The sequence below is a fragment of the Edaphobacter bradus genome (genome assembly GCF_025685645.1).
GTDB classification, from domain to species: Bacteria; Acidobacteriota; Terriglobia; order Terriglobales; family Acidobacteriaceae; genus Edaphobacter; species Edaphobacter bradus.
In genome coordinates, this window is sequence record NZ_JAGSYF010000004.1 from 230687 (window position 1) to 458441 (window position 227755).

The window sequence follows — 227755 nt, forward strand, 5'->3', positions numbered from 1 at the left end:
CGGGCCTCCTCGGCCTGCTGTTGCGTCAATTTTCCTTTGGCGACCTCGCGGGCGAGGTTCTTCTCGATAATCGCGAGGCCACGATCATGACACGCGTCGTGCCTGTCGCTGAGGAGGACGTTGAAGCCAGAGCGGGCGCAGACATGGGCGATGCCGTTTCCCATGGTTCCGGCTCCGAGGACTGCGATGGTCTGAATGCTGGACATAGTTCCCTCGGACTGTAGTTTTGTGAAGATTAACCCATGTACATGCCGCCGTTCACGTCGAGCGTGTGGCCGGTGATGTAGCTGGCCTCCTCGGAGGCGAGAAATGCGACGGCGTTGGCGATGTCCTGGTCGGTTCCGGCGCGGCCTAGCGGGATGTGCTGGGTCATCGCGTTCTTCTGCTCGTCGGTGAGGACGACGGTCATGGCGGTTTCGATGTATCCGGGGGCGACCGCATTCACAGTTATCGTCCGGCTGGCTAGTTCGCGGGCGAGGGACTTGGTGAGGCCGATGAGTCCGGCCTTCGAGGCGGCGTAGTTGGCCTGGCCGGCCTGGCCGGTCTCGCCGACGACGGAGGTGATGTTGATGATGCGTCCCCAGCGGTTCTTGACCATCGAGGACATGACGGCCTGGGTGAGGAGGAAGGCTCCGGTGAGGTTGGTGGTGAGGACATCGTCCCAGTCGGCCTTCTTCATGCGGAGCGCGAGGATGTCGCGGGTGATGCCGGCGTTGTTGACGAGGATCTCAGCCTTGCCGAAGTGGGCAATGACGGCCTTGGCTCCGGATTTGATGGACTCTTCGCTGGAGACGTCGAGGGCGAAGGGGTGGGCGGTTCCGCCTGCGGCGGCGATCTGGGCGGCGACCTCGTTCAGCTTGTCAACGTTCCTTGCGGCGAGAGCGACGTGGGCTCCGCGGCGGGCGAGTTCGAGTGCGCAGGCACGCCCGATGCCCTGCGAAGCTCCTGTAACCAATGCGATACGACCTGCGAGAGTGCTCATGAACCTCCAATGAAACAGCAACCAGAATTATACGGAGCCAGATGACGTATTCTGGGTGGCAAATGTCCGCGACCGAGACGAAGACCGAAAAACCAGCGCTCCCGACAGCCAGCGAAACCGATGTGTACGCAATTCACGGAGCCGACCCCGAGGTGCTCGCGTATGCGATGGCGAAGTATTCGCGGTCGGCGCTGAGCATGAAGGAGTCGCTCGCTGAGATCAGCGCGCAGCGTGCGGAGCAGTTTCTGAACACGTTTTATTTCCAGTATGGGCACCGTTCGATCGCCGATTTGGCGCATATTCCCTTTGCGATTGAGCGGCTTAGCCTGCTGGCGGCGATCGAGCTGGTCGATGAGCAGCGCTGGGATGGGCAGGAGCGCTCGACGCGGTACCAGAACTTTCGGGCGTCGGGCTGGTACACGCCGGAACTGGGCCCGCAGACTGCTGCGTTTACCGGCTCGGTTGAGGCGATGTTTGCTGCTTACGATCGCATCAGCGCCGGGATGCTCGAGGCGCTGAAAGGCGCGATTCCGCGGCCCGAGGCGATGAAGCCTGAAGCCTACGAGCGCACCCTGAAGGCTCGAGCGTTTGATGTCGCGCGGTATCTTCTGCCGCTGGCGACGAATACCTCGCTGGGCCAGATCGTGAATGCACGGACGCTGGAGACGCAGGTCTCGCGGCTGCTGACGAGCCCACATGCCGAAGTGCGGCAGATCGGCGAGAAGCTGCGCGCGGCGGCGACGGAGCCGGCGTGGAACGTGTATCACGCGGCCTCGCAGGCGCTCTGCGAGGAGATCGGGTCGGTGGACGAGGCTTGTGGAGCGCGCGTTGCCGAGACACTGCTGCGTCCGGTGAAGACGGCTCCGACGCTGGTGAAGTATGCGAATGCAAGCGAGTACCTTGCTGCGACGCGCCGCGAGCTTACGCAGGCTGCTGCGGAGCTGATGCATGGGCAGCCGATCTTCGCGGCTCCGGTCGTCGATCTGCTCGATGATGCCGAGCCGCTGGAAGTGGAGCTTGCGACCTCGCTGCTGTATCCGCATTGCCATTACTCCTATCGCCAGATTCGCGGCCACGTCGCCGCGCTGACCGAGCAGCGGCGACTGGAGATCATCGACCTTGGCACGCGGCATCGCGGAAGGCACGATGAGCTGCTGCGGTCGTTCAGCGCGGGGCAGGGTTTCCGGTTCGATATTTTGATGGATATTGGCGGGTTTCGCGATATGCACCGGCATCGGCGGTGCGTTCAGTTGCTGCAGCCTTACACTGACGCGCATGGCTACGAGGACCCGGTTTGCGCGGGGCAGCCGACGCTGGCTGAGGCCGCACATGAGGTTGAGTACAGCGCGGCGATGGACGCGGCGTTTGCGGTGTATCGCGAGCTGCGCGATGCAGGCCATCCCGAAGCGGCGGCTTATACGCTTCCGCTGGGGACTCGGTGCCGGTCGATGTTCAAGATGGACTTTGCGGAGGCGCTGTATATTGCGGAGCTAAGGTCGGGTGTGGCGGGGCACTTCAGCTATCGGCGCGTGGCTTGGGAGATGTATAAGGCGGTGGCGGAGCGGCATCCTGGGCTGGCAGGGCATTTCAGGATTGAGGATGTGAATGAGCCGGTGGATTTGCTGAAGAGATAAGTTTTGCTGGAGTGGGCAAGATGAAAGCCGCGATTGTTTTAGATCCTATATATCCTGGGTTAGAACAGATGGCAGACCAAATGCCAGTTTGGGCTATTGACTCAGTAGCCCACAGGGCCACGGCGGAACGGATGTGGCAACTGCAGGGTACGTCCAATGCTTTCCGTGGAATCACTCTATTCAAGGTCAAAGATGCAGGAGATGCCGAAGATAACTGCATAAATGTCATTGGCAATGTTGATTTGCATCACGGTGTTTATTCCTCTGGAGAGAGGATTTCAATGTTGATTGTCGTTGGAGCTTTGCCGTCGAACAGGGTCATAGATGAGTTGAAACTTTACGACTTCGAGACTTTTGAGATGACGCCAGATGGTTTTGTCGCCAAGTGAATCAAGCAAATTCAAACTGCACCATTTTATATTCGCTTTTTATTTGCTTTCTTCGGATTCGATGTTAGACTCCGGATTGACCCCTTACCGCAGAGGAGACGGAACAACGTGGCAGCAGTTGATGAACGCACCAAGGCTATAGAGACGGCCCTTTCACAGTTGGAGAAACAGTTTGGCAAGGGCTCGATCATGCGCCTTGGCTCGAAGGAGGCGATTGTTCCGATCTCGGTGATCTCGACGGGGTCGATCTCGTTCGATGCGGCGCTGGGCGTGGGTGGCGTGCCGCGTGGCCGTGTGATTGAGATCTTCGGGCCGGAGTCTTCGGGTAAGACGACGATCACGCTGCAGATCATTGCCGAGGCCCAGAAGGCTGGCGGGCTGGCAGCGTTTGTGGACGCCGAGCATGCGCTCGATCCGGTGTATGCGAAGAAGCTGGGCGTGGACACGGACAACCTGCTGGTGAGCCAGCCGGACTACGGCGAGCAGGCGCTGGAGATTACGGAGGCGCTGGTTCGGTCGGGGGCGATCGACGTGCTGGTGGTGGACTCGGTTGCGGCGCTGGTTCCGAAGGCTGAACTGGATGGCGAGATGGGCGATTCGCACGTCGGCCTGCAGGCGAGGCTGATGAGCCAGGCGCTGCGCAAGCTGACGGGAACGGTTGCGAAGTCGCGGACGTGTTTGATCTTCATCAACCAGATCCGCGAGAAGATCGGCGTGATGTTTGGCAACCCGGAGACGACGACCGGTGGCCGGGCGCTGAAGTTTTACTCCTCGGTGCGCATCGATATTCGCAGGATCGGCGCGGTGAAGGAGGGCGAGACCGTCACCGGGTCGCGGACCAAAGTGAAGGTGGTGAAGAACAAGGTTGCGGCCCCGTTCCGCGATGCCGAATTCGACATTCTGTACGGCGAGGGCATCTCGCGTGAGGGCGATGTGCTGGATCTTGCGGTTCTCCACAACATCGTGGATAAGAGCGGCGCGTGGTACAGCTACTCGGGCGAGCGCATCGGACAGGGACGCGAGAACGTTCGCGGCTTCCTGAAGGAGAACAAGGACGTCTTTGCGCGCATCGACGCCGAGCTTCGCAAGAAGCTGAACATCGCAGGCGGGAAGGATGTTCCGGAAGTTCCGGCGGCGCCGGTGAACGGTGCTGCAGCGGCGCAGGAAGTTGTGAAGAGCCGCCGGTAGTCGAGTTTGTGAGAAGGGCCCTGCCTATGGCGGGGCCTTTTGTTTTTGAGGGCCACCTCCACCCCTCCCGGAAACTGCTCCAAGGCGATGTTGTCTGTTTTGTGTGAGATGGGCGGTTTGGGGTTTTGACAGGAATCTTCAGTAGAAACGCTTGACAGTCCTGGAAATCGTAAGCTATTACTTACGGTAAGTGAATGCTTACCTACAAGCCGGATTGGAGGCATTGGGAGATGGTACTCGGATGGCCATCTTTCAGAGGCTTGCCGAGGGGCCGCTGGCGGTTAACGAGTTGGCGGCGACGCTGCCGGTGAGCCGGCCGGCGGTCTCGCAGCACTTGCGCGTGCTGAAGGAGGCCGGACTCGTGACGGACCGGAAGAACGGGACCCGAAGGCTGTATCAGGTTGATCCGGAGGGAGTGGCCCGGTTGCGGGCGCACTTCGACCAGGTGTGGGAGCGGGCTATGAGTGGGTTTCAGCGAGCTGTAGAAGCGTCAGAAAAAGGAGAGAGGCGATGAGCGAGACGGTAGTAAGTACGGTCGTGCGGAAGAGTGTTCGCGTGCCTATTTCTGTGGGGTGCGCGTTTTCAGTATTTGTGGAACAGATGGAGACCTGGTGGCCGCCGGAACACCACATTGGGGAGGCAGCGTTTGAGGCGATCTTTGTCGAGCCGAAGGTTGGCGGGCGGTGGTATGAGCGCGACGGCAATGGTAAGGAGTGCGACTGGGGTAAGGTCATGGCGTGGGATCCTCCGCGGCTGGTGACGTTCTCGTGGCATCTGGGGCCGAGCTGGAAGTTCGATCCGGACATGGCGAAGGCGAGCGAGGTGGCGATCCGGTTTACGCCTGAGACAGAGGGAACGCTGGTGGAGCTGGAGCACTCGCACCTGGAGCGGCATGGCGAGGGCTGGGAGCAGCTCAAGAAGATGCTTGAATCCGCGGATGCGTGGGAGCAGACACTCAGGGAGTTCGCGAAGAGAGCCGAGTTGGAGAGCGAGCTATGAGGCCGGCGGCGTGGCTGCGAGTGGCCGCGGTGCTGACGCTGATTCATGCGGTGCTGCATACGGTCGGCGGGGTCTACGGGGCGCAGGACCCGGGGCCCCAGACCGTAGCGGCGACCGCGATGAAGGCGAATACGTTTGTGGTGTTCGGGAATGTGCGCAGCTTCTGGACCTTCTATCGCGGGATGGGGCTGGTAGTGACCGTTCTGCTGACGCTGGAAGCAGTGGTCTTCTGGCTGCTGGGAGGGCTGGCGAAGACGGAGGGAGTGCGGCTGCGGCCTGTGGTGCTGGTGTTTGCGGTTGGATATGTGGCCTTGGCAGTGGTGTCGTGGGGACATTTCTTTCTAGGGCCGGTGATTACAGAGCTGCTGATTGCTGCTTGTCTGGGTGTGGCCGCGCCTGGCCTAGCGGGTCAGCGGGTCAGCAAGTCAGCGGCGGAGTTGCTGACTCGCTGACTGGTGTCTCAACGTTGGGACTCGCTGACTTGCTTCTGAGCTAGAGGGGCGGTTCCTCGTTGCCGGGCTGGAAGCGAAAGTGGCCGTCTGGGGAGTCTGGGCCTCCTGGGCCGCCAAATACGCCGAATCCTCCCGGGCCGCCTTTGTGCATGATCATGAATCTGCGATTCCCGCGCTCTTCCGCCTGGAGCTTGGTCCACTGGTCGGGGGTGAGGACGGTGCGGATGCCGAGGAGCATGCGGGCGTTGGCCTTTTCCAACTCGGCGCGGGCCTGGGCGATCTTGTCGATCTGAGCGAGGACCTTGTTCGTGTCGGGCGGGTTGGCGTCGAGCATGGGCTCGAGGGTGACCTCCTGCTTTTCAACGTTGGCCTTGAGGTCGATGAGTTGGATGCGGCTCTGCTGGAAGATGTCGTTCATGCGCTTCTGCTGGTCGGGCGTGATCGCGAGCTTCTGGATGAGGTCGGAGTTCTTCCACCAGATTCCCGGAGGAGCGATACGCTCGTTGGAGTGCATGCCGTCGGTTGTGATGACGCGGGTGTAGGTCTGGACACGGGATTTACGCGGCAAAGGGGGCGCATCCGGTGGGGCTGGCGGAGCCGGCATGGTTGCCGGTGGTGCTTGAGCCTCTGGAGCGGGTTGTTGCCCGAGGGCGGGGAGGCAGCAGAGCGATGCGAGGATGGTGGCGATCAGGACGGGGGCGGTTTTCATCTGGGTCTTCCTTCTCTGGACAAGTGGATTTCTAGTTTTCCCTGGTCTGTTTGTTCCCACCGGAGCCGGAGGCTGATCTGGTGGAGCTGGCGGCCGGGTCGTCCAGCGGGCGCATGGGAGAGGGGACTGCGGCGGAGAGGTCCTGGTTGATCTCTTCGAGGAGGGCCTCATCGGATTCCTGGGTGCGAGCCGGTGCGTTGACGGCAGCAGGCGAGGGAGACGGCGTGACGTGCCGATGCCGTAGGCCGAGCGGCGCAAGGACGGTGAGCGCGAGGGCGGCGGCGCAGGCCCAGTAAAGCGGGCGCGAGACCGTGCGGGGCGAGGGCAAGACGGAGGAATGGCAGGCGGCCTGGTTGGCGTGAATCTCGACAAGCTGCTGCCGGGCGTGGGTGGTGGAGGCCTCGCGGAAGAGCTTGAGCGAATGGTCGAGGCGGGCGATCTCGTCGGAGCAGGCCGGGCAGGAGCGGAGATGCTGCTGGAGGGCGGCGTAGTCGCTCGAGAGGGGATGCGGCGCGCAGGCGAGGAGGATGTCGCAGAGCTGCTCGTGCGTGAGATGGGGAGTGAGGTGCGAGGTCATTTTGCCTCCTTAATTTTTTGATCGGTGTGCCGGGCTCGAATGGTGGTGAGGGCACGGTAGAGGTGGCTTTTGACGGTGCTGATGGGGAGATGGGTGATCTCGGCGATCTCGGAGAGGCAGAGGTCCTCGACGAAGCGCAGGAGAAAGATGTCGCGCTGGCGGCTGGAGAGCTGGGCGACGGAGTCCCAGATGAGGGTCATCTGCTCGCTGGCGATGAGGCGGGACTCGAGGGAGCTCTCGGACAGCGGGAGATGCTGGGCTACGTCGGAAACGTCGACTGCGTTGGCGCTGGCTCGCTTCCAGAAGCGGAAGCGGTCGGTGCGGGTGTGGTCGCGGAGGAGGTTGATGGCGATGCGCATGAGCCAGGTGAAGATGGCGCAGTCGCCGCGGAAGCTGGCGCGGGAGATCCAGGCGCGAAGAAAGGTGTCCTGAGTGAGGGACTGGGCGGCGTCGCGGTCGCGCAGGGAGACGAGCATAAAGCGGAAGATGCGCTGCTCGTAGGTGGCGACGACGGCGTCGATGTCGTCGAACGGGGTCGCAGAGGTCTGCGCGGCGGAGCTTTCGTTGAGGGAGGTAAGGCCCTCGGTGACAAGGACGTGGGATGTCATAGGCTCGGACGTACTCGGCTCCCGAATTGGTATTGCCGCCAACTGTAGAGCTAGACGGCCCAAGTAGTAGGGAAGACTACAGCACCGGGGCGATTTTTTGCCGGAAACCGCGATATGCTGCTGGAGGCATGCATACTGTCAAGGCAATTTACCCGGGAACCTTCGATCCTCTGACCAATGGGCATCTGGACCTTATCGCCAGAGGGGCGAAGATCGTGGATGAGCTGGTGGTCGCGATTCTGCGGAACAGCGAGAAGGGGACCCCCCTGTTTACGGTCCCGGAGAGGGTGGAGATGATCACTGAGGCGACCAAGGGGTTCGGGAATGTGACGGTGGCGACCTTCGATGGGCTGCTGGTGGATTTCTGTAGGGAGCAGGGGGCGAAGGCGGTGCTGCGGGGGATTCGGGCGATCTCGGACTACGAGTACGAGTTCCAGATGGCGATGATGAACCGGAAGCTCGACCCGGAGCTGGAGACGCTGTTCATGATGCCGGCGGAGAAGTATACGTATGTGAGCTCGAGGCTGATCAAGGGAGTGTTTGAGCTGGGCGGGGATGTGACGGCGCTGGTGCCTCCGCTGGTGGTGGAGAGGCTGAAGGCTAAAGTGCCGAGCCGGGTTCAGGGGTAGACGCCCTTGTCTGCCAAAGTGTGCAAGGTATTCAAAACAATCGCTAGTTCGGAGGAACAGGGAATGGGACGACGATATGCCAATATTCTTGAAACAGTCGGCAACACCCCCGTAGTCAGGATCAATAAGCTCGCACCGCCGGATGTAAACCTCTTTGTCAAAATTGAGGCCTTCAATCCACTCGGTTCTGTTAAGGATCGTCTTGCCCTTGGCGTGATCGAGGATGCAGAGAGGACCGGACGGCTCAAGCCGGGCCAGACGGTGGTCGAGGCTACAAGCGGCAACACCGGAATCGGGCTGGCAATGGTGTGCGCGCAGAAGGGGTATCCGCTGGTCGTCACGATGGCAGAGACATTCAGCGTAGAGCGGCGCAGGCTGATGCGGTTCCTGGGGGCGAAGGTTGTGATCACTCCCGGGCCGGCCAGAGGTACGGGCATGGTGAATAAAGCCATCGAACTGGCCGAAGCGCATGGCTGGTTTCTAACGCGTCAGTTCGAGAATGAGGCCAACGCCGACATGCACTCGCGTACGACGGCGAAGGAGATATTGGAGGACTTCAAAGGGGAGCGGCTGGACTATTGGGTGACCGGCTTCGGCACCGGCGGCACGCTGAAGGGCGTCGCTCGGGTGCTCGCCAAGGAGCGACCTGAGACGAAGATCGTCGTCTGCGAGCCGGATGACGCGCCGATGCTCTCAAGCGGGATCGAGCAGCAACGGAACCACGACGGATCGCCGGCTGCGGGCCACTCTGCGTGGAAGCCGCACCCCCTGCAGGGCTGGAGCCCGGACTTCGTTCCGAAGCTGACGGGAGATGCCGTGGACATGAAGGTCATCAGCCAGATCCTGCGCATCGAAAATGCGGAGGCGATGCGTTGGAGCAAGGAACTTGCCCGCAAGGAAGGGGTCTTCGTTGGCATTACGTCGGGAGCAACGTTCGTCGGGGCGTTGCGGGTTGCGGCAGAGGCTCCGAAGGGATCGACGATTCTGTGCATGCTGCCTGACACGGGAGAACGCTATCTGAGCACACCGCTGTTCGCCGATATCCCTGTCGACATGACGGAGGAGGAGGCGGAGATTTCACGGTCCACTCCGAGCGGCTGGCTGCAGCCAGCGCAATAGGTATTCCGGTCAGGGGCCCTGGGATTCTGCGATGTGCTTTATCTCAGTGGGCAAATCTGACACACTAGAGATATGAGCACAGCGACGGCTACCAAGATATTTGCGGACCGGATTGGCCGCATTGAAGTTTCGGCAACCATGGCTATCACCGCTGCGGCGCTGAAGCTGAAGTCCGAGGGTGTGAACCTGGCGGACTTTGGAGCGGGCGAGCCCCACTTCGCGACTCCGCGGCACATCAAGGATGCGGCGATCGAGGCGATCGAGAAGAACTTTACGCGCTATACGAACGTCGCCGGGATTCCCGAGGTTCGGAAGGCGATCGTCGACCGGCATGCTTGCGATTTCGGCTCGGACTACACGCCGGAGGAGTGCGTGTTTACGACCGGCGGCAAGCTGGCGCTGTTCAATGCGATCCAGGTGCTAGTGGACCACGGCGATGAGGTGATCCTGCCAGTGCCGTACTGGGTGTCGTTCAAGGACATCATTCAGTACGCGGGCGGCGTGGTGGTTCCGGTGGAGACGGACGAGGCGCAGAACTTCCGTCTCACGGCCAAGATGGTCGAGGCGGCGATTACGCCGAAGACGAAGGCGATCATTTTGAATACGCCGTCGAATCCTTCGGGCGCTGTGGTTTCGCCCGAGGACCTTGAGGCCATTGTTCGCATGGCGCATAAGCGCGACATCTTTGTGCTGCTGGATGAGTGCTATGTGTACTTGAACTTTACGGGCAACATCGTCAGCGGCGGCAGCTTCAAGGACTGCAAGGAGCATGTTGTGGTGCTCGGGTCGTTGTCGAAGACCTACGCGATGACGGGCTGGCGCGCGGGGTATGCGCTGGGGCCGAAGGCGATTATTGCTGCGATGAGCAAGCTGCAGTCGCAGAGCACATCGAACACGGCGAGCATGGTGCAGCGGGCGTCGATTGCGGCGGTCAGCGGATCGCAGGAGTGCGTGCGGGAGATGCGCGCGGACTACATCAAGCTGCGCGACCGCGTGCTCGAAGGGTTCAAGACGATTCCCGGGCTGACCTGCACGGTGCCTGAGGGCGCGTTCTATGTGTATCCGAATGTGAAGAACTTTATCGGCAAGGGCGGGGTGACGTCTGCCACCGACCTTGCGGCAAAACTGCTGAGCGAAGCGCACGTGGTCGTGGTGCCGGGCGAGGCGTTTGGCACGAAGGAGCACATCCGGCTCTCGTATGCGGTCTCGCACGATGTCGTGGACGAGGGCGTGAAGCGGATGCGGGAGTACTTCGCGAAGCTGGGCTAGGCTGATGTATAGGAGGGCCGTGCAGGAGTGTTCTGCGCGGTCTTTTCCTTTGGAACGGAGTTGTATGGCGATTGAGGCCGGTAGGTCGGAGCCACGATTTGCTCCGGTGATTCTTGCAGGCGGCAGCGGAACGCGGTTCTGGCCGCGGAGCCGCAGGGCCAAGGCGAAGCAGGTGTTGGCTCTGGATGGAGAGCGCACGATGATTCAGCAGACGGTTGGCCGTCTGCTGCCGCTCGCGGACCCGGCCGAGTTTCTGGTGATTACGAATGAACTGCTGCGGGCGGCGATCGCGGAGCAGTTGCCGGAGATTCCGGGGACGCGGATTCTGAGCGAGCCGGTGGCGCGGAATACGGCTCCGGCGTGCGGGCTGGCGGCGTTCCTGGTGGCGAAGACGGACCCGGATGCGGTGATCGGGGTGTTTCCTTCGGACCATGTGGTGAGCGATACGAAGCGGTTTGCCGAGGTGGTTCGCGCGGGTGCGGCGCTGGCGGCGACGGGCGACAGGATTGTGGTGCTGGGGGTTCCACCGACGAGGCCGGAGACGGGGTACGGGTACATCGAGCGCGGCGCGGTGGTGGATGCCTCGACGGTGCCATACCGCGGGATTGAGGTGCGGCGAGTCAGGCGGTTTACGGAGAAGCCGAACTGCGAGTTGGCGAAGGCGTTTGTGGCCGAGGGGAGCTATGCCTGGAACAGCGGCATCTTTCTGTGGAAGGCGCGTACGCTGATGGAGGCGCTCCGCGAGCACTGTCCGGCGATGGCTCCGCTGCTGGAGAAGATCGCGGAGGCGTATGGAACGCCGGAGTTTGAGCGGGTGTTCGCAGAGGTGTACCCGCAGTGCGAGAGCATCAGCATCGATTACGCGGTGCTGGAGCCACGATCGGTGAAGGGCGAGGTGGGGGCGGAGATCTACTGCCTGCCTGCGGACTTTGGGTGGAATGATCTGGGATGCTGGTCGGCGCTTCATGAGCATGTGGCGGGGGACTGCGGGCCGGAGGAGCTGTCGAAGAAGAATATCTTCGACAAGACGGACCAGCCTTGCATCGACATCGATTCGAAGGGCAACTATGTTTACGCTCCGGGGAAGACGGTCGCGCTGGTTGGCGTGAGCGACCTGGTGGTGGTGGAGACGGGCGATGCGCTGCTGATTACGACGCGTGAGCGGTCGCAGGATGTGGGCAAGGTGGTTGCAGAGTTGAAGCAGGCGGGCCGGGAGGATCTGGTTTAGATGGATCAACGGCGATGGCAGTGAAAGACAGAAGCAGATTCCTCCTCATTCGGCTTCGCCCAGGGCAGGCTGCTTCGCTGCGGAATGACAACCAAAAGGCAAAGACGAACGCAGAGGGCGCAAAGGGACCGCGAAGTACGCAGAGTACCGACTGATTTCTATGACAGAGACGAAGACGGTAGTGAAGTTTGGGACGGATGGCTGGCGCGGCATTATTGCCGATGACTTTACTTATGCCAATGTGCGGGTGGCTGCCGCGGCGATTGCGAACTATGTGCTGGCGCATGAGGATGCGAAGGCCGGCGTTTGTATCGGGTATGACACGAGGTTCGGGTCGCGGTCGTTTGCGAAAGCGGTGGCTGAGGTGATGGCCGGCGCGGGGATTCCGGTAGCGCTGGCGAGTGGCATTACGCCGACTCCGGCGCTGTCGTTTGCGGTGCGGGGAAGGAAGGCTGCGGGTGGCGTGATGATTACATCGAGCCACAATCCGGCGGAGTGGAACGGCGTGAAGTACAAGGCGAGCTATGGTGGCTCGGGCAAGCCGTCGATCATGACCTCGATTGAGAGCTATCTCGAAAAGCCGCTGTCGAAGGCGACTGTGCCGGCCGTGATTGAAGAGGTGGACTTCAACCCGGAGTACATCGCGGCGATCACGCGGTTTGTCGATCTGGAGTCGATCAAGGCTTCGGGGTTCAAGTTCCTGATCGATGTGATGTATGGTGCGGGACGCGGGGTGATTGCCGGCATCTTTGCGAAAGCAGGGATTCCGTTTGTGGAGATTCGCAGCGAGATCAATCCTCTGTTTCCGGGGATCAATCCGGAGCCGATTCTGCCGCACATCAAGGCGACGCAGGAGACAGTTGTCAGCGAACGGTGCGATGCAGGGCTGGTCACCGATGGGGATGCCGACCGCATTGGAGCCGTGGATGAGCACGGCAATGTGGTGGATGCGCACAAGATTCTGAGCCTGCTGATGTACTGGCTGCTTGAGCGCAAGAAGTGGCCGGGTGAGGTGACGCGGGCGTTCAACACGACGAAGATGGCCGATCGCATCGCTGCGAAGTATGGCCGGAAGCTGAACGAGCATGGGATCGGATTCAAGTATGTGGCCGACCTGATGCTGGAGAAGGAGATCCTGATCGGCGGCGAGGAGTCGGGCGGGATGGGCATCAGCCGGCATCTGCCAGAACGAGATGGGTTGCTGAACAGCTTGCTGCTAGCCAACATGATGGCCGACGAGAAGAAGACGCTGGGTGAGCTGGTGGCGACGCTGCAGGCGGAGTTTGGCGAGCACCAGTATGGGCGAGTCGATATGCACATCGCGGAGGACGTGAAGCAGTCGGCGATTGCGAGGGCGAAGGCCGGGGTGGCGAGCTTTGCCGGGATGAAGGTGCTGCGCGTGGAGACGTTGGACGGGATCAAGTTCTTTCTCGAAAACCCGGATTGCGCGGGGAAGAAGAACGCAGCGGAGACGTGGCTGCTGCTGCGGGCTTCGGGGACGGAGCCACTGTTGCGTGTGTACTGCGAGAGTTGCTCGACGGAGTCGGTGAAGAAGGTACTTAAAGCGGCACAGGCGTTTGTGCTGGCTGGAGGTGCGGCGTGAGCGACACGATCTGCGTTGAGACGAAGGGACTGCTGTTCGACATGGATGGCGTGCTGATCAGCTCGATCGGCTCGGTAGTGCGGTCCTGGCGGCGCTGGGCGACGATCTACAAGATTCCGAACGCAGACACCTACGAGGTTCCGCATGGGATGCGGGCGATCGACACCGTGAAGTCGTTGCGGCCCGATATTGACCCGGAGGAGGGGCTTCGGGTGATCGAGGACATGGAGATCGAGGACACAGAAGACCTGAAGGTGCTGCCTGGGGTGAAGGCACTGCTGGAGAGTCTGCCGCCGGAGCGGTGGGCGATTGTGACCTCGGCGACGCACAGGCTGATGTGCGGGAGGCTGAAGGTGGCGGGTCTGCCGATTCCGGAGCGGATTATCAGCGGCGATATGGTGGAGCGGGGCAAGCCTGATCCGGAGCCTTATATGCGTGGGGCAGCGCTGCTGGGCTGTAGGCCGGAGGATTGCGTGGTGGTGGAGGATGCTCCGTCGGGCGTGGCGGCGGGTGTGGCGGCGGGCTGCCGCGTGCTCGGTGTGCTGGGGACGCACTCGCGGAGCGAACTGCATGATGCGAATTGGGTGGTGGCGTCGCTGGAGGGGTTACGGGTGACGGCGGGTGCGGAGGGGCTGGAGCTTTGCTTTGTGCCGGAAAAGGTGGAAGCTTCGGCCGGTTGAATTTGCTCTGGTTCAGGGCCCGGGCTGGAGGATGGTCTCGACCAGCTTGAGGTCTTCTTCGGTATCTACGCCTATTGTGTCGAAGTCGGTGTGCTCGACGTAGAGGGCGATGTTGTTCTCAAGAAAGCGGAGTTGTTCAAGGCGCTCGGTGTGTTCGAGTGTGCTTGGTGGCAGCGTGGGGAAGCGCTGGAGCGCGGCTTTGCGGTATCCGTAGAGGCCGATGTGCTTCCAGTATTGTGTGGGGCCGCCGTCGCGGTTGTAGGGGATGGTGGCGCGTGAGAAGTAGAGCGCGCGGCCGTCGGCGGCGGTGACGACTTTGACCGCGTTGGGATTGTGGATATTGGCCGGGGTGCAGGCCACCTTAAGGGTTGAGACCTCGACGTGCGGGTGCGCGAAGGGTTTGAGGAGTGCGGTGAGGTGTTCGGGTTTTAGGAGGGGTTCGTCGCCCTGGATGTTGACGTAGATGTCGGCGTCAATGAGCTGCGCGATGGCGTGGACGCGGTCGGTTCCGCTGGGCAGCGAAGGCGAGGTGAGCTGGACGGGCCAGTTGTTGGCACTGCAGAGGTTGGCGATCTCTTCAGAGTCGGTGGCGACGATGAGGTCGTCGAGCTGAGGGCAGGCGCGGGCTGCGTCGTAGACCCAGGCGAGCATGGGACGTCCGGCGATGGGGCGGAGAATCTTGCGCGGGAGACGGGTGGAGGCGAGGCGCGCGGGAATGACTCCGAGGACTCCGATGCCGCGGGCTGGCAGCTTTTCCGCGCGTGTGGAATCAAGTATGATGGGTCTTGGCTGTTCCGTGGGCTGTTCCGTGACGGTTGTCCTTACCTTTCGTCACGATGATACCTGTAAAGTACGGCCACAGAAACACATCGGCGGCGTAGCTCAGATGGTTAGAGCGACGGACTCATAACCCGTAGGTCGGCAGTTCGATTCTGCCCGCCGCCACCAAGAACCCACTACAAAAAGGTGCCCCGGGCGCTGTATCGCGCGATCGGGGTAGGAGAGTATCATTTCGATTATGGGCTACGTCTAATGCTCGTAGGGAGACGTGTGTTCTCTGGAGTGGTTTTCAACCTATGCCTAAGCTTTCCAAGATTCTTCTGCTCGCTGCGTCTGTCGTTCTGGTGTTAACGGTCTTCCTCGGGGCGAACTCGAGCGGTGTAAGCGCCTCGGAGCAGCAGGATGGCGCGTATCGCCAGATCAATGTCTACAGCGAAGTGCTGCGGCACATCCAGACGGACTATGTCGTGGAGCCGAATATTCCGGACGTGACCAATGGCGCGCTGCGCGGGCTGCTGGAGTCGCTGGATGCGGACTCGAGCTATCTGTCGCCTTCGGACTACAAGGCATATAAGGCGGACAAGGGCGGCAACGGGCAGGTGGGGATAAACGTCTCGAAGCGCTACGGCTACGCCACGGTGGTTTCCGTAGTGCCGGGAAGCCCTGCGGACAAGGCAGACCTGAACGACGGCGACATTCTTGAAGCGATCGACGGAAGGGACACGCGGGATATCTCGCTGGCGATGATCCGGATGTTGCTGACAGGACAGCCGGGGAGCGAGCTGTCGGTGTCGGTGATCCGGCCGCGACGGGCGACTCCGGAGAAGGTGACGTTGACGCGCGTGGCGCCGTCGCTTCCACCGGTCAGCGAGACGATGTATGAAAATTCGTCGATTCTGTATCTGAAGCCGGGCGTGCTGGACCATGAGCATGTGCAGCAAGTGGAGTCGAAGCTGAAGGGCATGCAGCGGGCCGGGAATAAGAAGATCCTGCTCGATCTGCGCGACGTTGCCGCGGGCGATATGGGCGAGGCGACGCGGATGGCGAACTTCTTCCTGAAGTCGGGCACGATTGCGATGCTTGAGGGACAGAAGGTGGCCAAGCAGACCTTCACGGCCGAGCCGTCGAAGGCGATCAACGCGACGGCTCCGGTGGTGGTACTGGTGAATCGCGGGACGGCGGGGCCGGGCGAGTTGGTTGCCGCTGCTCTGATGGACAACCATCGTGCTGAACTAGTGGGCGAGAAGACGTTTGGCGAGGGCGCGCTGCAGAAGACGTTCGAGTTGCAGGATGGAGCGGCGCTGATTCTGTCGGTGGCGAAGTATGAGTCGCCTTCGGGCAAGAAGCTGCAGGATGAGGGTGTGACCCCTGAGGTGCTGGTGGCCTCGAACGTGGATGATGGCGTGCCGGATGACGAGGATTCGGCGACACCTTCGGCGCGGCCTGCTCCCGCTCAGAAGCCGAGCGTGAGCGTGGACGATCAACTGAACAAGGCGCTCGATCTGCTGAAGAGCAAGACTGCTTAGAGGCCCAGGGCGGAGAGCGCATGGCCTCAGTAGTAGCTGCTATGCTGAAGCCGTGCAGACCTTATTCCATCGCGACGCCGGTCTGCCGGAGATTGAAGAAGAGCCGCTGTGGAGACGTGTTTTTCGGCGGATCGTGAATGGCCCGGAATATCCGAGCCGGCGCATCGCACGCAAGTTCACTTTCTTTACGCTGCTGGGGTTGTCGGCTGTCTTTGGCGCGCTCTGCGGGTTGATGGTGGTGTACTCGATCGATCTGCCGCAGATCGACGACCTGACGCGGTATCGTCCGAATACGACGACCGAGCTGCTGGATGTGCATGGGCGGGTGTTCGGCTCGTTTGCGCTGGAGCGGCGCGTGGCGGTGCCGTACTCGGAGTTTCCGCCCGTCCTGAAACAGGCCATCCTTTCGATTGAAGACAAGAGTTTTGAGAGCAACTGGGGCGTGAATCTGTTTCGCGCGATCGGGGCGGCGTACCGCGATCTGCATGCGAAGGGGCGCGCCCAGGGCGCTTCGACGCTGACGATGCAACTCGCGCGGAACCTGTTCCTCTCGTCGGAGAAGACGTACGCGCGGAAGATCCAGGAGGTCATCCTCTCGATGCAGATCGAGAGACGGTTCACGAAGGAGCAGATCTTCGAGCTGTATGCGAACCAGATTTATCTGGGGCGCGGGACCTATGGGTTTGAGGCAGGGTCGGAGTATTACTTCAGCAAGCATGTGAAGGAGCTGACGCTGCCGGAGGCGGCCCTGCTGGCGGCGCTGCCGAAGGGGCCGGAGTACTACTCGCCGGTGCGGTTTCCTGATCGGGCGCTGAAGCGGCGGAATCTCGTGTTGAGCGAGATGGAATCCGACGGGAAGATTACGAAGGCCCAGGCGCAGGCCGCGATGGCCGCGCCGCTGGGGCTGCACGTCGAGTCTCCTCCGAACACCATCGCGCCTTATTTTGTGGAAGAGGTGCGGCGGCAGCTTGAGAAGGAGTTTGGCGTCGAAGAGGTTCACGGCGCAGGGCTGAAGGTGTACACGACGCTCGATCTCGACCTGCAGACGGTGGCGAACAAGGCTGTGCAGGATGGAGCAGCAGCGTATGAGCGCCGGCACGGGTGGAAGGGCGAGCTGGAGAACGTCGTTCTCGAAGGGCAGGACCTGGGGAAGTATCAGCATCCCGACTGGTCACAACCGGTTGAGAAGGGAAGGTATGTTCACGGAGTAGTTGTCGCGGTTGAGCCGAAGAGGGTGACGGTGAAGCTTGGCGCGAAGGATGCCGTGCTTACGCCGGATGATTGGAAGTGGACGCAGAATGAGGATGGCGACAGCTTTCTGAAAAACGGCGATCTCGTTTATGTGCACATCGTGAGCGAGGAGGAGGACGGCTCGCTGAAGGCCACCCTGGAGCAGGATACGGGCGCGCAGGCCGCAATGATGGCGGTGAATAACGCGGACGGCGAGGTGCTGGCGATGGTGGGCGGCAGGGACTTCGCGCTGTCGCAGTTCAATCGCGCGACGCAGGCCGAGCGTCAGGTGGGGTCGTCGTTCAAGCCGTATGTGTACACGACGGCGATTGAAGCGGGAGCGAAGCCGACAGACATTATTGTGGACGGGCCGACAACATTTCCGACACCGAGCGGGCCGTATACGCCGCATAACTATGAGAGCGACTACAAGGGAGCAATGACGCTGATCAACGCCTTTGCGGAGTCGCGGAATATTCCGGCGTTGAAGCTGGCGGCGCGAGTGGGGATCCGGAAGGTGATCGAAACGGCGCACGACTTTGGCGTGACCAGCGACATTCCGGCGTTTCTGCCGATTGCGATCGGGGCAGCGGACATCTCGCTGTATGAGCAGGTGGGGGCCTACAGCGTTTTTCCGAACGATGGGATTCGCATTGAACCGCACTATATCCGCAAGGTGGTGCAGGCGGATGGGCTCCCGCTGGATGAGCAGCCGCCACAGGTGGACGAGGTGATCTCAGTGGAGACGGCGCGGACGATGATGCAGTTGCTTGAGGCAGTCGTGCAGCACGGCACGGCGGCGTCTGCGGGAGCACAGTTGAAGCATCCGCTGGGAGGCAAGACGGGAACGACGAACGACTTTACGGATGCGTGGTTTCTTGGGTTTTCACCGTCAGTGACCTGCGGGACGTGGATCGGATTCGACGACCGCCGCTCTCTGGGCGAGAAGGAGACAGGCGCACGCGCGGCGCTGCCGATGTGGATTGACTTCATGCGGGCGGCGATTGCGAACAAGCCCAATGAGGCTTTTCCTGCGGAGGGCGCGCCGAAGAAAGTGCTGGATGTCGCGGTGAGTAAACCTGGCGTGACGAACATCGTGCCCAGGGAGGCCGCGCCGAAGGGCTCGGAGGACGAGGATGCGCCGGAAACGAAGGCGCAGCCGAAGTCGACTGCGCCCTCTGCGCCTCAGGCGAAGCCGAACAACGGAGCAGGGAGTGGATCTAGCGCTCCGGATGCACCGAGCGGGGAGCCGAGGCAGGGTGTCTCGAACCTACCGACCGACACAAACTGAAGTAGCGCTGAGCCTTGCGGACGTCGCGGCCGATCTGCTCGCGGAGGGCCTCGGGATTGGGCCAGCGCATCTCGTCGCGGAGACGGTGGAGGAAGGTGAGGGTAAGCGATGTGCTCTCGGTGAGAGTGATGGGGTGGAAGTTGAGGATGTGGGACTCGACGGTGAAGGAGTCGGCTCCGAAGGTGGGGCGGTTGCCGACATTGGTGACGGCGTCGAAGGTCTCGCCTGCGACCGTGAGCGCAGTGATGTAGACGCCGTTGGCCGGGAGCAGCTCGGAGTACGGCGCGAGGTTGATGGTTGGGACGGTGTAACGCGTGCCGTAGCCGCGTCCTGAGGCGGGTGTGCTTGCGATGCTGAAGGAGCGGCCGAGCAGCGCGCGGGCGTTGGTGACGCTGCCTGCGGCGATGAGCTGGCGGATTCGGCTTGAGGAGACGGGCTGCCTGCGGACGATGCGGGGAGAGTAGACCCGGACAGCGAAGGCGAGTTCGTGGCCGAGGGATTCGAGTGTGTCAATCCCGGCCTCGGCCTGGTGGCCGAAGCGGAAGTTCTCGCCTTCGTGCAGTTCGGTGACCTGGAGGGTCTGCTGGAGGATTTCGGTGGCGAACGCCCGGGCCGTCTTGCGCGAGAGATCGGCGGTGAAGGGGAGGACGAGGGTGGCGTCAATGCCTGTGGCTGCGAGGAGTTCGAGTTTCTGTGGCAGCGGCGTGATGAGAGGCTGATCGAATGTTGGGCGGACGACGCGAGCCGGATGGGGGTCAAAGGTGACGACGAGCGACTTGCAGCCGAGTGCGCGGGCGCGGGCGATGACCTCGGCGATGACCCACTGGTGGCCGCGATGGACGCCGTCGAAGTTGCCGATGGTGGCGACCGTGGGGCCGAAGTTGGCGGGGATCTCGGAGAGATGGGAGTAGAGCTGCATCAGGCGATCTCGAATTGAAGTTGAAGGCCGTCGTGGGCGAGGCGGATGTGAGGAGGTAGCTCGGCCTCGATGGTGGCGTGGTCGAGGTCGTGGCTGATGTGGGTGAAGTAGGCGCGCTTTGGCTTCAACTGCTCGACGTAAGCGATGGAGCGTTCCAAGTGCGAGTGGCTGGGGTGCGGCTCGCGGCGCAGCGCGTCGAGGATGAGGACGTCGAGGTCCTGGAGGAGCGGGATACTCTCCGACGGGATGTCGCTCATGTCGGTGAGGTAGGCGGCAGAGCCGAAGCGGTAGCCGGTGATCTGCTGGGAGCCGTGGGTGACAGGGATCCGGCGGAAGCAGGCTCCGAAGAGGTCGAATCCGGCGCTGGGTGTCGTGTCGATCTGGTGGATCCGGACGCGCGCGCTGGTGGGATAGCGGTCTTCGGTGCGAAAGGTGTATTCGAAGACGCGCTTGAGGATGAGGAGGGTCTCTTCGTCGGCGTAGATGGGAAGGTCGCCGGGGACTCTGAAGCTCAGGGGGCGGAGGTCGTCGAAGCCGAGAATGTGGTCTGCGTGGCCGTGGGTGTAGAGGACGGCGTCGACGTGGCTGATGTTCTCGCGGATGGCCTGGGCGTGGAAGTCGGGGCCGGTGTCGACGAGGATGATGCGGCCGTTATAGGCGAGGCGCAGCGAGGGGCGCGTTCGCCGGTTGCGCGGGTCGCCCGTAGGTGAGGCGGCTGAGGCGCAGACGTCGCAGTTGCAGCCGAGCGTGGGCACCCCCATGGAGGTGCCGCTGCCGAGAAAGGTGAGCGTCGCCTCCATTGTTTAGCGGACGATGCTCGGGCGGCCTGGGGTGGGTGGCTGCGTGGGCTGGCCCTGGGCACGGGCCGAGGCGGAGCGGGCGAGGGCCTGTGTGATCTCAAGGAAGGCCATGCGCAGCTCGAAGAGGGCGCTGTCGAGCAGGCGGGTTTCGTCGGCGTTGAGGTTGCCTTTGGTCTTGTCCGCGAGGACGGCGAGCATGTCGATGCTCTGGCGCGCGCCGAGGATATCGACCTGGGGTTGCTCGCCTTCGGGGGTGGCGCCGCCGAGCTGCATGATGGCCGTCATGTAGACGGACTGGACGAGCCGCTCGAAGTTCATCGGAGGCATATGGTCAGCGCCGGGGTTTGCGGCGCGGACGGCGGTGTCGAGGCGGTCGGCTGTGGCCTCGTAGGCCTTGCGGGAGCGGTCGCTCTCCTCGGCGGTGGGGCCGGGAGGCAGGGTATCCTCCGCATCCAGTGGGGCTGGAGGCTCGGAGACAGCGGCGGACTGCTGGGGAGCCGCGGCGGCGGGGGTAGGCGGGGCCTCCGCGACGGGAGCGGGAGCGTGCTCGGCTGTCTCTTTTTCAGGAGATGGATCGGCGTCGGGACGAGGGGTGCCGTCGAGGGTGAACTTGCGGCGGTCAGTGATAACGAAGGGTTTGTTCTCGGACATGGCTTTATTTTCTCTCAGAAGGCGTGGGTGCTGGATGCGTTGCGTTGGCCTCAGCGGGCTGGAACGGCGCAGCAACCGGGATAGCAGTTCCGCCAGCGTAGGTGAGCGGCTCGTTGCGATCGAGCGCTTCTCGGCGGGCGTAGCCGAGGGCCAGCTGGATGTTGTGGCCGTCGAGTGGGATCGCGGCGATGCTGGTGAGCTCGCCAGCGGGCTTGCCTGCGGCTTCAAGGATCGTGCCGGTGGGAGGCAAGTCGCCTTCGAGGCGGAAGGCCTGGAAGGTGCGGTGGACGTTGCCGCGGGAGCGGATGCGCTCGACGATCTCCTGGCCGAGATAGCAGCCTTTGGCGAAGTGGAGGGCGCGGGCCTGGCCGGTCTCCTGGGGAAGCTCGCGGTCGTGGATGTCGGCGCCGTAGAGTGGCGTGCCTTCGAGGATGCGCAGCCACTGCTGGCTCTGCTTATCTGCGGGGACGGCCCCGGCGGTCTGGAGCGAGTTCGAAAGCGCGTCGATGGTGGTGGCGTCGGCCCAGAGCTCGTAGCGTGGAACTAGCGGGCTGTGCGCGTGGAGGATCGTGATAGTGGCAGCGTTCCAGAGGATTTCGCGGATCTCGAGTGGCTTGAGCTCAGAGACAGGGAGGCCAGCCCGTGCAAGCAGGGACGCGGCTTGCGGTCCGGTTATCGACAGGCCATGCCACGTGCCGGTGATGTCCTTGAGCTCGACGTCGTCCATGATGATGTAGTGATCGAGGAAGGGGATCAGTGTGGCGACTTGGCTCGATTGAGTCTCGATGAGGAGCGCGCCGGGGCGGCCGAAGATGCAGGCGTCGCCCTGGATGCGTCCCTGAGCGTTGAGGAAGAAGTTGTAGGCTCCGGTGCCGGGAGCGAGTTGCTGGATGCTGTTGGTGGCCATGCCGTTGAGCCAGCGGACGCGGTCCTCGCCGGTGACCCGAATCCAGCCGGTGCCATCGAGTCGCAAGATGCCCGCGCCGTGAAGCAGGGCAGAGAGCTGAGGGCTGGAGTGGGCGGAGGAGAGGTTGTCGACGGTGGGATGGGGTGCTGGGGTCATGGCGGGTGGGACGAAAAACTCCCGTACACTTGATTATAGCGGCGGAGAACGAGGCTACGTGACCGCGAGGATTCGAGGGCAAGAAATGCACTGGATGCCGAAGATGGCGGCGGCCGTGTTGTGGATGACAACGTGCGCGTTCTGCGTTGGACAGACGGCGACGCAGGGCACTGGGACGACACAGAAGCTGCCGGCGGCGGCCCAGGCTCCGATGACCAAGGAGCAGGCGAAGGAGTTGTTTCGCTCCGTCGATGAGATTCTGAACTTCGTCAGCAGCGATACGAAGTTGCCGATTGAGCACAGCGTGAAGCGAAAGCTGATCTCGCGCGACGAGGTGAATCGCTACCTGACGCAGAAGTTCGACGAGGACGAGAGTACGAAGCGGATGGCGCGCTCGGAGATCGTGCTGAAGAAGTTCGGCCTGCTGGACCGGGACTTCCATCTGCGGCCGTTTCTGCTCTCGCTGCTTACGGAGCAGATTGCGGGCTTCTATGACAACAAGACGAAGACTGTGAATCTGCTGGACTGGATTCCTCCAGACGAGCAGAAGCCGGTGCTGGCGCATGAGTTGACGCACGCGCTGCAGGACCAGCATGTGGGGCTGACGAAGTGGTCTGAGGTGAGCCTGAACGATCCTTCGCATACGGTGCAGGAGGACAATCGCCATGTGCAGCTCGATGAAGTCGATACTGCGCGGACTGCTGTTGCCGAGGGGCAGGCGATGGCGGTGTTTGTCGATTACTCTCTGCGGCCGTTGGGAAAGACGATTGCCGATGCTCCTGAACTGGCGGAGAAGCTGAAGGATTCGGTGTCGGATATGAGCGGATCGCCGGTGCTGGAGCGGGCCCCGCTGCTGCTGCAGAAGTCGCTGCTGTTTCCGTACGACGAAGGGCTGGGGTTTGAGCAGGCGCTTCTGGTGAAGGGCGGCAAGGAGGTTGCGTTTGCCGGAGCGCTCGAGAATCCTCCGTCGTCGAGCTTCGAGATCATGCATCCGGAGGCCTACATGAAGCACACTCCGGTGCCGGTGCTGCGGTTGCCGGACCTGCATCCGATGATCGACGCCGACTACACCCCATACGATTTGGGCGTGATGGGCGAGCTGGACGTGCGGATTCTGACGGAGTTGTTTGGTGGCAGGGAGATGGGCGAGGCCCTGGCGCCGGAGTGGAACGGCGGCGTGTACTACGCGGCGCAGCGGAAGTCGGCCACGACGCCGGCGGCGAAGGAATCGACTGCGTCGATTTCGCTGTTGTACTACTCGCGATGGAAGAACGAGGATTCTGCGCGATCGTTTCTGCGTATCTATGCGGCAGAGATTCCGCGGAAGTACTCCGGGGTTTCGCGGCGCAAGCAGGATGAGCTGGGCGACGGCGAGCAGGTGTACACGACGAACGAAGGCGATGTGTTGCTGTCGATTTCAAGATCGGGCGTGTTTGTGTCGGAGGGATTTCCGCTCGAGCTCGCGCGCAGGCTGCGTGACAGCATCGCGAGTGTGCAGGCAAGCGGTCCCGTGCGCGTAGCAGGGAAATACCACGAGCCGGCGCTGGACCTGGCGCACACGATGGGCGCCTTCGGCATGATGAAGGCCGGCTGCGTGCGCGAGTCCAGATATACTTCTGAAGGGCGCCATTGAACCGGCGCCCGTAGTTTTGAGGAGCGAAAGTTTTGAAGAAGGCAGAGATTGGAATCATCGGAGGCAGCGGGCTGTATGCGATGCCGGGCCTCACGAATGTGCGTGAAGAAAAGCTGACGACCCCGTTTGGAGAGCCCTCCGATGCATTTGTTCTGGGCGAGTTGGAAGGCCGCAAGGTAGCGTTTCTGGCGCGGCATGGACGCGGCCATCGCATCTCGCCCTCGGAACTGAACTTTCGCGCCAACATTTACGCGATGAAGATGCTGGGAGTGGAGCGGATTCTGTCGGTCTCGGCCGTGGGGTCGCTCAAGGAAGAGCACAAGCCGACGGACTTCGTGATTCCGGACCAGTTCATCGACCGTACGTTTGCTCGCGTGTCGACGTTCTTTGGCGGCGGTGTGGTTGCGCACGTCGCGTTTGGCGATCCTGTCTGCTCGACGGTCGCGGGTGCCTTCAAGAAGGCTTGCGATGAGGTCGGCGTTGTCGCCAAGAGCGGCGGGACGTATGTGTGCATGGAGGGGCCGCAGTTTTCGACGCGCGCGGAGTCGAACCTCTATCGCAGCTGGGGCGCCGATGTGATAGGCATGACCAACCTGCAGGAGGCCAAGCTGGCCCGCGAGGCGGAGATTTGCTACGCCACGATGGCGATGGTGACCGACTACGACTGCTGGCGCGAAGGGCATGACGATGTGACGGTCGAACAGATCGTCGCAGTGCTGCACAAGAACGCGGAGAACGCGTCGAAGGCCGTGAAGGCGGCTGTGGCCGCGATGCCTCTGGAACGCACCTGCGCCTGTGGCGATGCGCTGAAGTACGCCATCCTTACGGACCGCAAGGCGATTCCTGCAGAAGCACGCGAGAGGCTTTCGCTGCTGCTCGATAAGTATCTGTAACGTGCTTCGCGCTGCCACGGATTAGATTTCAAAGAACATTCATTCAAGGGGAGTTCATGGCAATTCTTGTAGTTGGATCGGTAGCTTTCGATAGCATTGAGACGCCACACGGCAAGGTCGATCACTGTCTGGGTGGTGCGGCGACTCACTTCGCGCTTGCGGCGAGCTATTTCACGCCGGTGCGCGTGATTGCTGTCGTTGGCAAGGACTTTACGGCGGAGCACGAGGCAGTCTTCACGAAGCGCGGAATCGATACGCGTGGCCTCGAGCGAGCTGATGGGCTGAGCTTCCACTGGAAGGGCTCGTATGCGGGAAGCATGGATTCGGCGAAGACGCTGGGAACGGACCTGAATGTCTTTGAGAAGTTCGAGCCCAAGATTCCCAACGAATACAAAGACAGCGAGTATCTCTTTCTCGCGAATATCGATCCGGTCCTCCAGGCACGCGTGCGGAGCGAGATGCCGAATGTCCGTCGCGTGTGTGGCGACACGATGAACTACTGGATCTCGGACCACGCGGAGAACCTTGCGAAGGTGCTGCGTGAGCTGGACGTGCTGCTGATCAACGACGGCGAGGCGCGCATGCTCACCGGCGAGCACAACCTTGTGTTGGCCGCGAAGAAGGTGCAGGCGATGGGACCGAAGACGCTGGTGATCAAGCACGGCGAGTACGGCGCGACGGCTTTCTTCGGAGGGGGATCGTTTGATAATGGCGTGAAGGCGTTGCATCCCTTCCGCGCGCCGGCATTGCCGTTGGCGGAGGTGGTTGATCCGACCGGCGCGGGCGACTCGTTCGCAGGTGGGTTCTACGGCTACCTCGCCTCGCAGCCGAAGCTGACGCCGGAGGTCTTTCGCCGCGCGATGTTCTATGGCGGCGTGATGGGTTCGTTCACCGTGGAGCGGTTCGGAACCGAGCGCCTGCAGTCCGTGACGCGCGAAGAGATCGAAGAACGCTTCAAGCTGTTTATGGAGATATCTCACCTTGACTACGCGGGGGCGTAGAACGTCGCGGCCTTCCAGGCAGGAGGCCGTGGTTCGCGGCTTGGGCGTGAGTGATGAGGTGCGGCCAGCGACACGGGAGGAGACGTTTCCCGTGGCCATGGCCTCGGTCGTTCTCGCGTTCGTCGCGCTGATCGTCTGTTTCTCGCGTGGCTATCTGCTGCTGTACGGCGATGCCGTGGCACATCTTGGGATTGCGCGTCGCATTCTGGATTCGCGCAATCCCGGGCTGGCGCAGCTTGGAGGCGTTTGGCTGCCGCTTCCGCATCTGCTGATGCTGCCCTTCATCCAGAAGATGGAGTGGTGGCAGAACGGGATGGCGGGAGCGTGGCCTTCGCTGCTCTGTTACGTGTTTGGCGTGGCAGGCTTCTATCGGCTGGTGCGGAGGATGATGACGCCGCAGTGGGCGTTTGCCGCGGCGGCGTTTTATGCGCTGAATCCGAACCTGCTCTATCTGTCGACGACCGCGATGACGGAGGCGCTGTTTCTGGCGATCGTGATCTGGGGGACGCTGCTGACGATGGAGTGCGTCGCGGCTGTCCAGCAGGGGCGTGGTGCGCTGGCCTCGCGACGCATGATCTATCTGGGACTGCTCATCATGGCGGCCGTGTATACACGGTACGACGGGTGGATCTTCGGAGCGGCAGTGTGGGCCATTGTGACGTGGCAGATCTATCGTCACAAAGAGGTGTGGGGCGGGATTGCTCCCTATTATGTGACCTTCACTGTGCTGGCGGCGGCCGGGCCTCTGGGCTGGTTTGCTTACAATCAGCACTTTTTCCACGACCCGCTCGACTTCATGCGCGGGCCGTATTCTGCGGCAGCGATCGAGGCGAGAACCACTCCGTCGGGCTCGCATCACTATCCTGGCTGGCACAATCCGGTTTGGGCGCTGGTGCTCTACACAAGGACGGCGCAGCTCGATGTGGCCGCGTGGGAGACAGGCTTTGCCGTGATGGCCGCAGCGATCAGCGGACTTGTGCTGACGATTCGCAGCAGAGTGGAGTGGCCGGTTCTTCTGCTGTGGGTTCCGCTGCCGTTTTACGTTTACGCGATCGCGTTCGGCTCCGTTCCGATCTTCATTCCGCCACTGTGGCCGCACTCGTACTACAACTCGCGCTATGGGATGGAGATGCTGCCGGCGCTGGCGGCGTCGGCCTTCCTGGCGCTGGAGTGGATTGCGCGGCGATGGGGGAAGACACAGCCGCTTCCGGCGCGTCTGCTGTATCCGGTTGCGCTTGCGCTGGCAGTCTTCAACGCCATTGGGATGATGTATAAGATTCCGCTTGTGCTGAAGGAGGCAATGGCGAACGCGACGACGCGAGTGGCCTTCGAGTCGGCGCTGGCGCATAACCTGCAATCGTTTCCGTCTGGCGTGCCGATCCTGATGTACAGCTCAGACCACATCGGTGCCGTGCAGCAGGCTGGACTGCCGCTTCGGCAGATCGTGAATGAGTATGACTACGACAGCTGGAAGGCGGCTCTGGCGGCTCCGGCGGACCACGCGGCCTACGTGGTGGCGATCGCGGGCGATGCCGTGTCGAAGGCTGTCGCCGAGCATCCTGAGGGCCTGACCGAGTTGACGGTGCTGTGCACGACGGGGCAGCCCTGCGCGCGTATTTACCAGTCGGATCGCTTTGCTACTTTGACGCATTAGGCGGAGCGCGAGAGTGCTACCATCGCTGCGAACCCTATGGTGATGCCGGGACAGCTTTACTTCAGCAAGATCGATCAGATGTTGCTCTCGACGGGAACTGCGGCGAGGCTGCTGACAGCCTGCGCGCTGGGTGGAGTCATTGGGCTGGAGCGGGAGCTGCGGCACAAGGCCTCAGGCCTGCGGACCAATATGCTGCTGTGTCTTGGCTGCGCGTTCTTCACGATGCTCTCGGTGGTGCTGGCAGGGGACACCAATCCTGACAAGGGGAGGGTTGCGTCGAATATCGTGCAGGGCATCGGCTTCCTTGGCGCGGGACTGATTCTGCACACGCGGGATCGAGTCGTGGGGCTGACGAGCGCGGCTACGGTGTTTGTGATTGCGTCGATTGGGATGGCCTGCGGCGCTGGGCTATATATCCCAGCGGTCGTAGCCACTCTGATTGCGCTGGTTGCGCTGGCGTTGGTCGGCTCAGTGGAGACCCGCGTTGGCTGGAAGCGCCACTCGATGTTGTACGAGGTGCGCGGCATCGATCAGAACGAGATGTTCGCCTCTATCCTGCGCGTGCTGGATCGATTGGGGCTGCGGTTGAACATCGTCGATCGCGATAAAGTCGGCGAGACGCAGCGTGTCAGCTTTATGGTCGCTGCGAGCGCCAAGGTTCACAAGCGGCTGTTGGCTGAGCTGCAGGCAGACGACACGACGGACCATGTTGTTGTTTTCCGCGATATTGATGAAGAATAAGAAGGTCATGATTCCATTTGTGAAGGCGCATGCCTGTGGCAACGACTTTCTGATCATCGAAGAACGGGTTGCCCAGAGAAGGCATGCTGAGCTGGCGCAGAGGCTCTGCAGCCGCAATACGAGCATAGGGGCCGACGGGATTGAGTTCCTGGAGCGGCGGCCGAACGGCGAGCTGTTTCTGCGGCTGTTCAACGCCGACGGCAGCGAGGCGGAGCTTTCAGGCAACGGCACTCGCTGCGTTGCGGCGTGGCTGGCCTCGAGCGAGGGCATGGACGATGTTGTGCTCGGCACGCATGGCGGGCCGAGGCGCTGCCGTGTGGTGGAGGATGCCGACCCGGTGTACCTGATCGAGAGCGAGATGGGCGTACCGCGCGTGATGCCGCGGACGATTGTGGTCGATGGCGTCGGAGAAGTTCCCGGGGCGATGGTCAATGTCGGGAATCCTCACTTTGTGATCTTTGTGGAGAGCGATGACTTCAGGGCGCATGGCCTCGCGTGGCAAGAGCTGGGCGCGAAGATCAGCACCAGTCCGCTGTTTCCGCATGGAACGAATGTGGAGTTTGTGCGCGTGCAGTCGAAGGCTGAGATTGCGTTCCGCATCTACGAGCGCGGATGCGGGCCTACGACCTCTTCTGGCACCGGGACGTGTGCCTCCTCGACGGCGGCGATAGCGCTGCGCGGCGTGGAGCGCGAGCTGACCGCGATTGCTGAGGGCGGCGCGCAGCGGACGGTCTGGACCTCGAATGAGTCGGCGATGCTGCTGACTGGGCCGGCGGAGATTATATGCCGGGGCGAGGCGGTCGGCCTGTGACGAGGACGAATGGGCTGGTGAGGCCGCCGGCGCTTGGCCGCGGAGCACGACTGGCGGTGGTTTCGCCGGCTAGCACACCGAAGCGTGAGTTGGTGGAGCGTGGGCTGGCAGAGTTGCAGGCGCTGGGCTATGAGGTTGTGCTTGCTCCGCATGCGCTCGAAAACGGGCCACTTTACTATGCGGGGGGGCTGCAGGACCGGGTGAAGGACCTTCATACGGCGTTTGCCGACCGTAAGATCGACGGGATTGTGTGCACTCGCGGAGGATGGGGCTCGGCGGAGCTGCTGCCGCATCTGGATGCAGAGCTGATCCGGGCGAATCCCAAGGCGTTTATTGGCTATAGTGACCATACCTCGATCCATAGCTGGCTGCAGAATGAGGCGAATCTGACGAGCTTTTATGCTCCGATGGTCGCGGCGGATTTTGCGCGGGATGAGGGCGTAGATCTGAAGAGCTGGCGGCATACGTTTGATGGCGATAGCGGCTGGTTGCTCGGAGCTGCGGACGGACTTCGCGTACTGCAACCGGGCGCGGCTGACGGGGAGCTGCGTGGCGGATGCATCTCGATTCTCGCGGCTGGGCTTGGGACACAGTACGCTCCGGTGCTGCGTGATTGCGTGTTGTTCCTCGAGGACATTGGAACGAAGCCCTATCAGTGGGACAGGCTGCTGCTGCATTTGCGCTACGCGGGAAGGCTGGAGGGCGTTCGCGGAATTGTGTTTGGCGATATGAACCAATGCGTCGAGCCGGAGGAACAGGAGATGCTGGAGCGCGCGATTCTGCATGGGCTGCGCGGGTTTGAGGGGCCGGTGGCGATTGGGTTGCGCTGCGGGCATGTGAGCGCGCCGAATATTACGCTGCCGCTGGGCGTTCCGGTCCGGCTGGACCTTACGGATGCGGTGAATCCGCAGATACACTTTCCTGAGGCGGCTGTGAGGGCTTAGCCTCCGTTTGGAACAATGCAAAGTACACGACACATTCATCTGATTGGAATCTGTGGCACGGCGATGGCTTCGCTGGCCGGAATGCTGAAGCAGCAGGGTCACCATGTGACGGGCTCGGACGCCGCGGCGTATCCGCCGATGAGCGATCTGCTGCGGGAACTGGGGATTCCGGTGCACGAGCCGTATGCGGAGGCGAACCTGGAGCCTCGGCCTGACCTGGTGGTCGTGGGCAATGCGATCTCGCGCGGCAACGTCGAGCTGGAGTATGTGCTCGATCAGCGGATTCCTTTCTGCTCGATGGCGGCGATGCTGCATGACGAGTTTCTGGCTGGGCGCGAGCCGCTTGTGGTGGCTGGGACGCACGGCAAGACGACGACGACGAGCATGCTCGCGTGGATCTATGAAGTTGCTTCGCGAGAAGTTGCTTCGCAAGTCGATGACTCGCGAGGGGAAACTGCCTCGCGGCGCGATGCTGCGTTTGCGCCTTCATTCCTGATCGGCGGCGTGGCGGAGAACTTTGGCACGAGCTTTATGGTTCGGCCGACGAAGCCGTTTGTGCTTGAAGGCGATGAGTACGACACGGCGTTCTTCGATAAAGGGCCGAAGTTTCTGCACTACTTTCCGGATGCCATCATCCTGACGCATGTCGAGTATGACCATGCGGACATCTATGCCGATCTGAACGCGGTGAAGACGGCGTTCAAGCGGCTGGTGAATCTGGTGCCTCGGCGCGGGCGCGTGGTTGCGTTTGATGGCAGCGAGAACGTGAGTGAGTGCGTTGCCAAGGCGTTCTGCGCGGTGGAGCGTTATGGCTTTGCGGACTGCTCGCACTGGCGGCTGGTTGACCTGCGTCACGATGGACCTGTGACACGGTGGACCTTGCTGCGCGGCGGTGAGACGTTTGCCGAGCTGAGTTTGCCGATGGCCGGAGAACATAACGCGCTGAACGCCACGGCAGCAGCGGCGCTGGCGGCAGGGCAGGGCGTTCCGGTGGAGGCCATCGTCGAGGCGCTGGCGACGTTCAAGAGCGTGAAGCGGCGGCTTGAGGTAAAGGCCGTCGCCGAGGGAGTGACGATCATCGACGACTTCGCGCACCATCCGACGGCGATCCGCGAGACGCTTAGGGCGCTTAGGGAGAGGTATCCCGGGCAGCGGCTGTGGGCGGTGCTGGAGCCGCGGTCGAATACGCTGCGGCGGAACGTCTTCGAGGCCGCGCTGGTGGACAGCCTTGCGCTCGCGGATCGTGTAGTGGTCGCGGCGGTCTTCAAGTCCGAGAGCATTCCGGCGGCGGAGCGGCTGGTGCCGGAGCACGTGGTCGATGCTCTGGTCGTGCGCGGTGTTCCGGCGGCGGTTCATCCGGATGCCGACGCGATTGTGGCTGCGCTGGCGCCGGAGGTCAGAAGCGGGGATGTGGTGGCGATCCTCTCGAACGGTGGGTTCGGCGGGATATACCAGAAGCTGCCACGGGCAATCTCGGGTGCGGTTGTGGCCTCATGATAGGGGTACCCCCTCCCCCTGTCTTTTGCGCAAGGTATTCATTATATTGATTTTAGCCTCGGACTTTCAGTGTAAGGTATTCCATTGAAAGGGTTTAGTGCTCAAAATATTCAAAACAAAAGGGTTATGGGTTAATCGAGAAAGCCCCGGGGTTCCGGGGCTTTCCTTCTAGTGCTCTATTTCTATTGTAGCGAATTGCGGGAATCGTTCTGCCACTTGGAAGTTGCTTGTTTTGTTTGGGTTGGGTGGTTTGGGGGCTTGACAAGGGGTTTGTTTGGAATCCTGAAACCCGATTCCGTAAATCATTCTTTCTAAATTGGTTATGACGAATAGAAGAGGGAAAGAAGATCCCTTCGGGGATGACAGCAAGAAAGACAAGAACAAAACAGGTATTCTGCAAAGCGGTATGTTTGCAACGCTGAAGCTGTTGTTTGTGTATACGGCTCTGGGGCCGCTAACTGGGATCATCGGGATTCCTTATACGCTGCTGGTCGGGGACGTCAGCCTGCTGTATCGGGTGGCTATGTGGATTACCAACGCCGGCGTGAGGGCGGCGGGGATTCGGATTGAGGTGACGGGGAGGGAGAATGTACCGTCGGGACGGCCGTGCATCTTTATGTGCAACCATGTCTCGAACCTCGATCCTCCGGTGGTGGTTCCGCTGCTGCCGGGGCGAAGCTCGGTGCTCCTAAAGAAAGAATTGATGAAGATTCCGATTCTGGGGCGGGCGATGCTGCTGGCGAAGTTCGTTCCGGTGGAGCGGGGGGGCAAGAGGGATGCGGCCCAGGCGAGCGTGGTGGCGGCGGGCGAGGCGCTGAAGTCGGGTCTGAATATGGTGGTGTTTCCCGAGGGCACTCGGTCGCGCGACGGGAGGCTGCAGGCGTTTAAGAAGGGGCCGTTTTATCTTGCAATGGAGACGCAGGCTCCGGTGGTACCGATTGTGATCTCAGGAACGCAGACGATGATGAAGAAGGGGAGCGCGGCGATTACGCCGGGTGTGGCGCGGGTACGGTTTTTGCCGGCGATTGAGCCTTCGCAGTATGGGACGCGGGAACACTTGCTGCGGGCTGTGCGGGAGGAGATCGCGGAGGCTTTACCGGAGGAGATGAAGCCGCTGAATTGAAACCCGCCTATGCCCTAAGTGCGCGCATGAATGGAGGCACCCGCTTACAAGCTTGGGCTAGAGTGGATCAGTCTGCCCAAGCGATCTCAAAATCTTTGGCAAAGATATTGAGTTCGCCACCAGGATGCACTAGTAATATGCGGAAATGATAGTAGTCGCTCAGGGGATTGCGCTCGTTTTTTAATTGACCCGCTTCCAGTGACTTCTTAAGCGCAGACTCTATTTCGCACGTTGCGTAAAAGATACTGTCCGCACAGACTTTCTTTCCATCAAGGTCTAAGTCGATCTTTGCTATCGTGCAATTTCGGAACAATACAACTGCACGACGCCATGAGTTGTGGGATTTTGTAAATTCGATACTGCATTCCAGATTCTCTTGGTCGGGAATGTTGTCACGGAACACTCTTAGCTCAAGCAGTTTGGAGTCGTGCCAAGGCAGTTTCGCAAATTCCGATGCCTTCTCTTTTTCAAGCATTTTCTTTCTCTCCTATTTGACGATGGCGTTGTAGCCGTCGTTGAGGAGGCGCTGGCGCATGGCTTCGGCGTCTTTGCGGTTGGAGAAGGGACCGATCTGGACGTGGAGGAGCTTGTCCTGTGAGGATTGCACGATGCTGACGGCGTAGCCGCGGTGTTTGAGCGCGTCGGCCAGGATGTTGGCGTCTTCCTGGTGCGAGACGGCGGCGATCTGGACCATCGAGGGAGTTGTGTTGGCCGTAGCTGCGGCTGCGACGGGATGCGTAGCGGGTGCGGGAGCGGGTGGGGCTGCGCGGTGCTGTGATTGCGGTTCGGGTTTGGTTACGGGAGCGCCGACCGGCTGCGGGGTATCGGCTGCAGCAGCGGTCTGGTCGGGGGCGCGGTCGGGTTGTGCGACCTGCTGGGGAGCGGTAGCGGATGGGCTGGATGCGGTGTCGGCGCTGGGGAGCACGATCTGGCTGCCGGCAGTATGTTTGGGGACGGAGGGGGACGGAGCCGCGGTCTCGGATGGAAGCACGACGCTGGCCGAGGGAGTCTGCGGGGTGGACTTGTGGCCGAGGGTGTAGCCGAAGCCGAAGAAGACGGCGCAGAGGATCGCCAGGAGGACGAAGATGCCGAGAATGGTGGCCGCGTTGAGGTTGATCTCACGGCCAGCGGACGTCTGGAAATCTTCGTGTTCGTCTTCGTCGTATCGGGAGTTCACGTCTATTTCTTCTCTTCTGCCGGATTGAAGCTAAGGCTCTTGTTTAGCAAGCCCATCATCTCGATGGGAAGGGGAAAAACGATGGTCGTATTCTTTTCGACACCTATCTCGGTGAGGGTCTGGAGGTAGCGGAGCTGCACGGAGATGGGTTGGGTGGAGAGCAGGGCGGCCGCCTCGATCAGCTTCTGAGCGGCGTTGAACTCGCCTTCGGCGTGGATGACCTTGGCTCGGCGCTCGCGCTCGGCCTCAGCCTGTTTGGCCATGGCGCGGAGCATGCTTTCCGGCATATCGACCTGCTTGACTTCGACGGAGATGACTTTTACGCCGAAGGGTGCGGTGTGGCCGTCGATGATGGTCTGGATGCGCTGGTTGAGTCGGTCGCGGTGGGCGAGTAGTTCGTCGAGTTCGACCTCGCCGAGGACGGAGCGGAGGGTGGTCTGGGAGAACTGGGAGGTCTGGTAGATATAGTTGGCGACCTCGATGACGGCCTTGGTGGGGTCGACGACGCGGAGAGTGATGACGGCGTTGACCTTGAGGGTGACGTTGTCACGGGTGATGATGTCCTGCGGCGGAACCTCCATCGCCTCCTGGCGGAGCGAGATGCGGACGATCTGGTCGACCGGGCGGAAGACGAGGATGACGCCGGGGCCTTTGGCGGATTCGCGAACGCGACCGAGGCGGAAGACTACGCCACGCTCATACTCCTTGAGGATCTTGATGGAGTTGATGATGTAGAGGACGAGGATGGCGATGAGGAGCAGGACGGGAAAGGAGAAGGGGGCTTGCATGGCGCGGGAATCACCTCAGACGGCGCGAGTGCTGTCGATTGATTCTACACAGGGCGCTGACGGGCATCTTGCAAAACCAGGTCTTAGGGGCGAGACCCTTCGACAAGCTCAGGGCAGGCTGCGGGGCACCCCATGCTGCGGCGCGTTTAGAAATGGACGTATAAGCCGAAGCCGGGTTCGAAGGTGGAGGTGTACTTATTAACGTTGAGGTAGTTCTGGTAGAAGTCCGGCGAGCGGTAGAAGAGCTGACGAGCCAGGACGCGGACGCCAAAGTGGGGGCTGATAGCCTTTTCAAGGCCGACGGTGTAGTAGATGGCGCCGGCGCCCTGATTGGGAAGGCCCTGGCCTCCTCCGGAGGTTGGGCGGAAATAGAGGAGACCGCCACCGCCGCCGAAGAAGGGCTGGGCGCCGAGGATCTGGTGGGTTGGGTGGGCGACGTAGCCGAGGGTGAATTCGAGGTTGCTGGCCTGGGCTCCGCCAACGATGACCGCGCTGAAGTTATGGGTGTAACGGGAGTATCCGATGTTGAACTCGCCGCCCTTCCAGGGAGACTTGGTGTAGCGGAAAGCGATGAGTGCGCCGACGGTGCTGCTGGTGTTGTGGTCCTGGCTCTGGCCGAGGTAGTTGGTTCCGGAGACGTCGCGTGTGAGGACGCCTACGCCGCTCAGGGCGAAGTCGACTCGCCCGAGCTGGCGGTCGAGCGCGCTGGTTCCGCTGGAGGCCTGAGCGTGGGCCGCGGGTGTTGCTACGAAGGCCGCGAGGCTTGCGGCGAGGCAGAAAACGAGGCTCCGGACACACAGCGGGCGAGACACAGACAACATCAGGCGAGAACTCCCTCAAACGAAAAATATGCCTTTTCAGTCTACCTTGCCCGAGGGTCTGGCGGACGGGAAGGACGGCGAAGGTTCAACGAGGAGGGTGAGGCCATCGACGGAGCTGACCCGGACCTCGGAGCCGACGGGCAGGTCGTTGGGGGTGGGATTGAGGAGACGGGCCTGCCAGAGCTCGCCGCGGATCTCGACTTGTCCGCTGTCGTGGCCTGCGAGCGAGAGCGGCGAGCGGATGATGGCGGTGGCTCCAACCATGGCCTGAGGGCCTGTGAGGATTTTGCTGCGACGAGCGCGGACTGCGATCCACGCGAGGCAGAGCGTGATGATGCCGAAGCCTAGTCCGGCGGCAAGGGCGACGGCGGTGTGGACGCGCAACTCGGGGATGGGGGCGTCGACGAGCGTGGCGAGTCCGAAGACGAGAGAGATGACTCCGGCGAGGCCGAGAGCTCCGTGGCTGGCGAACTTGGCTTCGAGCACGATGAGGATGAAGGCGGCGAAGAGAAGCGCGACGGCGGTGTGGCGAACGGGGAGGAGATTGAGGCCGAATAGTCCGAGGAGAACGAGCAGGGTGCCGAGGGATCCGGGAACAATGGTTCCAGGGACGTTGAACTCAAGGTAGATGAGCAGGCCTCCGAGGACGAGAAGCAGGACGGCGAGATCGGGGTTGGTGAGGCGGCCGAGGAGACGCTCGCGGAGGGATGGCGCGAAAGTGACGATGGTGGCGTCGCGGAGGTGGAGGGTCTCGGTGGCTCCGTTGAAGCGATGGATGGTGCGGTTGTCGAGGGTGTTGAGGAGGGTGGCGTCGTCGGGGGCGGTGAGATCGATGAGGTTGAGCTTGAGGGCCTCATCGTCGCTGTAGGACTTGGAGTTGCGGACGGCGTCGATGGCGGCGTCGAGGTTGCGGTTGCGTCGGGAGGCGTAGGAGCGAAGGAAGGCTTCGGCGTCGTTCTCGATTTTTTCTTTGAGGGCGGGATCGATCTTTTCGCCGCCTTCGATGATGGGGTGCGCGGCTCCGGCGTTGGTGCCGGGAGCCATGGCGGCGACATCGGCGGATTCGAGGAGGAAGAAACCTGCTGAGGCGGCGCGGCTGCCAGAGGGTGAGACGTAGAAGATGACTGGGATGGGAGAGTTCTCGATGGTCTGAACCATGAGGCGGGTAGAGTCGAGAAGCCCGCCGGGGGTGCCGAGGGAGACGAGGACGGCGGAGGCGTGACGCCGGGAGGCCTCAGCGAGGCCGCGCGAGAGATAGCCGGCAGTGACGGGCTGGATGGTGTCGTGGAGGGTGAGCTTGAGGACGACGGGTTGGTTTGCGGGTTGAGTTTGGGCGAAGACGCCGATACAGCACAGCAGAGACAGAAGCGAAACAAGCTGCCTGACGCTTGATCCAGCGGTATTGCGATGTATGGCTGGCCAGTTCATTCTGTGTGGTACCCCCTCCCGTCAAAATCGTGCAAAGTATTCAAAATAGATATTTTAGGTCTGGACTTCGCGTGCAGTTTCGTTGCCAAACCTCATTAAGTCAATGAAATCGGGCGTGGTGATATGCAAAGTCTTCCAAATAAATGTGTTAAGTTATGAGCTCCTCTGCGCACTTTTCGTGCCATTCATTGTAGAAGCAAAAAGCCCGGCTGGTCGCCGGGCTTTGGTTTGTTCCTGATTTAAGGTTATCAGGGGTGTCAAGGGTTTCCTTGTGGAAATCAAGACACTTGGTTGAGTATCGAAAGCGGATCGCGCTTTGCGCGATGGCCCACATCTGGCGATAAGACCGCCAGATATGGGGCACCCGATTGTTGTGGTTTGGTCAGATATGGGCCACCCAGCCGGTACCAAGCGCATGCAGCACGGTTTGTAATGCTACGGTGAAGGGTTGTATCGCAAAGGCTAAGTGGTGAGGGCACAGGCAAGTGACCACGTCGATTGAGCGCTTTAAGAAATACTTGTTGTTGGGGATATTGTTAGCATTCGTATATTTTGCGTATAAGGGATGTGAACTGTTCCCAGAATCCACGTTCCAGTTGTCGAGTGATTCGAGGCTGCCGAAATGGGTTACGCTCCCGCCGGGACTCACGCGCGCTGATGTTTCGCTTGCGGTGAGCTATTACATTTTTCCATGGGGCAGAAGTGCGCAATTCGTATTGCGAGATAAAAATCAGCGAGTAATACAAAAGGAAAATGGCAAGTTGAAATGTGGGGATCCTTTCGTGCTAGAAAATCCTCCCCAAGGATCTCCTCCGAGCTATCCAGGCTACGAAGCAATTACTGTCAACGGCGTGACAGAAATCATCGAACATAAAAAACCGGAACCGATATTTTATGTAACGGACGACACGGCTGTTCGGAAACAAATAGAGTCGATCGGCTGTCGATAAGTTGACCCTCAAATGGAGAAGGTCACCTTCCTTGAGGGACTCAAGGGATGGGATGAAGGGAGGTTTCTGTGGGGCTTGATCGGCGGATAGAAACCCATGGCCGGGTGCACGACCATGCCTTCCGGTCTTAAACGCTATCAGGAGACTGGTCGAGAATCGTAGGACGGGCCACCCCGCCATTATCTTCTAGACGAACCTAGTCCCGTTCAGATAACTCGACTTTGATAGGAGATGGATCGCGCTGCCGCGCGACGGCCCACATCTGGCGATAAGACTGCCAGATATGGGGCACCCAGCCCCACCCAGCCAATATATCCGAGTTCCCGATGGACCCATTATTCAATTACAGGCCGGCGTTCGGATCAAGAATTACTCCTTTAGTGCTTCCCACCAAGTTAATGGCCGAACGAAGAGGAGTACTTGTCCGGGCTGCGGCGAAACTGTAACTTTACCACATGTGTTTGGCGAAACATAGCCGTGCTGAAGTATATCCTTCGTCGAGAAGTCTACTGACCTAAGCCACGAGTAATTTGATCCTCCTGAAACACACAATACATAGGGAGTGTTAATTCGGAAAGCCTCGTTGTAGTTCACAACAGGATGGTCCACAACGATAGATCCGCGATCCGTCGAGGAGTTTGGAATGTTTATTTCGCCGGTATTGAGCGTTAGTCGTAGTCGAGCAACGCCGTTCCCATCAGTTGGTATGGCGATTGCTTCTTTGCGCTCTGTCCCTACCCATACGTTCACATAGGAGGACGCCCCCACCATAGGGCGTCCGTTCCGCCCATTCACCAACTTGATTTCGAGCGTTTGTGCGGAGAGAGACGCCCCATACAGGATCACGAAAAGCGATATTAGAAATTTGACAATGCCGGAGCACAGAAACGATTGATTCGGATAGGTTGCCATTTGTGTCTCGCCGTATTCAATTAAAATCTCAGTCTCCAGGCGCCTCGTTCCCAGACCCTTCTGGCAGAAACGCTATTACGACTTCAACGTCTTCACCCACAATAAGCGTGTCGAGAAACTTAAGTACATGCACCGCAACCCGGTCAAGCGAGGTTTGGTCGAACGAGCTGATGAATGGCGTTGGTCCAGTTACCGTCATTATCTTCTAGACGAACCTAGTCGCGTTCAGATAACTCGACTTTGATGGGAGATGGATCGCGCTGCCGCGCGATGGCCCACCTCTGGCGATAAAGCCGCCATCTGTGGGGCACCCAATTGTGGTGGTTGGTCAGATGTGGGCCACCCAGCCAGAGTACCTTTCCAGCCCAATACTGGGAACATAATGTGCTCAAAGCAATTTATCGTGAGGTTATCGGAAGATGATTGTGTGATCGAAGAACAAAGACCATGAGGCGATTCGATGGTTTCGTTTATTGTTGGTACGGCCTTGGTGGCAATTGCTCCCATTCTCTTTACCGCAAGAGCTTGGTGGATTTTGCATCATGACTCGTCGCATAGCTCAGGCCGTCTGGCCCGAATTGTACTGTATCTCAACTCTGCGAGTGCTCTGCTTTTTGTCGTCGTGGTACTGCTGGATGTACTACAACGAGTGACTTTGGCATCAGTGTCGAGAATCGCTGCGCCGACTTGGTATATTTGTATCTGCATTACCGTGCTGTCCGGCATAAAGATTCGGCGTCACTTCTATCGGACCGTGTTTATTTCTAGCGGAATCATGAGCGTCGGGTGGCTAATTATAGGTTCTTTGCACTAGGTAGGGATGTTTGTTAGATGCGCATGCGGGACTGGGTGGCCCACATCTGGTGATAAGACCGCCAGATATGGGGCACCCGGCACCCGGCACGTGGATTGCATCGGTGGGTAAACCGCAGGTCCTTCGACTCCGCTGCGCTTCGCTCAGGATGACACGGTTTGGGGTGGATGGTCATGGGAGGGACTGGCCGCGGGAGGCCAGGGCCTGTCTCATGCCCTGGGCTGCGGAGTTCTTCGGTTCGAGCTTGAGGGCGTTGCTGACATCGGTGGCAGAGGCGGCGGTCTGGTTGTCGTGGAGCTCGATGCGGGCGAGGACGAGCCAGGCTTCGGCGTTGGGGCTGAGCTTGAGAGAGGTCTGCGCCTCGGCGCGCGCTTCGGCGAGGTTGCCGCTCTGCTCGCGGACCTGGGCGAGGCCGGCGTGTGCGAGGGAGGATTTCGGATCGGCGGCGAGGGCGGACTGGAACTGCTGCTCGGCCTCGGGGACGAGGCCCTGGGCGAGGTAGTCGCGACCGAGCTGCACGTACTGGCTGGCTCGCTCGGCAGGAGGCAGGGTGGCCATGCGCATCGCGCGCATCTGGTCGAGCTGGAAGGCGGCCTGGCGGAAGGAGGTCTCGGAGTAGGTGCGGCGGATGCGCTCGACGGGTTCGACATCGTTTGATGGTTGCGACTTTGGCTGCGCGGAGAGAGAAGCAGGTCCCTTCGACAGGCTCAGGGCAGGCTCCTCCACTCCGCTCCGCTCCGGTCGGGATGACACATTCTTGGGTGTGGATGCTCGGCCTTGGGAGATGCGTGTCTTGAGCTCGGCGGCCTCGGTGTCGTGAGGGTGGAGCTTGAGGGCCTGATCGATCTCGCGCTGGGCTCCGGCGAAGTCGCCGCGACGGAGGAGGGAGACGGCGAGGTTGTAGTGGAAGTCGGCGTCGTTGGGATCGGCGGCGACGGCACGCTGGAAGAGCGGGACGGCGTCGTGGCCCTGACGGCTGGAGGCAACGGCCTGATTGTTGACGACCTCGGGAAGCGGAAGGCGGCTGGCGACGAAGGCGAAAGCGGATTCGGCGTCGGCGTAGCGGGCGGAGTTGAAGCGCGCGAGGCCGAGGTAGAAGTTGGCTTCGAGGGCGCGGGGATCGGTGTGCGGGATCTTTTGAAGCGTCGCGGCAGCGTGGTCGAAGTCGCGCTCGCTGTACTGGGTCTTGCCGAGGGCGAGGAGCGCGGCGGTGTAGGTTGGAGCCTCCTGCACGGCGAGCTGAAGGCGCATGATGCGCTCCTGTGGTGTGGGCGCGGTAACGCCGCGGATGTAGTTCTCAAAGGCGCTGAGCTTGACCTGGCCGGGGGCGGCGAGGAAGGTCCCCTGGGCGACGTTGAATTTGGGGTCGATCTGTCGGGCGATCTTCCATGCGACGGCGTTCTGGACGTCGAAGAGGCGGGGGAGCTCGGCGGAGTCTTCGAGCGGGGCGGACATGTGCAGGTTATTGACGTCGAGGACCTGGGCCTGAACGGTGATGCGGCCGTTGGAGACGTTGAAGCTGCCGATGACGACGATGTTCGCGTCGAGGGTCTGGGCGATGCGGATGGTGGTGGCGCGGGTGGGCTTGAAGTCGAGGGGAAGGCCGAGATGATCGAGTGCGTAGAGACGATCATCGCGCGAGATGGTGAGGAAGCCGGCGGAGTTCAGGCGCTGGTTGAGGGTGTCGGGAAAGGAGTCGCCGATCCAGCTCAGGTTCGACTGACCGGAGCGGTTCTCGAAGGGCAGGACGAGGACGAAGTGGCCTCCGTTGCCGGGATTGTCGGGCGACTGTTTTGCGAGGCCGGTGAGGGTGCAGAGAAGAATCGCCAGTGGCAGCCAGTGGCTGCACCGTTTGGAGCGGAGTCGAGTAGGCCAGAGCACAGCTTGAGTATAGAGTGTTGGGTGGTGGCAACCGCAGGTTCCCTTCGGCTTTGCTCAGGGCAGGCCCTTCGACTCCGACGCACAAAGACGCGCGTCTCCGCTCAGGATGTTTGTCAGGGACCGGTATTGTGGTGCTTATGGAGCAGGGGAAAGCGAGGCATCGACGATGCGGGGGAAGCGGAGGACGGCAGCCCACTCGCCTTTGCGGCGCGCCTGCCAGACGATCTCGCCGTGAAGCAGCGCGGCGGCTTCGGAAGGGGAGAGGTCGTGGTGGAAGTCGAAGTATTTGGTGTTCGCACGCTCGCTGGATTTGCCGAGGTTGAGCTGGTTGACGGCGGGCTCCAGTTTGGTGGAGAAGATGAGGGCGGTGTCGTAGGAGCCGGGGTCGGCGGCGGCCCTCTGGATCTGGTCGAAGCTGAAGTTTTCGATGGAGGTTGTGCGGATGGGCGTGCGGGTGTAGCCGAGCTCGGGACGGGACATCTCGATGGTGGCGGGCCAGGCAGTGAGGACGGTGGCCTGCGGGTACTGGCGCTCGATGAGATGGATGGCCTGCAGATGGAGGACGACCATGTCGCGGTAGGTGAGGTTGTCCTCGGGGGCGAAGGCGTAGGGCGGATTGATCCAGATGCCGCAGAGGAAGGCGATGGCGCTGAGGGCGGCGAGCCACATCCACTGGCGGAGATGACGACGCCATGTTGCCACGCAGAGGAGGATTACGAGCGGGTACATCGGCAACAGATAGCGGGTGAGCAGAGCGCCGCCGAGGACGGAGAAGGCGATCCAGTTGGCCGCGAGAATGACGAAGATGGTGGCGAAGGCGCGGCGGGGAACGGTCTGACGCGGGCTTGCCGGGGTGATGGGGATGAGCAGCGCTGCGATGGCGCAGGTGACGGGCACGAACATGTTCATGTGCGTCGCCAGATGCAGCAGACGATGCCATAGCGAGAGCGCGATGCGCGCGTGCCCGAGGTTGGCGGTGGCGTTGTAGCGGAGAAATTCAGGGTTGCCGAAGATGAAGCCGGTCCGGTAGCGGTGGTAGGCGTACCAGGCGACGAGGGGCAGGACGGGCGAGAGGAGCGAGGCGATCCAGAGGGCGTGGAAGCGGCGCTGGCGAGGCTGGCCCTTTGCGCGGAGGAAGAGTGCGGCCTCAAAGAGCGCGAGCGCGAAGGGAGTGACGATGGCGGTCTCTTTAGAGAGAACGGCGAAGGAGAAGACGGCAGAGGCGAGGATCTGGTTCTCGGTGTTCGGATCGAAGTAGAGGGCGAGTCCCCAGAGGGTGAAGGCTGCGGCGAAGATGTCGGCGTGGGCGAGAGTGCTCTGCGCGAACCAGACGGGGTAGATGGCGGTGAGGAGGACGACAGTGACGGCGGCGGGGATGGTGAGGAGCGAGCGGCTCAGCTTATAGAGACCGAGCAGTGCGGCCGCGGTGACCATGACGGTGAACGTCCGGGTTCCGCTGATGACGTAGCCGGAGAGATGCCACCAGGAGGCGAGGAGGATGGAAGGCAGCGGCGGATGGGCGTTGGTGAGGGTGGTCTGGGGGATGAGGTTGCCGGTGCGGTAGAAGTCCCACGCGGCGGGAATGTAGTAGCCGGCCTCGTCCCAGAAGTAGGGAAGGCGCAGCAGGGTGTAGTGGGAGAGATAGACAGCGACGAATAGGAGTGGAAAGAGAAGCCAGAGCGGTACGTCGCCCGGGGCTTTGTGCGCACGTCTTGCGGAGGAGGACACGTTTTAGTGGACAGGCCCGTTGGGTTGGGGAAGCTGCTGAGCAGGGTTCTGTTCGAGCGCAATGGAGCCGAAGGCCTGCTCGTACTGGGCGAGGTTGTGGCCGAGGACGTTGAAGAGGGCTTTGGCCTGCTGCGGGCTGAGATAGATGCCCTGGAAGTTGCGGACGTCGAGCTCGCCGGGTGTGTTCTGGGACATGGTTCCGAAGACGAGGAAGAAGTCCCAGACGGACATGCGGACCTGAACGCTGTTGGCGTAGCCGTCGCGGTAGTCGGGAGTGTTGGTGAGGGTGAGCCTGGGCTGGTCAGGAGACTGCGGGGCGGGATTGGCGGGTGGCTTCTGCTGGCTCATGGAATCGCTTTCAGTGAGATGAGGGGTTGGTGCGAAAGGGGGGACTTGAACCCCCACGGGTTGCCCCGCCAGATCCTAAGTCTGGTGCGTCTGCCAATTTCGCCACTTTCGCGTCAATGACTTACGAGGTCATTTGTTTGTCGGTGTCCGCTATGGTGTCCTTTTGCCCAAACATCACGTCAAGGCTCTCTACCGCGCTTTGATTGAAGTCTGGGCTGAGGTGGCTATAGCGCATCGACATTTGAATTGTACGATGTCCCATGAGTTTGGCGATAGTCGCGATACCATTACCTGCCATTGCCAGATGCGAGGCGAAAGTATGGCGGTTACAGTGCCATGTGTAGCTCTGCACACCTGCACTCTCCACGGCTGGGTCAAACCAATCGCGGTGAGCACGCATTGGATTCCCATCGGAGTTTAGAAAGACCGGCCCCTTGTTGTCCTTTGCGGAACGTTGAAGAGTTCGGAATGCTTCGAGAGCAGTAGCGTTCAGGTTGAGGTGTCGCGCTCAGCAGCTATCGAATATAAGTTCGCAAAAACTTGTGGAAGCCTTCTTCGCTCGCTAGCTGCAAACGAGAATTGCCGGGGAGTTCATCCCAGCAAGTTTGACCTGTTTGGGAATTCGTACGGTGCCATTTATCGATTTCGACCGGACACCCATGTTCGAGCAGAGTTTTTCGAATCAAAGAACTGGAACTGTTTTCACTGTTACTTCTGTTCTTGACCTGCAGCAAGGTGATGGGGTTTCCGTCCTTGAAGAAGTCCACACCGCGAATGATGTTGCACGCGCACCAGAACCATCCGTGTGGCTCCAACTGTTTTGCAAGGTAGTGCTCAAGAAGTCCTCCGACCATGTTTTCAGCAGCCATTGACGCGCGATGGTATTGGCTTGCTCGGGCCAGTTCGTGCTTGGGATGTTTACCAAACACTTCCAGAACGACATCCACCGCAGGATCCGCGATGGTCGCTACTTGGCTGTAAGAGATTCGCTCATCTCTCGCTGCGAGGTTTTGGCGGACGTATTTGCTTAGAAAGGTCTCAATTTGTCCCCGCGTTTTAGCGGTTTCCAAATGGATTTTGTCCTTTTGATTGATGATGAATGGGTTGTCGTGTGCGAACGAAAGGAATGCCGCAAAATTTGCTTCGACGGGCCGACCTTCGGACGCAGCAATTTTTCTCGCGATTGCGAGGAACTCATTCTTACTTACTGGGAGCACAGCAAGAGCCTAAGGGCGTACTGGACTCCTGAACACCGAGGTAAACTCAGGGTCGATTACATACCTAGAGCCTTGCGAATTCGATTGATCGCCCTGTCTCGCTGTGTTTGATCTTTGAAGCTATGTTCCCAGAATCGAATGACTCGTATGCCATCACGACGAAGTGTTCGATTCACCCGGCGGTCACGGGCCTTGTTCCGTCTGAACTTCTCGCCCCAAAATTCACTCCGTGTCTTTGGAACGTGTCCGCACCTTGAGCATCCGTGCCAAAAGCAACCATCCACAAAAACAGCCAACTTTTCCACATCGAAATAAAAGTCAGGTCGGCCAGGGACGTCTCGGGCGTGAAGTCGCCATCCTGCAACCCCTGCGCGCACTAGTGCCAGCCGCAACGAGCCTTCGGTTGTCTTATTGCTTTTGCCTCTGATGGCCGACATAATGGATGAACGGGTTGGGGTGACCCCGGCGAAGGTGCCGTTCTCCAGCTTGAGTCTGAGGTGGCGTTCCATTGGCAACTCGTCGAAAAATTCCCATACAACCCGATGGGGGATCCGGCTCCGATAGGAAGTTTATATCCTTCTTTTCTGGTGCGTTGGGCTTGGACATTGGCCTCCATCAAGCCGGACTCCATTGCCTTGCACTCGATGAATTCGACAAGGCTGCAGGGTGGACGATCAGAACCAATCTCAAGACGATATATGGCGAGAATGCGCCAAAATTCTATTCAAACGATGTACGAGAACTGACAGCAGACTTGCTCCGCAGTGATCTCTGCGTCCAGACTGAAGAACTCTTCGCGATCGTCGGCGGCCCTCCGTGCCAAGCATTCTCGACGGCGGGAAAACGGCTCGGATTGAATGATGAACGCGGAAACGTCTTCCTCCACTTCATCAACTTGATTGCTGAGCTTCGCCCGAAATATGCAATTTTTGAGAATGTGCGAGGAATACTGTCCGCCCCGTTTATTCATCGGCCCCACAATGAACGAGGCAAAGGATTTCCTGCGCTCAGTGCTGAAGAGTTGCCAGGTGGTGCTTTGTTGCACATCTTGGAGATGCTAGAGGCCAGCGGGTACACAACTACCTTCACGCTGTACAACACCGCAAACTTCGGCGTCCCTCAGGGGCGAGAGAGAGTCATTTTCTTCGCTTCAAGGGAAGGAAAGTCGATACCCTTCATCCGTCCGACACACAGTCAAGATGGGCGCGATGGATTGCAAAGTTGGCGCACATTTCGAGATGCCGTCCAAGGATTGGACTCCACTGTAGTGACTGCAGGAAAGTTCCCGGAGTCTAGGTTGCAATACTATCGAATGCTCCGTGAAGGTCAGAACTGGCGGAACCTACCCTCAGAGCTTCAACGCGAGGCCATGGGAGCCAGCTATCACTCCGGCGGGGGGAAGACTGGTTTTTACCGTCGGTTGGCGTGGGACAAGCCCTCCCCTACGCTCGTTACATGTCCGACCATGCCAGCAACCGATCTCTGTCATCCCGAGGAAGATCGCCCTCTGTCTGTTGAAGAGTACGCCGCTATTCAAACATTTCCTCCAGAGTACGTCTTTGAGGGATCCCTTGCTGACAGATATCGGCAGATTGGGAATGCCGTTCCGTGTCTCTTCGGGAAGGCAATAGGGGAGCACATCATCGCTTTTGACGAAGGAAGACTTACGACTGAAGACACGTCATCAAAGCTGAGTCGATATGTTGGTACTGACCATCTGAGTTGGAGAGAGGCCGCGCAACAGCCACGGCAAGAATCACTTTTTACCTGATTTGTCTTTGGGCAGCATGACTTCGGGACAAAACAGGTGCCAGACCTCTACTGATAAGGCATCCGCGATGTCCTTCAGACGGGCTAAGGTTGGAGCGTTCACTCCTCTTTCAATAAGTCCTATAAAGTCGACTGAATATGAGGTTCGTTCGGCCAACATTTCCTGGGTTATCCCAACTCGCGTCCTGAGGAGAGCGATGCGTCTCCCTAGCTTTTGCTGCAGCGTTCTCACTACGGAAGTGTTTCTCACAATGGAGTAAGCTGACACTGAGTTAAACTACGTGTTCATCGTTTGACATGGGTTGCTACAAACGGTGGATCGCGGGGATTCGTACCTGGTACGGCCCGTATCATCTCTGCGCGCATAGCGGCCAATCGTCATTCAGGAGCCGACGGAGCGGTCACATCAGGATGTTGTTCACGGGCTGAATCGGCGCGGGAATCTCCCGCTCTCCCAGCATTTCCCGCAAATCGATTTCGATAACGCGGCTTAGTGAGGTGATCGGTACATCATTCGGGCTTCCCGAGAAGGGATTCTCGGAGGCGTCGCCGATCTTATCCATGGTATGAAACACCCAGCAAACCACGACGGCGGCGGGAATCGTCATCCAGGTGAAAGCCGCGCCAATCTTCTCGAACTCCTGCAAAAGACCGTAAGGCACCATCAGGATGAAAAGCCAGACGAAGAGCAAGTTCAGAGTCGCGAACTGCCGAGGGTAGGGGAAATTCTTGATGCGCTCGCAATTGCCCTGGCTGTCCAACAGCAAGGACAACGTGTGCTGCATTTCCAATCGTGGGGCCTCGCCCAAACTACGCTCGACAGTAAGCTCCCGGATTTCCTTCGACTGCATCGCAATTAACTGTGTTGCGGTGTTCTTGTTCTTCAACAGGAATTCGATCTCTGCAGGGTCGAGCAATGCTTCCAGCTCCGCCCGCAGGTCGCCCTCCCATTCCACGATGCGATAGAACTTCCGGTATTCGACATTATGGCGGCGGGTCGTGTTCTCCCAGCTGCGCGGCTCGCGCAGCTGGTAGCGGAGCGCAGTCAACCACGCAAGATGGCGATAAATCAACCTGCGCTGTGCTCCGCTACCCGGCGCAACAAAGTTCGACACCATCAGCCCCCACGTACGGCTATCATTGACGATCGCTCCCCAGATTTGCCGCGCCTCCCAAAGCCGGCTGTATGAAGCGCTGTTCTTAAAGCCCGTTATGAACGCGACGGCAGTACCCACCAGCGCAATCGGCAACCAGGGAATGATCAAAGACGCCCAGCCCAGGTAGATGTGTAGAAGAGTCGGGATTGTGGCGAGCAGAAGAAAGACGAAAGTTTCCCGCCGTGTCCACACGATGAGTTCCCGCAGCGAGTAGTGTCGCCCGGCGTGCATTAGCCCATTTTAGGCTCAAGCCTCACGCCTGTACGTCACAAAACAGCTGAAGTCGCCGAGACAGATCACCTTTTGCGCCCACGCGAGAACCTGGCCGCTCTAACCGCGGACCTTTCAGTTCGAGATCTTTGCGCAGCATGTAGAGCAGCGGAGTCGACGGGTCGATATCAGCGGGATTATCCGTAAACACATCGCCCTCAGCTCCGGGTAATCAGGACCTGATTCCCCGGACACACTCCGGTATCGACGTTATCGCAGGCCCACCTCTGGATCGTTGACGATCTACTCATAATCAGAAGACGAGTCCCGAACGGCAATCCTCGTATGAGACGACCAGGTGAAATAGTCGTGATTCGAGGTGCTGCGGAGTTCCTCTGCAATAGCGATCCCTGAGGCACTGTTGCTGGCACTCAGTCGCCCGTCACTGCCTGGAAGCTGGCAGGCTGACGGGGTTCTCGAAATGGAAAGCCAAGAGCGTGAGGTCGTCCTCCTGTTCCCGGCCGGAAGCAACATCGGACCACTGCGACAACTCATGAAGAAGCGCGTCGACGAACTGCTCCACTGGTAAATGATGATGATCCTGGAGAAACTGTTTGAAGCGATCGATTCCAAATTGTTCATCTGAAGGATTGGTCATCTCCAGTATTCCATCGGTGTAAAGCACACCCCAGTCGCCCGCTTTGAAGGGTATCTCCGCAGAAGTGTATGAGGCTTGGGGGAAACAACCAAGGAACAAACCGTTCTCGACTAAGTCGCGTGTCTCGCCTGCCGACTGCTCCCTGAAAATAACTGGCGGGTGCCCAGCACCTGCATAGAGCAGGCTTTGCCTTTCCGTGTCGACCACCACATATACTGCGGTTACGAAGTGCCCTTTGAATTTTCCACACAACGCATGATTCAGCCCAGCCAACACACGCGCGGGATCCGTGGCAACTTCGGTTTGACCGTCGAGCGCAATCTTGAGCATGGAGGAGATCAGCGCTGCGGGCATGCCGTGACCGGATACGTCCGCGACCAGAATGCCGATCCGGTGCTCGTCGATCCGAATAAAATCGTAGAAGTCGCCTGCCACCGACGTCATGGGAATATAACGGGCTGCAATATTCAGACCCTTGATTGCCGGGACCTCGCGCGGCAAAATGGACAATTGAATCTGCCGCGCGGTATCCATTTCACACTTGATGGTTTGCAATTGGTTCGCTAGTTGTTCGCGTATGCCGCGCAGCACAAGGTGTGTACGCACCCTGGCTTGTACGATCGCTGGCGAGAAGGGCTTATGGATGTAGTCGACCGCCCCGACCTCGAAGCCCTTTGTTTCTTCGGCAATCTCAGTTTGACCCGTCAGGAAGATTACGGGAATGTCCCGCGTATGGTCCGCTAACTTGAGACGGGAGCAAACTTCGTACCCGTCCATCTCCGGCATCATGACGTCCAGGAGGATCAAATCTGGAGGCGGGGCCTGATTGGCAAGTTCCAACGCCTTTGCGCCATTCGTCGCGATGCGAGTCTTATAGCTGTCTTTGAGAATCGAGTTCACAATCTGGATGTTTGCGGGTTCATCGTCTACAAGTAATACGGTTTTCACTTCGGCATTCATCCCTTTACCTCTTCCGAGTTCAAGCTATGAACCTTAACGATGTCGTCGAGCTTCAACAGCGCCCCAGTGAAATTGAAATCGCTTATGTCCGCACCAAGTGCATCCAGTCGCGCCTTCTCGACCTGGCTTGAGAGAATAGTTTGTAGACTACGAAACGTCTCCTCCGAATCGCCGTCGCTGGCCTCGAGCAGGCTGCGCAAACGTGCGATTTCATGTGAAGCCGCGGCAGGATCGAAGCTTTTCTTCGATTCGATTTCGAGCTCGAGTGTTTCCGATGGTAAAGCCTGCTCAATGGCATCGATCTGAGTGCGCAGGACTGAGGTGAAGTCCTGGAGAATCGTTGGGGATGCCGAATCGCTCTCTCGAATCGCCTTCTCCAATTTCTCGGCGGCGAACTGGACTGGCTTGATACCGAGGTTGCCGGCGACTCCTTTCACTGTGTGAGCGATTCGCTCAGCCGTGCTCCGGTCACCGATATGCAGAGCGTCTGAGATCTGCAGCGACGCGTCAGTGTGTTTCGCCGCAAACTTCATAAGCAGGTCCCGGTACAGACGGCTGTTTCCCCCCACTCGCTTGAGACCATCCTTGATGTCGATACCTTCAATTTCCGGCACGCCGGGGAGATTTTGCGATGGGGTAGCCTCAACCTTCTGAGCCGGAGGTTCGGAGAGCTCGTGGCGCGGCTTTATCCACTTCGTCACCGTCGCAAACATCGCATCGGGATCGATGGGCTTGCTCACATGATCGTTCATCCCCGCTTGCAGGCACATGTCCCGGTCCGTGTCCATTGCGTTGGCGGTCATGGCAATGATGGGCAGCGCACTGAAGCGTGGGTTGGACCTGATCACCTTGGTCGCGGAGATTCCATCCATTACGGGCATCTGCATGTCCATCAGGACGAGGTCGTAATCATGTTCGCTCACCATCCGGACCGCAACCTCGCCATTCTCTGCCACGTCAATGGACATATGGGCAGGCTCAAGCAGCCCGAGGGCAACCTCCTGATTGACTTCATTGTCCTCCACCAGCAGCACCCTTGCGCCGTGTAGTTGGTCGAGATTGAGAGCTGGACTGGCCTCGACTTCGCGCGGCGCCTCATGATCACCACTCAGAGCCTGGATGGCTGAGTCAAAGAGCATCGAAGGAGTTACAGGTTTGATGAGCACGCTGTCAAAGGCGGCCCCCTCAGCCTGCTTCAACACCTCTTCACGACCATAGGCTGTCACCATGACCAGGTGCGGTGGGGCCGCTAGCCCCGGTAGTACACGAATCCGTTTGCCCGTTTCGATGCCATCGAGGCCGGGCATCTGCCAATCGATAAAGACGATGTCGTAGGGCTCGTTGCGTTCAGCGGCTTGCCGGACCATCTCGATACCTTCCAGGCCGGATGGCGCTTCATGCACCACGAATGTCATGCTTGTCAGCATGCTCGACTCGATCTCACGAGCCTGCGCGTTGTCGTCGATGATCAGGGCGCGTCGACCACGAAGGTCTGGCCTGGCGAGATGCCTCGCTGTGACGTCGCTCTTGGCAAGATAGGCGGTAAACCAAAATGTGCTGCCCTTTCCTACCTCGCTGGTAACTCCGACATCGCCTCCCATCAGCTGCGCCAATTTTTTGGAGATCGCGAGGCCCAGGCCGGTCCCTCCGTGCTGGCGCGTAGTGGAGGCATCTGCCTGTTCGAACGCCTGGAAGAGACGGCCCATTTGCTCCTCGGTGAGGCCGATGCCAGTGTCTCTGACCGAGAAGTGAACCAGTTGGCCGTTTTCATCTTCCTTCTGGACACGAGTCTTGACGACGATCTCGCCACGCTCTGTGAATTTGACTGCATTGTTGCAGTAATTGATGAGGATTTGCCCGAGGCGAAGCGGGTCCCCTTTGGAGTGGGTGGAAACTCGAGGGTCGATGTCGAAGATTAGCTCCAGACCTTTGGCGGTGGCCTTCTCGGAGATCAGAGTGCTGACGTTTTCCAACACTTTTTCAATATCGAAGTCGATGGTTTCGATGGATAACTTGCCAGCCTCGATCTTCGAAAAATCCAGGATGTCATTAATGATGCCCAACAGGTGCTGCCCGGACTGTTGAATCTTTCGGATATAACCCTTTTGACGGGGATTGAGCTCGGTCTTCATCGCCAGATGCGCCATGCCGATGATGGCATTCATCGGTGTTCGGATCTCATGGCTCATATTGGCCAGGAAGTCCGATTTGATCCTTGTGGCTTCTTCTGCGACTTCCTTCGCGCGTCGCAACTCTGCTTCAGATGCCTCCAAAGCCTGGTTGCTGGCCTCGAGTTCTTCTTTGCGAGCGATGATCTGGCGTTCGGAAATAACGAGCTTTTCAGCCTGGGCTTGAGTCTGTTCGAGAAGCTTTCTGGTCTTTATATTGGCGTCCAATATCTCCGAGTTCACGGCCAAAGCAGGCAGCAGTGCATCGAGGAACGCCTGCTGGCGCTCCGATAGCGATGAAATCGGTGCCATTTCCAGCACTCCCACCGCAACTTCTTTACGGACTACCGGCATAAACAAGAGAGTATGGGGCGAAACAGTTCCCATCCCGGTCGAAACAAGGACGCGATCACCCTCGCTTGCAGTGACCACTAAAGGCCGCCGTTCGAGCGCAGTCTGCCCGACGAGCCCCTCGCCCAAAGCAAACTCCGGGGCTTGATCTGGACTATTGAGCGCAAAGCCACCGACGCGAGCGAAACGAGTAAGACTCTCGTCGGCGACATAAAGAGCTCCATAAAGCAGCGGGATGGACTTCGAGAGGCGCGAAAACAAACATCTCCCAACCGCTGCAAAACTCTCGGAGGCTTGCAGTTCCACAGTGATAGCCGAAACCTCCGCCTTCACCCAGTGCTGAACTTCGCGCTCACGAGCATTACCTTGAAGGGTGCTCAGCGCGCGGGTGATCGCACCAATTTCGTTCGTCTGATCGAGGTAGCGGATGGATTCATCCAGCCGTCCATCGGCAAGGGCCTGCACGCTGCCGCGCACGTTCAGTAACTCGCGAATGACTTGAGTCTGGGCGATATAAAGGGTGAGGGCTAAAGTTGCCGCAAAGCCGAGGCAGACGACCAGCCATTTGATCAGAATGACGCGGTGAGTTGTTCTGGTGAGATCGTTAGATTGCTGGTCTACGGACGCTCGCAGTTCGTCCTCCAAGTCAATGGCAGCCTGCAGCGCCTTTTCCATCTCCGCGGCTACGCTTCCGCGCATCAAATTCATGGCCTTTTCGTTATTGTTGACTAAGGCGGCGGCACGAACTGGACGCGCGTCAGCTACGAATTTATCGAAAAGTTCACCAGTCGCCTTGATTTCCTTGGCGTGATCGGGACTCTGGCGAAGCGCGTCAGCGACACGTGAGCGGTAGTCGGCTGCAATGTTGTTTAGCTTCTCCTCGATGGACTGTATTCTATCGGGGTCGACCTCGGCGATCTCTTGGTAGAGGTAAAGACCAAATCCATTCGTATCGGATCGTGCCGCCGACATGGTCTGCTGCGTCTTGGCGTCATGGTCGATCAATTCGCTATACGCTGTGTCGATCCTGCTACTTAAAATCGACGAATATAGTGCCGCTACAACCACCATCAGTGCCAGCGGAAGTCCGGCAAGAAGCAGCTTGGTTCGAATTGTCAGATTTCTTAGTAGGGCCATCATCTTTCTCCGATCAAGCCCGGAGTCTATCCACCTCCGGGCGAATAGCGCTGCAGCGCTCAATGGGGCAAAATTGCTGTGGACGGGCTCGACCCTCGAACTAATTCACCAGCCGACTGCTTGCTGGACCATGCTCAAGCGTATGCTTTTTGCGAACCCGGATTCAAACACTCTCAAGACTTACCGACAGGATTCGCCGAGAAGTACTGGTTGAGTCCGGCGGCGACCTCTTTCAGCCCATGATCGAGATTGGTATCCAGCGCCGTAACGACCGCTGAGATCTCCTTGCTCTGCGCCGGTTCAGACTGGGAATAGAAATGCGTCCACAAGAGCTTGCCTGACTTTCGGTCAAAGAGCTCGAACTCCATGGACACGAGTCCAGTGATGTTCGCACCATCGACTTCCGCAAATTCGTAGAGCCTGCCGCGGACCACGAATTGTCCGACCGAATTGCTCCCAAGGCCAGTCACGGACTGGTAATCGCCTGAAGTACTCAGCACGCGTATCAATTTGTTCTTTACCAATTCGACCGGCGGTTCCACCCAACGACTGTACTGGTACGCGCCAATCTGGTTGGTGCCAATGCGATACACAATCGGTGTGTCTCGATATATTTCCGCCCCCGCAATGCTTCCAACCAATAAGGACACGGGATGTGCGCTTGTCGTCAGTGTGGGCGCCACAGGGAGCCTCACAGTGTAATAGTGGATGGGCTTGCTCTTGGCGCAGCCGTTTAGGCTCAAGGCGAGCGCGGATATAAGAACTAATCGGGCTATTCGATGCATAGACAACCTCTTCCGTGGCACTCGATATTGCTTCAAGGGCCTTAAGCTTTATCAACTCCTGCGTGCCAATGCTCGCTTGCAGCTCTCCGCGGGAATTAGTCGCTCAGACCTCCTCGGTGATCCCGGGGAAAACTTGCTTCACTTCTGGCCGGGTTTTCGGTCCTTCCGGGCGCTTCCGCGAATAAGCAATGAAGGATTGGCCTTCAACGAATCCGTCAGTTCTTTCATGTTTTCGGTTGTAACGCGAATATTCACTATGATCTGGTCAATGTTGTCCGCGTTGTTGTCCGTAGTACTCTTGAGCTGCTCCATCAGCGAAGAAGCGGTAAGCAGGGTCTGTTTCAGCTCGACGACGATTGTTCGGATGTCCTGGCGATTCTCAACTACAAGAGAGTCAACGTGCTCCAAGGTCGTGTTCGCCTCATCCATGGTCTTCTTGAGGTTGTCGAGCAAAGGGGCGAGCTTCGCACTCGCCGTTTGTACGTTCGTCAAGCTGGCTGACACCTTTGGCCGGTCTTCAGCGAGCATGGCGTTCAGGTTCCCCAGACTGCCGCCTATGTTCGCGCGGTTCCTGTCGTTCAAAAGGTCGTTGACGCGGGCAATCGTCACTTGCAGTTCGGTGAGACGCTGGTTCAGAGTCTGCATCGTCTGTTTGGCAACAGGGGTCAGGCTGCCAATCAAGTCACCGAGGTCAGCAATTCCGAGTGTCTCGGCTGACTTCAGTTCGCTGCCAGGTGGGGCGAGTGGGCTGTCTTTCTTTCCGGTCCCGATCTCCACGTAGTTGTCGGAAAGGGCCCCCAGGGCGGTGATCTTCGCGATGCTGTCGGTCTTCACGGGAATGTTGGGGCGCACACGGAAGTCGATCTCAATGCGGGTCGAGTCTTTGGGGTCCACATGCACTGCGTCGACCTTGCCGGCTTCCATGCCACCGTAGCGAACCATGGCGCCGGGCATCAGGCCCCCAGCCGACTTGAAATAGGTGTGAAACGGGACGCCTCCGTGTGTAAAGGCGCCGGATACAGCGAGAATCGTCCCGATCAGCAGGGCAGCCGCAATCAACACAAAGAAGCCAACTAGTGCTGGTTCTCGCATACTATTCATAGCTTCCTCATCAATGGCTCCACGCTCTTAGGATCTTGTCTTCTTTTGGCCCTCCGTGAGCATCTGCAGGTAATCGAGTTCCTGAACCACCTCAGGCTCCGGTCTTCGATCCAGAAACTGGCGAACGCGCGGATGATCGCTCGCCTGGAATTCTTCTTTAGTGCCCAACGCAATGATCTGACCGCGGTCGACATAGACCATGCGGTCGGCGATGAGAAAGGCGCTGGACAATTCGTGGGTCACCACCACCATCGTGATGGCGTAAGCCTTCTTGAGCTCCAGGATCAGTTCGTCGAGTCCCGCGGCGATGATGGGGTCCAGTCCCGCCGACGGCTCGTCGAAAAACAGTATCTCGGGATCCATGGCCAGTGCGCGCGCCACAGCGGCTCGCTTTTTCATGCCCCCGCTGAGTTCCGAAGGCATGTAGTCCTCAAAATTGGCCAGGCCAACTTGTCCCAGCTTGATCCTTACCATGACCTTGATCGTGGATTCTTCGAGATCGGTATGCTCGCGCAAAGGCAGCGCAACGTTTTCGCCGACAGTCATCGATCCGAACAGCGCCGAGCCCTGGAATGACATGCCAATCTTCTTGCGAATCGAGTCCATTTCGCGATCGGAGATCTTCGCCGTGTTGGCGCCTTGAATCCACACTTCGCCGGAGGTCGGCTTTTCCAAACCAACCAGCGTTCTCAATAGGGTGCTCTTTCCTGAACCCGATCCGCCCAGGATCACCATGGTCTCCCCTCGACGCACGTCGAACGTAATGCCGTGAAGGATCTCGCGCTCACCGTAGCTCACGCGGAGATTGACCACTGAAATGGCCGCCTCATTAGAAGGGTCAGTCATTTCCGCGACCCGCCATCGCCGCCGCTTTGCCAACCTTTAACGCCATGGATCTGCTCCTGCATTAAGAAGGATTGATAAGATAGAACAAGCTCGTAAACACCAGGTCAACCAAGATAACAAGGGCAATCGAAGTAACTACAGCTGCGGTTGTCGAGCGTCCCACTTCCTCGGCGCCGGCTCCTGTTGAAAAACCCTCCTTACATCCGACAGCGGTGATCACCATGCCGAAAAGTACACTCTTTATGAGGCCGGTATAGATGTCGCGCGCAACGATCGCGTTTCGCGTCGCCTCGAAGTAAGAGCGGATCGTGTAATTCGCAGCCGCGACACCGAAGACGCACCCGCCGACCACACCCATGAAGTCGGCCCAGATCGACAGGGCCGGCATCATGAACAGCATAGCGAGAAACTTTGGTGCGACTAGAAAGGCAACCGGATCAAAAGCCATGGTTTTGAGGGCATCCACTTCCTCCGTCACCTTCTTAGTACCGATCTCCGCGGCGAAAGCGGACCCCGAACGGCCGATCACAACGATAGCGGTAAGCAACGGCCCAAGTTCGCGGAGAATCGAGACGGCCACGGCCGCAGCCACTAACTCCAGGGCTCCCAACTTACGCAGCTCATAGGCGCTTTGCAGGGCCATGATCAAGCCGACAAAAAACGTAATCAGCGAGACAATGGGTATGGCTTCCACGCCGATAGCCATGGCTTGATGAAAAGCCCGCTGAGGGTGCAGGCGTCGACCACGGAAAGGGCCTATAAAGGTGAAATAGGCAGACTGGCTTGCGAGGTTCGCCAGGTCGCCTATGTAGGCCAGGCTGCTTATGGTCCGGAAGCCCACCCGGGCAGGTATCGCTACAATTCTTTCTGCGGCTTTCAATGCGCGGACCTCCGATCGAAGGTGTCATTTCAGCGGCATTGCGGGGAGCGGCTTTGATTCAAGCCCGATCTCTAACGTTTGGGGTTGAAGCCTGGAGCACCTGCTCCTCGGTTTCGAGTATCTCAAAAACTCCAGTCAGACGTGTGAGTTGCAACACCTGTAAAACGGCCCCCCCCACCCCATAGAGGACGAGCCTTTTCTTCGAATCCTGCGCTTCCTTGAGGACCTCCACTAATGAGGCGATCCCGGAGCTATCGATGTAGCTCACCCCGCTCAGGTTGATGGCCATCTGTTTTGTGTCTTTCAGCGAACTTAACAACGCCTTTCGTAGGGTTGGTGAACTGCCAAGGTCTATCTGACCTACGAGTTCGACGATTGTAACCTCTCCTGCAGACCGCGTTGACGCACCCATTGTTCTTTGCATATCAATCCTCTATTAGGCTACGAACCGGCGTTGCGAGTTGACCTTCACGACTGTCGCGATTCACTTCGCGATGCCGGTTACCCACCGGCAGTATTCACCTGGGTGCCAGGAAGTTTCTTGATTAATCTGAGCACGTTCTTCCCCGCAGTTTGTTCATAACACACCTCATCCATGATCGCCCTGATCAAGTGCGTTCCTCGCCCACTCAGCGAGACGTCATTCAGGGGCTGTCCGCATACCCTGGCCGGGTCTGGTGGCTCACCCTGGTCGAGGAGTCTAAATACGATTCGATCCGCACTCACTTGACAGTCCAATTCGATCTCCTGGTCATAACGGCTCTTGTACGCGTGACGGATGATATTAGCTAAGGCCTCATCAACGGCCAAAGTGATTCCTTGGCACGATTCCTCAGACAAACCGCAGATCGCACCTACCCCGCTTACCGCAGCGCGGGCAATCGATAAGAAGCGAGGATCGCTTGGCACAACAAGTTTCAAACGGAAGTCCATTTCGCTTAAGCACCTCCGTTGGGGACATCGCACCAACAAGTCTTCATTAACCGTGATTTGCTGCGCCCTGTTTGCTCGGCCGGGTCAAATCGAACCTGGCTAAATATAAGCTCCTGCACGTTGATAGCGCTAACTCCGAAGAGTCCTAGCTGAGTGTGAGCGCGTGGCTAACGAAGGCACTCAAAAGCACTAAAAAGACACTTACGGGAAACAGTTCAGCACGCCGCCAGCACGCAATCCGCATGTTAGTCATTTATTGTCAACGAGTTGGAGTCGAATCGCACCGAATTTCGGCACAGCGGGCTCCAGATTTCGAGATGAATGATCCACCGGATTGTTCCGCTACGGCGCGGCCCTCGAGGAGGACGAGTTCGATTCCGTGAGGTGAAACAGAGGGGTTCTCATAGGTGGCGGATGTTCCGACGGACTGGGATCGTAGACCGTGATGTCAGCGATGTGGTCGGGGGCCAACTGTCCGCGATTGCTGAGGCCGATGCGCCGGGCGGGTGCAAGAGTGATCTTGTGGATGGCCTCGGGGAGCGAGAGCCAGCCTTTTTCCCTGCATATCTCTCCGAGCAGGAGAGGGAAGGTTCAACGATGGTCGCATTGCGTAAGACGAGCAAGACAGACACCCTCCTTCATAGACTGGGCAAGATGGGTTGTTCGAGTCAAGCGGGGTTAGTGACAATCGTTCGTGGAGCGCCGGCCATGATCGAGACCTCGAGAGAAGGTTTTCGGTCGATGAACCGGCACTGAGAATGGTAAGGTTGTTTCGCGCAAGTGGAGTCGAATTGGGCGTAGCTCAAACGTTTGAGCTCGGATGCGGATTAAGTCTTGCGCCAGGGGAAAAAGGAGAAGTCTCGATGGGGATGGGAAGAATCGGTGTGGGTCTTCGGCGATGGGTTGCGAGTGTTGGTTGCGTGGCGGTGTTGCTGCTGTGCGGTGCCAGGGGACAGGCAGAGGGGCCAGTGCCGGAGACCGAGGCGATGCGGGCCCGGGTGGACGGGATCATCGCGAAGATGACGCTCGAGGAGAAGATCGACTACATCGGTGGGACTGGGTTTGCTGTCCGCGCGGTGCCGCGGCTGGGGCTACCGGCGTTTGAGATGTCGGATGGGCCGTTTGGGACGAGGAGCAACGCGGGATTTCCATCAACGACGTATGCGGCGGGAATCGGGCTGGCGGCGACGTGGAACCGCGAACTGGCCGAGAAGGTGGGAGCAGGGATTGGACGTGATGCACGTGCGCGCGGCGTCCACTACATGCTGGGGCCGGGAGTGAATATCTATCGGTCGCCGCGGAATGGGAGGAACTTTGAGTACTTCGGCGAGGATCCGTTTCTCTCAGCTGCGATGACGACGGGCTATATCACCGGAATGCAGCGTGAGGGTGTGAGCGCGACGGTGAAGCACTTTATGGGGAACAATTCGGAGTTTTTGCGGCATGACTCGGATTCGGTGATCGATGAGAGGACGCTGCGGGAGATCTATCTGCAGCCGTTTGAGGCGGCCGTGCGGCGGGCGCATGTAGGGGCGATCATGGACTCCTACAACCTGACGAACGGGCTGCACATGACGCAGAACGGGTACTTCAATACGGAGGTGGCGCGGAAGGAGTGGGGCTTCAACGGCGTGATGATGTCGGATTGGGATGCGACGTATGACGGCGTGGCAGCGGCGAATGGCGCGCTCGATCTGGAGATGCCGAGGGGGCGGTACATGAATCAGAAGAGCCTGCTGCCGGCGGTGAAGAGCGGGCAGGTCTCCGAGGCGACGATCGATGAGAAGGTCCGGCGGATTTTGTTGACTGCTGCGCGGTTTGGCTGGCTGGACCGCGATCAGAGGGACTCAACTATTTCGGCTTATGACGCGAAGAACGAAGCTGTGGCGCTTCAGAGCGCGCGTGAGAGCATGGTGCTGTTGAAGAACGAGGGTGGTGTGCTGCCGCTGGACAAGGCGCGGACGAAGTCAGTGCTGGTTGTTGGGCCGGATGCATATCCGGGGGTTCCGGTGGGTGGGGGCAGCGCGGGAGTGCGGCCGTTCCACACGGTGAGCCTGCTGGAGGGGTTGGGGGCGCAGATGGGCTCGTCGGGTGCGGTGTATTACGAGCGCGGGGTTCCGACCCTGATGCAGTTGGTGCGCGAGACGGAGTTTACGACCGAGCCGAGTGGAGGGCAGCCGGGCGTGAAGCTGGAGGTCTTTGGAAATCGCGACTTCTCGGGGGCGCCACTTGCATCGACGATCGTGCGCAGTATCGACGGAATGGCGTTCAACGAAGAGAGCCTCAGCGCTTCGCCAGCCCTGGCGGAATTGAGACGCAACCAGCGGGCGGATGGTTCGGGCCGCATCATCGCTGACGTAGCCCGGCGATGGACGGGCTATTATGTCGTGCCCGCGGCGGGCCGGTACCTGATGGCGTTGCAGGGTGGAGGCGAAGGCTCGCCAAGCCGAGCGTTTGTCGACGACAAACTAGTGATGGATGACTGGACGCTTGTGCGTGCGATACAACCGCACGTGACGATGGAACTGACGGCCGGTCCGCACAAGATTGTGGTGGAAGACACTCAGCGTTCTCTGGCGGGAGGAAGGACGAAGCTGGGCATCGTCGCTGAGGAAAAGGTTGTGAGCGCGAAGGTGAAGGAGATGGCAGCGAAGGCGGATGCGGTTATTGTCTCGGTGGGGTATGACTCGGACAGCGAGTCGGAAGGCGGAGACCGGACGTTTGAGTTGCCGTTCGGGCAGGCGGAGCTGATCGGCGCGATGGCTGCGGCAAACAAGAAGACCATTGTTGCTGTGACTTCGGGAGGAAACGTTGCGAGCGCGGAGTGGATCGACAAAGTTCCGGCTTATATCGAGGCATGGTATGGCGGGCAGGAGGGAGGCAAGGCGCTAGCTGAGGTGCTGTTCGGCGAGGTGAATCCTTCAGGCAAGCTGCCAGCCACATTCGAGGCGAAGGCGGAGGACAATCCTACGTTCGCGAACTACTACCCTCAAGGGGATTCGATCAAGGTTGACTATAAAGAGGGCATCTTTGTCGGGTATCGCGGGTATGAGCACAACCATGTGAAGCCGCTGTATCCGTTTGGTTATGGGCTCTCGTACACGACATTCAAATTCTCGAAGCTTGCGGTGGCGGCCGACGGAGCGAAAGCGACGGTGTCATTTGATGTGACGAACACGGGCAAGCGTGCAGGCGCTGAGGTCGCGGAGGTTTATGTCTCCGACGATCACGCGAAGGTGACGCGGCCTGCGAAGGAACTGAGGGGCTTCGAGAAGGTGACGCTGGCTCCGGGCGAGACGAAGCACGTTTCGGTGGCGCTGGATGATCGGGCGTTCGCTTATTACGACGTCGATGCGAAGACGTGGAAGATCGAGCCGGGCAGATTCGGGATTCTGGTAGGAGACTCGTCTGAGGCCCCGGAGTTGAAGGGTTCAGTGGATATCTCGCCGGCTGCGGCGAGTGCCGGGGCGTTCTAATCAAAGACCACTTATGAGTACCTTGATGCCGCCTGTCCGCTGGATGGGCGGCATCTTTGTTTTGTGAGGTAAGTGGCGTTCGTTATCGGCTAAGGCGGCGATGATTTCTAAACCTAATTACGCGAATAAATTTTTCAATAAGCGTTTGTGATGGTTTGGTGGAGTTTTGCCGCACGGTATGGCAGGTTTGCGATAGAGTAAATCTCAAGCTACTCATAAGAACAACTCAAGAGCACTCCGCCCCGATGGCATTCATATTTTTGCGAATGCGTTGACGGCGAGCTTCTATTCTTTTGGCGCATAATTCAAGCGGATCCACGTCCGATCCCTTGCAATCACCGTAACTCAACCGAGACTTGACCTTCAGCTGTTGAACTTTATTAGCGAGGTGCCTTTCGATGGGGATTTCCAGACGTGATTTTCTGATGCGTGTAGGGCAGGCTGGCGGATACAGCGCTGCGTTCGTAACCATGCAGTCGCTGGGACTGATGCCGATGAGGGCAGAGGCTGTGCAGCCGATCGAAGCGGCGCCTGGAACAGGCAAAGGCGTGAAGATCGTCGTGTGCGGCGGCGGCGTTGGCGGACTCGTTACAGCGTATGAGGCGAAGAAGCTGGGATACGAGGTTACTCTGCTGGAGGCGCGTAAGCGTCCGGGCGGGCGCGCGTGGAGCGCGCGGAACGGCGACGAGGTGGAGTTCGTCGATGGGACACTGCAGAAGATTACCTGGAGCGAGGGGCTGTATCAGAATATGGGCCCCGCGCGCCTTCCCTCGGTGCACGGGACGATGCTGGGTTACTGTCGTGAGCTCAAGGTTCCTCTTGAGGTGGAGGTGAACACTTCGCGCTCGACGCTTCTGCAGAACGACAAAGTGAATGGCGGCAAGCCGGTGCAGCAGCGCAAGGCGATCAACGATACGCGCGGGCAGGTGAGCGAGCTGCTCTTGAAGGCGATTGCGGGTGGCGCGCTGGATCAGGAACTGAGCGCGGAAGACCGGCAGCGCATGATCGAGGTCCTCAAGATCTATGGGCCGCTGGATAAGAGCGGGAAGTACAAGGGGTCGGATCGCTCGGAGATCGACCGCTATCCGGGGGCAGGACCACAGACGATGATTGTGGACGAGCATCCGTTGGATGTGCACACGCTGCTCGATGCAGACTTCTGGGGCGCGGAACTTTACGAAGAGGCATGGGACTGGCAGGCGACGATGTTCCAGCCGGTGAACGGCATGCAGCAGATCTCGAACGCATTTGCCAAGTCGCTGGGGGCTTCGGTAATCTTCGACGCTCCGGTGACGGAGATTGCCAAGACAGCGAAAGGCGTGCGTGTGAGCTACACGAAGGGCGGCGCGACGAAGTCAATTGAGGCTGACTATGCTGTATGCGCGATGCCGCTCGCGATCCTGAAGAAGATCAAGTCGGATCTGGACACGGAGCATCGTGGAGCAGTGGATCGCGTTGGCGCGTCGTACCGCGGGGCGTTCAAGATTCCGTGGGAGGCGAAGCGTTTCTGGGAGACGGACTACAACATCTATGGCGGACTTTCGTTCCTGGCAGAGGGGCCAAGCCCGGTGTGGTATCCGAGCGCGGGTCTGTTTTCAGAGCGCGGGATTGTTGTGGCGGGCTACATGGACGAGGCGATGGGAGGCTTCGACAAGCTGTCGATGCAGGAGAAGTTCGAGGCTTCACGCGCGTCGATCGAGAAGCTGCATCCAGGGCATGGCAAGGACCTGGAGAAGCCGATCTACTGTGGCTGGAAGCATATCAAGTGGAACGAGGGTTCATGGATCGGCGGGATTTCGCCGGCGGATTATGACGTGATTACGCAAGCGGATGGCCCGATCTACTTCGCAGGCGACCACACGAGTCATATTGTGGGGTGGCAGGAGGGCGCGGCCCTGAGCGGAAAGCGCGCAGTGCAGATGATCAGCGAAAAGGTGAAGGCGGCGCGGCTTGAGGGTAAGCATCGCGGCACGGTTTCAGCGTAGCGTTGGACAGATTTTGGACAGATCAAAGAGGAGATGCTGATGAAGAAGTTGGTGTTTGTAGTAGCGATGATGACTGGCTGCGCGGCATTGCAGGCGCAGACCGCAGTGAAGCATATCCAGGACGACAAGAGCCCGATTGCCAAGGGCGTGTGGGCCGGCGATACGTTCTATCTGAGCGGCCAGCTTGCTTCGCCGATCACGCCGGCGGACGCGGCCAAGGGCACGCCCGCTGAATATGGCGACACGAAGGCGCAGGCGGCCAGCGTGTTCGCCAAGATTCAGGCGGCGTTGAAGGATCAAGGGCTGGACACGAAGGATGTGGTCAAGATGACCGTATTCCTTGGCCCTGATCCGAAGACGGGCAAGTTGGATTTTGCGGGGATGCAGTCGGAGTACGTGAAGTACTTTGGGACAACGGAGCAGCCGAACAAGCCGGCGCGCTCAGCGTTCCAGGTTGCCGCTCTGGCAGCACCGTGGGCACTGCTCGAGGTGGAAGTGATTGCAGTAAAGAGCAAGTAGCAGCGAGTTCAAAGACGCCCTTCTTCGCAGGAGACCTGTGAGGAACGGGCGTTTTTGTTTTCGGCATCGCAGTGGGTGGAATCAGGACGGTTCTTTCTCGCCGTCGATCTCCTCAAGGGCAAGAACGCCTCCGGTGATCTCGCCGTTGAGGCCGCGGACGGGCGAGGCGGTGGCGCGGAGCAGTACCTTTGAGCCGTCGGCGCGCTGGTAGAGGATCTGCTCGGGCGGCGTAGTCTCGCCGTGAAGGATGGCGCGGGCGAGAGGATACTCGTGGGGCTGGACTGGTGTGCCATCAGGATGAAATGCGGTGCGCTTCCGGTAGGCGTCGATGGTGTCGATCTCTGCATCGCTCGGACCGAGGATATATTCGGCGTGCGGGTTGCGCATGACGATGCGGCCGCTGGGGGCCTCGGCGATGACGAGGCCGACCGGTACAGCATCGAAGACAGCCTGGAGGCGCGACTGGCTGCGGAGGAGAGCGCGCTCGGTCTTCTTCTGCATGTCGATGTCCTCGACGACGCCGTACCAGCGAGTGACCTCTCCGTTTTCACCGCGACGAGGGTAGGCGCGGGCACGCATCCATCGATAGTTACCGTGTTTTCTCCCGATGCGGTACTCGATGTCTATGGGCGCGCCAGTGCGCCTGGACTGCTCCCATTGGAGCCTCGCTGGCTCGACGTCGTCGGGGTGCAGCGCGTTGATCCATCCCTCCCCGAGTGTCTCGTCGCGCGTCATTCCCGTGAGGGTCTCCCACAGCGATCCGAAGTCGAGAATCCTGCCGTTGGGGTCAGCGGTCCAGGTGACCTGCGGACTCAATTCGACGGTGTTGCGGTAGTGGTCTTCGCTCTCTTTGAGGGCCTTCTCTGCCTTCGCGCGGTCAGTGATGTCGATGACAGAGACGGAGATGCCGATGACCTCGCCAGCTTCGTCCCGCGCGGGTTGGCAGGAGACGAGAAGGCTGCGTGGATCGCCACTTTGGGTCAGATCGATGTCGTGAATTTCGGTGCTGGCTGTTGGCTTGCCGCGAAGCGCTCGCTGCAGACAGGTCTCGAGGTGGGAGTACATCTCGGGGACGACGTCGGCGATGGCTCTGCCGAGGTGGTAGGCGACGGGCAGGCCGTCGATCTCCGCGAGACCGCGGTTGATGCTGGTGTAGCGAAGATTGCGATCGAGAAAACAGAGGCCAACGTGAGCGCCGTCGTAGATGGCCTGGAGCTGTGCGAGGCGTTGTGCGGGCAGCGCCTCGAGGTGCGTGGAAGCCTCGTGATCCCAGCCAGTGACGGGCATTCCTGCAGGTGGGCCGGGAGGATGGGCGAAGTCGAAGCGGGTCATCGCTCTCGGAGCAATAGGCTGGCCGTAGAACCAGCCTTGTCCGAGTTCGCAGCCAAGCCAGAGAAGGAGATCGGCCTGTGCCTGATCCTCGATTCCCTCGGCGACCGTGGTGAGGCCGAGGCTGTGACCGAGGCCGATGATGGCTGCAGCGATCTTGCGGCTGTCGCGGTCTTTGGTGATGGAACGTACGAAGCTGGCATCGACTTTGAGTTCGTCGAAGGGGAGCTTCTGAAGATGAATGAGACTGGAGAAGCCGGTTCCGAAGTCGTCGAGGGCGAGCCGCGCGCCCATGTCTTTGAGCGCATGCGCGGTCTCGCGAGCCCGTTCGAGGTTCGAGGCCAGCGCGCTCTCGGTGATCTCGACGATGAGCCGCTCGAGTGGAAAGCGTCCTGACGCTGCGGCTCGCTGAAACTGACTGGGAAGAGAGCTGTCATGAAGCTGGGTGGGCGAGATGTTGATGGAGAGCGTGAGGTGGCTGGGCATGTACGCGGCAATGACAAAGGCCCGCTGAAGCAGCTTCTCCGTCAAGGCGTTGATGGAGTGGCTCCGCTCGGTGAGGGGAATGAACTCGTCGGGCGTGACGATGCCTCGCTCAGGATGACGCCAGCGAGCGAGGATCTCAAAGCCAGTCAGCACCCCACTGCGCAGCTCAACGATCGGCTGGAAGTAGGGGACGAATTGATCGCTCTCAATCCCCTTGATTACGTCAAGCAGCTGGCCGCTAAGCATTAGGACTCCGTCTGCAAAAGAGTACCTGAGAAAGCTGAATCATTATTTCACGTCTGCTCACAGAGCCCTATAGATAACTCGTGTAAGCGTTTGCATCTCCTTCGCAGAGGTGTCAGGGATTGATTCAATCGGCAAAGAAACAGGAGGACCGGACGGCCCTCCTGTTTACGCTGCAATGTACTGGATTCCTTCGCTTGTGGCGGACAGCCAGAGAGCTATTTGGCTGGAGAGTTGATGGCAGGAGGTTTGACTCCGGCAGCCTGCTCTCGCCGGGCTTCCTGCTCCACGGCGCGCATGACGCGGAGCAGATTCCCGCCGTAGATCTTCTTGATGTCTTCGGCGGAGTAGCCCTTCTCCAGTAGTGCGCGGGTAAGAGCAGGGAACTTCGAGTAAGAGTCAAGGTCGGGCGGGACGCAACCTACGCCATCGAAGTCCGTACCGATGCCTACGTGATCGATGCCGCCGACTTTGACGGCGTGGTCGATCTGCGCGACGACGTCAGCGAGCGTGGCGGGCTTAGGTCCTTCGGCTGCCATCTCGGCGCGGAGCTTTTCAAGGGCCTCTTCTTTGGCGACGGGATCAGCGATCTGTTGGATCTGGTTGTAGGCCTCGCGGCGCTTGGCCTGGAGAGGCTTGAGCTCGTCAAAGTAACGCTGCGAAAGGAACTCGCAGCCGAAGTTGATCTGCATGACTCCGCCCTTTGCCGCCAGCGCACGGATCATGTCGTCGGTCATGTTGCGGGTGTAGTTGGTGACGGCGCGGCAGCCGGAGTGCGAGGCGATGACGGGGGCGGAGGAGGTCTCAAGCGCATCCCAGAACGTCTTATCGGCGGTGTGGGAGATGTCGACCATCATGCCGAGGCGGTTCATCTCGCGAACGACGTCTTTGCCGAAGGGAGTGAGGCCGTTGTGATGGACGACCTTGGGGTTATCGATGTCCCCCTGGGAGTCTGCCCAGCTGTTGGTGTTGAAGTGGGTGAGGGTCATGTAGCGGACGCCAAGGGTGTAGTAATCGCGGAGGAGTCGGAGCGAGTCCTCGATGGCGTGGCCGCCTTCAATTCCCATGAGAGCGGCGATCTTGTGCTCGTTGTGGGCACGGACGATATCGTCGGCGGTGGTGGCGAAGACGAAGTCGTTGGGGTGCGCCGCGATGACGTCGGTCTTCACCGTATCGATCATCTGCAGGGTGCGGTTGGCAGAGTGGTTGTCTTTGACGTATTCGGCACCGACGTAGACGGCGAAGAACTCGGCACCGAGAAAGCCCTTCATGCGCGAGAGATCGGTCTGGCCCTTGTCGTTGTGGGTGGCGATGTCGTAGCCATCGACCGTACGAGAGGGGACGTCATTATGCGTATCAATGAGGATCGCATCGCGGGTGATGCGGTCGACCTCAGCTTGAGTGACCTTGCGGGGGTGCTGCGCAATAAGAGGAAGTGTGAGGGAGGCGAGGACGACCAAGGTAGTGCTTCGCGTCGAAATGAGCAAAACGGGGGGCCTTTCGGAAAAGGTAATTTGTCGGTTCAGATTAGCGTACAGGATTGGCGGCCCCTGAGTGCGTTTTCGCAAGCGATGGAATCGCTTGTAAGCGCCGATAGAGTAAGTCGGCCGGCCAAGTTACTCTGAAGCTGGCCTGTTTTCTACTGTTACCTTCGCCAAACTTTAGGTGGATAGCTGGCTCGTAGATTAATTGATTGATTCACGTGATTGGAGAATTGAATCACGAAGGAAAACGCATGTGTTTTCAATCGTTCAGAGATGTGAATCGAGAACAGTTGGAATAGTGATGCACGCGCATATTCTATTGACATCATGTATCCAGTCGTCTAGTCTCAGACCAATCAACACAAAGCTATTTCTCACGTCAATGGGACCGAACAGAAGTCGGGACGCCTCAAACGAAGTGTATCTAGCTCCCTCCGTTGTGCAGTATCAGCAGAAACGTGCTGTTCACCAGATGTATTAGTGTTCGCAGGTTCCATCGCTTTCCTTTGAACTCCGGCGGCGTAGTCGGAGGTCATTCAAGAGAAAATTCGACAGACTATCTTTTGACAGCTTCTTCTCAGGTTATAAGCCGGGAAGCTGGCGGCTAGTTGCACTAGACGGCATCCTGTTAGCCGTATAGCAGGACTTAGCCTGGAACTTCTCCAGGCGTCGGGGATTCTCTGTCTTCTATCCAGTTTGTGTTTTGTCAAGACAGTCTCGTCGCAGACTGCTACGCACCCTTCTTGTCTTTGCAGTTAGACACACTCATAACGATGGAGGCCGCATTTATGCATCGCTTGATCAAAAAACATCTCAGCCTGCTATTACCAGTTCTGTTGCTAGCCGTAGTTGCAGCATGCGCTCAGGCCCAGTCAAACTATGGCGCTGTTCGCGGAACCGTGACTGATGTTCAGGGAGCGGCGCTGACTCCTGCGACGGTGTCACTTATTTCGCAGTCGAAGATGGCGGTACGCTCGACGGTGAGCAACAGTGCGGGCGAGTTTGTCTTCAATGCGGTAGAACCGGACACGTACACCCTCAGGGTGTCGATGGACGGCTTCAAGACGTCGGAGAACAAGGGGATCGCTGTCGATTCCGGAAATACGATTCCGTTCGACGTGAAGCTGCAGATCGGCTCGACGAGCCAGAGCGTAGAAGTTACGGCGACGGAAGATCTGGTCACCAACGGCACTTCATACAATGGGCAGCTTATCGATTCGCAGAAGCTCGAGAACCTTCCGAATCCCGGCCGCAATCCATTCCTTTTTTCGAAGCTCGACAATGCTGTGACGGCGGCGGGCGATCCGCGTTTTGTGCGCTTCCAGGACCAGAGCGGATCGTCGACGATTTCGATTGCCGGCGGACCGATGAGTTCGAACAACTACTCGGTCGACGGTGTGCCGATCACGGACTTCAGCAACCGCGCCGTAATTATTCCCAGCATTGAAGCGGTTGAAGAAGTGAAGGTGCAGGCGAATACTTACGATGCGGAGATTGGCCGCACGAGTGGCGGCATGTTCAACACCACACTGAAGTCAGGCTCCAACGCGCTGCACGGCGTACTGCAGGGCGAGACGCGTCAGACCAACTGGGGCGCAAATACATTCTTCAACAATCAGAAGGGAATCCCCCGCGGAGCGGCCGAATTTTACTCGTACGTGGGTAGCCTTTCCGGTCCTATTCCGCTGCCGACGTGGCTTGGGGGCAAGGACAAGACGTTCTTTGCCATTACGGGAGAGGGGTATCGCCAACGTTCCCCGTTCGTCAACACCACGTCATTTGTGGTTCCTACGGCGCTTCAGCGCGGCGGAGATTTCTCTGAGATCGGAACTGTTACGCCAACCGGTACATGTGCTACCGGCACTAATGGCAAGGATGCTATTTGCATCAAGAACCTCGCGGCAGGCGGCTACTACCCGGGCAACAAGATCACGAACATCAACCCGATCGGCCTGAAGATTCTGCAGGCGTATCCTACGCCGAACACGACCGAAAGCCGCTTTGGCGTGACGAACTTCAACGGAGGCGACACGCTCGGCGACCGCGCAGACGAGTTCAACGGGAAGGTGACCCATCAATTCTCCTCGCGATGGCTGGCCGACTTCTACTACCTGCACTATGGCAGCAAGGAGCCAGGCGGCAACCCACTGCAGACGCAAGCCGGCTATTCCGGTTCTTATCTGCTCTATCGTAAGGTGGATGCGATCGGCATCCAGAACACGATCAGTGTAAATCCGACGACAGTGCTGACAGTCGGCTTCGGCTTCAACCGTTTCCCGAACAACACGCTAGACATCAGTAACGGGTTCGACCAGACGACCCTGGGGCTTCCCTCTTACTACACGTCGGCCCAATCGAAGAAGGCTTTCCCGCGCATTACAGCCGACGCGAGCCTCGCAAACGAAGGAACTTCAAACTCAGGTCCGCAGGTTTATTTTTCTCGCAATTTCGTTGTGGGCATCGGGAAGAACCTTGGCAGGCACAGCCTGAAAGCAGGTTATAACTATCGCGCGATTAGTCTGACCTTCACGAGCTTGAGCGATGCCTCCGGCTGGTTCAACTTCAACAATCTCTCCGGAACGGCTGCTGCCGACATACTTCAGGGCTTCCCGACCACCGGCCAGTTGATCGTGCCGTCGCAGCTTGCCTACACTACCGGCTACCAAGCCGTGTACCTGCAGGACGACTTCCGGCTCAACCCCCGGCTGACGTTCAATCTGGGCTTCCGTTACGAATACGAACCGGGTATCCATGAGCGGGACAATCGGATTTCGGTTGGGTTCGACCGCAATGCCGTCTACAACGCCTTCGGCAGCAGTGTGCAGGCGAAGGGCGGCGTGGAATTCGCCGGGCAAAACGGATATGGCACCAACACCGGGAACATGGGGAGCAAATACAATCCCCGTGCTGGCTTCGCGTATGCGGTGGACAACCAAACGGTGGTCAAGGTTGGTTACGGCGTCTTCTACGCTCCGGAGTATTACACCAATAACAACGGTTATGCGCCGGGATACATTCTTACGAACTCTATTCCGTCGCAGAGCGGGACGCCTACGATCAGCCTCAGCAATCCCTACCCGACAATCAAGACGACTCCCACTGGAAACTCGAACGGTCTGAGCACCAGCATTGGAACAACGTTGTCGTTGATCGATCAGTACCGGCGCTCGCCGCTCTTCCAGTCCTACTCGTTGCAGGTAGAACATGAGTTCCCGATGGGCGTCGCTCTCAAGATTGGTTATGTGGGCGGCCATGGGCGGAACCTGCCAAACAGCCTCAACATCAATCAGCTTCCCGACAGCCAGTACTCGCAAGGCACCACGCTCAGCACCAAGGTAGCCAATCCGTACGTAGGGCTCGGGTCCTGGGGTCCGGGAAAAGTCAACAAGTATCAAACTCTGCTTCCGTTCCCCCAGTACCAGGCGATCACGATGGCCACAAGTCTAGGCAAGTCGAATTACAACTCGCTCGACCTTAAGGTGCAGAAGCGCTTCAATAGGGGCGTGACTCTGCTGGCGGCCTACACCTGGGCCTCCAACTGGGACAACATCTGGGGCGCCTACGGCTCGTCGAACTCTTTGAACTCGGGCAACAACGGGCCGCAGGACATCTACGATCTGTCCAGGGAGTATGCTCGCGCAACCAACGACATTCCGAACCGCCTTTCCCTCGCGGGAACTCTGGAGTTGCCGTTTGGCCGAGGCAAGCCGTTCCTCAGCGGCGTGAACCGCTGGGTTGACCTCGCGGTGGGAGGCTGGCGCTTCAACGACATCACCGTTATCCAGAATGGTGGTCCCCTTGCAATTACGCAGGGCAACGCCAATAGCTCGTACGGCAACAGCACCCAGCGTCCGAGCCTCATAGCCGGTTCGTCTCCGTGCAAGTCGGGATCTCCGGAAGGTCGCCTGAACAGCTATTTCAATGCGGCTGCCTATAGCATCACGGCTCCCTTCGCCTACGGAACGGCGCCGCGAGCCAGCAACTGCTATGGACCCGGTTACATCAACTCGGATCTCTCACTAAACAAGGACTTCCGGGTGACCGAACGAGTCCATGCGGAGTTTCGCGCCGAGGCCTTGAACGCCTTCAACACGCCGCAGTTCGCCACGCCGAGTCTCTCGGTCGGTAGCTCGAGCGTGAACACGAAGACGGGTATCGTGACGACGACGCCGAACTCCGGCGCCGGTCAGATCACTGGTACGCTTGGCTTCCCGCGGTTGGTGCAGTTGGGCGGCAGGTTAACCTTCTGACGGGCTTCACTCCTAACCTTGGCACCGTCGCTTCGGCGACGGTGTTCTTTTTGTTTGGCACCGAGATCCAGGGGGTCGTCTATCCGTTGGCTGTCTCGCTGTGATAGAAAGGCGCGTGGCCGGACGATTCGTTTTGTCCTGCGCCAGTAGCGAATTACTGAGTACTTTGCGCGTCCCGAGGGGCGTTAGGGAGATGGAGATAGAGATGGCAGAGGGAAGTTGCGATATTGGTTTGATTGGGTTGGCTGTCATGGGCCAGAACCTCGTGTTGAACATGAACGACCACGGATACAAGGTGGCGGTGTTCAACCGTACGACCTCGAAGGTGGATGACTTTATCAACAACGAGGCCGAGGGGACGCAGGTTGTAGGGGCGCACTCGGTCGAGGAGCTTTGCAAGCTGCTGAAGCGGCCGCGGCGCGTGATGATGATGGTGAAGGCCGGCGAGGTCGTCGACCAGACCATCGAGCTTGTGCTGCCTTACCTTGAGAAGGGCGATATCCTGATCGACGGCGGCAACTCGCTGTTTACGGACACAAATCGTCGCACGAAGGAGCTTGCGGAGAAGGGGATTCTCTTTATCGGCACTGGCGTCTCGGGTGGAGAAGAGGGCGCGCGGTTTGGCCCCTCGATCATGCCCGGCGGCAATAAAGAAGCGTGGCCGCATGTGAAGGAGATATTCCAGGCCATTGCGGCGAAGGTCGAAGATGGAACTCCGTGCTGCGACTGGGTGGGGCAGGATGGCGCCGGGCACTACGTGAAGATGGTGCACAACGGCATCGAATATGGCGACATCCAGCTGATCTGCGAGGCCTACCAGTTGCTGAAGGACGGGTTGGACCTGACTGCGGACGAGTTCAGCGAGGTCTTCACGGAGTGGAACAAGGGTGAACTGGACAGCTACCTGATCGAGATTACGGCCGAGATCTTTGCCAAGAAGGACGAAGACGGGCAGCCGATGATCGACAAGATTCTGGACACAGCCGGGCAGAAGGGAACGGGCAAGTGGACGGCGATCTCGGCGCTTGACCTGGGCCAGCCCGTGACTCTGATCGGCGAGAGCGTCTTTGCGCGATGCCTGTCGGCGTTGAAGGACGAGCGTATCGCGGCTTCGAAGGTGCTCGAAGGGCCGAAGAAGATGCTGACGGGCTTATCTGGAATCGAGAAGAAGGAGTTCATTGAGGATGTTCGTCGGGCCCTCTACTGCTCAAAGATGGTGAGCTACGCGCAGGGCTATATGCTGCTGCGCGCCGTCGAGAAGGAGCAGAACTGGGACCTGAACATGGGCGGCATTGCGCTGATGTGGCGCGGCGGCTGCATCATCCGCAGCGTGTTCCTGGGCAACATCAAGGCAGCGTTCGATAAGAATCCCAGGCTGCAGAATCTGCTGCTGGATGATTTCTTCTCGAGCGAATTGAACAAGTATGGGGGGTCGTGGCGGAAGGCCGTGACCCACGCAATCGAGATCGGCGTGCCGATGCCCGCGTTCTCGACGGCGTTGTCGTTCTACGATGGCTACCGCACGGAGAGACTGCCGGCAAACCTGTTGCAGGCGCAGCGGGACTTCTTCGGAGCCCATACGTATGAGCGTGTGGACAGGCCGCGCGGGGAGTTCTTCCACACCAACTGGACGGGGCGGGGCGGACGAGTCTCGTCCTCGACCTACAACGTATAGGTAGCAAAAGATAACGCCGCCGGCATACTCTGCTGGCGGCGTTTGTGTTTGTTGGGGTGATTTTCGTTTTCTGCGGACATGACGCTTGGCAACACTGCGACTCGGCCGCATTGAGCGGGTGCGCTGCTGTGCTGCTGAGGAAGTCGGTCTACTGGAGCTTCTGCCAGGCGTCGTAGGTGAAGATGCCGACGATGCAAATCGTCATCACAGCGGTGGCGATGCCGAGGACGCGGAGAATGGGCTGAATCTGATTGCATTTGCGAACAATTTCGCTCTGCTGTCGTTGTTCGTTGGTTTCGGTCTCGTTGAGGAAGAGTTGATCCTCTTCGTAGCGGGTTAGCTGCCCGCGATAGGCCAGAAGCGCCAGGAAGCAGGCCGCGATGACTCCCCAGATGATGAGCATGACGGGAATGACGCTCATAACGGATATCCTCCACCCTTTACAGGGGCAATCTTCCAAGGCGGCACTGAATCATAGCAGGCCTACGTGGACCTGAATGGGCGTCAGGGCCGTCCGGTCGGATAATACGCCAATTCTAGCGCGATGAACGACAGTTTTTCGGGATTGGTACCGCTCTGGTGACCAGTCGCCCTGCTTTAGTGATAAAGGGAGCGTAGGACGACAACAGCCACGATGACGACCATGAGGAGAACTGCCAGCATCATGTAGGCGATAAACCGCGCGGCACGTTCAGCTTGCCCGGGGGACGGCTGGGTAATGCCGAAGGTGTTGATAAAGGCGTTAGCCAGGAAGAGGAAGAGTCTCATGCATTTACCTGCTGAATTTGATGGTAGCAGGATTTGTAGGCTGCACATGGAATGCATCCCTCGGGATTTGGGCGCATCTATTGCTATGACAGTGTGCTCTCACCTGAGGCCTTGCCGCTGGCATGGCAGGGGCATACACTGAAAGATAAGGAGAACGCTCAAGATGGCCACAGCAACCGTAACCCCTACCGCTGAAGTTATTACCGGAACCCCTGTTTCGGCGCAGCCGGTGACCCTGACCCCAGCCGCAGTTGCCAAGGTCAAGGAGATTATGGCGACCCAGGATCCTGTTCCCGCCGGGTTGCGGATCGGTGTTGTCGGCGGCGGATGCTCGGGCTTCCAGTACTCGATGTCCTTTGAGAACCAGGCCGGCATGATGGACAAGGTCTTCAAGTTCGACGACCTGAAGGTGTTTGTGGACGGAACCTCGGCCATGTACCTGAAGAACTGCACGGTGGACTACGTTGAGACGCTGGAGGCAGCGGGCTTCAAGTTCGAGAATGCCGCCGTGAAGTCGACCTGCGGTTGCGGTTCGAGCTTCAGCGTTTAGTTCCTGAGATTTGGTAGTACAGAGCCCCGGCTGCGGCCGGGGCTTTTCGTTTGCGGGAAGACGTTGGCGGCCTGGAAGCTGCATCTCAACTCGATATTGGATTTAGGTGATAATGTCTTGGATCGTTTACCGGACGACGGGGCCGATCCGAAGCGCACTCGTAACTTAACAAAGTACTTGACCTGAGTTGTTCTACCCTCTTACTGCAGGGGGGCTGGAGATTACTTCCATGAATGGCGAAGAGAAAAAGCCGGAGATAGTGGAGACAAAGGAGTCTCCGTTGGGTCGTTTCAGCCGCCGGTCGTTTATGTCGCACCTCGGGGCCGCCGGTGTCGCTGTAGCGACGGTAAATCCGCTGAGGGCGTCCGCGGAGGGGGCGACCGCAACTGCGTCCTCCGAGCCAGGAACCGAGGCGATCGAGGGTGCGATTCCGCTGAGTCTGCGGGTGAATGGCAAGACGATCCAGGTGAAGGTTGACCCGCGAGCGACGCTGCTCGATTGCCTGAGAGAGTATGCCGCCCTGACCGGCACCAAGAAGGGGTGCGACCACGGACAATGCGGAGCGTGCACGGTGCATGTGAACGGGCGGAGGATCAACTCATGCCTGACGCTGGCCGCGATGCACGAGGGCGACGAGATCACAACGATCGAAGGGCTCGGCGAGCCGGGCAATCTGCATCCGATGCAGGCGGCGTTCGTGGAGCATGACGGCTACCAGTGCGGCTATTGCACCTCGGGCCAGATCATGTCGGCGGTGGCGCTGCTGAAGGAGCCGTGCGGTCCGGCGGACGCCGATGTGAAGGAGCTGATGAGCGGCAACATCTGCCGCTGCGGGGCTTATCCGAATATTGTTGCGGCGATTCAACACGTCAGGCAGCGGGCTTAGCCGGAGGAGTTCACGATGGAGATGTTCAAGTTCACTACCGCTGCCGATGTGCCGCAGGCGATTCAGGCGGGCGCTCGGTCGAACACAGCGCAGCAGGGGGCACAGGTCCGGTTCGTTGCGGGCGGGACGACGCTGCTCGATCTGATGAAGCTGAATGTCGAAAAGCCGGCGCAGGTGGTCGACATCAACCGCCTGCCGCTGGACAAGGTGGAGAGGCTGCCGGATGGGCGGCTGAAGGTTGGAGCGCTGGTGAGGAACTCGGACCTGGCGCACCATGCCGATGTGCAGCGCGACTATGCGGTGCTGTCGCAGGCGCTGCTCTCCGGGGCTTCGGCGCAGCTTCGAAACATGGCAACGACGGGCGGGAACCTGCTGCAGCGGACGCGGTGTGTGTACTTCCGCAACGATGCCATGGCGTGCAATAAGCGCGAGCCGGGTTCGGGCTGTTCGGCGATTGGGGGAGAGAACCGGACGATGGCGATCCTGGGAACGAGCAAGGACTGCCTCGCGACGAATCCTTCCGACATGAGCGTGGCGCTGACTGCGCTGGAGGCGGTGATTCACATTCAGGGGGCGAAGGGCGAGCGCGATGTTCCTATTGGCGAGTTCTTTCTGGTACCGGGCAGTACGCCGCAGCGCGAGAATGTGATGGAGCCGGGCGACCTGATCACCTATGTAACGCTGCCGGCTCCGAGGCCGAATTCTAAGCAGGTGTACCTGAAGCTGCGCGATCGCGCATCGTATGAGTTTGCGCTTGCGTCGGTCGCAGTGGTGGCTGAGGTGACCGGCGGCAGATTCAGCTATGTGCGCGTGGCGCTGGGTGGAGTCGCGACAAAGCCGTGGCGTTCCGTTGAGGCTGAGGGGGCCTTGCATGGCAAGGCCGCCGACGAGAAGACGTTTCGCGAGGCGGCGGAGGCGGCGCTGCATGGCGCGGTCCCACAGAGCCAGAACGGGTTCAAGGTTGAGTTGGCGAAGCGCTGCATCACGCACGCGCTGACGCTCGCAACGAAGTCCGCATAAGTCGCAACACCAGAGGAGATTCGATTCATGGCAACGACTCAGACACTTCCTCCAAAGACGAATGGCGGACTGCCGCGCGTGGATGGCCCGCTGAAGGTGAGCGGCACAGCGATGTATACGTCAGATCACAATCTGCCGGGGATGCTGTACGCGGTGCCGGTGTGTGCGACGATCGCGAGCGGTACGATTGCCACTCTCGATACAACGCGCGCCGAGGCTATGCCTGGTGTGAAGGCGGTTTATCACCGCGCGAACATTGGAAAGATCTTCCGCGTGGCTCCGTCAAACGGGATTCTCGATGAGCGGCGGCCACCGTTTGAGGACGACACGATCCGCTACTACGGGCAGTACGTCGCCGCAGTGGTGGCACAGACCTTCGAGCAGGCAGTGGCTGCTGCCAGGGCCGTGAAGGTCACGTACAAGGCGGACAAGTTCGATGTGACCGACCATCTGGCGACCGACGAAAAACCGGATGTGGACAGCCATCGCGGCGACCCTGATGCTGCGTTCGCGTCCGCGCCGGTGAAGGTGGACGAGACGTACGGCACTCCGGTAGAGACCCACAATCCCATCGAGCTGCATGCGAGCGTTGCGGTGTGGGACGGGCAGAGTTTCACCCTGTATGAGACCTCGCAGGCGGTCGTGAATCATCGCGCGGTGATGGCGGAGATGCTTGGTGTGCCGCCGGAGAATGTTCGCGTCATCTCGCGGTTTCTGGGCTCTGGGTTCGGAGGTAAGTTGTGGCCGTGGACGCATTGCGCAATTGCAGCCTGCGCGGCGCGAAACCTCAACCGGCCGGTGAAGCTGGTGCTGGCCCGCAACATGATGTTCCAGAACGTGGGACACAGGCCGCGTACGCAGCAGAGAGTTCGGCTGGGCGCGAATGCCGACGGCAAGCTGGTCGCATTGATGCATGATTCGCTGAATCACACATCGATCCTCGACGACTACAGCGAGGGCTGCAGCGAGGTGACGGCGTTCAGCTACAGCACGCCGAACCTGCGAGCCACCTCTTCGCTCGTTCGCCGCAATGTAGGTACGCCGACCCCGATGCGCGGGCCCGGCGCCGTGCCGGGGCTGTTTGCGCTCGAGAGCGCGGTCGATGAGCTTGCGGTAAAGCTCAATATGGATCCGGTGAAGCTGCGGCTTCTGAATGAGCCGGAGAAGGACGAGGGGCTCAATCTGCCGTTTTCTTCACGGCACTTTGTCGAGTGCCTGAATGTTGGCGCGGAGAAGTTCGGGTGGTCGAAGCGGACTCCGCAGGTGGGTTCGATGAAGCGCGATGGGCTGGTGCTGGGTTGGGGTGTCGCGGGCTGTTCGTGGGGTGCAGGGCGCATGGACTGCGAGGCCACAGTAGAGCTTCGCGACGATGGCACGGTGCGGGTCGCGAGTGCGACGCAGGATATCGGCACAGGAACCTATACGGTGCTGGCGCTGGTTGTGTCGGAGAAGACGGGGATTCCGACCGAGAAGATCGAGGTGGTGCTCGGCGACACACGGCTGCCGCCGGGGCCGATCTCGGGCGGCTCGGCGGCGACGGCTTCGGTGATCCCGGCGGTGTCGCAGGCGGTTGAGCGGGCGCAGCAGACGGTTCTGAGGGCGGCAACGAGCCGCAGCGATGGGCCGTTCGCCGGTAAGAAGCCCGGGGACCTGGTGTTCACCCAAGGACGTGTGCATTTGAAGGACCAGGCGCCTGAGACGGGTGTGGGCTTCGCCGAGATTCTGACAAAGAACAATCTTCATTCTGCTTCAGGGCGCGGAAGGTCAGGAGGAGTATTTGGCGAATCGGGCCGGAAGTTTTCGACGCACTCCTTTGGGGCGCAGTTTGTCGAGGTAACCTGGCAGCCTGAGACTGGGCGGCTGCGCGTGTCACGAGTGGTCTCGGTGATCGACGCGGGGAGAATTCTGAACCCGAAGCCGGCGCGGAACCAGATCGAGGGAGCCATCGTGATGGGAGTCGGGATGGCGATGTTCGAGAAGACGAACTACGACAGCCGTTATGGCGCTCCGCTGAACAATAACCTTGCCGACTACATGGTAGCGACGAACGCGGACTCGCCGGAGATCGATGTCACCTTTCTTGACCATCCGGACACGGTGATCAATGAGTTGGGCGCCCGGGGCGTGGGAGAGATAGGCCTCGCGGGAATCGCCCCCGCGATTACCTCGGCGGTCTATCACGCGACCGGCGTGCGCGTGCGCGACCTTCCGGTGAGGATTGAGGACCTTCTGTTGCCCTCGCAGGAACGGACGTAGCCGGAATCGCAGAAGGAACGTCTAAGATGAAATCAGCCGTCGCGTCGGGCGGCTGAATCTTTCTATGAACGAGTTTGTCGTCAGGCTGGCGGATGAGCGGGGGCGGGTGCAGGAGCAGACCCACATGGCTGCGACCGCCGAGGAGCTGCGCTCGCGGTTTACGCAGGCGGGATACTACGTCTACTCCGTGAAGGAGAAGGGGCTTCTGGGCGGTACAGGCCCAAAGAAGGTCAAGCTCGAGACGTTCCTGATCTTCAACCAGCAGTTTCTGACGCTGATCCGCGCGGGGTTGCCGATTCTGGGGTCGTTGGAGCTGCTGGCACGGCGGCAGAAGAACCTCAACTTCCGGGCGCAGCTTGAGGACGTCGCCGCGAGGGTGAAGACAGGTGAGTCGATCTCGCAGGCGTTCGAGGCGCAGGGCGGCTTTCCCGTTGTATATACGACGACGCTGCTGGCCGGCGAGCGGTCAGGCAATCTCGAAGAGGTGCTGCAGCGGTTTCTGGACTTCCAGCGGGTCTCGCTGACGTTCCGCAAGAAGCTGAAGGCGAGCCTGATCTATCCGGCGCTGCTGATTGTCATGGTGATCGGGCTGTTCATCTTTCTGATCACATTTGTCGTGCCGCGGTTTGCGCAACTCTATGAGCAGCTCGGCACCCATCTTCCGGCGCTGACGACGTTCCTGCTGGATCTCGGACGCAGGGCGCAGCAATACGGAATCTACGCGGCCCTGGTGGTAGCGCTGGTAGGTTATCTGCTGTGGCGATGGATGAAGACCGAGGCCGGAGCGATGGTGGTGGACAGGATCCGGATCGGGCTGCCAGTGTTTGGCCCGGTGTGGCTGAAGTACCAGGTAGGCTTGTTTTCGCGGACGCTGTCAACGCTGCTGACGGGAGGATTGCCGCTGGTGCCGTCGCTCGAGACGGCGGCGAAGTCGATCGATTCGCGACAGGTGGGGAGCGCGGTGTTTCGTTCTGTGGAGACGGTGCGCGAGGGCAAAGGGCTCTCCGCGAGCCTGCAGCAGACGAAGGTTTTTCCCGAGCTGGCTATCGAGATGATCGAGGTGGGCGAGTCGACCGGCGCGCTGCCGCAGATGCTGAACTCGGTGGCGGAGTTCTTTGAAGAGGATGTGCAGACGAACCTGACAGCAGCCATGAGCCTGATCGAGCCTATGATCCTGATCATTATGGGCGTGGTCGTGGTGACAATCCTGATTGCGCTGTATCTGCCGATCTTCAGCTTGAGCGCGGGTGGTGTGAGTCAGTAAAGGCTAAGACGCCTGCTTGAGAACGCGACGCGCCGACAGCGAGAGCATCAGCCGGGAGAATCCGCTGAAGAGCATGCTGATGCCGACCAGAGTCCCGATGGCCCAGACAGTGCTGAAAGGCCACGTGCGCCAGATCATGAAGGAGAGCACGAGGGTGACAACGCCGTCGAAGAGCGTCCAACCCCAGCCCGCGTGCGGGCGAAGCCGGAAGCCAAGGATGAGCTCGAAGATGCCCTCGAACAGAAGGTAGGCGGCCAGCAGGAGAGTCAGGGTGAGCAGGCCCGCGACCGGATGCAGGATGAGGTAGATTCCGGCGAAGAGATAGACGAGGCCAACGAGAAGCTCCCATAGAGTGCGGCCGGTGGTGTGGACCTTCCAGGCGAAGATAAGGTGGGTGGCGCCGCTGACGGTGAGCAGCCAGCCGAAGAAGAGCGTGACGCCGAGGCCAGAGATCCCCGGGGCGACCAGGCCCAGGAAGCCAGCGAGGATAAGCAGCACGCTGAGGAAGATAGACCAGTTGATGGACCGGTGCGCCATGGCTGCGAGCGGGGTGCTGGGCGAACTGCTCATGAGGCAAATCCTCCGTGTCGAGAATAGGTTTTCGTCCCGGGGCAGTGCGGCTGGAGCTATGGCTATTCGTATCTTATGTTTGTGTCGCGATAGTAGGATGGTCAGAAGAGCCGGTCTGGTTGTTTTGCGATATCTGGTTTCGCTGCAAGCTTTTGATTCTTTGGTTCCAGAGGTTGGGTAGGGGGAACTTGCCCGTGCCTGCGTCTTTTGGGGGATGTGAGCACAGGTAACGGTTGTTAAGGACAGGGAGTCTTACGGGTATGGGAAATGTTCCGCTGGCAATACCGTTGAGCGAAACGGGTGTGGATGAGGGAGCGCGCGCGCAGGCACTGGCGCACCGCTATCACGCAGAGTTTGTAGACTTGAAGAACTTCAAGATCCAGCATGAGCTCTTCAAGCGCGTGCCCGTGGACATGATGTTCCGCTACAACTTCGTTCCGTTGGAGCAGGTAGGCAACCGGCTGGCGATTGCGGTGAGCGACCCGTCGAAGCTGATGGTGCTGGACGAGATCTCGGGCTTGCTTGGCGCGCGGCTGATTACCCGCGTCGCGACGCTCAGCCAGATTACGGAGCTTCTGAAGAAGAACGAGCAGTCGCAGCGGGTGCTCGAGGAGGCGAGCGAGGGGTTGGCCTTCGACGTGCTCTCAAGCGAGGACAATCTCGAAGAGAACATCTCGATCGAGCGCCTGACCAGCGAGGACGATATCTCGCCGATCATCCGGCTTGTGGATACGACCATCTTTACCGCGCTCGAACGGCGAGCCTCGGATATCCACCTCGAGACCTTCGACGACTCACTGCTGGTGAAGTACCGTATTGACGGTGTGCTGCAGCAGGCGATGGCGCCCATTGCGCGCGAGCATCATCAGACCATCCTCTCTCGCATCAAGGTCATGAGCGAGCTCGACATCGCCGAGCGCCGCGTCCCCCAGGACGGACGCTTCCGCGTGCGCTACAAGGGCCGCCTGATCGACTTCCGCGTGTCCATCATGCCCACCGTCCACGGCGAGAACGCTGTGCTGCGTGTGCTCGATAAGGAGTCGATGAGCGAGAAGTTCAAGAAGCTCTCGCTCGAAGTGGTAGGGTTTGCGGAGAAGGACCTGGAGCGGTTCCGGAGGTACATCAAGGAGCCGTACGGCATGGTGCTGGTAACCGGGCCGACCGGGTCCGGCAAGACGACCACTCTGTATGCCGCGCTGAACGAGATCAAGTCGGAAGAAGACAAGATCATCACCATCGAGGACCCGGTCGAGTACCAGATTCGCGGCATCACGCAGATTCCAGTGAATGAGAAGAAAGGGCTGACGTTTGCGCGCGGGCTGCGGTCGATTCTGCGTCATGACCCGGACAAGATCCTCGTCGGCGAGATCCGCGATGCGGAGACGGCGCAGATCGCAATCAACTCGGCTCTGACAGGGCACCTGGTGTTCACGACGGTTCACGCAAATAACGTCGTCGATGTATTGGGGCGCTTCCTCAACATGGGCGTGGAGCCATATAACTTCGTCTCGGCGCTCAACTGCATCCTTGCACAGCGGCTGGTGCGGCAGATCTGCGAGCTCTGCGCTCGCGATGTGTACTACGACGATGCGACTCTGCTGGCCAGCGGGCTGGAGCCGGCGGAGTGGCGCGGCTTCCGGTTCCGTGAGGGCGCAGGCTGCATCGAGTGCGGCGGCACGGGCTATCGCGGACGCTCGGCGATCCACGAATTGCTCGAACTGGATGACGAGATTCGTGAGATGCTGCTGGCGAAGAAGCCGGGAAGCGAGATCAGGAAGAAGGCTCGTGACAAGGGAATGGATTTCCTGCGCGATTCCGCGTTGGACAGGGTCCGGGCCGGGGTGACGACTTTGAAAGAGATCAATAAAGTTACGTTTATTGAGTCGGGGCGGTAAGGCGGGGAACCCAGGAACAGGTAAGCTAGGACGGAATGCAGATACTGCCGACGAGTTTAGGAACGCGGCCTCGGCTGGCTGTCGAGATAAGGCCGGAGGGCGTGGTAGCGGCGCGTGCCGAGGATGCCTCGGCGATGCTGGCTGCGGTGTCCCGTGCCGAGTTGCGCGAGGGCGCCGTAGCGCCTTGCCTGAAGACGGGAAACCTCGCCGACCGGGGCGGCGTGGTGGCAGCGACGCGGTCCGCTCTGGATGCCGTGTCTGCGGGCAATGGACGCAATGTCACGGTGGTGGTGCCCGATGCCGCGGTGCGGGTACTGTTGCTGGAGTTTGACGAGCTGCCGGGAAGCGCGGCCGAAGCGCTTCCGGTGGTACGGTTCCGGCTGAAGAAGCTGGTGCCCTTTGATGCTGACGATGCGGCAGTGACCTATCAGGTGATGTCAAGCGCAAAGAACTCTGTCAGTGTGCTGGTTGTTGCGATGCCGCGGGATGTTCTGGCGGAGTACGAGGGAGTGGTGACCGCGGCGGGATATCTGCCGGGTGCGGTGTTGCCGAGCACTCTGGCCGCGCTTGCCGGGTTGGAGGTGTCGGACGATGCGACATTGGTGGTCAATGCAGGGCACTGCGGAGTGACGACGGCGATTGTGAAGAGCGGAGTGCTCCTGCTGCACCGTTCGCTGGATATGACGGTAGATGTTAGCGAGCCGGTCCCGGAGCAGCACGAGGCTGGTCGGCTGGACGCAGAAGCTTCGATGCAGAGCTTAGTCTTGAAGGCCCAGGAGTTGCACGAACTGGTTGGCGCGGCTGAAGCCAATGAGGTCGTGCAGGAGGTAAATGTGGCCGCAGCCTACTTTGAGGACACGCTCCAGGTTTCGCCGCGAGTCATTGTTTCGGCAGGACCATTGGGAGCCGAGCGGCTGGCCGCGATGATGGAGGAGAGCGGGATCGGTGGACTGCTGGTGCGGGAGATGGTGGACGCCGGGATGCTGCAGGCTGGCGCTGCGACTGCGACAACACCGCGAAGCTGGCTGGCCGGCGTGAGAGGAGCGTTGAAGGACTAATGCGAGTCTCTGTCAATCTTGCGACACGGCCATTTGTCGAACTGCGGCCTCTGTTTGCGCGGCTGCGGCTGGCGATGGTGGGGCTTGCGCTGCTGGCAGTGGGGCTGTGGTTTGGCCTGCGTGCGCTGGATATGAAGGCGAAGGCTGCCCAGGCGCAGATGGATGAGCTGAAGGCGAAGACGCAGGAGTATCAGCAGCAGCGGCAGAGGAATGAGGCGAGGATGCATCAGCCGCAGAACATGGCGGTGCTCGAGCGCAGCCAGTTTCTGAACGCGCTGTTTGCTGGGAAGAGCTTCAGCTGGACGGCGGTGATGATGGACCTGGAGAAGGTGCTCCCGACTGGCGTCCAGGTGACGAGCATTGAGCCTTCGGTGTCGAAGGAGGGCGGGGTGAACATCCGGCTGCGGGTGAGCGGAGAGCGTGATCGCGCGGTGCAGCTGGTGAGGAACCTTGAGACCTCGCAGCGGTTCGTCGCTCCAAGGCTTGCAGGTGAGGCGGCGCAGGCGCAGGAGAGCGGGCGCACAGCGTCTGCGGTGCCGACGGTGCCGGGCGCGGTGGAGTTTGAGATTCTGAGCGGGTACAACCCGCTTCCTGCGGCTTCGGTGAAGGCCGTGAAGGCTGTGGCTTCAGAGGAAGCGGATGCTGGGGACGAGGCTCCGAAGACGGTGTCGCGAAGGCAGCGTGGCGCAAAGGCCGCTCCGCCGAAGCAGCGGGCGCTCCTGGGCGGTGCGCGATGACGGAGATGACGCGGAGCGCGGTGATGGGGATGCAGGGCGTCTCGGAGAAGACGCGTTCGCTGCTGACGAAGCTGAATCTGTGCTACGCAGGTGTGGCCGCGCTGGCGCTGGTGAATCTGTACCTGCTGGCGCACATGGCGTTTGCGTGGCGCGCGGCGCAGGGCCAGGATGAGGCAGCGCTGGCGCAGCAGCGGGTGGCGATGCAGGCCGCCGAGATTGCGAGGAGGCCGCTTGAGGGGCTCGACGAAAAGTTGAAGCTGGCCAATGAGGACGCGGACAGGTTCTATCAGCGACGGCTGCCCTTTGCCTATTCGCAGGTCGCCGGAGAGCTGGGCATGCTGGCGAAGAAGCAGGACGTGAAGCTGACGCGCGTGCAGTACGCGGAGTCTCCGTTGCTCGAGCACAGCGCGGGCGAGCTCACTGAGGTTCGCATGGATGCGAGCCTGAGCGGCGACTATCGCGCGCTGGTGCTGTTTGTGAATGGGCTGGAGCGCGATAAGACCTTCTTCCTGATTAACGGAGTCGCGCTGACAGGCCAACAGAGCGGGACTGTAGGGCTGCGGCTGAAGCTGACGACCTTTCTGCGGCCTGCTACGGCCAAGGAAAGCTCGGAGAAGAGCGTCTTGCAGCCGACGGCGGATGACTCCGCCAGCGGAGGTGAGCCGCGATGAGGATTGGAACCGAGGACAGGAAGAAGCTGGGGATTCTGGCTGTGGTCGGTGGGCTTGGGCTCGGGGCAGCTTGGTACATCTACTCGTCGCTGATGGTTTCGGATGCTCCTCAGCCTGCTGCTCCCGCGGTGGTGTCGACGGCGAAGCCGGCTGCGCCTGCGAAAGCTGCGAAGACTACGGGTGGTGTTGCGGTGAATGTGGGGACGACGTCGGCACAGCTTGATCCGACGCTGAAGATGGGGCCGATGCTGGTGACTGAGTCGCTGGTGTATTCGGGGACGGGAAGGAACATCTTCTCGTCGGCTTCGATGCCGGTGATTCCGAAGCCCATCGCTCCTGTGCGACCGAAGGCTCCTCTGACGCCGGTGGCTACGGCTCCTTTTGGACCGCCTCCGCCTCCGCCGATCGATCTGAAGTTCTTCGGCGTGGAGACGACGGCGAACGGGAAGCGGCGTGCGCTGCTGCTGAAGGGCGATGATGTCTTTCTGGCCGGTGATGGCGACATCGTGCAGCGCCGGTATAGAGTGCTTACGGTTATGGCGAACTCGGTTGTGGTGGAAGACCTGGCAAACAGCAATCAGCAGACGCTGCCGCTGATTGCGCGTTGAGCGAGGACGCGATGGAGCAGACGAGGACAACAACGCGCGACGGTGAGCAGGGTTTCATGCTGCTGGCGATGATTGTTGCGATCTTCCTGGTCCTGCTGGTGCTGAGTGTTGCGGCTCCTAAGGTCGCGCAGAATCTGCGGCGCGAACGCGAGGTTGAGGCGATTCATCGCGGCAATCAGTACGTGCAGGCGATCCGGCGGTTCTACATCAAGAACGGGAATCATTATCCGACTTCAATGGAGCAGTTGGAGAAGTCGAACAATATCCGCTTTCTGCGCCAAAAGTATGTCGATCCGATGACCGGCAAGGTCGATTGGCGGCTGATCCACTATGGCGAGCAGAAGACCACGGTGAAGGGATTCTTTGGCCAGCCGCTGGCGGGCCTTCCGGGCAGTACGGGTGGGTTGGGGTCGGCCGCGGCGAATTCGTCGGGAATCGGCGCCAACAGCCCGACCGGGTCAACTTCGGCGTATGGATCGTCAACCTCGCCGGGGGGCGGCGGTATTGGCGGTGGCGTTTCCATCGGGACAACACTGGGTGGAGCTAGTGGATCGACTGGCGGTGGATCGACTGGCGGGATTTCGAGTTTTTCGGGTACTTCGGGTTCTTCGGGAAGCTCGGATTCGTCGAGCTCGACGGGCGGGATTACGAGCCAGTCGGCGTCGACGTTTACGGGCGGCGGAGCGCCGTTTGTCGGAGTCGGGATTCCGAAGGACGGCGACTCGATTACGGTGCTGAACGAGCAGACCTCGTACCGGAAGTGGGAGTTTCTCTACGATCCGCTCATCGAGCAGATGGGCGCGAAGGCTGCGCTGCTTGGCGGTGCGCCTGCGAACAGCAGCAGCGGCTTCGGATCGAGTTCGGGCGGGTTCGGGACCGGTTCGGGCGGCTTTGGGACTGGTTCGGGTGGCTTTGGGACAGGTTCGAGCGGGTTCGGGAACACGCCGGGAACGAGTGGATCAGGGACCGGTAGCTCGCCCACGGGCACGACGCCTCCGAGCGGGAGTACTACGCCCCAGCAGTAAGCGGCGCTGCTACCTGTCAGGGCTTGAGGGCGTCTCCGCGGAGCTTGCCGATGCGGCCGTTGGGGCCTACGACGAAGGGGAGCGAGAGGGCGTTCCAGTTCTTGTCGGCGTCGGGTGGGTCGAGCGGGCCGGGTTTGAAGGCAGTCCAGTTTTTGCCGTCGTCGCGGGAGATGTCGGTTCCGTTGGGGCCTACGGTGATCCAGGTATTTGTTTTTGAGTCATAGCCTACTGCGCTGCGGTAGCCGTGGGGTGGGGTGGTTGCGGCGGTCCAGGTCCAGCCCCCGTCGTTAGCTGAGAATGCAGCCGTACCTATACCCACGTCGGATTTCGCATAGTCGCCACCGACAGCAACGAGGTGCCAATATGCACCGAATCCGCAATCCTGACAAGGAGAGCCAGTAAACCGGAGGGCAAGTGCGAATGCTCCCGCGCTATCTGCTCCTGCTGCAACGGGAATCCTGCGAGGGCTCCAATCCGGATGTGGCCAGCCGGGTAATCCTCGTCCATATCGAGCTTTTGAATGCGATGGGCCTTCCCATCGTTCAAACAGAAACGCTCCGTCTTTGCCGCCCGTCACGAAACCCGGAAAAAAATCCACGCCGGGGCCTCGCGTATCCCCATTGCCGCGATCGGCTTTGCCTAACGAGCTATTGCTGGCTGCGAAAGCTCCGAGTGACATCCCGTGCAAATGCAATGACCGGCTCTGATCCTGGTGCCAACTGGTCCCGCCGTCCTTTGTTTCAAAGACAGCGAATCGATCATCGACTGGATCGCCAATCAACATCCCTTCGCCGTTGAGGGCCTTCATCCAGAATGCATCCCAGAAGCCTTCTTTGTCTGGGTTGGTGAAGACGAGTTTCCAGGATTTGCAGCCGTCGGTAGTTTTGTAGAGGCGGGAGAGGTCTCCTTTGCCTGAGGACATGACGATGGCGGTGTTTTCGTCGAAGGCCTGGATACCGCGGAAGTCGAGGTGTTCGGCTCCGGGTGGGGTGGTGCAGGTCTGCCAGAGGTAGCCTCCGTCTTCGGTGCGGAGGACGGTGCCGTTGGTTCCGCTGGCCCAGGCGACTCCTCCGCCTGCGTTGTGGATTCCGCGCAGGCTTGCGGTGGTGTGGGAGTCCTGGAGGTCCCATTGGGCGCGAAGGGTTGTGGGGAGGAGGCAGAGGCCCAGTACGAAAAGCAGATTCCTCCGCTGCGCTGCGGAATGACAAGCGAAAAACGAACTCAGCATCGTGCTCGCAGTGTACGGTACCGGGATGTGGGTGCTGGCTGGCATCTTTGGTCCTTTCGGTTAGGGGTATCCCTCCCCTGTTTTTGTGCAAAATATTCAATCTATTTGAGTTATCCTCGGACTTCCTGTGCAAAATATTCCATCTAAAAGAGTTATTTTCAAAGTATAGAAAATAAAATAGATAGGCCCGGGATCTCTCCCGGGCCTTTTCTTTCTGGTTCTATTTTAGCGGATGAAGGGGAACTGTTCTGCCACTTGTATGTGGCTTGTTTTTATTAGGTTAGGTGGTTATGGGGCTTGACATGCGATTTGCTGAGGAATTTGGCGGAGAGACTTGTAAGTGCCTTGAATACATGTGGTTGGGCTTCATCGTGGAGCTCAAGGCGTAAAGCGTACCTCAGCGGCTAAAGCCGCACTAAAACCAGAGCATTTGCGGCACGGCTGAAGCCGTGCCCTTAAGCAAAACCGGTTTTTTCAGCACACTCTGAAGCCTTGGGGCACCAAGCTGCAGTTGCCAACTGCAACGGCAACAGCAACAGCAACAGCAACACCAGATTCCTCCGCGCTGCTGCGGAATGAAACCAGGACAGCACTGCAAACTGATCGCGTATTGGAGTGGATAGGTATAGTTGGGGGACACAGCTTTGCGTTTTAGGAGAACTGAATGAGGCAGATCGTTGCCGCGTTTTTTGTGGCGGCTGCAGTGACGGCGATGGCGCAACAGGCACCCAATCAAGCGTGGATTGCGAAGAGTAATGGCTATACCCGGATTCTGTTGGATGTGCAGTTGAAGCATCGTCCGGAGCGCGGATCGCGGCAGGGGCTGGTGCAGTTCGACAAACTGATCAGCAATCCGACGCTGGCCGATGAGATGGCCGAGCGGAAGGAGCTTGAGGCAGTTCTGGCGAAGCTGAAAGCGCAGCTGGAGAAGGAGACGGACAGGAATGTCGTTCAGGACCTGGAGATACTGCAGAAGCATTTCAACCTGCAGTTCCGGCAACAGGACTACGGGCTGGCGCATGATGTTCCGTTCTTCAATGCGAGCCAGGCGGTGTTCGGTGGACTGAGGGGACTGCTCGATGACCAGGTGGCCGCGGAACGCCGGCCTGATGCCGTGGTGCGGCTACGCAAGTACGCGGGCGTGGAACCGGGCTTCAAGCCGTATACGGAGCTGCTGAAGCAGCGGGAGATGGAGCAGATTGCCAAGCCGGGAGTGCTCTATCCGTCGAAGACCGAAGTGGAGACGGAACTCGGGCGCAACCAGAACTATGTGGACGGGATCGCGGCTCTGTTTACGAAGTACAAGCTGACGGGGTGGGAGGAGCCTTACGCGAAGTTGAAGACGGAACTCGAGGAGTATGACGCGTGGGTGAAGGTGACGATTCTGCCCAAGGCGCGGACGGACTTCCGGCTTCCACCTGAAGAGTATGCGTTGAACTTCGAAAGCTACGGGATCGATATTCCTCCAGCACAGATTGCATCGATGGCGCACAAGGCGTTTGCGGAGTACCAGGCGGAGATGGCTCCGCTGGCGGCGCAGATTGCGAAGCAGCATGGATGGGCTTCGAGCGATTATCGCGACGTGATCGCGGAGCTCAAAAAGACGCAGATTACTGGCGATGCGATTCTGCCGTTTTATGAGAAGCGGCTGCATGAGATCGAGGCGGTGATTCGGGACAAGAACCTGGTTACGCTGCCGGACCGTCCGGCAATTATCCGGCTGGCGACAGCGGCAGAGACGGCGCAGCAGCCGGCGCCGCATATGACGCCTCCGCCGTTCCTGCACAACACGGGGCAGAGGGGGGAGTTTGTGCTGCCGCTGAACATTCCTTCGGCCACGGGGGGCGCAGAGGACAAATATGACGACTTCACCTTCGATGCTGTGGCGTGGACGCTGACGGCGCATGAGGCGCGGCCGGGGCATGAGTTGCAGTTCGACTCGATGGTGGAGCATGGAGTGAGCCAGGCGCGGGCACTGTTTGCGTTCAACTCGACCGATGTCGAGGGCTGGGGCTTGTACGCGGAGTACATCACGAAGCCGTACATGCCGCGGGAGGGGCAGTTAATGTCGCTGGACCTGCGACTGCTGAGAGCGGCGCGGGCGTTTCTCGATCCGGAGCTGCAGTCGGGGAAGGTGACGCCGGCAGATGCGTATCGGGTGCTGGAGAAGGACGTGGTGCTCTCGCATGCGTTTGCGACTGAAGAGGTGGAACGGTTTACCTATCGCGCTCCAGGGCAGGCGAACAGCTATTTTTACGGCTATACGAGGCTGCTTGAACTGCGCAAAGAGACCGAAGCCGCGCTGGGGACGAAGTTCGACCAGAAGAGGTTCCATGACTTCATCCTGGCGCAGGGTCTGCTGCCGCCTGACCTGATGCGAAAGGCTGTGATGGAGGAGTTCATCCCCTCGCAGAAGTAAGACGCCGCCGGATGGAGTACTGCACAGGTCTCAGAATCGAGACCTGTGCAGCCGACTGTCCATGGCTGGGGGGCCGCAGGCTCCAGAACGCGAACCCTGGGCTTACGATAGATGGCTACGCTTTGGCTTGCCAGAGGGCGATGGCGGCTCCGGTGGGGTCGACGAGGACGGACATCCAGCCGTGACCGGGTACCTCCTGATTGTTGACGATGACCTTCGCGCCGAGCGAGGTGGCCTTGTCGGTTGCGGTCTTGATGTTGTCGACGCCGATGTAGGGGAGCCAGGCGGTGGGGGCTCCGGCCATGGTGTACATGCCGCCGCCGGGGCCGGTGTCGGGCTTGAAGAGCGAGTAGACGCCCATGGGCATGGGGTTGTCCTCGAAGGTCCAGCCGCAGAGCTGGCCGTAGAAGTCCTTGGCTTTGGCGAGGTCGGGAGTGTTGAGCTCGAGATGAACGAAGGGCTGTGGCATGAGAATTCCTTTCTCGGGGGGATTGAGAGCGGAATCATGCTACTCGCTGGGATAGGCGTTTGTGTGTCAAGGTAGGGTGAAATTCTGAGGATTTGTGACAGAGTTAGTGGGCTCCGGCGGGGCCTTTGCCGGGCGTGACCTTCTTGAGGGTCCAGACGACGATGACGCAAAGGAAGCAGAGGACCGAGAGCCAGCGGAAGACGTCGACGAAGGCCCAGTTGGAGGCCTGGCGCTGCAGTTGCTGGTACATGGTGGTCTGGGCGGGAGCAGCGGCGTTCGAGTGACCGTACCATCCGGTGAGGAACTGAGTGACCAGTTGGAGGGAGTTCTGGAACTGCTGGCCGGAGCGCGGGACGGAGTTGATGATCAGGTTCTGGTGGACGGCGCTGCGGCGGGTGAGGAGGGTTTGTGCGAGTGAGATTCCGATGGAGCCTCCGATGTTGCGCATGAGGTTGAAGAGGCCGCTGGCGTTGCCGATCTGGTCGTTGCGGAGGGTTCCGTAGGCGGCGTTGTTGATGGGCACGAAGACAAAGCTGAGTCCGAAGCCGGTGATGAGGATGGGAAGAACGAGCGTGGTGGGGGAGATGTCGAGGGTGACGTTGCCGAAGTAGAGGGTGGTGAGGCCGAAGATTCCGAAGCCGAAGGTCATCAGGTAGCGGGCTTCGACTTTATTAGTGAGGTAGCCGATGATCGGCGTGCCGCAGATAGCTCCGATGCCGCGGGGAGCGACGACCAGGCCAGCGGTGAAGGCGGTGTAGCCGAGGAGCTCCTGAAAGTAGAGCGGGAGGACGGTGATGGTGGAGTAGATGGCGAGGCCGAAGAGGAGGATAAGGGCGCAGCCGATGGCGAAGTTGCGGTTCTTCAGGACCTTGAGATCGACTAGCGGGGCCTTGCATGTCCAGGAGCGGCGGACCCACCAGATGAAGGCGGTGATCATGGCGAGGAAGGCCCAGCGAAGCCAGAGGGCTCCGAACCAGTCGTCCTCCTGTCCCTTGTCGAGGATGACCTGGAGGCATCCGGTCCAGACGACGAGCGTTCCGAAGCCGATCTTGTCGAAGGCGGAGGCTTTGGCTTCGCTGATGTGCTTGGGGTCGTGGATGAATCGGTTCATCATGAAGAGCGCGAGGATGCCGACGGGGATGTTGATGTAGAAGGCGTAGCGCCAGGAGTAGGTATCAGTGAGCCAGCCGCCGAGAGTGGGGCCAAGGACGGGAGCGACGACGACTCCGAAGGCGAAGACGGCCATGGCGGCTCCGCGCTTGGCCGGCGGGAAGGATTCGAGGAGGATGGCCTGGGAGAGCGGCTGAAGGGCTCCGCCGCCTGCTCCCTGGATGACGCGGGCGAGGAGTATGAAACCGAGGGTGGGGGCTGCACCGCAGGCGAAGCTGGCGATGGTGAAGATGGTCACGCAGGACATGAGGAAGCGCTTGCGGCCGAAGCGCAGCGAGAACCAGTTGCTGGCGGGAAGGACGATGGCGTTCGCGACGAGGTAGCTGGTGAGGACCCAGGTGGCCTCGTCGTTGGAGGCGGAGAGCGAACCGGCGATGTAGGGCAGGGCTACGGAGGCTATGGCGGTGTCGAGCACCTCCATGAAGGTGGCCAGCATGACGGCCATGGCGATGAGCCAGGGATTGACTCCGTGGGTGGTCTCGGAGGTCGGGTTGAGGGTTGCGGTTGCCTGCGCCATTGCAGGAGCCGATCCTTTCTGAGTGAGGGCGGTTTCAGAGTAGGTGGCGAAACTGAGAGCAGTGGTCTAAGCAGTATAGGTACAGGTTTGCGGTTCGAGGAGTCCTGCAGTTTTAAAAAAAAGCGGCACACCTGTCAGGAGGAGTTCAGGTGTGCCGGGGGGAAGGATTTCAGGGTGGAGAACTACTGCGAAATGTTGGACAGGGCCGGGTTGTAGTGGCCAGTGGGGTAGAAGTTTGTCAGGGCAGGGTCGGGCATGTTGACGGCTGCGTAGGCCTGGCGGGAGACGGGCCGGGCGTAGTGCGGGACCGGAGCGTGCCGCAGGGTGGGGATACGGTGAACTTCGAGGCTCTCGATGCGGCGGCTGGCGGTGAGAGTGGTGTCGGGTGAGGGCTGCTGCTGGCCGAGGCTGGCGGAGAGGCTGGAGGAGTTGCAGCCGGCAAGAAGACCGGCGATTAGTCCAGCTAGTCCGAGAGAGGCAACTTTAAGAAGACGGCGTGGGAGGCGGCGGGGTGATCGTGAGGGTCTTGAGGTGGGCATCGGGATGCTCCATGAAGCAGAATTTGTTCAAAATGCAGGACTTCAGAGGCGATACAGGCGGAAGAGTAACTTTCTTGGTTCATGGGCGCAATGACTCGATGGTGGCAGACGGGCGATGAAGACTTTTAGCAATCCGGCACGCGGATTGCGTTGGACGATTGTGCTGGACGACCTGCCGTGGGGGAGGAGGGAACTATTGACGGGTGAAGGCTCCCTGGTAGAAGCCGCTGGCACAGGAAGAAGTTGAGGAGGCTACGTAGATGCTGAAGTCCATCCCAGGCGAGAGACCGACGACTGCGATAGCGTCAGATGGAGCAGGGAGAGAGTAAGCAAACTTGAGGAATGGCCCTGTGATCATGCCGGTCAGCGTCGATGAAAGGGTACAGCCGGAGGAACTGAAGGTGATGCTGCCGGAGAGAGGGAATTGGCCGTCCGCGTTGGCGGGAGATTGCGTAAGGATGATCGTTGTCGGGCCGCTGACAGACCGGTCGGAAGAGTAGAGCGTGCCGGTGAAGGTTCCTGTGATGGGCGGAACGAATTCGGCACCGATGGTAGAGGAGGCTACAGCGCAGGGTCCGCCGATGACCTGAGCAGTGCCGTTGGCCGAGCTTACGGTGCTGCCAATGGTGCTCAAGGGGAGCTGGATCTTGAGCGTAGCAACGCTGCCGGAAAAAGATGCCGAGGTGAGGGTGAGCAGATTGTTGGAGTCGATCGAACCGGTAAAGGGAATGTCCTGGTTAGCCGGAATGCAGGGCGGCGAGGATTGGGGGTCATTGATCCGAAAGATGCCGGAGGCAGTGGAACCCTGAATGGTGAGGGCTCCTAGAAACTGAAAGATGGGATTGCCAGTGGAGGGCTGAGCGAGGTTCATACTCCAGTTTCCAGAGATGCTGTCGAAGGCTGGGGTAGTTGGGGTAGAGGGGCCGGAGATTGGAGGTGTGGAGACCGAGGAGCTAGTGCCGCAGCCTATGAGGAGAGCCGAGACCAGAACGAGAGGTAGAAGTACTTGGGTTTTTGTTGTGGGCATCTCAAACAAGGGCATTTTGACAGCCCGATAGTAGGGGAGCCCCTATGGCGTGTCAAGTGTAAGTATTGGGAAATAAGGGTGATAGCTCGATGTGGGCAGTGTGAAACTTATTTAAGGTCTGAAACATCAGATAGGTTGACAATAAGTGACTCAAGGTGAGAGTCTTGGGTTAGTTAATTTGGTGGGCTTCGGCCCTGATGGGGTGCTTGAGATGGCAAAGATTATTGGTATTGACTTAGGAACCACGAACTCGTGCGTGGCCGTGATGGAAGGCGGCGAGCCGAAGGTGATTCCGAATGACGAGGGCGGGCGCACGACGCCGTCAATCGTTGCGTTTACGAAGAGCGGGGAGCGTCTGGTGGGCCAGGTGGCCAAGCGGCAGGCGATCACGAACCCGGAGAACACGATCTACTCGATCAAGCGTTTTATGGGCCGCCGCTTCAATGAAGTGAACGACGAGATGAAGATGGTGCCGTACAAGGTGGTCCAGCAGGGCGACCATGTGGCGGTGAGCGCGCAGGGCAAGGATTACACCCCGCCTGAGGTCTCGGCGATGATCCTGCAGAAGCTGAAGAAGGCGGCTGAGGATTATCTGGGGACGACGGTGACGGAGGCCGTGATTACGGTTCCGGCGTACTTCAACGACGCGCAGCGCCAGGCTACGAAGGATGCAGGAAGGATCGCCGGGCTCGACGTCAAGCGCATTGTGAATGAGCCGACGGCAGCGGCTCTGGCTTATGGCCTCGACAAGAAGAAGGACGAGACGATCGCCGTGTATGACTTCGGCGGCGGTACGTTCGATATCTCGATCCTTGAGGTTGGCGAGGGCGTGATTGAGGTGAAGTCGACCAATGGCGATACGCACCTTGGCGGCGACAACCTTGACCAGAGGATTGTTGACTGGCTGATCTCCGAGTTCAAGAGCGAGTCGGGTCTTGACCTGACCTCGAAGGGCAATGAGATGGCGCTGCAGCGGCTGAAGGATGCCGCGGAGCGCGCGAAGATTGAGCTTTCGACGGCGCAGGAGACAGAAATCAATCTGCCGTTCATTACTGCGGACGCTAGCGGGCCGAAGCACCTGGTTCGCAAGCTGACGCGGGCGAAGCTGGAGAGCCTGGTCGATGATCTGCTGCAGAAGTCGGTTGGGCCGTGCAAGCAGGCGTTGAAGGATGCGGGCGTGGACGCGAGCAAGATCGATGAGGTCGTGCTGGTCGGCGGGCAGACTCGTATGCCGAAGATCCAGCAACTGGTGAAGGAGCTGTTTGGCAAGGAGCCGCATAAGGGTGTGAATCCGGATGAGGTCGTCGCGATTGGCGCGGCGGTGCAGGCCGGCGTGCTGGCTGGCGATGTGAAGGACCTGCTGCTGCTGGATGTGACTCCGCTGACACTGTCGATTGAGACGATGGGCGGCGTGGCGACTGGGATGATCCAGCGGAACACGACGATTCCGACGAAGAAGACGGAGACGTTTTCGACGGCGGCGGACTCGCAGACCGAGGTCGAGGTGCATGTGCTGCAGGGCGAGCGTCCGATGGCGGCGCAGAACCGGACTCTGGGCAAGTTCAAGCTCTCGGGGATTCCGCCAGCTCCGCGTGGCATACCGCAGATCGAGGTGACCTTCGATATCGACGCGAACGGCATCCTGAACGTCACGGCGAAGGACAACGCGACGGGCAAGGACCAGAAGATCACAATCACGAGCTCTTCGGGCCTGAGCAAGGAAGAGGTTGAGCGCATGGCGAAGGAGGCTGAGGCTCACGCTGGCGAGGACAAGGCGAAGCGCGAGGAGGTTGAGGCTCGCAATCAGCTCGACTCGATGGTCTACAACGTCGAGAAGATGCTGAAGGACTCGGGCGAGAAGGTTGCGGCTTCGGACAAGACCGACGTTGAGAGCGCGCTGGAAGAGGCGAAGAAGACGCTGGCCGGAACTCCGAGCGCAAGTGAGCTGAATGCGGCGAAGGATCGTCTAACGACTGCGAGCCACAAGCTGGCTGAGGCGATGTACAAGGCGACCTCGGCGGCTGGCACCGACGGCGCGGCCTCGGCTGGCGCTGCTGCCGGAGCGCACGAAGAGGCGAAGAAGGACGAAGGCGTAATCGACGCCGAGTACGTGGATGTAGACGAGAAGAAGTAAAGCAACTCAGTTGTTCGTTGCGGGTTATTAGTTGCAGTAGATTTTCCGGGCGCTCCTCGCAAGTTGTTGGGAGCGCCCTTCTGTATAAAGCGACGGGAGGTGCGTCATGACGAACATGGTATGGAAGTGCGAGCAATGGTTCGGGGGAAAGATGCAGGCCCAGCAGGTCTTCACGAGCGAGGACCAGGCAAGAGAGTTTGCACGGAGGTTGTCCGGGGTGGCTCCTGAGCTCGTGTTGAAGATTGAGGCTATGCCGATTCAGCAGGTGTGGAACTGAGGGAGGAGAAAGTTGAAGGCAGAAATTGTAGGTATGAAGTTTCGCGCAGCTTCATTTACTTGTCCGTTCTGTCTTGTCAATTCACAGCAGGGTTGGCATCAGGCGATTGATACATCTCGCGGTTCACCGGGGCAGCCGGTAGAGGGACTTCTTACCGGAAAATGTCTTAACTGTCAGGAACGAACTGTTTGGTATCGCGACACGTTGGTCTTCCCAAAAGCGGAATCGACAGCTCCCCTTTCTACCGATCACATGCCTGATGACGTAAAGGTAGTTTTTGAGGAGGCTCGAAATGTTCTTTCTATTTCTCCTAGATCTGCATGCGCGTTACTCCGGCTCTGCATTCAGAAGATATGTATTCATAAAGGTCAGTCTGGCGAAAACCTGAACAAAGACATAGGGAATTTAGTGATTGATGGGCTATCTCCACAAACTCAAAAGGCTCTAGATGTAGTTCGCGTAATCGGAAATAATTCTGTTCATCCAAAAGACATCATTGAGGGGGATACGGACGAGATTGCGCGATATATGTTCGAGGTCGTGAATTCGATCGTGGATGATTTATTTGGCAGAGAAGAGCGCCTTCGTAAGGCATACGCCGGACTACCTCAATCTGTACTAGAAGCAATCGAAAGGCGAGATCGAACGGCAAATATAAAGGACACTGTGAATGCCGGAGGGGAATGAGATTCATCGCTGGGCCGAGCGTCATGCGGCGGCGTTTGCTGGCAAGGTGGTTCGGGCAGATGGGCCACAGGGACGCTTTGCCGATGTGGATGTGATTGATGGCCGCAGGCTTGAGCGCGTGATGGCTGTTGGCAAGCACCTGGGGTATGACTTCGGGAAGGATCGGATTCTGCATGTGCATCTTGGATTGCAGGGCGACTTCACGGAGGGCTCCGGGTCGCTGCCTGCGGTGAAAGGCGCGCTGCGGCTGCGTATGTGGAATGCGGCGGCGATCAAAAAGCCGGCGGTGCCGGGTGTGAGCAAGCGGCATGCGTGGTACTCGGAGGATGACGGGACAGGGCATATCGAGCCGAACAAGGTTGCGTGGGTTGAGCTGCGCGGGCCGATGGACTGCTCGATCTACACGCAGAAGAAGTGGGATGAGTTGGTAGAGCGGCTGGGGCCCGATCCTCTGAACGGCGACGGGCCGGACAGGATGATCGCAAAGGTTGCGAAGAGCAGGAAGCCGATCGGCGAGCTGCTGATGGACCAGTCGGTGGCCGCGGGAGTGGGGAACATCCTGCGCGCGGAGCTGCTGTTTCGTGCGCGGCTGAGCCCGTTTGTTGCGGGGAAGGATGTTCCGGAGAAGACGCTGCGGGCGATGTGGAAGGATCTGGCTCCGCTGATAAGGGCGGGGATGGCTGATCGGAGGATTGTGACGACGAAGCCGAAGGACAGGCCGCATAAGACGGGAGCCGTGCTGAAGGAAGAGGCTCATTATGTGTATCGGCGGAATGGGCGGCCCTGTTTTGTGTCGGGGACCACGGTGATGAAGAAGGAGATGGCAGGGAGGAATCTGTTCTGGTGCCCGACGTGCCAGGCGGAGTGAGTTGGAGGCTTTTCCGGTGCGGAAGAACCCGTGCCGGTTGCAGAATGGTAAGAGGCTATGGCGACACAGACTAAGGATTACTACGGGACTCTCGGGGTCAAGAAGACGGCGACGGCGGAGGAGATTCGCAAGGCGTTTCGGAAGGCCGCGCGCAAGTATCACCCGGATGTGAATCCGGGCGACAAGAAGGCCGAGGAGAAGTTCAAGGAGATCTCCGAGGCGAACGATGTGCTGAGCGACGAGAAGAAGCGGAAGATCTATGACCAGTTCGGCTTCTACTCGGACAACATCGACCCGGCGGCTGCGGAGGCAGCGGCCCGAGGAGGGTATTCGGGTGGTGGATTTCCAGGCGCGGGCGCGGGTGGACGCGGTGGCGCTCAGGAGGTTCCGTTCGACTTTGGTGGGTTTGACTTCTCAGACTTCACGACGGGCGGGGGACATCAGCAGCAGGGCGGCGGCTTTGGCGGGAGCTTTCGCGACATCTTCAGCGGAATGTTTACGGGCGGCGGCCATAAGGCGCGCGGACCGGAGCCGGGGACCGACCTCGAGTACCAGATCAGTGTGGACTTCTGGACGGCGGTGCGCGGCGGTGTGACGAAGCTTGAGATTACGCGGCAGGAGGTCTGCCCGACTTGCAAAGGCAAGTCAACGACGGGCGGGAGCGCGGAGTGTCCGGAGTGCCATGGCACGGGCCAGGTGACGCAGATGGGCGGGAGGATGAAGTTCAACATCCAGTGCCCGCGGTGCGGCGGCTCGGGCAAGGTGCATCATGCGTGTTCGACGTGCCACGGCGAGGGTGTGGTGACGAAGAAGGAGCAGCTCGAGTTTCGTATCAAGCCGGGGACGAGAGACGGCCAGCGGATTCGGTTGGCAGGCAAGGGCAATGCCGGATTGAACGGCGGGCAGCCGGGCGATCTGTACCTGATCATCAAGGCGGGGACGCATCCGGTGTTTACACGGGTGGGCGACGATATTCATGTAACCGTTCCGGTTGCAATTGCAGAGGCGGCGCTTGGAGCGAAGATCGAAGTCCCGACGATTGATGGACGGACGCAGTTGAAGATTCCGCCGGGGACACAGAGCGGGCAGAAGCTCAGGATGCGTGAGAAAGGTGTGCCGAGCGCTGCGCGTGAGGGCGTCCGTGGGGACGAGATCGTCGAGGTGAAGCTTGTCGTGCCGAAGGTGCAGGATGAGCGGTCGAAAGAGATTCTGCGCGAGCTGGCGAGGCTGAATCCGGAGGATCCGCGAGAGGAGCTGTTCGCTAAGGCTTAACAAGGCCACGACCGCGGAAGACAGGGATGGACGCGGATCAGGTCGGCCCCTGTTCACGAAGAAATGTTCGGAATGACATCAGATATTTGCACAAGAAATGGTGCATCCGTTATGGAATTGCCTTAGTACGGAGGTGGTTCCATGCGGCATCTGGCGGGCGGGCTGGTGTTGGCGGGTGCGGTGTGTTTTGTTGGCTTGCGGGGTGCGCGGGCTGAGGAACCGGTCGCTCCTACGGCCGACGAGATCGTTACGCGGATGATGGCGAAGAACGCGGAGCGGCAGGCGGAGTTGGAGAGCTATACGTCGGAACGGAGGTATCGGGTGGAGTACAAGGGGACGGGCGGGGAGCATCATGCCGAGATTGTGGTGCGGGCGGAGTATCTGGGTTCGGGTCAAATGGGGGCGGGGCAGAAGCGGCTGACGGTCGTTGAGGAGTCCGGGTCGAAGATGATCTGCGAGCGGGTGCTGCGCAAGATGGTGGAGAGCGAGCAGGAGGCTTCGGAGAAGGCGAACCGGATGCAGATGATGCTGTCTCCCGAGAATTACAACATCGAGCTGGTGGGGCAGGAGCCGGTGGATGGTGTGCGGGCGTGGGTGCTACAAGTTTCGCCGAAGGTGGCGAGCACGTTTACCTATCGCGGGCGGGTGTGGGTGAGCGAGGACGACTACGCGGTGATGCGGGTGCAGGGCGAACCGGCGAAGAGTCCGTCGTGGTGGATCAGCTGGGCGAGCTTTGACTGGAGATACGAGCGGCATGGCGAATTCTGGCTGCCGGAGAAGAGCGTGGCGGCGAGCCATGTGCGGATCGGCGGAGACGCGAGGCTGATGATCGAGTACGGGACGTATCAGGTCATTGCGAAGGGTGAGAAGCGGGCAACGACGACTACGGCTCAGCTTATTGGTGCGGGGTTCAATCAATAGGGACGAAACGGTAGATTTATACCGTTTCGGGCTAATCTTGAGCAGTAACTCAAGATCGATATGAGGTTGAAGGATTTTGCCAGGAGAGACAGAGCGGTTCGACTTTGAGGGAACGCTGTTCGAATGGAATCGCGCGAAGGCAGCGTCTAATCTGCATAAGCACGGCGTGAGTTTTGGTGAGGCGGCGACCGTATTCGGAGATGAGGATGGCCTTTTGATCGGCGATCCGGATCATTCGGAAGATGAATCAAGATTCCTGCTTGTTGGACGGTCACGGCTTAGGCGATTATTGGTAGTAGTCTTAGTGGAACGAAGCGAGCGGGTACGAATCATCAGCGCGCGTCGAGCGACCCTTAGGGAAAGGAAGGCATATGAAGAAGGCTGTCAAGATTGACGCGGATGAGATGCGGGCTGAGTATGACTTCTCCAAGGGTGTGCGGAATCCTTACGCTGCCAAGTTTGCGAAGGGGAGCAATCTTGTGTTGATTGAGCCGGAGCTGTTTAAGGCGTTTCCCAGCGAGGAAGCGGTGAATGACGCTTTGCGGATCTTGCTGAAGGCCGGCGCACAGGCAATGAGGACCAAGCCGCAGAAGAAGGCGAGTTAGATTGGCCATGGCTACGAAGCGGAAGAACAAGGGCGCATATATGATCTCCGCGGTTGCCGAGATGTACCAGATTCATCCGCAGACGCTACGGCTGTATGAGCGCGAGGGGTTGCTGCGGCCTTCGCGCAGCGAGGGGAATACGCGGCTCTATACCGATGAGGACCTGGAGCGGCTGGAGTTCATCCTGAACCTGGCGCGCGATCTGGGGGTGAATATCGCGGGGATCGCGATTGTGCTGCAGATGCGCGAGCGCATGGAGGAGATGAACCGGCAGATGCAGGAGTTCGTCGACTACGTTCGGACGGAGATGCTGTCGCGGATGCAGCACCAGCAGCCTCCAACGGCAGGGCTGGTTCCGCTGCGGCGACCGGTGGTGATGCCGAAGAAGAAGTAGCGGCTTAGCGATGCGGGGCGCTTGGATTTGGCGGGACCGGCGTGATTCTTCCTGGGATAAACTTGATGGCTGGCTGGTGAGTTTTGGACCTGGCATGGTGCGATGAGTTTGTTCCTTCGGATACTCTTCTGGGTTGCGGCGGTCGGTTCCGTCACTTCGACGATCTACCTGCTGATGGTGGTGATCGCGGCGGTACGGTTCTGGCTGCGCCGGCGGCGTGATGATCGCGTGGGGGAGTTTCTGCCTCCGCTGAGCGTGCTAAAGCCGCTTCATGGGAAGGAGCCGGGGCTCGAGAAGAATCTTGAGTCGTTCTTCACGCAGGACTATCCGGAGTTTGAGCTGCTGTTCTGCGCGCGGCATGAGACGGACGAGGGATTGCGGCTGGCGCAGGCCGTGGGCGCGCGTCATCCGCAGGTGCAGGCTCGGTATCTGACGTGTGGAGAGCCGCAGTATCCGAACGCGAAGATGTATTCGCTGGGTGTGATGGCGGAGGCGGCTCGCAACGAGCACATGGTGACGAGTGACGCGGATTCCCGAGTAGAGCGGGATCTTCTGCGGAGGGTAGTGCAGTCGCTGGCGGATCCGAAGCTGGCGCTGGCGTCGTGTCTGTACCTGGGGACGGCGGACGTGCCTAATCTGGCGACGCAACTGGACGCGGTGGGCAAGAGCGTCGAGATGGGCTCGGGCGTGCTGGTGGCGGACATGGTGGAGGGCGGCACGAAGTTCGCGCTGGGAGTGGTGGTAGTGCAGCGGAGAAAGGCCTTCTACGATGCCGGTGGATATGAGGACCTGGGGCAGTATCAGGCGGAAGATTATGTGATGGGCAAGCGGCTGGCGGAGCAGGGGCAGGGAGTGATCATGGCTCCGCAGGTGATTCGGCTGGTGGTGCCGGAGACGTCGTTTGCGGCGTCGTTTCGCAATCAGTTGCGGTGGATGCAGAGCACGCGCAGATCGCGTCCTGCGGGACATCTGGGGACGGGGCTGACGTTCAGCGTTCCGTTCGGGCTTTTGGGGCTTGCGTGGGGAGTTCTCACGGGACGGCCTGAGCTGGGTGCGCTATGGCTGCTGGGAAGCTGCGTGAACCGGTGGGTGCAGGCTGGCGTGATGCTGAAGGCCCTGGGAGAGCCGAGGTGGGTTTGGCAGGCGCTGATCTATCCTCTGCGGGATTTGCTGGGCTGGGTGATCTGGTTTGTGAGCTATTTGCCTGCGAAGGTGCACTATCACGGCGGACAGTATCTGATCACGCCGGACGGGCGGTATAAGCAGGTTCCTTAAGGGGTTTGCGACTGCTGCGGAGCCGTCGACGTCTCGAAAAGACGAACGCAAAGTGCGCGAAGTTTTTCGCGGAGTGCGCAAAGTTGGTTGTCCTGTCGTCGTTGCATTCGGCCGACTGCTCAATAAAAACGAGAAGAAGTTTACTGATTTGAGAGCAGGGTCTTGCCGCCTGCAGACGCGAGCCTGTGGGTCGCGCCGTAGGGGGCGAGGTCGCGGGTGCGGGCGGTGGGGTTGTTGGTGAAGAGGAAGATGCGGCGTGGGCCTGACCAGAGCTGGCGGAGGCTGGCTTCGGTCTCGAAGATGTGTGGGGCGTCCGGCCAGAATGAGCCGTACCAGAGGCCGTTGACATCTCCGTTGATGAGGTGAACCTGCTGACGAGTGTAGAAGACGAGAGTGGAGCCAGAGGTGAGCTCGCCGTCGAGGAGGATGAGGTCGTCGGGGCGCGGGCGAGCCTGCTGGACGCCGTCGATGGTCAACGCCAGCCCCTTTGAGCCGAGGATGGGATAGAAGCGCGCGAGGCCCTCATGGGCGGCGAGCAGCGTGACGACCATGGCCGCGGCGAGGGTGAGGTTGGCCGCGAGCGTGAGGCCGCGGCGGCGGAAGAGGTAGCTTCCGAGGCCCATGGCCATCATGCCGATGGCGACGGCGGCGAGCGGTCCGCGGAAGAGTCCCATGGCGGCTCCGGTGAGGTCGAAGAGGTGGCCGAGGGAGAGATTGTAGAACTCTGGGTTCGCTGCAATGAGCGAGGCGATGTCAGTGCCCGGTGCGGAGCGGGGAGCAGCGATGGCGAAGTAGCCACAAACGAGGGCGATGAGCGTGGTAATGGGGGCGAGGAGGTAGAGTGACCACGCGAGGGCGCTTCTGCAGGCGGTGGTGTCGCTTTCGATGGGTGAGTTGCAGAGTGAGAGGTAGTTCGCGGCGGAGATGTTCCGCGAGGCTTCGACGGCGGCGTCGGCGCGGGCGAGGAGGCCGGCGGCGAGGAGCGCAAGAGCAGGAAGCGCGGGGAGGTTGTAGTACTCCTGGCGGCTGGAGGCGGTGAAGAAGCCGAGGACGAGGGCAGCCCAAAGCAGGAGAGAGAGCGAGGCTTCGTTTTCGCCGACCCACTGCGATGCGGCGGGGTCGTCGTAGGCGAGACGGGAGCGGTTGCGCAGAGTGCGGACGGCGTTGCGGATTGCTCCGGGAAGGAAGGCCGCCCACGGCATGACCCATATGGCGGAGAGCAGCCAGAAGAGAGGGATGGGGACCTGGCCGTAGTCGTGCGGGATGCGTCGGCCGAGGAAGCGGGCGATGTGCTCGTTGTAGAGATAGAACCAGGCCCAGCCTCCGTGCGCAGGCAGGCCGAGGCCAACGGGCAGGGGAATGGGCGGGGTCCGCAGGGCCGCGAGGATGTGCCACGGAGCCGCAATGGCGAGGAAGACCGCGGCGCTCGAAATGAGATGCAGGCGTGGAAGCAGACGCAGTTGCCGCGTAATGAGCAGGTAGAAGACGGCGAAGCCGACGGGGAAGACGAGGCCGATGAGTCCCTTGGTGAGGACATTGAGGGCCATGACGGCGGCGAAGGCGAGGCAGGGGAAGAGGGAAGACCCGAATATCCTGCGAAACCCAGGTCTCAGATGCGAGACCTGGGGCATCCGGCTGCGCGGCTCCTCAGACTGGACTCTTTCGAGGGCGATGAGGAAGAGGTGGACGCCGAGGGTCATCCAGAGGGCGAGCAGGATGTCCGGGATATAAAAGCGCGTGTAGAGGTAGGGGCCGATGCCGGTGGCCATGGCGAGGGCGGCGTAGAAGCCGCCGCGGTCGGGACTGGAGGCGGGCGAGACGTAGCGGAAGAGGCGGATGCCGAGTGCGTAGACGGCGAGCAGCAGAGCGAGGACAGAGAGCGCAAGGGGAAGACGGGCGGCCCAGTCGTAAGGACCAAAGATGCTCATGGAGCCGGCGGCCATCCAGTACATGAGCGGGGGCTTGTCGAAGAAGCGCACGCCGTTGATATAGGGAGTGACGAAGTTGTGGCGCTGGAGCATCTCGCGCGCGATCTCGGTGTAGATTGAGTCGACGTCGTCGAGAAGGCCGGGAGAGAAGAGGCCGCCGATCTGTAAGACAAACCAAGCGAAGACGAGAATCGCGACCGACCTAGGGCTCCAGTCGCGGATTTTGGACGGAGCTATGGTGGTAGTGGTGGCAGGCCGTAGTGATGGTGTGGCCTCAGCCACCAGAAACGTCTGGGTGGTGGCGAATTGGTCTACTCGAATCGGCAAAGGCGTTTCTCGGAGCGAGGAGAGGTGAGAGCTTTCTGTTTTTACTTTTTTCCTCAACTCTGCGGGGTCAGATGGCCGTTGTCAATGACAAGTTTGGGTAGGTCATCAGGGATGGTCCAGGGGGCGGTCGGTGAAGAGCGCCTTGCCGGAGGTCTCTTCGAGCAGAATCCTATTGTTGCCAAGCAGATGGTCGACTTCGTCGCGCTTTTCAAGCGGTACGAAGAGGATTTTGCGCTCGCCAGTTCCCCATATCCTGAGCAGATCGTTTGAGTTGAGGAAGATGGGAGGCGCGTCAGGGAAGGTGGAGCCGAAGATCATGGAAGATGAGCGTCCGTTGACGAGATCGACGTCTTCTCCTAGATAGAAGGGGATGGAGGAGCCGTAGGACTGGTCGCCGTACATGAGGACCCGGTTGTCGCGGGAGATTAGATGGTCGTCTTCGAGCTCCTGAATCTTTTCGGCGAGGTCCTGAGAGGAGAGCATGGGCGCGAAGCGGACGAAGGCGATGTGCGCGGCGATGAGGAAGACGGCGCTGGTGAGCGCGACGACGATGGTCGAGGCGAGATGGCGGCGGCGAACGCGAAGGATCCACGCGACCGCCGGGCCGATGGCGAAGGCGAGCGCGGCGAGCGAGGCGGGAAGGCGGAGCGCAGCGAAGCTGGGGCCGGTGAGGTCGAAGAAGTGCGACATGGAGAGGGTGTAGTCGCCGACACCGCGGTGGGCGAGCAGGTCTCCGATGTCGGGAACGAAGGGAAGATTGCGCGAGCTCCAAAGGCCGTAGGCGAGCGCCCCCGCCGCGCTGACGCCGACGACTGTAAGGATGGCGTGGGCGATAGTGAGCCAGCGACGGAAGGAGGGGGTTGAGTCGTAGGCGATCTCGGCGCGCGAGAGGGCCGCGGCGATGAGCATGAGCAGCGGAAGGTAGGCGGGGAAGGTGTAGTACTCCTGGTTGGTGGAGATTGAGAAGAAGAGGAGTACGAGAGTGGCGTAGATGGTGAGGAGCAGCGTGGTACGGGTGGCGAAGGTATCGACGGAGTAGCGGACGTAACGGAAGATTCCGCGGTCGATCTCGTCGTGGTGGTCGAGACTCTGGAGCTTGTTAAGCGCGTAGTGCGAGGCGGAGCGGCGCTGGGTGAAGACCTTGAAGCCCTTGATGAAGGCGATAGGAAAGAAGAGGCTCCAGGGAAAGAGCCAGACGAGATGGAGGCTCCAGAAGAGATAGCCGGGGAGCTTGTTGTAGTCCATGGGGTAGCGCTTGCCGAGGAAGCGCAGGAAGTGCTCGTTGACGAAGTAGAACCAGAAGAAGCCGTGGCCGTTCATGCCTCCGGTGTTGCGCAGGCCGGCGAGGATATGCCAGGGAGCCGCGATGAGGAGGAAGAGCAGAAGTCCGGTGACAGGCTTGAGGAGAGCGACGCGGCGGTAGGTTCCGGTCAGGATGACGTAGACGGTCGCTGCTCCGAAGAAGAAGACGAGCGCGACGAGACCCTTGGTGAGTACCGCAAGCGCGAGGGAGACCCACATGCCGTAGGCGTACCAGGCCTTGCGGCGGGAGGGCCGGCGCGTTGCCGAGGCGAAGGAGCCGTATTCGGTCGAGACGACGGTCAGGGACTTGTTGAGCACCGTAAGCAGGCAGTAGAGCGCCGTGCAGAGGAAGAGCGAGAGCAAAACCTCGGGGATGTAGATGCGCGTGAAGAGGAAGACTCCGGCGCAGGTAAGGACGGCGAGGCCGGTGTAGAGCGCGGTGCGGGCGCGAAATGCGCGGTCGGCCCAGAGATAGCCGAGCAGGGCGAGGAGGAGAACTGCGATGGCCTCAGGTAGATGCGCGGCGAAGGTATTGAAGCCGAAGATGCGGAAGCTGAGCGCGTCGAGCCAGTAGGGGAGCGGGGCCTTCTCGAGGTAGCGGATGCCGTCGACCTTGAGGGTGACGAGATCTCCGCTAAGGGCCATGTGACGGGCGGCGTTGGCGTGGGTTCCGTCGGCGTCGTCGAGGATGGACGGCGCGAAGAGGGAGGCAAAGAAGACGACCAGCCAGAGCGAGGCGAGCAGAAGGAGAGCAAAAGGGCGCCGGAGAACGGCCGGGGCAAGGTCGTTTCGTTCAGCGCGCTGGAGGAGGGCTTGTTCTGTCATTGTTAAAGGCACATCTCTTTAAGGATAAATGGGGTTAGAGGATAAAGCGACGGTTCGCTGGCCGGGGTAGTGTCTGAAAAGACGTAGCAGGGGCTATAGATAGTTTCTCTATCTCACACAAATAGTGAATGTTTTCCACCATCGCGCTTTTTCAGAGCGTGGGATGTATCTTGCTTATGGGGGTGATTTTCCCCTTTCAAGACGATGGAGATACAGACGGGCGATGCCGACGTTTGCCGCAGTTGATATTGGGTCGAATTCTTGTCGGCTGAAGATTGCTTCGGTCCACATGCACAGACTGAAGACGTTGCATGAAGACCGGGAGGTTACACGGCTCGGAGAGAGCGTCTTTCAGACGGGCGTGATCTCTCCGGAGGCGATGGCGGCGACGATCCGCGCGCTGAAGCGGTTTCATAAAGCGGTGCAGATGCACGCGTCGGACAAGGTCCGCGTGGTGGCGACGAGCGCTCTGCGGGATGCGCGGAATGCAGATGCGTTCACGGAGTGGGTGCGTTCGGCGACGGGATGGCATGTGGAGGTGATCTCGGGGCTGGAGGAGGGCCGGCTGATTCACCTGGGAGTGGTAACCCATGAGGTGGGCGCGCGGGGCCGGTGCCTGATGATCGACCTGGGTGGCGGAAGCTGCGAGGTGACGCTGTCAGATGGAGGGCGGGTCAAGTCGATGGTCAGCATGCCGCTGGGAGCGGTGCGGCTGACGGAGTTTCTGCCGACGGACCCTCCGGCGAAGGAGGATGTGGCGCGGCTGAAGCAGTTGATCGATCGCGAGATCAAGAAGGCGGAGCGGAAGATTGGCGCACCGCGGGTGGGGCTGGTGATTGCGACCTCAGGAACGGCTGCGGCCCTGGCCGAGGCCAGTGGTCATGCGGCGAGGAAGACGGCCGCGAAGAAGACGCTCCAAAAGAAGCGGCTGGAGCACGTGGGAGCTTTGACTGCAACGACGGATGAGGTTCGGCGGATTACCGACCGCTTTGTGAAGATGACGAACGAGCAGCGCGCAGTGATTCCGGGGATCGGGCCGCGGAGGTCGGAGATCATTGTGGGCGGTGCGCTGGTGTACACGAACCTGATGGAGCGGTTGGGGCTGAAGAGCTTTCGATACTCTCCGCTGGGGCTGCGGGACGGTGTGCTGGCGCAGATGCTGGGCGATGTCGATCTGCGGGCCTCAGTGCACCAGAAGATTGAGAGTGAGCGCTGGGCCGGAGTGCTGGAGGTCTGCCGGAGATACGGGATCGACCTGAAGCTGACGGAACCGGTGCGGGAGCACGTGGTGCAGTTGTTCAATGCGCTGGCGAAGGTGCACGAGCTGCCGGAGGAGTACAGGCTGTGGCTGGAGTCGGCGGCGATGATGCAGGACGTCGGCAAATTCATGAACCACCAGGGGAATCACCGACACACGCAGTACATTCTGGCGAACTCGGAGATCTTCGGGTTTTCGCCGGAGCAGCGGGCGATTGTGAGCGCGCTGGCACGGTACCTGGGCAAGACGCGGCCGGACGCGATGGACAGGGTGATGCGGACGATTCCGCTGGAGGAGCACACGCATGTGGTGCGGGGAATCGTGCTGCTTCGGCTGGCGGTGGCGCTGAACCAGGACAGGGCAAGCGCGACGGTGCGGCTGAGGATCCATGTGTATCCCAGACGGGTGCTGCTGGAGTTGGTTCCCGGGCGCGGCGGGGCGGAGTTGGAGGCGTGGTCGCTGAAGAAGGAGGCGGCTTACTTCCGCGAGATCTTCCGGCGTGAGCTCTTCGTCGAGGTGGCGTAGAGGGCTCGGACGGTGCGGGAGTCGAGCAGCCAGGTCAGCGTGGCCGGGCTGCGTGAGTAGGAGAGGCGTGCGATCGTGCCTTTGCGCAGCCGTACCTGCGGGTTGACAGCGGCTGAGGCTGGAACCAGGAGCGAGCTGAGGAAGAGGGTGAGGTTGGGGTTGTGGCCGACGACGAGGACGTTCTCGTAGTCGCGGCAGTCGGAGAGAAGCCTGTGGAAGTCCTGGAGAGAGGCTTCGGGAGCCAGTGATTTGGAGAGCAGGATCTGCGACTCGTAGCCGGTTTCGTTGCTGACGAGTGACGCGGTCTGGAGGCTGCGCTTGAGGGGGCTCGAGACGACAAGGTCAAACTGAATCTTCAGGGCGTTGAGGACATGCGCGAGCTGGAGGCAGTGGCGCTTGCCCTCCTTATCGAGAGGGCGTTTGACGTCCAGCAGTGGATTGACTCGTCGGATTCCGGCGCTGGCGTGCCGAAGGATGAAGAGGTTCATAGGCCTGAATCTTAGCAGCGTTTTGGGGAGGCGGCGAGGCCTCGGCTTTAGTGATCGGGTTTCTTAGGATCGTGGTGGAAGACGCCGGGATCGGGGTGGTCGAGCGAAGGCACGGCGGGTTCCGGGTCGGGGATTGGGTCGGGGCGTGGGGGATGTGGGGCAGGCTCCGGCGGGGTCGGCTCGGGCGAGGAAGCAGCGGTGGAGTAGAAGTCTGCCACGGCGTAGTTACCAGACGTCAGAGTATAGACGCATCAGCGAACCGATGAGAAGGAAGACTAAGCCGTCTGCGATGGTGCAGGGGTTTGCCAGAGTTCGGTTGTCAGAATGCCTCCGAGGCTGTGGTGGCGGGCAATGCAGGTGAGGCCGGAGCGAGTGAGGGGTGTGGCGTGATCGGGAAGGCGGCTGGCGCGCAGTCCAGTGAGGATGCGGAAGGCGAGGTAGAGTCCGCGGACGAAGACCCGCGCGGCGGGTGCGCGCCGGCCGGGTGGGATTCGGAAGTCAGAGAGGAGCCAGAGTGCCCGGGGTGCGAGCGATGGAGCGATGCGGCTGACGAGAGAGTCGAGCTCGGATTGCGAGAGGCAGTCGAGAAAGAAGTGGGTGACGATGAGGTCGTAGGTTTCGGATGGAGTGAAGGCGAGTGCGTCGCATTGGAGGGGGCGGAGGCGCAGGTCTGCGTCGAGGACGGCTGCATCGCATCGCTGGCGGAGGAGCCGGAGCATGGCGGCGCTGGTATCGATCGCGGTGGCGTGAAGGCGTGGGTTCGCGGCGAGGAGATGCGCGAGGAAACGGCCGTCTCCGTCGCCGAGGACGAGAGCATTGGTAGCGTGGGTGACGGCAGGAAGGTAGTGAAGGCGAGTGCGTTCGAGGGCGCGGCCGAGCGTGAGGTGCTCGAGGGCGCGATAAGGGCGGGCGATGCGGTCGAAGTTGGGTTGCCGCGGCTTCATAAGAGAGGGATGAGCAGGAGCGGGGTGAGGAGCGCCAGGTCGGCCGCGGCCCTTAGCGTAACTGTGGAATAGCGCTGGTGGCGATGATGGAGCAGGAGAAGCAAAGCTGTGGAGAGAACTGTTGCTGCCGGGATGGGCCGGGGACAGCGGTGGTCAAAGAGGGCCAACAGGGCGCTCAGGACGGCGACGACCGCTGTGAAGAGCGTGAGGTGGCGGAGCGCGAATCGAGTGGTGGCATGGGGGGGATGGCTGGAGTGAGCGGATTCGTGCTCCCAAGCGTAGATGAAGAGACAGTTGAGGCTGCAGAGCGCGGCGAAGAGAATCGCCGGCGCAAGCAGAGGGAGGCGGAGCTCGGGACGGCGAGAGACGGTGGGGATAAAGGTCGCGGCAGCGAAGCAGATACCGACGGCGAGTTCCTTAGGCAGGCGATGCGCGTTGCGCGTGGCGTGGATGAGGACGAAGTAGCCGAAGACGAGTCCGCCGAGGATGAGGTAGAGGTGAATACTCTCGGACGGAATGCGCGGAAGAAGAACGGCAAGTGTGAGTGATGCGAAAACGATTCCGATGAGGAAGGCGTCGCGGTGCTGATGGTGGAAGCGATGGCGCGGCTCAAGGTCTTCGGTGTCGAGCAGGCGGTCCCCTGCGTAGAGGCACCAGACGGCGGCGGCCATAGCGAGTGGCGAAGTCCAGGGCAGATGGATGTGGTTGGCTGTGGCGAGAAACCAGGTCCATGTCGCGGCCGCAGTTGGGGCGTCGAAGGAGAGGAGGTGCCAGAGTTGAAGGGGCGAGGCAGGAGTGCGCCGGGACGACCGGGTTCGCGAAAGCACAGCCACACCTGATTTTAATGCCTGGCGCTCGTTGCGAGAATGGCTCCTCTGGCTGCAACGCCTGGTGTTTTCAGGCTGTGGCTTTGGCTGCGGAGTGGGGAGTGGCTTCGGCCGGGTTTTTACCCCGGGCTTGTTCGCGTTCCTGCTTTGCGCCTGCCGCCCAGAAGCCGGGGTCGATGTCGGGGAAGATTTTGTCGCGCTCCTCGATCTCGCTGAGGCGCGTCTCCTGCGCATCGGTAAGCTTGCCGTCGGACTCGAAGGCCTGCCAGATGGCCTTGACCTCGTTGAACTGCTCATTGTGGGTGATGAAGCGGACTTCGGCATAGTCACGGGCCGCGCCAGTGGTGATGAGGGACTGCCAGTCGGAAGACTCGAGCAGGAGAAGCTCGCGGCAGAGCTGCTGTGCGATGCGCTTGCCGAGAGCGGAGTTGCGCCAGAGGCCGGCGGTTGCGACCTCGCGGGTGTAGAGCTCTGCAGGGTAGATGTAGGTGTAGGTCCAGCTCGTGTCCGGGTTCATCCAGACGTTGTTGTTGCCCTCGGCTCCCCAGGAGCCCTCGTGCATGGCGATCAAGCCGGCGCGGGGATATTGATCGAGGTACTCGGAACCGCTAATGAACTGCACGTCGGTGTTGTAGTCGTGAAGGATACGCGCGACGGCCTCAAGCCAGAGCGGCCCCTCGAACCACCAGTGGCCGAAGAGCTCGGCGTCGAAGGGAGCGGAGAGGATAGGCGGAATGGCATCGCCGAGGCCGGGCTTGAGCGCTTCGTGGACGAGATGGACGAAGTGCGAAGCGTGGGTCTGTACCTGCTCGGCGGCCTGCTGGGGATAGTAGGGCTGCTTATCGCCCATGTCGACTTTGTGGCCGGTGACGCGCCAGTAGCGGTGTCCTCCGGGCCAGCGCTTCTTGTGGAAGTCGAGATAGAGGGCGTCGCCGGGGTAGCCGAAATCGCCGGACCAGACCTGGAGGCCGGTGCGAGGATCGCGCGGGAAGATCGTTGTTGCGTGCTGCTTATCGTAGGGGCCATCGACGTAGTAGGGCTGATAGAGCGTGCGATGGGAGGCTTGCGTCATCTGCTCGGCTGGAGCGTTGACGGGGACGTCGCCCTTCAACAGCTCGTAGGGCGAGGGGACACGGTGGCCCTCCTCGACGAGATGAGTGTCAACGACGAAGAAGTCGATGCCAGACTCCGAGAGTGCTTGTTCGACGCCGATGCGGTCGAAGCTGGGAGGTGGCTGCGTGCCATCGGCGAAGGAGACCGGGTGGTTCCAGGAGCCGGCGGGGCGGTAGCCGCACTCAGGTGTCCAGATGCCGCGCGGAGGGCGGTCAAAGTAGCGTATGTGAGTGCTAACAGCAGTGCGAATCTGCGCGCGGACGCTCTCGTCGGTTCCCAGTAGAGGCAGGTAGCCGTGGGTCGCGCAGCTGGTGATGATCTCGATGAGTCCGGTGTCGTTGAAGTGGCGGAAGCCGGAGATGATGCTGCCGTTGAGGGCGCGGAAGTCCTCGATCGCCTGGGTGAAGAAACGGTGCCAGAAGCGGGCCGTGTCTGCGAGGTGGGCTTCGCCGGACTGCGTGAAGTAGGCCTCGTCCTCGCGCGCGGCGACGATCTTGCGGGTGAGGTATTTGGGAAACTCCGCGATGAAGATCGGGTGCGAGAACTGCTCGAGCAGGATCGGCGAGAGACTGAGGTTGCAGTTGAAACGGATCTTGTCGCGCTCAAGATTGCGCAGGACGCGGAGAAGCGGGAGATATGTCTCGGCGGCAGCCTCGTGGAGCCACTCCATGCCATGCGGCCAGGTGCCGTGGTTGACGACGTAGGGCAAATGAGCATGCAGGGTGAAGGTGAGATAGCCTGCCGGTCGTCGCTTCTCTGCGGTGGAGGATGCCTGCGCCAAGACGAACCTCGCTCTCGGTTGACGATCTGGTTTGGGTGGGCTCGGTGAAATCGAGTCTACACCACCAGGATGAAGGCACAAATGCTGCGGCAGCCTTTCGAGGTCAGGCTGCCGCAGAGCGAGATGTTTGCACCGCAGGACGAATTACTGCGGTTGGTCCTGAGGAGCGTCCGCCGGGGTCAAGGGACGCCGCTGGCCGGTGGAGTTTCCAGTTGTGCTGAGTGTGCTCGAGGTAGAGGCCCGAACAGCCAGCGTGTTGGTCAGGTGGAAGTTGACAAGGCTCTCGGAGGCGATCTGAACCTGCTCTCCTCGAGTGATGGTATTGGCTCCGGCTCCGACGCCGCCTCCGGCTGCTGCGCCGATGGCCGCGCCTTTGCCGCCACCGAGGATTCCGCCGAGGATAGCGCCTACGGCCGCGCCGCCGCCGACCTTCTCAGCGGTGTTCTTGCCGCGTCCCTTACCCTGAACGCTATAGGGTTCGGTGGAGACGGCGAGAGAATCGCCGTGGCGGTTGATGCTGACGAGCTCGATGGTCAGCAGGGAGTTGCCCTTGTAGTGAGCAGCCTCCTGCGCAGCGGAGACGCGTCCGGAGACTGTGGTGCCCTGACGGATGGCCACGAGACCGTCCGCCATGATGTCGGTGGCGACGGTTCCGGAGAAGGACTGGCCAACCTGCGCCGTCGCACTGTCAAGCGTCTGCGTGATGCGGACGGGAATGACTGTTCCTGCAGGGATTGTGACGTTCTTGAAGGCCGGCGGCGGAGGAGGTGCCGGAGCAGCGGGCGCTGGCGGCGGTGGCGCTGCCGCGACAACAGGCGTGTGCTCAATCGGAGCTGGGGCGGGGGAGCGCTCTGGCCTGCTCGCTACTGGTTTCGGGGCCTTCGGCTGCTTCGCGGGAGTTGCCGGTTCCGGTGCGGGAGCGACAGCCGCTACGGGAGCGGGAGTGGGCGCCTGGACCGTGAGGTCGTTGACCACGGTCTTTACGCCTGGGACCTGGGAGGCGTCAGCCGCGGCGAGCGAGCGGGCAGCCTCGCTGCTGACGGTGCCGTTGAGGGTGGCGACGCCGTTCTGAACGGAGGACTGGATCGATTCGCTGCTGAGCGCGCTGTCGCCAGAGATGCGGCTCTGAAGGCCAGAGCTCATGGTCGCGTCAGTGGGGGGAGTGGGGGAGGTTGAGCTCTTGCAGCCGGACACAGAGAGCGCGAGCGCAAGGGCTGTGATGGCTACGAAGGAACGTGATGTCAGGCCTAAACGATGGTTATCCATGGTGATCTCTTTCTCCGGCGAACACTGTCTCTGCGAACACTGTACCTCAAACCGCTTGCTTCGAATGCAAGGCTTTGGGGTGGACGTCTAATAGGACGCAAGAAGGGGCCTGATGGGTGCAAATGCGCGCAACCTAAAGGACTTCAGGGGCATCCACTTTAGACAGCCTCTGTGGCGATGAGGATGTGGGCGGAAGAGTATGCTCGATCAAGGCGTCGTGGTACTCTTTCATACCTCTCATCGTCAATCGAATTGAAGGCGTTTGAGTTATAAGCGCGGAGAGTGAAGGCGTTCTGCATTCGCCCCCGCGCGCATCTGAACGAAGTACCAGGAAAGAGGAGAGTGAGCATGTCGGACAGAGACAGTGGATCTAGCGGATTGGGATGGTTTCTTGCAGGGCTGGGACTCGGGGCGCTGGCGGGCGTGCTTTACGCACCTAAGGCCGGCAAAGAGACGCGCGAGGACCTGAAGGCCAGCGCGCTCGACGCCAAGGAGAGGGCCGCTGTGCTGGCCCAGCAGGGCAAAGACCGGGCTGCGGAGTACGCCGAGCAGGGCAGGCAGCAGCTCAACGATTATGTGGACCGCGGCAAAGACTATTATGAGCGCGGTCGCACGCAGTGGTCGCAGTATGTCGAGCGCGGCAAGGGACTGGTGCAGGAGCAGCAGGGCAAGGTTTCGGCCGCGATTGACGCAGGCAAGGAAGCCTATGTGAGCGCCACGCGCGAGACTCAATCGTAGGCGTTTGGCTTGAGGCGAGAGCCCGGCGGCGTGAGGCTCCGGGCTCTGTTCTGTTTGTGAAGCTTTTGTCAGGAGAGAGGCTGCATGGATGCGACTCTGATCGTTTTGTCGGGAATGTGGCTTCAGGACGCCGGTTCGATCTCGTCGGGCAACTCGCGGCTGCTGATGATCTTTGTCGGCCTTGTCGCGCTGGCGATGCTGACGCAGGCGATTGTGCTCGTCGTGGCGGCGATTGGAGCTGCGAGGATGGGCAAGCGGCTGCTGGAGGTCGTCGAAGAGGCTCGCACGAAGGTGCTGCCGATGATCGATACGGCGCACCATGTTGTCCATGATCTTCACCCGAAGGTGAGGGTCATCACAGACAATCTGGTTGAGACGAGCCATGTCGTGCGCGCCAAGGCACAGGAGTTCGACTCGACGATCACAGACGTGAACTCGAAGACACGAGCGCAGGTGGCCAGAGTGGACGATATGGTGACGTCCGTGCTGGATACGACTGCGAATGTTGCGTCTGCGGTGCAGAAGGGCGTGCAGGTTCCGGTGCGCGAGTTCAACGGCCTGATGGCCGGGTTGAAGGCTGGCATCGACTCGTGGGTTGGCAGCGGAAAGCGCTCACACGAGCGCAACGGACGCGAGCCCGCTGACTACAAGGACGAGAGCATCGGTTATTGAGCCGATCGTTTCGTCTGAAGCGAAGAAAAATTATGCTGCGGTGATCCAGCCGCCTCCGACGACCTCGTCTTCCTGATAGAAGACGGCGGCCTGGCCGGGGGTGATGGCTCGCTGCGGCTCGTCGAAGATGGCGCGGACGCGGCCGTTGCCTGCGCCAGTGAGCGTAGCGGGGGCGGGCGTGTGGCGGTGACGGATCTTTGCGGTGATGCGGAGCGATTCGCGCTGCGCGAGATCGGGGATGGAGATCCAGTTGAGGCGGTCGGCGATGAGCTCGTTGGAGAGGAGATCGTCGTCGGTGCCTACGGTGACCTGGTGGGAGTCCGGGTGGATGGCGAGGACGTAGAGCGGGTTGTGGCTGGTGAGGCCGAGCCCCTTGCGCTGGCCAACGGTGAAGCTGTGGATACCCTGATGGTGGCCGATGACTTCGCCGGTGGTGGTGACGAGTTCTCCGGAGAGGTCGGGCATGGGCTCGTTCTGCTCCTCGAGGTAGGCCTTGAGGAAGAGGTTGTAGTCGCCGCCGGGGATGAAGCAGATCTCCTGCGAGTCGGGCTTGTTGGCGACGTAGAGACCGGAGTCGGAGGCGATCTGGCGGACCTGCGGCTTCTCCATCTCGCCGAGAGGGAAGAGAGTTCGTGAGAGCTGGTCTTGAGTCAGACCAAACAGGAAATACGTTTGGTCCTTAGTGTGGTCGGCGGGGCGCGAGAGAATCCAGCGGTTGCGAGCGGCGTCGAAGCGGTTGCGCGCGTAGTGGCCGGTGGCGATGCGGTCAGCGCCGATCTGGCGGGCGGTGAGCAGCAGCTGATCGAACTTGAGGTGGTTGTTGCAGAGGGTGCAGGGGATGGGCGTGCGTCCCGCGAGGTACTCGCTGACGAAGGGCTTCACCACATCTGCCTCGAAACGCTCCTGCTGGTTGACGACGTAGTAGGGGATTCCGAGCTGCTCGGCTACGGCGCGGGCGTCGTAGACGTCGTCGAGGGAGCAGCAGCGGCCCTGAACGGACTCGGGCATTCCCTCATGTCCGGCGAGGCGGCGCTGGTTCCAGAGCTGGAGGGTCAGGCCGACGAGGTTATGGCCCTGAGCACGCAGGATGGCCGCAACGGTGGAGGAGTCGACTCCTCCAGACATGGCTACGGCGATCGTGTTGTTGAGCTCTGTCGGCATGGGTTGAGCGAGTCCGCTTGCAAGTTCTATTTTCTCATTCAATTCGTTCGTTAGAAGATGGCTGAGCTGAAGAGGTACCCCTCCCCCCGTTTTTGTGCAAAGTATTCAAAACGCAAATGTTAAGTCCGGACCTTCAGCGCAGTTTCGATGCCAAACCTTTGACGCCAGATAAATTCAGACAGAGCGAAATGCAAAGTATTCAAAATAAAAAGGTTGTTGCAAAAATATTCGAGCCCCGGACTGGCCGGGGCTCCGGTTGCTTTCAACTAGTTCCATTATAACAAATTGGACAGGATGTTCTGCCAATTCGATCAGGTTTATTTTGAATGACTTAGGTGGTTTTGGGTCTTGACAAGATTCTTGGTGAAAGAGCGCAGGAGGGCAGACAGCGAAGAAGGACTGTGGGGGCGGATCTGCAAGATCACTGATATCTAAGCCAGTGGAAGCGGCTGTCGATTTGGCGGACAATCAATTCTCAAAGGAGAAAGTCCTATGAGAATTCTTGTGACTATCTCGGTTGCGGCCGTGTTGCCGTTGTTTGCTGCTACACAGAATCCCCCGACTGCTACCCCATCTCCAACTTCGTCTCCGGCGAAGAGCGTCGGGATGTATGTCTATCCGAAGTCGAAGCAAAGTGCAGAGCAGCAACAGAAAGACGAGACCGATTGCTATGCCTCGGCGAAGCAGAATTCCGGAGTGGATCCTCAGGCTCCGGCTGCTCCAGCGTCGACCCAGGCCGCACAAGAGAGCAAAGGAGCCCCGAAGGGAGGAGCCGTAAAAGGGTCTGCGAAGGGCGCGGCAGGGGGAGCTGCTATTGGCGCAATTGCCGGCGATGCCGGGACAGGTGCTGCGGTTGGCGCAACTGCGGGAGCGGTGGCGGGACGGCGCGCCCAGAAGAAAGCCAACAAGGCAGCGGAGCAGCAAGCACAGCAAGCCCAGCAACAAGCGCAGGCTCAGGCTACCGCTCAGCACCAGGCTTCATTGGACACCTTCAAGCGCGCGTTTTCGGCATGCATGGATGCCCGCGGCTATTCGGTCCAGTGAGATAACGCGATGCGAGCGCTCTACGGGAATTGCCGGGCGAGAATCCTGAGGGTTCAGTCGCGGACGCGGATAACAATTTTGCCGAAGGCTCCTTTTTCCAGGCGGTCGTAGGCCGCACGTGCGTCATTGAAAGCGTAGACGCTGTCGATGAAAGGGCGGAGTTTGAGCTCGTCGAATTTGCGGAGCATGTCTTCCAGGGCGCGGCGGGGACCGACGGAGATTCCGCGAAGGACGGCCTGCTTTTTGATGAGGGAGAAGAGGGCGATGGTTGAGTCGAAGCCGTCCAGGATTCCGATGATGGAGATCTGGCCGCCGGGTTTGAGGGCCTCGATGGACTGCGCAAGGTTTTTGCCGCCGACGACTTCGAGGATGTGGTCGACACCTTGTTTGCCGGTGAGGGCGAGGGCTTCGTTCTCCCAGTTCGGAGTGCGGGAGTAGTTGATGGTGTGGGTTGCTCCGAGGGCTTTGACCCGGGCGAGTTTTTCGTCGCTGGATGAGGTGACAATGACTGTTGCGCCGAGGGCGGCGGCGATTTGGAGGCCGAAGAGCGAGACGCCGCCGGTTCCCTGGATGAGGACGGTTTGTCCTGCGTGGAGCTGGCCCTTTTCGACGAGAGCGTACCAGGCGGTGAGGGCGGCGCAGGGGAGGGCTGCGGCCTCTTCATCGGTGAGGTAGGCGGGAGCTGCGGCGAGTGCGTCTTCGGTGAGGGCGAGGAATTCAGCAAGCGCGCCGGGTAGGGTGTTGCCGAGGGAGTAGAGAGTCTCCTTACTCGTGGGTTGGCCGTCGATCCAGCGGGTGCAGTAGTTGGTGACGACGCGGTCGCCAGGGCGGAAGCGGGTGACTCCTGTGCCGAGGGCGACGACTTCACCGACGGCATCGGCGACCTGGGTGATGGGGAGTTCAAGATGCGGGTTGTACTTGCCGTCGCAGAGGAGCTTGTCGCGGTAGTTGAGCGAGACAGCGGAGACGCGGACGAGGACTTCGTCGGGACCGGGCTCGGGCTTGGGAATGTCGTTGAGGACGAGGTGATCGAGACCGAAGCCAGTGAGTTGCCATGCCTTCATGGAAGCACCTTCTGCAATTCAGAATAGTTCGAATAAAATCGAACTATGCCGAAGGGCAAGACTCTTTGTCAAGCTGAGGGAAGGGACTATGCCGATATTTCTGCCGAAGGAGCCTGAAAGGAAGGAGTTGCTGCTGACGGCGATTCTGTATGCGCTGAGCGATGAAGTACGGCTGGGAATTGTGCGTCAACTAGCGGAGCGCGGGGAGCAGGCTTGCGGCGTGTTCGAGGTGGATCGGCCGAAGTCGTCGTTGTCGCATCATTTTCGCGTGCTGCGTGAGTCGGGTGTGGTGTCGACGCGGAAGGATGGAAAGACGCTGCTGAATACGTTGCGGCGGGAGGATTTGGATGCTCGGTTTCCTGGGCTGCTGGGGGCGGTGCTGGAGGATGGGAACAATGCGAAGAAGAGGCGTGCTCCGGTGAGTTGAGAACCGGCGAGGAGATTGGCGCTTTTTATTGGCCTGTGGTTATTGATCCGTTATTGATCCTTGTTTGTCTGCACTGCGCCCTCTTTGAGCGCCCACTCGACGAATCCATCCGGCGCATTTTTTACTTCGGCGATGTTTGCACCTTTGATGTTCCTCAGTCCCTTCCATCGAATGTTTCGCAGGTCGGCATCAGTCAGATCCGCATTGCTGAGATCCGCACCGTCGAGATTGGCGCCGGAGAGATTGGCTCCCGATAAATCAGCACCTTTCATGTCAGCGTCCTCGAAGGACGCATTTTCGAGATTGCTTCCGCGGAAGTTCGCGGAATGCAGATCGGCGCTGGTGAAGTCTGCGGATTCGAGATCGCTGCCACGCAGATCGGCTGCGCTGAAGTCGGCTCGCAGAAGATTCGCGTGCTCAAGTTTCAGACCTTGCAGGAATGCAGACGACACGTCGACTCCTACGAGGGGGACTTTGTCTGCGTTCAGTTCCTGCAGTGCCTCGATGCGGCCGCCGCTGCCGCCTTTGCCTTGCGCCGTGTTGATGACCTGCCAGGCCTGATAGTGTCGCTGCTTGATGCGGTTGCCGGACTCGCTGAAGTAGAAGATGACCGCCACCAGCATCGAGAAGCTTCCAAGGTATTCGAGAACTTCCAGAAAACTCCATTTGCTCAAAAGAAAGGCAACCCACTCCCACATCCATTCAAATGCAATGAACGGAACAATCCAACGGGGTCTTCCACGACTCATAAGGTTGTTCCAGCTTGCTGGCCGCTTCCTCGGTTGATGCAGAATCATTGGATTTTCCTTTCGATGGGTGGAACTAACGGTACTCCTGTCGAAATTTGAAGCCGCGATTTCTGGGCTGCTGGGTGAGCAACTGGAGTGATGGATATGACTGCGACTAGGAGGCGCGGCCAACAGATTTATTTATGGTTGAGATTTTGCCAAGAATTCTTTCGTTCGCAACAGGATTTCCTTGGCGAGCAAGCTCTCACGTAGCTTCTAAACCTATTTAACCATGTGGTTGACAGTTTTATTCCCTGAGAGTTATATTCAACCAAATGGTTAAGTCGAATGCATTACGGTTAGACGCTATCTTTCATGCATTGTCGGACTCGACGCGGCGAGCGATCCTGCGTGACGTTGCGGCGAAGGAGAAGACGGTGGGTGAGGTGGCGAGGCCTTATGCGATGTCGCTTGCAGCTGTCTCGAAGCACCTGAAGGTGCTGGAGGAGGCGGAGTTGATTGCGCGGCGGCGGAGGGGAAGTTTTCAGATCGTTCGGTTGAATGCGAAGAGCCTGAGGCCAGCGGAGGAGTGGCTGGCCTTCTACGAAAAGTTCTGGAACGAGCGGATCGACGCTCTCCAGAGTTACCTGGAAGAAGGAGAAGGCGATGGCGACAAGCGTGGTTGAGATGCAGGCAAAGAGTGAGTCGAAGGAGAACCTGAAGCTTGAGGTAAAGCGAGTGATCAAGGCGAGCCGGCAGCGGGTGTTCGATGCATGGACCCGGCCTGAGACGATTCGGTTGTGGTTTGCGCCAGGGACGAGTCGAGTTACTGACGCGAGTCTGGACGCGCGCGAGGGAGGAGCGTGGCGGCTGGCGATGACTGGCGGATGCGGCGAGGAGGGGCTGCCGGATACGAACAGAGTGCATGCGGTGACGGGGCGGTACACGCGGGTTGAGCCGTATGATGTTCTGGCGTTTACGTGGAAGAGTCCTGCGAATCCGGATGAAGAGTCGCTTGTGACGATTGAGCTGAAGGATGTTGAGGACGGGACGGAACTGACGTTGACGCATGAGCGCTTCCTGACGGTGGAGTCGCGCGACCGGCATCTTGCGGGCTGGAGCATCGTTGTGCCTAAGCTGCAGGAGTTTTTTGAGAAGGTCTGATGGCGATGAAGAAGGCAGGCTCGCGATCGGTTCAGAGGAGGCAGAAGGCTGCTTCTTCGGAGGCCGCTCGCGAGCTTGCTGTTTTGCTGCGGCAGGAGTTACCGGGGATTGGGGTGCAGGAGAAGTTTGGGAATCTTTCGTTCTCGGTGGGTGGGAAGGTGTTTGGGTTCACGCGTGGGGAGGATGCGGTTGCTTTGAAGCTGCCTGCCGAGCTGGTGAAGGAGTTGGCGGAGGAGCGTGGGTTTGAGGCGCTGGTAATGGGGAAGCGAGTGATGAAGGAGTGGGTTGTGGTGGAGTGTGGGGCTCGTGGGTGGCGGGGTGAGTTGGGGTTGTTTCGTGAGGCGAAGTGGTTTGTCTCAGGCGAGCGGTGAGAAGATGGCTTTCCGGATGTCCGCTAGAGGGGCTTTTGCGTCGAAGGTAACGGTATTGCTGCCTGTTGGTGTGACGCCGAGTTGGGTCCATAGCGAGTTGAAGTCGATGGGGACGGGGTTGCTGCTCATACGGCTGTAGAGCTGCGTGAGGCTGTGGGTCGCGGTGGCGTTATCGGCTACTTGCAGGGTGCGCTCAATCGGCCAGTCGTGGGAGATGTTGCCACCTGCCGCTGCGATGGCGCGGAGAGCGTCCTGGAGGCCTTTGCGGTTGCTGGTCTGCTTGCGGAGTTCGACGTCGGCGAGGAGGCAGAAGCCTGCGCCTCCCCAGTAGGTGCGCGCCCAGGTGTGGGTGCGGTCGAGGCCCTGGTCGCCGTTGGCGGGATTGCCCTGCGGCATGTTGCGGATCATGTCGGCCCAGACGGCTTCCTGATCAAGTTGGCCAGCCTGTACGCGGGCGATGGGCTCGACGTAAACGGCGGTGCCTTCTTCGAGCCAGTGGTTCTGGTCCGGGAGCGAGGGTAGGCCGGTGTGAAGGAGCTCGTGTGTCATTATCCAGTCGTCGTCGAGCTGCTTCTGGGTTGTCTGGTCGCCGACGCGGATGCGGGTGAAGGCGGGTGAGCCGCCTACGTTGCCCCAAGTGGTTCCGTCGTGAATGCCACTTCCGGAAGACGGCAGGACGAGGACGCACGCGGAGGAGATTGGGAAGCGCGAGTAGTAGTGCGCGACAGCTTCTGCAGCACGACGAACCCAGAGAATGATGGCATCGTGAGCAAGGTCACCGCGTCCGATCCCGATCCGGATCGTCGCGCCGCCGACGGTGAGGGTTTGGGAGAAGGCTACGTCCCGGCGCCACGGTGCCGGAAAGGCGGCCTCAAAAGAAGCGGATGTAGCAAGGGAGAGGCCTGCGTAGAGCAGGCGGCGGCGAGTAAGCAACAGGTCCTCCCAGCAATGCCATTCACTGCTGGAGATTCGATGCTGCGGAGTGAGAGGAGGTCACAAATCGTGCGGCTGTTGCTAATGCGAATGACTATTTGGGTTCGGTCTCGCGCATGAATTCTATGAGGTAGTCCTTCCAGACTGCGGCGACGGTATGGGTTCCGTGGCCTCGGGTGGCGTCGGAGATGGGGATGAGGATGAATTTTGTGTGCGGCATCCTGGGAAGGACGCGCTTGGCGATGTCGAGTTCGGGCGGGTTGATGAAGTCGTCGGCGGAGTTAATCCAGAGGGCGGGTGCGACTAGCTGCGAGAGTTTGGGCTCGGGGTTGTAGTTGCGCGAGGCGTTGACGTAGTAGATGAGGTTGTTGGCGTCGGTGACTTTGAGGGTGCGGGCCATGTAGTCGTCGACGTACTTTTCGGCCTGGGCGCGGGTGGGGTAGTTCTTCTGCATCTGGAGCGGGGCTGAGCCCATGACGAGGAGCATGGCTTCAGCTCCACGGAGGCCTTCGGTGGGTTCGGTTGTGTAGTCGCCGTTCTTCCACGCGGGGTCGTTCTTGATGCTCTCGATGGCGATGTAGCGGGTCATGCGGTTGCGGCCGGCGAGTTCGGTTGGGTAGCAGGCGAAGGGCGCGAGGGCGTCCATGAAGTGTGGGTAGGCTTCGCCCCAGACCCAGGACTGCATGCAGCCCATGGAGGTTCCGAGGATGAGGCGGAGGTGGTCGACGCGCATGCCTTCGGTGAGCATGATGTATTGCGAGCGGACCATGTCGTCGTAGTCGTACTGGGGGAACTTCATGTGGAGGCCGTCGGAGGGCTTGGAGGAGTCGCCCTGGCCGATGTCGTCGGGGAGGATGAGGAAGTATTTGGTGATGTCGAAGGGCTGGCCAGGGCCGAAGAGGACGTCGGAGAAGACGGGGTTGAGGAGGGTGTAGCGATTGCCTCCGGTGCCGTGGAGCAGGAGGATGGCGTTGTCGACGTGGCCGGCGGAGTTGTGGTGTGGGCTGCCGAGCGTGAGGTAGTGGAGGGTGAGTTCGGGCAGGGTTTCGCCGGTGCCGAAGCGGAAGTTCTTAATGACGTAGACGTTGTCTTTGATGGGCCACTTTGTGGCCGGTGCGGGAGTGATCTGCGCGAGTGCGGTGAGGGAGATGGAGAGGACGACGGCGAGCTTCGTGAATTGTCTGCGTTGCATCGTTCGGTTCATGCCGGTGGTACCCCTCCCCCGTACTTTTTCGTGCAAAGTCTTCTAAACAGATATGTTAAGTCCGGACTTCGTGATGCACATCTTATGTCATTCCGTAGAGAAGCAGAAAGCCCGGCTGAACGCCGGGCTTCTCTTTGCTCCTGCTTTAAGGTTATCAGTCGTGTCAAGGATTTTGGCGTGGAAATCAGAGGGAAGACATTCAGGTTGGAAGGGTTCTGAAGAAGATGGAGTTCCGCATCCAATTCGCTTTCGTCAGAGGAGTCGGCCGATATGTCTATATTGCAGGACCCGACCACGGGGTCGGGAGGAGTTGTAGGGTTGGTTCGTCTACACTACGCATTCCATGCCGATACGGATCAACCTCGACCTCGATACGCTGCGGACGTTTGCTGTTGTTCATGACACGGGCAGTCTTGCGCAGGCAGCTGAGCAGTTGGGGAGGACGCCCTCTGCGATCAGTCTGCAGATGAAACGGCTGCAGACTGATTTGGAAACGACTCTGTTTCGCAAGCGCGGCCGTGGGCTGGTGCTTACTGAGGCGGGAGTGCTTGCGCTTACGTATGCGCGGCGAATACTGACGCTGAATGATGAGCTGCTGGATGCGATGCAGGGGGAGAATGTTGCGGGGCACATTCGCGTGGGATGTACGCAGGACTTTGCCGGGATTCTGCCTTCGGTGCTGTCGCATTTTTCATCGCTCTATCCTCGTATGCAGATTGAGTTGCGGATTGAAGGCAATGGAGCGCTTGCCGATGCCATTGAAGCCTCGCAGATTGATCTTGCTGTCGTGATCGGCCAGGATGATCGGCCTGCGGCAGAGACAGTGGGCCAGCTGGATATCGTCTGGATCGCATCTTCAACTTTTGCGCCGCCGTTGGATCAGCCTTTGCCGCTGGCTGCTCTAGGGCCACAATGCGTCTTTCGCAAACGCGCGATTCAGCTACTGGAAGAGGCTAAGATTCCGCATCGTATCGCTGTAGGGAGTCCCAGCGTTGAGGGTCTGTGGGCGGCGCTGCTGGGCGGGGTTGGTATCACGGCGCGTACTGGGCTGAATCTTCCTGAAGGGCTTACGTCGGCGGTATCGCTCTATGATCTGCCGCGTCCTGGTCAGCTACCTGTGACAGTGCAGAGGGCAGCGAACGCCAGTGGCGCTGCGATGGATCGGATGGGAGCGCTGCTCGCGGAGGCGATTCGGATGGCACTGCTTGCGGTTCCGCGAGGGAAGACCTCTAAGGGCGCACGTAACAGAGTTACGAATAGCTCTGCGGGGCCGCGCAGAAAAGCGTGAGTTGCGCTCAACCATTTGGTGAAAACAATCAAATTGTGCCGCGGTGGATTGCGTTCTAAGTTAGCCGCATGAAACTCAGATCTTTCGTTACTCTCGCTGTTTTATCGGTGGTGGCGCTGGTGGCCACCGCACAGACGCCTCCGATTGCAGGTACATGGGTGCTTACGGCAGCCGACAAGTTACTTCCTGATGGCGCTCGTGTTTCCGACTATGGAGAGAAGCCGCGTGGGCTGATTCTCTTTACTCCGGATGGTTATTACTCCATACAGATCTATCGATCAGACCGGCAGAAGTTTGCAGCCGGTGACAAGTCGAAGGGAACGCCGGAGGAGTACAAAGACGCGGTGATGGGGATGAGCGATCACTTTGGACGTTACGAGATCGATGTGGTCAAACACATCATTACGTTTCATGTGGACCGCTCTTCATTTCCCAACTGGGACGATACGACTCGGACAACTCCATATGAGTTGAAGGGCGATGTACTTTCGTGGAGGGTGCAGGCTCGGCCGGATGGGTCTGTTCCGATTACGGTTTTGCGGCGGATACGTTGAGGCGGGCGGTAGTGCGGGTTTGAGCAAAATGCGGGGTTCTTCGCTTCGCTCAGAATGACCGGTTTAGATGTATTGGTCCAGATGGATGTGATGCCCACTCATGCACGATAAAGCTGTGTGCATGAATGGGCGATCCACGGCGCACCCTATTTTGCTTCGGCTAAGGGTTTGATGATGTCGTCCCGGTAGGCAGGCGTGCCATCGATGGGCTGGAGAACCGGGTAGCGCTCGCTGATGGCCGGTGGACAGTTTCATCACCACCCATCGCGATGATGCCGCGAAGGATGGGGCACCCCTAACGGTGGCCCTCTTGTTCGCCCAATTCTTCGGCGCGTCTTCCGATTCTCTTCAGTACTTCTTCCATCTGGCTCAGTTCCTCGGGCGAGACATCCTGAAATGCACGTTTGATGAGAGCGGCGTGTTGGCGGAAGATCGGAACGAATACCCGGCGTCCCTTCTCCGTAATCGAAACAGTGCGAACGCGGCGATCGTTCTCGCTCTCCACACGACTGACCAACCCCTTCTTGTACAGTCGATCGACTGCAACGCTGACCGATCCGGGGTTGAGGTCCACCTTCGGACCAAGGGCGGATCAGTTTCTCGATGTGCCGCATTTCGGTGCGAAGTACGCCATCGAGGAAGCGATTCGTGTAGGCGGGATGCCTTATACGATTCTGCGGCTCGGATACTTCGCCCAGAAAGAGCGCTGGCTTAAGGCGGTGTTAACCGGCCCCGGCGTATATACGATTCCCGCGGGGAACCAGGGTCTAGCTGTGGTGGATGTTCGCGACATTGCGGAGGCGGCCGCGATATCGCTGGCAGAAGAAGGCCACAAGGGAAAGACGTACGACCTGGTTTCGTCAGAGATGTTGAGTGGTCCGGCTGCGGCAGCACATGGTCGAAGCTGCTGGGCAAAGAAATCACTTACGCCGGACACGGACACTTCGATGGCTTTGAGGCACAAATGCGGAAGACGGGGAGTCCGAGTTGGCTGGCCTACGATCTTCGGGTCATGTTCCAGGGTTGCGTCGAGCGTGGATTCAGCAACACGGAGGACCAGACGGCGCGCTTTGCCGCGTTGCTTGGGCACCAGCCGAGAACGTACAGCAGCTTCGCTGAAGAATTAGCAAAGGAGTGGGCTGCAGCGTAGATCACGTTGGTTAGGGTTCACAAAACGCAATTTCAAACAAGGAGTAGAAAATGTCTACGATATCAAACACAGTAGCAATTCCGGCCGACGACCCACGACGGAATCTGGTGGTTAAAAACCTGGATAACAGCAATGCCCTGCATCTCGCAGTCGTGGCCGACACATACACGATCCTGCTGTCCGGAATGGACACTGCAGGTCGATTCACCCTGATCGATATGCATGTTCCTCCCGGAGGAGGCCCTCCCCCGCATCGTCATGATTTCGAGGAGACCTTTATTCTTCTCGACGGTGAACTACAAGCTACTTTCCGAGGGGAGAAGCGTATTGTGCGCGCTGGAGAAACAGTCCACATTCCAGCGAACGCTCCTCACCAATTCCATAACGCCTCGTCGAAGCCGGTGAGGATGCTTTGCATCTGCTCGCCGGCAGGCCAGGAGGAGTTCTTCAAAGAGATAGGAACACCGGTTGCGGCACGCACCACTCCGCCTCCGAAGGTCGAAGCAGCGCAGGAGGCAGCGTTCATGAAGAAAGTAATTGAAGTGGCTCCGAAGTACCGAACCGAACTGCTCAAAGAGGCGTAGTAAGGCCGATTCAGGTGAAGTACGGTGCATCGCGATCATGCGGCGACGGATGGGGCACCCCGGATAGTGTGGGCTCTCAAGGCAAAATGCGGGGATTCTTCGCTTTGCGTAGGATGACCGTTGTTGGGGTATCAGAATGACGGTTCCGAGACGTTGTTTGTATTACGACAATAAAGGTAAAGGCGCGTCTCATGTGAGACGCGCCTTTTGTATTGGTTGAATGCTACTCCTGTTTCTTCTCGGTGGGAGCTTTCTCGGGTGTGGCTAGAGGAGTGGTGATGTCGTCGAGGTAGGCCGGGGTGTTGGGGATTCGCTCGAGCGAGGGATAGCGCTCGCCGTCGTGGTAGTCGATGTCGGCGAGGGTGACGAAGGTGTCGGATTGCAGGATGAGGTGGATGGGTTCGGTCTTGCCTTTCGCGTCCTTGATGGCGGTGCGTAGGGCTTCAGGGGAGAAGATGTTGCCGTTGATGGCGAGGATCTTCGCGCCGGGAGCGATGTTGGCCTTGTCGGCGGGGCTTCCCCAGCGAACGTCGAAGATCGTGCCGTCAGGGTTGACGCGGAGACCGATGGAGTACCAGGTGTTGATGAAGGACCGGGACCCGCCGATTGCACTCACGGTCTTTTCTGAAAGGTTAGGCTTGTCGGTGAAGACGAGCTTGTAGCCTCCGCGCTCGATGCCGTCGAGGTCGGCGTGGGGGTTGACGTTGTCGATGCGGTCGTGGATGAAGGTGGCCCAGTCGTACTTGACGACCTGGTTGAGGTCGCTGACGAGCTCGTCGCGGTTGTACGTGACGATGAGCGGGCCGGTGTTACCACCCTTGGCGAGGAAGATGTGAAGGAAGTCGGTGAGGGACTTTTTGTTGTCGGTGAGCTTGCGGATGAGAGTGTCGGCGTCGAGCCAGAAGAGCTCGCCTTCCTGGTAGTAGTCCTGTCCGCGCTTCCAGTTGGACCAGGCGAGGTTGCCTCCGCGGAGGATGCTGGCGGCGATGGCGGTGTCTTCTGTGCTACGCCAATCGCGCCCGGGCTTGTAGTCGAGGTTGGCGGCAGAGATGGCGAGCTGGTCGCGGTACTGCGCCTGGGTCTTGAGGCCAGAGCGCGCGGCGAGGACATTGCCGAGATAGTGCGTCATGCCTTCGTAGACCCAGAGGAGGGAGCCCTGCTGCATCTTGGCGAAGTCGTCCTGGTAGAGGTTGTAGGGACGGCGGTACTTGCCGTTCCAGGAGTGGGTGAACTCGTGAGAGAGGAGGTCGGATTCGGCGAGCTGGTGGTTGTCGTCGGAGAAGCCCTTTTCGCCGACTCCGTTGTCGGAGGATTGGCCGTGCTCGAGGCCCTCGCCTCCGGCGACGTCAGAGAGTGTGAGGAGGAAGTGGTAGACGTTGTAGTGGCGCGAGGCGTAGGCGGCTCCGGTCTCGCGGACGAGGTTGTTCAACTCGACGAGGAGCGCGGGGCGGAGGTTCGAGTCCTCGGGGGCGTCGGAGACTACGTCGATGTAGTGCTTCGGCGTGACCTCGGGGGCGAGGGGGAATTCATGGAAATATTGCCCGGTGATGACGGGGGAGTCCTCGAGCTGCTCGACGGTGGTGGCGGCGTAGTGGGTGGTGCCGCCAATGGGGTGTTGCGGGTCGTAACCGTCAGTGGGTGTGAGTGCGGTGCCGATGCCCCAGCCCTTGGGGACGATGACGGAGGGCTGCACGGGGATCTCTTTGACGGGCGTGTTGGCTGGGTAGAGGAGGAGCTTCTCCCACTCGAGGACGGCGAGCTTCTGGCTGACGCGCGAGGTGACGATGCAGTCGAGGTGTGCGTGGAGCGTGGTGACTCCGGCGGGCACTGTGACGTGGAACTGGTAGAGGTCTTCGTCGTCACGGCGCCAGGGGATGGGCTTGCCGTTGGCGGTGAAGACGACGCCGGTGATCTCATCGACGGGGCCGGTGGGGCGGTGATTACCGGGGATCCACTTGGGGGTGATGAGAGTGAGCGGGCCGGGCTTTACCGGGAGGTCGATCTCGGCGTGGTAGAGCCTGCGCGGGGCGTCGGAGAGGTCAGCGGTGATCTGGATGGGAGCCTTTTGCGCGAGAGCGGAGGTGGCGAGGAGTGTGAGCGGCAGGAGAGCAGCAGAGCGAAGAGACATGAGTTGGGATTGTTCCTCTCAGTGTTTGTTCTGATTATGTGTGGTACGGATAAAGGGTGGCTGGGGACGCAGTGATAACCGCAGGTTCCTTCGGCCTCGCTCAGGACAGGCACTTCGAGTCCGCTGCGCTTCGCTCAGGATGACACTTTTTTCTGAAGTCTCGCGATACTTGCCAGCCTACCCGTTAAGGGCCTTTTCGATGGCTGCGATGACGGCGGGGTCGTCGGGAGTGATCTCGGGGGAGAAACGGGCGACGACGTTACCGTTGCGATCGATGAGGAACTTTTCGAAGTTCCAGAGGATTCCGGGCTCGGGGTTGGTGGTGGCTCCGTTGTGGTGAGTGGCGAGGAATTTGTTGAGGTTGTCGCGGAAGGCTGGGCGGGAGTCGCCGATGGCCTTTGGCTGCGCGGCGATGAGGGCGTTGTAGAGGCCGTGGGTTTCACTCCCGGTGACGACGATCTTGGCGAACATGGGGAAGTCGACGGAGAAGTTGGTGCGGCAGAAGGCCTGGATCTCGTCGTTGGAGCTGGGCTCCTGCGAGCCGAAGTCGTTGGCAGGGAATCCGCAGACTACGAGGCCGTTGGCTTTGAAGCGAGCGTAGATCTTTTCGAGGGCGTCATACTGGGGCGTGAGGCCGCACTTCGAGGCGACGTTGACGACGAGAAGGACTCTGCCGCGGTAGTCGCCGAGAGAGGCGGGTTCGCCAGTGATGCGATTGACGGGGATGTCATAGATGTTTGCCATATGCTGAGTGTATCGCTATGGATTCGTTATATGGTGATGCGTAGGATGGGTGCCTATGTCGATCACGGATTTTCTGTTCGGCCGGCCTTTAGCGACGAGTGAGGAGCGGGCCGAGCATATTGGCGTTGCGGCCGGCATCCCGGTGTTTGGTCTGGATGCTCTGACGAGCGCGGCGTACGGACCTGAGGCGGCGATGACGCTGCTGATTCCGCTGGGGCTGGCGGGCAGCAACTACATTCTTCCAGTAATCGTGGCGATTGTGTGTCTGCTGGTGATTGTGTACTTCAGCTACCGGCAGACGATCTATGCGTATCCGAACGGCGGTGGCTCGTATACGGTGGCAAGCGAGAACCTGAGCAATGGCGCAGGGCTGCTGGCGGCTGCGGCTCTGATGATCGACTATACGCTGACGGCGGCGGTGGGGATTTCGGCGGGGGTGGGCGCGCTGATCTCGGCGGTGCCTAGTTTGCAACCGCACACGCTGGCGCTGTGCCTCATCATTCTCGCGGTGCTGGTGATTGTGAACTTGCGCGGGGTTCGAGATACGGGCGCGGTGTTCATGCTTCCGACGCTGCTATTTATCGGAACGCTGTTGATCATGGTGGCGGTAGGGGTGTGGCGCACGTCGCAGAGCGGAGGGAATCCGGTTCCGGTGGTTGCTCCTCCACATGCGTTGCCTGCGACGGTGCAGTTGACGATGTGGTGGCTGCTGGCCAAGGTTTTCTCGAGTGGATGCACGGCGATGACGGGCGTGGAGGCGGTTTCGAACGGTGTTATGGCATTTGGTGAGCCGAGGGTGAAGACCGCGCAGAGGACGCTGACGGTAATCATCGCGATCCTGATCGTGCTGCTGCTGGGGGTTGCGTACCTGTCGAAGGCGTATGGGATCACGGCGACTGATCCGGTAGCAGCGGGCTATCAGAGCGTGCTGAGCATGCTGGTGTCGGCGGTGTTTGGGAGGGGATGGTTCTATGAGCTGACGATGGCGTCGGTGCTGGCGGCGTTGGCGTTGAGCGCGAATACGGCGTTTGCGGACTTTCCTCGACTGACGCGGATGATTGCGTTGAATGACTATCTGCCGCATGTCTTTTTGATACGAGGCCGAAGGTTGTTGTACTCGCATGGTGTCTATGCGCTGACGGGATTGACCGCGGTCCTGCTGATTCTGTTTGGCGGCGTGACGGACAACCTGATTCCTCTGTATGCGATTGGTGCGTTTCTGGCGTTTACGATGTCGCAGACCGGGATGGTGGTGCACTGGTACAAGCAGGGTCCGGAGGACAAGGTGCGCTACTGGCATATGTTTGTGAATGGCCTTGGCGCGGTCGCTACGGGGATTACGCTACTCGTTGTTTTGGTGGCAAAGTTTGCGGCGGGAGCGTGGGTGACGGCGCTGCTGATTCCGACGCTGATTGCCGTGATGGCGGCGGTGAAGCGGCACTACACGCGGGTGAAGAGCGAGATGGCAGAGCCGTGTCCGGTGAATCTTGACAACCTGCAAGAGCCGATCGTGGTGATTCCGATGTCGGCGTGGAACAAGATCGCGGAGAAGGCGCTGCGGTTCGGGCTGCTGATGTCGAGCGAGATCAAGGCGGTGCATGTGCATTCGTCCGATGAGGGTGGCGGGATAGCGGCAGGGTGGGAGGAGCATGTGGCCCGGCCTCTGCGAGAACGGAAGATGGGGGTACCGGAGTTGGTGACGATCCCGTCGACTTACCGGTTTGTCGTCAATCCGCTGATGGAGTACGTCCTCGAGCTGGAGAAGAACAATCCGGAGCGTAAGATTGCGGTGCTGCTGCCGGAGATGGTGGTGAAGCACTGGTGGGAGAATGCGCTGCACAATCAGAGGGTGCAATTGCTGAAGCTGATGTTGCTGTTGAAGGGGAACCAGCGGATCGTGGTGGTGAACATCCCCTGGTACCTGTAGCGGGCCGGTGTCCGAGTGGAATTTTATAAGAGATGTGGTCGGCGGACGAAGTAGTATCAAAGCTGACCATGTCATTCACGAATGTTCTTTTTGGACGGCCTCTTGCGACCAGCGAGGAACGTGCCGAGCATATCGGCGTAGCAGCAGGAATCCCGATCTTCGGGCTGGATGCGCTAACGAGCGCGGCGTACGGGCCCGAGGCGGCGATGGCGCTGCTGATCCCGATGGGAATCGCCGGAACCCAGCACATTGTTCCAGTGATTACAGCGATTCTGGTTCTGCTGGTGATTGTGTTTTTCAGCTACCGGCAGACGATTGCGGCGTATCCGACCGGGGGCGGATCGTACACGGTGGCGACGGAGAACCTGGGCAATGGCGCGGGGTTGCTGGCAGCCGCTGCTCTGATGATCGATTACATTCTGACGGCGGCGGTGGGAATCTCGGCGGGCGTAACGGCGCTGACGTCGGCTGTGCCGTCTCTGATTCCGCATACGCTGGCGCTGTGTCTGCTGATTCTTGCGGTGCTGGCTATTGTGAACCTGCGTGGCGTGAAGGACACAGGAGCGGCGTTCATCCTGCCGACGTTCATGTTTGTGGGCACGCTGCTGGTGCTGATCGGGGTGGGGGTCTACAAGACGTACCTGAGCGGAGGGCATCCGGTTCCGCTGGAGGTGCCGCCTCCGCCCGCGGTGCAGACGGTGAAGTACCTGGGGATATGGCTGCTGATGAAGACGTTCTCCAGCGGCTGCGCGGCGATGACGGGCGTGGAGGCGGTGTCGAACGGGGTGATGGCGTTCAGCGAGCCTCGGGCGAAGAGGGCGCAGCGGACACTGTCGATTATCGTGGCGACGCTGATCGTGCTGCTGTACGGGATTACGTGGCTCTCGAAGATGTATGGCATTACGGCGATGGACCCGGATGCGCACAATTATCAGAGCGTGTTGAGCATCCTGACGACGGCGGTCTTCGGACGCGGGTGGTTTTACTACGTGACGATGGGGTCGGTGCTGGTGGCGCTGTCGCTGAGCGCGAATACGGCTTTCGCGGACTTTCCGCGACTGGCGCGGGCAATTGCGCAGCATGACTACCTGCCCCATGTGTTTACGTTGCGCGGGCGGAGGCTGCTGTTCTCGCATGGGGTCTACGCGCTCACCGGATTTACGGCGGTGATTCTGATTCTCTTCGGGGGCGTGACGGACAAACTGATTCCGCTGTATGCGATTGGCGCGTTTCTGGCGTTTACGCTGTCGCAGGCCGGGATGGTCGTGCACTGGATGAAGATGGACGAGCACCGGGGTCGGTTGTGGCACATGTTCGTAAACGGCATCGGCGCAGTGGCGACGGGCATCACGACGATTGTGGTGCTGATCGCGAAGTTCGCGGCGGGTGCGTGGGTGACGGCGCTGCTGGTTCCGGTGCTGATTGGGCTCATGATGGTCGTGAAGCGGCATTACAGCAGGGTGAAGCGAGAGATGAAAGACATGACTCCGCTGAACCTTGCGAACCTGGAGCAGCCGATCGTGGTGATTCCGATGGCGCGATGGGACCGGATCTCGGAGAAGGCTCTGCGGTTCGGGTTGCTGCTGTCGAAGGAGCTCAAGGTCGTGCACATCCACTCGGACGATGAGCCCGAGGGGCTGGAAGAGGTGTGGGGAGAGAACATTCTCGCGCCGATCGAACGCGAGAAGCTGTCGGTGCCGGAACTGGTTACGATTCCGTCGACGTACCGGTTCGTCGTCAGCCCGCTGATGGATTACATCCTCGACCTTGAGGAGAAGAATCCGGGGCGGAAGGTGGCGGTGCTGCTGCCGGAGATGGTGGTTCGGCACTGGTGGGAGAATTTGCTGCACAATCAGCGCGTGCAGGTGCTGAAGCTGCTGCTGCTGCTGAAGGGGAACCAGCGGATCGTGGTGGTGAATATTCCTTGGTATCTGTAGGGGTCAGGCTAGGGAAGGCGGAAGACTATGCCTGTGCTGACCGTCCCGATGGGATAGTTAGTCCCAGAAGCGTGGAGGCCGCCTCCGCCTATTTCGACAACTCGCCAATCGAGACGAGGAAAGAAGGTGAAATCCAAACCACCAAGGATTTGATACTGGAAGCCGGTAGTCATATTGCTGCCGGTTCCATAGTTAGTACTACCAACGCCGACTGATGCCTGGGCGTAAGGTCTGAGGGGGATTACTTCCGGGTTGAAGACAAAACGGACGCCAGCGAGTCCACTATTGAGTTTGTGCCCATTGGAGTTGAGGATGTTACCGCGCAGATCTGCCCCGAGACGGATAGGTCCGGCATGGGCGAAATCGTCATAGATGCCAAAGCTGCCTCCAACAGCCCAGTAACCGTATGAGTCTGTGTACGGATAAGGAGGCTTGATTCCTCCGAAGTGATCGCTGGTGACTGTGCCATAGAGACCGATCTGTGCTTTGGCCTGAACAGAAAATACTAAGGCTGCGACGAGCGCGAGGCAGCGAATGCGCATGAAATAGCTTCCTTGTTGTTAGTGGACTTTGGAGAGGCTAACAACAAGCAAGGACTGGAATAAGTGCCTTCGCTGGTACACGCATCACAGTGCTCACCGTGAGGAGCGCCATGAGGCGATGACTTCAGACTCAGGGCACTAGACGAGGGTGGCTACGTTCTTGTGGTAGGTGGGGCTCAGTTCGCGCAGGTGGGCGACTGCGGCGGGGATCAGCGCGAGGGCCTGGTCTACTTCTTCTTCGGTGGTGAGCTTGGAGAGGGAGAAGCGGATGCTGGCGCGGGCTCGCGCGGCGCCGAGGCCCATGGCGGTGAGGACGTGCGAGGGTTCGGTGGCTCCGGACTGGCAGGCGCTGCCTCCACTGACGGAGAGGCCCTTGAGGTCGAGCGCGATGAGGAGAGCCTCGGCTTCGACGTGGTCGAAGTAAATGTTGGTGGTGTTCGAGACGCGCTGGGCTCCGGCTCCGTTGACTCCGGTCTCTTCGATCTGCGAGAGGATGCCTTGCTCGAGGCGGTCGCGAAGGGCGGTGAGGTGAGCCGGGCCTTCGGACTTGAGCCACTCAGCGGAGAGCTCGGCGGCCTTGCCGAAGCCTACGATGCCAGCGACGTTTTCGGTCCCAGGGCGGCGCTGGCGCTCGTGCGAGCCGCCGTGAAACATAGGCGCGAGGCGCACGTTGCGGCGGACGTAGAGGACTCCGATGCCCTTGGGGGCGTAGATCTTGTGGCCGGAGAGGGAGAGCAGGTCGACGTCCTTGAGGAAGCCGTGGGCGCTGACGTCGAGCGGGAGCTTGCCGCCTGCCTGGACGGCATCGGTGTGGAAGAGCGCGCCGCCAGCGTGGGCGATGCCGGCGAGCGCGTCGATGGGCTGGATGACGCCGGTCTCGTTGTTGGCATACATGATGCTGACGAGGCGGGTGTTGGGCTGAAGGGCGGCGAGCAGGGCAGCCGGTTCGACCAGCCCCGCCGGAGTGACGGGCAGGAAGGTGACTTCGACGCCGCGTGAGGTGAGCGACTCGGCGGCATGGAGGACGGCGTGGTGCTCGATGCTCGTCGTGATGAGGTGATCGCCGGGCGAGAGGACGCCGAAGAGGGCGAGGTTGTCGCTTTCCGTTCCGCCGGAGGTGAAGACGACCTCGGATGGGCGGCAGTGCAGCAGACGTGCGACGGATTCTCGAGCGTGGTCGACGGCGGCGCGGGCGTGCTGGCCCTGCTGGTGGATGGAGCTGGCGTTGCCGTAGTGCTCCAGAAAGAAGGGACGCATGGCCTCGAAGACCTCGGGGAGAAGAGGCGTGGTGGCGTTGGCGTCCATGTAGATGCGGTTCATGTGCTTATTTTACTTTGTGTGACGAGTTGCGGCGTAGCGGTGACCAGCGAAGTGCAGGAAACAGAGGGGATCTGGTAGCCTTGGCGCACTCAGCGGTATTGTGCCGCGGCGATTTCGAGAGAAAACAGGAGAGAGACGATGATGAAGCGGATGGTTGTGGTGTTGGCGCTGGCGGGTTGTTGCATCACAGGGGCAAGGGCACAGATGGGGGCGACGGCTCCTAAGATTCCTGCGGGAACCCTGGTTGAGCCTTCGAAGTCGCTCGATGGGCTACTGAAGATCTACGAAGGGCAGATCATGAGCGCGGTGAATGCCATGCCTGCGGACAAATTCGACTTTGCGCCGAGCCAGACGATCTTCAAGGCAGAGCAGACGACGAGCTATGACAAGGTGCGGACGTTTGGGCAGATGGTGGCGCATGTGGCGCAGGCGAACTACTACTTCTTCGGTACGCTGGGCGGGGTGAAGCCCGATGTCGATATGAAGGCGATCGGCAATCTGACGTCGAAGGACGACACGGTGAAGGCCCTGGCGGCTTCGTTTGCGTATGCGCATAAGCAGCTTGCGACGTTGACGGCGGCGAATGCGTTTGCTTCGGTGAAAGACGATCAGACCAAGGCCAGTATGGCGGCGTTTGGCATCGCGCATATGTGCGACCACTATGGGCAGTTGGTGGAGTATCTGCGGATGAATGGGATTGTGCCGCCGGCTAGCCAGAAGTAACTCTTAGCAACAGAGAATGCGCAGATCGTGCAGGAGCTCTTGGAGGGCCTGCCTCGATCTGCGCTTTGATTTTGAAGGTGCTCCGGCTCAGAAGGCAGCGCTGTGGCGTGGAGGGGCTTTGAGGAGGAAGGTGAGCGAAAAGCCTACGACGTCATACTGAGAACGAATGCTGTGATCAAAGAAGCCGGAGACGGTCAGGTGACCGCTTAGAGGGATGTCCAATGAGGTGTTGATGCCGTTGTCCTCGGCGGCGCTGGCACTGGGTGTGGTCGTGGTCGTTTTTTTTCCTTTGCCGGTGGTGGAGTAGATGGTGGCTGTGGCGAGGGGCATGTCTTCGTATCCGTCCGCCTCGAAGCTGATGTTGTGCGTCAGGTCAACGGAAGCTCCTGCCTGAAAATGGCGAGAGTGCCGGCGGAGGTATAGCTCTTGTGCACGCGGCGAGCAATCAGGTTGCTGGAGTTGGCGACGCCAACCTCTATGTTTGGCGTGACGATGCCGAAGTCCTTCTCGAAGTGATTGTTGAAGTTATAGCCAGCATGCCCTGAGCCGAGACCGTCGGCGGTCTTCCCTGTGGGGAGGCCGATGCCGAAGGTTGCGCTGTATTGCAGCAACTCCGGATGTGCTTCAAAGACTGCGGAGAGGGCGGCATCGCCGGGCACGCCATGTTTGGTCCGGGTGACGTAGACCGGCTTTGCCTTGGTGCCAATGTTCTCCAGGACATTGATGTAGGCGTAGATCGGGACGGATGCGTTGACGCTGAGAGCAGGACTGAACCGGAAGGAGACGCCCGGAGTAAGGATGGATGACCAGCCGTTGTTGGAGTCGTGTTGGGTGGCTGTGATCAGAGAGGCGTTAGGGCCTCGATCAGAGGGAATGATTCCGGCTGGTCCCGTACCGGTTGCTGTGACAGCCCCGCTGCCCTGTGCTGCGGGGATGGCCTGCGCGGCTGCGTACGCTGTGCCTAGCAGCGCGAGAGAGAGGATACAGGAGGCAAACCAACGAAGCTGGTGGGGAGAGGGGAGCAAGGAGGAATCCTTTCTACGTCCAGCGTAAGGGGCAGCGCAGGGGGAGCAAACGAACTTTTGTGGCATTGCAAGTGCGGTCTGTTGTCAGAGCTTAGCGGAGGAGATCGTCTATGGACGGTTCTTCTTCGACTGGCCTGGGCGCGCGGAGGACGTAGGTGATGCCGACTGCGGCGGTGTCGGTGTAGCGGCGCAGGCTGCGGCTGTAATAGCCGGAGAAGGTAGTGTTGGCGTCGATGGGGATGTCGAGCGAGTTGGTGAAGCCGTTGTCCTCGGTGACGTTGTAGCCGGTGACGACGGTAGGGCGGTGGGCTCGGTAGGCGCTGTAGATCTTCTGGTCGCCGATGGGGAGCTGTTCGTAGGTGTCGCATTCAAAGAAGATGCCGCGGAGGAGTTCGGCTCCGATGCCGATCTGGAAATGAGCGAGCGGGCCGAGCGAGGTGTAGATCTTGTTGACCTGGCGATTGACGAGGGTGCTGGAGTCGCCGGCTCCTATCTCAACGTTGGGGGTGAAGCGGCCATAGGTGCGCTCGAAGTGGTTGTTCAGGTCGAAGGTGACACGCCCGGAGGTAAGGCCGTATGCCTCGTCACCGCTAGGCGCGGTGACAGCTACGGTGGCCTGATACTCGAAGGGGCGCGGCTGGAACTGAGCGTGGAATCCGAGGACGACGTCGCCGAGCTCGCCGCGTTGATTTACCAGGCGCGCGTTGGGACGTGGGCGCCTGGAACGGCTCTCGGCGAGGCGGTAGAAGTAGATAGGCAGAGTGGCATCGACAGAAAAGGTGTTGTTAAAGCGGTAGCCAACGGCTGGGGTTGCGAGTGTGGCCCAGCCGGTGGCAGATTCGTGGTAGCTCGAGAAGGTGATGCCTGCGTTGAACCTGGGAAGGACGGGGGAGAGGTCGGAGACCTCAGGAATAGCGGCAGGTTCTGCACGTGTCGCGGATGAAGACTGTGGCGGATCGCCGTCGGAGACAGTGAGGGTCTGTGACACGGCGAGCGAGGACACGCCAAGAAGGAAGGACAGGCAGAGAGTGGTCCCGTGAAAACGAAAAAGAGCCAAAGATGGTTCTCGGATAAAGTTTTGCCATCACAGGATGGCACTTTCCGCCAGTTCTGCCAAGGAATTTTAGTCGCCGAGGGCTGATCCTGCGATCAGGCCCGTTCGGCGATGGGGGTGTAGTGGATCGGATAGGTCGGACCGACGTAGTCCGCGCGCGGGCGGATGAGGCGGTTGTCGTCATGCTGCTCGATGACGTGTGCGGCCCAGCCAGCGATCCGGCTGACGGCGAAGATGGGGGTGAAGAGGTCGATATCGATCCCGAGCAGGGTGTAGGCGGAGGCAGAGTAGAAGTCGACGTTGGCGTTAAGCTTCTTCTCCTGCTTGACGAAGTTCTCGATCTCGCGCGACATCTCGAACCACTTCATATTGCCTGCGGTCTTGCTCAGCTCTTCGGACATGCGGCGCAGGTGCGTGGCGCGCGGGTCCTCAGTATGGTAGACGCGGTGGCCGAAGCCTGAGATCTTCTTCTTTTCCGCGAACATCTGCTTGACATGCGCCACTGGATCGACGCCGGCCTTGTCGATGGCGTAGAGGAGTCGCATAGTGGCTTCGTTGGCTCCGCCGTGGAGGGGGCCTTTGAGCGCGCCGATGGCTCCGGTGATGGCGGAGTGGATGTCAGCGAGCGTCGCGGCGATGACGCGCGCAGCGAAGGTGCTGGCGTTGAGCTCGTGTTCGGCGTGAAGGATGAGAGCGATGTCGAAGGTGCGGGTGGCGGTCTCCGAGGGCTTCTCCCCGTTGAGCATCCAGAGGAAGTTGGCGGCGTGTGAGAGGGAGGGATCGGCTTCGACGACGGTCTTGTCCTTGCGGATGCGATCGAAGAGAGCGACGATCATGGCAATCTGCGAAGTGAGCCGGAAAGACTTGCGGACGTTGGCGTCGTGGGAGCTGTCGGCCTCGTCGGGATCATAGATGCCGAGCAGCGAGACGGCGGTGCGGAGCACCTCCATGGGCGATGCGGTGGCCGGTACGCTGCGGAGAAAGTCGATGAGCTTGGGGTCGAGCTTGCGGGCCTCGGCGAGTTTGCGGGTGAAGTCAGCGAGTTGAGCCTTATTAGGAAGCTTGCCGAACCAGAGCAGATAGGCAGTCTCTTCGAAGGTAGAACGCTGGGCAAGCTCGTGGATGTCGATGCCGCGGTAGGAGAGGACTCCTGCATCGCCGTCGATCCAGCAGATGGATGAACTGGTGGCGACAATGCCCTCCAGACCTTTAGGTGCAACAACAGTGGACATGGGCATCTCCTAGCCTGACTTTAGTACATCTGGTTTTATAGCGCAGCGAAGAAACTGTTGTCACGGCGAAGCGACGAATATCGCACAGTTGTGCGGCTTTCGCTTCTTTGACGTCGACAGAGGAGAGCGAGGCGGACGGTGAAATCGATTGGAAAAACTGTAGTTACAACTTGGTGATTGATCCCTTGCGAGTGTCGGTCAATAGGCCTTATTTCCCGGTGTGGGATTCCGCTCCGGAGAGAAGGGCACGAGGTCGATCGATGGCGACTCGCGGTTGAGGAGCTGCGCCATGACGTGCGCGGTGGCAGGAGCCAGAAGTATTCCGTTGCGGTAGTGGCCGGTGGCGAGGAAGTGGTTGGGGCGGCCGGGAATGGAGCCGAGGATTGGGAGGGTGTCCTGCGTGGCGGGGCGAAGGCCGGCCCAGGTCTCGATCTGGCCGGCTTCGGCGAGGGGCGGAAGAAGCGCGGCGGCGTGGTCGCGAAGGCGGGTGATGGCTTCAGGGTAGACGGTCTTATCGTAGCCGGCGTCCTCGACGGTTGCTCCGATGATGGCGCGAAGCGCCGCCGGGCCCTGGGTTCGGGGAACGACGTAGACCTCGGGTGTGCGGACGACGAGGTGAAGAGGAAATGATGGAGGGAGGGCGACGGAGAGCATCTGCCCTTTGCGCGGAGTGACACGGAGGTGAGGGAGAAGATGCGACGTGAGCGACCAGGCTCCCGTGCAGTCGACGAAGAGCGATGAGGAGAAGACGCCGGCGGAGGTGTGGACCTCGATGCCTGAGGTTGCGCTCAGGTGGTGGATCGCGATGCGAGGACGAAGGTCGATCGTCGTGGCTCGGACGGCACGGAGGAGAGCGACGGCGAGCTCACGGGGATCGAGGCTGTGCTCGGGGAGAAGTATGAAGCGGCGTTCGCCGGGGACAAGTTGCGGAAGAAGAAGGGAGAGGGTCTGGGGCGAGAGCGTGTCCGCAGCGGGAATGGTGTCGAGGAGATGCTGAGGGAGGGCCTGCAGGGTGGTACTGGTGTGGAGAGGGACGTCGATGCCGGAGAGAGAGGCGATACGGTCGAGGAAGCTGGGGTAAAGCGAGAGGCTGAGGTCGGAGAGGCCGCGGAGGCGGAGCGGGTTGTCGGGATCTGAGGCGGCGAGCATGCCGGCGGCGGCGGTAGAGGCCTCGGAGAGTGGTTCGCCCTGATCGAGTACGAGGACATGGGCCCCGCGGTGGTGGAGCTCAAGGGCGAGGGAGAGGCCGATGATGCCGGCCCCGGCAATGCAGACGTCAGCGTGGGGCATAGAAATAAGTCTAGATGGAAGAGAAGAGGATATAGTTTGTGTGTCGGCTGCGTCGCTCCGGCGCGCACGAGACAATGCAAGTCGGAACTGCGTCTTATTGTTGAAAGCTGATTTGAGGAGAGATTAAATGAGCGAAGAGGGATTCACGGAGCGTTCGGTATCGGGTGCGTTGCTGGCAGTGGTTGCGGTGGCCCTGCTGGCGGGGCTGGGTGGTTTGGTGTGGAGCTATTCGCTTCAGAAGAATCTGGGAGTGGCCCAGCAAAAGCTGGTGGAGGCCGACCAGAAGAACGCGGACCTGGCGCAGAAGCTTGAGGCGACGAATGCGAGGCTGCGGGCGACCAGCGAGACCCTGGGCCAGAGCGTCGGCATGACGCAAAAGCAGATTGAGGCTCGGACGCAGAGCCTGATGGCGTCCCAGCGGGCTGCGACGGCGAAGCTGGAAGCGCAGGAGGCAGCGACTTCGAAGCAGATTGGAGCGGTTTCGACCGAGGTCTCCGGCGTGAAGACGGATGTCGGCGGCGTGAAGACGGACGTCGCAGCAACGAGGACCGATCTGGAGTCGACGAAGGCCCAACTGACTCGTGTGATGGGCGATGCGGGCGTGATGAGCGGCCTGATCGCGAAGAACCACGACGAGTTGGAGATCCTGAAGCACAAGGGCGACCGGAACTACTACGAGTTCAGCTTGCAGAAGGGCGCCAAGCCGACCCTGCTTTCGACGATCAAGCTGCAGTTGAAGAAGGCGGACGAGAAGCATTCACGCTACACGCTGAATGTGAGCGCGGACGACCGCACGATCGAAAAGAAGGACAAGGGGCTGGATGAGCCGGTGCAGTTCTACACGGGCAAGGACCCTGTGCTGTATGAGCTGGTGGTGAATGCGATCTCGAAGAACAAGGTGTCGGGGTATCTCTCGACGCCGAAGAGTGCGGCGGCTGGTGCGACAGTGGCGCAGTAGCGATTCATCTGCAGATGCAGAAGGGGGACGCTTATCGCGTCCCCCTTCTGTTTGCCTTTGGTTGATGTTGCGGTTGATTTACTTCTTCTTCTTTGCCGCCTTCTTGGCGGGCTTCTTTACGGCTTTCTTGGCTGCCTTCTTCGTTGCCATTGTGTCTGTTCTCCCTATGATTTCGACATTCACTCTGCAACAGGCTGCATTGCAGCTAACGAAGATATAGATTTATGGAATTTCACTGTCAAGAAAAATCGATACGTCGATGAAATTTTTTTTGGTGATCGGCGTGTTCGGGTTTGCGATGCGACTCACTTTTACGCGAAGGTGTGGAGGCGGAAGTACGTTGCGGTGTCGTGAGACGTATACTGAACCGCGTTCTGCGCTGTTTGTTTTTGAATGCGGTGCAGTGAGGTGAAGGAAATGCGTGACGTAGTGATTGTGTCGGCGGTTCGGACCGCTGTGGGGAAGTTTCAGGGCGTGTTTGCGGAGATGTCGGCGGTGCAGCTGGGAGCGATTGCAGTTCGCGAGGCAGTGCGAAAAGCCGCGATTGACGCGGCGATTGTGGATGAGTGCGTGATGGGATGTGTGCTGCCGGCAGGGCTGGGGCAGAATCCTGCGCGGCAGGCTGCGTTGCAGGGCGGACTTGCGGATGAGGTGTCGGCGCTGACGATCAACATGGTTTGCGGAAGCGGATTGCGAGCGGTTGCGGTGGCGGCGCAGAACGTGATGACGGGTGATGCGGAGGTTGTGGTTGCCGGTGGGATGGAGTCGATGACGAACGCGCCGTATCTTTTGCCGGGAGCGAGGAGGGGGTTACGAATGGGTGACTCGGTCGCGGTGGACTCGATGGTGAAGGACGGTTTGTGGTGCGCGTGCGAGGACTGGCACATGGGAATGACTGGTGAGCTGGTGGCAGAGAAGCACTCGTTCACGCGCGAGCAGCAGGATGCGTTTGCGCTGGAGTCGCACCGGCGCGCGAGTGCGGCGTGGAGGGAGGGACGCTTCGATGCGGAGGTGGTTCCTGTGGAGGTTCCGGGGAAGAAGGGCGCGGTGACGGTGGTGAAGCGGGATGAGAGTGTGCGAGATGACGCTTCGATGGAGGCGCTCGCTGCATTGAGGCCGGCGTTCAAGAAGGATGGGACGGTGACGGCGGGGAATGCTCCGGGAGTGAACGATGCGGCGGCCGCGGTGGTCGTGATGTCGGCGGAGAAGGCGAAGGAGCTTGGACTGAAGCCGATGGTGACGATCAAGGCCCAGTCAACGAGCGGAATTGCGCCGAAGTGGGTGATGCTGGCTCCCGTGATCGGGGTGCAGCGGGTTCTCAAGAAGGCGGGATGGGACCGGGATGAGGTGGATCTGTATGAATTGAATGAGGCGTTCAGCGCGCAGGCGCTTGGGGTGATGAAGGAGTTGGGGCTGGATGCAAAGCGGGTGAATGTGAATGGCGGAGCGGTGGCGATCGGGCATCCGATTGGCGCGAGCGGTGCGAGGGTGCTGGTGACGCTGATTCACGAGATGATTCGGCGGGATGTGAAGAAGGGCGTGGCGGCTCTTTGTTTGGGCGGGGGGAATTCGGTGGCTTTGGCGGTGGAGCGCTGAGGTATTTGGTTGTAAGTTTTTCGTATAGCGGAACTGGGGGATCGAATGTGCAAGAAAACATTTCTTGGTTTTGGGCTTACGGTATCGCTAGCGCTGTTGGTGGAGATGCAGGGATATGGGCAAGCTTTGTCCAAAAAGGCCGAAGCTTTGTGTAGCAACGTGACGATGCTGGACTCGAAGCCATTCTCAGCGCTCCCTGTAAACGTCAGAACGGAAATACGCAAAGCTCTGACGCCCGACATCCTGGCCTTTGCCAAAGCTACTGATATCAGCATGCAAGAAGCGTTCAATCTACAGAAAGTCAGTCTGGATGCGATTCAAGTACCGATGACGACGAAGACGAGCAAGCTCTATGTTGTTCACTGGGGAGATGCTCTATTTGGAGTCAACGGGGCGATCTGGATCGTCGAGGTGAATTCCCAAGGGGCACGAAACCTAATAGCGCCGGATGAAGGTATGAACCGTGGAAGATCCTTCGGAGGTTGGGGAATGCAGGTGCTATCTGACGCAAGTGGGCCTTACCCTGAACTCATGTTTGCATCGAAGGGATACCATGCGGGGGGTGGAGCGGAGGCTGAGGCGGAATGCGTGCGGAAGATCGGTGCGTTCTACAAATCAGTGGCATGCCCGGTAGATTGCTTCGACAATCTGAACAATAGGTAACTGAACCCCACATAGCGAATCAGTCTTAACACTCGATGATGTTGAGGGCGAGGCCTGCTAGTGAGGTTTCTTTGTAGCGGGATTGCATGTCGAGGCCGGTCTGATACATGGTGGCGATGACCTGGTCGAGGGAGACTTTGTGGCCCAAGGTCTCGTGCATGGACATGCGGGCGGCGTTGATGGCCTTGACGGCTCCCATGCCGTTGCGCTCGATGCAGGGGATCTGGACGAGGCCGCCGATGGGGTCGCAGGTCATGCCGAGGTTGTGCTCCATGGCGATCTCGGCGGCGTGTTCGATCTGGGCGTTGGTTCCGTTGAGCGCGGCTACTAGTCCGCCGGCGGCCATCGAACAGGCTACGCCGACCTCGCCCTGGCAGCCGACCTCGGCTCCGGAGATGCTGGCGTTCTCTTTGTAGAGGATTCCGATGGCGGCGGCGGTGAGGAAGTAGCGGATGAGGCCGGCCTCTTTTTCTTCCGGAGTGGCTTCGTCGATGAAGCGCATGTAGTAGTGGGCGATGGCGGGGATGACGCCGGCGGCTCCGTTGGTGGGGGCGGTCACCACCCTTCCTCCAGCCGCGTTTTCTTCGTTGACGGCCATGGCGTAGACCGTGACCCAGTCCATGGGAGCGAGCGGATCTTTGGAGCCTTCGGTCTCGAGGCGGCGTGCGAGGCGCGGTGCGCGGCGGCGGACGTTGAGGCCTCCGGGAAGGATGCCTTCGGTGGTGATGCCGCGCTCGGTGCACTGCTGCATGGTGCGCCAGAGAGTGAGGATGCTGGCCTTGATCTGGTCTTCGGGGGTGGATGTCGACGCGCCGGATCCTGGTGTCGGGCGGTTGATGGTGGTGTCGCTAAGGAGCGCGACCTCGTTGGCGAGGAGGAGTTCGGCGATAGAGAGGTTATGCGCGGCGGCGATGGCGAGGAGTTCTTCAGCGCTGCGAAATGGGTAGGGGACGGTGCGGGTTGTGGTGGTTTTGCTTTCCTGCTGGGCAGCGAACTCGCTTGCCGAGAGAATGAAACCGCCGCCGACGGAGTAGAAGGTCTCCCGCGCGAGGATGTTGCCCGCGGAGTCGAACGCGGTGAAGCGCATACCGTTGGGGTGCGTGTGAACGGCGGGGTCGGGGTACATCTGGTTCCGGTGGAAGAGGAGGTGTTCGCCTTCGGTGAAGGGAATGGGTTCGCGGTCGAGGAGGTAGAGGGTTCCGGTGGTGCGGATGGCGGCGAGCTCGGCGTCGATGAGCGCGGGATCGACGGTGTCGGGAGCTTCGCCGATGAGGCCGAGGAGGATGGCGCGGTCGGTGCCGTGGCCGTGGCCGGTGAGGGCGAGCGAGCCGTAGAGATCGACGATGACATGCGCGGCGTCGGCGAGCTGGTCTGCGGCGTCGAGTGTTTGGGCGAAGCGCAGCGCTGCGCGCATGGGGCCGACGGTGTGGGAGCTGGAGGGGCCGATACCAATCTTGAAGAGTTCGAAGAGGCTGGTGTTCACGCTGCCTATTTTAGGCGTCTGCGTGAAGTTTTGCCTGTGGACGAGGGTGTAGTGGAGTTGATGTAGGCGGCGGCTGCGGTGAGTCGCACGGGAGCCTTGGAGTCGTCGAAGGCGGCGTAGAGTGCGTCGTCGGCGGCGGGTTCGTGATAGTGGCCGATGGCCTTGGCGGCGGCGGCGCGGACGGCAGGGTCCTTATCGGTAGTGGCCTGGATGAGAGTAGTGTGAATGGGGTTGGTGCTGCTCTGGGAGAGTTGTTCGATGGCAGCGACCCGGGCGGAGTTTCCGCCGTTCTTGCGCATGTACTCGTAGGCGGTGATGCCGAAGCCGAAGGGGCCGAGGAGCATCGAGGCCCCCTGCAGCGCGCCGAGGTGGGCGAGGGTCCCAGGGCTGTGGAGGTCCTTGTGTGCGGTGCGCATGGCGCCGCTGACGGGGGTATCGCGGGCTCTACGCTCGCCGTCGACGACGGCGATGAGGATGTTCTCGCCGGAGGGGTCGCGCATCTTCCAGAGGGTGGTGGCGGCGGCGAAGGCGACCTGGGGCTCCTTGTCGTCGAGCATGGAGCGGAGGTTGTTCGTGAGGTTGCGGTTGCCAGTCTGCCCTGCAGCGAGGACGGCGGCGGTGCGCACGTCGACGTCGGTGTCGGCCATCGCGGTGAGGATCAGCCCGGAGGAACGAGGATTGGTTCCCATGGTTCCGAGGGCGGCGAGAGCCTGGACGCGGAGGTCAGGGTGCTTCGCGTCAGTGACGGCGTCGTTAAGCATGGTCCATGCGGCGTCGGCGCGCTGCGCGGCTGCGGCTTTGGCGTCGTGGGGTGTGGCGGGAGCGGTTTCGTCCCGGGCGTCGGGGATGGTCGTCGTGACAATCTGCGCGTCGGGGGTGTTCGAAGCGGGCGGATTGGATGTTCTCGCCTGAGCGCAGAGCGTGGTTGTTGAGACAAGGCTCAGAAGCAATCCGTTGAGGACGTGACGAGTTGGAGAGACGTTGGCATGCATGATCGCTCCGGTGACCGTGAGAGGGCGGCGAAAGATAGTTATAGATGGTTGGATGCTATACTCGCGAAAATTCTCCGCCTCAAGGGTGCATCAGGCTCCGTAATGCTATTCAAGGCTCGCAGTGCAGCGGTTTATGGGATCGACGCCAACATTATTGATGTTGAAGTCGATTTCTCGGGATTCAAGCTGGATCAGGAACAGTTCAGCACGGTGGGGCTGCCGGACGCGGCGGTTCGGGAGAGCCGCGATCGCGTAAGGTCGGCGATCAGGAACTCCGGCTTCGATATTCCGCCGACGCGGATCACGATCAATCTGGCTCCGGCGGACCTGAAGAAGGAAGGTTCGGGGTTTGACCTTCCGATTGCGGTTGGAATCCTCGGCGCTTATGGAGCGCTTGAGACGAAAGACCTGAGTGACTTTCTGCTGGTGGGCGAACTGGGGCTCGATGGCAGCCTGCGCGCCGTGCAGGGAATGCTTCCGATTGCAGTGGCTGCACGGGCGAAGGGGATTGCCAACCTGGTGATTCCGGCGAGCAATGCTCGCGAGGCGGCGGTGGTTGAGGGAGTGAAGGTCTATCCGGTTCACAGCCTGCTGGAGGTGCGCGAGCTGCTGAACTCGGCTGCGACCGGAACGATTCAGGCGATGCCGCTCGAGACGAAGGCAAGCGACCTGCTGGAGCAGATGCAGCACTTTCCGCATGACTTCAAGGACGTGCGCGGGCAGCATGTGGCCAAGCGCGCGCTTGAAGTGGCGGCGGCCGGCGGGCATAACATTCTGATGATCGGGCCGCCGGGCTCGGGCAAGACGATGCTGGCGAAGCGGCTGCCTTCGATTCTGGCTCCTCTGAGATTTGAGGAGGCGCTGGAGACGACGAAGATCCACTCGGTGGCCGGTGTTCTGGACGCCGAGCAGGGGCTGGTGGCGTATCGGCCGTTTCGCTCGCCGCACCATACGATCTCGGACGCGGGGCTGATCGGCGGAGGAATGGTTCCGCGGCCGGGTGAGGTTTCGCTGGCGCACAACGGGCTGCTGTTTCTGGATGAGTTGCCGGAGTTCCCTCGCAACGTGCTTGAGGTTTTGCGGCAACCGCTGGAGGACGGTATGGTGACGATCTCGCGGGCGGCGATGAGTTTGAGTTTTCCGGCGCAGTTCATGCTTGCGGCGGCGATGAATCCGTGCCCATGCGGGTACTTCAACGACAAGAGCCGCGAGTGCATGTGCACGCCGCCGATGATTCAGCGATATGTTTCGAAGGTGAGCGGGCCGCTGCTGGACCGCATCGATATTCACATTGAGGTCCCGGCGGTGCAGTACAAGGAGCTGCGCGGTGGTTCGGCGGCGGAGGGTTCGGCAGAGATTCGTGAGCGCGTGCTGGCGGCGAGAGAGCGACAGCATGCGCGGTTTGGCAGCGGCAATGAGCGGACGAACGGATCGGCGAAGGCAGCTTCACGGCGGGTGTTTGCCAACTCGCAGATGACTACGCAGCAGATCAGGACGTTCTGCGAGCTTTCGAGCGACGCCGAGAGGCTGCTGGAGCGGGCGATGCAGCAGCAAGGACTGAGCGCGCGGGCGCATGACCGGATACTGAAGGTCGCACGGACGATCGCGGACCTGGACGCGGCCAGCGATATAGGGGTGAAGCACATCGCTGAGGCGATTCAGTACCGGACGCTTGATCGGAGTTACTGGGCTTGAGTCGGCAAGTCAGCGAGTCGGCAGTCAGCAAGTCACTAATCAGCAATTCAGAGGCTAACTGCCCGGCTTGTCGTAGACCATGGCGTCGAAGCGCTGGCGGATGAAGAAGCCCGAGCGGAGGTAGAGCTCGACGGCGGGTCGGTTGACCTCGGTGACCGTGAGGGTGATGGCGCTGGTGCTGGAGCGGGTCAGATGGTTCATGGCATGGTGCAGGAGAGCTGCGCCTAGACGGTGGCCACGCCAGGCGCTGGCGACGCAGAGCTGGGTGATGTGCGCGACGTCCTCGGCAACGCGGGAGCAGAGGAGCATGCCGATGAGCGCTCCGGTGGCGCGGTGGCGGAGGACCCAAGACTGCTGCGGCTCGAAGACTCCGCAGCCAGGGAAGCGGACGATGTTGTGGAGAAAGCGAAGGGAGCCGTGGAGGGTGCAGTACTGGTCGTTGATGAGGGCGTCGATGTGGTTGGCGTAGGAGTCGTGAATGAGGGCCGCGGCGACCTGATAGAAGGCAGTGGACCAGGGGACCAGATCGATGCCGCCGGGCAGGCTGGGCTGGGAGGCGTCGTGGGTTGGAGCGGCGGTGAGGTCGTGCTCCAGGAAGAGACGCGGGTGCGGCTTGAAGCCGGCCGATAGGAAGGGCTCGCTGAGTGTGCCGGAGTCGTAAAGGAGTAGCTGCGACTCGATGCGGTTGATACCGGGGGAGTAGAGGAGCAGGTCGAGGAGGCGGTGGAGCAGCGTGTAAGTGGACTGTCGAGTGAGGTCTGGGTCGGCGGTGAAGGACCAGGCGTCGCCGACGACAGCCTTGTGTCCCTCGTAGACGCAGAAGGCAAAGCCGCAGATGCGTCCGCGGTCGAGCGAGACGAAGCCGGGAAGGATGCGCGAGTCGAGATACTGCAGAAGCAGCTCGGTCGAGGACTGGTAGTCCCAGCGCAGACGCAGGTTCCACATGCGGGCCTCAGCCTCAAGGAGAGGTCGGAGCTGGCGCGCCGAGAAGTGCCGCAGATCGAGTATCTCGAGTTGGGTCGTGACGGTCATGGGTCCACGGAGTCGAGGTCTCCGTAGATTATCGGAAATTATGGAGGTCTGTCGGGGCGATTCGGGCGGAGAGACTCTGGAGAGTCAGGATTGGGTGTCAGGGTTGAGCGTAGACGCGGTAGACCTCCAGGCCCTGCGAGTCATAGAGGAACAGGGGCTTGTAGACGCGGCCGGCGAGGTAGTGGTCGAGCGAGGCGGTGTCGCTGGAGCGGATGACGAGGATGTGATCGCCGGAAGGGACGCCGTCGGTGGTGTAGTGGACGGTGGGTTCGTTGCGGTAGAAGGCAAGCCCGTAGTCGAGGTCGCGGCGGACGCCTTCGACCGCGACGGTTTTGACGTCGGGGGCCTGGCGCTGAATCTCACGGGCGAGCGGGCGGGCGGAGTAGTTGAGGTCGAGGTCCTTGCCGTGGAAGCCGAGGAGGAAGACGAGGATTCCAATGACCGGGATGAGTGTGGCGTAGCAGACCTGCGGGATGCTCCAGCGGCGAATGATGAGGAAGACGATGGCAGCCGCGGCCAGTGCAGCGACGGCGGCGATGGCGAGCCACTGCGCGGAGGGTACCAGGGTTTCATACTTCATGTGCTGCGGTGCGAGCACGAGGACAAAGACGAAAATGCCGGAGAGAGCCGCGTGCGACCAGAGAAGCCATCGCGGAAGGCCACAGGGGCGCATGCGGTTGAGGTAGTCGGCGGCGAGGATGGTGATGGGCGGGATGGAGGGAAGGATGTAGCCGGGAAGTTTTGACCCCGAGAAGGAGAAGAAGAGGATGGGGAAGAGCGCCCACAGGACAAGGAACTCAGGAAAGGCGTCGCCGGCGCGGGAGTGGCCGAGGTAGCGCTGGGGATGGTGTCGGACCTTCCACTCGGCGATGGAGATTTCGATGGAGTCGACCATGGCTCTGATGGCGATGACGGTCCATGGCATGAGGCCGATGAGAACGACGGCTAGGTAATACCAGAAGGGCTGGTGGTGCTGATAGCGATTTGTAGCGAAGCGCTCGAGGTTGTGTTCGAGGAAGAAGAGGCGGTAGAAGGTCGGGTTGCGCCTCTGGACCGCGATAAACCAGGGCAGCACCATGGCGAAGTAGAGGATGAGTCCGGGAAGCCAGATGGTGCGGCGGAGAAGCGACCACTCGCGCCGAAGGCCGGCGAAGAGAAGGATGATGGCGAGAGCGAGAAACGGCGCGACCGGACCTTTTGCGAGGGTCGCCGCGGCTCCAAAGAAGTAAAGGTCGAAGAGCCAGAATTTTTTCCCGGTCTCGTACCATGCGTACCAGCCAAGCATTCCAATGCAGAAGGGCGCGGCGAGCTGCATGTCGGTGGAGGCCCCGCGGGAGAAGCTGACGATGGCGACGCAGGAGATGGTGATGAGGGCGGCGTCGAGATGGCCTCCAGGACGGAAGCGACGCATGTGGAGAAAGATGAGAATGATGAGAGCGAAGGCTCCTGAGGAAGAGGGGATGCGGGCCGCCCAGTCGGAGACGCCGAACTCCTTGAAGAAGCCCATCGCGCGCCAGTAGTAGAGGGCGGGCTTTTCGAGCCAGGGTCGGCCGTAGAGGGTGGGGGTGACGGTTCCGCCGACGAGGCAGTGGAAGGAGTCGCGGACGCTGGTGAGGCTGAGATCGCGCGGGAAGGACTTGGCATCGACCGCGTGGCAGGCCGCCGAGTGGGCCTCGAGCATTTCACGGGCGATCTGCGCATAACGGGGCTCGTCGGCGCCGACAAGGCCGAGCTGGTCGCCGCCAAAGGAGGGGATGAGCCCGTAGAGCAGAAGGAAGCCGCTGACGAGGATGAGGATGATCAACTCGCGCGTGGCGACGGTGTCAGGGTGCTGGGCGAAGCGTCGCAGCCAGTCGAGGGCCGGACGCGAACGCGAGACGGCGGGGCCAGCGGATTGTTCAAGTTCGTTCATTTCCCTGATGGAGCGAGACAAGGCTAACAAAGTCCAGTGCGAAGTTGGGTCAAGATCCGTTCGGTGGCTGCGTGCAGCGGGCCGTCGATGGTGCATCCGCTGGCGCTGCGGTGGCCGCCTCCGCCGAAGGTCTCGGCAATCTGGGCTACGTCAACCTTTCCTTTGCTGCGAATACTGAGCCGGAACTGACTGGCTGAGGGCAATTCGCGAAGAAAGACGGCGGATTCGACGCCGTCGATGCTGATGAGGTAATTGACGACGCCTTCGCAGTCTTCGGCTCCTGCTCCGGCGGTCTCCATGTCGTTGTTGGTGACCCAGCTCCAGGCGAGGGGACCGTCGCACTGGAGGTTGGAGAGAGCGGTGCCCAGCAGGCGAATCTTGCTGGCGGGATTGGAGAAGTAGATGTCGCGGGCGATCTGGCTTGGGTTGGCGCCGTGGGCGGCGAGGTCGTGGGCCAGGGCGAAGGTTTCTGCGTTGGTGCTTGAGTAGGTGAAGGAGCCGGTGTCGGAGAGGATGGCCGTATAGAGGCAGGTGGCCATCGAGGGAGTGATCCGGACACGGGCGGCCACGGCGATGCGGTAGATCATGGCGGCCACGGCACAGGCATGCTCGTCGATCCAGTTCAGCGTGCCGAAGGGTCGGCCGCTGGCGTGATGGTCGATATTGATCAGGCAGCGGCCTTCGAGTCCAGCGAGGCCGGTACGGGGAATGCCATCGCACTCGAGCACGATGACAGGGAGAGCAAGATCGTGGGCGACGGCAGAGACCGAGGGAGCGATCCGGATACGGTCGACGCCGGGCAGCGTCCGGTAGATGAGAGGCACGGCGTCGGCGAAGACGATGTGGACCGGACGGCCGAGCTGGTCAAGGATCTCGGCGAGCGCGAGTGCGGATCCCACGGAATCGCCATCGGGGCGGGCGTGCGAGGTGATAACGAACCCTGGGCTGGAGCGGAAGGCTTTCAGCAAGGCGGCGATGGAGACTTCCTGGGTCATGATTTGGGTTTGGGCTCGTCCGGTTGCTTAGATGCCTGCAGTTTCTGATCGCGTTTGCGGATCCGGCCGAGGAGCTCGTCCATACGGCCGGAGATCTTCTCAGAGCGATCAATGGCAAAGGTGAGGTCGGGGACGTGACGGACGCCCATGCGCTCGCGGAGCTGTGAGCGAATGTACGCACGGGCGGTCATCAGGCCGGCGAGCGTGGACTGCTCCTCCTGCTCGCTGCCGTAAACGGCGACATAGATGCGAGCGGACTTGCCGCCGGGGGCGAGTACGACGTCGGTGACGTAGCTGGGGGCGATTCTGGGATCAGAGAGCTCTCCCTCGAGCATCGCCCCTATCTCTTCGGAGAACGTATTGGCGACGCGGCTGCGGTGGTGCGCTCTGGCTCGTTGTTCAGGCATAAACCGAAATTACTGGTAGTAAACGTTTGAGGATATCAGAGTCGGGGCGATCCCCCTAGCGGGTGCGGGATTATTCGGGCAGAACCTCGGCCCAGGAGTCGAGGATCTCGGCTCCATGGGCGTGGGCGATGCGGTGGGCAGCCTGGTCGATCTGCTGGAGCTGGCCGGTGAGATAGCTGGAAGAGGAGGAGATTGCAGCGACTCCAAGGGTTGCGCGGTTCCAGACGGTACCTTCATCAAGCTCGGCGATGGCTAAGTTAAAGGAATTACGGAGCTTGTCTTTGATGGATCGGACGACCTGGCGGCGGTCCTTGAGCGACTGAGCGTGGGGGATCTCGATCTCAAGGGTAAGGCGCGCGAGGGGCATGACGGCCATTGTCGCAGGTGGGCTGCTGGTGTGGAATGGCTCGGCGCGATTTGTGGGATTACCAGCGGGAGGGGATGGTGAAGGTCCCGCTGTCTCCGTCCGGGGACCAAGGAATGGGAGCACTGGCCTCAATGAGCTGTTGGTGCTCGTTCCGGCTGGTGCGGAGGGCCTCCTCGTAGCGTTTGTGTTCGGTGATGTCGACGACGGAGACGGAGATGCCGATGACTTCGCCGGCTTCGTCGCGCGCCGGCTGGCAGGAGATGAGGAAGGTGTCGCCGCGTTTGCCCGGAGCGTGGCCGAGGCTCACAAACTCGACTCCCGCGATTGACTCTCCTTCGATGGCGCGGAGAAAGCAGGGCTCGAGGGCCTGGAACATCTGCGGGAGAATCTCTGAGATGTGACGGCCGAGATGTTCGGCGACAGAGAGATAATTGATCTCGGCGAGGCGCTGGTTGATGCTGGCGTAGCGAAGGTGGCGATCGAGGAAGCAGAGGCCAACGGGCGCTCCGTCGTAGATAGCCTGGAGCTGCGCGAGTTGCTGGTTGGGGCGCAAGTTGATTCGCTCGGGGGAGCGTTCCGACGGCGAGTCGGCGGCGATGGTGGTCTCTGGCTGCGACATCTCCGCGATGAGGCGGTTGAGGTTCGACGCAGGAGCCGGGCTGCCAAAGAGGAGGCCCTGTCCGAAGTCGCAGCCTTGCCAGAGGAGCATGTCGGCTTGTGCCTTGGTTTCGACGCCTTCGGCGACGGTGACGAGTCCGAGGCTGTTGCCGAGACCGACGACCGCGGCGACGATCTTGCGGCTCTCGCGAGAGTGAATCATCGATTGGACGAACCCTGCGTCAACCTTGATCTCGTCGAAGGGAAGGGCCTGGAGATGAAGGAGGCTCGAGTAGCCGGTTCCGAAATCGTCAAGGGCAAGGCGGGCCCCGAGGGATTTGAGCTCATAGGCGATGGCCCGGGCCTGATCAATGTTGTGTAGCAGTGCGCTCTCGGTGACCTCGAAGATGACGCGGTGCAGAGGAAATCCGCCCCGGCGCGCTGCGAGCGCAAGCTGCTCGGGAAGCGACGGGTCATGGAACTGGGTCGGAGAGATGTTAACAGAGAGGGTGAGGTGCTCAGGCAGCGTGGTGGCTGCATCGAAGGTGATGCGAAGCATGCTCTGGACGAGGGGCCCGATGAGGCCGGTGCTCTCGGCCAAGGGGATGAACTCGCTCGGGGGGACAAGGCCGTGCGCAGGATGCTGCCAGCGCGCGAGCACTTCGAAGCCCGTGAGCTGGCCGGTGCGCAGCTCGACAAGAGGCTGGAAGAAAGGCACGATCTCGTCACCGCCGTATATTGCTCTGCGGAGGTCAGTTTCGCTATCGACGGCCATAAGTCATGAGCATAGTAAACGGTAACGTGGGCATAGTAAACGGTAACGTGGAAGTCCCCTGCACGATGAAAGGGGTATTCCCTTCAATAAGAGGGGCATGTATACTCCGCCGACTGTGCGAAGTGCGGCGAGTCAGCCAGTCGGCGGAGTAAGCGGGTTGTATTGGCGGTAGGGAGACGATTTTCGGACAGGTTTTTTCGATCAGGCAGGTTGCTGCGATACTAAGGACAAAGCTACCGCGCAGAGATTGCAGACTGGATCTTATTGAGCGGTTTCCGCGTCGAGTAAGTATCTGCAGGAAAATAAGCACAAAGAGTCCTGATTGGGCCACGACGCCCGATGAGCCGATGGCCCAGGAAGCATTTCGGAGAGAACGATGGCACCCGCAAGTTTTGATGGATTGAGGGTTTTGTCGCTGGAGTCGCGTCGCGCCGCTGAAGTGGCGAAGCTGATCCGCACCTACGGCGGTGAACCCCTTGTTGTTCCGGCGATGCGTGAAGTTCCGCTGGAGTCGAGCCGCGCAGCAATGGACTTTGCCGCGAGGTTGATTGCGGGCGAGTTCGATCTCGTGATTTTCTTGACCGGCGTCGGTGTGCGCGCCCTGTTGTCGGTCGCAGAGGGGCAGTATCCTCGCGAGGTGTTTCTAGCGGCGTTGCGCAAGGTGAAGATTGCGGCTCGCGGGCCGAAGCCGGTGGCGGCGCTGAGAGAGCTGGACGTGCCTATTGCGGTGACGGCTCCGGAGCCGAATACGTGGCGCGAGATGATGTCGGTCATCGAGAGCGAGTTTGGCGAGACGCTCGGCGATTTTCGGGTCGCGGTGCAGGAGTACGGCGTGTCGAATCCGGAGTTGCTGGAGGTCCTTGCGGAACGATGCCGCGAGGTGACGAAGGTTCCGGTGTACCAGTGGGCTCTGCCGGAGGACCTCCAGCCGTTGCGTGAGGCGGTGCTTGGCGTCGCGAAAGGCGGAGTCGATGTTGTGCTCTTCATGACGGCGGCGCAGGTGATCCATCTGTTCCAGATTGCAAACCAGATGAAGTGCGAGGAGGAACTCATTGCCGGTTTGCAGTCCGTTGTGGTGGCCTCGATTGGGCCGACGACGACGGAAGAGCTGAAGAGATATGGGGTGAAGCCGGACTTTGAGCCGTCGCATCCGAAGATGGGATTCCTGGTGAATGAGACTGCGCAGAAGGCTCATAAGCTGCTGGAGCAGAAACGTGGCAGCGTCAGCCAGAGCACGGGCACGCGTCAGGCGGGGTTGAGAAAGACGTCGAAGGCGGACGCCAAGGGTGACGAATTGACGCCGATCGCGTTTCTGCACGAGATTGGCAGCAGGATCGCCGCAGCGGACTCGCTGCATGTGGTGCTGGATCGCATCGTGGAGTTTGTGACGACGGTGATTCCGTGCGACTCGTGCTTCATTTACGTCCTGGAAGGGAGGAAGCTGGTGCTGCGTGCTTCGAAGAATCCGCACGCGGATCTTGTGGACCGGCTGGGAATGCGAGTCGGACAGGGCATTACGGGGTGGGTGGCCGAGCATAAGGAGCCTGTGGCGATTGCGGCGAACGCATCGGAAGATCCGAGGTTCAAGGCGTTCAAAAATGTGCCGGAGGACAAGTTCGAGGCGATGCTGAGCGTGCCGATTCTGTGCGCTAGCAAGACGGTGGGCGTCATCAATCTGCAGCATCGGCTGTCGTACAAGCACACGGCAAACGAAGTGAGGATGCTGTCGATGATCGGCTTCCTGGTGGGAGCGGAGATAGAGCGCGTCAGGCTGGAGAGCGAGAATACGGAGCTTGCAGGGCGGCTGGAGACGCGCAGGGCGGTAGAGCGAGCGAAGGGGATTCTGCAGCGCGACCTCGGGGTGAGTGAGGAAGAGGCCTACCGAATGATGCAGCGGGAGAGCCGGCAGCGGCGGAAATCGATGCTGGAGATTGCTGAGGTAATCCTGCTGGGTGAGGAGATCAGGAAGGGGCAGGCTACAGCGGAGCGTGAGACCGCGAAGGCCCGCTCATAAGCGTCAGTCGCCGAGGGTGTAAGGCAGGGCGAAGCGGCCTATCTGGATGAAGGTGTGGTCGGACGGGGGCAGGATGCGGAAGGATTCGACGCGCGATCCAGTGGGAAGGCGATGGGCGATGGCTGTACCGCGCTCGGCTCCGGTGGCGGCGTCGTAGAAGCTGACTGCGAGGGTGTCATCGTCTTTGCGGTGCCAACCGAGGACGTAGTTGCCGCGGGTGAGGGCGATGTTGTCGATGGTGATGGGGGACTGGACGAGAAGGTAGTGGGAATATTTCCCGTCGGCGGAGTAGCCGGCGGTAATGAGGACGACTCCGGCGATGAGCTTGCCGTGCGCGTTGATGATGCCGGAGGCGGTGCGCATCTCGGTCTCGATGCGCTCTTTTTCGACCTGTGCTCGAGCGGGCAGGGCTGAGGCGAGTTCGGAGGGAGTGGCGGCGCGCCAGTTCTCGTGGTTCTGCGCGAGAAGGCAGAGGGGTGATGTGAGCGCGAGGGCAAGAACGAGGAAGCGTGTCTTCATAGAGAGCCGTTTCATTTTAGATGGACGATGCCGCGTTGAATGGCTACGGTGGCGGCGTTGGTGCGGTCGCTGACGCCGAGTTTGCCGAGCAGGTTGTTGATGTGCGATTTGACGGTGGCCTCGGAGATGTTGAGGTCGGAGGCAATCTCCTTGTTGGAGCGGCCGGCGACGATGCGTTCCAGAACCTCGTGCTCGCGCGTGGTGAGGGCCTGGCCGCTCATGCGCTCGGCGAGCTTTTCGGCGATGGGAGCGGCGATGCGGGTCTTGCCGGAGTGGACGGCGCGGATGGTGGAGGTGAGTTCTTCGACGGTCATGCCCTTGAGGAGATAGGCCTTGGCGCCGGCCTGCAGTGCGCGATAGATGTCCTCGTCGCCGTCGAAGGTGGTGAGGACGACGAAGCGGGCGGCGGGGTCTTCGGCGCGGATGCGGAGGATGGCATCGACGCCGCCGAGTTTCGGGAGCTGAAGGTCCATGAGGGTGACGTCGGGGCGCAGAGAGCGATGAAGCCTGATGGCTTCGAGGCCATCGCTGGCTTCGCCGATCACCTCGATCCCGGGCGTGATGTTGAGGAGAGCGACGAGGCCCTGGCGGACGACGTGGTGGTCATCGACGACGAGGATGCGGATGCTTTCAGGCATTCTTGCGGGAGCCTTTCTCGGGAGAGATGGGGACGTCGAGGCTGACAGTGGCTCCGTGGCCGGGAGAACTGGCGATGTTGCACTGAGCGTTGATCTGCGCGGCCCGTTCGCGCATGCCCTGCAGGCCGAAGTGGCCGTTGTTGTGGACGGTGGCGGGCGAGAAGCCGCGGCCGTTGTCAGCGATGGAGAGATGGAGCCGAGTGGTGTCGTAGCGCAGGTCGATGGCTGCCTGGGTTGCGTTGGCGTGGCGTTGGATGTTGATTAGGGCCTCCTGTGCGATGCGGAGGACTTCGTCTTCGACAGCGGGCGGGAGTGGGCGATAGGTGCCTCCGATGTTCAGCTGGATGGCGAGTGGCTCGGCGCGGGACTGCTCGACGAGGTGCGTGAGGCGCGTGGGCAAAGTGTTCTGCGCGGTGACGGCGCGCAGGTTCCAGATGCTGCGGCGAGCCTCGGCGAGCCCTTCGCGGACGTAGGCGCGAGTCCGGTCGAGTTGCTGGCTGGCAGCGGAGGGATGGGACTGCGCGAGAAGCTGCGAGATGAGTTCAAGCTGCACAGAGACTCCGGCGAAGCTCTGTGCGAGTGTGTCGTGGATCTCGCGGGCCATTCGGTTGCGCTCAGCGAGCACGGCTGCGAACTGCGAGCGGAGACGGCGGAGGTGCAGACGGTAGAGGAGGATGCCGAGGGCGATGAGCGCGGTGACGGCGAGAAGGATGAACCAGAGTGTGCGGTAGAAGGGCGGGCGGACCGAGAGGGACAGGGCGGCGCCGGTCTCGTTCCACACGCCGGCGTTGTTGGCGGCCTGCACGCGGAAGGTGTAGTGGCCCGCGGGGAGGCTGGTGTAGTACGCGGTGCGGCGCGTTCCGGCCTCAGTCCACTGTTTGTCGAAGCCTTCGAGGATGTAGCGGTAGCGGATGCGTGACGGCGCGGTATAGCTGAGGCCCGCGTATTGGAAGACGAAGCGGCTGTGGCCATATGGAATGGGTTGCGCGACTGGCAACTCCGCGTCGTCGACAGTGAAGCGCTCGATGACGACTGGTGGAGGGATGCGATTCTCCTGAAGGTGCAAGGGATCGGCGATGGCGACGCCTTTGCGTGTGGCGAACCAGAGGCGGCCGTCGGCGGTTCGCCATGCCGCGGGATGGCCGATGGAAGTGGTCTCTTCGGTAGGCATGCCATCGGAGCGGCCGTAGATGTTGGCGTGGAGATCGCAGGAACCGGATACGGCGCAGGCAATGAGCTGCGACTGCGGCACTCGGGCAATGCCGCGGCTTGAACTGAGCCAGAGGTTGGAGCCGTCGCCGAGGATGGAGTCGATGGTCTGCGGGAGGTCGGCGCGCTGCAGCGAGGTGATGTGTCCTTTGATACGAACGGAGAGGCCGTTGCCCTTTGTGCCGATCCAGAGCGCCCCTTGCGGGTCTTCGTAGAGCGAGGTGATGACGTTGCCGGAGAGTCCGTCGCGAGTGGTGTAGGTAGTGATGGCACCATTGTGCAGCAGCGAGAGGCCATCGAGTGTGCTGATCCAGAGATCGCGCGAGCTGTGAGGCTGAACGAGCGCGCCGACGAGGTCGCTGCCGAGGCCGTTCGCGTGGGTGTAGGTGGTGAAGATGTTGTCGTGCCAGTGAGCGAGGCCGCGGCGGGTTCCGATCCAGAGTGTGCCGTCGGAGTCGAGGAGTAGCGAGCGGATGAGGTCGTCGGGGAGGCCGTCGGCTGAGGTGAAGGCTTCGACGTGGCCGCCCTGGATGCGGTTGAGGCCGTCTGGCGTGCCTACCCAGAGGCTGTTCTGTGTGCCGGGCGCGAGGGCGAGGACGATCTCGCTGAGGAGGCCGTTCTTCGTAGAGAGGTGCTGGACTGCGTTGTTCTGCCAGCGGTCGAGGCCGTCGCCGTTAGTGCCGGCCCAGAGTGCTCCGTCGCCGCATTGGGTGATGGAAGTGATGACCTGGTCGGAGAGTGCTGGGATGGTGACGAACGATTGCTGACGGAGGATGAAGAGGCCTGCCGTTTCAGTGCCTGCCCAAAGATTGCCTTCGCGATCTTCAAAGAGGGAGAGGATGCTGTTAGCACTGAGGGAAGGTTCGAGGATTGGCTGGCCCGCAGTGTTGCTGAGCATGAAGAGGCCGCGGTTGGTGCCGATCCAGAACAGGCCGCGCGAGTCGGCGAAGAAGGATTCGATGCGCGTGCCGGGGAGATCGCGGCCCGCAGTGAGAGTGCGCGCGTGGCCATCGCTGAGAAGGGTGATAGTTGTGGAGGTGCGCAGCCATGCTCCGTGATTCGGCAACGTTCCGGCGCCTTGAAGAGGCTCGGCCGGCAAGGGAAGTGGAAGCGCGTGGGGGAGTGCGCGGTTCGGTTGAAGCTCGAAGGGACCGGAGGAGGTGACGAGCCAGGGATTGCCGCTCTCACTGGTAACGAGCGCCGAGGCGGACCCCGGTGCGGAGATCGTGGTGAAGTTCTTACCGTTGAAGTGTGCGAGGCCGTTGCTAGTGAGGAGGTAAAGGGAGCCGTCGTCTGCGGTGGCAAGAGAGAGGAAGTCGTTGGAGGGCAGGCCTTCGGAGGTTGTGTAGCGGCGGAATGATCCGGCGGAGTATTGCAGGAGTCCGTCGGAGGTGCCGATCCAGAGCGGGCTACCGGGTTGGCGGGCCTGTGCGAAGCAGCAGACGTCGTCGCTTGCGAAGGCTGGCGTGTCGTCGTGGTGGAAGATCTTGAAGTCAATGCCGTTGAAGCGCGCGGCTCCGCCTTCGGTGGCGATCCAGATGTAGCCGTCCTGGGTCTGGAAGATTTGGTGGACGCTGTTCTGGGGCAGGCCGTTCTCGGTGGTCCACGACTGGTGGCCTAATGGGCCTGTGCCTTGTCCGTGTGTCTCCATGCAGGGCGCGATCGAGCAGAGAAGTGTCAGCAGAGCAGAACGCAGTGCGCGATGGAGGCGGGTGGGGTTCATGCGAGTGTTTCTCTGCATGGTAGTGCGTGCGGCAGCTATTTGCTGCGTCGAATTGTTTCGCGGCTATTTTTTTGTCTTGTCGCGGCAGGAGTGCAGATAGGTAACCAGGTCGTCGAGCTCGGAGTCCTGGAGAACGTCGCCGAAGGGTGGCATCTGCTTGCCGCCTTCGATGATCTGAGTGCGGATCTGGGCATCGCTGCGGCGGCGGCCTACACCGGAGAGGTCAGGGCCCTTGGTTCCGCCATTATGCCGGATGGCGTGGCAGCGAGTGCAGCCGTTCTCAGAGAAGGCGAGGGCACCGCGGGTGCGGGGATCGTTGGCCTGGGCGGGCTGAGCTGCGAGGCATGTCAGGCAGGCCGCGAGCGCGAAGAAAAGTGCGGGAGTGCGGAGTTTCATTGGGCCGGTGCGTTGCTCCCGTGAGATGGTGCGGCTTCGAGATCGCTGTGGGTGTGCCATACAACGCTCTCGGAGGCGACCTCGGGGTGCTTGCGCAGGAAGTCGAGAGCGTAGGTGCTGGCGGTAGGGTCGTCTTTCTGATCGGCGAACATGGCGGCCTCGTGTGAGGCTTTGTCGGCCATGCCGAGGCGGCGGTAGACGATGGAGAGGATGTAGTGGGCGGCGAGGTCGTCAGGGTCGATGGTCTGGAGGGTCTCGTACTCGGCGCGGGCTTCGTTGTATTTGCGCTGCTGGTAGAAGGAGAAGCCGAGCTCGCGGTGAGCGTCGCGGGAGCGCGGGAACTGTGCGATGACCTCGCGGAGGTCGGCGATGGCGGCATCGAGGTTGCCCTGATTGCGCTCGACCAGCGCGAGGTAATAAAGAGCGCGCGCGTTGTGCGGGCTGAGCTTAAGCGCTCTCGTGAGGCTGGTACGGGAGTCGTCATAACGCTGCCAGGAGAAGTTGGCGATGGCGATATTGGTGAAAGCGTCGGGGTAGTCGGGGCGGAGCCTGGCGACCTGCTCGAACGCATGGACGCTCTCGGAGTATTGCTGGGCGTCGAGCATGGCGATGCCGTAGTTGTTCCAGCGCATCCACAGGGGGTTGTCCTGCGGGTCTGGCGGAGTGGCGGGATTCTCGCCGAGCGAAAATGTGCGGGTGCGGGAGGACATATCGACGACGGGCATTGGGTAGTGATCTTTGCCCATGGCGAAGTCCATGAAGTGCTGATCGAAGCGACGGTAGTTGACCTTTGCGGTGACGGTAATGGGGCCTCTTGCGTCAGTGGGAACTTTGAACTGGTAGCGGACGATCTGCGAACGGCCGGAAGAGATGGTGTTGTTGTAGGCGACGACGCGGTTGTTCCAGACCTGATGGAGATCGTTGATCTCACCCTTGATGTTGACGAGACGGTTGGTGAAGGAGTGGGCGCGCGGGTCGAGGTCGCCGTTGGGCTCGATGGTTCCGGAGTGGGTGAGGACGCGGCCGGTGGAGTCTGTGACTTCGAACTCGACCCAGCTCTCGTACATATCGCGCTGCTCGGGGACGTGGCTGTGGGCGATGCCTTTGTTCTGGATAACGATGGAGGCGGTGAGGATGTCTCCGGGTGCGATGGAAACGGGTTCGGTGCCGAGGGGGGCGATCATCCTGCTGCCGTTCTTCTCAAGTCCAAAGATGTCCACGTTGAAGACGTTGTTCTTGAGGAAGGCGACGGTCTTTTCCATCTGCACGTCGTAGTTGTAGAACTTCGCCATGATGGTGTTGGCTCCGAGCCAGCGGTGGGAGGCTAGCTTGCCGTCTTTTGCTCCGTAGTCGGGGATGGCACCAAGGGGCTCGCGGGCCATGTGGCAGGTCTGGCAGGTGGAGACGGAGTCCTTGGTGTAGAAGGGAAGCGGCGACTGCTTGGCGAAGCTGGAGAGCTGCCACTCATCGTAGAGGAAGATGGCGCGCTGCCATTTGTAGTCGTTGAGCTGGCGCGGGAGCGCGGCCTTGTGGCAGGCGGAGCAATATTCGCTGGTGCGGTAGAAGTCTTTCATGACCGCTTTGGAGTGGCGGTCGAGGTGGGTGAGGATCTCCTTGTCGGAGACCTCGCCGTAGATGGGCTGGTCGTGTTCGTCGACGAGGACGGCCGGTTGGGCGAGGACGTAGCTTCCGGTGCCGCGGGTGTCGACCTTCTGGATCGCGTGGCAGACCGAGCAGGTGACGCCGTCTTCGTCGAACTTGCGATTGATGGTTGAGCCCTTGGTCATGGCGCCAGAGACGAGAGCGGTGGGGTTGTGGCATCCCTCGCAGTGGCGAGCGTACTCAATGCCTTTTTCTGCCATGAGCAGGTTAACGTTGCGGGTGTACCAGGGAGTGCGGAAGGAGTTGGCGTGCGCGGACTGGCGCCACTCGGCGTGGGCCTCCTGGTGGCAGTGGCCGCAGTATTTGGCGGTGGGGAAGGCTTTGGAGTTGATGAACTCGCCGGTGTCGGTGGTAGCGAGCGAGGGGAGAAAGGGCTGGTTGGCACCGAAGCGGTAGTCGTAGTGCTCAGCGATGGACTGCGAGTAGATTTGCCGTTGCGAGGGAGTGGCGGGGTCATTCTCCGCGTGGGCCGGACCCGTGCGCAGGGCCATGATGCCGCAGGCCAAGCTTCCGCCCAGTAATGCACTAATGAGAATGCGACCGATTCGCCGCCGAAGGACCTGGAGTTTCATGGCAAGCAAAGATTGTAGAGAGCCGGGGGAGGAGTTGGCTATCCATCGAAAGGTTGAGATGGATAGCCGGCGAGTAAGCTATGGCTTCTTGTCGCCTTTACCTTCGGTGAGAGTGACGATCTGGTCGGGTTTCGTGATGGTGAAGGTCTCCTTTACGCCGCTGGGCCAGTGGACTTCAACCGAGTCGATGGTTGTTGCGTCGCCGAGACCGAAGTGGAGGCGCGGGTCGTGCGTGGAGGCGTAGCTTCCGCCGGAGATGACATCGCCGCGCTGCTTCTTTCCGCCAGCAGTGAGGTAGACGGTGGCGCCTACTGCGTCGCGCGGGCTCTTCGGGCCGCCGACGAGTTTTAGCTCGATCCAGTGATGGGTGTCGGGCGAGACGTTGCGGAGAAGGACGGGGTGTCCGTCGAGTACGTTGACGACGACGTCGAGCTTGCCGTCGTTGAAGAGATCACCGACGGCCATGCCGCGGCCGCGGAAGACTTCGGCGAGGCCGGTGCCTTCGACTGCTGGGACCAGGTCGAATTTCTTACCTTCGAGATTGTGAAAGAGCAGTGGCCGCTCCGCCCAGCTTGTACCCCAGGGCATATGATCGACCTTCGGATAGACGTGCCCGTTGACGAAGATGAGGTCTTTCCAGCCGTCGTTGTCGTAGTCGAAGAAGGCGTTGCCCCAGCCGAGGAAGGGGATGGTCGGTTCGCCGAGGCCCATCTGATAGCTGATGTCTGTGAAGTTGGCGTTGCCGTCGTTGCGATAGAGCGGCTTGTAGTCGTCGGAGAAGGTGGTGTTGAAGACGTCGAGGAGGCCGTTATTCATGTAGTCGCCGAGGGCGATGCCCATGGAGGCGGTCTCGCGGCCATTCTCGTTGAGGGCGTAGCCGGAGGCGTAGCTGTCGTCCTCGAAGGTGCCGTCGCCCTTGTTGATGTAGAGATAGTTGGGGGTTGAGTCGTTGGCGACGAGGAGGTCGGGCTTGCCGTCGTTGTTGATGTCTACGAAGACAGATGAGAGGCCGTAGTAGCCGGGCTTGTCGGCGACGCCGGCCTTTTCGCTTACGTCGGTGAAGGTGCCGTCGCCGTTGTTGTGGAAGAGATGGTCGGGCTCACCCTTCAGGCCACGCGGGCCGCACATCACCTCTTCGCCGCGGAACTGGCAGAAGGCATAGGAGGCGCTCGTGCTGCCGGATGACGGCGGGTTCGCGAGGTCGTAGTGGACGTAGCCAGGGACGAAGAGGTCGAGGCGGCCGTCGCCGTCATAGTCGCCCCAAGTGGCTCCGGTGGACCAGTTGCCGAGAGTGACGCCTGCCTTCTCGGCAACGTCGGTGAAGGTGCCGTCGTGGTTGTTGTGATAGAGGCGGTTCTTGCCGAAGTTGGAGACGTAAATGTCGGGCCAGCCATCGTTGTCGTAGTCAGCGATGGCGACGCCTACGCCCCAGCGGTCGTTGGTGACGCCTGCTTTTTCGGCGACGTTGGTGAAGGTTCCGTCGTGGTTGTTATGGAAGAGCGCGGCCTTGGGCGCGGGAGCCTTGCCGGCCTCGGCTTCGTAGGTTGAGCCGTTGACGAGGTAAATGTCAAGCCAGCCGTCGTTGTCGTAGTCGATCAGGCCGACTCCGGAGCCGTTGGCTTCGATGATGTAGCGCTTCTCAGGCGTGCCCATCTTGTGGGTCCAGGTGGTGAGGCCCGCTTTTTCTGAGATGTCCTGGAAGACGATGGGGCCGGTCTTGACGAAGCCGCCGGCGGTGATGGGGCGACGCTGCTGGTCAAAGATGGCGGCGTGGGCTCCGCCGGTATTGACCCCGCCTGCTGCCGGGGGCTGGCCGCCTTCCTGCGGGCGGCTCGATTGCGAGTCGGGAGATTGTGTCGTCTGGGCCGCTGCCCAATTTGGCGGCAGCATGAGGGGAAGTAGGGCCAGAGGCGCGAGAGCGCGGGACAATCGGGACAATGACGGTCGAAGACGAATGGAGCAGCAAATAGGCATCCGGGGTCCTTTTGAATGGCAGGCACGTCTTGGTGAACCGGCCAGCAACATGTTTACCACGCAACGGTTGATCTCCGCCTCCAACCTTCGATGGATCAACATCTGCGGGTCACCGGCGAGTCACGATGCGCGTGTAAGATGGTCGGCTGGTGCAAAGAGTTCAGAGAGGTTATTCGTTTTGGAGATGATGTTTCGTTCCCGTAGAACCGCGCTGCAGTGGGCTGCGTCGGTCTGGCTATTTTGCTTGGTGACGGATCTTTTCTGTAGCGCGCAGCAGGCTGATCTTGTTCTGCGCGGCACCATTACGGGTAAGGACCGCGAGAGCTACGTCGAGGTTCCGTTCGAGGTGGGGGCCAGTGTCGTCCGCGTGACGGTCGATTTTTCCTACACTGGGCGCGATCAGCACACGACGATCGATCTGGGGCTATTTGACGGCGAGCGGTTTCGCGGATGGAGCGGCGGGAATAAGAGCTGGTTCACGGTTTCGGAGACAGACGCGACGCCATCGTATCTGCCGGGACCGATCCGCCCCGGGACATGGAAGCTCATTCTTGGGGTGCCAAGCATTGGGGATGGGGTCAAGTCGGAGTATGTTGCGACGATTCATCTTCAGCGTTCAGGAGAAGCGCCCGCGGCCTCGACCTTCAGTCGCGCACCGCTGCGAGCTGGCGCGGCGTGGTATCGCGGCGATCTGCACATGCACGACGCGCACAGCGATGGGTCGTGCCTGAGCCAGTCGGGAGCGAAGGTGCCTTGCCCGCTGTACAAGACGGTGGAGGCCGCGACTGCGCGGGGGCTGGACTTCATCGCCATCAGCGACCACAACACGATCTCGCACTATGACGCGATGCGCGAGCTGCAGCCGTACTTTGATCGTCTTCTGCTGATCCCGGGACGTGAGATCACGACATTTGAGGGGCACGCGAACGTCTACGGCACGACGGAGTTCATCGACTTCCGCCTGGAGAAGGGGCATGTATCGATCGACGACATCCAGCGGCAGACGGAGAAGCTGCACGGGATGTTCTCAATCAATCATCCTGGGCTGCCATCAGGAAGCGCCTGCATGGGCTGCGGGTGGGCGGCGAAGGATACCGACTACAGCCGCGTGGGAGCTGTGGAGGCTATCAATGGAGGAACGCTGGATGGGCCGATGTCGGGCGTCGCCTTCTGGCAGGAGAAGCTGAATCGGGGATTTCGGCTGACAGGCGTTGGCGGAAGTGACAACCACAATGCGACGATGGACCCACAGGCGCATTCGGCCGTCGGGTATCCAGCAACGGTGGTGTATGCGGCGGAACTTTCCGAGCGGGCGATTCTTGAGGGGATTCGCACTGGGCACGTGTTTGTCGATGTGCAAGGTACGCGGGATCGTGGAATCGAGTTTACCGCGCAGGCTGACGGCAAAACAGTGATGATGGGTGATGCGATTGCGCCTGTTGCAGGCGCGAACGTGCACCTTGTCCTGACGATGAATGGACTGGAGGGCGCGCACGCCGAGGTGATTCGTGATGGCGAGGTGACGACTCTGCTGGATGCCTCGGTAGTGAAGGAGCACACTGAGACGCGCGAGTTTGACTACGAAGCGGATGGGAAGCGGCACTGGGTCCGGGTAAATGTCCGCGCGGCCGATGGGGCTCTGCTGATCCTAGGGAATCCTATATATCTGAACCTATGATCAGAACGGCTTACCGAGAAAGAGATAGATCAGCTCGATGACGAGGATGATGACCACGGTCGACTCCAGAAAGAAAGCCCGGCTTTGGTTGAACTGATCGACCATGAAGCGGTAGAGATTCTCGGCGGTGTCGATCTTCTGCTTGACGAGGTCTTTGTAGTCAGGCACGCCGACTTTGGACGCAGCCAGTTTGTAGAGGCGCGCGGCGAACATATCGCTGAGGAACTTGATGGCGTTGTCGGCGCGTTCGGTCAGTTCCACGACCTCAAGCAGCACCGTGTAAAGGCGAGTAGCGGAGCGGGCCATACGCCAGCGCGCCAGAATTCCGGTTCCTCCCTCGAGCGAGTCGTAGGCGGAGTCAAGCTGCTTCGACAGCAGATCGTCGTAGTGGCGGAACTCGAGCAGCTGCGAGTTGGCGTACTCAAGCAGCTGGATGGCGGTCTCTGCGCCGGTGGTGGTGTCATAGACGATAGCGGCGTTCCAGCCGATGACGGCCAGGTCGTCGGGATAGTAGGAGATGCGCGATTGAAGGACCTCCTGGCACTCTCCGTCGGAGAGCGGCATGGTGTCTCCGCGCACGACCTGCGCGATGCGGCTGCCGTGGATTTGGACGAGCTCGCCTGCAGAAGGACGGCCAGTCACCTCGCGGAGGTGAAAGATGAAGTAGTCCTCGCTGAGAAACTCCGGATACTCCTTGATTAGTGCCGGCCGGGCGTGCTCGAGCTTCTGGCGGACGATGCGGCCGGCATTGCCGGCGAAGTCGACGTCCCAGACCCAGTGGCTGGCGAGCCGGATGAGCATCTCCCAATCCCCGTAGAAGGGAAGCTGGAAGACGACGCTGATGACCCCGTAGTCGTAGTACTTGATCTCGCCTTGAAGGGTTTGACCAGTTTCGAGCACCAGCGGCTCAATGGGCTCGATGACGGGAGGCCTTTGGAAACGGATGTAGCTGGGGGTAGGATGCTTCAACGCCGGTTGCGCGACGATGGAGGCGCTGATGATCTGCCTGAGCTTGTCGAGGAGGATCTCCTCACAGACGTCGAACTGGATCAGTACAAGCACGGACCCAGACAGCGCCGGACTATCACGCGGAGGCGGAACGGATTGGGAGAGGGATTCCAGCATCCCTTGCAAGGATACCGGCCCTAGTGGACGATTTTGAACTTTTCGGCGTTCGGGGATCTCGGCCGACCCTTTCTCGGAGCTTATGTAACCCGAGAGTTCCCCCTCTCACTAGAGAGCATCTCAACTCTTAAAGACGAGCTCCTCTTCGAACGCCGGCGTAAAGTTCTATCTGGGCGCCGCCCGCGCTTAACATGTACGGCATAAAAGAGGGCTGTGAAAGACAATTCCGCGACATCCCTTCCCTTTCCGCGGGAGGGATGTCGACAGGAGAGCCTGACCTGACATTGTTTGTTCTCCTGAAGAAATCCAGGGCCAGAATAGTGCAGGCAGATCGAAACCGTCAGCTGATAGCCATACGACTTATTGCTTATCGCAGGGACGGACTAAGCTGGCGCAGTAGAGGACCTCTATGACCTATCGCTTGAGATACCTATCTCTGATAGCTGTTGTACAACGGTTCGACCACAACTCACGCAGGGTTTTTCAAGGATGGATCGCTCTGTCTCTCCTCGCGCCTTGTATCGCACTGGCGAGCAGCCGCACCAAGACGGATATCGTCTACATGCGCAACGGCGACAAGATCACGGCGAACTCCAGTCTCTCAATCAGGGCCAGCTCTCCATCAAGCCTGATTACACGAGTAGCTCGTTTGTCATCGACTGGGCCAAGGTAGATCATGTCGAGAGCAAGCAGGGGTTCATGATTATGGACCCGCGTGGAACAATCTATACGGGCACGATCAGTAAGGGCGCAGAGAACCGAACGATGGTGGTCGACGAAAATGCTACGGCGACACTGCCTTTTGATTCCGTTATCCAGATAGAACAGTTGGGGCGGACCTTTCTTAGGCGATTCCGTGGAGATTTCGACCTTGGGTCAAGTTTCGCGAAATCGAATGACCTGAAGAGTCTCACTCTCCAGGGCGATCTGGGCTATCAATCCGATAAAAATCTGTTTTCTTTGAATTTCAGTTCTCAATGGACGAGCCAACGAAAGACCTCGAACACCGACGAAACTACGGTAAAGACTGCGCTCTTTAGACAACTGCGCAAATCCAATTGGTACGCCGGTGGAATCGCGAACTTTCTTTCGAGCTCAGAGCAGCAGGTTTCTCTACGCTCTACTTTGGGAGCAGCTTTGGCTACGCGCCCCATCTTCACGAACCGCAACAACTTGACTGTTGTGAGTGGACTCGCTTTGACGCTTGAGCGAGACTCCCAAAACGCCGTCAGCAGTGCACGTACGGAGGCATTGGACTCCGCCTTCTCACTGGAATACTCAACATTCCGGTTTGATTCGACGACCTTCAATACATCGGTCTGGCTCTATCCAAGCCTTACCTCGCCGGGTCGCGTGCGCATGACTTTGAATCAGGACGTGTACTACAAATTCCTCCATGACTTTTATGTCCGCTTGAGCTTTTACGATAACTACGACAACCAGCCGGTCGTAGGTGCGCCGACCAACAACTTTGGCGGATCGACAACCCTAGGATGGTCGTTTCATTAGGGTTAGTGTGGACGGCACCTGGCCCGGTGTATTAACGATTTCGCGCGGTTTCTAAGAGGGGAGGGGCTGCCCTCAGACATGGCCCGCAGACGCCCTATGTGCAGCCTAAGTAGGATCGAGGTTATAGCTGATGTCGTTCAGCCAGCCTGCAACGAAGTCCTCGTCCTTGGGATCAAGCTCGTAGGCATCATTGAGCAGGAGCATTGTTGCCCAGTACACAAGCGCTCGCTCAGAGATCAAGCCAAGCCGTTTGTGTTCCAGCGCCTTAGAGATGTGATCGCGTGTGATCGGTATACCTGGTTCCGGCACTCTAAAGTGAGTGCTTGCTGTCCGCACCTCGGGCTCTAAATTGAACTTGAAAATCCCCGCTAGGGAGCGGCGCTCACGGGCGACATACAGAAGCAAAAATACGTTTATTACCGATGCACCGGACATCGCGGCAAGTGCGACCTTCCACGCTTCCGCGAGGAAGACCTTGCCCAACGCTTAGGAGAGCCTCTGAAAGGCCTCCAAGTGCCGGAGGAAGTCGTCTCTCAGATCGTTTCCTTACGTAAAGATCAGCAGCAGTCTGCCAGCAAAGTGAACGCGGAACGTTCGCGGCTGGAGGCTCGGTTGACAGCTATTCGTAAGCGGATGGACGACGCTTACAACGACAAGCTCGACGGCAAAATCCCGGAGGACTACTGGGAACGAAAGATGAGCGATTGGCGAATGGAAGAGCAGCAGGTCAAGATGGCGATGAACGGCCTGAACAGCCCGATACCAGTGACCGCGCTCTAGACGCGCGAAGGATTTTCGAACTCGCGAATAAGGCCTATTTACTGTATGTTTCGCAGGATTCGACCGAAAAGGCCAAATTGCTCAGAATGCTATTTTCGAACTGCTCGGTGGACGCCGTAAGTGTAACGCCCACATACAGAAAACCCTTCGACATCATATTCGAGAGAGCCAAATCTGAAGAATGGTCGGGGCGAGAGGATTCGAACCTCCGACCCCCTGGTCCCGAACCAGGTGCGCTACCAGACTGCGCTACGCCCCGAACTATTATTGTTGCAATAAGATGCCGGCGACGAGGAACGTTCCGTGTCATGCAAGCTCTGGGAGCGCTTGCCGGCTCGCTCCACCGACTGGATTAGTTTAGCAGAAATTCGGGTCGCTGGCGGAGGTGAACAATCCGCGGGTCCCGGTCTCACAAGAAAGCGTACTTGATATACTAAGCGGCAGATGGTGTCCTCGATCAAGCGCGCGTGTTGTTGTTGCTGCATGAGCCTTGCGCCGTGTTGTCGTCGCTAGCGACCCGTCTTCCTTCCTTAATTATTCAACCCTTTTGAAGTTCAAGCGCTGTGAACCTGCATTTGCCGCTGGGCGCAGTGTCTTCACGGAGATTCTCTATCCAATGATTGGTCTGGAACAAGAAGCAGTAAGCCCACCGGCGCAGTTGAACCATCTGCAGGCCCTTGAGGCTGAGAGTATCGCGATTCTGCGAGAGGCCGTGGCGGAGTTTGCGCGGCCGGTGATGCTGTACTCGATCGGGAAGGACTCCTCCGTGATGCTGCGCCTGGCGCAGAAGGCGTTCTATCCTGGGAAGATTCCCTTTCCGCTGCTTCACGTCGATACCAGTTACAAGTTTCCCGAGATGATCCAGTTCCGCGATGCATATGCGCGAGAGATCGGCGCGGAGCTGATTGTGCATCGCAACGAAGAGGCGATTGCGGCAGGCGCAAATCCTTACACGCTGGGGACGCAGAACTGCTGCGGCCTGCTGAAGACGCGGAGTCTGCTGGATGCGCTGGCGGAGGGCGGCTTCGACGCAGCGTTTGGCGGTGCTCGCAGGGATGAGGAGAAGAGCCGGGCCAAGGAGCGCGTGTACAGCTTTCGCGACGGCGCGGGGCAGTGGGACCCGAAGAACCAGCGGCCGGAGCTGTGGAGTCTGTACAACTCGCGGCTGCGCAAGGGAGAGAGCATCCGCGTGTTCCCGCTCTCGAACTGGACCGAGATGGACATCTGGCTCTACCTGTATGCGGAGAGGATTCCGATTGTGCCGTTGTACTTCGCCAAGGAGCGGCCGCTGGTGGTGCGGGGTGGCGCGTTGACTCTGTACAGCGAAGGAATGAAGCTTCTGCCAGGCGAGAAGGTAGAGACGGTGAAGGTAAGGATGCGTTCGTTGGGCTGCGCGCCGTGCACGGGCGCGATCCGCAGCGAAGCAGACACGCTGCCGAAGATCATCGAGGAGCTGATGACGTTCCGGAGGAGCGAGCGCGAGAACCGCGCGATCGACCATGACGAAGAGGGCTCGATGGAAGTGAAGAAGCGGGAGGGCTACTTCTAATGGTTGAGGCGAGAGAGTACGTCGCGAGCAGTGAGTTTGATTCGTTTCTTGAGGCGCACCTCGGGCAGGAGATGCTGCGGTTCACCACGGCCGGTAGCGTGGATGACGGCAAAAGCACGCTGATCGGGCGGCTGCTGCACGACACCAAGAGCGTGTATGAGGATCAGCTCGCTGCGGTGAAGAAGAGCAGGGTGAATCGCGCCGCGGGCGGCCATGTGGATTTTTCGCTGCTGACGGATGGCCTGAAGGCCGAACGCGAACAGGGCATCACCATCGATGTGGCCTACCGTTATTTTTCGACGGCGCGGCGGAAGTTCATCATCGCGGATACTCCAGGGCATGAGCAGTACACGCGCAACATGGCGACGGGAGCCTCGACCGCAGATGTGGCCATCGTGCTGATCGACGCGAAGGCGTTTCTGCGCGAAGGCGGGCTGCTGTCGCAGTCGAAGCGGCATACCTACATCGCTGCATTGCTGAGGATTCCACATGTAGTGGCTGCGGTCAACAAGATGGACCTCGTCGGATACTCGGAGGAGACCTTCGCCTCGATCCGCAGCGAGTTCAGCGAGCTGGCTTCAAGGCTGGGAGTGCGGAGCGTTACGGCGATTCCGGTGAGCGCGCTCGAAGGCGACAACGTGGTTACCCCGAGCGCGGCGATGCCGTGGTATGAAGGGCCGACGCTGCTGGAGTATCTGGAGACGGTACCTCTGCACGAGGGTGAGGCCAAGGGGCCGCTGCGTTTTCCGGTCCAGTTGGTGCTGAGGCCGGACGCGGAGTTTCGCGGATTTGCAGGGCAGGTGGCTCGCGGCGTATTGCGCGCCGGGCAGCGAGTAAAGGCGCTGCCTTCAGGCCGCGAGACGGTCGTGCGCAGGATAGTGACGTACGACGGCGATCTTGCTGCCGCTACGCATCCCCAGAGCGTTACGGTGGAACTCGAGGATGAGATCGACCTGAGCCGCGGCGAGATGCTAGTGGATGCCAGCGATGCAGCGCCTGAGGTGAGCCGTCGATTCCGCGCCATGGTGGTGTGGATGCACGAGGAGCCGCTGGTGCCGGGACGCACGTATATCGCCAAGCACACGACCCGCATGGTGCGTGCGACGGTGCGGGCGATCCGGTATCGCGTGGATATTGGCTCGCAGGAGCATGGTTCGGCGGAGCGGCTGGCGATGAACGAGATTGCCGAGGTGGAGTTCGAGACGAACCTGCCGCTCTTCTTCGATGCCTATGCGGAGGATCGCAACATCGGGTCGCTGATCCTGATCGACGGCCTGACGAACGCCACAGTTGGCGCGGCGATGATCGTTGGCGCAGTTGCGGTATCCGATACGTACGTGGCGCGGGCAGTCCTGGTGCTGGTGCCGTCCAGGCCGGAGCTTGCCGAGCGCGTGCGTGATGGGCTGGGAGCGCGGGGCGAGAGGGCCGCGGTCGTCGACGATGCGCTGATTCCCGAGAGTGCCGTAGCCGCTGCCGTGCGCGCACTGCAATTGGCTGGAGTAGTTGCGGTGTCGTCGCGTGAGTTGTCTGCGGAGTCGCTCGCGCAGATTGAGAGCTTTGCCGAGGGCGGTGTGGTGTTGGGCGAGGGATTAGACGATAACGAAGTTCTACGGCTGGCAGGAGTGAAGGAATGAGCGTGATCGAGACATCGGTAGACTATGAGGCGACGAGCGCAGAGGCGTTGGTGGAGCAGGTCGTACGCGAGTCGCAGGGCAAAGGCGTTTGTCTGACGAGCAGCTTCCAGACTGAAGATATGGTCGTGCTGCATCTGCTGCGCCAGCATCTGCCGGATGTGCTGGTGATCTTTCTTGAGACGGGCTACCACTTCAAGGAATTGATCGCCTATCGCGACCGGATGACTGCGGAGTGGGGCTTGAATCTCATCAACGCTCTGCCGGAGTTGACGGTTCCTCAGTACGAGGCGCAGTTCGGCAAGCTGCACATTGTTCAGCCGACAGCGTGCTGCCAGGCGCGCAAGGTAGAGCCTCTGATGCGTTCGCTGGAGCCTTTCGACTGGTGGTTTACCGGGCTGCGCAGAGAGCAGTCGCCGACGCGCGCGGGGCTGAAGAAGGTGGAGGACCATCGGACTCCGACAGGCAAGCATCTGAAAAAGGTGAGCGTGCTGGCGGATTGGAACTGGGCGCGCGTGACGGAATATGCGCAGCTGCACGGCATTCCGCAGCTTGAGCTCTACGCACGCGGATACACGAGCATCGGTTGTGAGCCGTGCACGGCCATTCCCGAGGCGGGGGCCGATGCCCGCAGCGGACGCTGGGGCGGCAAGAAGCTGGAGTGCGGCATCCACACCTTCTCGGAGAAGGCCTGAGGAGTGCGCGCGGTCAAAGAGTTGGCTGCTGCCGCGCAAAAAGGACTAAGCTGATTCCATGATGGAGCGGCGGCAGATCGTTCAGCTTTGGCGGCTGGGCGGAGCCTCGGTGATGGTGACGCTGGTGCGCGTAGAGGGCTCGAGCTACCGGCGGGCTGGTGCTAGGCTGCTGCTCGCGCAGAGTGGAGAATACGCCGGGACGATCAGCGGAGGATGCCTTGAGGCTGAGGTGATCCGCAAGGCGGCCTGGATGGTGCGCGAAGGCGCTAGGGTGCAGCGCTACTCGACGATGTTCGACGATACGGCGGAGGTTCCGTTTGGGCTAGGTTGCGGCGGAGTCGTGGATCTGCTGCTGGAGCGTGCGGATACTCCGGAGTGCAGCGCGCTGATGAGCGCGATGGAGGGAACTCTCTCCGGAACAACCGCCGTGGTGGTGACATGGCTTCCGGGTGAGGGCAGGGCGCTTCGACGTGTTGTGCTGGTGGAGGGAGCGGTGGTCTTTGCCAGCGAAGGACTGAGCGAGAAGAAGATTGAGTGCGCTCGGGGGCTGCGAGCAAATGAGCAATATGAAGGCCGCTTCGTCGAGGAGCTTCGCGCGCCGCAGCGTTTGTTTGTGCTGGGAGCGGGTGACGATGCAAGGCCATTGGTGAGCATGGCCGCATTGATGGGCTGGAGTGTGGTCGTAGCGGACGGTCGCTCCCAGTTGGCACGTGCCGAGCGGTTTCCTGCGGCGGAGCGTGTTGTAGCGGACGGTGTGAATAGCTTGGGTATCAAGGCTTCGGACGCAGTTGTGGTGATGACGCACAGCTACGAGCAGGACCGCGAGATCCTGACGGCTCTGTTGCCGGTTGCGCCGCGGTATTTCGGAGTACTAGGAGCGCGGCATCGCAGCTCGCTTCTGTTGAGCGAGGCCGCCGCAAGGATTGGACTGAGTGTCGCTGCATGCTGTGAGCGCATCTATGCACCGGTGGGATTGGATCTCGGCGGCGACGGGCCAGAAGCGATTGCACTGGCCGTGCTCGCGGAGGCGCAGGCTGTGTGCGAAGGAAGGCTGGGAGCTTCGCGCAGGCTCACCGCCGAAGACGTTGCGCGCTATGTGAATGAGGGTGGCGTGGCACGGTATCTTCCGCAGTGCGCGCTCGATGAGGTGCGGTGAGTATAGCTGCAGTGATTGTGGCCGCAGGCGCTTCAAGCAGGCTGGGTGAGCCAAAGCAACTCGTACGTCTGGGCAACGAGACATTGCTGGAGCGCACGGTAAGGGTGGCTCGCGATGCCGGATGTTCGCCGATAATTGTGGTTCTTGGCTCAGACTATCTGCAGATATTGACCGGGTGTTCGCTCGGCGACGTCGTTACCGTGATCAACGACCAGTGGCAAGAGGGGATGGGTTCGTCGATCAGGTGGGGTGTCCATGCGTGCAAGAATGTAGCCGGCAAAGTCGACGGCGCGGTGATTTTGACCTGTGATCAGCCTGCAGTCACGGCAGAGCATCTGATGCGGCTGATGCTGAAGAACGAGATCAAAGCGTCACGCTATGCAGCTAGGAATGGGGTTCCGGCTTTCTTTCCAAACAAGCACTTCGATGCACTGATGGCGCTCAAGGGAGACGCCGGAGCGAGGGAGTTGCTTAAAGATGCTCGCTATGAAGAGTTGGCCAACGGTGAGCTGGATGTGGATACGTCTGACGACCTGGAGCGAGCCAGGGAATTGTTTGAGCAGTGAGGCCATCCAGCCTTTTATCGCAGTGACGCGAGACGCATGTCAGAGCGACCGAAGGAACTCCTCAAGCAGATTGGCGGCGACGCCGGTGCGGTACTTCGCGGTGCTTCGTATGTCGTCGATCGGCTTGGATTCGCCAATGAGAGCTGCTCTGGCGGCAGCAATCGTCTTCGGAGTGATGGGCTGGTGGAGCAGCGCTTGTTCGGTAGCTGTGAGACGAGCGGGAACCTCGCGGAGGCATGCGGCTCCTATTCGGATGTCTTCAATGAGGCTGTTGTTGACGCGAGCCAGAGCTGCCAGCGCCACCTTTGAGATGGCCTGAGCGTTACGAGTCCCCACCTTGCGGATGTATTGTTTGTAACCTTGTGTGTTGCGTAATAGCGTGATGCTGTGAAGAAGCTCGTCCGGTGCAAGAGCAGTCTTCTTGTAGGAGAGGTGAAAGTCCCGGTAAGGCAGAACGCGCTCGTCATGGATGGAGACGAGCGTGACCTCGGCATTATAGGCGAGCAGTGCCGGAGGCGAGTCTGCCGCGGGGCTTGCGTTGACGATGTTGCCGCCGATGGTGGCGCGATTCTGGTTCGCGATGCTGCCGGTCCAGCTTGCAGCCTGTTCGAGAAGGGGGAACTCCTCGGCGATGACGGGATGGTTGCGGATATCGGTGAAGGTAGTTCCAGCGCCGATGGTGATGGCGTCGTCGACAACCTCGATGAAGCGCAGCTCGTCGAGGTTCCAGAGTGAGACGAGTTTATGAGGCTGAAGGTGTCCAGCGCCGAGCGCGACCATGAGTTCGGTTCCGCCTGCGATGGGAGTGTAGTGGTCGGGCGAGTCGGCGAGGATCTGGAGGACCGCATCGAGAGAGGCAGGCGCGATGATCTCGTACTGGCTGACGTTGGACCGCATCTATCGGTCAGCTCCCGCGTTGGCTGCAGCCTGGACCGCGCTAAAGATACGCATGTAGCCTGTGCAGCGGCAGAGATTGCCCGAGAGCCCTTCCTGTATCTGCACTAGCGAAGGGTGCGGATGTTTGCTGAGAAGGTGATGGGTCGCGAGGATCATGCCCGGAGTGCAGATACCGCACTGGGCGCCGCCGTTCTCAAGGAAGCACTGCTGGATGGGGTGAAGCCGCTCATCGTGTGCGAGACCTTCGATCGTGGTGATCTCGACTCCGTCGGCCTGCAGCACTGGGATCAGGCAGGAGTTGACGAGATCGCCGTTGAGAATGACGGCACAGGCTCCGCACTCGCCTTCGCCGCAGCCCTCCTTGGTTCCTGTGAGGCGCAGGTCTTCACGCAGCACGTCGAGGAGCCGCTTCATGGGGGGCGCTTGGACGGTCCGGGCGGCGCCGTTGATGGTGAAGGTGATCGAGGTCATACGGTGGTCTCACTGAGGATGGGGCCAGCGACTGCGGGACTCAGGGCTTCGGTGCCAGAGTTCGAGGACTGGCTCATTCGCTCGTAGATGTCTTCGGGGAGCAGCGGAATGTGGTTGAAGGCGATGCCGGTGGCATGCTCGATGGCGTTGAGGATGGCTGGCGCGGGACCATCCATGGGAAGTTCACCAACGCCCTTCGCGCCGAAGGCTCCATGGATGCATGGCGTCTCCTCGAAGGAGACGTGGATGGGCGGAAGGTCGGCGCTGGTGGGCATGATGTAGTTGGTCATCTGGTTGTTGGCGAGGTGGCCGTTGTCCCAGATGCACTTTTCGTAGAGCGCGTAGCCGATCGCCTGCGCTACGCCGCCTTCGACCTGGCCGGCAGCCAGGATGGGATGGAGGACGCGGCCCACCTCCTGCAGTGCGTGGAAGTTGGTAACAGTCGCGGAGCAGGTGGTGGTATCGACGGCAACCTCTGCGACGTAGACGGCCCATGCGTAGGCAGGATAGGCGTCGCCGCAGAAGTGATCGTCGTCCCAGAAGATGTCGCCCTGTGCTTCATAGCGAAGGCAGACTTCGAGGTTGTCATATTGCTGGCCGTAGCGGCTGACGGCTCGCTTGAAATCTTCAGGTGTGTGCGGAGTGGGAAGCCCGGCCTCGGTGCGAAGCTTTTCGAGGACCTGGGTTGAGGCGCGTTCGACCAGCTTGCCGACGATCATCGCCGTACGCGACGCGACGGTGGGGCCGGAGTTGGGGACGAGGTGCGTGTCCGGTTGCGCGATCAGGACCTCGTCGTAAGGCAGACCGAGCGCCTGCGCGGCGACCTGGCAGAGGATGGTGTTTGTGCCCTGGCCGAACTCCGTCGATGAGACGAGGATGCGTGGGCGTGCCGTCTGAAGGTCGACGTCGATGGCGACCTCGGAGGCGAGGCGACGCTCGCCGGAGCCAGTGAATCCCGCTCCGTGGAAGAAGGCAGCAAGGCCGACGCCGCGTTTGATACTGCTGGTTGGATTCTCCTCGTCGAACCGGGCACGCTTCGCGTGGTAGTCCGATTCGGCGAGCGCGCGGTTGAGCATGTGCTGCATGTCAACTGGGTCGCTGAGGAGCTGTCCGGTTGCGGTACGATCGCCTGTCGAGAGGAAGTTGCGGCGGCGAAACTCCTCCGGCGAGAGGCCGATGGTGTGAGCGATCTTGTCCATGTGGCGCTCGAGCGCGAAGATGCTCTGCGGAGCGCCGAAGCCGCGAAAGGCTCCATGCGGAGGGATGTTCGTCGCTACGGCCTTGGCGTGCACGATGAGATTAGGCCAGTGATACGGGCCGGGAGCGTGGATAGTTCCGCGCGAGAGAACAACGGGTGAGAGCGTCACGTAGGCTCCGCCGTCGATGGCGAAGTCGATCTCGCCGGCGAGGATTTTGCCTTCCTTCGAGACTGCTGTCCGGTGGCGCGTGCGCGAAGGATGGCGCTTGGTGGTCGCGGCCATGTCCTCGGCGCGGTCGTAGCAGAGCTTTACCGGATGACCGGACTTCATCGCCAGCAGCGCGGCGTGGCTGCCGATGACGGAGGGAAAGTCCTCCTTGCCACCGAAGGCTCCGCCGGTCTCGGTCTGGATGACTCGGCACTTCTCTTCGGGCAGGTCGAAGACGAGAGTGAGTGCGTGGACGAGGTAGTAGGGGCACTGCATGGAGCCGCGCACTGTGACGCCGGCCTCCGCGTCGTACTCGGCGATGACGCCGTTGTTTTCGATGTAGAGCTGCTCCTGGGCTCCGGTGGAGTACTCGCCTTCGATGACGTAGTCGGCGCTGGCAAAGATGGACTCGGTGGCCCTGGGGTCGCCCTTCTGCATCAGGTAGGTCTTGAAGGTGTTTGGCGGTTCACCTTCGCCCCCGCTCCAGATAATGTGTTTGCCAGCCTCGGAGTCTTCGATGGTGAAGACCGGAGGCAGTTCTTCGTAGGTGATGTGGACTGCGTCTACTGCGGCTGGCAGTACCGAGCGGTCGGAATGGGCCAGCAGAAGGATCGGCTCGGCGACGTGATTGACGTAGGTCGAGGCGAGGCAGGGATGGTCCTTGGTGATGTGGACGATGGTGTTCTCGCCGGGGATGTCAGCCGCCGTGACGATGGTGAACTCGTCCCACGGGATCGATGGATCGAAGGAGATGGAGGTGATGCGGCCGCGCGGGATGGTACTGCGCACAGTCGCGCCGAACCACATGCCGGGCAGCTCGATGTCGTCGACATACTGAGCCCGGCCCAGAACCTTCGCCTTGCCCTCTTTCCGCAAAGGTGACTGGCCAACGATCTGATGAGGGTCGCTCATAGAGATGTTGGACAAGGATAAACGAATCTGACTCAGGTCCGATTAGTTTTGATTATTTCCGTCGCTTGACGGGCGGACGACTCTTACGTGGCCGCGCCGTGTGTCCTCCTCTTCGTTTTGTGGAAGGTGCAGAAGAAGAGACGTTTAGCAAGCCGATGAGCTTGCTGGCGATGGGCGACCCGAGTCCCGTGCAGGCGTCCCATCCCGGGCCGGCTGCGAATCCCACGGGAGTGCCTTCGTAGTTGGTGCCAGAGGTGATGTCGTTGAATGCAGCTTTGCCTTTGGCAGAATAGATGAGCGGCTGCAGGAAGCCGGCTGACTTGCCAGTGGCCTTGTTAGCGACGGCGATGAGCCCAGCCCATAACGGAGCGACTGCGCTGGTTCCGCCAATAACCATGTTCTGGCCGTCGACGCGAATGTTGTAGCCGGTCGCGGGGTCGGCGTCGCCGCATACATCAGGAACACCGCGGCCGCCAGTGGAGTTTGTTGGTTTGGGGACATTGGAGCCGGACTGCCAGCTTGGCAGCGGGAAGACATTGCTGACTCCTCCTCCGCCTGCGCCTTCATTGCTGGCGAGCTCGTTCCAGACGACCTCCGAGCTGATCGTTGAGCCTGAGCCCTGGAGCCTGGTCCCACCGCAGCCGAGGACGTGAGGGCTGGAGGCTGGGAAGTCGACGTTGTTTTGTCCGTTGCCGACTCCGTCGGTTGAGCCGTTGTCGCCAGAGGCCACCGTGATGGTGACGCCGAGTGCGGCGGCGGACTGGCAGGCAGCGTCGAGAGCCTGCATGGACTGCGCGGTCCAGTTGACCTCGGCCGATCCCCACGAGATGGAGATGACGCTGGGTTTGTTAGTGGTGTCGTGGACGGCCTGGCCGATGGCGTCGATGAACCCCTGGTCGGTGTTTGGAGCGAAGTAGACGACGATCTTTGCTCCGGTCGCGACGGACGCAGCTACTTCGATGTCGAGCATGACCTCGCCGTCGGCACTGTTGGCGCTGCTGGGACTGTTCTTGGCGCCATCGACGGAGACTGCGACGACGGTTGGCGCTTTCCGGCCAAGCGACTTGAAGTAGGTGGCGAGATCTTTGGTGCGGTAGCCTCCGCCAAGCTCGATGATGCCGATGGTCTGGCCGGTCGCGTCAGATGGTTGGGGAAACTTGTAGAGCTGCGCGACCTGAACAGGGGTAAAGGAGGAGCTGGCCGATGCGTGCGGCGTGGCGAATCCTCCAGCCTGTGCAAGGCGCGAGCTGATGGCGCCTTGTTCTCCGGAGACGCGAAAGTGAGGCTCGGCTTGCGGGCGATTGTCGAGGCCGAGGACAGCTTCCACCTTTCCAATCAGCTCATCGGGGAGCTTGATGCCGCCTTCGCGGACGCGGTAAGTCGCGCCGTCGAGGGTCTTGTGCATCAGGGAGACGCCGAAGGCCTTCTGGATCGCCGCCACGGTGCCGGTGAGCTTCATAATCCGCCGCTCTGGTGCGGGCGTGCCGCGCTCGACGGTGAGACCGAACTCCTGCGCGAAGGCTCGGACGAGCTTTACGACGGCAGGGTCGGCTGCATGGTTTGCGCGGAACTGCGCACGGGTGAGGCGTAACTTGCCTAGTTTGTGCGCCGCCGCGAGCGGCTTCTTTCGCCGCACGAGAACCGAGACGGTTAGCTTGCTGGATGGTGGCGCGGGTTTTTCTCCTGTTGCCCTTGCCATGGGAGCTTTTTCGCTTCCGGGCAAAACGCTGCGGCTTTGCGGGGCAAAACGAGGCTCTGCTGTTTTGGATGCCATTTGGTTCCTCCGACTCAGAGTGAGATTGGTGAAGCAGTCGTTAAGGTTGCCGAACCTAAGTTGTGAAAGATAGATTTCTTATATAGAAATACGAATTGAGTTTTGCTATGCAGACCTGAGAGGCACCTGTTAGTTTGGTTCGGTCGCTTCTCGGCCCAAATCTCATGGGCTCTGACTGACGCAAGGGGTGTTCATGCAGGTTTCGACTTCGATTGGTGGGAGCGTCAAGCCAGCTTCCAGTGAGAAGCGTCCAGTGTTTCCGGTTGGCCATCTGCTGCCGTTTGTTCTGGTCACGGTGCTCTTCTTTCTTTGGGGGATGTCGAACAACCTGACCGACATTCTGGTACAGCAGTTCAGAAAGTCGTTTGAGCTGTCGCAGTTCAGCGCGCAACTGGTGCAGACAGCGAATTTCTTCGGCTACTTCTGCATGGCGATTCCTGCGGCTCTGCTGATGCGGCGCTGGGGCTACAAGGCCGGCATGGTGACCGGCCTGGTGATCTTCGGGATCGGCATGGTGCTGTTCTGGCCGGCGGCGGTGAGCGGGAAGTATGCTCCGTTTTTGATTGCTCTGTTCACTGTGGGCAGCGGCGCGTCGATTCTGGAGACGGCGGCCAATCCGTTTATTGCGCAGTTTGGCGATCCGGTGACGTCGGAGCAGAGGCTGAACTTCTCGCAGTCGTTCAACCCTCCGGGGACGATCACAGGGGTGCTGATCGGGACCTACTTCATCTTCTCGGGCATCGAGCCGAATGCAGCCCAGATTGCGGCGATGAAGCAGGCCGGGACGTATCAGGCGTATCTCCATACAGAGATCATGCGCGTGGTACCGACGTATCTTAGCTTCGGCGCGGTGGTGCTGCTGTGCGCGCTGATTCTTTCGCGGACGAAGTTTCCGGCGATCCAGATCGAGCACGAGGGCGCGGGCGAGGACCATGGCAGCTTTGGTGAACTGCTGGGCCAGCCGCTGATCTGGATCGCTGTGGCGGCGAACTTCTGCAACGTGGGTGCGCAGATCTCGTCGTGGAGCAGCCTGATTCCTTATATGAAGCAGTACACGGTGGTGAGCGAGCGGACGGCGGCGCATTACCTGACCGCGACGCTGATCGCGCTGGCGCTGGGCCGGTTCATCTCAACGCCGTTGATGCGGTACGTGCGGCCGAGCCTGATGCTTGGAGCCTATGGAGTGATCAACGCGGCGCTGATGCTGGTCGCGGTCTTGCGGCCGGGACTGATGGGCGCGTGGGCGGTGGTAGTAAGCGGATTCTTCCTTTCGATCATGTTTCCGACGATCTTTGCGCTGGGCCTAAAGGGGCTAGGGCGGAATACGAAGATCGGAGGATCGCTTCTGGTGATGGCGATTGTGGGAGGGGCGATCTTTCCTCCAGTCGCCGGGTTGATTGCCAGGCATACGGGCAGCCTGGCGCTGGGATATGTGGTGCCGATGGCCGGATTCGTCGGCGTGGCGGCGTACGGGTTCTTCCAGTTCACCCAGCGGACGCTGTTCTCCGGACCCGCCTATTGAGGGGTACCCCCTCCCCCCTAGCGTTTCGGCGTAAGTATTGTTAAATCAACGTGTTGTGTTGGTTGCCCGTCCGTAAAATATTCTATCTAAATGGTTTACGAGTCAAAATCTTCAAACGAAAAGGGTTACTGGTTAAAATGAGGAAGCCCCGGTTTTGTCCGGGGCTTCCTCTAGTTCTATTGTAGCAAGTTGGGGAAACTACTCTGCCACGCGTAAGCTGCTTGTTTTTTTTGATTTAGTGCGTTTGGGGGCTTGACAGGATTTTCTGTGGAAATGGGCGACGGGAAGTGAGGAGCAATTCGTCACAAAAATTCTATTTCTGGAATTTAGCTGTGGAAGGTTTCTAAAAAAAGTATTGACCTCGGGCAGTTGAGGATTTACTGTGCATATGGGTCGCAGATGCACCTCGTCCGGGGCAGCAAGTTGAGCGGACAGGAGTCGAGCGATCACGAAAGCATCCGGGTGATGCCGGATGTTTTCTTACTGCCTCATCTGTTTCACGCCTGGCACGACCCCCCGCACGGTAAGGGAGAAGACAGGGTAACAGGTACGCGGCTAGCGCCATCCGCGAGATGGGTGCTGTCTGTTCGCATGCAAGGTTTTTCGTTTTAGATTGTGTAAGTTACGCGTTCGATTTAATGAAATTCAGGAATCCCTCCCGGGTCGAACTGCGTCTAAAGAAGTGACGGGGAACAAGAGACAGAGCAGGGAAGTTGCTGCGGCTGTCAGGAACCGAAGTCGAAAACAAGTTTCAGGCGGATGCTATTGCCGAGACTGATATCAAGGAGATTATGACGATGCGCTCAGATCTGATTTTTGGAGCTCTGACCCATGTGAGCAACCGCTACCAGCTCTGCCAGCTGGCCTCGAAGGCTACGCGGAAGCTCCACAAGCCGAACACCCGCCTGCAGGACACGACGAATGATGTTCTGGACCGCTTCCGTGACACGGTCCCGATGAACGCTCCCGAGACGTCGGCCCATAAGGTAGAATTGCAGGAGCGCCGCGCGGCTTAGCCGCGCGGTAGTTCCGCGGCAGTACTGAACGCAAACCTCAACCTCTAACACCTACCCGCAGCACCCGAGATTCCGGCCCTTCCGCACGACCTCCGCAGTCAAGCAGAACCCCGCCTTACGATCTTCATAAAAATCCCTCCTTTCGAAAATTCCAGGTACAACCATGACAATCTCTGAACTGAAAGAGCACAATATCGCGGAGCTGGGCAAGCTTGCGCGCAACCTCGACATTGCCGGCACGAGCGGCCTGCGCAAGCAAGACCTGATCTTCAAGATTCTGCAGGCGCAGAGCGAGAAGGAAGGCCATATCTTCGCCGAGGGCGTCCTTGAGATTCTGCCTGACGGCTACGGCTTCCTGCGCTCGCCGGATTACAACTATCTGCCTGGCCCCGACGACATCTATGTTTCGCCTTCGCAGATCCGCAAGTTCGACCTGAAGACGGGCGACACCATCAGCGGCAATGTGCGGCCTCCGCATGAAGGCGAGAAGTACTTTGCGCTGGTGAAGATTGAGGCGATCAACTTCGAGTCGCCGGAAGAGACGCGCAACAAGATTCTGTTCGACAACCTGACGCCTTTGTACGCGCAGGAGCGCGTGAAGATGGAGACGGTGCGGGACAACATCTCGGGCCGTGTGATGGACCTGCTGACTCCGGTGGGCAAGGGGCAGCGTGGTCTGATCGTCGCTCCGCCGCGCACCGGTAAGACGATGCTGCTGCAGTCGATCGCGAACTCAATCACGGCGAACCATCCGGAGATCGTGCTGATCGTTCTTCTGATCGATGAGCGTCCGGAAGAAGTGACGGACATGCAGCGGTCGGTGAAGGGCGAGGTTATCTCGTCGACCTTCGATGAGCCCGCGGCGCGTCACGTACAGGTGGCCGAGATGGTGATCGAGAAGGCGAAGCGCCTGGTCGAGCACAAGCGCGACGTGGTGATCCTGCTGGACTCGATTACTCGTCTGGCTCGCGCGTACAACACGATCGTTCCTCCGAGCGGCAAGGTCCTCTCGGGCGGTGTGGATTCGAACGCGCTGCAGCGGCCGAAGCGGTTCTTCGGCGCGGCGCGGAATATCGAAGAGGGCGGGTCTTTGACCATCATTGCGACGGCGCTCGTGGATACGGGTTCGAGGATGGACGAAGTGATCTTCGAGGAGTTCAAGGGCACGGGCAACATGGAAGTGATCCTGGATCGCAAGCTTGTGGACAAGCGCGTGTTTCCGGCGATCGATATCCAGCGCTCAGGTACACGTAAGGAAGAGCTGCTGATCCTGAAGGAAGACCTGCAGAGGATCTGGGTCCTGAGGAAGGTACTGAATCCGCTGTCGCCGGTGGAGGCGATGGAGCTCTTGACCGATAAGCTGGCGAAGACACGGAACAATTCGGAGTTTCTGCATAATATGAGCTCGATCTAACGGCTCATTGAAGGATCATCGGGTCCGGGTGGTGCTGGTCCGGTGAAAAGAAAAGAAGCGCAGCCTTGGGCTGCGCTTCTTTTGCAGGAGCAATAAGGATTAGCGAATACCGCCGGAGACAACCAGGGTCTCGCCGGTGAGCCAGCCGGAGTCGTCGGAGGCGAGGAAAACAGCGACAGGTGTGATGTCGGTGGGCTGACCGACGCGCCCCAGGGGCGTCTGGGCCACGGTGCCCTTCTCCCAGTCGGAGCCGATGATGCCGGCAGTGTGCGTGCCCTCGGTCTCAATCATGCCGGGGTTGATGGAGTTGACGCGGATCTTCTTGGGGCCGAGTTCCTTGGCGAGTACACCAGTAACGGCATCGAGAGCGCCCTTTGTGGCGGTGTAGATGCTGCTGGTGGGCGGATGGATATCGGAGACGACCGACCCGATGTTAATGATGCTGCCGCCGTTGCTTCCGAAGAGCTTGACCGCCTCGCGCGCGGCCAAGAGGGCGCCGAGCACGTTGGTGTTGAACAGGCTGTGGAAGCCCTCTTCAGTGATCTCCTCGATGGGCGTGAAGTTATAGACGCCGGCATTGTTGACGAGTACGTCCAGCTTGCCGAAGGCTTTGGTGGTTTCGGCAAAGATGCGCTTGACGTCAGCTTCCTTCGCTACATCACCCTGGACGGCGATGGCTTTGCCGCCGTTCTTGACGATATCGGCTACGACCTTGTCCGCGCCTTCCCTGCTGGAGGCATAGTTCACGACGACGGAGGCCCCCTCCTTCGCCAGACCTTTTGCGATGTCCGCTCCGATGCCCTTGGAGGCACCTGTGACTATGGCTACTTTGCCTTTGAGTTTGCTCATATTTCTGTACCTTTCGCGTTTTCTTGTTTGATGGTTGCAGACCACCCGAATGATGCTAGAAGGTCAAAGGATTCGGGGCAGCTGAGTGAATTTACTCGGCTCGCGCGTTTAGCGGAAGCCGCCGGAGGCGTTGACGATTTCGCCGGTGAGCCAGGCGGAGTCTTCGGAGGCGAAGAAGGCGACGATGGGGGCGATGTCGGTGGGACGCCCGATGCGGCCGAGGGGCGTTTCGGCTTCGCGCTTCTTCTGGGATTCGCCGCCGACGAGGCCGAGGGATGTGGCGCCTTCGGTCTCGGTGAGTCCGGGATTGACGGCGTTGACGCGGATCTTTTTTGGGGCGAGCTCTTTGGAGAGGACTCCGGTGATGGCGTCGACGGCGGCTTTGGTGGCGGTGTAGATGGAGGAGTTGGCGGGCGTGTAGGAGCTGACGGTCGAGCCGATATTGATGATGCTTCCGCCCTGTTCGCCGAAGTGTTTTGCGGCCTCGCGGGTTACGAGAAGGAGGCCGAGGACGTTGGTGTCGAACTGGCGGTGGAACTCCTCTTCGGTGAGCTGATCGAGGGGAGCGAACTTGAAGACACCGGCGTTGTTGACGAGGATGTCAAGTTTGCCGAAGGTCTTTCTGGTTTCGGCGATGAGACGTCCGGCGTCGGTGGCTTTGGCGACGTTGCCCTGAATGGCGATGGCTCTGCCTCCGGCCTGGATGATCTCGGCTACGACTTTGTCGGCGTCGGTACTGCTCGATGCGTAGTTGACGACGACGGCTGCGCCTTCTTTGGCGAGCTCGCGGGCGGTGGCTGCGCCTATTCCCTTTGAGGCTCCGGTGACGATGGCTACTTTGCCTTCTAGTTTGCTCATGGTGGCTCCTTGAATGCGGGACAAGGAAGAAGAGGCGCAGTGTTTGCTGCGCCTCTTGTTGAATACTACCGGCTATGAATTAGCGGAGGCCGCCGGAGGCGACGAGAGTCTCGCCAGTGAGCCAGCCAGAATCGGCAGAGGCGAGGAAGACGGCGAGGGGTGTGATGTCGCTGGGTTGGGCGATGCGTCCGAGCGGGGTCTGCGCTTCGAAACCCTTCTGGAAGTCGGTGCCGACGATGCCCATGGTGTGGGTGCCTTCGGTCTCGACCATGCCAGGGTTGATGGAATTGACACGGATATTCTTCGGCCCAAGCTCTTTCGAGAGCACAGCGGTGATGGAATCGACGGCGCCCTTGGTGGCGGTGTAGACGGAGCTGGTGGGAACGTTGAGCTCGGTGGCGGCTGAGCCGATGTTGATGATGCTTCCTCCGTTGCCGTCGAAGAGCTTAACGGCTTCGCGCGTGGCGGAGAGAAGGCCGAGGACGTTGGTGTTGAACATGCGGTGGAACTGCTCGTCGGTGAACTCATCGATGGCGGCGAACTCGTAGACGCCGGCGTTGTTGACGAGGATGTCGAGCTTTCCGAAGGTCTTTTTGGTCTCGGCGAAGATGCGCTGAACGTCGGCAGCCTTGGCGACGTCGCCCTGGACGGCGATGGCCTTGCCGCCGCTTTTGGTGATTTCAGTTACGACTTTGTCGGCGCCCTCTTTGCTGGAGGCATAGTTGACTACGACGGAGGCTCCCTCTTTCGCGAGGCCCTTTGCGATGTCGGCTCCGATGCCTTTCGAGGCTCCTGTGACGACGGCTACTTTGCCCGTAAGTTTGCTCATTTGTTTCTCCTCCGGATCTTCAGGTCTATATTTCGATGACCGTCTAATTGATGAGCGAGAGGGGCAAAGGATTCGTGAGGGGAGTGTGAATTTAAGCCGGCTGCTTTGCGAGGTGATTCTGAAGGACTTCGAGGAATTTGGCTAGCCAGGCGGGATGCGCGGGCCAGGCGGGGCCGGTGACGAGGTTGCCGTCGGCGATTGCGTCGGTCATGGCGAGGGGGACGAAGGTGGCTCCGGCGAGCTCTACCTCAGGGGCGCAGGCGGGGTAGGCGTTGACGCGCTTGCCAGAGATGACGCGGGCGGCGGCAAGGATCTGCGCGCCGTGGCAGAGAGCGGCGATGGGCTTGTTGGCCTCGGCGAAGTGGCGGACGATCTCGATGACGCGAGGGTTGAGGCGGAGGTATTCGGGGGCGCGGCCGCCGGGGACGACCAGGGCATCGTAGTCGGCGGGCTCGATGTCGGCGAAGGTGGCGTTGAGGGTGAAGTTGTGGCCGCGCTTTTCGGAGTAGGTCTGGTCGCCCTCGAAGTCGTGAATGGCGGTACGGACGTACTGACCGGATTTCTTGTCGGGGCAGACAGCGTGGACAGTATGGCCGACCATCTGGAGGGCCTGAAAGGGAACCATGACCTCGTAGTCTTCGACGTAGTCGCCGACGAGCATTAGCAGTTTGGCAGGCTTCATGAGAGTCCTTTCGTCAATCTGGGGCTAGTAGCCGTTGGCGAGGAGGTACTGCTCGGTGAGGGTGAAGGCTTCCGAGGCTTGTTCGCGACGCTCGGCGTATTTGCCGAGGACGTCGACCTCGATGTTAAGCGGGCTGCCGGGGACGAGGGTGCGGAGGCTGGTCTCGGCGTAGGTGTGGGGGATGATGGCGACCTCGACGGTGTTGCCCTGGATGGATGCTACGGTGAGGGAGATGCCCTCAATGGTGATGGAGCCCTTTTCGACGACGTAGCGGGTGAGGGAGTCGGGGATGGTGAGGCGGAGGCGGTAGTCGGTGGCTCCGCTGCCGGTGGCGAGGGGCTCGAGGGAGGCGAGGGTGGCGGTGCCGTCGACGTGTCCCTGGACGACGTGGCCGCCGAGGGGAGAGCCGGCGGGTGTGGGAAGCTCGAGGTTGACGACGGTGTCGGGCTGGAGGCGCGAGAGGGTGGTGCGGGCGATGGTCTCGGCGGCGAGGTCGGCGGAGAAGCGTGGGGGAAAGGCGTGCGGCTCGATGTCGAGCGCGGTGAGGCAGACTCCGCTGACGGCGACGCTATCGCCGGTCGCGAGGCGGCCGACGAGCTGGTTGGGCGCGGCGATGGTGATGCGGGTAACTCCGGCGCTGGGGGTGACGCAGAGGACGGTTCCGGTGGTTTCGATGAGGCCGGTGAACATGGGAATAGGGTACAGGGGTTGGGGCGCGGGGAACAGGGCGGCAATGGACTGATTCACTCCCAGGGGTCGCGTAGGTAGCCCGTGACGCGGGCGTCGGGGGCTACAAGTACGCGGGTGACGCGGTGGAGGGACTGCTCGAAGTGATAGGGGGAGAGGATGCCGTGGGCGAAGGGGATGGCTTGTTCGCCGAGCTCGGTCTCGGAGTAGAAGAGTACGACTTTGTCGACGAGGTTCTGGCGGAGGAAGGCTCCGTTGAGGTGCGCGCCGCTTTCGAGCAGGACGCTGAGGATGTTTCGCTCGGCGAGGGTGGCGAGGACGGCGGGGAGGCTGAGGCGTCCGGCGTGGTCGGGGATGGTCTCGACGTCGACGCCCTTGCGGGTGAGCTCGGCGATCCTTGCGCTGGAGGCTGAGGTGCTGGTGAGGACGAGAACGTCGGAGCCGTTGTCGGTGCGGGTGGCGGAGCGGACGAGATGCGAGTTGCGCGGGATGCGGAGGTGCGAGTCGAGGACGACGCGGAGGAGGTTACGGCGGCGGGGTTCTCCGTTGGGGCCGAGGATGTTGCTGCGGTCGGTGAGGGCAGGGTCGTCGGCCAGCACGGTGCCGATGCCAGTGAGGATGGCGTCGGCGGAGTGCCGGAGGACCTGCACCTCGTGGCGCGCTGCGGGGCCAGTAAGCCAGTGGGGTTGGTTTGGGAAGCGGTGTGCGGGTGGCGGAGCGAGCTTGCCGTCGATGGAGAGTGCGGCCTTGAGGGTCACGAAGGGGGTGCGGGTGCGGATGAAGTGGGCGAAGGCCTCGTTGAGGTCGCGGGCCTGCTGCTGGAGGACGCCTACGGTGACTTCGATGCCGGCGGCCTGGAGCTTTGCGATGCCGCGTCCGCTGACGAGAGGGTTGGGGTCGGTGGTGGCGACGACGCAGCGGGAGATTCCGGCGGTGAAGAGGGCGTCAGCGCAGGGGCCGGTGCGGCCGTGGTGGCTGCAGGGTTCGAGCGTGACGTACGCCGTGGCGCCTTGCGTGGAGAAGCCGCGTGAGGCGGCCTGCTTGAGGGCGACGATCTCGGCGTGGTCGTAGTTGGCGTAAAGGTGGGCGCCTTCGCCGATGATCATGGGCTTGCCTCTGCCGGGAGGAGCGTGGACGAGGAGGCAGCCGACCTGTGGGTTGGGCGAGGCCAAGGCTGCGGTGTGCTCGGCCAAATTGAGAGCCCGGCCCATGAAGAACTCGTCTTGCGTGGGAGAAGACATGCTATCGAGAGGATAGCTGTTTTGTGGTGGGGAGTAGAAAGCAGGCCCCTCCGCTCCGGGGAGGATGGACAGTGTTGTGGAGGGAACAAGGCCCGTATTTTCGATTCACCTAGAAATGATAGGCGGCGCCGAGGGTGAGGACTGACGGGGAAAGTCCGTTGGGGAGATTGCGGCCGGAGAGCCACTTCTGATATTCGAAGTCAGCCCGGGCAGTAACATTGTGGCGCACCCGGTAGTCGACTCCTACACCCACGGCAAACATGTTGTAGGCGAGGTTGGCAGTGACGACGCCAGTGCGGTAGTCGGTGAAGTTGTAGACGCCGCGCCCATAGAGGAGCTTTGCATACGGGATGAACTTACGAGAAGGGCCGAGGGGATGGTAGTAGCGGCCTCCGATCTCGTAGGTCTTCTCGTACTGGTTAGTCTTGCCGTCTTTGAGGAAACGAAACTCGCCTTCCACTCCAAAGCGGCGTGTGAAGTCGAAGTCGGTGTAGACGGTGAAGCCGTCTACGCGGTAGGGGAGATAGTCAGTATTGGCGTTGGAAAAGCCGGCGCCAACCTGGAGGTCAGCAAGTCGCGAGGCGGTCGGCGTTGCCTGGGCGTGCGAGATGGACGCCGTGCCAAACAGAACGAGAAGAGAGCCAAGAACCCGTTTCAACAAACGCTTTCCCCTTTTAGGTGGTTCTGATGGAGCTGCGGGTATTCTGTGGGGCCCGAAGCTGACGGGGCTGAGGGAGTGTTCCCTGGCCACTGAAGCAGTAGAACTAGAATACATAAGCTGCTCCAAAGGTGTAGTCCAATGGAGTGAGCCCATTAGAGTTGTAGCCGGGCCATTTCTGGTATTCAAAGTCGAAAGCTCGAACGCTGAAGTGCTTTGTCGCCTGATAGTCCAGGCCTCCGCCGAGGGAGTAGATCTTGTAGGTGTAGGTCGCGGTCGGCGCATTGCTGAATATGTATTTGAATCGTCCAACGCCGAGAAGAACTTTAGCGTAAGGGCTGAACCTGCCGTAGTGGAAGGCATAGCGCGGGCCGAGCAGGTAAGAATCAACTCCGATGTCGGTCGGCGTAACCATACTGGCCCTATGGATATCGCCTTCTATGCCCCAGTGGCGGGTGAAGTCGAGGTTGCCGTAGATCGTGAGGCCCTGGACCTTGCGCTGACCGTAGTCGGGGTTGGCAATCGTCCAGCCGGCGCCGATCTTGATGGACACGAGCCGCGATGCTGCTGAGGTCGCCTGCGCGCGAGACCAGGTTGCGAGTCCCAGGACGACGACGAGACGCGCGAGTTGGATGAGAAGCTTCAACGTCCCTGGTGATTTTTCAAAAAATGAAGTGAGGCATGCAGAGAAGAGGTACAGGCCTCTCCGCCTGAGCGATGAGGGACCGCCCTTTCAGGCGGTACCCTCATCCATTCAGTTAGTTTTGTGGAGCCGGGGTTTGCGCAGCCGGAGCTGCAGCGGCAGGTGCGTCGGCCGGAGTGGCAGGAGCTGTTGTGTTGTCAGCAGCGGGCTGTGCCGCATTGCCAGCAGGCGCGGCGGCGGCGTTGGTTGCAGGCTGCGCCGCAGCCGGAGCAGCGGCGGCATCGACCGGAGCCTTGTAGTAGCCCAGCTTCAGGTAGACCGGCGTGACCTCGAAGGGCATCTTATCGGCCGGGCTGTACATGGGCTCAAACGGGGAGTGCATGACGACGACCTGATCGGTCCAGGGGTCGTGACGGAGGAAGTTCGACAGTGGCATAGCCGCCTGCTGCTTGAGGTCCTTCATGTCGAGCTTGGGGGCCTTGGACATGATGGCGGCCATCCAGAAGGTAGGATCGTTGTCGCTCTTGACGAGGCCGTCGCCGATCATGGGCTCGTTGAGGGCCTTGAGCGGCTTGACACGCTGCTGGAGCTGCTGGAGGTAGAGGCCGAAGTACTGCTGCCCGGCGTCGAGTTCCTTGGCGCTGAGCAATTCCATGGCTTTCTTGGCTGCCGCGGCGTTGTCGGAATCGGTGTGGTGCATGGGAATGCGGTTGAATACCGAGGAGGAGGGGAAGAGCAGGCGATCGTTGAAGGCGTACTTGGTGTCGAGCCGGTGGGCGAGGATGATGTGGGCGATCTGGAAGGCGAGGATCGCGTTGAGATTGCCCATCTGCTGTGCGCCGTCCTGGCTGATGACGGCGGTGGTATCGAGCAGGCCCTTGGAGATGACGATGGTGTTGCCGATGGCGAGCGACTCAAGCGGCTCGGTCAGCAGCGTACGGCAGCGAATGGGCCGAGAGAGGGTGATGTTGTTATAGGCGAGAATGTTGCCGGCGAGAGCCTCGAGGGTCTTGTCGAACTCGCTGGGAGCATCAAGCAGACCGGCCTGGAAGAGGCGGGCGACGACGTTGTCCTCAGCCTGCGCAACCCAGGCGCGCTGGGCCCCTAGCGGGCCGACGTCGGAGGCTTCGTTGCTGACGTCGGTGGCCCCGACGACATCCATGGAGGTGTTCTCGCTCTCGGCTGTGGGAACCTTCAGGACGTAGCCCCAGATGTGGTTAATGGCCTTGAACCTGAGGGTGCGCGAGGTGCTCTTGGGATCGCTCTCTTCTACGTAGAAGGAGGTCGGCAGCCAGAGGTCGGGCTGCACGTTGGTGCGCCAGCTGTCGAAGTGGTAGTACTCGCTGTAGTCCTTCTCGGTACCGGAGAAGTCGCCGTTGAAGCGGACGACGTTGCCGTTATGGGTCTCAACCCAGATGCGGCCGAAGAAGCGGCCGACGGTGCGCTTGCCGTTGATGGGAGTGACGTCGAAGACGGCGGTGGGCGTGGTCCCGATGAACTCATTGCGGACGTAGCCGAAGGCATAGTGCTGCCGGTCGAAGTCCTTGGAGTCCATCAGCAGCATCTGGATGAAGCCGCCCTCTTTGAAGCTGAGGTGCAGGCTGCCGCCGAGGTTGGAGAGGAATGAGGTGGAATTCTTAAAGAAGCCGAGCTTGCCACCGTTGTTGGTTCCCTTAGAGGTGGACTTGTTGATCGCGTAAGAGCTGCCGCCGATGACCTTGGCAAACTCGACGCGGCCGAGGAAGTGCTGGTCGGACTCTGGCGCCTGACCGAGGACCGGATCGGGCTTCATGTTCTGGATGTAGGTCTCGACGAGGGGAGCACGCTCTCTGACGGTCTTGATGACATCCTTCTCCCGCGTAATAGCCTTGTCGATGAGGGCGTTCTGGCTCGCCGATAGCTTGCGCGCCGGAAGGATGTCGTCATCCTGTTTCTTCTTCTTGCCGAGCAGCGGAACGGCGAAGGCTGCCTGGGCAGTGAAGACTACGGCAACGAGGGCGGCCAATGCGAGACCGGCTTTGGGCTGTTTCCGGAAGGTCATGATTTACGGCTCCTGCGGCGGCCTTTCGGCCGCCTTGATGATGGAGTTGATGCTAGTTCAACAGGAGCAAACGGACAACCCGATTGCTCCTGATTGGTAACGTAATTGCTCATCCAGCGAGTTGGAAAGCAACGTTGACGACACCTTCCCAGTCGACGGGTTGACCCGAGGCATCGGTTGCGGGCTGGAAGCGAGTGGCCTGCACGGCACGAACGGCAGACTCACCGAGGCCGTGTCCGAGGTCGCTGATGACTCCGAGGACCTGCACGGCTCCCGACGAGGAGACGCGGAGGCGAACTGAGACGGTGCCCTCGATGTGCAGCTTGAGCGCCTCGGCGGTGTACTCAGGTTTGGGCTTGAAGAGAACCTTGGGCGCCGAGCGGGCAGTTTGCGTCGGGGCGGTGGGCTTGGGCATCGGGGGAGGCGTGTTCTGGCCGAGGTTGACCGGGCCAGCAACGCGTCCGGGTGCATTGAGCGGGCCCGTGCCGCCGGCGACGCCGAGCTTGACTCCCTTGACGGCGTTGGCTGCGTTGTCGTGGCCGTTCATGTTCTGGCTGCCGGGTGAGCCGGAGCCGAGGTTGACGGCGGTGGCGTGAGCACCTGCGCCGGTGTTGGAGGCAGGCATTCCAGCAAGGCCCCTCTGTCCGAGGTTGATTGCGCTCGCAGCGGGACGGTTCGAAGGAGCGATGGGGTTGTTCGCCTGGCCAAGAGCGACTGCGGATGGGTGCGGCGAATTATTGGGCACTGAGGCCGGCATCGCCTGTGCGAGGTTGACGACCTTAGGCGCCGGAGGCGGTTGCACCAGCTTGGGCGGTGCAGGGAGCACTACCGGAGCCTGCTGCATCTTGACCTCCTGGATCTTCGGAGGATCGGGAAGCTTGATCTCCGGCATCTTGATCTTCGGAGGCTCGACCTTGACGACCGGAGGCGTCGGGAGCGGCTTGGGAATGATCTTGGGACGGACTGGTTCCGGCTCGACCTTCTTGATGGGAATAGGCTCGACGAGCGACGTGAGCTTGTTCCTCTTGTCCATGGTTTTCTTCGCGGCGGCGCCGAGAATGCAGACGACGACTGCGATCACGATGTTGACCGTGACGGAGGTGAATAAGGAACCCTTGCTCTGGTTGCCGTCGTTGAGGACGCCGAAGTGAGTGAACTGCATGCTTGGAGGTGCTGGATCATCACTGCGCAGCGGCTTTGCCATAGAAAAATCCTTCAAGAGAGTGGAACGACGCGACCAGCCGGCAGCAGAACCGTAACCAGTCGGATTTCGGAAAGGAGCTTCAGACTCTTGCCTGAAGGTCCGTCGGACATAATTGAACTGTGAGGGCCGGACTCAATTGCTATTTTCTTTGTTGACGTTTTGCTAAGCCCATTGTCGCCCAAGCACTACCAAGACAGACGGCAGGAGCGGTGAAAAAGGTTGCAGCAGGAGCCGTACCACCTGCACTGCTTGGACGGAGCTCTGCTGATAACGGAACTCTCACTTACAGCAAGTATATTGCCGTAACCGTATGTGCTTGACACTGGTACTTTTGTTGTATTCAGAGAAACATCAGGAGAGGATTTTGAGGATGAAGATTTTAGTGACGGGCGGAGCGGGTTATATCGGGGGCACGGTAACGAGGTTGCTGCTTTCTCAGGGGCATCAGGTGACCGTGTTTGACAACCTCTGCCACAGCAAGCGGATGGCGGTGGCGAAGGCCGCGGAGTTTGTCGAGGGAGACTTGGCTGACCGCGCGCTGGTGGAGAAGACCCTGCGCGAGGGGCGGTTTGATGGCGTCATGCACTTTGCCGCGTTGATTGAGGCGGGCGAGAGCATGAAGGCCCCGGAGATCTACTTTAGAAACAACACCGCGGCCACTCTGACGCTGCTGGAGTCGATGCTTGCGACGGGGCACGACCGGCTGGTCTTCAGTTCGACGGCGGCCTGCTACGGGGAGCCGGAGAAGACGCCGATCCTGGAAGATGCGAAGCTGGATCCGACGAATCCGTATGGCGAGAGCAAGTTGTTGGTGGAGCAGATGTTGCGTTGGCTTAACGAGTCGCGTGGACTGCGATACGCGAGCCTAAGGTACTTCAATGTTGCAGGTGCGATGGATGGGTATGGCGAGGCGCATGAGCCCGAGTCGCACCTGATTCCGTTGATTCTGGATGTTGCGCTGGGGCGGCGGGCTAGCATCAAGGTCTTCGGGAAGGATTATCCGACGAAGGATGGGAGCTGCGTTCGCGATTACATCCACGTGCAGGACCTGGCGGAGGCGCATCTGCTTGCGCTGGCGGCACTCAGGGAGAAGTGCCGGTTGATCTACAACATCGGCAACGGGCAGGGCTTTACGGTGCTGGAGGTGATCGACGCCGTGCGGCGCGTGACCGGGCGGCCGATTCAGGTAGTCGAAGAGGGGCGCCGGCCGGGCGATCCTGCGGTGCTCGTGGCGAGCTCGGAGAAGATCAAGGCGGAGCTTGGATGGCAACCGAAGTTCGCCGAGCTGGACAAGATTATTTCGAGCGCATGGAAGTGGCATCAGCAGCGTTACGCCTGAATTTCATCGACCTCACAAGTGGGAGACCGTCTCTCCGCAAGTTGTGGTGAAGTGATGTGAAGTGGTGATGTTCAAAGGAGTTTCCTTGATCGAGAGCATGTTTCATCTGCATCTGCCCCTGCTGGAGAAGATTCTTCGGCCGATCATCGTGTATCTGTGCCTCGTCGCGTTTCTGCGGATGTTTGGGAAGCGGGAGCTGGCGCAGTTGAATCCGTTCGACCTGGTGGTCTTGCTGAGCCTGTCAAATACGGTGCAGAACGCGATAATCGGGGACGACAACACCGTAACAGGAGGAGTCATCGGGGCGTTTTCGCTGCTGACGGTGAACTGGGTGGTGACTCGCGCGCTGTTCCGGGCTCCGAAGCTGACAGGTGCGATTGAAGGGGATGAGACGGTGCTGATCCGGAACGGCGTGGTGGACTGGGAGGCCATGAAGAAGGAGGCACTGACTGAGCTGGAGCTGATGACTGTGCTGCATAAGCAGGGGCTGGGGGACTACTCCGACGTGAAGAAATGTGTGCTTGAGCCGAGCGGGAATTTCTACGTGGAGGCGATTCAGCCGGACCACGGAGAGAGGGAGCGCACAGAGATTCTGGAGGAGGTCAGGGCCTTGACGGAGGAGGTGCGTAGGTTGAAGGAGGAGTTGGCTACGCGATGAGGGCGCCTATTGTGCCTATTTCGGCTGGGTCTTGAGCTCGTGCCGGCTGATTTTGTCGAGAGTCTGGCGGTAGCGGTCGGGTGGAGTGGGGAGGCGGGAGTCGCGGATGGCTGCGCGGTAGCCTCCCATGTAGATGGAGTACATGACGGCCAAGGCGCAGCCTACGCCGAAGGCGAAGCCGAAGAAGAGGCCGATGGCTGTTGACAAGAAAATGCTCATTGATGTCACAAGTTTACGTTGTTGGACAGAGCAGCGGTTCGTTGATCGTACATTGTTGCAGGTGGGCGAGCCGTAGCGTACCGTTTTGAAGTTGAAAAAAGTTCGGAGGGTAGTGCGTGAAGGCGATGGTTGAGGGCCAGAATCTGGATTCGAGTCTGCGGGAGAACAGGACGTTTGGGCCGCCTGCAGCGTTTGCAGCAAGGGCCCATGTGAAGAGTTTGGCGGAGTATGAGGCGATGTACCGGCGCAGTGTGGAGCAGCCGGAGGAGTTCTGGGCCGAGGCGGCGAGGGAGCTGGAGTGGTTCGAGAGATGGACGCGGGTGTTGGAGCCGGGAAGAGACGGTTCGGGGCTGGGGGCGAAGTGGTTCGTTGGTGGCAAGCTGAACCTCTCGTACAACTGCGTTGACAGACACGCGAAGGGGGCGCGGAAGGACAAGGTGGCTCTGCTGTGGGAGGGTGAGCCGGGCGAGATTCGCAAGCTGACCTATGGCGAGCTGCATGAGCAGGTGCAGCGGTTCGCGAATGTGCTGAAGGGATTGGGGATTAAGAAGGGCGATCGCGTCGCGATCTATATGGGGATGTCGCCGGAGCTGGCGATTGCGATGCTGGCGTGTGCGCGGATCGGCGCGATGCATTCGGTGATCTTCGGCGGGTTTGCCTCGCATGCGATTGTGGACCGCGTGAATGACTCTCAGTGCGTGGCAGTGCTGACGCAGAGTGTGAGCTACCGCAGGGGCGGGGAGATCAAGCTGAAGGCGACTGTGGATGAGGCGCTGGTGAAGTGTCCTTCGGTGAAGCATGTCGTGGTGTACCAGCGCGACGCGAAGACGGTTCAGATGACGGCTGGCCGCGATGTGTGGTGGCACGAGGAGATGGCCAAGGCCGCCCCGGAGTGCGCTCCGGAGTGGATGGATGCGGAGGACCCCCTGTATCTGCTGTACACGTCAGGGACGACGGGCAAGCCGAAGGGCCTGGTGCATACGACGGGCGGCTATGCGGTGCAGACGTATCTCACGAGCAAGTATGTCTTCGATCTGCAGGAGGACGATGTCTACTGGTGCACGGCAGACGTCGGGTGGGTGACCGGGCACAGCTACGTGGTGTACGGGCCTCTGCAGAATGGCGCGACCGTTCTGATGTACGAGGGCGCGCCGAACTGGCCGGAGTGCGACCGGTTCTGGAAGATCATCGATTCGCATAAGGTGACGGTGTTCTATACGGCTCCGACGGCGATACGGGCGTTTACGAAGTGGGGAGTGGAGTGGGTGCGGAAGTACTCGCTGGCTTCGCTGCGGCTGCTGGGAACGGTGGGCGAGCCGATCAATCCCGAGGCGTGGATGTGGTTTCATCGCGAGATCGGCAGGGAGCGGTGTCCGATTGTCGATACCTACTGGCAGACGGAGACTGGGGCGATCATGATCGCTCCGGTGCCGGGTGCCGTGGCGACGAAGCCGGGTTCGGCGACGCGGCCGTTCTTTGGGATTGTCGCCGAGGTGGTGACGCGAGAGGGCGAACCTGTGCCGGATGGACAAGGCGGATTACTGGTCTTCCGCAAGCCGTGGCCCTCAATGGCGCGGACGATCTATGGCGACGAAGAGCGGTACGAGACGGCTTACTGGAGCGAGATTCCCGGAAGCTACTTTACCGGCGACGGCGCGCGGCGCGATAAGGACGGCTACTACTGGCTGATGGGCCGCGTGGACGATGTACTGAACGTGAGCGGGCACAGGCTGGGCACGATGGAGGTGGAGTCGGCGCTGGTGGCGCATCCGAAGGTGGCAGAGGCGGCGGTTGTAGGCAGGCCGGATGAGATGAAGGGGCAGGCGATCTGCGCTTTTGTGACGCTGGAGCATGGCCACGAGGTAAGCGAGGAACTTAAGCAGGAGATAAGGCAGTGGGTCTCCAAGGAGATCGGCGCGCTGGCCCGTCCGGATGATGTGCGGTTCACCGATGCTCTGCCGAAGACGCGGAGCGGGAAGATCATGCGGCGTCTGCTGCGCGAGCTTGCGACGACGGGCGAGGTGAAGGGTGATACGACTACGCTTGAGGACTTTGCAGTGATTGCGAAGCTGCGAGAGAACGACGAGTAAGTGCCTCGCAGAATCTAACGCAGATTCGTGGTGGGCTTGGTGGGTAGAGTGAAGTGGAAGGTCGTGCCCTGGCCTTCGGTGCTGGTGGCCCAGATGCGCCCGCCGTGCTGAGTGATGATGCTGCGGCAGATGGCGAGGCCGAGGCCGGTGCCTCCGAGGGCACGGGAGTCGGAGGCGTCGCCCTGCTGGAAGCGGTCGAAGATGTGTTCGAGCTTGTCGGCGGGGATGCCGGGTCCCTGGTCGCGGACTTCGATGAGGGCTTCGCTCTCGTCGAGGTTGCGGGCGGTCAGGTGGATCTCACCGCCGGGGGGCGAGAACTTGATCGCATTCGAGATTAGGTTATTGAGCGTCTGGAGGATGCGGTCCGGGTCGGCCCATACCGTGACTCCATGAGCTGCGAAGAAGATGCGCGTGACAGGGCGCGAGCCGCGCGCCTGCTGCAGGCTGGCGGCGCGGCGGAGCAGGTCTTCGGCGCTCGACATGGTGCGATGCAGCTCGCTCTTGCCGCTGGAGATGCGCTCGAGGTCGAGGATGTCGTTGACGAGGTGGACAAGGCGATCTGTATTGTTGATCGCGATGCCGAGCATCTGCTGGGTCTTCTCTGGACGGCCGGTGAGGGCGTTGCCGGAGAGCAGGCCGAGGGCGCCGCGGAGCGAGGTCAGCGGCGTACGGAGCTCGTGCGAGACGGTGGAGATGAACTCGTCCTTCATGCGGTCGAGTGCGCGGCGCTCGGTGGTGTCGGTGAATGCGACGACGACGCCGACTGCGCGGCTGCTGCCCCCGGGGCCGTGGGTGTCGATGAGCGGTCGCGCGACGTACTCGACAGGGAAGCTGGTGCCATCCTTGCGCCAGAAGACCTCGTCGGAGGCGCGGACGGTGGATAGCGTGGCGAGGCTCTTGCCGATGGGTGAATCTTCCGATGGGTATGTTGAGCCGTCTGCGCGCTTGTTGTGAATGAGGTCGTGCATGACACAGCCAAGCATCTCATGCGGCTTGTAGCCGAGCATCTGCGCGGCGGCGGCGTTGACGACGGTGACTTTGCCCTCGAGGTCGATGCAGTAGATGCCGTCGCCGACGGACTCGAGGATGGAGTCGGACTGGTGGGTGAGCGAGCGGAGGCGGCCTTCTGCGCGGACCTGCTCGCTGATATCGACGCCGAAGCCGAGGACGTAGGGAGTGCGGCCGGGCGTGGTGATGAGCTTGTTGCGGTAAGCGATGACGCGGGTCTCGCCATCGGTGTGCAGGAGGTGAAGCAGACCCTGGGCCTCGCCGGTCTCGCTGATCTTCTTGTAGTAATCGGGGAGCTTGCCCCGGCGCTCGGGGGCGATGAACTCGGCGAGCGAGTGGCCGACAACGTCGTCGACGGAGCGGCCTATGGTCTCGGCACCGTGCGCGTTGAGGGTGAGGATGTTTCCTTTGAGGTCATGCGTGCAGACCAAGCCGAGCGAGCCCTCGACGAGCTGGCGGTAGCGGGCTTCGCTCTCGCGCAGGGTAGATTCTGCGACGCGCTGGCTGGTGACGTCGATGCCGGTGGCGATGATGAAGGCTACCTGCCCCTGGGAGTCGCGCAGCGCAGTGGCGGACCAGGCGATGCGGCGGAGACTGCCGTCACGGTTGAGCCACTGGTTTTCGAAGGTAGCGGGGAAGGCTCCGGAGCGGAGTTTCTCGAAGGTCTCGATGGCCTCGGGGATCTCATGGCGGGGGATGAGGCGGTCCCAGGTGTAGCGGCCGACGAGCGTGGCGAAGTCGTAGCCGGAGGCAGTCTCGCAGGCGCGGTTGAAGCGGACGATGCGGCCGGCAGTGTCGAAGACGGCGACGAGCGCGCCGACCGTGTCGAGCACGGCGGAGACGAAGTTGCGCTCAACCGTGAGGGCGGACTCGACGCGCTGGCGGGCGCGGGCGGCGCGGTCCATCTGGCGGATGCGTCCGTTGAGTTCAAGGCGCGTGATGACCTGGCGCGCGAGGATACTGAGCGCGGAGGATTGCGCGGACGTGAGGCGGCGCGACGGCTGATCGATGACTGCGATGGTGCCGATGTTGACACCAGCCGGCGTAGAGAGCGGCGCGGCGGCGTAGAAGCGGTACGGGCGCTTGTCGAGGAAGATGCCGTCGGGGGCGAAGTCGGGATTGAGGCGGGCATCGGCGACCTCGTAGACAGTGTCGCCGAGAATGGTGGTCTCGCAGGGCAGTGTGCCAAGGGAGAGCTCAGTGGAGTTTATCCCGATGTGGGACTTGAGCCAGAGACGGTCCGTTCCGACGAGAACAATCAGCGCGATGGGTGCTCCGCAGAGCTGAGCGGCCAGGCGGGCGATGTCGTCCAGAACCGGATCCTGCCCAGTGTTCAGTACCTCGTACTGGGCCAGGGCTTCATTCCGGAGGGCTTCGTCTTTGACCAGGAGAGCATTCATTTTTTCCGCTTTTTAATGGTAGGGATGCATGCAAGATTCTGCACTGCTACTTTTGGTGTAGCGATATGGCTAAGGCTTTGGAACTACACAGCATTCGCCCGCTGAAGGAGGCTCTTCGGCGCTGGCGTCGAGAGCGACTTTCCATGTTCCGTCAGGCAACTTTTTCCAGACAGTGAAGTAACGCCCGGTGATGGTGACGGGTTGTCCGTTCTTGTCCCTGGAGTGGCCCTCGTAGTGGCCCCAGGTGAAGCCCATGTCGTTGGAGGGCCCCATCTGCGCACCCTGCGGTGTCCAGGTGAGTTGGTAGACGTTCGGGTCCCACTGGGCCTGAGCGGCGATGGCGGCGCGTCCGAGGACGGCAGGGCGGCCATTGTTGAGCGTAACGGCATCGTCCGCGAACCAACTGGAGAAGGCCTTGCCTCCGCTGGCGGCTACGTCTTTGGCAAAGCGGCCCTCAAGCTCCATGAGCAGGATGACGCCGGGCGAAAGAGTGGGTTGTGTGAGCGGGCTGATCGCGACGGGTGGCGCCTGTGCAAGAGTGTCGAGCGATGAGGCGCTGGTAGCTCCGGGGACGGTTTGCGCAGAAAGGGAAATCGCGAGGGCGCAGAGCATGCCAGGCGCCAGGAAAAGGGGCTTTCGATTGTGGGTGACCATTGGGAGCCTCGGCTAAAGTATGACAAATACAGAGAATGATTGTGGGGAGATAGGTTCCATCAAAATAGGCTTCCTTCTTTTAGACGGTGGCGTTCCACCGGAGGTTTATGCAGAGAATGATGCCACAGAATGGGATGGATGGAACAGCGCGCAGTCCGGGGAGGTGAGGGTTGTCCAGCGGTGCTGATATGCTGCGCGGAATGAAAAAAATGAGTTTGCAGCGGGGGCTTCTGCTGGCAGGAGTGGGATTGGCGGCAGCGGGAGCCGCGATGGGGCTTGCGAATGGTGCAGGGCTGCATGGTGTCGCGTTGACGCTGCGGTGGCTGGGTGTCGCAGCTCTGATGCTGTTTGCGGCGAGCCGGCGTTCCTTGATGCCCTGGATCTTCGTTGCAATGGTGGCAGGCGTAGAAGTGGGGCTGGATGCGCCGCATGTGGCGGTGCAGCTGCGCGTGATCAGCGACGTCTTCCTACGGCTGATCAAGACGATCGTGGGACCGCTGATTCTGGGGACGCTGATCTCCGGGATCGCCGGGCACGGCAATCTGAAGAGCGTCGGGCGCATGGCGTGGAAGAGCCTGGTGTACTTCGAGGTGGTGACGACGCTGGCGCTTGTGATCGGGCTGGTGGCGATCAATGTGACGAAGGCTGGTGTGGGATTGAACGTCGCGTCCGCAGCGGCGACCTCGGAGGCTGGATCAGGGAGTGCTGCCCCTGCTTCCAAGCTCGAGGTACCTGCGTCCACGATGCGGTGGCAGGATTTTGTGCTGCATGTGTTTCCGGAGAACCTGACGAAGTCGCTGGTGGAGGGCCAGATTCTGCAGGTGTCCGTGTTTGCAGTGCTGTTCGGGATTGCGCTGGCGATGTTGGGCGAGAGGGGCGCTCCGATGCTGAGGTTGGCGGAGAGTCTGAGCGAGGTGATGTTCAAGTTCACGAACATCGTGATGTACCTTGCCCCGCTGGCGGTAGGCGCCGCGCTGGCGTATACCGTGGGGCAGAGCGGAGCCGGCGTGCTGGTGAATCTGGGCAAACTGGTGCTGACCTACTACGGCGCGCTGATTGCGTTGGCGGTGGGTGTGCTGGTTCCTGTGATGCTGCTGTTCCGGATACCGGTCGCAGGATTTGCGAAGGCTGTCGCTGAGCCTGCTTCGATTGCCTTCGCGACGAGCGCGAGTGAAGCGGCTTTACCGCGTGCGATGGAGGCGATGGAGGCCTTCGGGGTTCCACGGAAGATCGTTGCCTTCGTGGTGCCGGCGGGGTACAGCTTCAACATGGATGGCTCGTCTGTGTATCTGACGATGGGTGCGATCTTTACGGCGCAGGCTGCGGGCATGCACCTAAGGCTGGGCGAGCAGATCATGACCGTGCTGATCCTGATGCTGGCAAGCAAGGGAGTGAGCGGGGTTCCGCGAGCGACGCTGGTGGTGCTGATGGCGACGGCTTCCTCGCTGCGGTTGCCGAGTGAGCCGCTCTTCGTGATCCTGGGGATCGATGCCGTGATGGACATGGGACGTACGGCGGCAAATGTTGTGGGGAACTGCCTGGCGAGCGCGGTCGTGGCGAAGTGGGAGGGGGAGTTTGGCACGGAGCCGGCTTCACCGGTTGTGCTCGAGGGGATGGCTGAGTAGGGATGCGGGAAGAGCTGAGAGGCATGGGGCGTTTGAGCAGGCGTGGATTTTGTGCTGGAGCGATGGCCGTTGCGGGGCAGGTTGCGTTCGGTGCGCATGAGAGTTCGGTGGCTGGAAGCGGCTACGATCTGGTTGCAAGAACCGATCGAGAACGGATTCTGAAGGCGGCGGAAGAGTACGTTAATCTAGAGCCACAGACGCTTACGTTTTTTCGGTCGGACCGATCGCCAGGTGGTTCGCACGATTTCTTCTCGCAGGCGGACTACTTCTGGCCTGATCCGAAGAATCCGGGTGGGCCATATCGCGAGCGTGATGGGCAGAGTAATCCTGATAATTTCACCGGGCACCGGAAGGCGATGATTGCACTGAGCGTGCAGATGCCTGCTCTGACGGCAGCATGGCTGCTGACGCGGAATCGGAGATATGGAGAGAAGGCCGCAGGACATCTGCGGGCCTGGTTCGTCACACCTGCGACACGGATGAACCCGAATCTTGAGTTTGCGCAGGGAGTGGTGCGTGGAGCCATGGGGAGATCGTGGGGAATCATCGACACACTGCACCTGGTAGAGGTGGCGCGCGCGGCCAGCATAATGCGTGGAGCGTTTCTTTCACCGGAGGATGAGTCGGCATTGAAGGGTTGGTTCCGCGATTACCTCCAGTGGCTGATGACGAGCAAGAAAGGAATGGCGGAGCGCGATGCTGCGAACAACCATGGAACATGCTGGGCGCTGCAGGTGGCGGAGTTCGCAAAGTTGATCGGCGCAGAAGACACAAGGGACGATCTGCGGGAGCGCTACAAGCGCGTTCTGTTGCCGAATCAGATGGGGCAGGATGGAGGCTTTCCGCTTGAGTTGAAGCGAACGAAGCCCTATAGCTACTCGATCTTCAATCTGGATGTGATGGCCGGACTATGTCAGTCGTTGAGCAGACGGGGCGATGATCTGTTCCGTTTTTCGCTGAGCGATGGGCGGGGAATCTGCAAGGGGGCGGCATTTCTTTATCCCTATCTCAAAGACAAGGGCAAATGGGCGTATACAAAGGACGTAGAACACTTCGATGCGCTTCCGGTGCGGTCGCCGAGTCTTTTGTTCTGCGGATTGGCGTGCGACAGGCAGGAGTATCTGACGTTGTGGACGCGGCTGGATCCCGATCCGAAGGATACAGAGATTGTCAGGAACTACCCGATTCGGCAGCCGTTATTGTGGATGAGCCGGGACTAGCGAAGGGAATGTGACCCTGCGGGGCGGAGGAGCGTCTAACGGCCCGAGAGATAGTGTGCTTGGTATACTTGAGAGTCAGACACAAGACTGGTTGGAGCTAGCGATGACTGCGGCGGCAGCGCCAATTGGCGAAGCGCGTAACTGCTGCAGAAACAGGTATTTGGATGAGCACAATTCTTGAAACGATCAACTCCCCGGCGGATGTGAAGAGACTGTCGGTGGCGGAGTTGGGGCAGCTTGCTGAGGAGATTCGCGAGCGGCTGATTGTTGGAGTTGCGAAGACGGGCGGACACATCGGGCCGAACCTCGGCGTCGTTGAACTGACGCTGGCGATGCACTATGTCTTCGACACCCCGAAGGACAGCTTCGTCTTCGACGTGAGCCATCAGGCGTACGTGCATAAGCTGCTGACGGGGCGCGAAAAGCTGTTCCACACCATTCGCCAGCCGGGTGGGTTGAATGGCTTTATGCTTCGCACCGAGAGCGAGCACGACAGCTACGGAGCGGGGCATGCTGGAACGGCGTTGAGCGCAGCTCTGGGAATGGCCGTGGCGCGCGATCTTGCCGGGGGCAAAGAACACATCGTTGCGCTGGCTGGAGATGCGGCGTTTACGAATGGGATCTCGTTTGAGGCGTTGAACAACATCGCTGCGCAGACGCGGCGGATGATCATCGTGCTGAACGACAATGCGTGGTCGATCGATAAGAACGTCGGCGCGATCGCAGAGTACTTCCACAAGATTGTGGCGAACGATACGTTCAGCAACTTGCATGACAAGGCTGCAGGGCTGATCGAGAGGTTCGGCGGCAAGGCGGCGCGTCACGTAGCGCGTAAGGCAGAGGAGGCCGCGAAGGGCCTGATTGGGCCGGGCATGCTGTTTGAGGAGTTCGGACTCAGCTACTACGGGCCGATCGACGGGCACAACCTGCCGCTGCTGATTGAGACGTTCAAGTTTCTGAAGCAGCAGAATAAGCCGGTCGTGCTGCACGCGATCACGCAGAAGGGGCGCGGGTTTCAGCCGGCGGTTGAGAAGCAGAAGAAGTTTCATGGGCTCGGCCCGTACGATCCGGAGTCGGGCGAGACGAAGCCTGCGGGGCAGAAGACGTACTCGGAGATCTTTGCCGAGAGTCTGACGAAGCTGGCCACGATGAACGACAAGGTGGTTGCGATTACGGCGGCGATGCCCAACGGGACAGCTCTCGATCTGTTCCGGCCGCACCATCCAAAGCGCTACTTCGACGTGGGGATCGCCGAGGAGCATGCGGTGATCTTTGCAGCGGGCATGGCGACCAAGGGATACAAGCCATTCTGCGCGATCTACTCGACGTTTCTGCAGCGGGCGTTCGATCCGGTGGTCCACGATGTGTGCCTGCAGAACCTGCCTGTGGTGTTCTGCATGGATCGCGGCAGCCTGAGCGGCGATGATGGTCCGACGCACCATGGGCTGTTCGATATCAGCTACCTGAGGAGTGTTCCGAACCTGATCCACATGGTCCCAAAGGATGAGGACGAACTGCAGGACATGATGTATACGGCGATGCTGCATGATGGACCATCGGCGATACGGTATCCGCGCGGCACAGGGCCCGGGGTTGCGGTGAAGGAGCAGCCAGTGGCGCTTGAGATCGGCAAAGCCGAGGTGATTCAGGATGGCGCCGATGTTGCGATCTTTGGGCTGGGTGCGATGCTGCCTGAGGCAGTGCGGCTGGCCAGGATGCTGGAGCATGAGGGATTCCGCGTGGCAGTAGTGAATCCGAGATTCGCTAAGCCTGTGGACCGCGAGTGCGTGAATCTTTATGGCCGCCGATGCGGCCTGCTGATCACGATGGAGGACCATGTTCTGGCGGGAGGGTTCGGGTCGGCGGTGCTGGAGACAGCGAACGAACTGGGGTTGAATGTGCCTGTGGTTCGTATTGGCTGGCCAGACGAGTTTATCGAGCACGGCAAGGTGGAAGCACTGCGTCAGAAGTATGGTCTGACGGCGGAGGCTGCGCTGAAGAAGGCCAGGCTGCATCTCAATGAGATTCTGGATTCGAGGCTGGTGGCGCGATAGGTTCGAGATAGAGGAAGAAAACCGGGCAAGAAAGGTGGGCTGCCGCGGCAGCCCATCTTTGCTTTTTGCTGTGGAATTTGTGCAGGGGTAAAAACTCCGACAGAGAGAGGGCAGAACCTGAATGCGTGGAAGGAAGGGAGCTGCGGGGTTTCGCTGATCACATAAAGGAAGGGATGACGCGGACGGGGCGTTGACAATTGGGCAGGGGAACCGTCAACTGGAAGTCAGATGCTGATGCAGGACGAATCGAGAAACGAAAGTCTCCTTCCCGTTCAGGAGAGCGCTGTGCAGGCGGCTGAGAGCCACCCGTCCCACCATGACCGCGGGCTGCTTGCAATCGGACTTTTCAAGCTGGGCAAGGCGATTCTGTTCTTCGGCATCGGCATCGGAGCACTTCACCTGTTGCACAAGGACCTGGGCGATGAGGTGTTGCGGCTGGCCACCGCGCTGAAGTTCGATCCTGAGAGTCGGTTCGTGACGGTGCTGCTGGATAAGGTCGACCTGATCGACGCACACCGTCTGAGGCAGATCAGTCTGGCTACCTTTGCGTATTCGGCGCTGGCGTTGACCGAGGGGGTAGGCCTGCTACTCGAAAAGGTGTGGGCCGAATATCTGACGCTGTTCCTCACAATTTCGTTCCTGCCGTGGGAACTGTATGAGCTGGCTCGGCGCCCAAGTTGGTTTCGCTTGAGCCTGCTTCTGATCAATCTGGCTGTTCTGGCCTATCTGGTGTGGCTGCTGCGGCGGAAGAGGCTTGAGGAAGAGCGTACGGCCTAGCTATTTTCGCCTTTATTTCGCCTATCAGAGTCAATTCAGCTCTGACAAGTGCCCAGCCTGCCATGAACCACAGGTGCAAACACGATATGTAGGGGTATCGGCGTTGATCCGCACAATTGGCTGAGTTTTCCACATTTCGTTGTGGGAAACAGGGCAAATTCTGCAAATTTCCGCTTTACAGGGGGAACTGCTCAGGTCAGGATAGGGGAGTCAAGTGGTCTAAATGGGACTAAAGGGGACTGATCGGCAACCCTTGGACTGATTTTAGCCCCTGCTGACGATTCCAAGGCCAAGACCGCAGGACAGGTATCGAGGTTGTTATGTTTCGCGGCAACTATCCAACTCGGATGGACGAGAAGGGCAGGCTGAAGATGCCGGCTGACTTCAAGCACGAGTTGGATGAGTCGTTTGGAACGAAGTTTTTTATTACCAGCTTTGACGGGAAGCGGGCCAAACTCTTCCCGATGAAGACCTGGGAGGGAATCGAGAAGTCGATCCAGAAGCTGGCGACGACCGACCCGATCCGGAAACGGTTTCTGGATGTAACGAATTATTACGGGCAGCCAGGAGAGATGGATGCCCAGGGCAGACTGCTGATTCCGCAGAGGTTGCGGGATGCGGTGAAGGCAGCCGGAGTTGTGTGTGTGCTGGGAGCGCAGGACCACCTGGAGTTGGTGAACGAGGAGAGCTTCGAGGCCGAGCTGAGAGGTGAGACCGGGGTGATTGCGCTGACGGAGAGCGAAAACGCTGCCTTTGCAGAGAAGACGCAGCCGACGGATTTGTAGCAGAGGAAGTGGATGTTGGCCCCCAGGGGCAGCACAGAGGGCGGAAGCGATGAATAGACCGCAGCATGTGCCGGTTCTTTTAGATGAAGTTTTGGAGTATCTGAATGTGCGGCCCGGCGGCGTTTATGTTGACGCCACGGTCGGCCTGGCGGGGCACTCCTCGGAGATTGCGAGGAGGCTGGGCGCGAAGGGCAGGCTGATCTGCTTTGATCGCGACCCGCAGGCCATGGAGCTAGCCAAGGCGCGGCTCGAGGAGGTTCGTGCCGAGCTTGGGGAGGAGATGCCGGAGGTTGAGTTTGTGCCGAAGGCGTTCTCGGAGGCTGCCAGTGTGGTGAAGCCCGGGAGTCTGGATGGTCTGCTCGCCGACTTTGGCGTGAGTAGCTTGCATCTGGACGAGGCGCACAGAGGATTCAGTTTTCGGTCGGAGGGGCCGCTGGACATGCGAATGGACTCGCGCAGCGAGCTGACGGCCGAGCAAGTGGTAAATCAGGTGGACGAAAACGATCTCGCCAACCTGATTTACGAATTCGGAGAGGAAAGGAGGTCGCGGAGAATCGCCAGAGCCATTGTGAGGGCCCGGCCGATTACGACGACAGCGGAATTGGCAAGAGTCGTATCGGCCGCGGCCCCAGCAATGAAAGGCGACAAGATTCATCCAGCGACACGGACCTTTCAGGCGCTCCGAATTTATGTGAACGATGAGCTGGGAGAGATCAGGACGCTGCTTGCGAGCGCGCCATCTCTGCTGAAGCCAGGAGGAAGGCTGGTGTTTATCAGCTTCCACTCGCTGGAGGACCGGCTAGTAAAGGATGCGTTCCGTGAGGCTGGCCGGAACAAGGTGTTTGAGGTTTTGACGAAGAAGCCGGTTGTGGCCGGCGAAGAAGAAGAGAGGCGGAACCCGCGGTCGAGAAGCGCAAAGATGCGGGCGGCCCAGAAGGTTTAGAGGTACGAATTTCGCTTCGCGCGGTGCGCAGGCGAGAACAGGTAATCGGGCCGGGGTTGTCCCACCGTTCTTTCAGGCGAAAGACAACCAGTAACAAAAAGTCCCTTCCTCCCATAGCGATCCCGGCCCGGTTCGCACGTAGAGGAGAGTGGCAGAGAACAAGAACAGGGCCCTGGCAGCAGAGAAGAATTGAGAGGTGTGCGATGGCGACGACAGCGATGGCGGGACAACAGATAGAGATGATGGCGCGGCAGCCGCGCAGCCGTGCGGAGTCGGTGACGGAGCGGAATCGCAATCTGTTTGAGGCGCAGCGTCGCGCGCGTCGCGGGCCGACGCCCGAGGTCTTCTTCGCAAAACACATCGACAACACGCGGCTGGTGAAGGCGGACGATCCGGAGCGGCGGCGCGAGATGCGGCAGTTCGCAACGGTGATGAGCCTGCTGTTTCTGCTGGTGATGGTGTACGTGTGGCAGCACTTCTCGGCGATTGAAATCGGCTACCAGGTCGAGGCCCAAAAGCAGCAGGTGGAGCAGTTGCGCGAGGAGAACCGGCAGCTTCGGCTGACGGAGGCGCAGCTCACGGATCCGGAGCGGATCGACAAGATTGCGAAGCAGCTTGGCCTCGATGCTCCTAAGCCGGGCCAGGTCGTGCGGCCGGATGGCAGCCTCACGAATACTGCCGTATGGGCGCAGGCGAAGGCTCCGGCGCTGGTGGCACAGTAGGACAGCGTTTAGCATGGAGATTGGATTTGATTCGCGACTCGCAAGTACAGGATTGAGATGAACAAAGCGCCACGGCAGACGTTGACCGCTCCGATACGGAGAATCCGGTTTGCCTACGTGGCGCTCTTTTTCTGCTTCTGGACGTCGCTGATTGGGCTGCGGTTGGTTTGGCTGCAGGTGGTGCGGCACGGCGATTTTGTCGAGAAGGCTGCGAAGCAGCAGCAGAGGACCTTTGAAGTCGCACCGAGGCGCGGAGTGCTGTATGACCGCAATCTGAAAGAGCTGGCGATGACGGTGCTGGTAGACAGCATCTATGCCGTGCCGAACGAACTGGGCGACAACCGGGAGAATGCAGCGGAGATCCTGGCGAAGATCGTTCACGCCGACCCCAGGGACAACTTCACGTCGCAGCAGCAGATGCTGGCGCGGTTCAATGCCTCGCGGAATTTTGCGTGGGTAGCGCGTAGGGTGGATGCGGACACGGCCGACAGGATTCGTGAGCTGAATCTGAAGGGCGTTTACTTCCAGAAAGAGTTCAAGCGCTTCTATCCGAACAATGATCTTGCCGCGCAGGTGCTGGGCTATGTGGGCACCGACGATACAGGGCTTGGCGGGCTGGAGCGCGAGTTCGACGATGACATGCACGGCACTCCCGGCCACATGCTTACGGCGATTGATGCCAAGCGGCATGTGCTGGGAAGCGAAGAGAGCCAGCCGATGCCCGGCGAGAACCTGGTGCTGTCGATAGACGCGAACATTCAGTACATGGCGGAGCGGGCCCTTGATGCCCAGATGGAGAAGATGAAGGCGGCGCACGGCACCGTCGTGGTGCAGGACCCGCACACTGGCCAGATTCTCGCGCTCGCCATTGCACCGCGCTTCAATCCCAACGACCAGCGGCACATGGATGCGAGCGTGCTGACAAACCTTGCGGTGAGCGATGTCTATGAGCCGGGCTCAACCTTCAAGCTGGTTACGTACGCGGCTGCCCTGGATGCGGCGGGCGTTCAGCCGACCGATATCGTGGATTGCCAGAACGGCGCCATGACCATGTATGGCCGTACCTTGCATGACGACAGATCCGACCGATTTGGTCGGGTGACGGTGCAGTACGCGCTCGAGCATTCCAGTGACGTGGGCGCGGCGAAGATGGCGCTGAAGCTGGGAAATCAGAGGTTCTACGATTACATGCGCAGCTTCGGCTTCGGAGATCGTTCCGGCATCGAACTGCCCAGCGAGACCCGCGGTCTTTTGCGTAATCCCAAGAAATGGGGGGCGACCAGCATCCTGTCGATGGCGATCGGGCAGGAAGTCGCCGTCACGCCGGTGCAGCTGGTCACCATGGTGAGCGCGATTGCGAACGGCGGTGTGTACATGCCCCCGCATATTCTGCTTCAGTCGACTGATCAGATGAAGGGCGATGCGAGGCTGAAGCCGGCCGCTTTCCGGCCCGCCAACCAGTTGCCGTCTACGCTGCCCGATGGAGCACATCGCGTGATCAGAGAGATCACCTCTGCCAAGATGCGCATGATGATGCAGGGAATTGTCACAGAAGGCACGGGAAGGCGGGCGGCACTTAACGGCTACAGCTCTGCTGGAAAGACGGGCACGGCGCAGAAGATCGATCCTGCGACTCATACCTACTCGCACACGAAGCTTGTCGCCAGCTTCGCGGGGTTTGCTCCGGTCAGCAATCCGGCGGTCTCAATCGCAGTAGTCATCGATACTCCGACCGTGGGCACGCGATATGGAGCGGAGACGAGCGCGCCCGTCTTCGCCGAGGTTGCGCAGCAGGTGCTCGAGTACCTTGGCGTGCCGCATGATCAGCCGTTGAAGACGAAGAAAGAGCTGATCGCGCAGAATGATGTCGTCGATGACTCAGTAGCAGACAGCTCCGCCGATCTGAATGCGATGTTTGCCGACGTCAATAGTCTTCCGGCGGATGATCCGTTACGGACCCCGGCGAACGTTGGAGCAGCAACGGAGGCCGCCGCGGTTGACGAAGACAAGACTGGCTCTGCAAGAGCCGCGACGAAGGGTACGGGCAAGAGTTCGGGCGTCCTGAATCTGCTGCCGGCCAAAGTCCTGGCGGCGTTCCGCGCTGGTGGGACGACGGGCTCGTCGATGCCCGATGAGCAGAGGGCGTCGGCTGCGCTCGAGGCGTCGAAGATTGCCCCTGCGTCACAGGCGCGCGCTAATGGCGGGGTCTTGGTCGATGCCAGCAAGCACGTGGCGGTTCCGGCGTTTGATGGTGCCGCGTTGCGAGCTGTAGTGGAGAAGGCAGACTCGGTTGGGCTACGCGTGCAGGCCTTGGGGAGCGGTCTGGCGCGGGAACAGGTTCCGGCAGCCGGCACGATGGTTCCCGTGGGGACTGAGGTAGTCGTCCGGTTCGGCCGGTAGTGTTATCGCCTAAGGTCGGAGCGCGGCTGTGTGTTTGTGAGTGCGTTCAGGCAGCTTAGAATCGGTGGGTATGCAATGGAGTGAAATCTTGCTTGAGGTGGCGACGCTGGCGTGCGCGGGCGGGCCGGTGGAGGTCACCGGGGTCGCGTATGATTCGCGGCGCGTGGTGCGTGGCGACCTGTTTGTTGCGATGCGCGGTGGCAGCTCGGACGGGAACCGTTATATCGAGGCTGCGGTTGCGCATGGCGCCCTTGCCGTGATGACGGACTCGCGCGAGGCGTACGAAAAGGTGCGGCAGGAGCATCCTGAGATCGCTGCGGCACTGGTGGAGCACGGGCGGCGGGCGCTGGCAGAGGCTAGTTCGGCGGTCATGGGGCATCCTCAGAGGAAGCTTGCGCTGAGCGCAGCAACGGGGACGAACGGGAAGACGACAACGGCGTTTTTGCTGGAAGAAATGTTGCGCAGCGCAGGACGGACGTGCGTGCTGATCGGGACGATTGAGACGCACGTAGCGGGAGAGGTGAGGGAGTCGCCGCATACAACTCCGGAGAGCCGTGATGTTCTGGAGATCTTCGCCGAGGGGGTAACGGCTGGAGCGACCGAGGCCGTGATGGAGATGAGCTCGCATGCGCTGGAGCAGGAGCGGGTGTGGGGGCTGCCGGTGGAGGTCGGGATCTTTACGAACCTGACGCAGGACCACCTCGACTATCACGGGACGATGGAGAACTACTTCGCGGCGAAGACGAGGCTGTTCGAAGGAGTTGGCGCGCCTCCTCCGCGCGTTGCCGTGGTGAATGTAGACGATGCCTTTGGCGCGCGGCTCGCTGCGTCGATCGACCGATCGCAGATGTTGCGCTATGGCGTGGTGGGCAGTGGGGAGTTTCGTGCCGAGGATGTGCGGATGCGTGCGGGGGAGACGCGGTTCCGGATGATGACTCCTGTGGGGGCCGTTGAGATGCGGTCGTCGCTGACGGGGCACGTGAATGTGTACAACCTGCTGGCGGCGAGCGCGGCTGCGTGGGCGCGTGGAATGTCGCTGGAGCAGATTGCTGCAGGCGCGGCGTCCGGAGCGCAGGTTCCGGGAAGGTTCGAGGTGGTGCCTTCAAAGAACGGCGTGACTGTGGTGGTGGACTACGCTCACACAGACGACGCCCTGCGGAACCTGATCTCACTGGCACGTGAGTTGGAGAAAGAGAGCAGCGGACGTGTGATCACGCTGTTCGGCTGCGGCGGGGACCGCGACAGAACGAAGCGTCCGAAGATGGGGCGAGCGGCGGGCGAGGGAAGCGATCTGGTGGTGCTGACGAGCGACAACCCGCGCAGCGAGGAGCCGATGGCGATCATCGCGGAGGCCCTGGCTGGCGTGAAGGAGACAGAAACGGAATGCCTCGTTGAACCTGATCGCGCGAAGGCGATTGGGATTGCGATTCGCGCGGCGCGGTCGGGCGACATTGTTCTGCTTGCGGGCAAGGGGCATGAGAAGGTGCAGGTGCTGAAGGGTGCCACAGTTCCGTTTGATGACGTGGCTGTAGCTGCCGGTGTTTTGAAGGAGATTGGATGAAGCTGACGTTGGGGCAGATTGCGGATTGGATTCATGCGGAGGGGAACTTTGATACTTCAGCGGAGGCCCTGGGGTACGGGATTGATTCGCGAACGATTGGGGCCGGCGATCTGTTCTTTGCCGTGAAGGGTGAGCGCCTGGATGGGCACGACTTTGTCGCTGCAGCTCTGGCGGATGGCGCAGTGGCTGCGGTTGTCAGCATGGGTTGGATTGTGCCGGCTGACGTGGACGAGACGAAATTGCTGCGGGTTCCGGCCTGCGACGACTGTGTCCTGCTGGCGCTGCAAAAGCTGGCGCACGCGGTTCGGCGGGAGTGGGGCGGCAGAGTGATCGGCGTTACGGGCTCGGCGGGGAAGACGACGACCAAGGAGGCCGTGGCACAGGTGCTGGGGGCGCGGTCCACGGTGCTGAAGTCGCTGGGAAATCTGAACAATGCGTTTGGTCTGCCGCTGCAACTGCTTAAGCTTGAGCGCGAGCATGAGGTCGCAGTGATCGAGATGGGGATGAACCATGCGGGGGAGATCGCCGCGCTGGCAAAGATCGCGGAGCCGAACTGGGCTGTGGTGTCGAACGTTGCGCCGGTGCATATGGAGTTCTTTCCCGACGGATTGGTGGGAATCGCGCGGGCGAAGTACGAGCTGGTGGAGGCGTTGCCGAAGGATGGCGTGGCGGTACTGAACTTCGACGATCCTTATGTGAAGGAGTTCGGGCGCGGGATGGGTGGGCGCGCTGTCTATTACGGGCTTGGCGAGGGAGCCGAGGTGCGGGCCGTCGATGTGGCCGAGATCGCTGGCGAGGGTGTGGCCTTCACCGTTGAGTCGAAGAGGCAACGGGCGAGCGTGCGGTTGAAGCTGCTGGGGCGGCACAACGTTCTGAACGCGCTTGCGGCGATTGCCGTGGGGCTGCGGAGCGGGATGACGCTGCAGGAGTGCGCCGCGGCGGTTGGCGAGTTGCGCGCCGGAGACAAGCGCGGCGAGGTGCTCGAATGGCGCGGCGCGAAGCTTATCAACGACAGCTACAACTCAAACCCGCGGGCGCTGGACGCGATGGTGGATGCTCTGCTGGCGATGCCTGGGGAACGCCATATTGTGGTGGCCGGGGAGATGCTGGAGCTTGGGCCGGAGGCGGAGTCGCTGCATGCGGCATGTGGCCGGCGAATGGCCGAGCGCGGTGTCTCGGTCGTGGTGGGAGTCAGAGGCGCGGCGGAGGCGATTGTTCGGGAGGCAGGAGCGCTCGGGGTGGAGGCGGAGTTTGTGAAGGATGCGGAGGCCGCGGGAGAGTGGCTCCACAGCAATGTCAGGGTCGGCGATATTGTGTTGCTGAAGGCCTCGCGGGGAGTGCGGCTGGAGCGGGCGCTGGCTGCGCTGAGTAGCTAGCATTACTGAAAGTGCAGGTCTGTTGTGCGAATCGTCTTGGATTCGCCGAGGAAATTGCATTCCGGCGCAAGGGCGGGCGTGTTCTAAGATATCGAGAGATTGCGGCGCGCCGGGAAGCCGCGGTTTTTACGTGGATTTGATCGTGAGATAAAGGCGGACGTTTTGCTCTATTGGCTGCTCTACCAGAAGTTATTTCCTTACTTTCGTCTCTTTCGCATCTTTCGCTATCTGACGTTTCGCACGGTGTTTGCGAGCCTTACGGCGCTGCTGATCGGTCTGCTGATCGGCCCGTATGTGATTGAGCGGCTTAGGGAGTTTCAGATCGGCCAGTACATCCGCGAAGAGGGGCCGCAGTCGCACCAGAAGAAGAGCGGCACGCCAACGATGGGCGGGGTGCTGATCTGTATCTCGATCTTGGTGCCAACGCTATTGTGGTCGGATCTGTCGAATCCATTTGTATGGATCGTGATGCTGTCGACGCTGGCGTTTGGAGCGATCGGGTTCGCCGACGACTACATCAAAGTGGTGCACCGGCGGAACCTCGGACTCACAGCCAGGGAGAAGCTGGGGCTGCAACTGCTGGCAAGCTGCGGAGTTGCGATCGCGCTGCTGCGGCTGCAGGCACATGGCAACTATTCGACCAGGCTGATGTTCCCCTTCCTGAAGCGCTTTCGTCCGGACATGGTCTGGGACTGGATTGGGCATGTTCCGCATATGCACTGGCTGGCCTATCTGCCATTCGTGGTGTTCGTGATGCTGGTTATCGCCTTCTCCAGCAATGCGGTGAACCTGACGGACGGGCTGGACGGGCTCGCGATCGGCTGCACGATTGTTGCGGCCGGCGCGCTGACGATGCTGACCTATGTGAGCGGGCATGTGGTCTTTAGCGACTATCTTGAGCTGCAGCGCATGCCGATGGTGAGCGAGTTGACGGTCTTCTGCGGGGCGATGGTGGGGGCGAGCATCGGGTTCCTCTGGTACAACGCGCATCCGGCGGAGATCTTCATGGGCGATGTGGGAAGCCTGGCGTTGGGCGGAGCAATCGGGACAGTCGCAGTGGCGATCAAGCAGGAGCTGCTGCTGCCGTTCATTGGCGGCGTATTCATCATGGAGGCCGTGAGTGTGATGTTGCAGGTGGGAAGCTATAAACTGCGCAATGGCAAGCGCATCTTTAAAATGGCTCCGCTGCACCATCACTTTGAGCTGATGGGGTGGTCGGAGTCGAAGGTGATTGCGCGGTTCTGGATTCTGGCGCTGATCTTTGCGCTGTTGGCGTTGACGACTTTGAAGCTGCGGTGAGGACGTGGATAGATGATGGATTTGAAGAATAAGCGCGTACTGGTTGTGGGGTTAGGGAAGTCGGGGCTTTCGGCGGCTATGTTTCTGCGCAAGCTGGGCGCGCGCGTGACGGTGAGCGATGCGCGCAGCGCGGTGGCGTTCGCGAAGGAGATCCCGGCGCTGCTCGATGCGGGAATCATGGTCGAGAGCGGAGGCCATGGGCTGTTGACGTTTCGGCGGCAGGACCTGATCGTGGTCTCGCCGGGCGTGCCGATGGATACGCCTGAGGTGAGGCAGGTTATCGGCTATGGGATGGACGTGATTGGCGAGCTGGAGCTGGCGAGCCGGTTTCTGCAGGGGCAGGTGATTGCGATTACAGGGTCGAACGGCAAGACGACGACGACGACCCTCGTGGGGAAGATCCTGAGCGATGGGGGGCTGCCGACACAGGTGGGCGGCAATATCGGGCTGCCTGTGATCGACCTGGTGGCAGGGAGCACGCCGGAGACTAAGAATGTGCTGGAAGTGTCGAGCTTTCAACTGGAGACGGTCGTCGAGTTTCATCCGCAGATCGCGGTGGTGCTGAACATCACTCCGGACCATCTGGACCGTCATGGCAGCTTTGAGGCGTATGCGGGCGCGAAGGCAAGGATCACGGAGCGGCAGACGGCGGAAGACTTCCTCATACTGAACGCCGAGGACAAGCCGGCGCAGATGATCGCGGCGAAGACTAAGGCGCAGATTTACTGGTTCAGTCTGCGCAGGCCAATTAAGCAAGGTGCGTTTGTGCACGGCGAGAGCATTGTGTTTGTACCTCGCGAGGGCGCGAAGGCAGAGCCGGTGATGCCCGTGAGGGAGATCGGGCTGAAGGGCTCGCACAACGTGGAGAACGTGCTGGCTGCGGTGTGCGTGGCGCGTCTTGCCGGAGTTGCGCCGGAGAAGATTCGGGGTTCGGTGGCGAGCTTCAAGGCCGTGGAACACAGGCTGGAGTTTGTGCGGGTGCTGAATGGGGTGGAGTACTTCAACGACTCGAAGGCGACGAATGTTGACGCGACGATGAAGGCGGTCGCGTCGTTTCCGCGGGGAATTCACCTGATTCTCGGCGGCAAGGACAAGGACTCCGACTACGCGGAGCTTGCGTCGCTGCTGAAGGAGCGGGTGAAGGCTGTTTATACGATTGGTTCTGCAGCGGAAAAGATTGAGCAGCAGTTGAGCGGAGTCGTGAAGATGGTGGGAGCAGGAACGATCAATATTGCGGTCCGCGAGGCCCAGAAGGCCGCAGTTCCTGGAGATGTTGTGCTGCTGGCGCCGGCCTGTTCTAGCTTCGATCAGTTTGAGAACTACGAGCATCGCGGGCGTACCTTTCGGCAGATCGTGAATGAGTTGAGCTGAGAGCAGCGGGAAGCGAAGTTGAGCGATGGCGAAGAGAGTAGGGGTGGACAAGTGGCTCTTCGGAGTGGTGCTGCTACTGGTGCTGTTTGGGCTGGTGATGGTCTTCTCCGCCTCGGCTGTGATGGCGAAGGCGGAGTATGGTTCTCCTTATCAATTCATGCTGAGGCAGGCTGGCTGGGCCGTTGTGGGTATGATCGCGCTGGCCCTGCTGATGCAGGTGGACTACCGGCGATACAACAATCCTAAGGTTGTGTTTACTGCGGTCGGGATCACACTGGTGCTGCTGATCGGCGTTTTTGCGATGCGCGATTCGCACAACACACATCGCTGGTTCCGGTTCGGCTTCATGAGCTTTCAGCCTTCGGAGCTGGCTAAGCCCACGCTGGTCCTGTTTCTTGCGTACTTTCTGCAGACGCGCATCCACAAGATGGACGACTGGCGCGGAACGATTTTGAAGGCGGCGCTGCCTCCGCTAATCTTTGTGGCGCTGATCCTGAAGGAGCCGGACCTTGGCACAGCGATTGTGTGCGTGGCGGTGACGGCTCTGATGCTGTACCTTGCCGGATTGCAGGTCAGGTATCTCGGCATTGGGGTGTTGTGCGCGACTCCCGTGCTGTATTACATGTTGTTCCGCGTGCCGTGGCGTCGGGCCAGAATGCTGGCTTATCTGAATCCTGAGGCCGATCCACGGGGGACGGGGTTCCATATTCTCCAGTCGCTGATCGCGGTTGGCACGGGCGGAATCCGTGGACTGGGATTGATGGAGGGAAGGCAGAAGCTGTTCTATCTGCCGGAGCCGCATACGGACTTCATCTACGCGAACGTGTGCGAGGAACTAGGACTGATTGGCGCGCTGCTGCTGATTGCGCTGTTTGTCGCGCTGGGATATCGCGGGCTGCGGGCGGCGTATCTCTCGACCGATCCGTTTGCGAGGTTTCTGGCCTTCGGGCTTACGACGACGGTGTTGATCCAGGCGTTCTTCAACATGAGCGTTGTGGTGGCGCTGCTGCCGACCAAGGGAATCACGCTACCGTTCGTCTCGTTTGGTGGTACGTCTCTGTTTGTGATGCTGGCGAGTATGGGCGTGCTGCTGAATGTGACTCGTGAGATCGACTGAGGCGGCTGTGTTGCGAGTTCTGATTGCAGGTGGTGGAACTGGCGGGCATGTGATTCCGGCGCTCGCATTTGCGCGGGAGCTGCGCGATGCGCATGGAGCTGAAGTGCGGTTTGTAGGGACCGCGCGCGGGATGGAGACGCGGCTGGTGCCTGAGGCGGGCTTTCCGCTGGAGTTGATTCGCGTAGGACAGTTGAAGAATGTGGGCCTCGCAACGCGGGCGCGGACGCTGTTCGATCTGCCGCTGGGCGTGATGCGCTGCGTGGAGTTGCTGCGGAGCTTCAAGCCCAATGTGGTGGTGGGGGTTGGTGGGTATGCGTCGGGGCCGGCAATGATGGCGGCGATTCTGCTGCGCGTTCCTACGTTGGCCTTTGAGCCGAACGCTGTTCCCGGGCTGGCGAACCGGTTGGTGGGCAAGTGGGTGAATGCGGCGGCGGTGAACTTCGCAGAGACCTGCCGGTATTTTCGCAATGCGCATGTGACAGGGATTCCGCTTAGATCGGAGTTCTTTGCAGTTGAGCCCAGGCCGACCAACCTGGAGCAGCCGCTGCATCTGCTGGTCTTCGGTGGAAGCCAGGGAGCGCGTATCTTCAACGAGGTTCTGCCGCGAATTGCGTCGCAGTTGCTGGAGAGGGTGCCGGGTCTCACGATTCTGCACCAGGCCGGCGCCAGGTTCGGAAAGACGACCGAAGAGGCATATCGCGCGAATGTGGCAGACTCGAGTCGCTGGCAGGTGGCGGAGTTCCTCGACGATATGCCGAGGAGATTTGCCGAGGCCGACCTCATTCTGTGCCGTAGCGGAGCGAGTACGGTCGCGGAACTCGCTGCTGCAGGACGAGCGTCGCTCCTTGTACCCTTTCCGGGAGCGGCGGATGACCACCAGCTTCGCAATGCTGAGGTGTTCGTGGCGGCAGGGGCCGCGGAGCTGAGGGTGCAGGGCTCGGATGAACTGATGACGGGTTTCCTTCTCGAGGACCTGTCGGGTCTGCTGCGGGACTCAGCGAGGCGGTCCGAGATGGGGCGTAAGGTGAAGAGGCTGGCCCATCCGAATGCGGTGCGAGAGATTGGGCAGATGATTGTGGAGTTGGCTCGGCGCGGGTGAAGTCTGAAATTGCGATTGTTCATCGCGCCTTCGAGAATTAAATGAGAATGGGCTGAGGAGGTTCTCCTCAGCCCGGTTGGTTTTCTGGGTAGGTTGGCTAGCGATGTCCGCCGCCGCCGCCGTGGAAGCCACCTCCACCACCGCCGCCATGGAAGCCGCCGCCACCGCCGAAACCGCCACCGCCGAAACCACCGCCGTGGAAGCCGCCGCCACCGCCGTAGCCGCTGTTACCGTGGAAGCCGCCACCGCCGAAGCCGCCGTTGCCACGGAAGCTGCTACCACCACCGACGAAGCCACTGTTGCCACGGAAGCTCCCGCCTCCGCCGTAGCTGGGGCGGGGCTGCGCGCTGGCGAAATTACCCATTGAGCGTCCCTGGCTGGGCATCGCGAAGTTATGCGATGTATTACCGGAGAAGTTGTGGCCGGTATTGAAGTTGCCGTTGTACGCTGGACGAGCCGTGTTGCCGAAGCCGCCATTGTGGTTGGTTCCCACAGAGGTGCGGTTGAAGCCTGCGCCGCGGTTTCCGAAGTTGTTACCCGCGAAGTTGTGGCCGTTCACGTACGATCCACGGTTGCCGTTGCCGCCAAAGTCTCTTCCGGTGTGGACGAAGCCCGGGCCGCCGGGGCGTCCGTCAAAGCCGCGGAAGGGGCGGTTGTAGACATTATGGTAGCCGCCGAAGCCGTGGCCGAAGTGGTTATAGCAGCTGTTGTACCAGAAGTGTCCGCCACGCCAGAATCCGCCGTAGAAGCCTGTTCCGAAGTATCCAAAGCCGTAGTTAAGGCCACCGTAGTAGCCGACGAATGGTCCCCAGTATCCGGCGTTCCAGAAGTAGCCGTAAGGGCCCCAGCCCCAGTAGCCGGGCGTCCAGAGGGCTCCGGCGTAAGGCGGATAGACCCAGGCGCCATTGACCCACTCGTAGCCGTCCTCGGTCCAGGCCCAGTAGCCTGGCGTCCAGATGTAGCCATCGCCAGGGATTTCAGGTTGCGCGTAGACGGGAATGGCAGGCGGAGCGATCGATACGAAAACTGATGCGTGTGACGCCGCGGGAGCAGCGAAGAGCAGGGCCCCAGCCAACGCTACTGCGCCAACCAGGTTACTGAGACGGCGGAAGAGCTTCATATTTTTGCCTTGCCGGCCGGGCCTTCGTTTCTGTCCGTTCTTTCTGGGCTTCGAGGACGGCTGACTGAGGTTCCTGCCCGGTTAGCGTTTCCGGATCAGGCACTCATTCTATTAGACACAACGGGGATTGTTTTGTTGCATAAGAGTGAACAGCGGTTCAGCCCACTCCCCCCCGGGGTGTTTGGCGTAAAGTATTGATTCTATTTGGCTTGACTATGGGGCGTGGGTATAAAATATTCAAAACAAAGGGGTTGCAGGTCAAAATATTCAAACGAAATGGGTTATGGCTAAGAGGAAAGGTTCGGATTTCCGGGGCCTTGCTCTATTTCAATTCTAGCAAGTTCGGGAAACTGGTCTGCCACTTGGAAGCTGTTTGTTTTGATTGGGTTGAGTGGATTGGGGGCTTGACAAGATTTTCTGTGGAAAACTCGCAGGTTAGCGCGCAGCACATGCTCCGGTCGAAATGACGGTCATTGGCTGGTTGGGGGGGAAGGCAAGGTTCCTCCCGTTCGACTTCGCTCAGGGCAGGCTGCTGCAACAAGAAAGGGAACTGCAAAGGCGAACGCAAAGAGCGCAAAGGTTGCGCGAAGATCGCAGAGGAACGGCAGCCGGAACAGCAGGCAATGGCAACAACTAACGTGAGGGTCTGCAACGGCGTAGGATTTGGCCAGGATTTCTAGAGAAGGTGGGAGGACGTGATGGCGATGGCAGCGATCGCGGCGGTTTCGGCTCGGAGGATGCGAGGGCCGAGGGTGACGTGCTGCCACATGTGACTGGTGAAGAGGGCCATCTCTTCGGCGGTCCAGCCGCCTTCGGGACCGATGGCGAGTGCGATGTTGGAGAGTGGGGAGCTGGCGAGCGCGGCGGCGATTGTTGTGGCCTGCTCCGTCTCTGAGAGGAGGATTCGCGTGGGGCTGGTCTCGCGCTCGAGGGTGAGCTTGAGCGGAGCGGGGTCTTCAATGGAGGGGATGGTGGTGCGGCGCGATTGCTTGGAGGACTCGAGGGCGATGCGGCGCCAGCGTTCGGCGCGCTTGGGGGCGGATTGGGCGAGATGCTTGTCGGTGCGGCGCGCGAGGATGGGGGTGATGCGGGCGACGCCTAGCTCGGTGGCCTTTTCGATGGCCCACTCCATGTGGTCGAACTTGAACACGGCGAGTAGCAGGTGAAGGGGAAGCGCGGTGTCTGATTCGAGCTCTTCGTGGAGGGTGAAGACGACCTCGGAGTCCTTGTCATCGCCGCCGGCGCTGACGGACGTGATCTCGGCGCGGTGGAGGAAGCCGCCTGCGACGACGTCGAAGATCTGGCCGGGCGTTGCGCGAAGGACGCGGGCGAGGTGAGCGGCCTGGTCACCAGTAAGCGTTGCGGTGGTGGCGGTCCAGGTGTCGGCGATCCAGCGGCGGCGGGTCATTCCTGCTCGGAGGGCTTGTCCTGATCGGTACCTTGAGAGTGGGTAGCGGCCGCCTTGCTGCTTTCGATCGGAATTGTGATGGAGAGCGGGCCCTGATGGTAGAGATGTACCTGGAGGACGGCGGATTGGCGATGTTGCCAGACTTCGAGAGTCACGGGGAAGTGCAGCAGAAGCATTCCATCGGCGGACTTGCTGGGCCCGATGAAGGTCTCGCGCAGCAGAGGCTCTGATGCGAGGGGCCGGATGGCCGGAAAGACGGCGTAGATGTTTTCGAGGTCGGCCTTCTCGGCCGCGCTCGAGTCGAACTGCTGACCGTCGGAGGTGATGAGCGTCGCGGTGAAGTCCTTGATGAAGAGCGGCAGGTTGAGGCGGTCCTGAATGTGGAGGTTCGTCAGGACGTAGAGATCGTCCTCGGTCTTGTCGCTGCCGACGACCAGGGAGTCAGACTTGAAGACGGTGTGGGCGGGATAGACAGCGGTGTGTGTAATGGCGAGGTCGGCCGTCCGATGAGGGGTGTAGCGGAGGACCAGAGCAATAGCGATGCCGAGGACCACGAAAGCGATGAGAACGGGGGCCAGGAGGTTGCGGCGGTCGGGATGGATTAGTTGGAGTTCGGACACGGGTTTTGTTCAGGTCGTAGAGCGCCATTTTATACCGTAAGCACCTGCACGTGTGCAATACACGGAGAGCTAGAGACTAGGTAATGCTTGCGGTGTAGAGGCCTTTTCACAGAGGAGAAGCACTTCAGCGGCCAAAGCCGCAATGACGGCTTTGAGCAAGGCAAAGTCCTTGAATGCAGTGCTGCGAGGTTCAGGCCGGGCCCTTCTGAACGGCGTACTCATCTAGCAGGACGGAGAGGAGGGCGGCCGTGGGGACGGCGACAAGCGCTCCGACTACGCCGGCGAGGGAAGTGCCAAGGAGGAGCGAGACGAGGATGGTGAGGCCCATGAGATTGACGCTGGAGCGCATGATGCGGGGGATGAGGTAGGCGTTCTCGACGTTGACGTAGACGAGGTAGAAGGCGAGGACGGCAGCCATCTTGGTCCAGGAGTCGAGTGCGGCAACCCCGGCTGAGAGGCAGATGGTGATGATGCCTCCGGCGACGGGGATGATGTTGAAGAGGCCCATGAGGAAGCCGAGGAGAAGGAAATAGCGAACGTGCAGGAGTCCGAAGACGATGGTGCTGGAGATGCCGAGGATGAGCATGAGCAGGCCCTGTCCGAGGAGCCATTTACTGATCTTCTGGTTGGCGCGCTGGAGGGTGGCGTCGAGACGGAGGCGTTGCGGGAGGGGGAACAGAGAAAGGAAAAAGCGGTAGGCGTGCTCGCCCTCAAGCATGAAGTAGATGCAGAGGAAAGCGGCGGTGAGGATGTCGAAGAGGTGCGAGAGCCAGAGAGGAAGCGAGGTAAGGAGATAGCTGGCTGTGGCGGCGAGGGCGCCTTCGGCGCGGGTAACGATGGCGTCGACGTTGAGCCTGTCGACGAAGGGAAGCTTGTGAAACTTCGCAACGAAGGCGGGGATGCGGCCGGGAAGCTCGTCGGTGAATTGGGTGAGATCGCGCAGAACGGGAGGAAGTCCCACCGTGAAAAAAGCGCCGAGGAGGAGCGTGGCTCCGACAAAGAGGATCAGGATGGCGACCGGACGGGAGGGATGCCAGTTGCGGACCTTGAACTCTGTGATGCGGTCGACGGCGGGCATGAGAACGGCAGCAAAGAGGGCGCTGACGTAGAGGATAACCAGCTCCTTGAGGAGGACCCAGGCGAGCGCCAGGAGGAGCAGGACGCCGATGGTGAAGAGGATGTTGCCGCGAACGGCGCCTCGAGAACGTTTCTCTTCGTCACGCATTGGTTCGTGCAGTGAGGTAGCCAGCGTTGTCTCCTGCGGTACGGGAGTAGGATGCTGCAACTATGCCGCCGTGGGGCCTAGGGGCGGGAGTGCGGAGTTTGATTCAGGGTTGTCTCTTCAGGGCCAGCAGCAGGGCATCGACGGTCTGCTCGGGTGTGTGCTCCGAGGTTTCAATGGTGAGCTGCGCGAGGCGGGCATAGAGGGGATGGCGGTGGGCGAAGCGGAGCTCAGCGGCGGCGGGGTCCTGGAGGACAGGACGGGCGATGTCCTGGAGCATGCAGCGGTCAAAGAGAGTGGGGAATGGGGCGTCAAGGAAGATGGTGAAGGTCCCGGGGGTCTGCTCGATCAGAAGGCGATTAGTGAGGCTTTCAGGGGCGCCTCCGCCGAGCGCGAGGACGGTGTAGGTGGCTGAGAGGGCCGAGGCGAGGGCGGTGGACTCGAGGCGGCGGAAGCGAGCTTCTCCGTGGCGCTCGAAGAGCTCGGGGATGGTGGCTCCGGCGCGGCGCTCAAGGTGGGTGTCGACATCGAGGAAGTTCCAGCCGAGACGCGAGGCGAGCAGGCGACCGATGGTGGATTTGCCGGCCCCCATGAAGCCGGTGAGCACGAGCCGCTTGACGTGCGAGGGCAACTCAGCGGGTGTGACGATTGCCGGGGTGAGAGTATCGGTCGTGGTGGCGGGCGTCATGGGACTCTCCAAAGTGTAGTTGCTGGGGTTGATGTTGCGGCAAAGCAAAAGCCGCGACCTTTGGGGTCGCGGCTCGGGAAGATCGATGACTCTGAGGATTTAGCTCATTTCAGAGGTGCATGCGTTCCGCCGGCCGCGACTGTGCCAATACCAGTAGCAGTAGCTAAATCGGCCGGTGTGGAGGTGGTTCAACATGCTGGCGATAGGCTACACGAGGCCGGGCGGCGACGCAAGCGGGTTTTCAGGCACTCGCTGGAGCCTTCAGCCGCGGTTTGCGAGAATGCTCCGCCAAACGGGCTGGAACTGATTTGGTTTCAGCGCCGTGAGGTGATGCAATGTCCTACGCGAGGAACCGGGGTCAGACAGGCTCGGCCTTGAGGGGCGGCGCAGGTGTCTGGGTTCGTTCGGTGTCGATGCTCTCCTGGATCTTCTTCCAGACGTCGTCGCTCGGGTCTTCGTCGACCTGCTGGAGCAGAAGACTGGCCTGCTCGGCGATGTACTGGAGGTCGCGAACCAGGGCAGAGCAGTTGTCGCAGGTCCCCAGATGTTCGTGGAGAGCGCCGTCAGGAATCTGATGGGAACCAGAGGCGAAGAGATCAGGCAGTTGTTCTTGAAATTCCGCACAGGACATAGGAGCAGGGGAACCGTGATTGTTGTTGGATGTCATAGTGCCGCCTCCTTGAGGTCGGCCTCCTTGGTGGATTCGGGCTGACGGAGTAGCTCTCGGAGTTTGAGTCGTGCTTTGTGAAGTTGCGATTTGCTGTTGCCGGTGGAGCATTCGAGCATGCCGGCGATCTCGTTGTGCTCGAAGCCTTCGACGTCGTGGAGGACGAAGACCATGCGGTAACCGGGAGGCAGTGAGGCGACAGCGCGCTCGAGGGCGACACGGTCGACCGAGCCGGCCAGATGCGGATCGCGGCTGCCGAAGTCACGCTTGGGCGCGTCCTCTTCAGAAGGGTTGATGGTCTCTTCAAGAGAGACGAGTTGCAGGCCCTTCTTGCGCAGGTGCATGAGGACGAGGTTGACCGTGAGGCGGTGCAGCCAGGTGGAGAAGGCGCTCTCGCCGCGGAAGCTGCCGATCTTGCGGAAGAGGTGGAGGAAGGCCTCCTGGGTCATGTCCTCGGCTTCAGAGACGTTGCCGAGCATGCGGAGGCATAGCGTGTAAACCCGGCGCTTATGCAGCGCATAAAGGCGGGAGAACGCTTCGGCGTCACCGGCCTTGGCGCGTTCAATCGCCTCAGTTTCGCCTGCAATGGGAGGATTTCGTTTGAACAACCCTGGAACGGTTTTATTTTCTGTCATCGGTAGGTTCTGGAGATCCATGGCTAGACTCCCGGGTTGGGGGTACTTGTCTTCCCCGTTTCGTTTTTGCCTTCCAAAAGCCTACTTGAAATAGTCGGGATTTTTCATCATCAGAAGATTTAGAGTGCGAGTTGGGAGAAAAGGTTGTGTGGCTGGAATGGCGTAAGCGATTGATGATACTATGGTTGTCGCGAATAAGTGGCCTGAAAAGGCTCAGGAGCCGATAAAGCGGGCGTACAGGGAGCGGGCGAGGGCGACGTCAGTGGTGCCCTGGATGATGGCCCTTCCGTCGGCGAAGAGGGTCAGAGTGTGGGGCGGGCGCTCGAAGCGGAGCAGGAGGTTGTTGAAGCGGACATCGCCGTGGGGGGCGAGGCGGTCGCGCATGGCGGCGAAGTCGACTGGGCGGTGGTGTTCGTGGATCTGGACGGAGTTGCGGCCGCACAGAGTGATGTGGGGGCGGCCTTCGCCGGAGAGATGGGTGAAGACACGTCCGCCGCAGACCTCGCAGTCCGGGCGGGAGTGAGCGGCGGTGATCTCGGAGCGCTCTGCTGTCCAGAGATCGAAGGAGAGGAGAGTTCGGCGCATGTGTTGAGGCTGGCCGGTGAGGAATTTTAGGGCTTCTGTGACCTGGAGGGAGGCGGCAAGGTTGACGGCGGTGGCTAGGATGCCGGACGTGTCGCAGGTCTCAACCGGGCCGGAGGGCGGCTTGGGGAAGATGCAGGCGAGGCAGGCGGTGGGCTCCCAGGTTTCGGAGGATTCGGGCGCTGCGGGGAGGATGTTCATGGTGGCGGCGTAGGAGCCGATGGCCGCGGCGTAGATCCAAGGCTTGGACTGCTGGACGGCGAAGTCATTGAGGAGATAGCGCGTCTCGAAGTTGTCGGTGGCGTCGAGAATGATCTGGGCGGGGCCGAGGAGCTC

206 protein-coding genes and 3 tRNA genes (2 of these 209 cut by a window edge) are annotated in these 227755 nt (G+C 60.5%); 101 read left to right on the top strand and 108 right to left on the bottom strand.

From position 1 onward, the window contains the following. Positions 1 to 206, bottom strand: the 5' portion of a protein-coding gene (locus tag OHL16_RS15960) for a 3-hydroxybutyryl-CoA dehydrogenase (RefSeq protein ID WP_263368179.1). The gene continues 649 nt to the left of window position 1, outside the view; only the first 206 of its 855 coding nucleotides appear in the window; it begins with the start codon at positions 204 to 206; its stop codon lies beyond the left edge, outside the window. Positions 207 to 235: 29 nt separating this feature from the next. Further along, positions 236 to 982 (bottom strand): 3-oxoacyl-[acyl-carrier-protein] reductase, encoded by a 747-nt coding sequence (gene fabG, locus OHL16_RS15965; protein ID WP_263368180.1) that lies wholly within the window; start codon positions 980 to 982, stop codon positions 236 to 238. 62 nt (positions 983 to 1044) lie between these two features. Here fabG and OHL16_RS15970 point away from each other — a divergent pair, with 62 nt between their 5' ends. The 6 genes from OHL16_RS15970 to OHL16_RS15995 all read left to right on the top strand — a co-directional run bounded on the left by OHL16_RS15970 (position 1045) and on the right by OHL16_RS15995 (position 5644). Then, positions 1045 to 2616, top strand: coding sequence for an FAD-dependent thymidylate synthase (locus OHL16_RS15970; protein WP_263368181.1), 1572 nt, complete (start codon positions 1045 to 1047; stop codon positions 2614 to 2616). 20 nt (positions 2617 to 2636) lie between these two features. Then, a complete protein-coding gene (locus OHL16_RS15975) occupies positions 2637 to 3005 on the top strand; it encodes a hypothetical protein (RefSeq protein ID WP_263368182.1) in 369 nt (122 codons plus the stop codon). Between the two features lie 108 nt (positions 3006 to 3113). After that, the gene (gene recA / locus OHL16_RS15980) at positions 3114 to 4193 is read left to right on the top strand and encodes a recombinase RecA (protein ID WP_263368183.1); all 1080 of its coding nucleotides are present in this window, start codon (positions 3114 to 3116) and stop codon (positions 4191 to 4193) included. Positions 4194 to 4383: 190 nt separating this feature from the next. After that, positions 4384 to 4707, top strand: coding sequence for an ArsR/SmtB family transcription factor (locus tag OHL16_RS15985; RefSeq protein WP_263368184.1), 324 nt, complete (start codon positions 4384 to 4386; stop codon positions 4705 to 4707). Next, positions 4704 to 5192, top strand: a complete 489-nt coding sequence (locus OHL16_RS15990; protein ID WP_263368185.1) for an SRPBCC family protein — start codon at positions 4704 to 4706, stop codon at positions 5190 to 5192. The genes OHL16_RS15985 and OHL16_RS15990 overlap by 4 nt, the downstream gene beginning before the upstream one ends. After that, entirely contained in the window at positions 5189 to 5644 is a 456-nt protein-coding gene (locus tag OHL16_RS15995) for an LIC_13387 family protein (protein ID WP_263368186.1), read from the top strand. Before OHL16_RS15990 ends, OHL16_RS15995 begins: the two co-directional genes overlap by 4 nt. A gap of 40 nt (positions 5645 to 5684) precedes the next feature. Here OHL16_RS15995 and OHL16_RS16000 read toward each other — a convergent pair whose 3' ends face one another. Genes OHL16_RS16000 through OHL16_RS16010 form a run of 3 tightly spaced genes read right to left on the bottom strand, consistent with a single transcriptional unit; the run spans position 5685 to position 7538 of the window. Beyond that, positions 5685 to 6353, bottom strand: coding sequence for a Spy/CpxP family protein refolding chaperone (locus OHL16_RS16000; RefSeq protein WP_263368187.1), 669 nt, complete (start codon positions 6351 to 6353; stop codon positions 5685 to 5687). Between the two features lie 31 nt (positions 6354 to 6384). Continuing rightward, positions 6385 to 6930: a hypothetical protein gene (locus OHL16_RS16005; RefSeq protein ID WP_263368188.1), complete on the bottom strand. Its 546-nt coding sequence runs from the start codon at positions 6928 to 6930 to the stop codon at positions 6385 to 6387. Then, positions 6927 to 7538, bottom strand: a complete 612-nt coding sequence (locus OHL16_RS16010) for an RNA polymerase sigma factor (RefSeq protein ID WP_263368189.1) — start codon at positions 7536 to 7538, stop codon at positions 6927 to 6929. Before OHL16_RS16010 ends, OHL16_RS16005 begins: the two co-directional genes overlap by 4 nt. A 128-nt stretch (positions 7539 to 7666) precedes the next feature. On the opposite strand from OHL16_RS16010, the gene coaD reads away from it, so the two are divergent. From coaD to OHL16_RS16040, 6 genes are all read left to right on the top strand, one after another. Beyond that, on the top strand, positions 7667 to 8167 hold the full coding sequence (gene coaD, locus OHL16_RS16015; protein ID WP_263368190.1) for a pantetheine-phosphate adenylyltransferase: 501 nt from the start codon (positions 7667 to 7669) through the stop codon (positions 8165 to 8167). Between the two features lie 63 nt (positions 8168 to 8230). Next, positions 8231 to 9286 carry a cysteine synthase A gene (gene cysK / locus OHL16_RS16020; RefSeq protein WP_263368191.1) on the top strand — a complete coding sequence of 352 codons (1056 nt, stop codon included), beginning with the start codon at positions 8231 to 8233 and terminating at the stop codon, positions 9284 to 9286. Between the two features lie 72 nt (positions 9287 to 9358). After that, positions 9359 to 10555, top strand: coding sequence for a pyridoxal phosphate-dependent aminotransferase (locus tag OHL16_RS16025; RefSeq protein ID WP_263368192.1), 1197 nt, complete (start codon positions 9359 to 9361; stop codon positions 10553 to 10555). A gap of 64 nt (positions 10556 to 10619) precedes the next feature. Then, positions 10620 to 11783: a mannose-1-phosphate guanylyltransferase gene (locus OHL16_RS16030; RefSeq protein ID WP_263368193.1), complete on the top strand. Its 1164-nt coding sequence runs from the start codon at positions 10620 to 10622 to the stop codon at positions 11781 to 11783. Between the two features lie 160 nt (positions 11784 to 11943). Further along, complete coding sequence (locus OHL16_RS16035; protein ID WP_263368194.1) at positions 11944 to 13386, top strand: phosphoglucomutase/phosphomannomutase family protein; 1443 nt, start codon at positions 11944 to 11946, stop codon at positions 13384 to 13386. Then, positions 13383 to 14066 carry an HAD-IA family hydrolase gene (locus tag OHL16_RS16040; protein ID WP_263368195.1) on the top strand — a complete coding sequence of 228 codons (684 nt, stop codon included), beginning with the start codon at positions 13383 to 13385 and terminating at the stop codon, positions 14064 to 14066. Before OHL16_RS16035 ends, OHL16_RS16040 begins: the two co-directional genes overlap by 4 nt. A 12-nt stretch (positions 14067 to 14078) precedes the next feature. Here OHL16_RS16040 and kdsB read toward each other — a convergent pair whose 3' ends face one another. Beyond that, positions 14079 to 14801, bottom strand: coding sequence for a 3-deoxy-manno-octulosonate cytidylyltransferase (gene kdsB, locus OHL16_RS16045; RefSeq protein ID WP_263368504.1), 723 nt, complete (start codon positions 14799 to 14801; stop codon positions 14079 to 14081). A gap of 136 nt (positions 14802 to 14937) precedes the next feature. Between kdsB and OHL16_RS16050 the strand changes: the two genes are divergently transcribed. The 3 genes from OHL16_RS16050 to OHL16_RS16060 all read left to right on the top strand — a co-directional run bounded on the left by OHL16_RS16050 (position 14938) and on the right by OHL16_RS16060 (position 18893). Then, positions 14938 to 15014 (top strand) — tRNA-Met (locus OHL16_RS16050). Between the two features lie 128 nt (positions 15015 to 15142). Continuing rightward, entirely contained in the window at positions 15143 to 16372 is a 1230-nt protein-coding gene (locus OHL16_RS16055) for a S41 family peptidase (protein ID WP_263368196.1), read from the top strand. 52 nt (positions 16373 to 16424) lie between these two features. After that, positions 16425 to 18893 (top strand): penicillin-binding protein 1A, encoded by a 2469-nt coding sequence (locus OHL16_RS16060; RefSeq protein WP_263368197.1) that lies wholly within the window; start codon positions 16425 to 16427, stop codon positions 18891 to 18893. Here the strand turns inward: OHL16_RS16060 and ribF are convergent. Genes ribF through ygfZ form a run of 4 tightly spaced genes read right to left on the bottom strand, consistent with a single transcriptional unit; the run spans position 18823 to position 22326 of the window. Next, positions 18823 to 19812: a riboflavin biosynthesis protein RibF gene (ribF, locus tag OHL16_RS16065; RefSeq protein WP_263368198.1), complete on the bottom strand. Its 990-nt coding sequence runs from the start codon at positions 19810 to 19812 to the stop codon at positions 18823 to 18825. The two genes, OHL16_RS16060 and ribF, sit on opposite strands and share 71 nt — an antisense overlap. Next, positions 19812 to 20612: an MBL fold metallo-hydrolase gene (locus tag OHL16_RS16070; protein ID WP_263368199.1), complete on the bottom strand. Its 801-nt coding sequence runs from the start codon at positions 20610 to 20612 to the stop codon at positions 19812 to 19814. Before OHL16_RS16070 ends, ribF begins: the two co-directional genes overlap by 1 nt. Positions 20613 to 20615: 3 nt before the next feature. Further along, positions 20616 to 21263, bottom strand: a complete 648-nt coding sequence (locus tag OHL16_RS16075) for a DUF1844 domain-containing protein (protein ID WP_263368200.1) — start codon at positions 21261 to 21263, stop codon at positions 20616 to 20618. Between the two features lie 4 nt (positions 21264 to 21267). Next, positions 21268 to 22326: a CAF17-like 4Fe-4S cluster assembly/insertion protein YgfZ gene (gene ygfZ / locus OHL16_RS16080; RefSeq protein ID WP_263368201.1), complete on the bottom strand. Its 1059-nt coding sequence runs from the start codon at positions 22324 to 22326 to the stop codon at positions 21268 to 21270. 94 nt (positions 22327 to 22420) lie between these two features. Here ygfZ and OHL16_RS16085 point away from each other — a divergent pair, with 94 nt between their 5' ends. The 9 genes from OHL16_RS16085 (at position 22421) to OHL16_RS16125 (ending at position 32623) form a co-directional block, all read left to right on the top strand. After that, complete coding sequence (locus OHL16_RS16085; protein WP_263368202.1) at positions 22421 to 23959, top strand: hypothetical protein; 1539 nt, start codon at positions 22421 to 22423, stop codon at positions 23957 to 23959. Positions 23960 to 23991: 32 nt separating this feature from the next. Then, positions 23992 to 24852, top strand: coding sequence for an S-methyl-5'-thioadenosine phosphorylase (gene mtnP, locus OHL16_RS16090; RefSeq protein WP_263368203.1), 861 nt, complete (start codon positions 23992 to 23994; stop codon positions 24850 to 24852). A gap of 56 nt (positions 24853 to 24908) precedes the next feature. Next, positions 24909 to 25853 carry a PfkB family carbohydrate kinase gene (locus OHL16_RS16095; RefSeq protein WP_263368204.1) on the top strand — a complete coding sequence of 315 codons (945 nt, stop codon included), beginning with the start codon at positions 24909 to 24911 and terminating at the stop codon, positions 25851 to 25853. 28 nt (positions 25854 to 25881) lie between these two features. Beyond that, the gene (locus OHL16_RS16100) at positions 25882 to 27507 is read left to right on the top strand and encodes a glycosyltransferase family 39 protein (protein WP_263368205.1); all 1626 of its coding nucleotides are present in this window, start codon (positions 25882 to 25884) and stop codon (positions 27505 to 27507) included. 36 nt (positions 27508 to 27543) lie between these two features. Continuing rightward, positions 27544 to 28248 carry an MgtC/SapB family protein gene (locus OHL16_RS16105; protein ID WP_263368206.1) on the top strand — a complete coding sequence of 235 codons (705 nt, stop codon included), beginning with the start codon at positions 27544 to 27546 and terminating at the stop codon, positions 28246 to 28248. After that, the gene (dapF, locus tag OHL16_RS16110) at positions 28238 to 29059 is read left to right on the top strand and encodes a diaminopimelate epimerase (RefSeq protein ID WP_317891078.1); all 822 of its coding nucleotides are present in this window, start codon (positions 28238 to 28240) and stop codon (positions 29057 to 29059) included. The genes OHL16_RS16105 and dapF overlap by 11 nt, the downstream gene beginning before the upstream one ends. After that, positions 29056 to 30003: a S66 peptidase family protein gene (locus tag OHL16_RS16115; protein ID WP_263368207.1), complete on the top strand. Its 948-nt coding sequence runs from the start codon at positions 29056 to 29058 to the stop codon at positions 30001 to 30003. Before dapF ends, OHL16_RS16115 begins: the two co-directional genes overlap by 4 nt. A 15-nt stretch (positions 30004 to 30018) precedes the next feature. Then, complete coding sequence (locus OHL16_RS16120; RefSeq protein ID WP_263368208.1) at positions 30019 to 31500, top strand: UDP-N-acetylmuramate--L-alanine ligase; 1482 nt, start codon at positions 30019 to 30021, stop codon at positions 31498 to 31500. A gap of 406 nt (positions 31501 to 31906) precedes the next feature. Further along, positions 31907 to 32623, top strand: a complete 717-nt coding sequence (locus OHL16_RS16125) for a lysophospholipid acyltransferase family protein (protein WP_263368209.1) — start codon at positions 31907 to 31909, stop codon at positions 32621 to 32623. A 67-nt stretch (positions 32624 to 32690) separates the two neighbouring features. On the opposite strand, the gene OHL16_RS16130 is transcribed toward OHL16_RS16125, so the two are convergent. From OHL16_RS16130 to OHL16_RS16150, 5 genes are all read right to left on the bottom strand, one after another. Next, positions 32691 to 33098 carry a hypothetical protein gene (locus OHL16_RS16130; protein WP_263368210.1) on the bottom strand — a complete coding sequence of 136 codons (408 nt, stop codon included), beginning with the start codon at positions 33096 to 33098 and terminating at the stop codon, positions 32691 to 32693. Between the two features lie 12 nt (positions 33099 to 33110). Beyond that, complete coding sequence (locus OHL16_RS16135; protein WP_263368211.1) at positions 33111 to 33800, bottom strand: SPOR domain-containing protein; 690 nt, start codon at positions 33798 to 33800, stop codon at positions 33111 to 33113. 2 nt (positions 33801 to 33802) lie between these two features. Next, complete coding sequence (locus OHL16_RS16140) at positions 33803 to 34588, bottom strand: slipin family protein (protein WP_263368212.1); 786 nt, start codon at positions 34586 to 34588, stop codon at positions 33803 to 33805. Between the two features lie 146 nt (positions 34589 to 34734). Beyond that, positions 34735 to 35409: a hypothetical protein gene (locus OHL16_RS16145; RefSeq protein ID WP_263368213.1), complete on the bottom strand. Its 675-nt coding sequence runs from the start codon at positions 35407 to 35409 to the stop codon at positions 34735 to 34737. Positions 35410 to 35445: 36 nt separating this feature from the next. After that, on the bottom strand, positions 35446 to 36837 hold the full coding sequence (locus tag OHL16_RS16150) for an NfeD family protein (RefSeq protein ID WP_263368214.1): 1392 nt from the start codon (positions 36835 to 36837) through the stop codon (positions 35446 to 35448). A 485-nt stretch (positions 36838 to 37322) separates the two neighbouring features. Here OHL16_RS16150 and OHL16_RS16155 point away from each other — a divergent pair, with 485 nt between their 5' ends. Beyond that, positions 37323 to 37787 (top strand): hypothetical protein, encoded by a 465-nt coding sequence (locus OHL16_RS16155; RefSeq protein WP_263368215.1) that lies wholly within the window; start codon positions 37323 to 37325, stop codon positions 37785 to 37787. A 1897-nt stretch (positions 37788 to 39684) separates the two neighbouring features. Here the strand turns inward: OHL16_RS16155 and OHL16_RS16160 are convergent. From OHL16_RS16160 to OHL16_RS20350, 7 genes are all read right to left on the bottom strand, one after another. Then, positions 39685 to 41394 (bottom strand): tetratricopeptide repeat protein, encoded by a 1710-nt coding sequence (locus OHL16_RS16160; RefSeq protein WP_263368216.1) that lies wholly within the window; start codon positions 41392 to 41394, stop codon positions 39685 to 39687. A 135-nt stretch (positions 41395 to 41529) separates the two neighbouring features. Further along, positions 41530 to 43122, bottom strand: a complete 1593-nt coding sequence (locus tag OHL16_RS16165; protein WP_263368217.1) for an ArnT family glycosyltransferase — start codon at positions 43120 to 43122, stop codon at positions 41530 to 41532. A 3-nt stretch (positions 43123 to 43125) separates the two neighbouring features. Continuing rightward, a complete protein-coding gene (locus OHL16_RS16170) occupies positions 43126 to 43470 on the bottom strand; it encodes a DUF3467 domain-containing protein (protein ID WP_263368218.1) in 345 nt (114 codons plus the stop codon). 27 nt (positions 43471 to 43497) lie between these two features. Continuing rightward, a tRNA-Leu gene (locus OHL16_RS16175) sits at positions 43498 to 43582 on the bottom strand. 9 nt (positions 43583 to 43591) lie between these two features. Continuing rightward, positions 43592 to 43963, bottom strand: a complete 372-nt coding sequence (locus OHL16_RS16180) for a tyrosine-type recombinase/integrase (protein ID WP_263368506.1) — start codon at positions 43961 to 43963, stop codon at positions 43592 to 43594. A gap of 22 nt (positions 43964 to 43985) precedes the next feature. After that, positions 43986 to 44687 (bottom strand): SinI family restriction endonuclease, encoded by a 702-nt coding sequence (locus tag OHL16_RS16185; RefSeq protein WP_263368219.1) that lies wholly within the window; start codon positions 44685 to 44687, stop codon positions 43986 to 43988. Between the two features lie 56 nt (positions 44688 to 44743). Continuing rightward, complete coding sequence (locus tag OHL16_RS20350) at positions 44744 to 45196, bottom strand: very short patch repair endonuclease (RefSeq protein ID WP_396127208.1); 453 nt, start codon at positions 45194 to 45196, stop codon at positions 44744 to 44746. On the opposite strand from OHL16_RS20350, the gene OHL16_RS16190 reads away from it, so the two are divergent. Beyond that, on the top strand, positions 45196 to 46458 hold the full coding sequence (locus OHL16_RS16190) for a DNA cytosine methyltransferase (RefSeq protein ID WP_263368220.1): 1263 nt from the start codon (positions 45196 to 45198) through the stop codon (positions 46456 to 46458). The genes OHL16_RS20350 and OHL16_RS16190 overlap by 1 nt on opposite strands. Here OHL16_RS16190 and OHL16_RS20355 read toward each other — a convergent pair. The 11 genes from OHL16_RS20355 to OHL16_RS20360 all read right to left on the bottom strand — a co-directional run bounded on the left by OHL16_RS20355 (position 46444) and on the right by OHL16_RS20360 (position 58222). Continuing rightward, complete coding sequence (locus tag OHL16_RS20355) at positions 46444 to 46725, bottom strand: helix-turn-helix domain-containing protein (protein ID WP_396127209.1); 282 nt, start codon at positions 46723 to 46725, stop codon at positions 46444 to 46446. The genes OHL16_RS16190 and OHL16_RS20355 overlap by 15 nt on opposite strands. Before the next feature lie 133 nt (positions 46726 to 46858). Next, a complete protein-coding gene (locus tag OHL16_RS16195; protein WP_263368221.1) occupies positions 46859 to 47845 on the bottom strand; it encodes a bestrophin family protein in 987 nt (328 codons plus the stop codon). A gap of 421 nt (positions 47846 to 48266) precedes the next feature. Beyond that, positions 48267 to 49442 carry a PP2C family protein-serine/threonine phosphatase gene (locus OHL16_RS16200; RefSeq protein ID WP_263368222.1) on the bottom strand — a complete coding sequence of 392 codons (1176 nt, stop codon included), beginning with the start codon at positions 49440 to 49442 and terminating at the stop codon, positions 48267 to 48269. Continuing rightward, positions 49439 to 53101, bottom strand: coding sequence for a hybrid sensor histidine kinase/response regulator (locus OHL16_RS16205; RefSeq protein ID WP_263368223.1), 3663 nt, complete (start codon positions 53099 to 53101; stop codon positions 49439 to 49441). Before OHL16_RS16205 ends, OHL16_RS16200 begins: the two co-directional genes overlap by 4 nt. A gap of 170 nt (positions 53102 to 53271) precedes the next feature. Beyond that, on the bottom strand, positions 53272 to 53883 hold the full coding sequence (locus tag OHL16_RS16210; protein ID WP_263368224.1) for an ABC-type transport auxiliary lipoprotein family protein: 612 nt from the start codon (positions 53881 to 53883) through the stop codon (positions 53272 to 53274). A 138-nt stretch (positions 53884 to 54021) separates the two neighbouring features. Next, the gene (locus OHL16_RS16215) at positions 54022 to 54975 is read right to left on the bottom strand and encodes an MlaD family protein (protein WP_263368225.1); all 954 of its coding nucleotides are present in this window, start codon (positions 54973 to 54975) and stop codon (positions 54022 to 54024) included. 36 nt (positions 54976 to 55011) lie between these two features. Further along, the gene (locus OHL16_RS16220) at positions 55012 to 55830 is read right to left on the bottom strand and encodes an ABC transporter ATP-binding protein (protein WP_263368226.1); all 819 of its coding nucleotides are present in this window, start codon (positions 55828 to 55830) and stop codon (positions 55012 to 55014) included. A gap of 61 nt (positions 55831 to 55891) precedes the next feature. Continuing rightward, entirely contained in the window at positions 55892 to 56710 is an 819-nt protein-coding gene (locus OHL16_RS16225; protein ID WP_263368227.1) for an MlaE family ABC transporter permease, read from the bottom strand. 58 nt (positions 56711 to 56768) lie between these two features. Next, a complete protein-coding gene (locus tag OHL16_RS16230; protein ID WP_263368228.1) occupies positions 56769 to 57134 on the bottom strand; it encodes an STAS domain-containing protein in 366 nt (121 codons plus the stop codon). Positions 57135 to 57211: 77 nt separating this feature from the next. Continuing rightward, positions 57212 to 57643, bottom strand: a complete 432-nt coding sequence (locus OHL16_RS16235) for an ATP-binding protein (protein ID WP_263368229.1) — start codon at positions 57641 to 57643, stop codon at positions 57212 to 57214. Between the two features lie 342 nt (positions 57644 to 57985). Further along, positions 57986 to 58222, bottom strand: a complete 237-nt coding sequence (locus OHL16_RS20360) for an amidohydrolase family protein (RefSeq protein ID WP_396127217.1) — start codon at positions 58220 to 58222, stop codon at positions 57986 to 57988. Between the two features lie 284 nt (positions 58223 to 58506). Between OHL16_RS20360 and OHL16_RS16240 the strand changes: the two genes are divergently transcribed. From OHL16_RS16240 to OHL16_RS16250, 3 genes are all read left to right on the top strand, one after another. Beyond that, the gene (locus OHL16_RS16240; protein ID WP_263368230.1) at positions 58507 to 61119 is read left to right on the top strand and encodes a beta-glucosidase; all 2613 of its coding nucleotides are present in this window, start codon (positions 58507 to 58509) and stop codon (positions 61117 to 61119) included. A 398-nt stretch (positions 61120 to 61517) separates the two neighbouring features. Further along, positions 61518 to 63104 carry a flavin monoamine oxidase family protein gene (locus tag OHL16_RS16245; RefSeq protein WP_263368231.1) on the top strand — a complete coding sequence of 529 codons (1587 nt, stop codon included), beginning with the start codon at positions 61518 to 61520 and terminating at the stop codon, positions 63102 to 63104. A 39-nt stretch (positions 63105 to 63143) separates the two neighbouring features. Further along, entirely contained in the window at positions 63144 to 63623 is a 480-nt protein-coding gene (locus OHL16_RS16250; RefSeq protein WP_263368232.1) for a Rid family hydrolase, read from the top strand. An 81-nt stretch (positions 63624 to 63704) separates the two neighbouring features. Here the strand turns inward: OHL16_RS16250 and OHL16_RS16255 are convergent, their stop codons facing one another. Both OHL16_RS16255 and OHL16_RS16260 read right to left on the bottom strand, forming a co-directional pair. After that, the gene (locus OHL16_RS16255; RefSeq protein WP_263368233.1) at positions 63705 to 65684 is read right to left on the bottom strand and encodes an EAL domain-containing protein; all 1980 of its coding nucleotides are present in this window, start codon (positions 65682 to 65684) and stop codon (positions 63705 to 63707) included. Positions 65685 to 65899: 215 nt separating this feature from the next. Next, on the bottom strand, positions 65900 to 67168 hold the full coding sequence (locus tag OHL16_RS16260) for a dipeptidase (protein WP_263368234.1): 1269 nt from the start codon (positions 67166 to 67168) through the stop codon (positions 65900 to 65902). A 785-nt stretch (positions 67169 to 67953) separates the two neighbouring features. Here OHL16_RS16260 and OHL16_RS16265 point away from each other — a divergent pair. Both OHL16_RS16265 and gnd read left to right on the top strand, forming a co-directional pair. After that, positions 67954 to 71415, top strand: coding sequence for a carboxypeptidase regulatory-like domain-containing protein (locus OHL16_RS16265; RefSeq protein ID WP_263368235.1), 3462 nt, complete (start codon positions 67954 to 67956; stop codon positions 71413 to 71415). Between the two features lie 205 nt (positions 71416 to 71620). Continuing rightward, the gene (gene gnd, locus OHL16_RS16270) at positions 71621 to 73090 is read left to right on the top strand and encodes a decarboxylating NADP(+)-dependent phosphogluconate dehydrogenase (protein ID WP_263368236.1); all 1470 of its coding nucleotides are present in this window, start codon (positions 71621 to 71623) and stop codon (positions 73088 to 73090) included. A 148-nt stretch (positions 73091 to 73238) separates the two neighbouring features. On the opposite strand, the gene OHL16_RS16275 is transcribed toward gnd, so the two are convergent. Together OHL16_RS16275 and OHL16_RS16280 are read right to left on the bottom strand one after the other, a co-directional pair. Beyond that, on the bottom strand, positions 73239 to 73511 hold the full coding sequence (locus tag OHL16_RS16275) for a hypothetical protein (protein ID WP_263368237.1): 273 nt from the start codon (positions 73509 to 73511) through the stop codon (positions 73239 to 73241). 176 nt (positions 73512 to 73687) lie between these two features. Further along, positions 73688 to 73858, bottom strand: coding sequence for a hypothetical protein (locus OHL16_RS16280; protein ID WP_263368238.1), 171 nt, complete (start codon positions 73856 to 73858; stop codon positions 73688 to 73690). A 163-nt stretch (positions 73859 to 74021) separates the two neighbouring features. Between OHL16_RS16280 and OHL16_RS16285 the strand changes: the two genes are divergently transcribed. The 5 genes from OHL16_RS16285 to OHL16_RS16305 all read left to right on the top strand — a co-directional run bounded on the left by OHL16_RS16285 (position 74022) and on the right by OHL16_RS16305 (position 79834). Beyond that, complete coding sequence (locus OHL16_RS16285; RefSeq protein ID WP_263368239.1) at positions 74022 to 74408, top strand: HesB/IscA family protein; 387 nt, start codon at positions 74022 to 74024, stop codon at positions 74406 to 74408. A gap of 229 nt (positions 74409 to 74637) precedes the next feature. Next, the gene (locus OHL16_RS16290; protein ID WP_263368240.1) at positions 74638 to 75294 is read left to right on the top strand and encodes a (2Fe-2S)-binding protein; all 657 of its coding nucleotides are present in this window, start codon (positions 74638 to 74640) and stop codon (positions 75292 to 75294) included. A 15-nt stretch (positions 75295 to 75309) separates the two neighbouring features. Continuing rightward, complete coding sequence (locus OHL16_RS16295) at positions 75310 to 76314, top strand: FAD binding domain-containing protein (RefSeq protein WP_317891079.1); 1005 nt, start codon at positions 75310 to 75312, stop codon at positions 76312 to 76314. A gap of 27 nt (positions 76315 to 76341) precedes the next feature. Then, the gene (locus tag OHL16_RS16300; protein WP_263368241.1) at positions 76342 to 78570 is read left to right on the top strand and encodes a xanthine dehydrogenase family protein molybdopterin-binding subunit; all 2229 of its coding nucleotides are present in this window, start codon (positions 76342 to 76344) and stop codon (positions 78568 to 78570) included. A 64-nt stretch (positions 78571 to 78634) separates the two neighbouring features. After that, entirely contained in the window at positions 78635 to 79834 is a 1200-nt protein-coding gene (locus tag OHL16_RS16305; RefSeq protein ID WP_263368242.1) for a type II secretion system F family protein, read from the top strand. 3 nt (positions 79835 to 79837) lie between these two features. Here the strand turns inward: OHL16_RS16305 and OHL16_RS16310 are convergent, their stop codons facing one another. Beyond that, entirely contained in the window at positions 79838 to 80404 is a 567-nt protein-coding gene (locus OHL16_RS16310; protein WP_263368243.1) for an HdeD family acid-resistance protein, read from the bottom strand. A gap of 260 nt (positions 80405 to 80664) precedes the next feature. On the opposite strand from OHL16_RS16310, the gene OHL16_RS16315 reads away from it, so the two are divergent. From OHL16_RS16315 to OHL16_RS16340, 6 genes are read left to right on the top strand one after another with little or no spacing between them, the layout of a single operon-like run. Beyond that, the gene (locus OHL16_RS16315; protein ID WP_263368244.1) at positions 80665 to 82299 is read left to right on the top strand and encodes a GspE/PulE family protein; all 1635 of its coding nucleotides are present in this window, start codon (positions 80665 to 80667) and stop codon (positions 82297 to 82299) included. Positions 82300 to 82334: 35 nt separating this feature from the next. Then, on the top strand, positions 82335 to 83357 hold the full coding sequence (locus OHL16_RS16320) for a type IV pilus biogenesis protein PilM (protein ID WP_263368245.1): 1023 nt from the start codon (positions 82335 to 82337) through the stop codon (positions 83355 to 83357). Continuing rightward, positions 83357 to 84094: a PilN domain-containing protein gene (locus OHL16_RS16325; RefSeq protein ID WP_263368246.1), complete on the top strand. Its 738-nt coding sequence runs from the start codon at positions 83357 to 83359 to the stop codon at positions 84092 to 84094. Before OHL16_RS16320 ends, OHL16_RS16325 begins: the two co-directional genes overlap by 1 nt. Next, positions 84091 to 84765, top strand: coding sequence for a hypothetical protein (locus OHL16_RS16330; protein ID WP_263368247.1), 675 nt, complete (start codon positions 84091 to 84093; stop codon positions 84763 to 84765). The genes OHL16_RS16325 and OHL16_RS16330 overlap by 4 nt, the downstream gene beginning before the upstream one ends. Beyond that, positions 84762 to 85373: a hypothetical protein gene (locus OHL16_RS16335; RefSeq protein ID WP_263368248.1), complete on the top strand. Its 612-nt coding sequence runs from the start codon at positions 84762 to 84764 to the stop codon at positions 85371 to 85373. Before OHL16_RS16330 ends, OHL16_RS16335 begins: the two co-directional genes overlap by 4 nt. Positions 85374 to 85384: 11 nt before the next feature. Continuing rightward, entirely contained in the window at positions 85385 to 86398 is a 1014-nt protein-coding gene (locus tag OHL16_RS16340) for a type II secretion system protein (RefSeq protein ID WP_263368249.1), read from the top strand. 16 nt (positions 86399 to 86414) lie between these two features. Here OHL16_RS16340 and OHL16_RS16345 read toward each other — a convergent pair whose 3' ends face one another. Continuing rightward, the gene (locus tag OHL16_RS16345) at positions 86415 to 87671 is read right to left on the bottom strand and encodes a YCF48-related protein (protein ID WP_263368250.1); all 1257 of its coding nucleotides are present in this window, start codon (positions 87669 to 87671) and stop codon (positions 86415 to 86417) included. A gap of 619 nt (positions 87672 to 88290) precedes the next feature. Here OHL16_RS16345 and OHL16_RS16350 point away from each other — a divergent pair. Further along, entirely contained in the window at positions 88291 to 90045 is a 1755-nt protein-coding gene (locus OHL16_RS16350; protein WP_263368251.1) for a DUF885 domain-containing protein, read from the top strand. A 115-nt stretch (positions 90046 to 90160) separates the two neighbouring features. Here OHL16_RS16350 and OHL16_RS16355 read toward each other — a convergent pair whose 3' ends face one another. From OHL16_RS16355 to OHL16_RS16370, 4 genes are all read right to left on the bottom strand, one after another. After that, positions 90161 to 90514: a VOC family protein gene (locus OHL16_RS16355; RefSeq protein ID WP_263368252.1), complete on the bottom strand. Its 354-nt coding sequence runs from the start codon at positions 90512 to 90514 to the stop codon at positions 90161 to 90163. Between the two features lie 103 nt (positions 90515 to 90617). Then, positions 90618 to 92201, bottom strand: coding sequence for a DHA2 family efflux MFS transporter permease subunit (locus OHL16_RS16360; RefSeq protein ID WP_263368253.1), 1584 nt, complete (start codon positions 92199 to 92201; stop codon positions 90618 to 90620). 182 nt (positions 92202 to 92383) lie between these two features. Further along, on the bottom strand, positions 92384 to 92740 hold the full coding sequence (locus tag OHL16_RS16365) for a hypothetical protein (RefSeq protein ID WP_263368254.1): 357 nt from the start codon (positions 92738 to 92740) through the stop codon (positions 92384 to 92386). A 193-nt stretch (positions 92741 to 92933) separates the two neighbouring features. After that, the gene (locus tag OHL16_RS16370; protein ID WP_263368255.1) at positions 92934 to 93611 is read right to left on the bottom strand and encodes a hypothetical protein; all 678 of its coding nucleotides are present in this window, start codon (positions 93609 to 93611) and stop codon (positions 92934 to 92936) included. A 367-nt stretch (positions 93612 to 93978) separates the two neighbouring features. Here OHL16_RS16370 and dnaK point away from each other — a divergent pair, with 367 nt between their 5' ends. The 10 genes from dnaK (at position 93979) to OHL16_RS16420 (ending at position 102200) form a co-directional block, all read left to right on the top strand. Then, positions 93979 to 95901, top strand: coding sequence for a molecular chaperone DnaK (dnaK, locus tag OHL16_RS16375; protein ID WP_263368256.1), 1923 nt, complete (start codon positions 93979 to 93981; stop codon positions 95899 to 95901). A 106-nt stretch (positions 95902 to 96007) separates the two neighbouring features. Continuing rightward, positions 96008 to 96178: a hypothetical protein gene (locus OHL16_RS16380; protein WP_263368257.1), complete on the top strand. Its 171-nt coding sequence runs from the start codon at positions 96008 to 96010 to the stop codon at positions 96176 to 96178. A gap of 12 nt (positions 96179 to 96190) precedes the next feature. After that, entirely contained in the window at positions 96191 to 96865 is a 675-nt protein-coding gene (locus OHL16_RS16385; protein WP_263368258.1) for a DUF4145 domain-containing protein, read from the top strand. Further along, positions 96849 to 97733, top strand: a complete 885-nt coding sequence (locus OHL16_RS16390) for an Fpg/Nei family DNA glycosylase (RefSeq protein WP_263368259.1) — start codon at positions 96849 to 96851, stop codon at positions 97731 to 97733. Before OHL16_RS16385 ends, OHL16_RS16390 begins: the two co-directional genes overlap by 17 nt. Before the next feature lie 57 nt (positions 97734 to 97790). After that, positions 97791 to 99005 (top strand): J domain-containing protein, encoded by a 1215-nt coding sequence (locus tag OHL16_RS16395; RefSeq protein ID WP_263368260.1) that lies wholly within the window; start codon positions 97791 to 97793, stop codon positions 99003 to 99005. A gap of 141 nt (positions 99006 to 99146) precedes the next feature. Beyond that, positions 99147 to 99926, top strand: a complete 780-nt coding sequence (locus OHL16_RS16400) for a LolA-like protein (protein ID WP_263368261.1) — start codon at positions 99147 to 99149, stop codon at positions 99924 to 99926. Between the two features lie 76 nt (positions 99927 to 100002). Beyond that, positions 100003 to 100320, top strand: coding sequence for a BrnT family toxin (locus OHL16_RS16405; RefSeq protein ID WP_263368262.1), 318 nt, complete (start codon positions 100003 to 100005; stop codon positions 100318 to 100320). Next, positions 100298 to 100531 (top strand): hypothetical protein, encoded by a 234-nt coding sequence (locus OHL16_RS16410; RefSeq protein WP_263368263.1) that lies wholly within the window; start codon positions 100298 to 100300, stop codon positions 100529 to 100531. The genes OHL16_RS16405 and OHL16_RS16410 overlap by 23 nt, the downstream gene beginning before the upstream one ends. A gap of 7 nt (positions 100532 to 100538) precedes the next feature. Beyond that, positions 100539 to 100925: a MerR family transcriptional regulator gene (locus OHL16_RS16415; RefSeq protein ID WP_263368264.1), complete on the top strand. Its 387-nt coding sequence runs from the start codon at positions 100539 to 100541 to the stop codon at positions 100923 to 100925. A gap of 102 nt (positions 100926 to 101027) precedes the next feature. Then, entirely contained in the window at positions 101028 to 102200 is a 1173-nt protein-coding gene (locus OHL16_RS16420; RefSeq protein WP_263368265.1) for a glycosyltransferase, read from the top strand. Between the two features lie 140 nt (positions 102201 to 102340). Here the strand turns inward: OHL16_RS16420 and OHL16_RS16425 are convergent, their stop codons facing one another. After that, the gene (locus OHL16_RS16425; RefSeq protein ID WP_396127218.1) at positions 102341 to 104221 is read right to left on the bottom strand and encodes an ArnT family glycosyltransferase; all 1881 of its coding nucleotides are present in this window, start codon (positions 104219 to 104221) and stop codon (positions 102341 to 102343) included. Between the two features lie 339 nt (positions 104222 to 104560). Then, on the bottom strand, positions 104561 to 106582 hold the full coding sequence (locus OHL16_RS16430) for an ArnT family glycosyltransferase (protein ID WP_263368267.1): 2022 nt from the start codon (positions 106580 to 106582) through the stop codon (positions 104561 to 104563). Positions 106583 to 106805: 223 nt separating this feature from the next. Here OHL16_RS16430 and OHL16_RS16435 point away from each other — a divergent pair, with 223 nt between their 5' ends. Further along, positions 106806 to 108365, top strand: coding sequence for a Ppx/GppA phosphatase family protein (locus OHL16_RS16435; protein ID WP_263368268.1), 1560 nt, complete (start codon positions 106806 to 106808; stop codon positions 108363 to 108365). Here OHL16_RS16435 and OHL16_RS16440 read toward each other — a convergent pair. The 6 genes from OHL16_RS16440 to OHL16_RS16465 all read right to left on the bottom strand — a co-directional run bounded on the left by OHL16_RS16440 (position 108317) and on the right by OHL16_RS16465 (position 113784). Continuing rightward, positions 108317 to 108853 carry a SixA phosphatase family protein gene (locus tag OHL16_RS16440; RefSeq protein WP_263368269.1) on the bottom strand — a complete coding sequence of 179 codons (537 nt, stop codon included), beginning with the start codon at positions 108851 to 108853 and terminating at the stop codon, positions 108317 to 108319. The two genes, OHL16_RS16435 and OHL16_RS16440, sit on opposite strands and share 49 nt — an antisense overlap. Before the next feature lie 47 nt (positions 108854 to 108900). Continuing rightward, complete coding sequence (locus OHL16_RS16445) at positions 108901 to 109071, bottom strand: hypothetical protein (protein ID WP_263368270.1); 171 nt, start codon at positions 109069 to 109071, stop codon at positions 108901 to 108903. A 57-nt stretch (positions 109072 to 109128) separates the two neighbouring features. After that, complete coding sequence (locus OHL16_RS16450; protein WP_263368271.1) at positions 109129 to 109797, bottom strand: class I SAM-dependent methyltransferase; 669 nt, start codon at positions 109795 to 109797, stop codon at positions 109129 to 109131. Beyond that, positions 109794 to 110624 (bottom strand): hypothetical protein, encoded by an 831-nt coding sequence (locus tag OHL16_RS16455; protein ID WP_263368272.1) that lies wholly within the window; start codon positions 110622 to 110624, stop codon positions 109794 to 109796. Before OHL16_RS16455 ends, OHL16_RS16450 begins: the two co-directional genes overlap by 4 nt. A 70-nt stretch (positions 110625 to 110694) precedes the next feature. Further along, entirely contained in the window at positions 110695 to 112518 is a 1824-nt protein-coding gene (locus OHL16_RS16460) for a 1,4-alpha-glucan branching protein domain-containing protein (protein WP_263368273.1), read from the bottom strand. Between the two features lie 144 nt (positions 112519 to 112662). Continuing rightward, positions 112663 to 113784, bottom strand: coding sequence for a BON domain-containing protein (locus OHL16_RS16465; RefSeq protein ID WP_263368274.1), 1122 nt, complete (start codon positions 113782 to 113784; stop codon positions 112663 to 112665). 348 nt (positions 113785 to 114132) lie between these two features. On the opposite strand from OHL16_RS16465, the gene OHL16_RS16470 reads away from it, so the two are divergent. Next, positions 114133 to 114522, top strand: a complete 390-nt coding sequence (locus tag OHL16_RS16470; protein ID WP_263368275.1) for a YtxH domain-containing protein — start codon at positions 114133 to 114135, stop codon at positions 114520 to 114522. 84 nt (positions 114523 to 114606) lie between these two features. Beyond that, entirely contained in the window at positions 114607 to 115194 is a 588-nt protein-coding gene (locus OHL16_RS16475; RefSeq protein ID WP_263368276.1) for a hypothetical protein, read from the top strand. Positions 115195 to 115224: 30 nt separating this feature from the next. On the opposite strand, the gene mnmA is transcribed toward OHL16_RS16475, so the two are convergent. Next, positions 115225 to 116355 (bottom strand): tRNA 2-thiouridine(34) synthase MnmA, encoded by a 1131-nt coding sequence (mnmA, locus tag OHL16_RS16480; RefSeq protein WP_263368277.1) that lies wholly within the window; start codon positions 116353 to 116355, stop codon positions 115225 to 115227. Between the two features lie 492 nt (positions 116356 to 116847). Here mnmA and OHL16_RS16485 point away from each other — a divergent pair, with 492 nt between their 5' ends. Further along, positions 116848 to 117399 carry a glycine zipper family protein gene (locus OHL16_RS16485; RefSeq protein ID WP_263368278.1) on the top strand — a complete coding sequence of 184 codons (552 nt, stop codon included), beginning with the start codon at positions 116848 to 116850 and terminating at the stop codon, positions 117397 to 117399. Between the two features lie 53 nt (positions 117400 to 117452). Here OHL16_RS16485 and OHL16_RS16490 read toward each other — a convergent pair whose 3' ends face one another. Beyond that, the gene (locus OHL16_RS16490; protein ID WP_263368279.1) at positions 117453 to 118463 is read right to left on the bottom strand and encodes a zinc-dependent alcohol dehydrogenase family protein; all 1011 of its coding nucleotides are present in this window, start codon (positions 118461 to 118463) and stop codon (positions 117453 to 117455) included. An 88-nt stretch (positions 118464 to 118551) separates the two neighbouring features. Here OHL16_RS16490 and OHL16_RS16495 point away from each other — a divergent pair, with 88 nt between their 5' ends. Continuing rightward, positions 118552 to 118890 carry an ArsR/SmtB family transcription factor gene (locus OHL16_RS16495; protein WP_263368280.1) on the top strand — a complete coding sequence of 113 codons (339 nt, stop codon included), beginning with the start codon at positions 118552 to 118554 and terminating at the stop codon, positions 118888 to 118890. A 50-nt stretch (positions 118891 to 118940) separates the two neighbouring features. On the opposite strand, the gene OHL16_RS16500 is transcribed toward OHL16_RS16495, so the two are convergent. Then, on the bottom strand, positions 118941 to 119639 hold the full coding sequence (locus OHL16_RS16500; protein WP_263368281.1) for a pentapeptide repeat-containing protein: 699 nt from the start codon (positions 119637 to 119639) through the stop codon (positions 118941 to 118943). Positions 119640 to 119953: 314 nt separating this feature from the next. Between OHL16_RS16500 and OHL16_RS16505 the strand changes: the two genes are divergently transcribed. From OHL16_RS16505 to OHL16_RS16515, 3 genes are read left to right on the top strand one after another with little or no spacing between them, the layout of a single operon-like run. Beyond that, entirely contained in the window at positions 119954 to 120304 is a 351-nt protein-coding gene (locus tag OHL16_RS16505; protein ID WP_263368282.1) for an ArsR/SmtB family transcription factor, read from the top strand. Beyond that, a complete protein-coding gene (locus tag OHL16_RS16510; protein WP_263368283.1) occupies positions 120285 to 120782 on the top strand; it encodes an SRPBCC family protein in 498 nt (165 codons plus the stop codon). The genes OHL16_RS16505 and OHL16_RS16510 overlap by 20 nt, the downstream gene beginning before the upstream one ends. Then, entirely contained in the window at positions 120782 to 121153 is a 372-nt protein-coding gene (locus OHL16_RS16515) for an MmcQ/YjbR family DNA-binding protein (RefSeq protein WP_263368284.1), read from the top strand. The genes OHL16_RS16510 and OHL16_RS16515 overlap by 1 nt, the downstream gene beginning before the upstream one ends. On the opposite strand, the gene OHL16_RS16520 is transcribed toward OHL16_RS16515, so the two are convergent. Together OHL16_RS16520 and OHL16_RS16525 are read right to left on the bottom strand one after the other, a co-directional pair. Continuing rightward, the gene (locus OHL16_RS16520; RefSeq protein ID WP_263368285.1) at positions 121139 to 122086 is read right to left on the bottom strand and encodes a hypothetical protein; all 948 of its coding nucleotides are present in this window, start codon (positions 122084 to 122086) and stop codon (positions 121139 to 121141) included. The two genes, OHL16_RS16515 and OHL16_RS16520, sit on opposite strands and share 15 nt — an antisense overlap. A gap of 94 nt (positions 122087 to 122180) precedes the next feature. Beyond that, complete coding sequence (locus OHL16_RS16525; protein WP_263368286.1) at positions 122181 to 123278, bottom strand: alpha/beta fold hydrolase; 1098 nt, start codon at positions 123276 to 123278, stop codon at positions 122181 to 122183. Between the two features lie 355 nt (positions 123279 to 123633). Here OHL16_RS16525 and OHL16_RS16530 point away from each other — a divergent pair, with 355 nt between their 5' ends. Together OHL16_RS16530 and OHL16_RS16535 are read left to right on the top strand one after the other, a co-directional pair. Next, positions 123634 to 124578, top strand: coding sequence for a LysR family transcriptional regulator (locus OHL16_RS16530; protein ID WP_263368287.1), 945 nt, complete (start codon positions 123634 to 123636; stop codon positions 124576 to 124578). A gap of 68 nt (positions 124579 to 124646) precedes the next feature. Then, positions 124647 to 125132, top strand: a complete 486-nt coding sequence (locus tag OHL16_RS16535) for a lipocalin-like domain-containing protein (RefSeq protein ID WP_263368288.1) — start codon at positions 124647 to 124649, stop codon at positions 125130 to 125132. 295 nt (positions 125133 to 125427) lie between these two features. Here OHL16_RS16535 and OHL16_RS16540 read toward each other — a convergent pair whose 3' ends face one another. Next, positions 125428 to 125706, bottom strand: coding sequence for a MarR family winged helix-turn-helix transcriptional regulator (locus OHL16_RS16540; protein WP_263368289.1), 279 nt, complete (start codon positions 125704 to 125706; stop codon positions 125428 to 125430). Between the two features lie 390 nt (positions 125707 to 126096). Between OHL16_RS16540 and OHL16_RS16545 the strand changes: the two genes are divergently transcribed. Continuing rightward, a complete protein-coding gene (locus tag OHL16_RS16545) occupies positions 126097 to 126282 on the top strand; it encodes a hypothetical protein (protein ID WP_263368290.1) in 186 nt (61 codons plus the stop codon). 50 nt (positions 126283 to 126332) lie between these two features. Beyond that, positions 126333 to 126866: a cupin domain-containing protein gene (locus tag OHL16_RS16550; protein ID WP_263368291.1), complete on the top strand. Its 534-nt coding sequence runs from the start codon at positions 126333 to 126335 to the stop codon at positions 126864 to 126866. Between the two features lie 223 nt (positions 126867 to 127089). Here the strand turns inward: OHL16_RS16550 and OHL16_RS16555 are convergent, their stop codons facing one another. Further along, the gene (locus tag OHL16_RS16555; protein WP_263368292.1) at positions 127090 to 128994 is read right to left on the bottom strand and encodes a M61 family metallopeptidase; all 1905 of its coding nucleotides are present in this window, start codon (positions 128992 to 128994) and stop codon (positions 127090 to 127092) included. A gap of 177 nt (positions 128995 to 129171) precedes the next feature. After that, entirely contained in the window at positions 129172 to 129738 is a 567-nt protein-coding gene (locus OHL16_RS16560) for a glutathione peroxidase (protein WP_263368293.1), read from the bottom strand. A gap of 55 nt (positions 129739 to 129793) precedes the next feature. Between OHL16_RS16560 and OHL16_RS16565 the strand changes: the two genes are divergently transcribed. Together OHL16_RS16565 and OHL16_RS16570 are read left to right on the top strand one after the other, a co-directional pair. Beyond that, positions 129794 to 131665, top strand: a complete 1872-nt coding sequence (locus tag OHL16_RS16565) for an APC family permease (protein ID WP_263368294.1) — start codon at positions 129794 to 129796, stop codon at positions 131663 to 131665. Between the two features lie 68 nt (positions 131666 to 131733). Continuing rightward, positions 131734 to 133602 (top strand): APC family permease, encoded by a 1869-nt coding sequence (locus OHL16_RS16570; RefSeq protein WP_263368295.1) that lies wholly within the window; start codon positions 131734 to 131736, stop codon positions 133600 to 133602. 8 nt (positions 133603 to 133610) lie between these two features. Here OHL16_RS16570 and OHL16_RS16575 read toward each other — a convergent pair whose 3' ends face one another. Further along, on the bottom strand, positions 133611 to 134144 hold the full coding sequence (locus OHL16_RS16575; protein ID WP_263368296.1) for a hypothetical protein: 534 nt from the start codon (positions 134142 to 134144) through the stop codon (positions 133611 to 133613). Between the two features lie 138 nt (positions 134145 to 134282). Next, positions 134283 to 135464 carry a cysteine desulfurase family protein gene (locus tag OHL16_RS16580; protein ID WP_263368297.1) on the bottom strand — a complete coding sequence of 394 codons (1182 nt, stop codon included), beginning with the start codon at positions 135462 to 135464 and terminating at the stop codon, positions 134283 to 134285. Positions 135465 to 135602: 138 nt separating this feature from the next. On the opposite strand from OHL16_RS16580, the gene OHL16_RS16585 reads away from it, so the two are divergent. Then, on the top strand, positions 135603 to 136187 hold the full coding sequence (locus tag OHL16_RS16585; RefSeq protein ID WP_263368298.1) for a DinB family protein: 585 nt from the start codon (positions 135603 to 135605) through the stop codon (positions 136185 to 136187). An 87-nt stretch (positions 136188 to 136274) separates the two neighbouring features. Here the strand turns inward: OHL16_RS16585 and OHL16_RS16590 are convergent, their stop codons facing one another. The 5 genes from OHL16_RS16590 to OHL16_RS16610 all read right to left on the bottom strand — a co-directional run bounded on the left by OHL16_RS16590 (position 136275) and on the right by OHL16_RS16610 (position 140788). Further along, a complete protein-coding gene (locus OHL16_RS16590; protein ID WP_263368299.1) occupies positions 136275 to 136517 on the bottom strand; it encodes a hypothetical protein in 243 nt (80 codons plus the stop codon). A 38-nt stretch (positions 136518 to 136555) separates the two neighbouring features. Further along, on the bottom strand, positions 136556 to 137212 hold the full coding sequence (locus tag OHL16_RS16595; protein ID WP_263368300.1) for a hypothetical protein: 657 nt from the start codon (positions 137210 to 137212) through the stop codon (positions 136556 to 136558). A gap of 91 nt (positions 137213 to 137303) precedes the next feature. Then, positions 137304 to 138269, bottom strand: a complete 966-nt coding sequence (locus OHL16_RS16600) for a hypothetical protein (protein WP_263368301.1) — start codon at positions 138267 to 138269, stop codon at positions 137304 to 137306. 92 nt (positions 138270 to 138361) lie between these two features. After that, complete coding sequence (locus OHL16_RS16605; protein WP_263368302.1) at positions 138362 to 139498, bottom strand: citrate synthase; 1137 nt, start codon at positions 139496 to 139498, stop codon at positions 138362 to 138364. Between the two features lie 198 nt (positions 139499 to 139696). Continuing rightward, positions 139697 to 140788, bottom strand: coding sequence for an NAD(P)/FAD-dependent oxidoreductase (locus OHL16_RS16610; RefSeq protein ID WP_263368303.1), 1092 nt, complete (start codon positions 140786 to 140788; stop codon positions 139697 to 139699). Positions 140789 to 140915: 127 nt separating this feature from the next. On the opposite strand from OHL16_RS16610, the gene OHL16_RS16615 reads away from it, so the two are divergent. The 3 genes from OHL16_RS16615 to OHL16_RS16625 all read left to right on the top strand — a co-directional run bounded on the left by OHL16_RS16615 (position 140916) and on the right by OHL16_RS16625 (position 144005). Beyond that, positions 140916 to 141746 (top strand): hypothetical protein, encoded by an 831-nt coding sequence (locus OHL16_RS16615; RefSeq protein ID WP_263368304.1) that lies wholly within the window; start codon positions 140916 to 140918, stop codon positions 141744 to 141746. Between the two features lie 417 nt (positions 141747 to 142163). Continuing rightward, a complete protein-coding gene (locus OHL16_RS16620; RefSeq protein ID WP_263368305.1) occupies positions 142164 to 143342 on the top strand; it encodes an acetyl-CoA C-acetyltransferase in 1179 nt (392 codons plus the stop codon). Positions 143343 to 143387: 45 nt separating this feature from the next. Beyond that, positions 143388 to 144005 carry a hypothetical protein gene (locus tag OHL16_RS16625; RefSeq protein ID WP_263368306.1) on the top strand — a complete coding sequence of 206 codons (618 nt, stop codon included), beginning with the start codon at positions 143388 to 143390 and terminating at the stop codon, positions 144003 to 144005. A 25-nt stretch (positions 144006 to 144030) separates the two neighbouring features. Here OHL16_RS16625 and OHL16_RS16630 read toward each other — a convergent pair whose 3' ends face one another. Continuing rightward, entirely contained in the window at positions 144031 to 145488 is a 1458-nt protein-coding gene (locus OHL16_RS16630; protein ID WP_263368307.1) for an L-serine ammonia-lyase, read from the bottom strand. A 5-nt stretch (positions 145489 to 145493) separates the two neighbouring features. Next, the gene (locus OHL16_RS16635; protein WP_263368308.1) at positions 145494 to 146480 is read right to left on the bottom strand and encodes a HEAT repeat domain-containing protein; all 987 of its coding nucleotides are present in this window, start codon (positions 146478 to 146480) and stop codon (positions 145494 to 145496) included. A 102-nt stretch (positions 146481 to 146582) separates the two neighbouring features. On the opposite strand from OHL16_RS16635, the gene OHL16_RS16640 reads away from it, so the two are divergent. After that, on the top strand, positions 146583 to 148175 hold the full coding sequence (locus OHL16_RS16640; RefSeq protein ID WP_263368309.1) for a YifB family Mg chelatase-like AAA ATPase: 1593 nt from the start codon (positions 146583 to 146585) through the stop codon (positions 148173 to 148175). Positions 148176 to 148229: 54 nt separating this feature from the next. On the opposite strand, the gene OHL16_RS16645 is transcribed toward OHL16_RS16640, so the two are convergent. The 6 genes from OHL16_RS16645 to OHL16_RS16670 all read right to left on the bottom strand — a co-directional run bounded on the left by OHL16_RS16645 (position 148230) and on the right by OHL16_RS16670 (position 154260). Beyond that, the gene (locus OHL16_RS16645; RefSeq protein ID WP_263368310.1) at positions 148230 to 149207 is read right to left on the bottom strand and encodes a GNAT family N-acetyltransferase; all 978 of its coding nucleotides are present in this window, start codon (positions 149205 to 149207) and stop codon (positions 148230 to 148232) included. A gap of 97 nt (positions 149208 to 149304) precedes the next feature. Next, positions 149305 to 151119, bottom strand: a complete 1815-nt coding sequence (locus tag OHL16_RS16650) for an ArnT family glycosyltransferase (RefSeq protein ID WP_263368311.1) — start codon at positions 151117 to 151119, stop codon at positions 149305 to 149307. Between the two features lie 23 nt (positions 151120 to 151142). Then, positions 151143 to 152114: a DHH family phosphoesterase gene (locus tag OHL16_RS16655; protein ID WP_263368312.1), complete on the bottom strand. Its 972-nt coding sequence runs from the start codon at positions 152112 to 152114 to the stop codon at positions 151143 to 151145. After that, the gene (gene rbfA / locus OHL16_RS16660; protein WP_263368313.1) at positions 152111 to 152521 is read right to left on the bottom strand and encodes a 30S ribosome-binding factor RbfA; all 411 of its coding nucleotides are present in this window, start codon (positions 152519 to 152521) and stop codon (positions 152111 to 152113) included. The genes OHL16_RS16655 and rbfA overlap by 4 nt, the downstream gene beginning before the upstream one ends. A 70-nt stretch (positions 152522 to 152591) precedes the next feature. Next, positions 152592 to 152897, bottom strand: coding sequence for a DUF503 domain-containing protein (locus tag OHL16_RS16665; protein WP_317891080.1), 306 nt, complete (start codon positions 152895 to 152897; stop codon positions 152592 to 152594). A gap of 49 nt (positions 152898 to 152946) precedes the next feature. Further along, complete coding sequence (locus OHL16_RS16670) at positions 152947 to 154260, bottom strand: EAL domain-containing protein (RefSeq protein ID WP_263368314.1); 1314 nt, start codon at positions 154258 to 154260, stop codon at positions 152947 to 152949. Between the two features lie 376 nt (positions 154261 to 154636). Here OHL16_RS16670 and OHL16_RS16675 point away from each other — a divergent pair, with 376 nt between their 5' ends. Then, positions 154637 to 156274: a uroporphyrinogen-III synthase gene (locus tag OHL16_RS16675; protein WP_263368315.1), complete on the top strand. Its 1638-nt coding sequence runs from the start codon at positions 154637 to 154639 to the stop codon at positions 156272 to 156274. 3 nt (positions 156275 to 156277) lie between these two features. Here the strand turns inward: OHL16_RS16675 and OHL16_RS16680 are convergent, their stop codons facing one another. The 6 genes from OHL16_RS16680 to OHL16_RS16705 all read right to left on the bottom strand — a co-directional run bounded on the left by OHL16_RS16680 (position 156278) and on the right by OHL16_RS16705 (position 164883). Then, complete coding sequence (locus OHL16_RS16680) at positions 156278 to 156793, bottom strand: hypothetical protein (protein WP_263368316.1); 516 nt, start codon at positions 156791 to 156793, stop codon at positions 156278 to 156280. Positions 156794 to 156804: 11 nt separating this feature from the next. After that, positions 156805 to 157431: a response regulator gene (locus OHL16_RS16685; RefSeq protein ID WP_263368317.1), complete on the bottom strand. Its 627-nt coding sequence runs from the start codon at positions 157429 to 157431 to the stop codon at positions 156805 to 156807. Then, positions 157424 to 160363 carry a sensor histidine kinase gene (locus OHL16_RS16690; RefSeq protein ID WP_263368318.1) on the bottom strand — a complete coding sequence of 980 codons (2940 nt, stop codon included), beginning with the start codon at positions 160361 to 160363 and terminating at the stop codon, positions 157424 to 157426. Before OHL16_RS16690 ends, OHL16_RS16685 begins: the two co-directional genes overlap by 8 nt. A gap of 63 nt (positions 160364 to 160426) precedes the next feature. Continuing rightward, positions 160427 to 160759 (bottom strand): c-type cytochrome, encoded by a 333-nt coding sequence (locus OHL16_RS16695; protein ID WP_263368319.1) that lies wholly within the window; start codon positions 160757 to 160759, stop codon positions 160427 to 160429. After that, positions 160756 to 162912, bottom strand: coding sequence for a tetratricopeptide repeat protein (locus OHL16_RS16700; protein WP_263368320.1), 2157 nt, complete (start codon positions 162910 to 162912; stop codon positions 160756 to 160758). The genes OHL16_RS16695 and OHL16_RS16700 overlap by 4 nt, the downstream gene beginning before the upstream one ends. Positions 162913 to 163071: 159 nt before the next feature. Then, positions 163072 to 164883 (bottom strand): CRTAC1 family protein, encoded by a 1812-nt coding sequence (locus tag OHL16_RS16705; protein ID WP_263368321.1) that lies wholly within the window; start codon positions 164881 to 164883, stop codon positions 163072 to 163074. A gap of 331 nt (positions 164884 to 165214) precedes the next feature. On the opposite strand from OHL16_RS16705, the gene OHL16_RS16710 reads away from it, so the two are divergent. Beyond that, the gene (locus tag OHL16_RS16710; protein WP_263368322.1) at positions 165215 to 166645 is read left to right on the top strand and encodes a CehA/McbA family metallohydrolase; all 1431 of its coding nucleotides are present in this window, start codon (positions 165215 to 165217) and stop codon (positions 166643 to 166645) included. On the opposite strand, the gene OHL16_RS16715 is transcribed toward OHL16_RS16710, so the two are convergent. Beyond that, complete coding sequence (locus OHL16_RS16715) at positions 166646 to 167707, bottom strand: hypothetical protein (RefSeq protein WP_263368323.1); 1062 nt, start codon at positions 167705 to 167707, stop codon at positions 166646 to 166648. A 552-nt stretch (positions 167708 to 168259) separates the two neighbouring features. On the opposite strand from OHL16_RS16715, the gene OHL16_RS16720 reads away from it, so the two are divergent. Further along, positions 168260 to 169279, top strand: coding sequence for a DUF481 domain-containing protein (locus OHL16_RS16720; RefSeq protein ID WP_263368324.1), 1020 nt, complete (start codon positions 168260 to 168262; stop codon positions 169277 to 169279). A 105-nt stretch (positions 169280 to 169384) separates the two neighbouring features. On the opposite strand, the gene OHL16_RS16725 is transcribed toward OHL16_RS16720, so the two are convergent. Beyond that, positions 169385 to 169762 (bottom strand): hypothetical protein, encoded by a 378-nt coding sequence (locus tag OHL16_RS16725; RefSeq protein ID WP_263368325.1) that lies wholly within the window; start codon positions 169760 to 169762, stop codon positions 169385 to 169387. A gap of 129 nt (positions 169763 to 169891) precedes the next feature. On the opposite strand from OHL16_RS16725, the gene OHL16_RS16730 reads away from it, so the two are divergent. Beyond that, positions 169892 to 170059: a hypothetical protein gene (locus OHL16_RS16730; protein WP_263368326.1), complete on the top strand. Its 168-nt coding sequence runs from the start codon at positions 169892 to 169894 to the stop codon at positions 170057 to 170059. Positions 170060 to 170241: 182 nt separating this feature from the next. Here OHL16_RS16730 and OHL16_RS16735 read toward each other — a convergent pair. Further along, positions 170242 to 170318: transfer RNA gene (locus OHL16_RS16735), tRNA-Pro, on the bottom strand. A 357-nt stretch (positions 170319 to 170675) separates the two neighbouring features. On the opposite strand from OHL16_RS16735, the gene cysD reads away from it, so the two are divergent. The 5 genes from cysD to OHL16_RS16760 are packed head-to-tail and all read left to right on the top strand — an operon-like array spanning position 170676 to position 175656. Then, complete coding sequence (cysD, locus tag OHL16_RS16740) at positions 170676 to 171608, top strand: sulfate adenylyltransferase subunit CysD (protein ID WP_263368327.1); 933 nt, start codon at positions 170676 to 170678, stop codon at positions 171606 to 171608. Further along, entirely contained in the window at positions 171608 to 173242 is a 1635-nt protein-coding gene (gene cysN / locus OHL16_RS16745; protein WP_263368328.1) for a sulfate adenylyltransferase subunit CysN, read from the top strand. Before cysD ends, cysN begins: the two co-directional genes overlap by 1 nt. After that, positions 173239 to 173934, top strand: coding sequence for a phosphoadenylyl-sulfate reductase (locus OHL16_RS16750; RefSeq protein ID WP_263368329.1), 696 nt, complete (start codon positions 173239 to 173241; stop codon positions 173932 to 173934). Before cysN ends, OHL16_RS16750 begins: the two co-directional genes overlap by 4 nt. A gap of 58 nt (positions 173935 to 173992) precedes the next feature. Further along, positions 173993 to 175090, top strand: coding sequence for an XdhC family protein (locus tag OHL16_RS16755; protein WP_263368330.1), 1098 nt, complete (start codon positions 173993 to 173995; stop codon positions 175088 to 175090). Next, positions 175087 to 175656: a nucleotidyltransferase family protein gene (locus tag OHL16_RS16760; protein ID WP_263368331.1), complete on the top strand. Its 570-nt coding sequence runs from the start codon at positions 175087 to 175089 to the stop codon at positions 175654 to 175656. Before OHL16_RS16755 ends, OHL16_RS16760 begins: the two co-directional genes overlap by 4 nt. A gap of 39 nt (positions 175657 to 175695) precedes the next feature. Here the strand turns inward: OHL16_RS16760 and OHL16_RS16765 are convergent, their stop codons facing one another. The 4 genes from OHL16_RS16765 to OHL16_RS16780 are packed head-to-tail and all read right to left on the bottom strand — an operon-like array spanning position 175696 to position 181041. Further along, positions 175696 to 176553 (bottom strand): FAD binding domain-containing protein, encoded by an 858-nt coding sequence (locus OHL16_RS16765; protein WP_263368332.1) that lies wholly within the window; start codon positions 176551 to 176553, stop codon positions 175696 to 175698. Beyond that, positions 176554 to 177024 (bottom strand): (2Fe-2S)-binding protein, encoded by a 471-nt coding sequence (locus tag OHL16_RS16770; protein ID WP_263368333.1) that lies wholly within the window; start codon positions 177022 to 177024, stop codon positions 176554 to 176556. Next, the gene (locus OHL16_RS16775) at positions 177021 to 179342 is read right to left on the bottom strand and encodes a xanthine dehydrogenase family protein molybdopterin-binding subunit (protein WP_263368334.1); all 2322 of its coding nucleotides are present in this window, start codon (positions 179340 to 179342) and stop codon (positions 177021 to 177023) included. The genes OHL16_RS16770 and OHL16_RS16775 overlap by 4 nt, the downstream gene beginning before the upstream one ends. A 52-nt stretch (positions 179343 to 179394) precedes the next feature. Then, complete coding sequence (locus OHL16_RS16780; protein ID WP_263368335.1) at positions 179395 to 181041, bottom strand: S53 family peptidase; 1647 nt, start codon at positions 181039 to 181041, stop codon at positions 179395 to 179397. 268 nt (positions 181042 to 181309) lie between these two features. Between OHL16_RS16780 and fucP the strand changes: the two genes are divergently transcribed. The 3 genes from fucP (at position 181310) to rho (ending at position 185068) form a co-directional block, all read left to right on the top strand. Next, positions 181310 to 182638 carry an L-fucose:H+ symporter permease gene (fucP, locus tag OHL16_RS16785; protein WP_263368336.1) on the top strand — a complete coding sequence of 443 codons (1329 nt, stop codon included), beginning with the start codon at positions 181310 to 181312 and terminating at the stop codon, positions 182636 to 182638. Between the two features lie 797 nt (positions 182639 to 183435). Beyond that, complete coding sequence (locus tag OHL16_RS16790) at positions 183436 to 183654, top strand: DNA-directed RNA polymerase subunit omega (RefSeq protein WP_263368509.1); 219 nt, start codon at positions 183436 to 183438, stop codon at positions 183652 to 183654. A gap of 163 nt (positions 183655 to 183817) precedes the next feature. Next, positions 183818 to 185068, top strand: coding sequence for a transcription termination factor Rho (rho, locus tag OHL16_RS16795; RefSeq protein ID WP_263368337.1), 1251 nt, complete (start codon positions 183818 to 183820; stop codon positions 185066 to 185068). 99 nt (positions 185069 to 185167) lie between these two features. Here rho and OHL16_RS16800 read toward each other — a convergent pair whose 3' ends face one another. The 10 genes from OHL16_RS16800 to OHL16_RS16845 form a co-directional block, all read right to left on the bottom strand. Then, positions 185168 to 185917 carry an SDR family NAD(P)-dependent oxidoreductase gene (locus OHL16_RS16800; RefSeq protein WP_263368338.1) on the bottom strand — a complete coding sequence of 250 codons (750 nt, stop codon included), beginning with the start codon at positions 185915 to 185917 and terminating at the stop codon, positions 185168 to 185170. A 108-nt stretch (positions 185918 to 186025) separates the two neighbouring features. Further along, positions 186026 to 186775, bottom strand: a complete 750-nt coding sequence (locus OHL16_RS16805; protein ID WP_263368339.1) for an SDR family NAD(P)-dependent oxidoreductase — start codon at positions 186773 to 186775, stop codon at positions 186026 to 186028. Between the two features lie 79 nt (positions 186776 to 186854). Then, positions 186855 to 187604, bottom strand: a complete 750-nt coding sequence (locus OHL16_RS16810) for an SDR family NAD(P)-dependent oxidoreductase (protein WP_263368340.1) — start codon at positions 187602 to 187604, stop codon at positions 186855 to 186857. Positions 187605 to 187695: 91 nt separating this feature from the next. Next, complete coding sequence (locus tag OHL16_RS16815) at positions 187696 to 188286, bottom strand: DJ-1/PfpI family protein (protein ID WP_263368341.1); 591 nt, start codon at positions 188284 to 188286, stop codon at positions 187696 to 187698. Between the two features lie 24 nt (positions 188287 to 188310). Then, on the bottom strand, positions 188311 to 189033 hold the full coding sequence (locus tag OHL16_RS16820) for a riboflavin synthase (RefSeq protein ID WP_317891081.1): 723 nt from the start codon (positions 189031 to 189033) through the stop codon (positions 188311 to 188313). After that, complete coding sequence (ribD, locus tag OHL16_RS16825) at positions 189030 to 190214, bottom strand: bifunctional diaminohydroxyphosphoribosylaminopyrimidine deaminase/5-amino-6-(5-phosphoribosylamino)uracil reductase RibD (RefSeq protein ID WP_263368342.1); 1185 nt, start codon at positions 190212 to 190214, stop codon at positions 189030 to 189032. Before ribD ends, OHL16_RS16820 begins: the two co-directional genes overlap by 4 nt. A gap of 109 nt (positions 190215 to 190323) precedes the next feature. Continuing rightward, positions 190324 to 190872: a porin family protein gene (locus OHL16_RS16830; protein WP_263368343.1), complete on the bottom strand. Its 549-nt coding sequence runs from the start codon at positions 190870 to 190872 to the stop codon at positions 190324 to 190326. A 106-nt stretch (positions 190873 to 190978) separates the two neighbouring features. Next, positions 190979 to 191518 (bottom strand): porin family protein, encoded by a 540-nt coding sequence (locus OHL16_RS16835; RefSeq protein ID WP_263368344.1) that lies wholly within the window; start codon positions 191516 to 191518, stop codon positions 190979 to 190981. Between the two features lie 112 nt (positions 191519 to 191630). After that, a complete protein-coding gene (locus tag OHL16_RS16840; protein ID WP_263368345.1) occupies positions 191631 to 193556 on the bottom strand; it encodes a hypothetical protein in 1926 nt (641 codons plus the stop codon). A gap of 109 nt (positions 193557 to 193665) precedes the next feature. After that, complete coding sequence (locus tag OHL16_RS16845; protein ID WP_263368346.1) at positions 193666 to 194760, bottom strand: energy transducer TonB; 1095 nt, start codon at positions 194758 to 194760, stop codon at positions 193666 to 193668. Positions 194761 to 195130: 370 nt separating this feature from the next. Here OHL16_RS16845 and galE point away from each other — a divergent pair, with 370 nt between their 5' ends. After that, positions 195131 to 196099, top strand: a complete 969-nt coding sequence (galE, locus tag OHL16_RS16850; protein ID WP_263368347.1) for a UDP-glucose 4-epimerase GalE — start codon at positions 195131 to 195133, stop codon at positions 196097 to 196099. Positions 196100 to 196184: 85 nt separating this feature from the next. Continuing rightward, positions 196185 to 196757, top strand: coding sequence for a DUF421 domain-containing protein (locus tag OHL16_RS16855; protein ID WP_263368348.1), 573 nt, complete (start codon positions 196185 to 196187; stop codon positions 196755 to 196757). A gap of 15 nt (positions 196758 to 196772) precedes the next feature. Here OHL16_RS16855 and OHL16_RS16860 read toward each other — a convergent pair whose 3' ends face one another. Then, positions 196773 to 196976 (bottom strand): hypothetical protein, encoded by a 204-nt coding sequence (locus OHL16_RS16860; RefSeq protein ID WP_263368349.1) that lies wholly within the window; start codon positions 196974 to 196976, stop codon positions 196773 to 196775. 125 nt (positions 196977 to 197101) lie between these two features. On the opposite strand from OHL16_RS16860, the gene acs reads away from it, so the two are divergent. Then, positions 197102 to 199066, top strand: a complete 1965-nt coding sequence (acs, locus tag OHL16_RS16865; RefSeq protein WP_263368511.1) for an acetate--CoA ligase — start codon at positions 197102 to 197104, stop codon at positions 199064 to 199066. A gap of 14 nt (positions 199067 to 199080) precedes the next feature. Here acs and OHL16_RS16870 read toward each other — a convergent pair whose 3' ends face one another. After that, positions 199081 to 201474 carry a PAS domain S-box protein gene (locus tag OHL16_RS16870; protein ID WP_263368350.1) on the bottom strand — a complete coding sequence of 798 codons (2394 nt, stop codon included), beginning with the start codon at positions 201472 to 201474 and terminating at the stop codon, positions 199081 to 199083. A gap of 69 nt (positions 201475 to 201543) precedes the next feature. Further along, on the bottom strand, positions 201544 to 202086 hold the full coding sequence (locus tag OHL16_RS16875; protein ID WP_263368351.1) for a YybH family protein: 543 nt from the start codon (positions 202084 to 202086) through the stop codon (positions 201544 to 201546). Between the two features lie 251 nt (positions 202087 to 202337). Between OHL16_RS16875 and OHL16_RS16880 the strand changes: the two genes are divergently transcribed. The 14 genes from OHL16_RS16880 (at position 202338) to murG (ending at position 220477) form a co-directional block, all read left to right on the top strand. After that, positions 202338 to 203753 carry a dicarboxylate/amino acid:cation symporter gene (locus tag OHL16_RS16880; protein WP_317891082.1) on the top strand — a complete coding sequence of 472 codons (1416 nt, stop codon included), beginning with the start codon at positions 202338 to 202340 and terminating at the stop codon, positions 203751 to 203753. A 62-nt stretch (positions 203754 to 203815) separates the two neighbouring features. Next, positions 203816 to 204973, top strand: coding sequence for an alginate lyase family protein (locus tag OHL16_RS16885; protein WP_263368353.1), 1158 nt, complete (start codon positions 203816 to 203818; stop codon positions 204971 to 204973). Positions 204974 to 205137: 164 nt separating this feature from the next. Continuing rightward, positions 205138 to 207027, top strand: a complete 1890-nt coding sequence (dxs, locus tag OHL16_RS16890) for a 1-deoxy-D-xylulose-5-phosphate synthase (protein ID WP_263368354.1) — start codon at positions 205138 to 205140, stop codon at positions 207025 to 207027. Between the two features lie 285 nt (positions 207028 to 207312). Beyond that, a complete protein-coding gene (locus tag OHL16_RS16895; protein WP_263368355.1) occupies positions 207313 to 207804 on the top strand; it encodes a DUF2127 domain-containing protein in 492 nt (163 codons plus the stop codon). A gap of 320 nt (positions 207805 to 208124) precedes the next feature. Then, positions 208125 to 208589, top strand: coding sequence for a division/cell wall cluster transcriptional repressor MraZ (locus OHL16_RS16900; RefSeq protein ID WP_263368356.1), 465 nt, complete (start codon positions 208125 to 208127; stop codon positions 208587 to 208589). Between the two features lie 49 nt (positions 208590 to 208638). Next, on the top strand, positions 208639 to 209532 hold the full coding sequence (gene rsmH / locus OHL16_RS16905; protein WP_263368357.1) for a 16S rRNA (cytosine(1402)-N(4))-methyltransferase RsmH: 894 nt from the start codon (positions 208639 to 208641) through the stop codon (positions 209530 to 209532). A 203-nt stretch (positions 209533 to 209735) separates the two neighbouring features. Next, positions 209736 to 210254, top strand: a complete 519-nt coding sequence (locus OHL16_RS16910; RefSeq protein ID WP_263368358.1) for a cell division protein FtsL — start codon at positions 209736 to 209738, stop codon at positions 210252 to 210254. A gap of 57 nt (positions 210255 to 210311) precedes the next feature. Next, positions 210312 to 212654 (top strand): penicillin-binding transpeptidase domain-containing protein, encoded by a 2343-nt coding sequence (locus tag OHL16_RS16915; RefSeq protein WP_263368359.1) that lies wholly within the window; start codon positions 210312 to 210314, stop codon positions 212652 to 212654. Between the two features lie 97 nt (positions 212655 to 212751). Further along, the gene (locus OHL16_RS16920) at positions 212752 to 214215 is read left to right on the top strand and encodes a UDP-N-acetylmuramoyl-L-alanyl-D-glutamate--2,6-diaminopimelate ligase (RefSeq protein ID WP_317891086.1); all 1464 of its coding nucleotides are present in this window, start codon (positions 212752 to 212754) and stop codon (positions 214213 to 214215) included. Next, positions 214212 to 215591, top strand: a complete 1380-nt coding sequence (locus OHL16_RS16925) for a UDP-N-acetylmuramoyl-tripeptide--D-alanyl-D-alanine ligase (RefSeq protein WP_263368361.1) — start codon at positions 214212 to 214214, stop codon at positions 215589 to 215591. The genes OHL16_RS16920 and OHL16_RS16925 overlap by 4 nt, the downstream gene beginning before the upstream one ends. Positions 215592 to 215753: 162 nt before the next feature. Then, a complete protein-coding gene (gene mraY, locus OHL16_RS16930; protein WP_263368362.1) occupies positions 215754 to 216890 on the top strand; it encodes a phospho-N-acetylmuramoyl-pentapeptide-transferase in 1137 nt (378 codons plus the stop codon). A gap of 15 nt (positions 216891 to 216905) precedes the next feature. After that, the gene (gene murD, locus OHL16_RS16935; protein ID WP_263368512.1) at positions 216906 to 218261 is read left to right on the top strand and encodes a UDP-N-acetylmuramoyl-L-alanine--D-glutamate ligase; all 1356 of its coding nucleotides are present in this window, start codon (positions 216906 to 216908) and stop codon (positions 218259 to 218261) included. Positions 218262 to 218286: 25 nt separating this feature from the next. Beyond that, entirely contained in the window at positions 218287 to 219378 is a 1092-nt protein-coding gene (gene ftsW / locus OHL16_RS16940; RefSeq protein WP_263368363.1) for a putative lipid II flippase FtsW, read from the top strand. Further along, on the top strand, positions 219365 to 220477 hold the full coding sequence (gene murG, locus OHL16_RS16945; RefSeq protein ID WP_263368364.1) for an undecaprenyldiphospho-muramoylpentapeptide beta-N-acetylglucosaminyltransferase: 1113 nt from the start codon (positions 219365 to 219367) through the stop codon (positions 220475 to 220477). Before ftsW ends, murG begins: the two co-directional genes overlap by 14 nt. A gap of 97 nt (positions 220478 to 220574) precedes the next feature. Here murG and OHL16_RS16950 read toward each other — a convergent pair whose 3' ends face one another. The 8 genes from OHL16_RS16950 to OHL16_RS16985 form a co-directional block, all read right to left on the bottom strand. Beyond that, positions 220575 to 221597 (bottom strand): YXWGXW repeat-containing protein, encoded by a 1023-nt coding sequence (locus OHL16_RS16950; RefSeq protein WP_263368365.1) that lies wholly within the window; start codon positions 221595 to 221597, stop codon positions 220575 to 220577. Between the two features lie 676 nt (positions 221598 to 222273). Further along, the gene (locus OHL16_RS16955; protein WP_263368366.1) at positions 222274 to 223005 is read right to left on the bottom strand and encodes an RsmE family RNA methyltransferase; all 732 of its coding nucleotides are present in this window, start codon (positions 223003 to 223005) and stop codon (positions 222274 to 222276) included. Further along, on the bottom strand, positions 223002 to 223625 hold the full coding sequence (locus OHL16_RS16960; protein WP_263368367.1) for a hypothetical protein: 624 nt from the start codon (positions 223623 to 223625) through the stop codon (positions 223002 to 223004). The genes OHL16_RS16955 and OHL16_RS16960 overlap by 4 nt, the downstream gene beginning before the upstream one ends. Positions 223626 to 223815: 190 nt before the next feature. Further along, the gene (locus OHL16_RS16965) at positions 223816 to 224910 is read right to left on the bottom strand and encodes an AI-2E family transporter (RefSeq protein ID WP_263368368.1); all 1095 of its coding nucleotides are present in this window, start codon (positions 224908 to 224910) and stop codon (positions 223816 to 223818) included. A gap of 43 nt (positions 224911 to 224953) precedes the next feature. Continuing rightward, positions 224954 to 225535: a shikimate kinase gene (locus OHL16_RS16970; protein WP_263368369.1), complete on the bottom strand. Its 582-nt coding sequence runs from the start codon at positions 225533 to 225535 to the stop codon at positions 224954 to 224956. 358 nt (positions 225536 to 225893) lie between these two features. Next, positions 225894 to 226202 carry a hypothetical protein gene (locus OHL16_RS16975; RefSeq protein WP_263368370.1) on the bottom strand — a complete coding sequence of 103 codons (309 nt, stop codon included), beginning with the start codon at positions 226200 to 226202 and terminating at the stop codon, positions 225894 to 225896. Continuing rightward, positions 226199 to 226837, bottom strand: a complete 639-nt coding sequence (locus tag OHL16_RS16980) for an RNA polymerase sigma factor (protein WP_263368371.1) — start codon at positions 226835 to 226837, stop codon at positions 226199 to 226201. Before OHL16_RS16980 ends, OHL16_RS16975 begins: the two co-directional genes overlap by 4 nt. Positions 226838 to 227050: 213 nt before the next feature. Continuing rightward, positions 227051 to 227755: the 3' portion of a ThiF family adenylyltransferase gene (locus tag OHL16_RS16985; RefSeq protein ID WP_263368372.1), read on the bottom strand. 375 nt of this gene lie beyond the right edge of the window; 705 of the gene's 1080 nt are visible here — the last part of the coding sequence; its start codon lies off the right edge, out of view — the gene reads right to left on this strand; its stop codon occupies positions 227051 to 227053.

What these genes read in the sequence shown, in the direction of transcription:
- fabG (WP_263368180.1), bottom strand. Translation starts at nt 982, where the DNA reads ATGAGCACTCTCGCAGGTCGTATCGCATTGGTTACAGGAGCTTCGCAG.
- OHL16_RS15970 (WP_263368181.1), top strand. Translation starts at nt 1,045, where the DNA reads ATGTCCGCGACCGAGACGAAGACCGAAAAACCAGCGCTCCCGACAGCC.
- OHL16_RS15975 (WP_263368182.1), top strand. Translation starts at nt 2,637, where the DNA reads ATGAAAGCCGCGATTGTTTTAGATCCTATATATCCTGGGTTAGAACAG.
- OHL16_RS15990 (WP_263368185.1), top strand. Translation starts at nt 4,704, where the DNA reads ATGAGCGAGACGGTAGTAAGTACGGTCGTGCGGAAGAGTGTTCGCGTG.
- OHL16_RS15995 (WP_263368186.1), top strand. Translation starts at nt 5,189, where the DNA reads ATGAGGCCGGCGGCGTGGCTGCGAGTGGCCGCGGTGCTGACGCTGATT.
- OHL16_RS16000 (WP_263368187.1), bottom strand. Translation starts at nt 6,353, where the DNA reads ATGAAAACCGCCCCCGTCCTGATCGCCACCATCCTCGCATCGCTCTGC.
- OHL16_RS16005 (WP_263368188.1), bottom strand. Translation starts at nt 6,930, where the DNA reads ATGACCTCGCACCTCACTCCCCATCTCACGCACGAGCAGCTCTGCGAC.
- OHL16_RS16010 (WP_263368189.1), bottom strand. Translation starts at nt 7,538, where the DNA reads ATGACATCCCACGTCCTTGTCACCGAGGGCCTTACCTCCCTCAACGAA.
- coaD (WP_263368190.1), top strand. Translation starts at nt 7,667, where the DNA reads ATGCATACTGTCAAGGCAATTTACCCGGGAACCTTCGATCCTCTGACC.
- cysK (WP_263368191.1), top strand. Translation starts at nt 8,231, where the DNA reads ATGGGACGACGATATGCCAATATTCTTGAAACAGTCGGCAACACCCCC.
- OHL16_RS16025 (WP_263368192.1), top strand. Translation starts at nt 9,359, where the DNA reads ATGAGCACAGCGACGGCTACCAAGATATTTGCGGACCGGATTGGCCGC.
- OHL16_RS16030 (WP_263368193.1), top strand. Translation starts at nt 10,620, where the DNA reads ATGGCGATTGAGGCCGGTAGGTCGGAGCCACGATTTGCTCCGGTGATT.
- OHL16_RS16035 (WP_263368194.1), top strand. Translation starts at nt 11,944, where the DNA reads ATGACAGAGACGAAGACGGTAGTGAAGTTTGGGACGGATGGCTGGCGC.
- OHL16_RS16055 (WP_263368196.1), top strand. Translation starts at nt 15,143, where the DNA reads ATGCCTAAGCTTTCCAAGATTCTTCTGCTCGCTGCGTCTGTCGTTCTG.
- ribF (WP_263368198.1), bottom strand. Translation starts at nt 19,812, where the DNA reads ATGCAGCTCTACTCCCATCTCTCCGAGATCCCCGCCAACTTCGGCCCC.
- OHL16_RS16070 (WP_263368199.1), bottom strand. Translation starts at nt 20,612, where the DNA reads ATGGAGGCGACGCTCACCTTTCTCGGCAGCGGCACCTCCATGGGGGTG.
- OHL16_RS16075 (WP_263368200.1), bottom strand. Translation starts at nt 21,263, where the DNA reads ATGTCCGAGAACAAACCCTTCGTTATCACTGACCGCCGCAAGTTCACC.
- ygfZ (WP_263368201.1), bottom strand. Translation starts at nt 22,326, where the DNA reads ATGACCCCAGCACCCCATCCCACCGTCGACAACCTCTCCTCCGCCCAC.
- OHL16_RS16085 (WP_263368202.1), top strand. Translation starts at nt 22,421, where the DNA reads ATGCCGAAGATGGCGGCGGCCGTGTTGTGGATGACAACGTGCGCGTTC.
- OHL16_RS16095 (WP_263368204.1), top strand. Translation starts at nt 24,909, where the DNA reads ATGGCAATTCTTGTAGTTGGATCGGTAGCTTTCGATAGCATTGAGACG.
- OHL16_RS16105 (WP_263368206.1), top strand. Translation starts at nt 27,544, where the DNA reads ATGGTGATGCCGGGACAGCTTTACTTCAGCAAGATCGATCAGATGTTG.
- dapF (WP_317891078.1), top strand. Translation starts at nt 28,238, where the DNA reads ATGAAGAATAAGAAGGTCATGATTCCATTTGTGAAGGCGCATGCCTGT.
- OHL16_RS16120 (WP_263368208.1), top strand. Translation starts at nt 30,019, where the DNA reads ATGCAAAGTACACGACACATTCATCTGATTGGAATCTGTGGCACGGCG.
- OHL16_RS16125 (WP_263368209.1), top strand. Translation starts at nt 31,907, where the DNA reads ATGTTTGCAACGCTGAAGCTGTTGTTTGTGTATACGGCTCTGGGGCCG.
- OHL16_RS16130 (WP_263368210.1), bottom strand. Translation starts at nt 33,098, where the DNA reads ATGCTTGAAAAAGAGAAGGCATCGGAATTTGCGAAACTGCCTTGGCAC.
- OHL16_RS16140 (WP_263368212.1), bottom strand. Translation starts at nt 34,588, where the DNA reads ATGCAAGCCCCCTTCTCCTTTCCCGTCCTGCTCCTCATCGCCATCCTC.
- OHL16_RS16145 (WP_263368213.1), bottom strand. Translation starts at nt 35,409, where the DNA reads ATGTTGTCTGTGTCTCGCCCGCTGTGTGTCCGGAGCCTCGTTTTCTGC.
- OHL16_RS16150 (WP_263368214.1), bottom strand. Translation starts at nt 36,837, where the DNA reads ATGAACTGGCCAGCCATACATCGCAATACCGCTGGATCAAGCGTCAGG.
- OHL16_RS16170 (WP_263368218.1), bottom strand. Translation starts at nt 43,470, where the DNA reads ATGAGCCAGCAGAAGCCACCCGCCAATCCCGCCCCGCAGTCTCCTGAC.
- OHL16_RS20350 (WP_396127208.1), bottom strand. Translation starts at nt 45,196, where the DNA reads ATGGAACGCCACCTCAGACTCAAGCTGGAGAACGGCACCTTCGCCGGG.
- OHL16_RS16195 (WP_263368221.1), bottom strand. Translation starts at nt 47,845, where the DNA reads ATGCACGCCGGGCGACACTACTCGCTGCGGGAACTCATCGTGTGGACA.
- OHL16_RS16200 (WP_263368222.1), bottom strand. Translation starts at nt 49,442, where the DNA reads ATGAATGCCGAAGTGAAAACCGTATTACTTGTAGACGATGAACCCGCA.
- OHL16_RS16205 (WP_263368223.1), bottom strand. Translation starts at nt 53,101, where the DNA reads ATGATGGCCCTACTAAGAAATCTGACAATTCGAACCAAGCTGCTTCTT.
- OHL16_RS16210 (WP_263368224.1), bottom strand. Translation starts at nt 53,883, where the DNA reads ATGCATCGAATAGCCCGATTAGTTCTTATATCCGCGCTCGCCTTGAGC.
- OHL16_RS16215 (WP_263368225.1), bottom strand. Translation starts at nt 54,975, where the DNA reads ATGCGAGAACCAGCACTAGTTGGCTTCTTTGTGTTGATTGCGGCTGCC.
- OHL16_RS16220 (WP_263368226.1), bottom strand. Translation starts at nt 55,830, where the DNA reads ATGACTGACCCTTCTAATGAGGCGGCCATTTCAGTGGTCAATCTCCGC.
- OHL16_RS16230 (WP_263368228.1), bottom strand. Translation starts at nt 57,134, where the DNA reads ATGCAAAGAACAATGGGTGCGTCAACGCGGTCTGCAGGAGAGGTTACA.
- OHL16_RS16235 (WP_263368229.1), bottom strand. Translation starts at nt 57,643, where the DNA reads ATGGACTTCCGTTTGAAACTTGTTGTGCCAAGCGATCCTCGCTTCTTA.
- OHL16_RS16240 (WP_263368230.1), top strand. Translation starts at nt 58,507, where the DNA reads ATGGGGATGGGAAGAATCGGTGTGGGTCTTCGGCGATGGGTTGCGAGT.
- OHL16_RS16245 (WP_263368231.1), top strand. Translation starts at nt 61,518, where the DNA reads ATGGGGATTTCCAGACGTGATTTTCTGATGCGTGTAGGGCAGGCTGGC.
- OHL16_RS16250 (WP_263368232.1), top strand. Translation starts at nt 63,144, where the DNA reads ATGAAGAAGTTGGTGTTTGTAGTAGCGATGATGACTGGCTGCGCGGCA.
- OHL16_RS16255 (WP_263368233.1), bottom strand. Translation starts at nt 65,684, where the DNA reads ATGCTTAGCGGCCAGCTGCTTGACGTAATCAAGGGGATTGAGAGCGAT.
- OHL16_RS16265 (WP_263368235.1), top strand. Translation starts at nt 67,954, where the DNA reads ATGCATCGCTTGATCAAAAAACATCTCAGCCTGCTATTACCAGTTCTG.
- gnd (WP_263368236.1), top strand. Translation starts at nt 71,621, where the DNA reads ATGGCAGAGGGAAGTTGCGATATTGGTTTGATTGGGTTGGCTGTCATG.
- OHL16_RS16275 (WP_263368237.1), bottom strand. Translation starts at nt 73,511, where the DNA reads ATGAGCGTCATTCCCGTCATGCTCATCATCTGGGGAGTCATCGCGGCC.
- OHL16_RS16280 (WP_263368238.1), bottom strand. Translation starts at nt 73,858, where the DNA reads ATGAGACTCTTCCTCTTCCTGGCTAACGCCTTTATCAACACCTTCGGC.
- OHL16_RS16285 (WP_263368239.1), top strand. Translation starts at nt 74,022, where the DNA reads ATGGCCACAGCAACCGTAACCCCTACCGCTGAAGTTATTACCGGAACC.
- OHL16_RS16290 (WP_263368240.1), top strand. Translation starts at nt 74,638, where the DNA reads ATGAATGGCGAAGAGAAAAAGCCGGAGATAGTGGAGACAAAGGAGTCT.
- OHL16_RS16295 (WP_317891079.1), top strand. Translation starts at nt 75,310, where the DNA reads ATGGAGATGTTCAAGTTCACTACCGCTGCCGATGTGCCGCAGGCGATT.
- OHL16_RS16300 (WP_263368241.1), top strand. Translation starts at nt 76,342, where the DNA reads ATGGCAACGACTCAGACACTTCCTCCAAAGACGAATGGCGGACTGCCG.
- OHL16_RS16305 (WP_263368242.1), top strand. Translation starts at nt 78,635, where the DNA reads ATGAACGAGTTTGTCGTCAGGCTGGCGGATGAGCGGGGGCGGGTGCAG.
- OHL16_RS16310 (WP_263368243.1), bottom strand. Translation starts at nt 80,404, where the DNA reads ATGAGCAGTTCGCCCAGCACCCCGCTCGCAGCCATGGCGCACCGGTCC.
- OHL16_RS16315 (WP_263368244.1), top strand. Translation starts at nt 80,665, where the DNA reads ATGGGAAATGTTCCGCTGGCAATACCGTTGAGCGAAACGGGTGTGGAT.
- OHL16_RS16320 (WP_263368245.1), top strand. Translation starts at nt 82,335, where the DNA reads ATGCAGATACTGCCGACGAGTTTAGGAACGCGGCCTCGGCTGGCTGTC.
- OHL16_RS16325 (WP_263368246.1), top strand. Translation starts at nt 83,357, where the DNA reads ATGCGAGTCTCTGTCAATCTTGCGACACGGCCATTTGTCGAACTGCGG.
- OHL16_RS16330 (WP_263368247.1), top strand. Translation starts at nt 84,091, where the DNA reads ATGACGGAGATGACGCGGAGCGCGGTGATGGGGATGCAGGGCGTCTCG.
- OHL16_RS16335 (WP_263368248.1), top strand. Translation starts at nt 84,762, where the DNA reads ATGAGGATTGGAACCGAGGACAGGAAGAAGCTGGGGATTCTGGCTGTG.
- OHL16_RS16340 (WP_263368249.1), top strand. Translation starts at nt 85,385, where the DNA reads ATGGAGCAGACGAGGACAACAACGCGCGACGGTGAGCAGGGTTTCATG.
- OHL16_RS16345 (WP_263368250.1), bottom strand. Translation starts at nt 87,671, where the DNA reads ATGCCAGCCAGCACCCACATCCCGGTACCGTACACTGCGAGCACGATG.
- OHL16_RS16350 (WP_263368251.1), top strand. Translation starts at nt 88,291, where the DNA reads ATGAGGCAGATCGTTGCCGCGTTTTTTGTGGCGGCTGCAGTGACGGCG.
- OHL16_RS16355 (WP_263368252.1), bottom strand. Translation starts at nt 90,514, where the DNA reads ATGCCACAGCCCTTCGTTCATCTCGAGCTCAACACTCCCGACCTCGCC.
- OHL16_RS16360 (WP_263368253.1), bottom strand. Translation starts at nt 92,201, where the DNA reads ATGGCGCAGGCAACCGCAACCCTCAACCCGACCTCCGAGACCACCCAC.
- OHL16_RS16365 (WP_263368254.1), bottom strand. Translation starts at nt 92,740, where the DNA reads ATGCCCACCTCAAGACCCTCACGATCACCCCGCCGCCTCCCACGCCGT.
- OHL16_RS16370 (WP_263368255.1), bottom strand. Translation starts at nt 93,611, where the DNA reads ATGAACCTCGCTCAGCCCTCCACTGGCAATCCCATCTTTCAGTTTCTA.
- dnaK (WP_263368256.1), top strand. Translation starts at nt 93,979, where the DNA reads ATGGCAAAGATTATTGGTATTGACTTAGGAACCACGAACTCGTGCGTG.
- OHL16_RS16380 (WP_263368257.1), top strand. Translation starts at nt 96,008, where the DNA reads ATGACGAACATGGTATGGAAGTGCGAGCAATGGTTCGGGGGAAAGATG.
- OHL16_RS16390 (WP_263368259.1), top strand. Translation starts at nt 96,849, where the DNA reads ATGCCGGAGGGGAATGAGATTCATCGCTGGGCCGAGCGTCATGCGGCG.
- OHL16_RS16395 (WP_263368260.1), top strand. Translation starts at nt 97,791, where the DNA reads ATGGCGACACAGACTAAGGATTACTACGGGACTCTCGGGGTCAAGAAG.
- OHL16_RS16400 (WP_263368261.1), top strand. Translation starts at nt 99,147, where the DNA reads ATGCGGCATCTGGCGGGCGGGCTGGTGTTGGCGGGTGCGGTGTGTTTT.
- OHL16_RS16410 (WP_263368263.1), top strand. Translation starts at nt 100,298, where the DNA reads ATGAAGAAGGCTGTCAAGATTGACGCGGATGAGATGCGGGCTGAGTAT.
- OHL16_RS16415 (WP_263368264.1), top strand. Translation starts at nt 100,539, where the DNA reads ATGGCTACGAAGCGGAAGAACAAGGGCGCATATATGATCTCCGCGGTT.
- OHL16_RS16420 (WP_263368265.1), top strand. Translation starts at nt 101,028, where the DNA reads ATGAGTTTGTTCCTTCGGATACTCTTCTGGGTTGCGGCGGTCGGTTCC.
- OHL16_RS16425 (WP_396127218.1), bottom strand. Translation starts at nt 104,221, where the DNA reads ATGCTCCAGCGCCACAACTTCGTCACTCCCTATATCAACGGCGTGCGC.
- OHL16_RS16430 (WP_263368267.1), bottom strand. Translation starts at nt 106,582, where the DNA reads ATGACAGAACAAGCCCTCCTCCAGCGCGCTGAACGAAACGACCTTGCC.
- OHL16_RS16435 (WP_263368268.1), top strand. Translation starts at nt 106,806, where the DNA reads ATGCCGACGTTTGCCGCAGTTGATATTGGGTCGAATTCTTGTCGGCTG.
- OHL16_RS16440 (WP_263368269.1), bottom strand. Translation starts at nt 108,853, where the DNA reads ATGAACCTCTTCATCCTTCGGCACGCCAGCGCCGGAATCCGACGAGTC.
- OHL16_RS16450 (WP_263368271.1), bottom strand. Translation starts at nt 109,797, where the DNA reads ATGAAGCCGCGGCAACCCAACTTCGACCGCATCGCCCGCCCTTATCGC.
- OHL16_RS16465 (WP_263368274.1), bottom strand. Translation starts at nt 113,784, where the DNA reads ATGGATAACCATCGTTTAGGCCTGACATCACGTTCCTTCGTAGCCATC.
- OHL16_RS16470 (WP_263368275.1), top strand. Translation starts at nt 114,133, where the DNA reads ATGTCGGACAGAGACAGTGGATCTAGCGGATTGGGATGGTTTCTTGCA.
- OHL16_RS16475 (WP_263368276.1), top strand. Translation starts at nt 114,607, where the DNA reads ATGGATGCGACTCTGATCGTTTTGTCGGGAATGTGGCTTCAGGACGCC.
- mnmA (WP_263368277.1), bottom strand. Translation starts at nt 116,355, where the DNA reads ATGCCGACAGAGCTCAACAACACGATCGCCGTAGCCATGTCTGGAGGA.
- OHL16_RS16485 (WP_263368278.1), top strand. Translation starts at nt 116,848, where the DNA reads ATGAGAATTCTTGTGACTATCTCGGTTGCGGCCGTGTTGCCGTTGTTT.
- OHL16_RS16490 (WP_263368279.1), bottom strand. Translation starts at nt 118,463, where the DNA reads ATGAAGGCATGGCAACTCACTGGCTTCGGTCTCGATCACCTCGTCCTC.
- OHL16_RS16495 (WP_263368280.1), top strand. Translation starts at nt 118,552, where the DNA reads ATGCCGATATTTCTGCCGAAGGAGCCTGAAAGGAAGGAGTTGCTGCTG.
- OHL16_RS16500 (WP_263368281.1), bottom strand. Translation starts at nt 119,639, where the DNA reads ATGAGTCGTGGAAGACCCCGTTGGATTGTTCCGTTCATTGCATTTGAA.
- OHL16_RS16505 (WP_263368282.1), top strand. Translation starts at nt 119,954, where the DNA reads ATGGTTAAGTCGAATGCATTACGGTTAGACGCTATCTTTCATGCATTG.
- OHL16_RS16510 (WP_263368283.1), top strand. Translation starts at nt 120,285, where the DNA reads ATGGCGACAAGCGTGGTTGAGATGCAGGCAAAGAGTGAGTCGAAGGAG.
- OHL16_RS16515 (WP_263368284.1), top strand. Translation starts at nt 120,782, where the DNA reads ATGGCGATGAAGAAGGCAGGCTCGCGATCGGTTCAGAGGAGGCAGAAG.
- OHL16_RS16525 (WP_263368286.1), bottom strand. Translation starts at nt 123,278, where the DNA reads ATGCAACGCAGACAATTCACGAAGCTCGCCGTCGTCCTCTCCATCTCC.
- OHL16_RS16530 (WP_263368287.1), top strand. Translation starts at nt 123,634, where the DNA reads ATGCCGATACGGATCAACCTCGACCTCGATACGCTGCGGACGTTTGCT.
- OHL16_RS16535 (WP_263368288.1), top strand. Translation starts at nt 124,647, where the DNA reads ATGAAACTCAGATCTTTCGTTACTCTCGCTGTTTTATCGGTGGTGGCG.
- OHL16_RS16545 (WP_263368290.1), top strand. Translation starts at nt 126,097, where the DNA reads ATGCGGAAGACGGGGAGTCCGAGTTGGCTGGCCTACGATCTTCGGGTC.
- OHL16_RS16550 (WP_263368291.1), top strand. Translation starts at nt 126,333, where the DNA reads ATGTCTACGATATCAAACACAGTAGCAATTCCGGCCGACGACCCACGA.
- OHL16_RS16555 (WP_263368292.1), bottom strand. Translation starts at nt 128,994, where the DNA reads ATGTCTCTTCGCTCTGCTGCTCTCCTGCCGCTCACACTCCTCGCCACC.
- OHL16_RS16560 (WP_263368293.1), bottom strand. Translation starts at nt 129,738, where the DNA reads ATGGCAAACATCTATGACATCCCCGTCAATCGCATCACTGGCGAACCC.
- OHL16_RS16565 (WP_263368294.1), top strand. Translation starts at nt 129,794, where the DNA reads ATGTCGATCACGGATTTTCTGTTCGGCCGGCCTTTAGCGACGAGTGAG.
- OHL16_RS16570 (WP_263368295.1), top strand. Translation starts at nt 131,734, where the DNA reads ATGTCATTCACGAATGTTCTTTTTGGACGGCCTCTTGCGACCAGCGAG.
- OHL16_RS16575 (WP_263368296.1), bottom strand. Translation starts at nt 134,144, where the DNA reads ATGCGCATTCGCTGCCTCGCGCTCGTCGCAGCCTTAGTATTTTCTGTT.
- OHL16_RS16580 (WP_263368297.1), bottom strand. Translation starts at nt 135,464, where the DNA reads ATGAACCGCATCTACATGGACGCCAACGCCACCACGCCTCTTCTCCCC.
- OHL16_RS16585 (WP_263368298.1), top strand. Translation starts at nt 135,603, where the DNA reads ATGATGAAGCGGATGGTTGTGGTGTTGGCGCTGGCGGGTTGTTGCATC.
- OHL16_RS16590 (WP_263368299.1), bottom strand. Translation starts at nt 136,517, where the DNA reads ATGCCCCTCGCCACAGCCACCATCTACTCCACCACCGGCAAAGGAAAA.
- OHL16_RS16605 (WP_263368302.1), bottom strand. Translation starts at nt 139,498, where the DNA reads ATGTCCACTGTTGTTGCACCTAAAGGTCTGGAGGGCATTGTCGCCACC.
- OHL16_RS16610 (WP_263368303.1), bottom strand. Translation starts at nt 140,788, where the DNA reads ATGCCCCACGCTGACGTCTGCATTGCCGGGGCCGGCATCATCGGCCTC.
- OHL16_RS16615 (WP_263368304.1), top strand. Translation starts at nt 140,916, where the DNA reads ATGAGCGAAGAGGGATTCACGGAGCGTTCGGTATCGGGTGCGTTGCTG.
- OHL16_RS16620 (WP_263368305.1), top strand. Translation starts at nt 142,164, where the DNA reads ATGCGTGACGTAGTGATTGTGTCGGCGGTTCGGACCGCTGTGGGGAAG.
- OHL16_RS16625 (WP_263368306.1), top strand. Translation starts at nt 143,388, where the DNA reads ATGTGCAAGAAAACATTTCTTGGTTTTGGGCTTACGGTATCGCTAGCG.
- OHL16_RS16635 (WP_263368308.1), bottom strand. Translation starts at nt 146,480, where the DNA reads ATGCATGCCAACGTCTCTCCAACTCGTCACGTCCTCAACGGATTGCTT.
- OHL16_RS16640 (WP_263368309.1), top strand. Translation starts at nt 146,583, where the DNA reads ATGCTATTCAAGGCTCGCAGTGCAGCGGTTTATGGGATCGACGCCAAC.
- OHL16_RS16645 (WP_263368310.1), bottom strand. Translation starts at nt 149,207, where the DNA reads ATGACCGTCACGACCCAACTCGAGATACTCGATCTGCGGCACTTCTCG.
- OHL16_RS16650 (WP_263368311.1), bottom strand. Translation starts at nt 151,119, where the DNA reads ATGAACGAACTTGAACAATCCGCTGGCCCCGCCGTCTCGCGTTCGCGT.
- OHL16_RS16655 (WP_263368312.1), bottom strand. Translation starts at nt 152,114, where the DNA reads ATGACCCAGGAAGTCTCCATCGCCGCCTTGCTGAAAGCCTTCCGCTCC.
- rbfA (WP_263368313.1), bottom strand. Translation starts at nt 152,521, where the DNA reads ATGCCTGAACAACGAGCCAGAGCGCACCACCGCAGCCGCGTCGCCAAT.
- OHL16_RS16665 (WP_317891080.1), bottom strand. Translation starts at nt 152,897, where the DNA reads ATGGCCGTCATGCCCCTCGCGCGCCTTACCCTTGAGATCGAGATCCCC.
- OHL16_RS16670 (WP_263368314.1), bottom strand. Translation starts at nt 154,260, where the DNA reads ATGGCCGTCGATAGCGAAACTGACCTCCGCAGAGCAATATACGGCGGT.
- OHL16_RS16675 (WP_263368315.1), top strand. Translation starts at nt 154,637, where the DNA reads ATGGCACCCGCAAGTTTTGATGGATTGAGGGTTTTGTCGCTGGAGTCG.
- OHL16_RS16680 (WP_263368316.1), bottom strand. Translation starts at nt 156,793, where the DNA reads ATGAAGACACGCTTCCTCGTTCTTGCCCTCGCGCTCACATCACCCCTC.
- OHL16_RS16685 (WP_263368317.1), bottom strand. Translation starts at nt 157,431, where the DNA reads ATGCCTGAAAGCATCCGCATCCTCGTCGTCGATGACCACCACGTCGTC.
- OHL16_RS16690 (WP_263368318.1), bottom strand. Translation starts at nt 160,363, where the DNA reads ATGAACCCCACCCGCCTCCATCGCGCACTGCGTTCTGCTCTGCTGACA.
- OHL16_RS16695 (WP_263368319.1), bottom strand. Translation starts at nt 160,759, where the DNA reads ATGAAACTCCGCACTCCCGCACTTTTCTTCGCGCTCGCGGCCTGCCTG.
- OHL16_RS16700 (WP_263368320.1), bottom strand. Translation starts at nt 162,912, where the DNA reads ATGGCCCTGCGCACGGGTCCGGCCCACGCGGAGAATGACCCCGCCACT.
- OHL16_RS16705 (WP_263368321.1), bottom strand. Translation starts at nt 164,883, where the DNA reads ATGCTGCCGCCAAATTGGGCAGCGGCCCAGACGACACAATCTCCCGAC.
- OHL16_RS16720 (WP_263368324.1), top strand. Translation starts at nt 168,260, where the DNA reads ATGGATCGCTCTGTCTCTCCTCGCGCCTTGTATCGCACTGGCGAGCAG.
- cysD (WP_263368327.1), top strand. Translation starts at nt 170,676, where the DNA reads ATGATTGGTCTGGAACAAGAAGCAGTAAGCCCACCGGCGCAGTTGAAC.
- cysN (WP_263368328.1), top strand. Translation starts at nt 171,608, where the DNA reads ATGGTTGAGGCGAGAGAGTACGTCGCGAGCAGTGAGTTTGATTCGTTT.
- OHL16_RS16750 (WP_263368329.1), top strand. Translation starts at nt 173,239, where the DNA reads ATGAGCGTGATCGAGACATCGGTAGACTATGAGGCGACGAGCGCAGAG.
- OHL16_RS16755 (WP_263368330.1), top strand. Translation starts at nt 173,993, where the DNA reads ATGATGGAGCGGCGGCAGATCGTTCAGCTTTGGCGGCTGGGCGGAGCC.
- OHL16_RS16765 (WP_263368332.1), bottom strand. Translation starts at nt 176,553, where the DNA reads ATGCGGTCCAACGTCAGCCAGTACGAGATCATCGCGCCTGCCTCTCTC.
- OHL16_RS16770 (WP_263368333.1), bottom strand. Translation starts at nt 177,024, where the DNA reads ATGACCTCGATCACCTTCACCATCAACGGCGCCGCCCGGACCGTCCAA.
- OHL16_RS16775 (WP_263368334.1), bottom strand. Translation starts at nt 179,342, where the DNA reads ATGAGCGACCCTCATCAGATCGTTGGCCAGTCACCTTTGCGGAAAGAG.
- OHL16_RS16780 (WP_263368335.1), bottom strand. Translation starts at nt 181,041, where the DNA reads ATGGCAAGGGCAACAGGAGAAAAACCCGCGCCACCATCCAGCAAGCTA.
- fucP (WP_263368336.1), top strand. Translation starts at nt 181,310, where the DNA reads ATGCAGGTTTCGACTTCGATTGGTGGGAGCGTCAAGCCAGCTTCCAGT.
- OHL16_RS16790 (WP_263368509.1), top strand. Translation starts at nt 183,436, where the DNA reads ATGCGCTCAGATCTGATTTTTGGAGCTCTGACCCATGTGAGCAACCGC.
- rho (WP_263368337.1), top strand. Translation starts at nt 183,818, where the DNA reads ATGACAATCTCTGAACTGAAAGAGCACAATATCGCGGAGCTGGGCAAG.
- OHL16_RS16800 (WP_263368338.1), bottom strand. Translation starts at nt 185,917, where the DNA reads ATGAGCAAACTCAAAGGCAAAGTAGCCATAGTCACAGGTGCCTCCAAG.
- OHL16_RS16805 (WP_263368339.1), bottom strand. Translation starts at nt 186,775, where the DNA reads ATGAGCAAACTAGAAGGCAAAGTAGCCATCGTCACCGGAGCCTCAAAG.
- OHL16_RS16810 (WP_263368340.1), bottom strand. Translation starts at nt 187,604, where the DNA reads ATGAGCAAACTTACGGGCAAAGTAGCCGTCGTCACAGGAGCCTCGAAA.
- OHL16_RS16815 (WP_263368341.1), bottom strand. Translation starts at nt 188,286, where the DNA reads ATGAAGCCTGCCAAACTGCTAATGCTCGTCGGCGACTACGTCGAAGAC.
- ribD (WP_263368342.1), bottom strand. Translation starts at nt 190,214, where the DNA reads ATGTCTTCTCCCACGCAAGACGAGTTCTTCATGGGCCGGGCTCTCAAT.
- OHL16_RS16840 (WP_263368345.1), bottom strand. Translation starts at nt 193,556, where the DNA reads ATGACCTTCCGGAAACAGCCCAAAGCCGGTCTCGCATTGGCCGCCCTC.
- OHL16_RS16845 (WP_263368346.1), bottom strand. Translation starts at nt 194,760, where the DNA reads ATGGCAAAGCCGCTGCGCAGTGATGATCCAGCACCTCCAAGCATGCAG.
- galE (WP_263368347.1), top strand. Translation starts at nt 195,131, where the DNA reads ATGAAGATTTTAGTGACGGGCGGAGCGGGTTATATCGGGGGCACGGTA.
- OHL16_RS16860 (WP_263368349.1), bottom strand. Translation starts at nt 196,976, where the DNA reads ATGAGCATTTTCTTGTCAACAGCCATCGGCCTCTTCTTCGGCTTCGCC.
- acs (WP_263368511.1), top strand. Translation starts at nt 197,102, where the DNA reads ATGGTTGAGGGCCAGAATCTGGATTCGAGTCTGCGGGAGAACAGGACG.
- OHL16_RS16870 (WP_263368350.1), bottom strand. Translation starts at nt 201,474, where the DNA reads ATGAATGCTCTCCTGGTCAAAGACGAAGCCCTCCGGAATGAAGCCCTG.
- OHL16_RS16875 (WP_263368351.1), bottom strand. Translation starts at nt 202,086, where the DNA reads ATGCTCTGCGCCCTCGCGATTTCCCTTTCTGCGCAAACCGTCCCCGGA.
- OHL16_RS16880 (WP_317891082.1), top strand. Translation starts at nt 202,338, where the DNA reads ATGAGTTTGCAGCGGGGGCTTCTGCTGGCAGGAGTGGGATTGGCGGCA.
- OHL16_RS16885 (WP_263368353.1), top strand. Translation starts at nt 203,816, where the DNA reads ATGGCCGTTGCGGGGCAGGTTGCGTTCGGTGCGCATGAGAGTTCGGTG.
- dxs (WP_263368354.1), top strand. Translation starts at nt 205,138, where the DNA reads ATGAGCACAATTCTTGAAACGATCAACTCCCCGGCGGATGTGAAGAGA.
- OHL16_RS16900 (WP_263368356.1), top strand. Translation starts at nt 208,125, where the DNA reads ATGTTTCGCGGCAACTATCCAACTCGGATGGACGAGAAGGGCAGGCTG.
- rsmH (WP_263368357.1), top strand. Translation starts at nt 208,639, where the DNA reads ATGAATAGACCGCAGCATGTGCCGGTTCTTTTAGATGAAGTTTTGGAG.
- OHL16_RS16910 (WP_263368358.1), top strand. Translation starts at nt 209,736, where the DNA reads ATGGCGACGACAGCGATGGCGGGACAACAGATAGAGATGATGGCGCGG.
- OHL16_RS16915 (WP_263368359.1), top strand. Translation starts at nt 210,312, where the DNA reads ATGAACAAAGCGCCACGGCAGACGTTGACCGCTCCGATACGGAGAATC.
- OHL16_RS16925 (WP_263368361.1), top strand. Translation starts at nt 214,212, where the DNA reads ATGAAGCTGACGTTGGGGCAGATTGCGGATTGGATTCATGCGGAGGGG.
- murD (WP_263368512.1), top strand. Translation starts at nt 216,906, where the DNA reads ATGGATTTGAAGAATAAGCGCGTACTGGTTGTGGGGTTAGGGAAGTCG.
- ftsW (WP_263368363.1), top strand. Translation starts at nt 218,287, where the DNA reads ATGGCGAAGAGAGTAGGGGTGGACAAGTGGCTCTTCGGAGTGGTGCTG.
- OHL16_RS16950 (WP_263368365.1), bottom strand. Translation starts at nt 221,597, where the DNA reads ATGAAGCTCTTCCGCCGTCTCAGTAACCTGGTTGGCGCAGTAGCGTTG.
- OHL16_RS16955 (WP_263368366.1), bottom strand. Translation starts at nt 223,005, where the DNA reads ATGACCCGCCGCCGCTGGATCGCCGACACCTGGACCGCCACCACCGCA.
- OHL16_RS16970 (WP_263368369.1), bottom strand. Translation starts at nt 225,535, where the DNA reads ATGACGCCCGCCACCACGACCGATACTCTCACCCCGGCAATCGTCACA.
- OHL16_RS16975 (WP_263368370.1), bottom strand. Translation starts at nt 226,202, where the DNA reads ATGACATCCAACAACAATCACGGTTCCCCTGCTCCTATGTCCTGTGCG.
- OHL16_RS16980 (WP_263368371.1), bottom strand. Translation starts at nt 226,837, where the DNA reads ATGACAGAAAATAAAACCGTTCCAGGGTTGTTCAAACGAAATCCTCCC.